This is a genomic window from Pseudomonas sp. DP-17 (genome assembly GCF_022380625.1).
In the GTDB taxonomy this organism is placed as follows: domain Bacteria; phylum Pseudomonadota; class Gammaproteobacteria; order Pseudomonadales; family Pseudomonadaceae; genus Pseudomonas; species Pseudomonas nitroreducens_A.
The window spans coordinates 453,873-674,993 of sequence record NZ_JAKSXG010000001.1 but is presented as its reverse complement, the minus strand read 5'-3'; the positions used below and the strand labels follow the sequence as shown (position 1 = coordinate 674,993).

The 221,121-nt window shown below is 64.2% G+C and carries 215 protein-coding genes, 7 tRNA genes and 2 pseudogenes (2 of these 224 running past the window's edge); 123 read left to right on the top strand and 101 right to left on the bottom strand.

The genetic code is table 11. The features are described 5' to 3' along the window. Positions 1–287, bottom strand: the beginning of a protein-coding gene (locus MJ122_RS03165) for a PilZ domain-containing protein (RefSeq protein WP_088416484.1). The gene continues 1,123 nt to the left of window position 1, outside the view; 287 of the gene's 1,410 nt are visible here — the first part of the coding sequence; the start codon lies at positions 285–287; its stop codon lies beyond the left edge, outside the window. Positions 288–317: 30 nt separating this feature from the next. Between MJ122_RS03165 and MJ122_RS03160 the strand changes: the two genes are divergently transcribed. Both MJ122_RS03160 and MJ122_RS03155 read left to right on the top strand, forming a co-directional pair. After that, a complete protein-coding gene (locus tag MJ122_RS03160; RefSeq protein ID WP_239742226.1) occupies positions 318–788 on the top strand; it encodes a TlpA disulfide reductase family protein in 471 nt (156 codons plus the stop codon). Further along, positions 788–1,063 carry an acylphosphatase gene (locus tag MJ122_RS03155; protein WP_088416485.1) on the top strand — a complete coding sequence of 92 codons (276 nt, stop codon included), beginning with the start codon at positions 788–790 and terminating at the stop codon, positions 1,061–1,063. Before MJ122_RS03160 ends, MJ122_RS03155 begins: the two co-directional genes overlap by 1 nt. A gap of 3 nt (positions 1,064–1,066) precedes the next feature. On the opposite strand, the gene MJ122_RS03150 is transcribed toward MJ122_RS03155, so the two are convergent. Together MJ122_RS03150 and MJ122_RS03145 are read right to left on the bottom strand one after the other, a co-directional pair. Continuing rightward, positions 1,067–2,023, bottom strand: a complete 957-nt coding sequence (locus MJ122_RS03150; protein WP_017522125.1) for a hypothetical protein — start codon at positions 2,021–2,023, stop codon at positions 1,067–1,069. A gap of 8 nt (positions 2,024–2,031) precedes the next feature. Continuing rightward, positions 2,032–3,747, bottom strand: a complete 1,716-nt coding sequence (locus MJ122_RS03145; protein ID WP_239742224.1) for a proline--tRNA ligase — start codon at positions 3,745–3,747, stop codon at positions 2,032–2,034. Between the two features lie 111 nt (positions 3,748–3,858). Here MJ122_RS03145 and MJ122_RS03140 point away from each other — a divergent pair, with 111 nt between their 5' ends. After that, on the top strand, positions 3,859–4,266 hold the full coding sequence (locus MJ122_RS03140; protein ID WP_239742805.1) for a PaaI family thioesterase: 408 nt from the start codon (positions 3,859–3,861) through the stop codon (positions 4,264–4,266). An 85-nt stretch (positions 4,267–4,351) separates the two neighbouring features. Here the strand turns inward: MJ122_RS03140 and MJ122_RS03135 are convergent, their stop codons facing one another. After that, entirely contained in the window at positions 4,352–5,674 is a 1,323-nt protein-coding gene (locus MJ122_RS03135; RefSeq protein ID WP_017522122.1) for an OprD family porin, read from the bottom strand. Positions 5,675–6,390: 716 nt separating this feature from the next. Here MJ122_RS03135 and MJ122_RS03130 point away from each other — a divergent pair. The 4 genes and pseudogenes from MJ122_RS03130 to MJ122_RS03115 form a co-directional block, all read left to right on the top strand. Next, a complete protein-coding gene (locus tag MJ122_RS03130) occupies positions 6,391–6,816 on the top strand; it encodes an HIT domain-containing protein (protein WP_239742222.1) in 426 nt (141 codons plus the stop codon). A 3-nt stretch (positions 6,817–6,819) separates the two neighbouring features. Further along, entirely contained in the window at positions 6,820–7,026 is a 207-nt protein-coding gene (locus MJ122_RS03125; protein ID WP_088416488.1) for a SlyX family protein, read from the top strand. A 273-nt stretch (positions 7,027–7,299) separates the two neighbouring features. Beyond that, entirely contained in the window at positions 7,300–8,976 is a 1,677-nt protein-coding gene (locus MJ122_RS03120) for a ShlB/FhaC/HecB family hemolysin secretion/activation protein (protein WP_239742803.1), read from the top strand. A gap of 53 nt (positions 8,977–9,029) precedes the next feature. Continuing rightward, positions 9,030–9,695 (top strand): annotated as a pseudogene (locus MJ122_RS03115) (filamentous hemagglutinin N-terminal domain-containing protein); the annotation flags it as partial. A 272-nt stretch (positions 9,696–9,967) separates the two neighbouring features. On the opposite strand, the gene MJ122_RS03110 reads toward MJ122_RS03115, so the two are convergent. Further along, positions 9,968–12,307, bottom strand: coding sequence for a hypothetical protein (locus tag MJ122_RS03110; RefSeq protein ID WP_239742219.1), 2,340 nt, complete (start codon positions 12,305–12,307; stop codon positions 9,968–9,970). Positions 12,308–12,313: 6 nt separating this feature from the next. Between MJ122_RS03110 and MJ122_RS30150 the strand changes: the two genes are divergently transcribed. From MJ122_RS30150 to MJ122_RS03040, 14 genes and pseudogenes are all read left to right on the top strand, one after another. Continuing rightward, positions 12,314–13,135 (top strand): deaminase domain-containing protein, encoded by an 822-nt coding sequence (locus tag MJ122_RS30150; protein ID WP_239742216.1) that lies wholly within the window; start codon positions 12,314–12,316, stop codon positions 13,133–13,135. After that, positions 13,135–13,488, top strand: a complete 354-nt coding sequence (gene imm2, locus MJ122_RS03100; RefSeq protein ID WP_088416491.1) for an Imm2 family immunity protein — start codon at positions 13,135–13,137, stop codon at positions 13,486–13,488. The genes MJ122_RS30150 and imm2 overlap by 1 nt, the downstream gene beginning before the upstream one ends. A 603-nt stretch (positions 13,489–14,091) precedes the next feature. Beyond that, positions 14,092–14,676, top strand: a complete 585-nt coding sequence (locus MJ122_RS03095; RefSeq protein WP_239742215.1) for a hypothetical protein — start codon at positions 14,092–14,094, stop codon at positions 14,674–14,676. Positions 14,677–15,026: 350 nt separating this feature from the next. Beyond that, positions 15,027–15,278: a hypothetical protein gene (locus MJ122_RS03090; protein WP_239742213.1), complete on the top strand. Its 252-nt coding sequence runs from the start codon at positions 15,027–15,029 to the stop codon at positions 15,276–15,278. 2 nt (positions 15,279–15,280) lie between these two features. Then, the gene (locus tag MJ122_RS03085; protein WP_239742211.1) at positions 15,281–15,751 is read left to right on the top strand and encodes a hypothetical protein; all 471 of its coding nucleotides are present in this window, start codon (positions 15,281–15,283) and stop codon (positions 15,749–15,751) included. An 880-nt stretch (positions 15,752–16,631) separates the two neighbouring features. Further along, positions 16,632–16,913: a hypothetical protein gene (locus MJ122_RS03080; RefSeq protein WP_239742209.1), complete on the top strand. Its 282-nt coding sequence runs from the start codon at positions 16,632–16,634 to the stop codon at positions 16,911–16,913. A gap of 20 nt (positions 16,914–16,933) precedes the next feature. Next, positions 16,934–18,649 (top strand): annotated as a pseudogene (locus tag MJ122_RS03075) (hypothetical protein); the annotation flags it as partial. Between the two features lie 724 nt (positions 18,650–19,373). Further along, the gene (locus MJ122_RS03070) at positions 19,374–19,889 is read left to right on the top strand and encodes a hypothetical protein (RefSeq protein ID WP_239742207.1); all 516 of its coding nucleotides are present in this window, start codon (positions 19,374–19,376) and stop codon (positions 19,887–19,889) included. 219 nt (positions 19,890–20,108) lie between these two features. Then, entirely contained in the window at positions 20,109–20,822 is a 714-nt protein-coding gene (locus MJ122_RS03065) for a hypothetical protein (protein ID WP_239742205.1), read from the top strand. 138 nt (positions 20,823–20,960) lie between these two features. After that, on the top strand, positions 20,961–21,719 hold the full coding sequence (locus tag MJ122_RS03060) for a hypothetical protein (RefSeq protein WP_239742203.1): 759 nt from the start codon (positions 20,961–20,963) through the stop codon (positions 21,717–21,719). A gap of 567 nt (positions 21,720–22,286) precedes the next feature. Further along, positions 22,287–22,571, top strand: a complete 285-nt coding sequence (locus tag MJ122_RS03055; protein ID WP_239742202.1) for a hypothetical protein — start codon at positions 22,287–22,289, stop codon at positions 22,569–22,571. Continuing rightward, complete coding sequence (locus MJ122_RS03050; RefSeq protein WP_239742200.1) at positions 22,546–22,962, top strand: hypothetical protein; 417 nt, start codon at positions 22,546–22,548, stop codon at positions 22,960–22,962. The genes MJ122_RS03055 and MJ122_RS03050 overlap by 26 nt, the downstream gene beginning before the upstream one ends. 939 nt (positions 22,963–23,901) lie before the next feature. Next, positions 23,902–24,591 (top strand): transposase, encoded by a 690-nt coding sequence (locus tag MJ122_RS03045; RefSeq protein WP_239742198.1) that lies wholly within the window; start codon positions 23,902–23,904, stop codon positions 24,589–24,591. A 210-nt stretch (positions 24,592–24,801) separates the two neighbouring features. After that, on the top strand, positions 24,802–25,176 hold the full coding sequence (locus tag MJ122_RS03040) for a hypothetical protein (protein WP_239742196.1): 375 nt from the start codon (positions 24,802–24,804) through the stop codon (positions 25,174–25,176). Positions 25,177–25,332: 156 nt separating this feature from the next. Here the strand turns inward: MJ122_RS03040 and MJ122_RS29995 are convergent, their stop codons facing one another. Beyond that, complete coding sequence (locus MJ122_RS29995; RefSeq protein ID WP_275590548.1) at positions 25,333–25,929, bottom strand: cold-shock protein; 597 nt, start codon at positions 25,927–25,929, stop codon at positions 25,333–25,335. A 217-nt stretch (positions 25,930–26,146) separates the two neighbouring features. Continuing rightward, positions 26,147–26,617: a Dps family protein gene (locus MJ122_RS03030; RefSeq protein ID WP_017522111.1), complete on the bottom strand. Its 471-nt coding sequence runs from the start codon at positions 26,615–26,617 to the stop codon at positions 26,147–26,149. Between the two features lie 240 nt (positions 26,618–26,857). On the opposite strand from MJ122_RS03030, the gene MJ122_RS03025 reads away from it, so the two are divergent. From MJ122_RS03025 to nadA, 17 genes are all read left to right on the top strand, one after another. After that, positions 26,858–27,127: an FmdB family zinc ribbon protein gene (locus MJ122_RS03025; RefSeq protein ID WP_017522110.1), complete on the top strand. Its 270-nt coding sequence runs from the start codon at positions 26,858–26,860 to the stop codon at positions 27,125–27,127. A gap of 43 nt (positions 27,128–27,170) precedes the next feature. Then, positions 27,171–28,949 carry an aspartate--tRNA ligase gene (gene aspS / locus MJ122_RS03020; RefSeq protein WP_088416495.1) on the top strand — a complete coding sequence of 593 codons (1,779 nt, stop codon included), beginning with the start codon at positions 27,171–27,173 and terminating at the stop codon, positions 28,947–28,949. A 74-nt stretch (positions 28,950–29,023) separates the two neighbouring features. Beyond that, a complete protein-coding gene (locus MJ122_RS03015) occupies positions 29,024–29,770 on the top strand; it encodes a YebC/PmpR family DNA-binding transcriptional regulator (protein ID WP_088416496.1) in 747 nt (248 codons plus the stop codon). Between the two features lie 114 nt (positions 29,771–29,884). Then, complete coding sequence (ruvC, locus tag MJ122_RS03010; RefSeq protein WP_152221564.1) at positions 29,885–30,409, top strand: crossover junction endodeoxyribonuclease RuvC; 525 nt, start codon at positions 29,885–29,887, stop codon at positions 30,407–30,409. Positions 30,410–30,443: 34 nt separating this feature from the next. Further along, a complete protein-coding gene (ruvA, locus tag MJ122_RS03005; protein WP_017522106.1) occupies positions 30,444–31,049 on the top strand; it encodes a Holliday junction branch migration protein RuvA in 606 nt (201 codons plus the stop codon). Between the two features lie 10 nt (positions 31,050–31,059). Next, the gene (gene ruvB / locus MJ122_RS03000) at positions 31,060–32,118 is read left to right on the top strand and encodes a Holliday junction branch migration DNA helicase RuvB (protein ID WP_239742194.1); all 1,059 of its coding nucleotides are present in this window, start codon (positions 31,060–31,062) and stop codon (positions 32,116–32,118) included. A 52-nt stretch (positions 32,119–32,170) separates the two neighbouring features. Beyond that, positions 32,171–32,617: a tol-pal system-associated acyl-CoA thioesterase gene (ybgC, locus tag MJ122_RS02995; protein WP_017522104.1), complete on the top strand. Its 447-nt coding sequence runs from the start codon at positions 32,171–32,173 to the stop codon at positions 32,615–32,617. A gap of 1 nt (position 32,618) precedes the next feature. Next, positions 32,619–33,314 (top strand): protein TolQ, encoded by a 696-nt coding sequence (tolQ, locus tag MJ122_RS02990; protein ID WP_017522103.1) that lies wholly within the window; start codon positions 32,619–32,621, stop codon positions 33,312–33,314. 23 nt (positions 33,315–33,337) lie between these two features. Beyond that, complete coding sequence (tolR, locus tag MJ122_RS02985) at positions 33,338–33,802, top strand: protein TolR (RefSeq protein WP_026079377.1); 465 nt, start codon at positions 33,338–33,340, stop codon at positions 33,800–33,802. Continuing rightward, entirely contained in the window at positions 33,799–34,854 is a 1,056-nt protein-coding gene (tolA, locus tag MJ122_RS02980; RefSeq protein ID WP_085988881.1) for a cell envelope integrity protein TolA, read from the top strand. Before tolR ends, tolA begins: the two co-directional genes overlap by 4 nt. Continuing rightward, complete coding sequence (gene tolB, locus MJ122_RS02975) at positions 34,851–36,149, top strand: Tol-Pal system beta propeller repeat protein TolB (RefSeq protein WP_088416498.1); 1,299 nt, start codon at positions 34,851–34,853, stop codon at positions 36,147–36,149. The genes tolA and tolB overlap by 4 nt, the downstream gene beginning before the upstream one ends. 52 nt (positions 36,150–36,201) lie before the next feature. Then, positions 36,202–36,708 carry a peptidoglycan-associated lipoprotein Pal gene (gene pal, locus MJ122_RS02970; protein WP_017522099.1) on the top strand — a complete coding sequence of 169 codons (507 nt, stop codon included), beginning with the start codon at positions 36,202–36,204 and terminating at the stop codon, positions 36,706–36,708. 3 nt (positions 36,709–36,711) lie between these two features. Continuing rightward, on the top strand, positions 36,712–37,554 hold the full coding sequence (gene ybgF / locus MJ122_RS02965) for a tol-pal system protein YbgF (protein WP_239742191.1): 843 nt from the start codon (positions 36,712–36,714) through the stop codon (positions 37,552–37,554). A 193-nt stretch (positions 37,555–37,747) separates the two neighbouring features. After that, positions 37,748–38,395 (top strand): 7-carboxy-7-deazaguanine synthase QueE, encoded by a 648-nt coding sequence (gene queE, locus MJ122_RS02960; RefSeq protein WP_239742189.1) that lies wholly within the window; start codon positions 37,748–37,750, stop codon positions 38,393–38,395. Between the two features lie 37 nt (positions 38,396–38,432). Continuing rightward, positions 38,433–39,107 (top strand): 7-cyano-7-deazaguanine synthase QueC, encoded by a 675-nt coding sequence (queC, locus tag MJ122_RS02955; protein ID WP_239742801.1) that lies wholly within the window; start codon positions 38,433–38,435, stop codon positions 39,105–39,107. A gap of 59 nt (positions 39,108–39,166) precedes the next feature. Next, a tRNA-Lys gene (locus MJ122_RS02950) sits at positions 39,167–39,242 on the top strand. 157 nt (positions 39,243–39,399) lie between these two features. Next, positions 39,400–40,458: a quinolinate synthase NadA gene (nadA, locus tag MJ122_RS02945; protein WP_088416501.1), complete on the top strand. Its 1,059-nt coding sequence runs from the start codon at positions 39,400–39,402 to the stop codon at positions 40,456–40,458. Between the two features lie 68 nt (positions 40,459–40,526). Here nadA and MJ122_RS02940 read toward each other — a convergent pair whose 3' ends face one another. After that, the gene (locus MJ122_RS02940) at positions 40,527–41,963 is read right to left on the bottom strand and encodes a M48 family metalloprotease (RefSeq protein ID WP_088416502.1); all 1,437 of its coding nucleotides are present in this window, start codon (positions 41,961–41,963) and stop codon (positions 40,527–40,529) included. A gap of 225 nt (positions 41,964–42,188) precedes the next feature. On the opposite strand from MJ122_RS02940, the gene MJ122_RS02935 reads away from it, so the two are divergent. Continuing rightward, positions 42,189–42,440, top strand: coding sequence for a sulfurtransferase TusA family protein (locus MJ122_RS02935; RefSeq protein ID WP_239742186.1), 252 nt, complete (start codon positions 42,189–42,191; stop codon positions 42,438–42,440). Between the two features lie 54 nt (positions 42,441–42,494). Beyond that, complete coding sequence (locus MJ122_RS02930; RefSeq protein ID WP_088416503.1) at positions 42,495–43,574, top strand: AI-2E family transporter; 1,080 nt, start codon at positions 42,495–42,497, stop codon at positions 43,572–43,574. A gap of 47 nt (positions 43,575–43,621) precedes the next feature. Here MJ122_RS02930 and MJ122_RS02925 read toward each other — a convergent pair whose 3' ends face one another. Beyond that, positions 43,622–44,095, bottom strand: coding sequence for a peroxiredoxin (locus tag MJ122_RS02925; RefSeq protein ID WP_088416504.1), 474 nt, complete (start codon positions 44,093–44,095; stop codon positions 43,622–43,624). A gap of 24 nt (positions 44,096–44,119) precedes the next feature. Continuing rightward, a complete protein-coding gene (locus MJ122_RS02920; protein WP_088416505.1) occupies positions 44,120–44,677 on the bottom strand; it encodes a glycine cleavage system protein R in 558 nt (185 codons plus the stop codon). 171 nt (positions 44,678–44,848) lie between these two features. On the opposite strand from MJ122_RS02920, the gene dapA reads away from it, so the two are divergent. The 5 genes from dapA (at position 44,849) to MJ122_RS02895 (ending at position 48,551) form a co-directional block, all read left to right on the top strand. After that, positions 44,849–45,727 (top strand): 4-hydroxy-tetrahydrodipicolinate synthase, encoded by an 879-nt coding sequence (gene dapA / locus MJ122_RS02915; protein ID WP_239742184.1) that lies wholly within the window; start codon positions 44,849–44,851, stop codon positions 45,725–45,727. Positions 45,728–45,740: 13 nt separating this feature from the next. Then, entirely contained in the window at positions 45,741–46,931 is a 1,191-nt protein-coding gene (gene bamC, locus MJ122_RS02910; RefSeq protein ID WP_239742182.1) for an outer membrane protein assembly factor BamC, read from the top strand. Further along, positions 46,870–47,628, top strand: a complete 759-nt coding sequence (locus tag MJ122_RS02905) for an MBL fold metallo-hydrolase (protein WP_088416508.1) — start codon at positions 46,870–46,872, stop codon at positions 47,626–47,628. The genes bamC and MJ122_RS02905 overlap by 62 nt, the downstream gene beginning before the upstream one ends. A gap of 28 nt (positions 47,629–47,656) precedes the next feature. Next, positions 47,657–48,367: a phosphoribosylaminoimidazolesuccinocarboxamide synthase gene (purC, locus tag MJ122_RS02900; protein WP_045210340.1), complete on the top strand. Its 711-nt coding sequence runs from the start codon at positions 47,657–47,659 to the stop codon at positions 48,365–48,367. A 94-nt stretch (positions 48,368–48,461) separates the two neighbouring features. Next, positions 48,462–48,551: transfer RNA gene (locus MJ122_RS02895), tRNA-Ser, on the top strand. A gap of 86 nt (positions 48,552–48,637) precedes the next feature. Here the strand turns inward: MJ122_RS02895 and MJ122_RS02890 are convergent. From MJ122_RS02890 to MJ122_RS02875, 4 genes are all read right to left on the bottom strand, one after another. Beyond that, positions 48,638–49,003, bottom strand: a complete 366-nt coding sequence (locus MJ122_RS02890) for a hypothetical protein (protein WP_239742181.1) — start codon at positions 49,001–49,003, stop codon at positions 48,638–48,640. A gap of 101 nt (positions 49,004–49,104) precedes the next feature. Continuing rightward, positions 49,105–49,452 (bottom strand): carboxymuconolactone decarboxylase family protein, encoded by a 348-nt coding sequence (locus tag MJ122_RS02885; protein WP_017522075.1) that lies wholly within the window; start codon positions 49,450–49,452, stop codon positions 49,105–49,107. A 140-nt stretch (positions 49,453–49,592) separates the two neighbouring features. Beyond that, positions 49,593–50,075, bottom strand: coding sequence for a GreA/GreB family elongation factor (locus MJ122_RS02880; RefSeq protein ID WP_239742179.1), 483 nt, complete (start codon positions 50,073–50,075; stop codon positions 49,593–49,595). A gap of 101 nt (positions 50,076–50,176) precedes the next feature. Continuing rightward, the gene (locus MJ122_RS02875; protein WP_239742177.1) at positions 50,177–50,611 is read right to left on the bottom strand and encodes an RcnB family protein; all 435 of its coding nucleotides are present in this window, start codon (positions 50,609–50,611) and stop codon (positions 50,177–50,179) included. A 260-nt stretch (positions 50,612–50,871) separates the two neighbouring features. On the opposite strand from MJ122_RS02875, the gene MJ122_RS02870 reads away from it, so the two are divergent. The 4 genes from MJ122_RS02870 to rmuC all read left to right on the top strand — a co-directional run bounded on the left by MJ122_RS02870 (position 50,872) and on the right by rmuC (position 54,228). Further along, positions 50,872–51,240: an antitoxin Xre/MbcA/ParS toxin-binding domain-containing protein gene (locus MJ122_RS02870; protein WP_017522072.1), complete on the top strand. Its 369-nt coding sequence runs from the start codon at positions 50,872–50,874 to the stop codon at positions 51,238–51,240. After that, complete coding sequence (locus tag MJ122_RS02865; protein ID WP_088416512.1) at positions 51,241–52,005, top strand: RES family NAD+ phosphorylase; 765 nt, start codon at positions 51,241–51,243, stop codon at positions 52,003–52,005. A gap of 77 nt (positions 52,006–52,082) precedes the next feature. Beyond that, a complete protein-coding gene (locus MJ122_RS02860; RefSeq protein WP_017522070.1) occupies positions 52,083–52,292 on the top strand; it encodes a hypothetical protein in 210 nt (69 codons plus the stop codon). A gap of 511 nt (positions 52,293–52,803) precedes the next feature. Continuing rightward, entirely contained in the window at positions 52,804–54,228 is a 1,425-nt protein-coding gene (gene rmuC, locus MJ122_RS02855) for a DNA recombination protein RmuC (RefSeq protein ID WP_239742799.1), read from the top strand. A 67-nt stretch (positions 54,229–54,295) separates the two neighbouring features. Here the strand turns inward: rmuC and MJ122_RS02850 are convergent, their stop codons facing one another. The 4 genes from MJ122_RS02850 to MJ122_RS02835 form a co-directional block, all read right to left on the bottom strand. Next, complete coding sequence (locus MJ122_RS02850; protein ID WP_239742175.1) at positions 54,296–55,636, bottom strand: FAD-binding oxidoreductase; 1,341 nt, start codon at positions 55,634–55,636, stop codon at positions 54,296–54,298. A gap of 94 nt (positions 55,637–55,730) precedes the next feature. Continuing rightward, complete coding sequence (locus MJ122_RS02845) at positions 55,731–56,621, bottom strand: metal-dependent hydrolase (protein ID WP_239742173.1); 891 nt, start codon at positions 56,619–56,621, stop codon at positions 55,731–55,733. A gap of 8 nt (positions 56,622–56,629) precedes the next feature. Further along, positions 56,630–58,402 carry an SDR family oxidoreductase gene (locus MJ122_RS02840; RefSeq protein WP_239742171.1) on the bottom strand — a complete coding sequence of 591 codons (1,773 nt, stop codon included), beginning with the start codon at positions 58,400–58,402 and terminating at the stop codon, positions 56,630–56,632. Continuing rightward, positions 58,399–59,283, bottom strand: coding sequence for a M24 family metallopeptidase (locus MJ122_RS02835; RefSeq protein ID WP_239742169.1), 885 nt, complete (start codon positions 59,281–59,283; stop codon positions 58,399–58,401). The genes MJ122_RS02840 and MJ122_RS02835 overlap by 4 nt, the downstream gene beginning before the upstream one ends. 270 nt (positions 59,284–59,553) lie before the next feature. On the opposite strand from MJ122_RS02835, the gene MJ122_RS02830 reads away from it, so the two are divergent. Next, a complete protein-coding gene (locus MJ122_RS02830) occupies positions 59,554–60,372 on the top strand; it encodes a MerR family transcriptional regulator (RefSeq protein ID WP_275590546.1) in 819 nt (272 codons plus the stop codon). 4 nt (positions 60,373–60,376) lie between these two features. Here the strand turns inward: MJ122_RS02830 and MJ122_RS02825 are convergent, their stop codons facing one another. After that, on the bottom strand, positions 60,377–61,291 hold the full coding sequence (locus MJ122_RS02825; protein ID WP_239742167.1) for a LysR family transcriptional regulator: 915 nt from the start codon (positions 61,289–61,291) through the stop codon (positions 60,377–60,379). An 83-nt stretch (positions 61,292–61,374) separates the two neighbouring features. Between MJ122_RS02825 and MJ122_RS02820 the strand changes: the two genes are divergently transcribed. Continuing rightward, on the top strand, positions 61,375–61,833 hold the full coding sequence (locus MJ122_RS02820) for a DMT family transporter (protein ID WP_017522062.1): 459 nt from the start codon (positions 61,375–61,377) through the stop codon (positions 61,831–61,833). Positions 61,834–62,007: 174 nt separating this feature from the next. On the opposite strand, the gene MJ122_RS02815 is transcribed toward MJ122_RS02820, so the two are convergent. Further along, positions 62,008–65,484 carry a PAS domain-containing hybrid sensor histidine kinase/response regulator gene (locus MJ122_RS02815; RefSeq protein WP_088416521.1) on the bottom strand — a complete coding sequence of 1,159 codons (3,477 nt, stop codon included), beginning with the start codon at positions 65,482–65,484 and terminating at the stop codon, positions 62,008–62,010. Positions 65,485–65,745: 261 nt separating this feature from the next. On the opposite strand from MJ122_RS02815, the gene MJ122_RS02810 reads away from it, so the two are divergent. The 4 genes from MJ122_RS02810 to MJ122_RS02795 all read left to right on the top strand — a co-directional run bounded on the left by MJ122_RS02810 (position 65,746) and on the right by MJ122_RS02795 (position 71,645). Then, positions 65,746–66,315: a GNAT family protein gene (locus tag MJ122_RS02810; RefSeq protein ID WP_088416522.1), complete on the top strand. Its 570-nt coding sequence runs from the start codon at positions 65,746–65,748 to the stop codon at positions 66,313–66,315. Positions 66,316–66,381: 66 nt separating this feature from the next. Beyond that, positions 66,382–67,233 (top strand): AraC family transcriptional regulator, encoded by an 852-nt coding sequence (locus MJ122_RS02805; protein WP_088416523.1) that lies wholly within the window; start codon positions 66,382–66,384, stop codon positions 67,231–67,233. 203 nt (positions 67,234–67,436) lie between these two features. Continuing rightward, positions 67,437–69,602 (top strand): TonB-dependent receptor family protein, encoded by a 2,166-nt coding sequence (locus tag MJ122_RS02800; protein ID WP_239742165.1) that lies wholly within the window; start codon positions 67,437–67,439, stop codon positions 69,600–69,602. Positions 69,603–69,770: 168 nt separating this feature from the next. Next, the gene (locus MJ122_RS02795; protein ID WP_239742163.1) at positions 69,771–71,645 is read left to right on the top strand and encodes an MFS transporter; all 1,875 of its coding nucleotides are present in this window, start codon (positions 69,771–69,773) and stop codon (positions 71,643–71,645) included. A gap of 65 nt (positions 71,646–71,710) precedes the next feature. Here the strand turns inward: MJ122_RS02795 and MJ122_RS02790 are convergent, their stop codons facing one another. The 4 genes from MJ122_RS02790 to rdgC form a co-directional block, all read right to left on the bottom strand. Continuing rightward, on the bottom strand, positions 71,711–71,920 hold the full coding sequence (locus MJ122_RS02790; RefSeq protein ID WP_015478234.1) for a cold-shock protein: 210 nt from the start codon (positions 71,918–71,920) through the stop codon (positions 71,711–71,713). A 206-nt stretch (positions 71,921–72,126) separates the two neighbouring features. Then, on the bottom strand, positions 72,127–72,441 hold the full coding sequence (gene sugE / locus MJ122_RS02785; RefSeq protein WP_017522056.1) for a quaternary ammonium compound efflux SMR transporter SugE: 315 nt from the start codon (positions 72,439–72,441) through the stop codon (positions 72,127–72,129). A gap of 135 nt (positions 72,442–72,576) precedes the next feature. Continuing rightward, the gene (locus MJ122_RS02780; RefSeq protein ID WP_239742161.1) at positions 72,577–73,533 is read right to left on the bottom strand and encodes a bile acid:sodium symporter family protein; all 957 of its coding nucleotides are present in this window, start codon (positions 73,531–73,533) and stop codon (positions 72,577–72,579) included. A gap of 56 nt (positions 73,534–73,589) precedes the next feature. Further along, on the bottom strand, positions 73,590–74,510 hold the full coding sequence (gene rdgC, locus MJ122_RS02775; protein ID WP_017522054.1) for a recombination-associated protein RdgC: 921 nt from the start codon (positions 74,508–74,510) through the stop codon (positions 73,590–73,592). A gap of 177 nt (positions 74,511–74,687) precedes the next feature. Here rdgC and MJ122_RS02770 point away from each other — a divergent pair. The 4 genes from MJ122_RS02770 (at position 74,688) to MJ122_RS02755 (ending at position 76,692) form a co-directional block, all read left to right on the top strand. Then, positions 74,688–74,763: transfer RNA gene (locus tag MJ122_RS02770), tRNA-Val, on the top strand. 14 nt (positions 74,764–74,777) lie between these two features. Further along, positions 74,778–74,854: transfer RNA gene (locus MJ122_RS02765), tRNA-Asp, on the top strand. 288 nt (positions 74,855–75,142) lie between these two features. Continuing rightward, positions 75,143–75,892 carry an FKBP-type peptidyl-prolyl cis-trans isomerase gene (locus MJ122_RS02760; RefSeq protein WP_088416527.1) on the top strand — a complete coding sequence of 250 codons (750 nt, stop codon included), beginning with the start codon at positions 75,143–75,145 and terminating at the stop codon, positions 75,890–75,892. A gap of 374 nt (positions 75,893–76,266) precedes the next feature. After that, the gene (locus tag MJ122_RS02755; protein ID WP_088416528.1) at positions 76,267–76,692 is read left to right on the top strand and encodes a DUF1232 domain-containing protein; all 426 of its coding nucleotides are present in this window, start codon (positions 76,267–76,269) and stop codon (positions 76,690–76,692) included. Here the strand turns inward: MJ122_RS02755 and MJ122_RS02750 are convergent. Beyond that, positions 76,680–77,426 carry a transporter substrate-binding domain-containing protein gene (locus MJ122_RS02750; protein WP_239742160.1) on the bottom strand — a complete coding sequence of 249 codons (747 nt, stop codon included), beginning with the start codon at positions 77,424–77,426 and terminating at the stop codon, positions 76,680–76,682. The two genes, MJ122_RS02755 and MJ122_RS02750, sit on opposite strands and share 13 nt — an antisense overlap. A 96-nt stretch (positions 77,427–77,522) precedes the next feature. Here MJ122_RS02750 and MJ122_RS02745 point away from each other — a divergent pair, with 96 nt between their 5' ends. The 3 genes from MJ122_RS02745 (at position 77,523) to MJ122_RS02735 (ending at position 78,689) form a co-directional block, all read left to right on the top strand. Next, a complete protein-coding gene (locus tag MJ122_RS02745) occupies positions 77,523–77,840 on the top strand; it encodes a helix-turn-helix transcriptional regulator (protein ID WP_088416530.1) in 318 nt (105 codons plus the stop codon). Next, positions 77,837–78,202: a hypothetical protein gene (locus MJ122_RS02740; protein ID WP_017522049.1), complete on the top strand. Its 366-nt coding sequence runs from the start codon at positions 77,837–77,839 to the stop codon at positions 78,200–78,202. The genes MJ122_RS02745 and MJ122_RS02740 overlap by 4 nt, the downstream gene beginning before the upstream one ends. 70 nt (positions 78,203–78,272) lie before the next feature. Next, positions 78,273–78,689 carry a sel1 repeat family protein gene (locus tag MJ122_RS02735; RefSeq protein ID WP_239742795.1) on the top strand — a complete coding sequence of 139 codons (417 nt, stop codon included), beginning with the start codon at positions 78,273–78,275 and terminating at the stop codon, positions 78,687–78,689. Between the two features lies 1 nt (position 78,690). Here MJ122_RS02735 and MJ122_RS02730 read toward each other — a convergent pair whose 3' ends face one another. Together MJ122_RS02730 and MJ122_RS02725 are read right to left on the bottom strand one after the other, a co-directional pair. Then, entirely contained in the window at positions 78,691–80,439 is a 1,749-nt protein-coding gene (locus tag MJ122_RS02730; RefSeq protein WP_239742158.1) for a bifunctional diguanylate cyclase/phosphodiesterase, read from the bottom strand. Positions 80,440–80,528: 89 nt separating this feature from the next. After that, complete coding sequence (locus tag MJ122_RS02725) at positions 80,529–82,607, bottom strand: carboxy terminal-processing peptidase (RefSeq protein WP_088416532.1); 2,079 nt, start codon at positions 82,605–82,607, stop codon at positions 80,529–80,531. 138 nt (positions 82,608–82,745) lie between these two features. On the opposite strand from MJ122_RS02725, the gene MJ122_RS02720 reads away from it, so the two are divergent. Both MJ122_RS02720 and MJ122_RS02715 read left to right on the top strand, forming a co-directional pair. Further along, positions 82,746–83,708, top strand: a complete 963-nt coding sequence (locus MJ122_RS02720) for an NAD(P)H-quinone oxidoreductase (protein WP_239742156.1) — start codon at positions 82,746–82,748, stop codon at positions 83,706–83,708. 28 nt (positions 83,709–83,736) lie between these two features. Next, the gene (locus MJ122_RS02715; RefSeq protein WP_239742155.1) at positions 83,737–84,903 is read left to right on the top strand and encodes a site-2 protease family protein; all 1,167 of its coding nucleotides are present in this window, start codon (positions 83,737–83,739) and stop codon (positions 84,901–84,903) included. Positions 84,904–84,930: 27 nt separating this feature from the next. Here MJ122_RS02715 and MJ122_RS02710 read toward each other — a convergent pair whose 3' ends face one another. The 6 genes from MJ122_RS02710 to MJ122_RS02685 are packed head-to-tail and all read right to left on the bottom strand — an operon-like array spanning position 84,931 to position 90,112. After that, a complete protein-coding gene (locus tag MJ122_RS02710) occupies positions 84,931–85,584 on the bottom strand; it encodes an HAD family hydrolase (protein ID WP_088416535.1) in 654 nt (217 codons plus the stop codon). Then, the gene (locus tag MJ122_RS02705; RefSeq protein WP_239742154.1) at positions 85,584–86,579 is read right to left on the bottom strand and encodes an ABC transporter ATP-binding protein; all 996 of its coding nucleotides are present in this window, start codon (positions 86,577–86,579) and stop codon (positions 85,584–85,586) included. Before MJ122_RS02705 ends, MJ122_RS02710 begins: the two co-directional genes overlap by 1 nt. Beyond that, positions 86,576–87,364: an ABC transporter permease gene (locus tag MJ122_RS02700; RefSeq protein WP_239742151.1), complete on the bottom strand. Its 789-nt coding sequence runs from the start codon at positions 87,362–87,364 to the stop codon at positions 86,576–86,578. The genes MJ122_RS02705 and MJ122_RS02700 overlap by 4 nt, the downstream gene beginning before the upstream one ends. Continuing rightward, positions 87,348–88,190 carry an ABC transporter permease subunit gene (locus tag MJ122_RS02695; RefSeq protein ID WP_239742149.1) on the bottom strand — a complete coding sequence of 281 codons (843 nt, stop codon included), beginning with the start codon at positions 88,188–88,190 and terminating at the stop codon, positions 87,348–87,350. The genes MJ122_RS02700 and MJ122_RS02695 overlap by 17 nt, the downstream gene beginning before the upstream one ends. Next, positions 88,187–88,996, bottom strand: a complete 810-nt coding sequence (locus MJ122_RS02690; protein WP_239742148.1) for an alkaline phosphatase family protein — start codon at positions 88,994–88,996, stop codon at positions 88,187–88,189. Before MJ122_RS02690 ends, MJ122_RS02695 begins: the two co-directional genes overlap by 4 nt. 57 nt (positions 88,997–89,053) lie before the next feature. After that, on the bottom strand, positions 89,054–90,112 hold the full coding sequence (locus MJ122_RS02685) for an ABC transporter substrate-binding protein (RefSeq protein WP_088416540.1): 1,059 nt from the start codon (positions 90,110–90,112) through the stop codon (positions 89,054–89,056). Between the two features lie 331 nt (positions 90,113–90,443). Between MJ122_RS02685 and MJ122_RS02680 the strand changes: the two genes are divergently transcribed. Beyond that, complete coding sequence (locus MJ122_RS02680; RefSeq protein ID WP_239742146.1) at positions 90,444–91,160, top strand: UTRA domain-containing protein; 717 nt, start codon at positions 90,444–90,446, stop codon at positions 91,158–91,160. Positions 91,161–91,290: 130 nt separating this feature from the next. Here MJ122_RS02680 and MJ122_RS02675 read toward each other — a convergent pair whose 3' ends face one another. The 6 genes from MJ122_RS02675 to minC form a co-directional block, all read right to left on the bottom strand. Further along, positions 91,291–91,692: a GFA family protein gene (locus MJ122_RS02675; protein ID WP_239742144.1), complete on the bottom strand. Its 402-nt coding sequence runs from the start codon at positions 91,690–91,692 to the stop codon at positions 91,291–91,293. Between the two features lie 48 nt (positions 91,693–91,740). Further along, the gene (locus MJ122_RS02670; protein WP_088416542.1) at positions 91,741–93,030 is read right to left on the bottom strand and encodes a M18 family aminopeptidase; all 1,290 of its coding nucleotides are present in this window, start codon (positions 93,028–93,030) and stop codon (positions 91,741–91,743) included. 186 nt (positions 93,031–93,216) lie between these two features. Next, on the bottom strand, positions 93,217–93,852 hold the full coding sequence (locus tag MJ122_RS02665; RefSeq protein ID WP_017522036.1) for an RluA family pseudouridine synthase: 636 nt from the start codon (positions 93,850–93,852) through the stop codon (positions 93,217–93,219). Between the two features lie 76 nt (positions 93,853–93,928). Then, positions 93,929–94,183: a cell division topological specificity factor MinE gene (gene minE / locus MJ122_RS02660; RefSeq protein WP_017522035.1), complete on the bottom strand. Its 255-nt coding sequence runs from the start codon at positions 94,181–94,183 to the stop codon at positions 93,929–93,931. Then, complete coding sequence (minD, locus tag MJ122_RS02655; protein WP_017522034.1) at positions 94,180–94,995, bottom strand: septum site-determining protein MinD; 816 nt, start codon at positions 94,993–94,995, stop codon at positions 94,180–94,182. The genes minE and minD overlap by 4 nt, the downstream gene beginning before the upstream one ends. Positions 94,996–95,056: 61 nt before the next feature. After that, entirely contained in the window at positions 95,057–95,992 is a 936-nt protein-coding gene (gene minC, locus MJ122_RS02650) for a septum site-determining protein MinC (RefSeq protein ID WP_239742142.1), read from the bottom strand. A gap of 144 nt (positions 95,993–96,136) precedes the next feature. On the opposite strand from minC, the gene MJ122_RS02645 reads away from it, so the two are divergent. Further along, the gene (locus MJ122_RS02645) at positions 96,137–97,069 is read left to right on the top strand and encodes a lipid A biosynthesis lauroyl acyltransferase (RefSeq protein ID WP_239742141.1); all 933 of its coding nucleotides are present in this window, start codon (positions 96,137–96,139) and stop codon (positions 97,067–97,069) included. 55 nt (positions 97,070–97,124) lie between these two features. After that, on the top strand, positions 97,125–98,312 hold the full coding sequence (locus MJ122_RS02640; RefSeq protein ID WP_239742139.1) for a patatin-like phospholipase family protein: 1,188 nt from the start codon (positions 97,125–97,127) through the stop codon (positions 98,310–98,312). A gap of 101 nt (positions 98,313–98,413) precedes the next feature. Here MJ122_RS02640 and MJ122_RS02635 read toward each other — a convergent pair whose 3' ends face one another. The 5 genes from MJ122_RS02635 to MJ122_RS02615 all read right to left on the bottom strand — a co-directional run bounded on the left by MJ122_RS02635 (position 98,414) and on the right by MJ122_RS02615 (position 102,640). Further along, on the bottom strand, positions 98,414–99,274 hold the full coding sequence (locus tag MJ122_RS02635; protein WP_239742137.1) for a pirin family protein: 861 nt from the start codon (positions 99,272–99,274) through the stop codon (positions 98,414–98,416). A 140-nt stretch (positions 99,275–99,414) separates the two neighbouring features. After that, a complete protein-coding gene (locus MJ122_RS02630; RefSeq protein WP_088416547.1) occupies positions 99,415–100,227 on the bottom strand; it encodes a VacJ family lipoprotein in 813 nt (270 codons plus the stop codon). 4 nt (positions 100,228–100,231) lie between these two features. Then, complete coding sequence (locus MJ122_RS02625; protein WP_239742135.1) at positions 100,232–101,581, bottom strand: serine/threonine protein kinase; 1,350 nt, start codon at positions 101,579–101,581, stop codon at positions 100,232–100,234. A gap of 85 nt (positions 101,582–101,666) precedes the next feature. Beyond that, a complete protein-coding gene (locus MJ122_RS02620; protein ID WP_239742134.1) occupies positions 101,667–102,152 on the bottom strand; it encodes a GNAT family N-acetyltransferase in 486 nt (161 codons plus the stop codon). 68 nt (positions 102,153–102,220) lie between these two features. Beyond that, positions 102,221–102,640, bottom strand: a complete 420-nt coding sequence (locus MJ122_RS02615) for a hypothetical protein (RefSeq protein WP_239742131.1) — start codon at positions 102,638–102,640, stop codon at positions 102,221–102,223. A gap of 250 nt (positions 102,641–102,890) precedes the next feature. Here MJ122_RS02615 and MJ122_RS02610 point away from each other — a divergent pair, with 250 nt between their 5' ends. Next, positions 102,891–103,256, top strand: a complete 366-nt coding sequence (locus tag MJ122_RS02610) for a hypothetical protein (protein WP_088416551.1) — start codon at positions 102,891–102,893, stop codon at positions 103,254–103,256. A 1-nt stretch (position 103,257) separates the two neighbouring features. Here the strand turns inward: MJ122_RS02610 and MJ122_RS02605 are convergent, their stop codons facing one another. Then, positions 103,258–104,817 carry a beta (1-6) glucans synthase gene (locus MJ122_RS02605; RefSeq protein ID WP_239742129.1) on the bottom strand — a complete coding sequence of 520 codons (1,560 nt, stop codon included), beginning with the start codon at positions 104,815–104,817 and terminating at the stop codon, positions 103,258–103,260. A 73-nt stretch (positions 104,818–104,890) separates the two neighbouring features. Continuing rightward, complete coding sequence (locus MJ122_RS02600) at positions 104,891–105,103, bottom strand: DUF2061 domain-containing protein (RefSeq protein ID WP_088416553.1); 213 nt, start codon at positions 105,101–105,103, stop codon at positions 104,891–104,893. 283 nt (positions 105,104–105,386) lie between these two features. On the opposite strand from MJ122_RS02600, the gene MJ122_RS02595 reads away from it, so the two are divergent. From MJ122_RS02595 to MJ122_RS02550, 10 genes are all read left to right on the top strand, one after another. Next, on the top strand, positions 105,387–106,241 hold the full coding sequence (locus MJ122_RS02595; RefSeq protein WP_026079367.1) for a glycine betaine ABC transporter substrate-binding protein: 855 nt from the start codon (positions 105,387–105,389) through the stop codon (positions 106,239–106,241). A gap of 212 nt (positions 106,242–106,453) precedes the next feature. Beyond that, complete coding sequence (locus MJ122_RS02590; protein ID WP_017522021.1) at positions 106,454–106,765, top strand: DUF485 domain-containing protein; 312 nt, start codon at positions 106,454–106,456, stop codon at positions 106,763–106,765. Then, entirely contained in the window at positions 106,762–108,417 is a 1,656-nt protein-coding gene (locus MJ122_RS02585) for a cation acetate symporter (protein ID WP_017522020.1), read from the top strand. The genes MJ122_RS02590 and MJ122_RS02585 overlap by 4 nt, the downstream gene beginning before the upstream one ends. Positions 108,418–108,492: 75 nt before the next feature. Continuing rightward, a complete protein-coding gene (locus tag MJ122_RS02580; RefSeq protein ID WP_239742126.1) occupies positions 108,493–110,283 on the top strand; it encodes a DUF294 nucleotidyltransferase-like domain-containing protein in 1,791 nt (596 codons plus the stop codon). Next, the gene (locus tag MJ122_RS02575; RefSeq protein ID WP_239742124.1) at positions 110,280–110,906 is read left to right on the top strand and encodes a 3'-5' exonuclease; all 627 of its coding nucleotides are present in this window, start codon (positions 110,280–110,282) and stop codon (positions 110,904–110,906) included. The genes MJ122_RS02580 and MJ122_RS02575 overlap by 4 nt, the downstream gene beginning before the upstream one ends. A 117-nt stretch (positions 110,907–111,023) precedes the next feature. Beyond that, positions 111,024–111,182, top strand: coding sequence for a DUF3309 family protein (locus MJ122_RS02570; RefSeq protein WP_017522017.1), 159 nt, complete (start codon positions 111,024–111,026; stop codon positions 111,180–111,182). Between the two features lie 221 nt (positions 111,183–111,403). Next, complete coding sequence (locus MJ122_RS02565; RefSeq protein WP_088416556.1) at positions 111,404–111,703, top strand: hypothetical protein; 300 nt, start codon at positions 111,404–111,406, stop codon at positions 111,701–111,703. A gap of 166 nt (positions 111,704–111,869) precedes the next feature. Continuing rightward, positions 111,870–112,682 carry an SDR family oxidoreductase gene (locus MJ122_RS02560; protein WP_239742122.1) on the top strand — a complete coding sequence of 271 codons (813 nt, stop codon included), beginning with the start codon at positions 111,870–111,872 and terminating at the stop codon, positions 112,680–112,682. Between the two features lie 317 nt (positions 112,683–112,999). Next, positions 113,000–113,425 (top strand): hypothetical protein, encoded by a 426-nt coding sequence (locus MJ122_RS02555; RefSeq protein ID WP_017522014.1) that lies wholly within the window; start codon positions 113,000–113,002, stop codon positions 113,423–113,425. A 33-nt stretch (positions 113,426–113,458) separates the two neighbouring features. Continuing rightward, a complete protein-coding gene (locus MJ122_RS02550; RefSeq protein ID WP_088416557.1) occupies positions 113,459–113,788 on the top strand; it encodes a YnfA family protein in 330 nt (109 codons plus the stop codon). Positions 113,789–113,932: 144 nt separating this feature from the next. Here MJ122_RS02550 and MJ122_RS02545 read toward each other — a convergent pair whose 3' ends face one another. From MJ122_RS02545 to MJ122_RS02530, 4 genes are all read right to left on the bottom strand, one after another. Next, the gene (locus tag MJ122_RS02545) at positions 113,933–114,163 is read right to left on the bottom strand and encodes a YheU family protein (RefSeq protein WP_017522012.1); all 231 of its coding nucleotides are present in this window, start codon (positions 114,161–114,163) and stop codon (positions 113,933–113,935) included. Positions 114,164–114,235: 72 nt separating this feature from the next. Beyond that, positions 114,236–115,459: an osmoprotectant NAGGN system M42 family peptidase gene (locus MJ122_RS02540; RefSeq protein ID WP_088416558.1), complete on the bottom strand. Its 1,224-nt coding sequence runs from the start codon at positions 115,457–115,459 to the stop codon at positions 114,236–114,238. Then, entirely contained in the window at positions 115,456–117,255 is a 1,800-nt protein-coding gene (gene ngg, locus MJ122_RS02535) for an N-acetylglutaminylglutamine synthetase (protein ID WP_088416559.1), read from the bottom strand. The genes MJ122_RS02540 and ngg overlap by 4 nt, the downstream gene beginning before the upstream one ends. A 71-nt stretch (positions 117,256–117,326) precedes the next feature. Beyond that, positions 117,327–119,096 carry an N-acetylglutaminylglutamine amidotransferase gene (locus MJ122_RS02530; RefSeq protein ID WP_088416560.1) on the bottom strand — a complete coding sequence of 590 codons (1,770 nt, stop codon included), beginning with the start codon at positions 119,094–119,096 and terminating at the stop codon, positions 117,327–117,329. A gap of 132 nt (positions 119,097–119,228) precedes the next feature. Between MJ122_RS02530 and MJ122_RS02525 the strand changes: the two genes are divergently transcribed. Continuing rightward, complete coding sequence (locus tag MJ122_RS02525; RefSeq protein WP_088416561.1) at positions 119,229–119,708, top strand: MarR family winged helix-turn-helix transcriptional regulator; 480 nt, start codon at positions 119,229–119,231, stop codon at positions 119,706–119,708. A 13-nt stretch (positions 119,709–119,721) separates the two neighbouring features. On the opposite strand, the gene MJ122_RS02520 is transcribed toward MJ122_RS02525, so the two are convergent. Both MJ122_RS02520 and mnmC read right to left on the bottom strand, forming a co-directional pair. Continuing rightward, positions 119,722–120,474, bottom strand: coding sequence for a sulfite exporter TauE/SafE family protein (locus tag MJ122_RS02520; RefSeq protein ID WP_088416562.1), 753 nt, complete (start codon positions 120,472–120,474; stop codon positions 119,722–119,724). Positions 120,475–120,529: 55 nt separating this feature from the next. Beyond that, positions 120,530–122,497 (bottom strand): bifunctional tRNA (5-methylaminomethyl-2-thiouridine)(34)-methyltransferase MnmD/FAD-dependent 5-carboxymethylaminomethyl-2-thiouridine(34) oxidoreductase MnmC, encoded by a 1,968-nt coding sequence (gene mnmC / locus MJ122_RS02515; RefSeq protein ID WP_239742120.1) that lies wholly within the window; start codon positions 122,495–122,497, stop codon positions 120,530–120,532. Between the two features lie 109 nt (positions 122,498–122,606). Between mnmC and pap the strand changes: the two genes are divergently transcribed. Continuing rightward, a complete protein-coding gene (gene pap, locus MJ122_RS02510; protein WP_239742118.1) occupies positions 122,607–124,112 on the top strand; it encodes a polyphosphate:AMP phosphotransferase in 1,506 nt (501 codons plus the stop codon). Between the two features lie 508 nt (positions 124,113–124,620). Here pap and lapD read toward each other — a convergent pair. From lapD to MJ122_RS02490, 4 genes are all read right to left on the bottom strand, one after another. Next, positions 124,621–126,576 (bottom strand): cyclic di-GMP receptor LapD, encoded by a 1,956-nt coding sequence (lapD, locus tag MJ122_RS02505; protein WP_088416564.1) that lies wholly within the window; start codon positions 126,574–126,576, stop codon positions 124,621–124,623. Positions 126,577–126,588: 12 nt separating this feature from the next. Then, positions 126,589–127,290, bottom strand: a complete 702-nt coding sequence (gene lapG, locus MJ122_RS02500; RefSeq protein ID WP_239742116.1) for a cysteine protease LapG — start codon at positions 127,288–127,290, stop codon at positions 126,589–126,591. Between the two features lie 175 nt (positions 127,291–127,465). Continuing rightward, the gene (locus MJ122_RS02495; RefSeq protein WP_088417029.1) at positions 127,466–127,864 is read right to left on the bottom strand and encodes a YbaN family protein; all 399 of its coding nucleotides are present in this window, start codon (positions 127,862–127,864) and stop codon (positions 127,466–127,468) included. A gap of 144 nt (positions 127,865–128,008) precedes the next feature. Next, complete coding sequence (locus MJ122_RS02490) at positions 128,009–128,596, bottom strand: YecA family protein (RefSeq protein WP_017521924.1); 588 nt, start codon at positions 128,594–128,596, stop codon at positions 128,009–128,011. Positions 128,597–128,805: 209 nt separating this feature from the next. Between MJ122_RS02490 and recQ the strand changes: the two genes are divergently transcribed. The 5 genes from recQ to MJ122_RS02465 all read left to right on the top strand — a co-directional run bounded on the left by recQ (position 128,806) and on the right by MJ122_RS02465 (position 136,433). Then, positions 128,806–130,950 (top strand): DNA helicase RecQ, encoded by a 2,145-nt coding sequence (gene recQ, locus MJ122_RS02485; RefSeq protein WP_239742113.1) that lies wholly within the window; start codon positions 128,806–128,808, stop codon positions 130,948–130,950. A 97-nt stretch (positions 130,951–131,047) separates the two neighbouring features. Continuing rightward, positions 131,048–132,244: a GGDEF domain-containing protein gene (locus MJ122_RS02480; RefSeq protein WP_239742111.1), complete on the top strand. Its 1,197-nt coding sequence runs from the start codon at positions 131,048–131,050 to the stop codon at positions 132,242–132,244. A 97-nt stretch (positions 132,245–132,341) separates the two neighbouring features. Further along, positions 132,342–133,358 carry a DUF2804 domain-containing protein gene (locus tag MJ122_RS02475; protein WP_239742109.1) on the top strand — a complete coding sequence of 339 codons (1,017 nt, stop codon included), beginning with the start codon at positions 132,342–132,344 and terminating at the stop codon, positions 133,356–133,358. Between the two features lie 107 nt (positions 133,359–133,465). After that, a complete protein-coding gene (gene slyA / locus MJ122_RS02470; protein ID WP_017521920.1) occupies positions 133,466–133,900 on the top strand; it encodes a transcriptional regulator SlyA in 435 nt (144 codons plus the stop codon). Positions 133,901–134,192: 292 nt separating this feature from the next. Next, positions 134,193–136,433, top strand: a complete 2,241-nt coding sequence (locus tag MJ122_RS02465; protein WP_239742107.1) for a FimV/HubP family polar landmark protein — start codon at positions 134,193–134,195, stop codon at positions 136,431–136,433. Between the two features lie 109 nt (positions 136,434–136,542). Here MJ122_RS02465 and MJ122_RS02460 read toward each other — a convergent pair whose 3' ends face one another. Further along, positions 136,543–138,741, bottom strand: coding sequence for a patatin-like phospholipase family protein (locus MJ122_RS02460; RefSeq protein ID WP_239742105.1), 2,199 nt, complete (start codon positions 138,739–138,741; stop codon positions 136,543–136,545). 70 nt (positions 138,742–138,811) lie between these two features. Here MJ122_RS02460 and MJ122_RS02455 point away from each other — a divergent pair, with 70 nt between their 5' ends. After that, positions 138,812–139,096, top strand: a complete 285-nt coding sequence (locus tag MJ122_RS02455) for a SelT/SelW/SelH family protein (RefSeq protein WP_239742103.1) — start codon at positions 138,812–138,814, stop codon at positions 139,094–139,096. Positions 139,097–139,220: 124 nt separating this feature from the next. After that, positions 139,221–140,213 carry an ADP-glyceromanno-heptose 6-epimerase gene (gene rfaD, locus MJ122_RS02450; RefSeq protein ID WP_239742100.1) on the top strand — a complete coding sequence of 331 codons (993 nt, stop codon included), beginning with the start codon at positions 139,221–139,223 and terminating at the stop codon, positions 140,211–140,213. Between the two features lie 244 nt (positions 140,214–140,457). Here the strand turns inward: rfaD and MJ122_RS02445 are convergent, their stop codons facing one another. The 3 genes from MJ122_RS02445 to MJ122_RS02435 form a co-directional block, all read right to left on the bottom strand. Further along, positions 140,458–141,324: a DMT family transporter gene (locus MJ122_RS02445; protein ID WP_239742098.1), complete on the bottom strand. Its 867-nt coding sequence runs from the start codon at positions 141,322–141,324 to the stop codon at positions 140,458–140,460. A 75-nt stretch (positions 141,325–141,399) separates the two neighbouring features. Further along, the gene (locus tag MJ122_RS02440) at positions 141,400–141,741 is read right to left on the bottom strand and encodes a tRNA-binding protein (RefSeq protein WP_088416575.1); all 342 of its coding nucleotides are present in this window, start codon (positions 141,739–141,741) and stop codon (positions 141,400–141,402) included. A 74-nt stretch (positions 141,742–141,815) separates the two neighbouring features. Further along, positions 141,816–142,580, bottom strand: a complete 765-nt coding sequence (locus MJ122_RS02435) for an AraC family transcriptional regulator (protein WP_239742095.1) — start codon at positions 142,578–142,580, stop codon at positions 141,816–141,818. 137 nt (positions 142,581–142,717) lie between these two features. Between MJ122_RS02435 and MJ122_RS02430 the strand changes: the two genes are divergently transcribed. After that, the gene (locus tag MJ122_RS02430; protein ID WP_088416577.1) at positions 142,718–143,527 is read left to right on the top strand and encodes a UDP-2,3-diacylglucosamine diphosphatase; all 810 of its coding nucleotides are present in this window, start codon (positions 142,718–142,720) and stop codon (positions 143,525–143,527) included. Beyond that, positions 143,524–144,555 (top strand): glycosyltransferase family 1 protein, encoded by a 1,032-nt coding sequence (locus tag MJ122_RS02425; protein ID WP_239742093.1) that lies wholly within the window; start codon positions 143,524–143,526, stop codon positions 144,553–144,555. Before MJ122_RS02430 ends, MJ122_RS02425 begins: the two co-directional genes overlap by 4 nt. Here MJ122_RS02425 and MJ122_RS02420 read toward each other — a convergent pair whose 3' ends face one another. Next, entirely contained in the window at positions 144,556–144,804 is a 249-nt protein-coding gene (locus tag MJ122_RS02420; RefSeq protein WP_017521910.1) for a hypothetical protein, read from the bottom strand. 208 nt (positions 144,805–145,012) lie between these two features. Between MJ122_RS02420 and MJ122_RS02415 the strand changes: the two genes are divergently transcribed. Further along, on the top strand, positions 145,013–146,146 hold the full coding sequence (locus MJ122_RS02415) for a GNAT family N-acetyltransferase (protein WP_239742091.1): 1,134 nt from the start codon (positions 145,013–145,015) through the stop codon (positions 146,144–146,146). Between the two features lie 120 nt (positions 146,147–146,266). Here the strand turns inward: MJ122_RS02415 and MJ122_RS02410 are convergent, their stop codons facing one another. The 7 genes from MJ122_RS02410 to MJ122_RS02380 all read right to left on the bottom strand — a co-directional run bounded on the left by MJ122_RS02410 (position 146,267) and on the right by MJ122_RS02380 (position 155,917). Continuing rightward, complete coding sequence (locus MJ122_RS02410; RefSeq protein ID WP_088416579.1) at positions 146,267–146,830, bottom strand: cytochrome b; 564 nt, start codon at positions 146,828–146,830, stop codon at positions 146,267–146,269. A 140-nt stretch (positions 146,831–146,970) separates the two neighbouring features. Next, positions 146,971–148,245, bottom strand: a complete 1,275-nt coding sequence (locus MJ122_RS02405; protein ID WP_088416580.1) for an AcvB/VirJ family lysyl-phosphatidylglycerol hydrolase — start codon at positions 148,243–148,245, stop codon at positions 146,971–146,973. Position 148,246: 1 nt separating this feature from the next. Then, positions 148,247–150,889 (bottom strand): bifunctional lysylphosphatidylglycerol flippase/synthetase MprF, encoded by a 2,643-nt coding sequence (gene mprF / locus MJ122_RS02400; RefSeq protein WP_239742089.1) that lies wholly within the window; start codon positions 150,887–150,889, stop codon positions 148,247–148,249. 227 nt (positions 150,890–151,116) lie between these two features. Continuing rightward, a complete protein-coding gene (gene aldA, locus MJ122_RS02395) occupies positions 151,117–152,550 on the bottom strand; it encodes an aldehyde dehydrogenase (RefSeq protein WP_239742087.1) in 1,434 nt (477 codons plus the stop codon). Between the two features lie 14 nt (positions 152,551–152,564). Further along, a complete protein-coding gene (locus tag MJ122_RS02390) occupies positions 152,565–153,365 on the bottom strand; it encodes an HpcH/HpaI aldolase/citrate lyase family protein (RefSeq protein ID WP_239742085.1) in 801 nt (266 codons plus the stop codon). A gap of 58 nt (positions 153,366–153,423) precedes the next feature. Further along, positions 153,424–154,608 (bottom strand): L-rhamnonate dehydratase, encoded by a 1,185-nt coding sequence (gene rhmD / locus MJ122_RS02385; RefSeq protein ID WP_239742083.1) that lies wholly within the window; start codon positions 154,606–154,608, stop codon positions 153,424–153,426. A 13-nt stretch (positions 154,609–154,621) separates the two neighbouring features. Continuing rightward, entirely contained in the window at positions 154,622–155,917 is a 1,296-nt protein-coding gene (locus tag MJ122_RS02380) for an MFS transporter (RefSeq protein WP_088416585.1), read from the bottom strand. A 134-nt stretch (positions 155,918–156,051) separates the two neighbouring features. On the opposite strand from MJ122_RS02380, the gene MJ122_RS02375 reads away from it, so the two are divergent. Continuing rightward, positions 156,052–156,984: a LysR family transcriptional regulator gene (locus MJ122_RS02375; RefSeq protein WP_088416586.1), complete on the top strand. Its 933-nt coding sequence runs from the start codon at positions 156,052–156,054 to the stop codon at positions 156,982–156,984. Positions 156,985–157,053: 69 nt separating this feature from the next. On the opposite strand, the gene MJ122_RS02370 is transcribed toward MJ122_RS02375, so the two are convergent. The 3 genes from MJ122_RS02370 to MJ122_RS02360 all read right to left on the bottom strand — a co-directional run bounded on the left by MJ122_RS02370 (position 157,054) and on the right by MJ122_RS02360 (position 157,517). Beyond that, positions 157,054–157,130, bottom strand: a tRNA-Met gene (locus tag MJ122_RS02370). A gap of 116 nt (positions 157,131–157,246) precedes the next feature. Further along, positions 157,247–157,323 (bottom strand) — tRNA-Met (locus MJ122_RS02365). Positions 157,324–157,440: 117 nt separating this feature from the next. Further along, positions 157,441–157,517 (bottom strand) — tRNA-Met (locus MJ122_RS02360). 228 nt (positions 157,518–157,745) lie between these two features. Here MJ122_RS02360 and dinB point away from each other — a divergent pair. Next, complete coding sequence (gene dinB / locus MJ122_RS02355; protein ID WP_239742792.1) at positions 157,746–158,822, top strand: DNA polymerase IV; 1,077 nt, start codon at positions 157,746–157,748, stop codon at positions 158,820–158,822. 14 nt (positions 158,823–158,836) lie between these two features. Here dinB and MJ122_RS02350 read toward each other — a convergent pair whose 3' ends face one another. The 4 genes from MJ122_RS02350 to MJ122_RS02335 all read right to left on the bottom strand — a co-directional run bounded on the left by MJ122_RS02350 (position 158,837) and on the right by MJ122_RS02335 (position 163,512). Then, on the bottom strand, positions 158,837–159,235 hold the full coding sequence (locus MJ122_RS02350) for an META domain-containing protein (RefSeq protein ID WP_088416587.1): 399 nt from the start codon (positions 159,233–159,235) through the stop codon (positions 158,837–158,839). Next, positions 159,232–159,672 (bottom strand): hypothetical protein, encoded by a 441-nt coding sequence (locus tag MJ122_RS02345; RefSeq protein ID WP_045212435.1) that lies wholly within the window; start codon positions 159,670–159,672, stop codon positions 159,232–159,234. Before MJ122_RS02345 ends, MJ122_RS02350 begins: the two co-directional genes overlap by 4 nt. A gap of 62 nt (positions 159,673–159,734) precedes the next feature. Continuing rightward, positions 159,735–160,724: a 2-hydroxyacid dehydrogenase gene (locus tag MJ122_RS02340; protein WP_239742081.1), complete on the bottom strand. Its 990-nt coding sequence runs from the start codon at positions 160,722–160,724 to the stop codon at positions 159,735–159,737. A 16-nt stretch (positions 160,725–160,740) separates the two neighbouring features. Then, positions 160,741–163,512, bottom strand: coding sequence for an ATP-binding protein (locus MJ122_RS02335; protein WP_239742079.1), 2,772 nt, complete (start codon positions 163,510–163,512; stop codon positions 160,741–160,743). A 127-nt stretch (positions 163,513–163,639) separates the two neighbouring features. Here MJ122_RS02335 and MJ122_RS02330 point away from each other — a divergent pair, with 127 nt between their 5' ends. From MJ122_RS02330 to mazG, 6 genes are all read left to right on the top strand, one after another. Further along, positions 163,640–164,350: a response regulator transcription factor gene (locus tag MJ122_RS02330; protein ID WP_239742077.1), complete on the top strand. Its 711-nt coding sequence runs from the start codon at positions 163,640–163,642 to the stop codon at positions 164,348–164,350. A gap of 1 nt (position 164,351) precedes the next feature. Then, a complete protein-coding gene (locus MJ122_RS02325) occupies positions 164,352–165,698 on the top strand; it encodes a sensor histidine kinase (protein WP_239742076.1) in 1,347 nt (448 codons plus the stop codon). Between the two features lie 112 nt (positions 165,699–165,810). Continuing rightward, on the top strand, positions 165,811–166,710 hold the full coding sequence (cysM, locus tag MJ122_RS02320) for a cysteine synthase CysM (RefSeq protein ID WP_088416593.1): 900 nt from the start codon (positions 165,811–165,813) through the stop codon (positions 166,708–166,710). A gap of 1 nt (position 166,711) precedes the next feature. Then, on the top strand, positions 166,712–168,082 hold the full coding sequence (rlmD, locus tag MJ122_RS02315; RefSeq protein WP_088416594.1) for a 23S rRNA (uracil(1939)-C(5))-methyltransferase RlmD: 1,371 nt from the start codon (positions 166,712–166,714) through the stop codon (positions 168,080–168,082). 89 nt (positions 168,083–168,171) lie between these two features. Further along, complete coding sequence (gene relA / locus MJ122_RS02310) at positions 168,172–170,433, top strand: GTP diphosphokinase (protein ID WP_017518482.1); 2,262 nt, start codon at positions 168,172–168,174, stop codon at positions 170,431–170,433. After that, complete coding sequence (mazG, locus tag MJ122_RS02305) at positions 170,426–171,259, top strand: nucleoside triphosphate pyrophosphohydrolase (RefSeq protein WP_088416595.1); 834 nt, start codon at positions 170,426–170,428, stop codon at positions 171,257–171,259. Before relA ends, mazG begins: the two co-directional genes overlap by 8 nt. Before the next feature lie 149 nt (positions 171,260–171,408). Here the strand turns inward: mazG and MJ122_RS02300 are convergent, their stop codons facing one another. Next, positions 171,409–172,341, bottom strand: a complete 933-nt coding sequence (locus MJ122_RS02300) for an aspartyl/asparaginyl beta-hydroxylase domain-containing protein (protein WP_239742073.1) — start codon at positions 172,339–172,341, stop codon at positions 171,409–171,411. 162 nt (positions 172,342–172,503) lie between these two features. On the opposite strand from MJ122_RS02300, the gene MJ122_RS02295 reads away from it, so the two are divergent. Next, positions 172,504–173,043 (top strand): DUF2058 domain-containing protein, encoded by a 540-nt coding sequence (locus MJ122_RS02295; RefSeq protein ID WP_026078973.1) that lies wholly within the window; start codon positions 172,504–172,506, stop codon positions 173,041–173,043. A 6-nt stretch (positions 173,044–173,049) separates the two neighbouring features. Here the strand turns inward: MJ122_RS02295 and MJ122_RS02290 are convergent, their stop codons facing one another. Together MJ122_RS02290 and MJ122_RS02285 are read right to left on the bottom strand one after the other, a co-directional pair. Further along, positions 173,050–173,331, bottom strand: a complete 282-nt coding sequence (locus MJ122_RS02290) for a Rho-binding antiterminator (protein WP_239742071.1) — start codon at positions 173,329–173,331, stop codon at positions 173,050–173,052. Positions 173,332–173,341: 10 nt separating this feature from the next. Continuing rightward, complete coding sequence (locus MJ122_RS02285; RefSeq protein WP_239742069.1) at positions 173,342–173,566, bottom strand: thioredoxin family protein; 225 nt, start codon at positions 173,564–173,566, stop codon at positions 173,342–173,344. A gap of 112 nt (positions 173,567–173,678) precedes the next feature. Between MJ122_RS02285 and MJ122_RS02280 the strand changes: the two genes are divergently transcribed. Beyond that, on the top strand, positions 173,679–174,248 hold the full coding sequence (locus MJ122_RS02280) for a MarR family transcriptional regulator (RefSeq protein ID WP_239742067.1): 570 nt from the start codon (positions 173,679–173,681) through the stop codon (positions 174,246–174,248). Between the two features lie 90 nt (positions 174,249–174,338). Here the strand turns inward: MJ122_RS02280 and MJ122_RS02275 are convergent, their stop codons facing one another. From MJ122_RS02275 to MJ122_RS02260, 4 genes are all read right to left on the bottom strand, one after another. Then, positions 174,339–175,628 (bottom strand): outer membrane protein transport protein, encoded by a 1,290-nt coding sequence (locus tag MJ122_RS02275; protein ID WP_239742066.1) that lies wholly within the window; start codon positions 175,626–175,628, stop codon positions 174,339–174,341. 185 nt (positions 175,629–175,813) lie between these two features. Further along, positions 175,814–176,293, bottom strand: coding sequence for a hypothetical protein (locus MJ122_RS02270; RefSeq protein ID WP_088416601.1), 480 nt, complete (start codon positions 176,291–176,293; stop codon positions 175,814–175,816). A 182-nt stretch (positions 176,294–176,475) separates the two neighbouring features. Next, positions 176,476–177,129, bottom strand: a complete 654-nt coding sequence (locus MJ122_RS02265; RefSeq protein ID WP_088416602.1) for a tetratricopeptide repeat protein — start codon at positions 177,127–177,129, stop codon at positions 176,476–176,478. 115 nt (positions 177,130–177,244) lie between these two features. Beyond that, the gene (locus tag MJ122_RS02260; RefSeq protein WP_239742064.1) at positions 177,245–178,099 is read right to left on the bottom strand and encodes a sulfurtransferase; all 855 of its coding nucleotides are present in this window, start codon (positions 178,097–178,099) and stop codon (positions 177,245–177,247) included. A 79-nt stretch (positions 178,100–178,178) separates the two neighbouring features. On the opposite strand from MJ122_RS02260, the gene MJ122_RS02255 reads away from it, so the two are divergent. Continuing rightward, complete coding sequence (locus tag MJ122_RS02255; protein WP_239742061.1) at positions 178,179–178,973, top strand: lysophospholipid acyltransferase family protein; 795 nt, start codon at positions 178,179–178,181, stop codon at positions 178,971–178,973. A gap of 22 nt (positions 178,974–178,995) precedes the next feature. Here MJ122_RS02255 and MJ122_RS02250 read toward each other — a convergent pair whose 3' ends face one another. Then, entirely contained in the window at positions 178,996–180,057 is a 1,062-nt protein-coding gene (locus MJ122_RS02250) for an SMP-30/gluconolactonase/LRE family protein (protein ID WP_088416604.1), read from the bottom strand. 134 nt (positions 180,058–180,191) lie between these two features. Here MJ122_RS02250 and rnd point away from each other — a divergent pair, with 134 nt between their 5' ends. The 3 genes from rnd to MJ122_RS02235 all read left to right on the top strand — a co-directional run bounded on the left by rnd (position 180,192) and on the right by MJ122_RS02235 (position 182,837). Further along, on the top strand, positions 180,192–181,328 hold the full coding sequence (rnd, locus tag MJ122_RS02245) for a ribonuclease D (RefSeq protein WP_017518495.1): 1,137 nt from the start codon (positions 180,192–180,194) through the stop codon (positions 181,326–181,328). Positions 181,329–181,361: 33 nt separating this feature from the next. After that, positions 181,362–181,655 (top strand): YcgL domain-containing protein, encoded by a 294-nt coding sequence (locus MJ122_RS02240; RefSeq protein WP_017518496.1) that lies wholly within the window; start codon positions 181,362–181,364, stop codon positions 181,653–181,655. Positions 181,656–181,904: 249 nt separating this feature from the next. Next, entirely contained in the window at positions 181,905–182,837 is a 933-nt protein-coding gene (locus tag MJ122_RS02235; RefSeq protein WP_088416606.1) for a D-2-hydroxyacid dehydrogenase, read from the top strand. A gap of 97 nt (positions 182,838–182,934) precedes the next feature. On the opposite strand, the gene MJ122_RS02230 is transcribed toward MJ122_RS02235, so the two are convergent. Further along, positions 182,935–183,528, bottom strand: a complete 594-nt coding sequence (locus tag MJ122_RS02230) for a nitroreductase family protein (protein WP_017518498.1) — start codon at positions 183,526–183,528, stop codon at positions 182,935–182,937. Between the two features lie 245 nt (positions 183,529–183,773). Here MJ122_RS02230 and MJ122_RS02225 point away from each other — a divergent pair, with 245 nt between their 5' ends. Further along, positions 183,774–184,223: a YcgN family cysteine cluster protein gene (locus MJ122_RS02225; RefSeq protein ID WP_239742059.1), complete on the top strand. Its 450-nt coding sequence runs from the start codon at positions 183,774–183,776 to the stop codon at positions 184,221–184,223. A 7-nt stretch (positions 184,224–184,230) separates the two neighbouring features. Here MJ122_RS02225 and MJ122_RS02220 read toward each other — a convergent pair whose 3' ends face one another. Both MJ122_RS02220 and MJ122_RS02215 read right to left on the bottom strand, forming a co-directional pair. Further along, positions 184,231–184,572 carry a CPCC family cysteine-rich protein gene (locus MJ122_RS02220; RefSeq protein ID WP_239742057.1) on the bottom strand — a complete coding sequence of 114 codons (342 nt, stop codon included), beginning with the start codon at positions 184,570–184,572 and terminating at the stop codon, positions 184,231–184,233. After that, complete coding sequence (locus MJ122_RS02215; protein ID WP_239742055.1) at positions 184,572–186,632, bottom strand: S9 family peptidase; 2,061 nt, start codon at positions 186,630–186,632, stop codon at positions 184,572–184,574. Before MJ122_RS02215 ends, MJ122_RS02220 begins: the two co-directional genes overlap by 1 nt. A 103-nt stretch (positions 186,633–186,735) precedes the next feature. Here MJ122_RS02215 and MJ122_RS02210 point away from each other — a divergent pair, with 103 nt between their 5' ends. The 4 genes from MJ122_RS02210 (at position 186,736) to MJ122_RS02195 (ending at position 189,109) form a co-directional block, all read left to right on the top strand. Then, positions 186,736–187,206 carry a hypothetical protein gene (locus tag MJ122_RS02210; protein ID WP_017518502.1) on the top strand — a complete coding sequence of 157 codons (471 nt, stop codon included), beginning with the start codon at positions 186,736–186,738 and terminating at the stop codon, positions 187,204–187,206. A 64-nt stretch (positions 187,207–187,270) separates the two neighbouring features. After that, a complete protein-coding gene (locus MJ122_RS02205) occupies positions 187,271–187,717 on the top strand; it encodes an HIT family protein (protein WP_088416610.1) in 447 nt (148 codons plus the stop codon). Between the two features lie 3 nt (positions 187,718–187,720). Further along, the gene (locus MJ122_RS02200; protein WP_088416611.1) at positions 187,721–188,494 is read left to right on the top strand and encodes a class II glutamine amidotransferase; all 774 of its coding nucleotides are present in this window, start codon (positions 187,721–187,723) and stop codon (positions 188,492–188,494) included. Positions 188,495–188,584: 90 nt separating this feature from the next. Continuing rightward, a complete protein-coding gene (locus MJ122_RS02195) occupies positions 188,585–189,109 on the top strand; it encodes a DUF2937 family protein (protein WP_088416612.1) in 525 nt (174 codons plus the stop codon). 220 nt (positions 189,110–189,329) lie between these two features. Here MJ122_RS02195 and aceK read toward each other — a convergent pair whose 3' ends face one another. Continuing rightward, positions 189,330–191,066: a bifunctional isocitrate dehydrogenase kinase/phosphatase gene (gene aceK / locus MJ122_RS02190; RefSeq protein ID WP_088416613.1), complete on the bottom strand. Its 1,737-nt coding sequence runs from the start codon at positions 191,064–191,066 to the stop codon at positions 189,330–189,332. Positions 191,067–191,229: 163 nt separating this feature from the next. Here aceK and MJ122_RS02185 point away from each other — a divergent pair, with 163 nt between their 5' ends. Together MJ122_RS02185 and MJ122_RS02180 are read left to right on the top strand one after the other, a co-directional pair. After that, positions 191,230–191,727: a GNAT family N-acetyltransferase gene (locus MJ122_RS02185; RefSeq protein WP_088416614.1), complete on the top strand. Its 498-nt coding sequence runs from the start codon at positions 191,230–191,232 to the stop codon at positions 191,725–191,727. 85 nt (positions 191,728–191,812) lie between these two features. Further along, positions 191,813–192,718, top strand: coding sequence for a DMT family transporter (locus tag MJ122_RS02180; RefSeq protein ID WP_239742053.1), 906 nt, complete (start codon positions 191,813–191,815; stop codon positions 192,716–192,718). A 48-nt stretch (positions 192,719–192,766) separates the two neighbouring features. Here the strand turns inward: MJ122_RS02180 and MJ122_RS02175 are convergent, their stop codons facing one another. The 3 genes from MJ122_RS02175 to cysK form a co-directional block, all read right to left on the bottom strand. Continuing rightward, entirely contained in the window at positions 192,767–193,672 is a 906-nt protein-coding gene (locus tag MJ122_RS02175) for a DMT family transporter (RefSeq protein ID WP_239742051.1), read from the bottom strand. Positions 193,673–194,112: 440 nt separating this feature from the next. Beyond that, the gene (locus MJ122_RS02170) at positions 194,113–195,207 is read right to left on the bottom strand and encodes a polyamine ABC transporter substrate-binding protein (RefSeq protein ID WP_017518510.1); all 1,095 of its coding nucleotides are present in this window, start codon (positions 195,205–195,207) and stop codon (positions 194,113–194,115) included. Positions 195,208–195,419: 212 nt separating this feature from the next. Next, a complete protein-coding gene (gene cysK, locus MJ122_RS02165; protein ID WP_017518511.1) occupies positions 195,420–196,394 on the bottom strand; it encodes a cysteine synthase A in 975 nt (324 codons plus the stop codon). A 294-nt stretch (positions 196,395–196,688) separates the two neighbouring features. On the opposite strand from cysK, the gene MJ122_RS02160 reads away from it, so the two are divergent. The 4 genes from MJ122_RS02160 to MJ122_RS02145 all read left to right on the top strand — a co-directional run bounded on the left by MJ122_RS02160 (position 196,689) and on the right by MJ122_RS02145 (position 200,413). Next, positions 196,689–197,534, top strand: coding sequence for a MoxR family ATPase (locus MJ122_RS02160; protein WP_015476360.1), 846 nt, complete (start codon positions 196,689–196,691; stop codon positions 197,532–197,534). 131 nt (positions 197,535–197,665) lie between these two features. Further along, positions 197,666–198,847: a VWA domain-containing protein gene (locus MJ122_RS02155; RefSeq protein ID WP_017518512.1), complete on the top strand. Its 1,182-nt coding sequence runs from the start codon at positions 197,666–197,668 to the stop codon at positions 198,845–198,847. Positions 198,848–199,070: 223 nt separating this feature from the next. Further along, entirely contained in the window at positions 199,071–200,090 is a 1,020-nt protein-coding gene (locus tag MJ122_RS02150; RefSeq protein WP_088416618.1) for an AraC family transcriptional regulator, read from the top strand. Positions 200,091–200,197: 107 nt separating this feature from the next. Then, complete coding sequence (locus MJ122_RS02145; protein ID WP_024765270.1) at positions 200,198–200,413, top strand: DUF3079 domain-containing protein; 216 nt, start codon at positions 200,198–200,200, stop codon at positions 200,411–200,413. A 77-nt stretch (positions 200,414–200,490) separates the two neighbouring features. Here MJ122_RS02145 and MJ122_RS02140 read toward each other — a convergent pair whose 3' ends face one another. The 3 genes from MJ122_RS02140 to MJ122_RS02130 all read right to left on the bottom strand — a co-directional run bounded on the left by MJ122_RS02140 (position 200,491) and on the right by MJ122_RS02130 (position 204,903). Further along, entirely contained in the window at positions 200,491–201,060 is a 570-nt protein-coding gene (locus MJ122_RS02140) for a hypothetical protein (RefSeq protein WP_239742049.1), read from the bottom strand. 133 nt (positions 201,061–201,193) lie between these two features. Then, positions 201,194–202,240 (bottom strand): class I SAM-dependent methyltransferase, encoded by a 1,047-nt coding sequence (locus MJ122_RS02135; RefSeq protein WP_239742047.1) that lies wholly within the window; start codon positions 202,238–202,240, stop codon positions 201,194–201,196. Positions 202,241–202,443: 203 nt separating this feature from the next. Then, a complete protein-coding gene (locus tag MJ122_RS02130) occupies positions 202,444–204,903 on the bottom strand; it encodes a DUF3772 domain-containing protein (RefSeq protein WP_239742046.1) in 2,460 nt (819 codons plus the stop codon). A 251-nt stretch (positions 204,904–205,154) separates the two neighbouring features. Here MJ122_RS02130 and MJ122_RS02125 point away from each other — a divergent pair, with 251 nt between their 5' ends. The 4 genes from MJ122_RS02125 (at position 205,155) to MJ122_RS29990 (ending at position 208,788) form a co-directional block, all read left to right on the top strand. Then, positions 205,155–206,195, top strand: coding sequence for a histone deacetylase family protein (locus MJ122_RS02125; RefSeq protein ID WP_088416621.1), 1,041 nt, complete (start codon positions 205,155–205,157; stop codon positions 206,193–206,195). A gap of 103 nt (positions 206,196–206,298) precedes the next feature. Beyond that, positions 206,299–207,396 (top strand): extracellular solute-binding protein, encoded by a 1,098-nt coding sequence (locus MJ122_RS02120; protein ID WP_239742044.1) that lies wholly within the window; start codon positions 206,299–206,301, stop codon positions 207,394–207,396. 143 nt (positions 207,397–207,539) lie between these two features. Further along, positions 207,540–208,478, top strand: a complete 939-nt coding sequence (locus MJ122_RS02115; RefSeq protein ID WP_088416623.1) for a DMT family transporter — start codon at positions 207,540–207,542, stop codon at positions 208,476–208,478. A 175-nt stretch (positions 208,479–208,653) separates the two neighbouring features. Further along, on the top strand, positions 208,654–208,788 hold the full coding sequence (locus MJ122_RS29990) for a PA1414 family protein (RefSeq protein ID WP_275590545.1): 135 nt from the start codon (positions 208,654–208,656) through the stop codon (positions 208,786–208,788). A gap of 58 nt (positions 208,789–208,846) precedes the next feature. On the opposite strand, the gene MJ122_RS02110 is transcribed toward MJ122_RS29990, so the two are convergent. The 6 genes from MJ122_RS02110 to speB form a co-directional block, all read right to left on the bottom strand. Next, complete coding sequence (locus MJ122_RS02110; RefSeq protein WP_239742041.1) at positions 208,847–209,572, bottom strand: MBL fold metallo-hydrolase; 726 nt, start codon at positions 209,570–209,572, stop codon at positions 208,847–208,849. A 333-nt stretch (positions 209,573–209,905) separates the two neighbouring features. Continuing rightward, positions 209,906–211,507, bottom strand: a complete 1,602-nt coding sequence (locus MJ122_RS02105) for a 5-guanidino-2-oxopentanoate decarboxylase (protein WP_239742040.1) — start codon at positions 211,505–211,507, stop codon at positions 209,906–209,908. Positions 211,508–211,603: 96 nt separating this feature from the next. Beyond that, positions 211,604–212,983, bottom strand: a complete 1,380-nt coding sequence (locus tag MJ122_RS02100) for a sodium:solute symporter (RefSeq protein ID WP_239742038.1) — start codon at positions 212,981–212,983, stop codon at positions 211,604–211,606. Between the two features lie 132 nt (positions 212,984–213,115). Then, positions 213,116–214,630, bottom strand: coding sequence for a cytosine permease (locus MJ122_RS02095; RefSeq protein WP_088416627.1), 1,515 nt, complete (start codon positions 214,628–214,630; stop codon positions 213,116–213,118). A gap of 25 nt (positions 214,631–214,655) precedes the next feature. Further along, positions 214,656–215,066, bottom strand: coding sequence for a nuclear transport factor 2 family protein (locus MJ122_RS02090; protein WP_088416628.1), 411 nt, complete (start codon positions 215,064–215,066; stop codon positions 214,656–214,658). 16 nt (positions 215,067–215,082) lie between these two features. Then, the gene (gene speB / locus MJ122_RS02085; RefSeq protein WP_239742036.1) at positions 215,083–216,042 is read right to left on the bottom strand and encodes an agmatinase; all 960 of its coding nucleotides are present in this window, start codon (positions 216,040–216,042) and stop codon (positions 215,083–215,085) included. 288 nt (positions 216,043–216,330) lie between these two features. Here speB and MJ122_RS02080 point away from each other — a divergent pair, with 288 nt between their 5' ends. Together MJ122_RS02080 and MJ122_RS02075 are read left to right on the top strand one after the other, a co-directional pair. Continuing rightward, positions 216,331–217,227 (top strand): LysR family transcriptional regulator, encoded by an 897-nt coding sequence (locus MJ122_RS02080; protein ID WP_088416629.1) that lies wholly within the window; start codon positions 216,331–216,333, stop codon positions 217,225–217,227. Beyond that, entirely contained in the window at positions 217,224–217,817 is a 594-nt protein-coding gene (locus MJ122_RS02075) for a DTW domain-containing protein (RefSeq protein WP_239742034.1), read from the top strand. The genes MJ122_RS02080 and MJ122_RS02075 overlap by 4 nt, the downstream gene beginning before the upstream one ends. Before the next feature lie 98 nt (positions 217,818–217,915). Here MJ122_RS02075 and MJ122_RS02070 read toward each other — a convergent pair whose 3' ends face one another. Then, on the bottom strand, positions 217,916–218,239 hold the full coding sequence (locus MJ122_RS02070) for a hypothetical protein (RefSeq protein WP_239742032.1): 324 nt from the start codon (positions 218,237–218,239) through the stop codon (positions 217,916–217,918). Positions 218,240–218,505: 266 nt separating this feature from the next. On the opposite strand from MJ122_RS02070, the gene MJ122_RS02065 reads away from it, so the two are divergent. Together MJ122_RS02065 and MJ122_RS02060 are read left to right on the top strand one after the other, a co-directional pair. Further along, positions 218,506–220,116: an ABC-F family ATP-binding cassette domain-containing protein gene (locus MJ122_RS02065; RefSeq protein WP_239742030.1), complete on the top strand. Its 1,611-nt coding sequence runs from the start codon at positions 218,506–218,508 to the stop codon at positions 220,114–220,116. 178 nt (positions 220,117–220,294) lie between these two features. Beyond that, positions 220,295–220,738: an acetyltransferase gene (locus MJ122_RS02060; RefSeq protein WP_239742029.1), complete on the top strand. Its 444-nt coding sequence runs from the start codon at positions 220,295–220,297 to the stop codon at positions 220,736–220,738. Between the two features lie 163 nt (positions 220,739–220,901). Here MJ122_RS02060 and MJ122_RS02055 read toward each other — a convergent pair whose 3' ends face one another. Continuing rightward, positions 220,902–221,121: the 3' portion of an antibiotic biosynthesis monooxygenase gene (locus MJ122_RS02055; RefSeq protein ID WP_239742027.1), read on the bottom strand. The gene runs 128 nt beyond the window's last position; the window shows 220 of its 348 coding nt (coding positions 129–348); its start codon lies beyond the right edge, outside the window; it ends in the stop codon at positions 220,902–220,904.

Here is a 221,121-nt window from a genome sequence, read left to right as displayed (position 1 = left end):
GCCAGCTCGCCGCAGAAGTGCACGAAGAGCGCGGGCGGCGTGCGCTCCTGGCGTATCAGCCGTTCGTAATGCCGATATTCTTCGCTGAGGCTTTGCAGGGCGCGTTGTCTTTCCAGTAAGGTCAGCGCGCATCGGTTGAGGCGGAACAGCGTGCCCAGCGCTTTCTGCAGTCCTTCCTGCAGGGGCTGCTGCCGCGATTCCTGGAGCCTGACCGCCAGATTGCTCATTGCCTCGGCATCTTCTTCGAGGATGTCCGGCACCTCCAGGCGCAGGGCATCGAGCATCATGACCACCCCGCATACACGAGGACTGAAGGCATGGGAATGCGGCTCCGTATTGTGATGGGCTTGATGGCCGGCCTGATCCTGGCCGGCTGCTCGGCGGACTATGGCACCGATCAGCATGGACAGAAAGTACCCGCTGCAAGCGTAGATGGCCAGTGGCTAGTCATTAATTACTGGGCTGAGTGGTGTGCGCCTTGCCGCAAGGAAATTCCCGAGCTGAATCATCTGGCCGAGGAGGGCAGGTCTAAGGGCTTCCGGGTGCTGGGTGTGAACTTCGATGGGCTGCGCGATGCGGAACTGGCAAAGGCGTCCCAGGCGCTGGGCGTGCAGTACACCGTGCTGGCCGACGACCCTGCGCCGCGCTACAGCCTGCCGCGCAGCGAAGCGCTGCCTGTCACCTATATCATTGACCCTGACGGCAAGATGCGCGAGCAGTTGCTCGGCGAGCAGACCGCCGCCGACCTGCAGGCGCGCCTGAGCGCGTTGCGCGAGGAGAAGCAGTGATGGCCAGGATCTGTCTGCACGGCTATATCAGCGGCAAGGTGCAGGGCGTCTATTTTCGCCAGAGCACCCAGGAACAGGCCGAGCGCCTGGATATCGACGGTTGGGTGCGAAATCTCGCTGACGGGCGCGTCGAGTTGTTGATCGAGGGTGAGGAAGAGGCGCTGCGCGAGCTGGAGAAATGGCTGGCGCGCGGCCCGGTGAAGGCCAAGGTGGCGGCGGTAGAGCTGCAGCCGATGACACCCCAGGGTATCACCGGCTTCATCGTTCGCCGCTAGGCGTCAGTTACTGGCGCCAGGGTCTGCTGCCAGGCGACCGGCGTCGGTCATCAGGCTGCGGAGGAACTCCTTCTGCAGTTCCGGATCGTTGCGGGTCAGCTCGATCAGGCTCTGCTCCAGTTCGCTTGCTTCCTCCTCCAGACCGAGGTCGGAAAGGCGCTTCACCCGGTGTACCCAGTGGTGCACATCATCACCTTCCAGGTCGTCGTAGATCAGCGCGTGGGCTTCCCGCAGCTTGCCGCGAAGCGTGCGGCTGACCAGCAGGCTGGCATCCGCGCGCGTATCGTCCGCAGGGTCCTGAACGCTGAACTGCAAGCGGCCGATTCGGCTGACCTCGTCGTCGCTGAAGGGACCTTCCAGCAGGTTCAGGCGCAATACGCCGTGGCGGTCGGTCAGCAGTTCCTGGGAGTTCTTGCCGGCGGTGACGGTGACCGGGCGCTCCGACCAGGGCAGGCTGGAGTACTCGGTGCGCTTGTCGCGCTGCTTCTCGTCGATCGCCGCCAGGTTCTGCTCGGCGCGGCCGTTGGACTGGACGTTCATGAACGGGTTCATGCCGTCTATGCCATAGCGGATCCAGCCGCGGGTGACGCTCTCGGGCAGGTTGCCCAGGGCGAACACGTTGACCACATTGGCGCCGATACCCCCGACGAAGGCGACCACGCCCAGCGGCATCTCGTACACCTTGCGCCAGCCCTGGTACGGCGTGTAACGGTCGTAGCGGCGAGTGACCTCGAACTCGGTGACTTCGAAGGTCTTCTGTTCCTGCACGCGGATCCGGCGCTGCGGCAGTTCCAGGGTGCCCGGCGTGCCTACGTCGATCTGCAGGCTGTGGTCGAGCAGTTTACGTTCGACTCGCTCTTCATGCTCGCTGCGTTGCGGCAGCTGGTTGGCGCAGCCGCTCAGCAGAAGGCTGCCGCACAGGGCGGCAGCCGCGAGGCTAGTGGTACTTCGGGTGGACATCGCTCTGCTCAGTTGCGGATCTTGGCCGTGATGAAGGCTTGCAGGTCGGAGAGGGCAACCGGTTGCGACTCGGCGTCACGGCGGCCCTTGTATTCCAGGGTGCCTTCGTCCAGGCCGCGCTCGCTGACCACGATGCGGTGCGGGATGCCGATCAGCTCCATGTCGGCGAATTTCACGCCGGGGCTGGTTTTCTTGTCGCGGTCGTCCAGCAGCACTTCGAAGCCGGCGGCGCTGAGGTCGGCGTACAGCTTGTCGGTGGCGGCGCGCACGGCCTCGTTCTCGTACTTCATCGGCACGATGGCGATCTGGAAGGGCGCCAGGGCGGCCGGCCAGAGGATGCCGCGGTCGTCGTAGTTCTGCTCGATGGCGGCGGCGACCACGCGGGACACGCCGATGCCGTAGCAGCCCATGATCAGGGTCACCGGCTTGCCGCTCTCGCCCAGTACGGAAAGCTTCATGGCTTCGCTGTACTTGGTGCCGAGCTGGAAGATGTGGCCGACTTCGATGCCGCGACGGATGACCAGGGTGCCCTTGCCGTCCGGGCTCGGGTCGCCTTCGACGACGTTGCGCAGGTCGGCGACTTCCGGTACCGGCAGGTCGCGTTCCCAGTTCACGCCGAAGTAGTGCTTGTCGTCGACGTTGGCGCCGGCGGCGAAGTCGCTCATCAGCGCAACGGATCGGTCGATGATGCAGGGCAGCGGCAGGTTCAGCGGGCCGAGGGAGCCGGGTGCGGCGCCGATGGCGGCCTTGATGTCCGCTTCGCTGGCCATCTGCAGGGGGCTGGCCACCAGCGGGTGGTTGCCGGCCTTGATCTCGTTGAGTTCATGGTCGCCACGGACGATCAGGGCGATCAGCTTGCCCTCTTCGGCGGCATGAACCACCAGGGTCTTGATGGTCTTCTCGATCGGCAGGCCGAACTTTTCCACCAGGGCGGCGATGGTCTTGGTCTCGGGGGTGTCGACCAGGCGCAGCTCTTCAGTGGCGGCGCCGCGAGCGGTCTCGCGGGGCAGGGCCTCGGCCTTCTCGATGTTGGCGGCGTAGTCGGTGGATTCGCCGAAGACGATGTCGTCTTCGCCGGAGCCTGCCAGCACGTGGAATTCATGGGAACCGCTGCCGCCGATGGAGCCGTTGTCGGCCTGCACGGCACGGAAGTCCAGGCCCAGGCGGGTGAAGATCCTGCTGTACGCGCCGTACATGACGTCGTAGGTCGCCTGCAGGGATTCCTGGGTGGTATGGAAGGAATAGGCATCCTTCATGATGAATTCGCGCCCGCGCATCAGACCGAAGCGCGGACGGATCTCGTCACGGAACTTGGTCTGGATCTGGTACATGTTGATCGGCAACTGCTTGTAGCTGTTCAGCTCGTTGCGCGCGAGGTCGGTGATCACTTCCTCGTGGGTCGGGCCGACGCAGAAGTCGCGGTCATGGCGATCCTTCAGGCGCAGCAGCTCAGGGCCGTACTGCTGCCAGCGGCCGGATTCCTGCCACAGTTCGGCGGGCTGGATGGCGGGCATCAGCACCTCCAGCGCGCCGGCGGCATTCATTTCTTCGCGAACGATGGTCTCCACCTTGCGCAGTACCCGCAGACCCATTGGCAGCCAGGTGTAGAGACCGGATGCCAGCTTGCGGATCATGCCGGCGCGCAGCATCAGCTGATGGCTGATGACGACCGCATCGGAAGGGGTTTCTTTCAGGGTGGACAGCAGGTACTGACTGGTACGCATCTTTGGCCGTTTTGTCGGTTGCGAAGGGGGATATAGGCTGGGCATTGTACGGTGCAGGTCTGGCTGCGTACAGGGCGCGGCAGACGGAGACGGAGGAGTGGCGTGAGTCGTTTGAATGCAGCCCAGGTACAGGCGTTCATCCGCGCGGGATTACCCATGGCGGACGACATGGATTTACGCATCGATGCACTGGAGGGGCGCAGTGCCTTCGTGCGAGTTCCTTTCCACGACCGGATGGTTCGCCCAGGCGGAACGGTATCCGGCCCCACCATCATGGCGCTGGCGGATGCGGCGATGTATGCGGTGATCCTGGCGCAGCTGGATAACGTCGAGATGGCCGTTACTTCCAATCTCAATATCAACTTTCTCAGCAAGCCAAAGCCCGAAGACCTGTTGGCGGAAGCGAAGATATTGAAGCTGGGGCGTCGGCAGGTTGTTTGCGAAGTAGCTGTCTACTCGGTCAGCAATCCGCAGGAGTTGGTTGCCCATGTAACCGGCACCTATGTATTGCCGATGTAACAGATACGTTCGAAGTTGTAGGTAAGTTGCAATAAAAAAGCCCGGCAGAAGCCGGGCTTTTCAGTTACCTGCGGTTCGCTCTGAATTACAGAACGGACAGCGGGTAGTCGATGATCAGACGGAACTCATCGATGTTGCCTTCAGCCTGGTCGGCGTTGGCGCGGTGCCAGGCCTGACGAGCACGGAAGGACAGGTCTTTCGCCGGGCCGCTCTGGATGACGTATTTGGCTTCCAGGTTGGTCTCGCGGTGTTTGCCGTCCGGACCGTAGCCGTAGTTGGCGTAGGGGCTGTTCGGATCGATCTTGTCGCCGTCGATGTCCTTACCGTAGATGTAGCGGCCCATGAAGGTCAGGCCCGGAACACCGTACTCGGCCATGTTCAGGTCGTAGCGGCCTTGCAGGGATTTTTCACCCGGGCCGTTGAAGTCGGAGTACTGAACGGAGTTGGCGAGGAAGATCGAGTCGCCGCCAGCGTTGTTGTCGCCGATACCGATGTAGTCGAACGGAGTGTTGCCGTTCACTTTCTGGAAGGCCAGGGTCAGGGTATGCGCGCTGATGGTGTAAGCGGCGGCCAGCGAGAAGGTGTTGTTGCTGATATCGCCGAGCTTGGCGGAACCTTCGTCGCGGGTGTTGTAGTAGTTGAAGTCCAGGCCGAGGGACTGATTGTCAGCGATCGGCAGGGTGTAGTTCAGGTTCACGTAGTACTGGTCCCACAGGTCTTCGACCTTGGCGCCGTACAGCGAAGCGGAGAACTGATCGTTGATGGCGTACTTGCCACCCAGGAAGTCGGCACTGTTGGCGGTGACGCCACCGTACTGGGACCAGATCTCACCGTCGCGGTTGGTGGTGTCCTGACCGGTACCGGAGTAGAAGTGACCGCCTTCCAGATCCAGGCCGTCGATTTCGCTGCTCATCAGGCTGAAGCCGCTGGCGGTTTGCGGCAGCAGGCGGGTGCCGCCTACAGCGAACACCGGCGCGGTGGGCTGCATGTCGCCGAATTTCAGCTCGGTCTTGGAGATACGGATTTTGACCGCTGCGCCGGCTTTGCCGAAGTCGTCAGCCTTGTCGCCGTCATCGTGGACCGGCAGGTTGCCGGTGCCGCCGTAGCCGCTGCCGCCGTCGAGTTTCAGGCCCAGGTAGCCGAAGGCGTCAACGCCGAAACCCACGGTGCCCTGGGTGAAGCCGGAGTTGTAATTGGCCCAGAAACCTTGGGTCCAGTCACGGGCATCGGTGGCACCGTCTTTCTTGTTGCGATTGAAGTAGTAGTTGCGAACCAGGAAGTTCAGGCTGCTGTCTTCGACAAAGCCTTTTGCATCAGCCTGATTGCCTACGAAGGGCTCGGCCATTGCCAGTTGCGTGCTGCCTGCAGATACCGCCAGGGCGATGGCGCTCCACTTCATCACTTTCATTGTGATTGCTCCTTTGGTTTTGAAATTATTCGCCATCACTCATGCCGCTGTGACGGCTCTTTCTTTTTTTGTCGGCGCTAACTTATAGCACGCGTGTTCAGTTGGCGATAGTTGCCCAAATGAACACACAAAATCTTTACGGGACTGTCGCAAAGCTGCATGACGCATGTCGCATTCAAGCAGTTCTCATGTTGCAAAAAGAGATTGCCCCCTGATTGCTTCAATGATGCTTCAGTCCTTGTGGTTCTCTATTCCATTGACCACTTCTTATGTTCTCCCGCCTCCGCGTCCACTTCTCCAATTGGGATGGCCGTCGGTGCGCTGTCCTTGCCTCTAGCAACAACCGTGCACAAATGCCCGAAGCTGCCTTCACAGTGTTCGTCTTGCGACGTGTTGACGCATTTCACGGCTTCCGTTGGGGATTTGCAACATCCGCGAGCACGCATGTCGTTTTCTGGCATCCCGTAGTTGTGGCTGTTTAAACGATTTTTCGCCGCCGATCGCCGTGATTGCCGTGCAGATTCCTGCACGCGCCTGTTGTCGGGATATGCCCATTCGCGTCATGCGCGATGCTGGTGCAGCGTTGCAACGGGTGCGCACCGGCACGATGCGTCGGTCGGGCATGTTCGCTGGCAGGGCTCTCTAGTATTCTTCGCGCCCTTCGGCTCCTCCAAGGAGCTAGGCTTAAACAAGGCTCGTCGAACAGGAGAGGTCTTATGTTCGCCCTGGATTCCCGCCTCCAGCAGGACACCGTCGCGGTGGGTGATTTCCCGCTGAGCAGCCTGCTGTTGATGAACGACTCGCAGTATCCGTGGTTCATCCTAGTTCCGCGTCGCGAAGACGTCAGCGAAATCTTCCAGCTGGATTCCGCCGATCAGCAGCAGTTGTGGCGTGAAGCGACTCAACTGGCGGAAGTGCTCAAGGACACTTTCGATGCGGACAAGATGAACGTGGCCAATCTCGGCAACGTTGTCAGCCAGTTGCATGTACACGTGATAGTGCGCCGGCAGGATGATGTCGCCTGGCCGGGGCCGGTCTGGGGCAAGCACCCGGCGGTGCCGTATAAAGAAGAAGAGCTGGCGCGTGTGCGCGAGAAGCTGCGCATGGTGCTGGGCGATGGATTTCGCTTCGGCCAGGAGTGAGTGATGGAGTTGGATACTCGAGTAACGGATCTGGAAAGCCGGCTGGCCTTCCAGGATGACGCACTGCAGACCTTGAGCGATGTGGTCTACGAGCAGGAGCGCGTGATCGAGCGCTTGCGCTTGCAGATGCAGGCGCTGCTCAAGCGTCTGGAGGACCTGCAGGGTCAGGTTGGCATCGCTGAAGATGACGCTCCTCCGCCGCATTACTGAGTCTTGCCTTGCTCCCACGCCGCCGCCCTCCAGACGCAACTCGGTTCCCGGTCGTCGGCTGGCGTTGGTAGCTGGAGTGTGACAATCGGGCGCACAGGCAAGCGTCGTTTGTGCGCTGCGTCTCTCATAAATTGGGAATTGGCCTACAGTTCGTCGGGGTGATGGCCTAGAGGCATCATGTATCAAATATGATCCAATCCGTCTTTTGGGAGGGACTGGCCGCTCGGCCAGATGACAGGGATCGTAAGGATGCATGTTCTCAACCGTGGCTGGATGCCCGTCCTGGCATTCTGCTGTGCCTCGGCAAGCTTTGCCGCACCACTGCCCACACCGGGTGACAACGACCTCCAGCGTCAGCGCCAGGAACAACTGCTGCGCGAACAGCGCCAGCGCCTGGAAGAGCTTCAGCAGCTCCCTGGCAAGGCGCCCGGCGAGGAGCGTCCGACCACCGCACCGGACACCCGTTGCTTCACCATCCGCAGCATCCGCCTCGAAGGTGCCGAGCACCTCGATGTGCGCTCGCGCGAGGCGCTGCTGGCACCCTATCGCGATAAATGCCTGGGGGTAAACCAGCTCAACGGGTTGCTCAAGGGCATCACCGACCACTACCTGTCGCGCGGCTTCGTCACCACCCGCGCCTACCTGCCGCAGCAGGACCTCTCCAGCGGCGAGCTGAAGATCATCGTGGTCGAGGGCCGCTTCGAGGGCTTCGACCAATCCGCGCTGGCCAGCCCCCGCGAATTGGCCATGACCTTTCCCGGTCGTACCGGTGAGGTACTGAACTTGCGCGACCTGGAGCAACTGGTCGACCAGATCAACCGCCTGCCCTCGCGCCAGGCGCAGATGGAGCTGGTGCCCGGCAAGGAAGTGGGCGGCAGCCGCGTGCAGCTCAAGGGGGAGCGCAGCAAGCCCTGGCGCGTCTCCGCCAGCCGCGACAACAACGGCGATTCGACCTCCGGCGAGCAGCAGGCCGGCGTCGGCCTGGACTGGGACAGCCCGCTGGGCCTGGCCGACCAGTTCGGCCTGCGCTATGGCCAGGACGTGGTCAGCGACCACTGGAAGCACTCCGACAACCAGAGCCTGTGGTATAGCGTCCCCTACGGCTGGTGGACCTTTAACTACAGCTACAGCCGCAACTACTACCGCACCCGCAACGAAGACGCCGGCTTCGCCTTCAAGTACGACGGCGACAACGAGACCCACCAATTGGGCGCCGAGCGCGTGCTGCACCGGGACGATGTGAGCAAGACCGGCGTGAACTTCGGCCTCAGCCACCAGCGCACGCGCAACTACATCGACGACACCCTGCTCGACGTTTCCAGCACCCATCTCAGCGAATTCCGCCTGGGTTTCAACCACGGCCGGCGCGTCGGTAGCGCTTTCGTCAACGCCGACATCGGCTGGCAGCGCGGCATCGGCGCCTTCGGCGCGCAGGACGACGAACACGGTGCGCCCCACGGCACCCCCACTGCCCGCTACAACAAATACAGCCTGACCCTGAGCTACCTGCAGCCGTTCAAACTGTGGGAGCAAGCCTTCAGCTTCGAAAGCCTCGCCACCGGCCAGCACAGCGAAGACCTGCTCTACAGTCCGCAGCGCATCAGCCTGGGGGGCTTGAGCTCGATCCGAGGATTCAAGGACCAGACGCTATCCGGCGACTCCGGCTACTACTGGCGCAACCAGCTGCGCTGGCGCCGCGCCGTGACCTGGGAGCCGCTGTTGCCCTGGGTGCAGGAGTACGGCGTGGCCTACGCCTACGACTTCGGCGCCATCGAGCACGGCCGCTACAACCCGGGGCTCTCCGGACGCATGAGCGGCCATGGCGTGGAGTTCAGCGCCCGCGGGCAGTACGCCGCCGCCTCCGTGACCCTGGCGCGCTCGCTGGAGCGCCCCGACATCATCGAACGACGCGAGCACCCGGTGTATTTCCGCGTCGACCTCTTCTTCTGAACCGCTTCGCTCTTTAGCTGATTGCTACCAGCTAGTACCTGGGAGATTCCCACATGGACGTACGCCATCCGCTGTATCAAGCCATCGCCAGTGTCCTGGCCGGCATCCTGATTCTCAACCCCATCGTCGCGGCGGCGGCCGAGTTGGCGGTGGATGCGGCAGCGGGCGGCAATACCCACCTTGGCGTGGCGGGCAACGGCGTGCCGGTGGTGAATATCGCCACCCCCAATGGCGCGGGGCTCTCGCACAACAAATTCACCGACTACAACGTCGGGCAGAACGGCCTGATCCTCAACAACGCCACCGGCAAGACCCAGTCCACCCAACTGGGTGGAATCATTGTTGGGAATCCGAACCTCAAGGGTGGCGCGGCCAGCAAGATCCTCAACGAAGTCACCGGGGGCAGTCCCTCGCAACTGCGTGGCTACACCGAAGTGGCGGGCCAGTCCGCCCACGTCATCGTCGCCAACCCCCACGGCATCTCCTGCAACGGCTGCGGCTTCATCAACACCCCGCGTGCCACGCTGACCACCGGCAAGCCGTTGATGGATGGCGAGCGCCTGCACGGCTATGACGTCGACGGCGGCGAGATCACCGTCGAAGGCGCCGGCCTCAACGCCAGCAACCTTGACCAGTTCGAACTGATCACCCGCAGCGCCAAGCTCAACGCCGACCTCTACGCCAGGCAGCTCTCCGTGGTGACCGGGCGCAACCAGGTCGATATACATGGGCTCAAGCACTTCCGGCCCTGAAGGAAGCGGAGTAGTGGTTCCCGGTGTGCCGCTGGCAGTCGTTCCGCCGTTCTTGTAGGCCTCGACTGCGCTCAGCATTTTCTTCAATGCTTCAGCATTTTCAGGCTTGGTTAGGCGCGCCGCCTCCTCTTCACTGAAGCCGTTTTTGACTAGCGCCTTGGTCATATCGGTGGCCATCTGGTCACCGAACTGCCCCTTCAGTTGGCCTGGAATTTTCGATTCATCAACCTGAGTCGCCTTCAGCTCGCGCCAGACCTGAACTCCCTTGTCTTCCAGCGCCTGCGAGAAAGCTGCCACCTGTCCAGCGCGCCCTGGCTTCGTACGAGCAGGTCGCCTCGGCTGGCGAGGGTGCCACCCTGGCTGTTGTCGAGGCTGGCGGCGTTGACGGTGAGGCCGTTGTTGCCGGACAGCACGCCGGCGCTGCTGTTGTTCAGCGCAGCGGTGGCGAGGGTCAGGCGGTCGCTGGAGAGGATCTTGCCGCCCTGGTTGAGCAGCGTACCGGTGGTGAGGGTGAAAGCGCGGTCGCTGGAGATTTCCCCGCCCCGGTTGTCGAGGCTGGCGACATTGCGCAGCACCAGTTGCCCCGGGCTGCCGAGCAGGCCGCCGGCATTGTTCAGGGCACCGCCTTGCAGGTCGAGGTCCACTCCTGCCTGGCCGATCAACTGGCCACCGCCGTGCTGGTCGAGGCCAGTCACGCGACCGTCGATGACGCCACGGGCGGACAGGCTGCCGCCCTGGCTGTTGTCCAACTGGGCGGTTGCAAGGTGGATGGCGGCGTCGGTGACGATGCGGCCCTTCTGGCTGTTATCCAGTTTGGCGCCCTGCAGGATGACGTCGCCCGCTGCGCTGATGACGCCACCGGCGTTGTTCAGGTCGGCACCGGCGAGGTCGATGGCGGCGTCGCTGAGCAGCTTGCCACCCTGGTTGTTCAGGGTACCGGCGAGGCGGGAGAACAGCTGGCCGGCGCTGGAGACGGTACCGGTGCGGTTGTCGAGGCTGCCGGCGTTGAGGGTCAGGGGACCCTGGCTGAGCAGCGCGCCGTTGCCGCTGTTGTCGAGCGCGCCAGACAGTTGCAGCCAGAGGCTCTTCTGGCTGCTCAGCAGGCCGCCCTGGCTGTTGTCCAGGCTCTGCCCGGTAACGGTCAGACCGTCGCGGCCGGCCAGGGTGCCGGCGCGGTTGGCGATGCGCTGCACCTGCAGGCTGAGGCCGGCATCGCCGATGACCTTGCCGGCGCCGTTGTCGAGGCTCGCGCTCTGCACGTCGACCTTGGCGCGGCTGGAGATTTCACCGCCCTGGTTGAGCAGGTCAGTCCCTTTTACGCTGACGCCGTTATTGGCGGCGACCAGGCCGCCGTTACGGTTGTCGAGCTGCCCGGCTTCGAGGTTCAGCGCACCCTGGGCCAGCAGTTCGCCGCCCTGCTGGCTGAAGTTGTCGGCCTTGACTAGCAGGTCGCCCTTGGCGCTGACGCTACCTTTATTGTTGTTCACCTGGCCGGCGCTCAGCTGCAAAGCCGCGCCGCTGTCCAGGCTGCCGCCCTGGCTGTTGTCCAGTTGGCCGACGTCGAGCTTCAGCTCGCCCAGGCTGCTGATCACGCCCAGTGCACTGTTGTTCAGGCTGGCGCCGGAGACGGTCACGCCGGCATCGCCGACCACCAGTCCGCCGCGGTTATCCAGATTGCCGGCCTGTACGCCGAGCGCGCCCTTGGCCGAGAGCAGGCCGTCGGCCTGGTTGTCGAGTTTCTGCTGGACGCGAGCCTGCAGGGTGCCGTTGCTGACCAGGTTGCCCTTGCCGCTGTTGTCCAGGCTGTCGAGGGTGAAGTCCAGCGCCTGCTCGGCGGAGAACAGGCCAAGGCGGTTGTCCAGCGCACCGCCGCTGACTTGCAGGCGGTTGGCGACGGCCTTGCCGCTGCGGTTGTCCAGGCGCGCGGCGCTGAGGGTCAGTTGATTGTTGGCCAGCAGTCGGCCCTGGCGGTTGTCCAGGTTAGCCGCGGTTACACGGGTGTCAGCGCCCTTGAGCGCGCCGCCCTGGTTGTCCAGGGTGCCGCTGGCGTTGACTTCCAGATTGCGGCTGGCAATCGCGCTGCCGCTGTTGCGCAGGTTCTGCGCGGTGATGGCGACGTCGCCCTGGGCGTTGCGGCTGTTGTCCGGGTTGACCCCGGCCTCGACGATGCCACTGTTGCTGACCTGCGCAGCGCTCAACGCCACGCGCTGGCCAGCGGCCAGGCTCTGGCTGTTGTTCAGTTGGCCGTTGGCGCTCAACTCCACAGCGCCGGCCGCATAGGCCGGGCCATTGACGGTGATGTCCTGCGCCTTGGCCCGCAGGCTGCCGGCCGTACTGGTCTGCGCCAGGCTCAACTGGCCGTTGGCGTCGATCTGGATATCGCCGGCACTGGCGGCCATGTTGCCCGCCAGCTTCACGCCCACGCCCTGCTCGGTGCCCACCAGGCGAATCGCTCCGGCATACATGCCGCCCAGCGCAGAGCTGTCGATGGCCAGTTGCGGCTTGGCGCTGCCGTCGTCGGCCTTGGCGGTGGTGGCCAGGGTCTCGGCGTCGAGGGGCTGACGCCTGCTGAAGTCCAACTGCTGGTGACCGCATCGCAAGCCAAGAAGGCTATCGCCGGTTTGGAGGACGCTGCACTTGTCATGGCGGCAGCCCAAGCCATGATGGGCCCGGTGAAGATGGCGACCAGCCTTGCCGCGAATGCACTGGTCGGTGCTGTGTTCGGGGAGGATATCGAGCGCATCAAGGAGGCCCTGGCGGTCAAGAGCGCCGCAGTGCTCACAGGTGATGACAGTGCTGAATTGGCCAAATGGAACCAGGAGGTCAAACTCAACACGGGCGAGAGCGCTGATATCGTTGATGGCGCTTCATTCCTGCTGGAGATATCGCTCGGGGTTGGCACCTTGGCTGGTCAGAAAATGGCCGGTAAGGTTATTGTTGCAAAAGGGGCTACGACAGTAATTGATACAGCCCCAATGGCGCAGAAAGTAATGGATATTCGCGCAGGGCTGCCATCTGATCTGCGGCGTAGTGGAAACGTAGCTGTCGCTGAAATCGACATCCCAGGCTTGCCCAAACAAATGGCCGCGCATAGCCAAGTCTCTGAGGCTGGCAAGGGGCTTATTGGCTCCGGAAGTGGGAACTTTACGGCTCAGACTGTCCCCAATAAGGCAGGGGATATGGTTTATCGAGGAATAGATACGGAATATAAGATTCTCGATAACATCGCTGACAAGCTGGGTAGTAACACCTCTGCTAGAGGGACTGTAAATATACTTACTGAGAAGCCCGCATGCGCGAGCTGTCTGAATGTGGTTGAGCAGTTCAAGGCGAAGTATCCCAACATCACTGTTAACATGTTGGATAATCAGGGTGTCATGCTCCGTCCCCCAAGGAAGACGCCGTAATGGAAGAGCGCGTAACCTATAGTGAAATTCGAACGTGGTTCCTAGGGTGCTATTACAACTATTGCAGAGTGAAAATCAAGAGTAATAGCCCCTGGGTTGAGGGAGAGAGTGAGGTTGGCTATGCGTATAGTGAGCTTGAAAACTCCTTTGATTTGCCTGTTGAGAATTTAATGTTGGAGGTTCTTGCTCTTATTCTTGGCGCGGGGCGGTCTTCAGATAAGTCTCAGAAATATCACAGGGATGCCATTTCTGAGCTGTTAGGCAAGGAAAGTCTTTCTGACATGCTTGAAGTGTTGCCAGAGGAAGAGGCTGAAGAGTTTAAAGCGGACCTTAAACTTCTGGAGCTTTATTGATCCACATAAAAATCCCCGGCACTTGCCGGGGATTTTCATTTCACTCCGTCACCGCCCTCTTCATGGCGAACCTATGTAGGTAGTTATGAGGGCAACATGACATACATGCGTTCTACATAGAAGAGAGCCCTGCCATGACGAGTAATGGCACAGCGCTTGCCGGGTGAGTTTGAGCCTACATTTCATGCTGACATATGTATGTTATGCATGCGATATGCATTCTACATACGGTTTTTTTGGCGAAATTGCTGTTCTTGGAAGCCTTGTGGCGCGCGGCTTTCAGGCTGAACACCTCATACTGTGCAATTAGGTGCCTGTTTATCTGACGTGTTACAGGGGCGTCGGCCGCGCCCACCGGTAGGGCGCTCGTGCCTCACGCTACTAGCCGGAGGGCTCGCGCCGCCGCTGAGGCAGGTTGCTTACCGCCTGAATCACTCAGCAGGCATCCCAGCGTCCCGTTCGCCGCCAAGCAGACTAGAGCCTGACGCGCTGCGCTTGTCGGCCCCAGCCCAACACAGCGGCAAGCCGCCGCGCCGGGCAGGGGCTCAATTGGGAACAGAATCCGTCTCGGCAACCGCTGCGCCGCTGATAGACTCCGGCGTCATGAACACACTGAACCGACACAATCCGCTGACCTGGCTGGGCGTTTTGCTGCTGGCCTGGCTCGTCCTGGGCGTGCAGCTTGCCGCGCCGAAAGTCGCGTCGGGACCATTTTATGCGGCGACCGAGCATCATCTGGGGGTAACCCGCTGGGAAGCCGCGCCACGCCTGGGTTTGGACGCCTGGACAACGAAATCCACGTCGGGCGTTACTGTTGTTCCAAAAGCAACCACACAGCGGTTGCCAAGCAGTTTGCCGGAGAATCTTACGGGTTATGCAAACCCGGCAGATATAAGGTTCACTCAGAATAGTGTGTCGAATACCTTTAAAGATGGACAATCTCTCCAGTCAACAATTAACGGGTTGAAATCTGGAAAAATATTGCCCGATGACTTGCCACCAATTCGTGTTTTTGAAAAGGACGGTGTAATTTACAGCTTGGACAATCGTCGCCTGATGGCTGCTTCTCAGGCTGGTGTTCCAGTGAAAATCGTTCCCGCCACTCAGGCCGAGGTAGCCAAAGAAGCTTGGAAAATGACTACCCCAAACGGTGGTACAATTATTTGTGTTAGAGGTTCTTGCCAGTGACTATAAGTAGAGATATTGACTCTGTAGAAAGTAAAGAAGATTTGGCGGATTTTCTGGCTGCTTTACGGAATGACCTAATAGAAAATCCGGATGACTGGGAAAACCAAACCCTAGATAGATTTTTAGATGGCATGGAATCTTGGGTTAGAGTGATCGACGCATACTCTAGGAACGCTGGGGACGTGGAAGTGCTTTCTCCAAGCTGGAAAACTTTCGCAAAAATACTCTCTGCTGCAAAAGTGTATGAGTAAAGTCAGCCCTGATTATTCAAGATTGATTTAATTGTCTCAAAAGGGACTGCATCTTTTGGTGAAATTAAGACTGTACTTGAAACGGCGCAGGCTCCTTACATGGGTAGTACTGTTGTCGGTCACGCACTTTCTAAACATGCTGGTAGGCATCCGGAAATCTGGGGTAAAACAACAGGTGCAATGAGCACATGGAACGATCAGGCAATGAAACATTTGCGTGAAATTACGCGAGCCCCAGGAGAGTTTAAGCCCGTAACAGATAAAGGGCTTATCTTTATGGAGAAGCGGTTGCCTGATGGTCGAGGTGTTCGGCTTAACATGGATGGAACTTTCAAGGGTTTTATTGATTAAATATGGCTAACTCTTATGAGGTCGTACTCCAGCAGGTTGCGTCGGGCGACCTGTTTGAGCTGTTGCGCGCGATAGAGGGAAGCTCCAAGTTACTTTCTGACCTGGCTCTTTCGGAATATATCGGTGCAGTAAGTTTTGAAAATCTTAACCAGGGGCTTATTGAAGCAATTGTTTCTAGTGGGCGAGAAATATGTCTGACCGGTCGCCTTCATGAATTCAGTGCTTCGCCAAATATATGTTTGCCATTTGTCTTGTTGAGGGTTGTCAAGTATCGTGAGGGTGTGGATGTTGAGTTTTCCTTCGACGACAACCCGCTGTTCGATATTGGTTGCGTGATGTCGTTGATGAGAATTTATTGTAATGACTTATTGAAAAGATTTTATGCGTCGGAACTCTATGGTGGATTAGAGCCAGCCATAGACGTAGAAACTAGATATTTTACTGGCACCATCTCCGGCCCTTTGGGTTTGTAAGTACCGTCGATGTGCGGAGGGTGATTGGTACTACTACGTTAAAAGATGGTGGTGTGCCTACATCCGTAATGAAAGTTTTTACCGATAAGGCGGGAAATTGGGGGACGGCGAAAAGGGGACAGATTTATTTTTCCTACTCTAATCTAAGCCAACGTGAAGGTTACTTCATCCAGGCATGAGTGGCAGTCTTGCTCCCGAGCCAAGAGGGTGAAAAGGGGACAGATTTATTTTTCCACTCTAAAACTAGGCGCGGAGTTAGGTTTGGAGTACGGAAAATAAATCTGTCCCCTTTTTTGTTTTTGAAGATGGTGAGTTTAAAGTTATTGAGGTTGGACGATGAGCATAACGATGTCGCTTGAGATTGAGAGTGGAGCAACGCTAGATGAAATAGCCGAAGCCCTTACCTCTATCGGTGAGAGATATGATGTAGATGCTGTTAAATTAGATTTTACATTCAAGAATTCAGGCTGTAATTTTTCAATTCGACGATTGAGTTGTCCTGAGGGGGTTGTCGCGGAGGGGGCTAATCTAAATTGGAGAGTTGGACTGAGAGGGGCGTTTAATTGTAGAGTATCTAATATGGAGGATAGTTGGAATGATATAAAGATATTTCTTCGGGAGCTGTATTGGACGACTAGATACTATTTTGTCTTGTCGTTTCAGTATGAAAGCGTTTATGTTGTTCGAAATCGGGAGGGTTTGTCCTTTGTTAGAAATATGGTCGATTAAAGTAGGCGAAAGTAACACGAAAAGGGGGTAGGTTTATTTTTCTACTCTAATTCGCAAGTACCCGGTTCTTTAAGAATTCGAATATAGCGAAGTCCCGTCCTGGAGACAACTCGGCGACGGCCTCTACGAACAGCGCCTGATCCAGCAGGCCGTGGCCGCCCGCACCGGCCAGCGCTTCATCGACGGCATGGCCAGCGACGAAGCCCTGTTCCGCTACCTGATGGACAACGCCATCGCCTACAAGGACAGCCTGCAGCTCTCCGTCGGCGTCGGTCTCTCCGCCGAACAGGTCGCGGCCCTGACCCACGACATCGTCTGGCTCGAAGAAGCCGAGGTGAATGGCGAGAGGGCGAAAAGGAGGGCGAAAAGGGGACAGATTTATTTTTCTACTCTAAAGCTGGACGCGGAGTCAGGATTAGAGTGTCGAAAATAAATCTGTCCCCTTTTTCGTCGATCGGTCGGGTAGGGCGTGACCTCACCGTCGCCTCTGTACCCGATACCGGCAGCGCCAGTGGCCGGCAGTTCGACCTCAGCGTCACCGCCACCATTGGCCCCGGCGCGGGCGTCAGCGGCTCGGTGGGTGTTGGCAAGACTACCGGCAGCACCAACTGGGTCGAGCGGCAGACCAGCATTACTGCTGCCGACAAAGTGGACATCCGCACCGAGAAACACACCCAGCTCGACGGCGCGCTGATCGCCTCCGATCGCGGCAACCTCAAGCTCGACACCGAAACCCTCGGCTACAGCGACATCGCCGGCAAGGACAAGGAGCACAGTTACTACGTCAACGTCGGCGGCAGCACCAAGGCCTCCGGTGGCAAGGAACTCGCGCTACAAGACAAGACGCAGGTGGGCAAGGGCAAGCCCGGCGAATCCGGCTGGAGCATCAGCGGCTACGACTACGAGAAAGACCGCCAACAGATTGTCCGTGCCACTGTGGGCGAGGGCGATATCACCGTACGCGGCGATGCGCAGAGTGGCACCGACTCTACATCGGGGCTGAACCGCGATGTGGATAAGGCCTATGAGGTCACCAAGGACCACGAGGAGCGGACGGACATCTATGCCAGCAAGTCGTCGCTGGAGGCGGTGGCTGATCCGGTAGGCACCGTCACTGCCTGGAAGGAGAGCGTTGAGAACACTCCGGAGCACATTGCAGAGCAGGTCAAGCAAGTGCTGGAGCCAATCGAGACGTTGACGACAGGATTCAAGGAGGGTGTTCGCCAAGCCGAGTTGATCGACAAGTTTGCCTCGGGTACGCCTACGGAGCGTGCTGAGGCTTCGCGGGAGCTGCTGCGAAATGTTACGAGGGGCGAAAGCGATACGGCAAATGGAAAAGTACTTGCCGATGCCTTGGCCAATCTTGCGCAAATCAACCCATCGGCCGCTGCGGATATTCTCGTACTGCTGGGGCAGCAGAATGGCAACGGTACTCAGCAAAACCTAACAGCGAAGGGCGGTGTCAGCGGCCTGTTCGCTGCGGTTGCAGAGGTCTTGATTGCGAGCGGTGCCAACCAGAGCCGGCCAAACTTGGGTTCAACCGACGGGGACGGTATCGATCCAACCACGCAGCTCCCAAGCTGGACATCTGGCACCACTGATGCGGCGACGCTATTCCTGGCGAAGCGGATTATCCTCACCCTCTACCCAGGCTTGTATGTAAGCCCGATCTTCCAGCCGGATAGCTCTCCACTGACCACACCTGTCGTTGATACGACTCCTTGGGCGCCTGGGAGCAGTGGCTTTGGGGCTGGTGGGAGGGTGGAGTTGCCCACGCACACCGGGGGGGATCAGATTCCGCAGGTGGAGAGTGGGAATACTGGGTTCCCGGCGAGTGAGTTGCCGGCGCCGGGGAATATGTATAGTGAAATTACTAGAGGGGACCACGCAAAGTTAAGAGGTGCGGAAGGGCGACCAGTCGGATCGACTTTGCAAGACTTGAATAACTCTCGTCCGTCGGATTTGCTTGTACAAGATGACGGCAGGTGGGTTGTCAAGGGTTCTAATGGTCGAGTGCATGTCTTGGAACCTGATGGAGAAATAGTCACATCATTTAAAAATCCGAGCCAAAATACAAATAGAAGAATTTCTGAGGGGCGATGGAATATTCCAACTTCAGAGCAGATTAATGAGTTTAAAGATAGGTTTTCTGGGTATATAAGGTGGTGATATATGGAGTTATTAGGTGAAGATGTAAGTGACTCAGTCACTCTCTTTAGTGTTCAGCTGTCGGAAGGAGAGTTAGTGCTGTATTTAGACTGTTTAAATTATTTGCTGAATTGTGCCAGTGACAAGGTGGTTTCGAGTCAAACAGAATGTTCAAGCCTCGAAGAATTGTCGTGGTATAGGGATGATATTTTAGAATTAATAAAGGGCATGAGGCAGAAAGACTTTCTTCCTGATAGATATAAGGGGTTGAAATGAACAAAAGGTCGATGTCCTGTCCATGCGTCCAAACCATTTTCCCCGGCTATTGGCGGGAGGATTTTCGTGGGTTAGGCATCAAAAACGCCTACCACTACCTCCCGCTTGTCGGATTTTCGACTGAATTTCTGAGTGTCACTCCTATGATTTCCTGCGTTTCCCGATAAGCGTCCAGGCGAAATTACCTGTTTCGTGGACAGGTGGTTTTCTCTGCGGCACACATCCTTGGCTGAAAAGGGGCTGAAAAGGGGACAGATTTATTTTTCTACTCTAAAGCTGGACGCGGAGTCAGGATTAGAGTGTCGAAAATAAATCTGTCCCCTTTTTCTTGTCCCCTTTTTCTTCGAACTCTAAAAGTACGGGATTGCCAACTGCTGAGCTAAAGATAAATGGAGTTGCTAGGGAGGATGTTGTTTTAAAGATTCACTTTGAGCTGCCATGACTGGGTGTCTGTAAGGTATGGGTGCGGATGATGAATAAAATATTATCTGATTTAATAGATTTTGAAAAAGCTTTCCCCGAGTACGTTTTCCATAAAGTATGCGCTAGATCGTATTTTACCGAAAGATCGACTGTCCAAAATTACAAGTTCCTATCAGAGGTTTTAAGCAGGGCCGAGCCTGGAGCTTGTTTAAACGTGCTTTTTATAGTCGTGGCTGATGATGGTCATGAGGTGGTGGCGAAAAATAATTTCTCTAGAAATCAACTGGGTGGCATTTGGAGTGAACTGTCCGACAGCCATGATAGATTGGTTCTGCATGGTGGGTGTGGGAGAGTGATAGTATTCCCAGATAATGAGGCTTGGGCTATCTATGAGGAGGTGTTGGAGGAGAATGGGGTGCTGGTGGTTTTTAATGATTGTGCGTTGAGTGATATTGGATTAATGGAAGATGATTTTGTTTCGAGAGATCTGTTGGTTGCTCGGGCGATTGAGGGCGTGCTTAGAGTTGATTATATAGAGAAATTGATCACCAATTATGCCTAGACTAGAAGGGTTGTGGTGTTGTTTTTGCAGGTGTGGTTCTCATTTTAGTTGTGCGGTGGCTCTTTTAAAAGCGAAAAGCGAAAAGCGAAAAGGGGACAGATTTATTTTTCTACTCTAAAGCTGGGCGCGGAGTCAGGATTAGAGTGCGGAAAATAAATCTGTCCCCTTTTTCGAAAGTTTCTACTCCGGGTGGTGGAACGAAAATAGTGAGAATTCGTGATGATGCTGGTGGTCACGATTTTGGCGCTGGGGATCCGCAAAATAGAGGGCGTCATTTTAACGATGAGGCCGGTAATCATTATGACTACTGATATTTTTGTTAAAAGTTGTTCAGATATGTTTTCTGATAATGAAATTGTAAAAATTGGGCGCCCCGAAAGTCCTAAAGAGAAACTTGGCGTAGCGAACTTCTTGCGTGAAGGTGTGCGTGAGGGGTCATTAGTTGTTGTGTTGGATTTTTTGTTTGATCTGATCAAGAAGAAATACCCGGCCTACAAATTTTGGTTGTTTGTCACTAACTCCTCATGGCAGGAAGATACCAGGATCGCCAGATATAGAGGGTTGTGGGGGGCATTAAAGTTTAGAGGTTTTGAGATAAAGGGTAATGATCTTGATCGGGAGTTTCTTGTTTGTAAAAATGGGGAGATTAAGTTTTTCTGTGCCGCTCGATTTTCTAAGATATCTTTATCTGATGTTGTTAAATTGGTTCTGGAGGAGCGTTGCTCATATATTTTGGCTGTGCCTGATGATTTTGATGTGGATTGCGCTTTGCGTATTGGATGGTCCGGTGTCATACAGGATGATTTGACATATATTGAGTATGTTTCGCTCTCGGGGGGGCTTGCACTGAAGGTTTTGGGGGAGTTTGATGATCCTGATTCTGGGTTTTTGTGCTTTGGTAGTTCAGGAAGTATAGAAAATATAACTAGATGAAGAAGTAAAGAAAAGCGAAAAGGGGGTAGATTTATTTTTCTACTCTAAATCGATCTAGCGGGTCAGGATTAGAGTGAAGAAAATAAATCTGTCCAATTTTTCCTCTCTATCTCCCTTCTGCTGCAGGTGACGCCATTTATGAATTTGAAAATAATTCTACTGCCCCTATTCCTGCTGTCGGGACTTGCTTTGGCAGATGGCGCGCCGGGTGAAAAGGAGTTGGATAACGCTTTGCAGGCTAGGCAGAGGCTGCAACAGCTTTTGAGTGAACAGGTCGACGGGCAAAGCCCAGAAGACACTGCAGAGTTTAAAACCGCTGCCGTCAAGGCTGGGCGTGAGATGCAGAGTTCGCTTGCTAATGCCGCTAAGTCGGGCCATCCGGTCGCACGGTTCTACCTGGCCCAGTTGGTGGATAAGCAGGCCATTGGTAACCCGAAGCTACGGCAAGAATACTGCCAGTTGATTGATAAGGCTGCGGAAGGCGGGCTTTTGGCAGCAGCAGTCGTTCAGATTTACAAGTGTGATGACGGGTTCAGAAGGCAGGACTTCGGGGATCGCGAGCACCGCAGAATGCTGTTGCGACTTGCAAGGATGGCCGAAGTGGAGGATACCAATCAGAAGTGGTATCCCTTGCCGTTGTTCATGGGTATGTGTGTCCCGCCTCCTGAGTTGGTGTCGATTCCTGGCTCACAGATCCCCATTCGGCCATCCCGGATGACCAGTTACACCGAGTTCCAGGGAGAGGCGAATCTATTGTTGGCGATCCTGGCTATTCCAACCTTTAAGCGGGTCGATGAAGCTCGGAGTCATATACAAAAGGCTGAGACGCAGGAGTGTCCGGAAGCGGTGGCCTTCAAGGAAGGATTGGAAAAGGACATACAGAGATTCCAGCGTTAGCGGTTTGCAGGATGCCTACCGTTTTTTACTTTATGACAAAAAAGGGGACAGATTGAGCGAAAAGGGGACAGATTTATTTTTCTACTCTAAAACTAGGCGCGGAGTCAGGATTAGAGTACGGAAAATAAATCTGTCCCCTTTTTTGAAAAACTGGAAAGAGTATACTTCCACTCTTCCTGCTCAAACTGTTCCATATTGAGGTATTTATGGATTTGCAAAAAGGTTCTGGTGAAGATTTTATGCTTATCTTGAACTCACGGGAGCTAGAGCTTGTTCTTTCATGTCTTCGGGAGTCTTTTGCTCTAATTGGCCGGAAAGAGTATTTGTTAAGGACAGGGGGCCCTATAGAGGAGGCGTTGAGGATAACGATGGAGTTGAGAGCGGTTATGGAGCGCGAGGGCTTGGGGCTCTAAGTTGTAAAAGGGGCTACGACGGTTGAAGGAAATAAGTTGTTGGGCCAGAGATGGGGTTCTGTATAGAAAACCATCCAATTTTACACATATCCCTGTGGATTTTTGAGGGATGAAATCTTCTAGTTACTATCAAGCTCTTCCGGAGTTCATGCCCGTGGAGGACAAGGTTGAATTTTTAGATGTGCTGAAATGTTTAAAGTCTGAAGGTTTATCAAAAGAGAGCGCACTTGAGGCTTTTTCGAGCGAAAAGGGGACAGATTTATTTTTCTACTCTAAAACTGGGCGCGGAGTCAGGATTAGAGAACGGAAAATAAATCTGTCCCCTTTTTTGTCTCTTTTTTGTCCTTTTTGTCCTAGCTTTGAAAATGTCCGTCCATGGGGAAGTGATCCTTCGGTGCCGTCAGGAGATAAATATGAAACTCCAGTGTCGAATAAATAATATTAAGAATGTGCCAGATGCGGATTCTCGCGAACGTATAGGTCGGTATATATATCTTTCTGACAGCGAACTGGATCTAATTGTCGGCGAAGAGTATGTGGTTTATGGTGTTGCGTTTTGGGACGGCTGTCCTTGGGTTTATATTTGTCCTGAGGATTATGATGAGTACCCAAAGCCTTATCCAATTGAACTATTTGCGGTAATTGATAATCGTCTCTCTGCATGCTGGCGCCTTTCTTACTTTCCTGGTAGTAATAAAGGGACTATGAACACAATGCTAGTATTCGAGGAATGGTCCATGTATTCTGGATTTTACGAGGGGCTGGTGGATGGAGATGCTATTTGTGTTGAAATTTTCGAGCGCTATCGTAGATTGATGGACTTTGAGTAATTAGAGCGACAGAGCAGAATGACAGAAAAGGGGCGGAATTATTTTTCTACTCTAAAACAGACGGAAAAGGGGCGGATTTATTTTTCTACTCTAAAGCTGGGCGCGGAGTCAGAGTTAGAGTGCGGAAAATAAATCTGTCCCCTTTTTCTATGAGTAAAGACGCGGATTTTGAAGAGGTTGGCAACCTTGTTGACAGGTTGATAGTTCATAGGTCTTCGGGAGAAGAAAATAAGCTTTGCCAGTTAACCAGGCTTTTGTCTGGGGAGGAGAAGTTAACGATTATAAAAAAGCTGGGGGTCTCGAATGTTCGCTTGGCTGCGTCGGTAGCCTCTAGGATTAAATTGCCTGTAGAACAACAATTAACTCTGGTCTCACATTTAATAAGCGATGGCAAAAGTAATGCTATTAAATATTTTACGATAGATTTTTTTGTTTTTCGGTTAAGTGCAAGAGCGCTTTATAGAGCGCTGAAGGAGCTGAAGGATAGATACCCTGATAGCGTCAGATTGATGGCTTATTATTATATGAGTTCGGCTAAGTTTGCTGGGCATAGAGATAGAGAGTCTTTCAATGCTCTTATGGATGGCGCGTCATAATAAAAAAGGCTGAAAGGGGACAGATTTATTTTTCTACTCTAAAGTTGGGCGCGGAGTCAGGATTAGAGTGTCGAAAATAAACCTTTCCCCTTTTCCTGGTTCCCTTTTCTGATACTGTTTCCGATCTGATTGGACTTAACGCTAAGTATTCGGGAGATCCCGTTGCGCGTACGTTTGGGGCGATTCTGAGTTTTGGAACGTTATTTTGAAAGGGTAGCCCGCACTCAAGGAAAAAAGGGGACAGATTTATTTTTCCTACTCTAATCTCGGCTGATGTGAAGGTGACTAGGTATCTTTAGAGGTGGCAGCCTTTCTCCAAAACCAAATATGCATGGAGAGAGCGATGCCTAGGGTTGGTCGTGTCATATTACCTAACTACCCACACCATGTCGTTCAACGGGGCCATAACCGACAGGTGGTGTTCGTTGAGAGCGAGGACTACGAGCGCTATCTCGCTGACCTACGTGAGTTGAAGGATGCGTTTGGCGTTAAGGTTTATGCCTACTGTCTGATGACCAACCATGTGCATCTGCTTCTTGCTCCGGATGAGTCAGCTACCGGTTTGAGTCAGTTGATGAAAACGCTCTCAGCACGGATGACGCGTTACCGAAATCGCTTAGAGCACCGTAGTGGAACGTTATGGGAAAGTCGCTTCAAGTCCAGCCTGGTCCAGTCGGACGCGTATTTGTTGGCATGCAGTCGCTATATAGAACTGAACCCTGTGCGCGCCAAGTTGGTTCGGCGCGCTGCTGAATATCCATGGTCCAGCTATACCCAGCACGTTGGGGACTCCTGCATGTGGATCGATAGCGATCCATGCTATGAAGTGCTTGCCGAGTCTGAAGATGAGCGCCATGACCGCTATCGTGCTTTTCTTGGTCAGCTTGGTAGTGATGAAGAAAATCAACTCATCCGCGATGCGCTGCAGAGGGGCCAGTTGACTGGTAATTCTCGCTTTGTTGATGAGGTTGAGAGAATTTCCGGCGTCCGGATCGAGCGGCGTGGTCAAGGGAGACCATCTAAATTAGAGTAGGTAAAATAAATCTGTCCCCTTTTCGTCCGATACAGAGTTTAAGATTCTGGAAACTGTAGCTCAGCGTCTAGGGCCGGATTCGCAGGCATCAGGTCGCATAAATTTGATTTCAGAAAAAATGGTCTGCCCAAGCTGTAGTGATATTGTGAGTCAATTTCGCGAGAGATATCCTAATATTCAACTAAATATCTTTACCATGGAGAAATGAAGATGTCATTCGACTTGACCGTGGAGGAGGTATGCTCAGTAGTTTCTCGACTATATGAAAAGGCGATATCTCAGATTGGTCTTCGGCCAGAGCAAGCCTTTGCATACGTCCAAGATGAAGCGGGTTCTCTTTGCACGACTGATGATGTAGGTTTTTTTGCGGTATTGCAGACGGCAATATTTAAGGAGGGAATGCGCTATGGGTTGGAGCTTTCTAGAGAAAGTCCATATGCAGAAGACATGCTGGAGGTTTTGGCTAGAGCGTATGATAAATGCTGCGCCGACGATTTGACAGCGATTGGTCTTAAAGGGGAACGGTTGGATAATGTGATTGACTGCATGAGGCAGGTTCGAGAGAAATATCTATTCTCTGAATAGTTTTGTCAATAAGACGAAAAGGGAACGGATTTATTTTTCTACTCTAAGTCAGGGCGCGGAGTCAGGATTAGAGCGCGTAAAATAAATCAGCCTCCTTTTCATAGAGGCCGCAATAAAAAGCCCGCCAATCGGCGGGCTTTTTCATGGACGTAACGCTCAGCGCCGATTAGGCAGCGCAGCAATCACATCCTCAGCCTGCAACCCCTTGTCACGCTGGACGACGGAGAACTCCACCCGCTGCCCTTCGATCAGGATGCGGTGGCCTTCGCCGCGGATGGCGCGGAAGTGGACGAAGATGTCTTCGCCTGAGTCGCGGGAGATGAAGCCGAAGCCCTTGGAGGTGTTGAACCACTTCACGGTGCCGGTTTCGCGGTCGACGCCGGCGAAGGTTTCGATGGCGGCGCTGGCGCTCGGTTTGTTGAGGCTGGCGATCCATTGCAAGACGACGGAGCCGGCCAGGCTCAGCAGCGGCAGCACGATGGCCGGCTGGTCGCCGATGAAGGGCAGCGGGGCGAGCAGGATCAGGATCTGCAGGACCACGGCCAGCACGACCAGGGCGGTGGCGAGGCTTTGCAGGGCGGAGGGGTGTTTCAGTTGGCTGCTCGGGGCGAGCAGGAGGCTGGTCAGACCGAGCAGGGCCAGGTAGATGGCATCGCTCTGTTGCAGGTACGGCAGGGCATCACTACGCAGACTCGGGATCAAGGACAGCAAGAGTGCGGCGACGCCCGTCACGAGATGGACGATCTTCAACATGGCTACGGATTCACCTTGAGCGGGTAACGAGATAAAGAAGCAGCCAGCCCCGGGTGCGACGCCAGAAAGGAAAAATGAAAGCGTGCCGGGCGGCCTATGCGAGAAACGCACGGCAGGTATTTAACCGCAAACCAGTTGCCTTCTCAAATCAACCGTTTAGGCCATTCGTAGGGGGAGGCAGCCGGCTTTCTGGCCGGCTGCTTATAAAGGGAAGGGGTTATTCGGCGAGCAGGCTGCGCAGCATCCAGGCGGTCTTTTCGTGGACCTGCATGCGCTGGGTCAGCAGGTCGGCTGTGGGCTCATCCGCCACCTTGTCGGCCAGCGGGAAGATGCTGCGGGCGGTGCGCACCACGGCTTCCTGGCCCTGCACCAGCAGGCGGATCATTTCCTGGGCGTCCGGTACGCCTTCTTCTTCCTTGATCGAGGACAGGCGGGCGTAGGCGGCGTAGGTGCCGGGCGCCGGGAAGCCGAGGGCGCGGATGCGTTCGGCGATGCTGTCCACGGCCAGCGCCAGCTCGTTGTACTGCCCCTCGAACATCAGGTGCAGGGTGTTGAACATCGGCCCGGTGACGTTCCAGTGGAAGTTGTGGGTCTTCAGGTACAGCGTGTAGGTGTCGGCCAGCAGGCGGGACAGGCCGTCGGCGATGGCGGCGCGATCCTGTTTGGCGATTCCGATATCGATGTCCATGGCGATCTCCTCATCGTGGCACGGGTGATTCAAAGCGTTGGATTCGAGGCTATCACCGGGGCAGGTGCGAAGCTCTTGGTCTATATCAAGGCAATCGATTGAGGTTTTCTATTAAAAGGTGTGCGCCCGGCTGGCTTTTCCACCACCGGAGCCCGGCTGCAACCTGCGGATTTTTCAGGCTATAATCGGCCTCTTTGCCGCGGGACGCGGACCCGTGGCGTTACACAGCCAAGGTGTTCCATGCCGATTTACGAGTACCAGTGCCAGTCCTGCGCGCATCAGCTGGAATCGCTGCAGAAGATCAGCGATGCGCCGTTGGTCGATTGTCCGGCCTGCAAGGCTCCCGAATTGAAGAAGATGTTGTCGGCTCCGGGCTTCCGCCTGGGCGGCAGCGGTTGGTACGAGACCGACTTCAAGACCGGAGCAAAGAAGAACCTGGCCTCCGGCGATGCCCCAGCGGCCTGTCCGGCCACCGGTTGCGGTGCCGGCGCCTGCTCCGCCAGCGAATGAGCGGTTCCCTAGAATTCAAGACTTTCGAGAAGCGAAACACACCATGATGCGCAGCCACTATTGCGGCCAGTTGAACGAGAGCCTGGACGGCCAGGTAGTCACTCTTTGCGGTTGGGTACACCGTCGCCGCGACCACGGCGGGGTGATCTTCCTCGACGTGCGTGATCGTGAAGGTCTGGCTCAGGTGGTGTTCGACCCGGATCGCGTCGAGACCTTCGCCAAGGCCGACCGCGTGCGCAGCGAGTACGTGGTGAAGATCACCGGCAAGGTGCGTCTGCGCCCCGAGGGTGCGCGTAACTCGAACATGGCTTCGGGCGCCATCGAAGTGCTGGGCCATGAGCTGGAAGTGCTGAACCAGGCGGAAACCCCGCCGTTCCCGCTGGACGAGTACTCCGACGTGGGCGAAGAAACCCGCCTGCGCTACCGCTTCATCGACCTGCGCCGCCCGGAAATGGCCGCCAAGCTGAAGCTGCGCGCGCGCATCACCAGCAGCATCCGCCGCTACCTGGACGAGAACGGTTTCCTCGACGTGGAAACCCCGATCCTCGGTCGCCCGACTCCGGAAGGCGCGCGTGACTACCTGGTGCCGAGCCGTACCTACCCGGGCCACTTCTTCGCCCTGCCGCAGTCGCCCCAGCTGTTCAAGCAGCTGCTGATGGTGGCCGGCTTCGACCGTTACTACCAGATCGCCAAGTGCTTCCGCGACGAAGACCTGCGTGCCGACCGCCAGCCGGAATTCACCCAGATCGACATCGAGACCAGCTTCCTCGAAGAAAGCGACATCATCGAGATCACCGAGAAGATGGTGCGCCAGCTGTTCAAGGAAGTGCTGAACGTCGAGTTCGACGAATTCCCGCACATGCCCTTCGAAGAAGCCATGCGCCGCTACGGTTCGGACAAGCCGGACCTGCGTATCCCGCTGGAGCTGGTCGATGTTGCCGATCAGCTGAAAGAAGTGGAATTCAAGGTCTTCTCCGGCCCGGCCAATGATCCGAAGGGCCGCGTTGCCGCCCTGCGTGTTCCGGGCGCTGCCGCCATGCCGCGTAGCCAGATCGACGATTACACCAAGTTCGTCGGCATCTACGGTGCCAAGGGCCTGGCCTATATCAAGGTCAACGAGCGCGCCAAGGGCGTGGAAGGCCTGCAGTCGCCGATCGTCAAGTTCATCCCGGAAGCCAACCTGAACGTGATCCTCGATCGCGTCGGTGCGGTCGATGGCGACATCGTGTTCTTCGGCGCCGACAAGGCCAAGATCGTCTGCGACGCCCTGGGCGCGCTGCGCATCAAGGTCGGCCATGACCTCAAACTGCTCACCAAGGAGTGGGCGCCGATGTGGGTCGTGGACTTCCCGATGTTCGAAGAGAACGACGACGGCAGCCTGACTTCGCTGCACCACCCGTTCACCGCGCCCAAGTGCACCCCGGAAGAGCTGGAGGCCAACCCGGCCGGCAAGCTGTCCCGTGCCTACGACATGGTGCTCAACGGCACCGAGCTGGGCGGCGGTTCCATCCGTATCCACGACAAGGCCATGCAGCAGGCGGTGTTCCGCGTGCTGGGCATCGACGATGCGGAGCAGGAAGAGAAGTTCGGCTTCCTGCTGGACGCCCTGAAGTACGGCGCGCCGCCGCACGGTGGCCTGGCCTTCGGCCTGGACCGTCTGGTGATGCTGATGACTGGTGCGGCGTCGATCCGCGAGGTCATCGCCTTCCCGAAAACCCAGAGCGCCGGCGACGTCATGACCCAGGCTCCGGGCACCGTGGATGCCAAGGCTCTGCGTGAGCTGAACATCCGCCTGCGCGAGCAGCAGAAGGCCGCCGAGTAAGACGATTCGAATAGCAGGTGGTGCCCGCACTTCGGATGCCGCCTGCGAAGCAAACAAGCGATACGGAGTGAGTTATGGCTGGTCATTCCAAATGGGCCAACATCAAGCACCGCAAGGAACGTCAGGACGCCAAGAAGGGCAAGATATTCACCAAGCTCATTCGTGAGCTGACCGTCGCTGCCAAGCAGGGCGGCGGGGTCCCGGCGGACAACCCGCGTCTGCGCCTGGCGGTGGACAAGGCGCTGACCGCCAACATGACCCGCGACACCATCGACCGCGCCATCCAGCGCGGTGTGGGTTCCAGCGAAGCCGACAACATGGCCGAGCTGACCTACGAAGGTTACGCGCCCAGCGGCGTGGCGATCATCGTCGAGGCGATGACCGACAACCGCAACCGCACCGCGGCGGAAGTGCGCCATGCTTTCAGCAAGTGCGGCGGCAACCTGGGTACCGATGGTTCGGTGGCCTACATGTTCGAGCGCAAGGGCCAGATCAGCTATGCGCCGGGCGTGAACGAAGAAGCGCTGATGGATGCTGCGCTGGAAGCCGGCGCCGACGACGTGGTGGTCAACGACGATGGTTCCATCGACGTGTTCACCACCTTCGCCGACTTCATCTCGGTCAACGAAGCGCTGACCGAGGCCGGTTTCAAGGGCGAGGACGCTGAGATCACCATGATTCCGTCGACCACCGCGACCCTGGACCTGGATACCGCGCAGAAGGTTCTCAAGCTGATCGACATGCTCGAAGACCTGGACGACGTGCAGAACGTCTACTCCAATGCGGATATCCCGGACGAGGTAATGGCCCAGCTGGGCTGATCCCATCACCGGCGTTGGTCTGAAGCCGGAAGCGGGAGTGGTCGTCAGCGGCGCCTCCCGCTTCCGGTTTTTGTTTTGCAGTGCACGTTACGGACAAGGTTTGATCGGACGGACATGACCCTGATTCTCGGTATCGACCCAGGCTCACGGATTACCGGCTTCGGCGTGGTGCGCGATACCGGTCGCGGCTGCGAATACGTGGCCTCGGGCTGCATCCGCACCGGCAACGGCGAGCTGTTCGAGCGCCTGCAGATCGTTTTCCGTGGCGTGCGCGAGGTCATCCAGACGTACAAGCCGACCATGATGGGCATCGAGCAGGTGTTCATGGCGCGCAATGCCGACTCCGCGTTGAAGCTGGGGCAGGCGCGCGGCGCGGCCATCGTGGCGGCGGCGGAAGAGGGGCTGCAGATCGCCGAGTACACCGCCAGCCAGGTCAAGCAGGCCATTGCCGGCACTGGTGGCGCGGACAAGCAGCAGGTGCAGATGATGGTGATGCACCTGCTCAAGCTGGTGCAGAAGCCGCAGATCGATGCATCCGACGCCCTGGCCATCGCCCTGTGCCACGCGCACACCCGGCAGAGCCTGGTACCGCACGGCCTGGTGGGCGCCCGCCGTCGTGGCGGTCGCCTGCGCCTGTGATATCCGGAAAAACATTGAGCAAGGACAAACACCCGTGATTGGACGCCTGCGTGGCACCCTGGCGGAAAAACAGCCGCCGCACCTGATAGTCGACGTGAATGGCGTGGGCTATGAGCTCGAAGTACCGATGACCACCCTGTACCGCCTGCCGAGCCTGGGCGAGCCGGTGACTCTGCACACCCACCTGGTGGTGCGCGAGGATGCCCACCTGCTCTACGGCTTTGCCGAGAAGCGCGAGCGCGAGCTGTTCCGCGAGCTGATCCGCCTCAATGGCGTGGGGCCGAAGCTGGCGCTGGCGCTGATGTCGGGCCTGGAAGTCGATGAGCTGGTGCGTTGCGTGCAGGCGCAGGATACTTCCACCCTGGTGAAGATTCCCGGCGTTGGCAAGAAGACTGCCGAACGCCTCTTGGTGGAGCTGAAGGATCGCTTCAAGGCGTGGGAGAATATTCCTTCCATCGCCCCCCTGGTGGTGGAACCCAGGCTGGTCGCCGCAGTCTCAAGCGCCGAGTCCGATGCGGTCAGCGCGCTGATTGCGCTGGGCTTCAAACCGCAGGAGGCGAGCCGCGCCGTGGCCGCCGTGCAGGAGGAAGGCTTGTCCAGCGAAGAACTCATCCGCCGTTCCCTCAAGGGCATGGTCTAGGTAGACACTGATGATCGAAGCCGATCGCCTGATTTCCTCCGCCACCAGTCGTGACCGCGAAGAGCAGTTCGACCGCGCCATCCGCCCGCTCAAGCTGGCGGACTACGTCGGCCAGCCGGTGGTGCGTGAGCAGATGGAACTGTTCATCCAGGCGGCCCGCGGGCGTCAGGAGGCGCTGGACCACACGCTGATCTTCGGCCCGCCCGGCCTGGGCAAGACCACCCTGGCGAACATCATCGCCCAGGAGATGGGGGTTTCGATCAAGAGTACCTCCGGTCCGGTGCTGGAACGCCCTGGCGACCTGGCGGCGATCCTGACCAACCTCGAGCCCAACGATGTGCTGTTCGTGGACGAGATCCATCGTCTGTCGCCCATCGTCGAAGAAGTGCTGTATCCGGCCATGGAAGACTTCCAGCTGGACATCATGATCGGCGAGGGCCCGGCCGCGCGCTCCATCAAGCTCGACCTGCCACCCTTCACCCTGGTCGGCGCGACGACCCGCGCCGGCATGCTGACCAACCCGCTGCGTGACCGTTTCGGTATTGTCCAGCGTCTGGAGTTCTACGGTGTGGACGACCTGTCCAGCATCGTCGCCCGTTCGGCGGGCATCCTGGGTCTGGAGATCGAGCCGGCGGGTGCTTTCGAGATCGCGCGGCGCGCACGGGGCACGCCACGGATCGCCAACCGCCTGCTGCGGCGGGTACGGGATTTCGCCGAGGTGCGCGGCACCGGGCATATCAGCCGCGACATCGCCGACAAGGCGCTGAACCTGCTGGACGTGGACGAGCGAGGCTTCGATCACCAGGATCGCCGGCTGCTGTTGACCATGATCGACAAGTTCGACGGCGGCCCGGTGGGTGTCGACAACCTGGCGGCGGCCATCAGCGAAGAAAGACATACGATTGAAGACGTGCTGGAGCCCTATCTGATCCAGCAAGGCTATATCATGCGCACACCGCGCGGCCGCGTCGTGACCCGGCATGCGTACCTGCATTTCGGCCTGAATGTGCCGAAGCGGATGGGGGAGGGGGCGACGCCGGATCTGTTCGCCCCTGAAGATGGTAATTAATTGCATTCGTAGACGATTGCCGATTGGCAAAGTCTCTACTTGGTTCTAGAGTATGCGCGCGCAACACGGGGGTCAGCCGTTCCAGCAGCGGTATCGGGTCTATTACGAGGACACCGATGCCGGCGGCATCGTCTACTACGTCAACTACCTCAAGTTCATGGAGCGGGCTCGTACCGAGCGGCTGCGTGATCTGGGCTTCGCCCAGTCGCAGCTGGCGGGGGAGAACCTGCTTTTCGTCGTTCATTCGGCCGAGGCGCGCTATTACGCGCCGGCCCGCCTGGATGACGAGCTGCTCGTCAGCGCCGAGGTGGAGGAGTTGAACCGTGCGAGCCTGAAGTTTCGTCAACAGGTTCGACGGGCGTCGGATTCGACCTTGCTCTGCGAGGGGCGATTCCTGGTGGCGTGCGTGCGGGCGGACAACCTGAAGCCCCGCGCTATCCCAGATGTGTTGCGTGCGGCATTTGCCGGCAGTCCGGACACCCTTTCAGCAGGAGATTAACGTGGAACCGAACGTCGTCGACCATACTTCCATGTGGAGCTTGATCAGTAACGCCAGCGTCGTGGTACAGCTGGTGATGCTGACCCTGGTGGCCGCATCGGTCACTTCCTGGATCATGATTTTCCAGCGCAGCAACATGATGCGCTCGGCGAAGAAGGCCCTGGAAACCTTCGAGGAGCGCTTCTGGTCGGGCATCGACCTGTCCAAGCTCTATCGCCAGGCGGGCAGCAACCCCGATCCGGACTCGGGGGTCGAGCAGATCTTCCGTGCCGGCTTCAAGGAATTTTCCCGTCTGCGCCAGCAGGCCGGCGTTGACCCGGATGCGGTGATGGAAGGCGTTTCCCGCGCCATGCGCGTCGCCATTTCCCGTGAGGAAGAGAAGCTGGAAACCAGCCTGCCGTTCCTCGCTACCGTCGGTTCCACCAGCCCGTACATCGGTCTGTTCGGCACCGTGTGGGGCATCATGAACTCCTTCCGCGGCCTGGCCACGGTGCAGCAGGCCACCCTCGCCACCGTGGCGCCGGGTATCGCCGAGGCGCTGATCGCCACCGCCATCGGCCTGTTCGCGGCGATTCCCGCGGTCATTGCCTACAACCGCTTCTCCGCTCGCTCGGAAATGCTCATCGGCCGCTACTACACCTTCGCCGATGAGTTCCAGGCGATCCTGCACCGCAAAGTGCATACCAGCGACGATTGAAGACGACCAAGAGGTAAGCCGTCATGGCAAGAGTTCGTCACAAGCGCAAGCCGGTCGCGGAAATGAACGTGGTGCCGTACATCGACGTGATGTTGGTACTGCTGGTCATTTTCATGGTGACCGCGCCCATGCTCAACCAGGGGGTCAAGGTCGACCTGCCCAAGGTTTCCAGCGAAGCGCTGCCGCAGGATAACGATTCCCGCGTGCTCACCATCTCCATCAAGGCCGACAAGACCTACTACTGGAACATGGGCTCCGAAGTGGACCCGGACCAGGGCAAGGCCAGCCAGACTGCCGTGGACCTCGATCAGCTGGTCAACGCTGCCTCCGGCATCATGGCCGAGAACAGTCGCCAGGGTAAGAAAGTGCAGGTCTTCGTCCGTGGGGACAAGGCAGTCGACTATGGCTCGGTCATGGCCGTCATGGGCGGTCTGCAGAAAGCCGGGGTCGGCAACGTCGGTCTGATTACCGAGGCACCAGGTAGTTGATGCACCAGCTCGAGCGCTCTCAATCGGAAGGCTACTTCTGGCCCACGGTCCTGGCCGTGGCCCTGCATGTCCTGATCTTCGCCATGCTGTTCGTCAGCTGGGCCAGCACGCCTGAACTGCCGCCGTCGCGGCCGATCGTCCAGGCCACCCTGTACCAGCTCAAATCCAAGAGCCAGGCGACCCAGCAGACCAACCAGAAGATAGCCGGCGAGTCGAAGAAGACTTCGGCCAAGCAGTACGAGCAGGAGCAGCTCGAGCAGAAGAAGGCTGAGCAGCAGGCACTGGCTGCTGCGAAAGCCGAGGAACAAAAGAAGGCCGACGCGGCTCAAAAGGCTGCTGATGCCGCCGAGAAAGCAGCGGAAGCCAAGAAGGCCGACGATGCCAAGAAGGCGGCCGATGCTGCTGCAGCCGCCAAGAAAGCGGCCGAGGCCAAGGCTGCCGAGCAGAAACAGCAGGCGGACATCGCCAAGAAGAAAGCCGAGGAAGAGGCCAAGAAAGAGGCCGCTGAAGAGGCGAAGAAGAAAGCCGCCGAGGAGGCCAAGAAGAAGGCCGCCGAAGACGCGAAGAAGAAAGCCGCCGCAGATGAAGCCAAGAAGAAGGCTGCAGCGGTCGAGGCTGCGAAGAAGAAGGCTGCCGCTGCGGCCGCCGCCGCAGCCCGAAAGGCAACCGAAGACAAAAAGGCTCAGGCGCTGGCCGAACTGCTGTCGGATGACACGCAACGGCAACAGGCCCTGGCCGACGAGCAAGGTAACGAGGTGGCGGGCAATTTCGACGACCTGATCGTCAGCCTGGTGAGCCAGCAGTGGAGCCGTCCTCCTTCAGCTCGTAACGGAATGAGCGTAGAAGTGCTGATTCAGATGCTGCCGAGCGGCGCCATCACCAACGTGAGCGTGACCCGCTCCAGTGGTGACAAGCCGTTCGATGATTCGGCGGTGGCTGCGGTCCGAAATGTGGGCCGTATTCCCGAACTGCAAAAACTGGATCGCGCCACTTTCGATAGCCTGTATCGTCAGCGCCGAATGGTCTTCAAACCGGAGGATTTAGATCTGTGAGTACCCTGATTCGCTTTGCGCTTTTTGCCCTGGCGCTGGTAGCCGGCGCTGCGCAGGCCGCCGACCCGCTGGTGATCTCCAGCGGTCGTGATTCGGCCGTTCCGATTGCCGTGGTTCCGTTCGGCTGGCAGGGCGGCAACGTCCTGCCCGAAGACATGTCGAACATCATCGGCAACGACCTGCGCAACTCCGGTTACTTCGAGCCGATCCCGCGCCAGAACATGATCAGCCAGCCGGCCCAGGCCAGCGAAGTGATCTACCGCGATTGGCAGGCCCTCGGCGCGCAGTACGTGCTGGTCGGCAGCATCGTACCCAGCGGTGGCCGCCTGCAGATCCAGTACGCCCTGCTCAACGTGGCGACCCAGGAGCAGGTCCTGACCGGCAGCGTGGGCGGCACCACCGACCAGTTGCGCGACATGTCGCACTACATTGCCGACCAGTCGTTCGAGAAGCTCACCGGTATCAAGGGGGCGTTCTCCACCAAGCTGCTCTATGTGACTGCTGAGCGCTTCTCGGTGGACAACACCCGCTATACCCTGCAGCGCTCCGACTATGACGGCGCGCGCCCGGTGACCCTGCTGCAATCGCGCGAGCCGATCCTCTCGCCGCGCTTCTCGCCCGATGGCCGTCGTATTGCCTATGTGTCCTTCGAGCAGAAGCGTCCGCGCATCTTCATGCAATACGTCGACACGGGTCGCCGCGAGCAGATTTCCAACTTCGAAGGCCTCAACGGCGCCCCGGCCTTCTCGCCGGACGGCAACCGCCTGGCCTTCGTGCTGTCGCGCGACGGCAACCCGGAAATCTACGTGATGGATCTGGGCAGCCGCCAGCTGCGTCGCCTGACCAACAACTCGGCGATCGACACCGAACCCTTCTGGGGCGCGGATGGCTCGACCCTGTACTTCACCTCGGACCGTGGCGGCAAACCGCAAATCTACAAGATGAACGTGAACTCGGGCGCTACCGACCGCGTGACCTTCATCGGCAACTACAACGCCAATCCGAAACTCTCGGCGGACGAGAAGACCCTGGTCATGGTTCACCGCCAGGACGGTTTCACCAACTTCCAGATCGCTGCTCAGGACCTTCAGCGCGGTAATCTCCGGGTACTTTCCAATACCAACCTGGATGACTCGCCCACTGTTGCGCCAAATGGCACGATGCTAATATACGCCACCCGCCAGCAGGACCGGGGCGTGTTGATGCTCGTGAGCATCAACGGACGTGTTCGGTTACCGCTACCCACCGCTCAAGGCGACGTGCGCGAGCCTTCCTGGTCCCCTTACCTGAACTGACGGTTGCCAACTGTTTCAAACTTATACACTGGGGTTCATTAGGAGTTACATGATGGAAATGCTGAAATTCGGCAAATTTGCCGTTATCGCCCTCGCCATGGCCGTAGCCGTAGGCTGCTCGTCCAAGAAAGGCGATGCTACTGGTGAAGGCGCCAATGGCGGCGTTGATCCGAACGCTGGCTACGGCGCGAACAGCGGTGCCGTTGACGGCTCCCTGAGCGACGAAGCGGCCCTGCGCGCTATCACCACCTTCTACTTCGAGTACGACAGCTCCGACCTGAAGCCGGAAGCCATGCGTGCCCTGGACGTACACGCCAAGGACCTGAAAGGTTCCGGCCAGCGCGTAGTCCTGGAAGGTCACACTGACGAGCGCGGCACCCGCGAGTACAACATGGCTCTGGGCGAGCGTCGTGCCAAGGCCGTTCAGCGCTACCTGGTACTGCAGGGCGTTTCCCCGGCTCAGCTGGAACTGGTTTCCTACGGCAAGGAGCGTCCGGTTGCCACTGGCCACGACGAGCAGTCCTGGGCCCAGAACCGTCGCGTTGAGCTGAAGAAGTAAGACATGCCGATGCGCCTGCGTTTTCTGACCTTGATCGCATGCGGACTGCCGCTCATGGCGGCAGCCGCGGTTCCGGTACAGGACGGCAATGGTGGCTATGCCAACCAGCCTCCCTCGGGTTATGGCACCGCAGGCGCTGATGGCGCCTACGCCGGAGGCGGGATGACTACTCCCGTCTCCGGTCAGGCTCAGCTGTTCATGCAGCTGCAGCAGATGCAGGACGAGATGTCCCGTCTGCGCGGCATGCTCGAAGAGCAGCAGAACCAGATCCAGCAGATGAAGCAGGAAAACCAGGAGCGCTTCCAGGACATCGACAGCCGCCTTTCCAGCGGTGCAGGTGCGGGAGCGGCCGGTGCTGCAGTTCAATCCAATTCCCCCGCTGCCGGCGTCAGTGCCGGCGCTGCCGCCGGGGCTGGCGTAGCCGCCGCCCAGCAACAGCAGTCCGCCGCCAGCAGCGAGCCGGGTGACCCGGCAAAAGAGAAGCTCTACTACGACGCCGCCTTCGACCTGATCAAGGCCAAGGACTTTGACAAGGCCAGCCAGGCCTTCGGCGCCTTCCTGCGCAAGTACCCGAGCAGCCAGTACGCTGGCAACGCGCAGTACTGGCTGGGTGAAGTGAACCTCGCCAAGGGTGATCTGCAGGGCGCCGGCCAGGCCTTCGCCCGTGTCAGCCAGGCCTACCCGAGCAGCGCCAAGGTGCCGGACTCACTGTACAAGCTCGCCGACGTCGAGCGCCGCCTGGGCAATACCGACAAGGCCCGCGGCATCCTGCAGCAGGTCGTGGCCCAGTATCCGGGCACTTCCGCTGCCCAGCTGTCCCAGCGTGACCTGAAGAACCTCAAGTAAGGTTCCGCACTGTCCGAAAACCCGCGCCCGTCGCGGGTTTTTTCGTTAGAATTGCCGCCCCCGGAAAGCGCCAGTGGTTTCAGCTCGGCTGATGTCTGCTGTGTTCCGGGCCTTCCGGGCGCCTGTGAGCGCGCCCACGACTCCAACGCAACGGAGGCGGATGGCCTGTGTAGCCGTCACGCCCGTGGCTGATATGCAACAGACCCTGCGCATTACCGAGATTTTCTACTCGTTGCAGGGGGAGACGCGCACCGCCGGCTTGCCGACCGTGTTCGTACGCCTGACCGGCTGTCCCCTGCGCTGCAATTACTGCGATACCGCGTATGCCTTCAGTGGCGGCGAGATCCAGACCCTTGATGCGATCCTCGAGCAAGTCGCGCAGTACCGCCCGCGCTACGTCTGCGTGACGGGCGGCGAACCGCTGGCCCAGCCGAATTGCATTCCGCTACTCGAGCGCTTGTGCAATGCCGGCTACGACGTCTCGCTGGAAACCAGTGGCGCGCTGGATATTTCCGCCAGCGACCGCCGTGTCAGCCGCATTCTTGACCTGAAGACTCCTGGCTCCGGGGAAGTGATGCGCAATCGCTACGAGAATATTGGCGAGCTGACGGCCAACGACCAGGTGAAGTTCGTCATCTGCTCCCGCGAGGACTACGACTGGGCTGTATCCAAGCTGATCGAGTACCGCCTGGAGCAACGTGCTGGCGAAGTCCTGTTCTCGCCTAGCCACCGTGAAGTGGATGCGCGTGCGCTGGCCGACTGGATTGTCAGCGACAACCTGCCGGTGCGCCTGCAACTGCAGCTGCACAAGATTCTCTGGAACGACGAACCGGGCCACTGAGCGCGGAGGAGACCTTCTTATGTCCATCAAGCAATCCGTGAACGACAAGAAAGCCGTAATCCTGCTCTCCGGTGGCCTGGACTCTGCGACCGTGATCGCCATGGCCAAGGCCGACGGCTACGACTGCTACACCATGAGCTTCGACTACGGCCAGCGTCACCGTGCCGAGCTGCAGGCTGCCGAGCGGGTCGCTCGTCAGCTGGGCGTGATCGAGCACAAGGTGATCGGCCTGAACCTGAACGGCATCGGCGGTTCGGCCCTGACCGACACCAGCATCGAGGTGCCTGAAGCGCCCAGCGAAGGCATCCCGGTGACCTATGTGCCGGCGCGCAACACCGTATTTCTCTCTCTTGCCCTGGGCTGGGCGGAGGTGTTGGGCGCACGGGATATCTTCATTGGCGTCAATGCCGTGGACTATTCCGGCTACCCGGATTGCCGCCCCGAGTTCGTCGAGGCTTTCGAGCGCATGGCGAACCTTGCGACCAAGGCGGGCGTGGAGGGTGACGGCTTCCGTATCCAGGCGCCTCTGCAGTTCCTCTCCAAGGCGCAGATCATCGAGGCGGGCATCGCCCAGGGCGTGGACTACAGCCTGACCGTTTCCTGCTATCAGGCCGATGATGATGGACGTGCGTGCGGTAAATGCGACAGCTGCCGACTGCGTTCCGAGGGCTTTTCCGCCGCCGGAATTTCCGACCCTACGCGATATTTCTGAAAAAAGTTTTCGCGGGGTGTTGTTTTTACGTTAGAAATCAGTATTATACGCACCACGTCGGGTCGTTAGCTCAGTCGGTAGAGCAGTTGGCTTTTAACCAATTGGTCGTAGGTTCGAATCCTACACGACCCACCATCACATCCTGTGAAAGCCCCGTGATCGAAAGGTCACGGGGCTTTTGCCATGTGCCGGAAAAAGCCTGCTGTACGGCCGTCGACGCCGCATCGCATCAAGGGCAGTGGTGATAAAATCGCCGGCATAATCAGACCGTGCCTGTTGAGGTTCTCACACGATGTCCCAGATTTCCGAACGCCTGCTGGTCCAGGCCCATCTGGCGGCGAAGCAGCCGCGGGTGCTGAGCGCGCAGGAAGAGGCCGATTACCGTGCGGCCATCGCCGCCGAACTGAAGGCGCAGAATGCCGTGCTCGTGGCGCACTACTACTGCGACCCGGTGATCCAGGCGCTGGCGGAAGAGACTGGCGGCTGTGTTTCCGATTCGCTGGAAATGGCCCGTTTCGGCAACCAGCATTCGGCGCAGACGGTAGTGGTCGCCGGTGTTCGCTTCATGGGCGAAACTGCCAAAATCCTCAATCCGGAAAAGCGCGTGCTGATGCCCACCCTGGAAGCGACCTGCTCTCTCGACCTGGGCTGTCCGGTAGAAGAGTTCTCCGCTTTCTGCGACAAGCATCCCGAGCGCACCGTGGTGGTCTACGCAAACACCTCGGCAGCGGTGAAAGCGCGCGCCGACTGGGTGGTGACCTCCAGCTGCGCCGTAGAAATCGTCGAGCACCTGATGGACAACGGCGAGCCGATCCTCTGGGCGCCGGACCAGCACCTGGGTCGCTATATCCAGCGCGAAACCGGCGCTGACATGCTGCTCTGGGACGGAGCCTGCATCGTCCACGAGGAGTTCAAGGCCAAGCAGTTGGAAGACCTCAAGGCGGTCTACCCGGATGCTGCGATCCTGGTGCACCCGGAGTCGCCGGAAGCGGTGGTGGAGCTGGCCGATGCCGTGGGTTCCACCAGCCAGTTGATCAAGGCTGCGCAGACGTTGCCGAACAAGCGCTTCATCGTCGCCACCGACCGCGGCATCTTCTACAAGATGCAGCAGCTGTGCCCGGACAAGGAGTTCATCGAAGCACCCACCGCCGGCAACGGTGCGGCTTGCCGCAGCTGCGCGCACTGCCCGTGGATGGCCATGAACACCCTGGAGCGCACCCTGGCGTGCCTGAAGGAAGGCTCGGGAGAAATCTTCGTCGACCCAGCGCTGATTCCCAAGGCGATCAAGCCGCTCAAGCGCATGCTCGACTTTACCCAGGCGGCGAAGCTTAAGCTGGCAGGCAATGCCTGATCAGGTTGAATGAATGAAAAAGCCCGGCCGATGCCGGGCTTTTTCATGGTTTCCTGCAGGTTCCTGGCTCAGCGGCCCATCATTTCCTTGAGAATGCGTTCCTGGTCGCGGAATTCCTGCTGTCGGGCGTCCAGGCGCGCGGCCAGGGTGAAGTTGCCGCCGGCGCGGCGCTTGGCGAAGTCCAGTTGCTCGATCGCCTGCTTGTAGTCGCCAGTGAGCGCGTAGTACTCCGCGCGAGCCTGGTACACACCAATGGCGTTGCCACTCAGGGTGCAGGCGTCGGCCAGACGGCTCCAGACGTCCGGGTCCAGCGGACGGCGCTGGGACAGCTTGAACAGCGTCTTCTCGGCGTCGGCAGCGCGGTTGGTCTTCATCATCAGGTCGGCGTTGGCCTGGATCAGCGGATAGCTGTCCGGGTACTGGCCGAGCATCTTCTGCACCCGCGCCTGGGCATCGGGCAGCTTGTTGGCGGTAATGTCCACGTCGGCCATCGCCAGGTTGTAGCTGATGTCGTTGGGGGCCTTGGCCAGCAGTTGCTGGAGATTGCTGCGGGCCTCGTTGAGCTGGCCGATCTTGGTTTGTGACAGGGCCAGGCCGTAACGGGCGGCGTCGTTCTTCGGGTCATCGTCGAGCTGGGCGCGGAACTGCTTGCTGGCCATGCCCGGCGTGTCCTCGAACATCTGCTGGACGCGGGCGCGCATCAGCTCGTAGCGCAGCGAGTCTTCCTTGCCGCCCTTGGGGTACTGCTCGGCGCGGTTGCGGGTGTCGGCGATACGCGATTCGGTCACCGGGTGCGTCAGCAGGAATTCCGGCGGCTTGCCCTCGTAGCGGTACTGGCGGGCCAGGCGCTCGAACATGTTGGGCATGGAGCGCGGGTCGTAGCCAGCACGGACCATGGTGGCGACGCCGACGCGGTCGGCTTCCTGCTCGTTCTGCCGGGAGAAGCGCAACTGGTTCTGGATCGCCGCAGCCTGGGTGCCGGCAATGGCGGCGATACCGGCGTCACCGGCACCGGCGGCCGCGGCGACGATGCCCGCCAGCATGGCGGCCATCACCGGAATCTGCATGCGCTGCTGTGCTTCGATGCCACGGGCGAAGTGGCGTTGGCTCAGGTGGCCGAGTTCGTGCGCCAGTACCGCAATGTACTCGCCTTCGGTCTGGGCATAGATGAACAGGCCACCGTTGACGCCGACCACGCCGCCGGGGGCGGCGAAGGCGTTGATCTGCTTGTCGCGTATCAGGATGAAGGCCAGACGGTGATCCTGCAGTTCACTGGACTCGGCAAGGCGGTAGACGCTGGACTCGACATAGTCCTTGAGTTGCGGATCGTTGAGCGTGTCGACCTGGTTGCGCAGCATGCTCAGCCAGGCGCGGCCGAGCTGGAATTCCTGCTCCGGGGAGACGATGGACGAGCTCGCGTCCCCCAGGGAAGGAAGGTCGTCCGCCAAGGCCGGCATGGCGAGGGCGACAGCGAGCGACAGCAGGGCAGGGCGGAGTACTTTCATGTACACGAGGCTCGTTCCGAGAAAGGCTCTACTTTAGCTGCACGCCGTCGCCTATGCCTAGTTTGCAGGGCGGAAGTGCGGCGCAATTCGAAACGGGTATTTCCGCTCCGCTGCGGGTCTAGCCCCTGTGCTGACGGCTGGATCGATGATCTGCGTCGCGGTCAGGCCTGGTTACTTTTCCAACGCTTTCGGTATTCTTGGGCGCCCTGACTGGAGTTCGTTTCGATGTCCGATTCCACGCCGTCTGTCCCCGCCTGTGACGCGGAGCTGGACGCCAGCGGTCTCAATTGTCCGTTGCCGCTGCTCAAGGCCAAGCTGGAGCTGAACCGTCTTTCCAGCGGAGCGGTGCTCAAGGTGATCGCCACCGATGCGGGTTCCCAGCGTGACTTCCGCGTTTTCGCCGACCTTGCCGGGCACTCGCTGCTGCATGAAGAGGTCGAAGCCGGCGTCTATCGCTACTGGCTGCGCAAGAAGTAGCCCCTGATCCCCGGCAACGGCGACGTTGCCCCTTTCGTTTTGCAGGTTTCGTTGATGCTCAAGGTTTTGCAGGACTGGATGCAGCGCTATTTCTCCGACGAGGAGGCGATAGTGCTGGCGGTCATTCTCGGTCTGGGATTCACCGTCATCCTGGCCTTTGGCGGGATGCTTGCGCCGGTGCTCGCGGCGATGGTCATCGCCTTCCTGATCCAGGGCATGGTGGGTGTGCTGGAACGCCTGCGCGTGCCGCATCTGTTCGCAGTGTGGCTGGTGTACTCGCTGTTCCTCGGGCTGCTCGCGGTGTTCCTGCTGGTGCTGGTACCGCTGGTGTGGAAGCAGTTGTTCACCTTGTTCAATGAACTGCCCGGCATGCTCGGCGAGTGGCAGGCCACCTTGTTGATGCTGCCCGAACGTTATCCGGACATGGTTACCGAAGAACAGGTGCTGCGCACCGTCGAGGCAGCACGCAGCGAGCTGGGCCAGCTTGGTCAGTGGGCGCTGACCTTCTCCCTGTCGGGCTTGCCAGTGGTGGTCAACGTCATGATCTACCTCGTCCTGGTGCCGATCCTGGTGTTCTTCTTCCTCAAGGACCGCCGCCGCTTCTACCACTGGTTTCGCCGCTACCTGCCACGCGAGCGCGGGCTGATGAAGCAGGTGTGGAACGAGATGAACCAGCAGATCGCCAACTACATCCGCGGCAAGGTCATCGAGATCTTCATCACCGGCGTGACGACCTACATCGCCTTCGCGGTGCTCGGCCTGAACTATGCGGCGCTGCTCGCGCTGCTGGTTGGCCTGTCGGTGGTGGTGCCTTATATCGGCGCGGTGGTGGTCACCGTGCCGGTGGCAATGATCGCGCTGTTCCAGTGGGGCTGGAGTGACCAGTTCATCTACCTGATGGCCGCGCACGCGATCATCCAGGCGCTGGATGGCAACGTGCTGGTGCCGCTGCTGTTCTCCGAGGCGGTGAACCTGCACCCGGTGGCGATCATCTGTGCGGTGCTGCTGTTCGGCGGGTTGTGGGGCTTCTGGGGCGTGTTCTTCGCCATCCCGCTGGCGACCCTGGTGAAGGCCGTGCTGGATGCCTGGCCGCGCCAGCCCGCGCCGGAGCGTCAGGTCAGTCCGATGATGTAAACGAAAAAGGCCGCTGATCGGCGGCCTTTTCCTGCGTGCGGTATCGCTCAGCCCCTGTTCAGTTCCTGGGCGGCAGCGAGCACGGCATCCACATGGCCGGGCACCTTCACGCCGCGCCATTCCTGGCGCAGCACGCCCTTGGCGTCGATCAGGAAGGTGCTGCGGTCAACGCCCAGGTATTCCTTGCCATAGAGTTTCTTCAGCTTGATCACGTCAAACAGCTGGCAGACCGCCTCGTCCTTGTCGCTGATCAGCTCGAAGGGGAAGCATTGCTTGGCCTTGAAGTTCTCGTGGGACTTGATGCCGTCGCGGGATACACCGAACACCAGGGTATTGGCCTTGGCAAAGTCTTCGATCTTGTCGCGGAAGCCCTGGCCTTCGGTGGTGCAGCCCGGAGTGCTGTCCTTCGGGTAGAAATACAGGACGACCTGCTTGCCCTTGAGCTCGGACAGGCGGAAGTCGACGCCGCTGGTGGCCGGGGCCTGGAAATCGGCGACGGGTTTGTTCAGTTCGACTGCCATGGGAAATTTCTCCTTGAGAGCCCCTTACGGGTGCTGCGGACGCCAGGGCTCGATCAGTGCATCCAGGTTCAGTGCATCGGCGAAGTCGAGGAACTGATCGCGCAGCCAGCTGATCTGGGTGCCGGCCGGCAGGGTCACGGTGATGGTGGCGTTGAGCATGCTGGTGTTGGTGTGCGGCGCTTGATAAGTGTCGCAGGTGAGGTTCTCCAGCTCGATGTTGTGATCGATGAAGAACTGGCAGATCTCGTTGAGGATATCCGGGCGATAGACGGCGCTGACATAGGCCACGTAGGGCAGGGCCTGGGCACGGGTGACATGGACATTGCTGCGGGTGACGCTGAGGGTGAAGCCGTGGCGCTTGGCCAGGGGCGACAGGCCGCCTTCCAGGCGCGCAAGGGCATCCCAGCTGCCGGAGACCTGCAGGACCAGAGCGCTGAACTCGCCGTGACGGGTCAGGCGGCTGCTGACCACCGAGCAGCGGTTGTCGACGCAGGTGCGGCACAGCACACTGGTCAACTCCATCGGGTTCGGGCCCAGAGCACTGATCAGAAGGAATTGTTCACGAGGGTGAGAGGTGGACATGCAGCTTTCCTGGGAGTGGCGGCCAAGCGGGCCGCATCGACAAAGGAGAAAGGGTAGCGAAAAGCGCCGGCAAGGGGAATGTCTGGCCGCTCGTGGGTCGCTGCGTCACCTTGTGCGTGGCCGGTGGCGACAGTACCATTACGGCTTTCTTTTTCCGGCAGGAGCGGTTGCATGATTGCGGGCAGTATGGTGGCGCTGGTCACCCCCTTCGATGCTCAGGGTCGACTGGATTGGGACAGCCTCGCGAAGCTGGTGGACTTCCACCTGCAGGAAGGTACCAACGCCATCGTAGCGGTCGGCACCACTGGTGAGTCGGCCACCCTGGACGTGAAAGAACACCTGGAAGTGATCCGTCGCGTGGTCGACCAGGTCAACGGCCGCATCCCGGTCATCGCCGGCACCGGCGCGAACTCCACCCGCGAGGCCGTCGAACTGACCGAGGCTGCCAAGTCCGGCGGCGCCGATGCCTGCCTGCTGGTGACCCCGTACTACAACAAGCCGACCCAGGAAGGCCTGTACCAGCACTTCCGCCATATCGCCGAAGCCGTTGCCATCCCGCAGATCCTCTACAACGTGCCGGGCCGCACTGCCTGCGACATGCTGCCCGAGACCGTCGAGCGCCTGTCCAAGGTGCCGAACATCGTCGGCATCAAGGAAGCCACCGGTGATCTGCAGCGCGGCAAGGAAGTACTGGACCGCGTCGGCAAGGACTTCCTCGTCTACTCCGGTGACGACGCCACCGCCGTCGAGCTGATGCTGATGGGCGGCAAGGGCAATATCTCGGTGACCGCCAACGTTGCTCCGCGCGCCATGAGCGAGCTGTGCGCCGCCGCCATGCGTGGCGACGCCGCCGCTGCGCGCGCCATCAACGATCGCCTGATGCCCCTGCACAAGTCGCTGTTCATCGAATCCAATCCCATCCCGGTCAAGTTCGCCCTGCACGAAATGGGGCTGATTCCAGAGGGCATCCGCCTGCCTCTGACCTGGCTCAGCCCGCGCTGCCACGAACCGCTGCGTCAGGCCATGCGCCAGACCGGCGTTCTGGCTTAAGGAGCTCCCTCGCATGAAGCGACTGGCAGGACTGACTGCGCTCGCCCTGGTTATCGGCAACACTTCCGGCTGCGGCTGGCTGTGGGGCCCGGAAGGCTACTTCCGCGACCGTGGCGACGATTACCTGAACGCCCGTGAAACTGCACCGATGAAGGTGCCTGAGGGGCTGCAGAGCAAACAACTCGACCCGCTGCTGCCGATCCCGATGAACGTCGCCACCAGCACCGAGAAGGAAGGCGATTTCGAAGTGCCTCGCCCGCAGCCGCTGTTCGGCGCTGGCGAAGTCAGCGACTTCAGCCTGCAGAAGAGTGGCGATTCGCGCTGGCTGGTTGCCCAGCGTCCGCCGGCCGAAGTCTGGCCGGTTGCCCACCAGTTCTTCCAGGATAACGGCTTCTCCATCGCCAACGAGCGCCCGCAGACTGGCGAATTCAGCACCAACTGGCAGCCTCTGTCGCAGCTTTCCGCGCCCCTGGCGCGTCGCCTGAGCAGCCGTGTATCGGGCGTCGAGCCTGACAGTGAAGCGCGCGTTCGCGTGCGCATCGAGCCGGGCGTGCAGACCAACACCAGCGAAGTCTACGTGCTGAGCGAAACCCGCCCGGCCGGCAGCACCGCCACGGGTGATTGGCCGACCAAGCCGGCCGTGCCGAGCCTGGATGCTGCACTGCTCGACGAAATGATCGCCAGCATGGCCACCAGCGCCGAGAAGGGCGGCTCCGTCTCCCTGCTCGCCGCGCACTCGGACTACGACACCCCCGGTGCCGTCCAGCTGAACAAGGACGGCAGCGGCAACCCGGTGCTGACCATCGACTCCGACTTCGACCGTGCCTGGGTCAGCGTGGGGCGCGCCCTGGATCGCGCCGACATCCGTGTCGACGACCTCAACCGCAGCCTGGGCGTGTACTACGTCAACATCGCCGAAGGCGCGAAGAAGAAGGACGAAGACAAGCCTGGCTTCTTCAGCCGCATGTTCGGTGGTGGCGAGAAGACCAAGGAAGAAGAGGACGCCAAGGCCCAGCGGTACCAGGTCCGCCTGACCAGCGTGAGCAACACCGTCCAGATCACCGTCGACAAAGACATCAACACCTCCGCACCGGCTGACGTGGCGCAGGGCGTGCTTGAGAAACTCCAGGAGAGTATGCGGAATGCACTTCGCGGTCCTGGGGAGCGGAAGCCGGGGCAATTCGGCCTTGGTGAGCAGTTCTGACACCCGGATACTGATCGATTGCGGCTTCCCGCTGCGTGAAACCATCCGCCGTCTGGCGCGCCTGGGTGTAGAGCCCGGGCAGCTGGACGCGATACTGGTTACGCACGAGCACTCCGATCACATCAACGGCGTCGAACTGCTGGCCCGGCACCATCGAATACCCGTGTACCTCAGCGCCGGTACCCTGCAGGGAATGCGCAAGCCGGTGACCCCGGCGGGGCTGCTCAAATGCGGCGACCGCCTGGTACTGAAAGACCTGGAAGTCACTGCGGTGGGCGTCTCCCACGATGCGCGGGAGCCTCTGCAGTACGTGTTTTCCGATGGCCGGAAGCGCTTTGGCCAGCTCACCGATCTGGGAGCTGCCACGGCGCAGGTGCTGGAATGCTATCGTGGCCTCGACGCATTGATCGTCGAAGCGAACCACGATACCGACATGCTGGCCCGCGGTCCGTATCCCTATCCCCTCAAGGTCCGTGTAGGCGGCCAATGGGGACATTTGAACAACCGGCAGGCCGCCGAACTCGTGGCCCAGCTGGGCTGGGAAAGCCTGCAGCACCTGGTGCTGGCGCATCTCAGCGAAAAGAACAACTCGCCGCAGCTGGCCCGGCAAAGCTTCGTCGACACCTTAGGGTGCGACCCGGACTGGCTGCAGGTAGCCGATCAGCATTCTGGACTCGACTGGCGCACCATCGCCTGAGTCCACCCCTAAGCAAGCGGAGCCCATCATGGAAAAACGCGAAGAACTCTATCGCGGCAAGGCCAAGTCGGTTTACACCACCGATGACGCCGACCGCCTCGTCCTGCTGTTCCGCAACGACACCTCGGCGTTCGACGGCAAGCGCATCGAACAGCTCGATCGAAAGGGCATGGTGAACAACAAGTTCAACGCCTTCATCATGCAGAAGCTCGAAGCCGCCGGCATTCCGACCCAGTTCGACGCCCTGCTGTCGGACAACGAAGTGCTGGTGAAGAAGCTCGCCATGATTCCGGTCGAATGCGTCGTGCGCAACTACGCCGCTGGAAGCCTGGTACGCCGCCTGGGCGTGGAAGAGGGGCTGCAACTCACCCCGCCGACCTTCGAACTGTTCCTGAAGAACGACGCCCTGGGCGACCCGTTCATCAACGAATCCCATGTCCAGGCCTTCGGCTGGGCGACCCTGGAGCAACTGGCCGAAATGAAGGCCTACTCCTTCAAGGTCAACGAAGTGTTGAACAAGCTGTTCGACGACGCCGGCCTGCTGCTCGTGGACTTCAAGCTCGAGTTCGGCCTGTTCCACGGCAAGATCGTCCTGGGCGACGAGTTCAGCCCGGATGGCTGCCGCCTGTGGGACAAGGAAACCCGCAAGAAGATGGACAAGGACCGCTTCCGTCAGGGTTTGGGTGACGTTATCGAGGCCTATGAAGAAGTCGCTCACCGTCTCGGCGTACCGCTCTGATCTGACGAGCGCACGCAAGCGCCTGATACCACGAAAAAAATCCTGAAACAGGGCTTCGCCTTCAGGCTTCAAGCTGGTATCATGCGCGCCGCACGGAGAGATGCCGGAGTGGCCGAACGGGACGGATTCGAAATCCGTTGAACCAGCAATGGTTCCTAGGGTTCAAATCCCTATCTCTCCGCCATTACATATGGCCAAAACCCCTGAAATGCCCTGGCGTTTCAGGGGCTTTGTCTTTTCTGGCTCCTGAAAACGCTGCCCAGCGCTTTACTACCCGCAATATCCATCCATCTTCTCCCGGTTCCCCTGCGTGGGATTCGCCTGGTACTGCTGTAGCCAGAATTGGCACGGCGCGCTGTTGAAGCGCTTTTCCTGCTCCGTTCTCTCGACCTGTTGATTCTGCTGATCCTGCGCAGCCTGCTGACGTTGCAGATACTGCTGGAACATTTCCTCTTTGCTACGCGGTGCTGGCGGAGCAATCGGCGCTGTCTGGGTTGGCGCAGCGAGGCGGGTGACGGCCGGCGGCAGTTCGGACCAGGCCAGCCAGGCGGTTGCGGCGACGGCGAGGCAGCCAAGCCAGATTCCGGCGGCAATGCTGAAGGTGAGTTTCCAGAAGCTGACTGTGAGTTGGGACATAAGCAGAGGCTGTGGTTGGCGATGTCCCACAGATACCTCATCCGCACCCTTGACGGAAGGAGGCAGGCCCGCGACGCCTCGCTGCGTCGCGGGCTGAGGGCTCATTTCGGAGCGGCAGCGGACTCGTAGGCTTCGAGGGCTCGCAGGGAGTAGATGTAGGCGGCGCCGGCGTTGAGGGATATGGCGGTGGCCAGGGTCTGGGCGATCTCGGCTTCGGTGGCGCCGGCCTTGCGCGCGGCTTCGGCATGGACGCCGATGCAGCCATCGCAGCGGGTGGTGATGGCCACTGCGATGGCGATCAGTTCGCGGGTCTTGGCATCCAGGGCGTCACCGTCAGCGGCAGCGGCTTCCAGGGCCTGGTAGGCGGCGATCATCTTCGGGTGTTTCTTGCCCAGCGCGCCGAAGGCTTTCTTCACGGCGGGAACGTACTCGGACCAGTTGAACAGCATGATGCTTCTCCTTGAGGCCAGGGATGGGGTGTGGCCTTGAAGCTTAGTCTGCGTCAGCCGGCGTGCCTCGTATTGTCTGTTCCGCTCAGTTTTTTTATCGATGCGCTCGTCTGTCGTTGTTCGGGCCGGCGCAGGGTTGATCAATAGGCCTCGAGGATTTCGTAGCGCTGGCGAGCGCTGCCGGTTCCGATTTCCACTTCGTCGCCGGGATGGCGGTGAAGCAGGGCGCTGCCCAGCGGGGCGCGCGTAGTGATGACCAGGATCTCGCGCCCTTCGAACTGCACCTTGAGGCCTGCGCCGTCCGGACCGAGGAAGACCCAGCGTTGCTGGTCCTGCTCGTTGACCAGTTGCACCAGGGCGCTGGTCTGGATGCCCTGTTCCTCGTCGAAATCGCGCAGTTGCAGATTCTCGAACAGCGACAGCGCCTGGCGGATTTCCTCCACGCGGCGTGATTGGCCGGCGGCGAGGTAGGCCGCTTCCAGGCCGAGCGTGTCGTATTTGTTTTCGGCGATGTTCTCCTCGTGGGTCGCGGTCTCGTGGGCCGTTTGGGCGGCACGCACGGCGACATCGAGGTCTTCGGCGAGGCGGGCGAGAATCAGTTGATAGGTGCGTTTCTTGTCCATGGCGGCAGGCTGGAAATAAAGGCGCCTATCCTAGGGCCTTTACCCGGCGCCTGCGACCCTTTCCCGCCCAGGCGCGGAGGGGCCACGCCAGGGCTGAGGGATCAGTAGCCGCTGAGGATGTTGACGATCACGCCGCTGGCGATGGCGACCAGGACGTAGTCGCCATTCACGTACAACCAGCGATGGTCACGCGGCGGCGCGTACAGGTGGCGAGAATGCCAATCCGTGACCCAGTAGCGATCGCCGCGATAGGCGGGCTCCACGATGACGCCGCGCCGCCAATCACGATGGGGGACTGGCATACCGGCTTGCGGGCGATAATCCGGGCTGCGGTAGGAATGGGCGTTGCCCGGGCCGGGACCTGCCGGGTCATATCGTCCGCCCTGCGGCACTTGTTGCGGCGGGTGTTGCGGTTGCGGCCCGCGATTGTCCTGCCGGCCGGGGGCATTGTCCGGACCGGGGCCGGGCTGGGCGAAACTGACCAGCGGGCTACCGAGCATCAGGGCGGCACAGAGCAGGGCGACGGACTTTCTCATGGGGATCTCCTGGCACAACCGGCTGAGCGGTGCGCATTTCACATTCTGGCCCGGATGATCCGGGCACTTCATGAGACCGCACCGCTGCATCAACCGGTGCCAAGACTAAGTAAATGTCTGGTAAAGAGTTTTTCCGGTTTGTCAGCGTCCGGATACACGGAGCTGCAGAGTTGGAAAAGAGGTCGTGAATACCTTCAGCTTTGTGCGGTTGCAGCATTTGATGGTATGTTTGTCGCAAACACACTTGATGGAGGTTCGTCATGAGCGCGCTGCTGAAGGAAAGCCCGGCGGCCGATGCCGTCCTGGCGAAAGCGGTGCTGACCGCCCGCGAGCACTTGTCGATGACCCAGCAGGAGCTGGCGGCCATCGTCGGGGTGGATCGCAGCGCGGTAAGTCGCTGGAAGCAGAACGGCCTGCGCGTGGATAGCAAGACCGGTGAGCTGGCGCTGCTGCTGGTGCGCATCTACCGCGCGCTATTCGCGTTGTTCGGCGGCAATCATGAAGACATGCGCCACTTCCTGCGCACTGAGAACCGTCACCTGGGCGGCGTGCCGCTGCAATTGATGGAGCAGATACAGGGATTGGTCTTGGTGGTCGAATACCTGGACGCTATCCGGGGCAAGGTCTGAATGTCCTTCGCAGCCGGCGCCCGTCTCTGGGCCAAGTATGAGGATTCGGTCGTCGCTCCCATTCGTGGGCGCCTGGTGCGTTTGGTGGAAAGCCAGGGCCAGGTAGCGACACTGCAGTTGGTAGACACCCTGGAAGAGCAGGCGCTGCTCGAGGAGTTGCTGGAAACCAGCAAGCCGCGCATGCCGCCGCCCGCCGAGCCGCTGCACTATCTATTGAAGACGCCGTTCCGCTATCCGCCGTTGCGTTGGGGCTCGCGATTTGGCCGCCGCCATGAACCCAGCCTGTTCTATGGGGCGCTCAAGCTGGAGACGGCCATGGCCGAATCGGCTTTCTACCGCTTCGTGTTGTGGGAAGGCATGGCGACACCGCCACCCAGCGGGAGAATCCTCTCCGAGCACGCTTCGTTCGAGGCGCGCTTCCAGGTGCAGAAAGGTGTACGCCTGCATCTGCCGCCCTTCCGCGAACACGCAGCACTGCTCGATCCCCAGGATTACAGTGTGACCCAGGGACTGGGCAGCGCCATGCGCGAGTCGGGTGTGGAAGCTTTTGAATACCGTTCCGCACGCTGCCCGCAGGGTGGCATCAATGTCGCGCTGTTCGCGCCCTCGGCCTTTACCGAGAAGCGGCCGCGTAATCTCACGCCCTGGTTGTGCGAGACGACATCGGAGTACGTGGCCTTCAAGCATGCACAGGTGCCGGACAGTCCGAGACTGTACCGGCGCGAGCACTATCTGGTGGATGGCAGGCTGCCGCATCCGGCCTGACCGTTCATCGTTTTGCCACTGTCGTGTCATGGTGAGCGGTGTATGTTTCGGGATGGCCAAGCAGGGAGCGCCAGACCATGGATATACGGATAGCTGTCCATCCCAGCGACGATCGTCGCTGGCGCGTGTACCTCAACCAATTCTTCTACGACTGCAACAGCCGCAGTTCAGCCGAGCGCATTTATGCGCGCGTCTGCGCCGCCGAGCGGCTGGCGATTCAGCTTCCCGAACCACCCCGCATCGTCCGGCCGCAACGTGTGCCGCGCCAGCAGGTTCAGATCGCATAAAATCGCCGGGTTTTGCGGTGGAAGACGGAGCTTCCGTCGCGCGCGTCGCCCATGTGGAATTCACTGTCCGCCTGAGAACACTTCCTATCCACTGCCCTGAAACGGGGCGGTCGGCTGCTGCGTGGCGCGCACTTGTGCACAATGCTGATGCGCTCTGTCAAGTCCCGGAAACATTGCATGTGGCCAGCCCGCGAATTTCCTTGCGTTTTTTAACTATTTGAAAAATAAAGGAAATTTCCGTTGGTGAAAAAATCACCAATCTGTCACACGGCCCCAGATCACTGGGGATAGGGCCGTTTTTCAGCAAGTTCTCCACTGAGTTATCCACAGCTTCTGTGGATTGTCCCGAGCGCTTGCTCCGGAGCCCTGTTCCAGGGCCTTTACAGCGGACGAGGCGGCTGGGGAAGGCGACTGTTAGACTGGCGCGATCCAATGCCACACCCCCCTGGAGTCCCGCATGCCACTCGATCTGTCCGCCCTGTTGCTCGGTGCGCTTGCCGGTTTGCTGCCCATGGCGGCGCTCGCCTGGCGGCTGCAGGCGCGGCGGGTAGAGGTAGAGCAGGAGGCGACTTTACTGCGCGAGCGCCTGGCAACGGCGCAGTTGGCCCAGGACGGATTATCCGCCCAGGCTGAGGCGGACCGTGAAGCCTTCCAGCGGCTGAGCGGGCGGCATGGCGAGCTGTCCGCCGAAGCGGCGGCGCTGCGGCGCGAAGTCGAGCTGAGCAGGGAGGAGCGTGCGCGGCTGGGCAATGCCGAACAGGATTGGCAGGCCGAGCGGGCCGACAAGGAGGCAGAGCTGCGCCGGCTCTCCGCCGAGCACGCGGCGCTGTCCGCCGAACTGCGCGAGCAGCAGGAAAATCACCAGCAGCGCCTGGGCGATCTGCAGGCCGCGAAGGATGATCTGCGCGCGCAGTTCGCCGAGCTGGCCGGGAAGATCTTCGACGAGCGCGAGCAACGTTTTGCCGAGTCCAGCCAACAGCGTCTCGGGCAGTTGCTCGACCCGCTGAAGGAGCGCATCCAGTCCTTCGAGAAACGCGTGGAGGAGAGTTACCAGGCCGAGGCCCGCGAGCGTTTCTCGCTGACCAGGGAGCTGGAGCGTCTGCAGCAGCTGAACCTGCGCCTGGGCGAGGAAGCCACCAACCTGACCCGTGCACTGAAAGGTCAGAAGACCCAGGGCAACTGGGGTGAGCTCGTGCTGGAGCGAGTGCTCGAGCACGCCGGCCTGGAGAAGGGCCGCGAGTATGAGACTCAGGTCAGCCTGCGCGCGCCGGATGGCGAGCGCTTCCAGCCCGACGTGCTGATCCGTCTGCCCGGTGACAAGCAGGTGGTGGTGGATGCCAAGGTCAGCCTGACCGCCTACCAGCAATTCATCGCGGCTGAGGACGAGGTGATCCGCCAGCAGGCGCTCAGGGCGCACGTGCTGTCGTTGCGCAACCATGTGAAGGGGCTTTCGGGGAAGGATTACCGCCGCCTCGAAGGCCTGCACAGCCTCGACTTCGTGCTGCTGTTCATGCCGATCGAGGCGGCCTTCTCGGCGGCGCTGCAGGCCGAGCCGAACCTGTTCCAGGAGGCCTTCGAGCGCAACATCGTGATCGTCAGTCCGACGACCTTGCTGGCCACGCTGCGGGTGATCGACAGCCTGTGGCGCCAGGAGCGGCAGAACCAGAACGCCCGCGAGATCGCCGAGCGCGCCGGGGCGCTGTACGACAAGTTCGTGCTCTTCGTGCAGGACCTGGACGAGATGGGCACCCGCCTGCAGCAACTGGACAAGACTTACGCGGCGGCGCGCAACAAGCTCTGCGAAGGACGCGGCAACCTGATCAGCCGTGCCGAACAGGTAAAGCTGCTCGGCGCGCGGGCGAGCAAGAATCTGCCGACGGACTGGCTGGAGCGGGCGTTGAGCGACGATTCGCCGGTGGTGGAAGAGGGCGAGTAGGCCCGGCTTGCAAATGGACCTGTAGGAGAGCCCGGCGTTGTTTCCCCGGCGGGCCGTATGCGCTCCGTCAGAACAGTGAGTAGGGCTTGCCGGCCGTCCCGTCGGCGAAGCGCCGCAGCCTGAAGGCATGCAGATCCATGCCCGGTTCGCCCTGGTGAATCCACTGGCTCATCAGCTGCCCGACGATGGGCCCCATGGCGAAGCCGTGGCCGCAGAACCCGGTGGCGATCAGCAGGCCGGGGACTTCCGGCGGAGCATCGAGCACCGGGATGCCGTCGGGCAGCACGTCGATCAGCCCGGCCCAGCTTTCCACCACCTTCACATCGCGTAGCGCCGGGAACGCCCTGGCGAGGTTGACCTGCGCCTGGAACACGCGCGAGGTGTTTGCCTTTACCTGCGGATCACGTTCGCCCAGTACCGGACCGTTCAAGCTGCGTTCAGAACCGGGCAGGCGCTGGCGCAGGTCGTGGAACAGCGCGCCGTTGAGCTTGAAGGAGAAGCCCGCGCGGTGCTCCGGAAGATACGGCAGGTAATGTTTGGCGCCGCGCAGGTAGTCGAGGTTGAGGTCGATATCGGCCTGGGTCTCGTCGGCGAGATTGATGCTGCCATCGGCCCGCTGGCGAAAGCCGATGCCGTGGCCGATGAAGCTCTGCGCGCCGACGTCGGGGCCGGGGCTGGTGCGCGAGACGGTGCAGCGCACGGCCTGTTGCGGCAGTTCCAGCCCGAGGCTCTGCACCAGACGCCAGCTGCTCGCGCCGGCGCAGACCAGTAATCGCCGGGTCTTTACATAACCACGCTCGGTCTGTACGCCGCAGATGGCGCCGGCGGCGCGGTCGATGCCGGTGACGCCGCAGCCTTCGACGAACACGGCGCCTCGCTCAATGGCACGCAGCGCATAGCCGGGTGCCACGCGGCGCGGTTCCGCCTGGCCGTCGTTGGCAGTGTAGAGGGCGCCGAGTGCGGGATCGCTCAGCGCCGGCATCAGCTTTGCGACTTCCGCGCGCCCCAGCAGCCGGGTGCCGAGGCCGAAGTTGGCGGCGACCTTCAGCCAGTCCTCGTACCTGCGCTGCTGTTCCGGCGATTCGGCCAGGTACAGGCAGCCGCCCTGGCGCCATTCCAGCGGCAGTTGCAGCTCTGCTTCCAGGCGCTCCCAGAGCGGAATGGCGACCATCATCAGCGGCACTTCCGCCGGGTCGCGCGCCTGCTGGCGGACGAAGCCCCAGGCGCGGGTGGATTGCTGGCTGGCGACGCCGGCCTTGTCCAGCACCAGCACGCTCAGGCCGAGGCCGGCGAGCGCCCAGGCAGTGGCGCAACCCATGATGCCGCTGCCGGCGATGACCACATCCACCTGCTCCGGCAGGCGCTCCATGCGGGAGGCAAGGGCGGGGTGGAGGGGGTAGGTTCCCATCGGCATACGTCGGCATCCCTGTAACGAACGGAGAAGACCGCAGTATGCGTTCGGCGTGCGCCGCGCATCCACTGCGCGGGCACGCCGACTGGCGTTACGAGGCGCGTGCGGCCCGGCTGGCGGCCGGCGAGCGGGCCAGGTAGTCCAGCGCTTCCTGGGTGTTGGCCTCGTGGTCCGGGTGGTACCAGGGCTTGAAGTAGCGCAGGAAGCTGGTGGCCAGCGAGCTGATCTTCGGCAGCACGCCGGACTTCGAGCCATCACGCCAGATGGCGGCGAAGGAGCGTGGCCTGGCGATGGTCGGGTCCTGGCGCGACAGGGTGCGGGTGCCGAAGGCGAACAGGTAGATGATCAGCGGCCAGACCACGAACATCCACAACTGCCGGCTGACGAAGGTGCCGCCCAGGTGCACGTGCAGGTCGTGGGCGACGTTGCGGTGCTCCACTTCCTCGGCGCCGTGCCAGCGGAACAGGTCGAGCAGCACCGGGTCGGCCTTGGCGCGGTCCAGCGCGTCGGCTTCGAGAATCCATTTGCCGAGAATGCAGGTGAAGTGCTCCACCGCCGCGACGATGGCGCAGCGCTGGCCGATCCACCAGCGCTTGAGCCAGGGCGTGCGGTTGAACAGTTCGATGCCCAGCGGCGTGTCGCTGAGCAGTTGTTCGAACAGGTAGTCCATGACCTTCAGGTAGCGTGTGGAGTCGATGCCGTGGTGGCTCAGGTAGCGCTCCAGCGCGCCGGAGTGCGCACGGGCGTGCATCGCCTCCTGGCGAATGAAGCCCTGCACGTCCTCGCGCAGGCGGCCTTCCTTCACGAAGGGCAATGCCTTGTTGTACAGCCGGCAGAACCACAACTCGCCCGCCGGCAGCATCATGTGGATGACGTTGATCGCGTGGGACGCCTCGGGCTCGCCGGGAATCCAGTGCAGCGGCGAGTCGCTGTAGTCGAACTGCACCTTGCGTTGTACGAGCTTGTGATGATGGTCGTTCATGGCAGTTCTCAGGCAGTCAGGTTAAGGCGGGCGAACAGGCGCGACAGCCAGGGCATGAAGCGCCATTGCAGGGCGCCCAGATGCACTTCGCTGCCGACCTTCACCACCGCCTGGTTGCGTTCCACCGCGCGGGTGATGCGCTCGCCGACGATGTCCGGGCTGAGCCGGCGCCGACGGTAGAAGCGCTGCACCCTGGCGCGGTGTTTCGCCTGTTGTTCGTCATTCATGCCGGCGAAGCGCGTGGCCTGGACGATGCCGGTGTCGACGAAGCCCGGGCACGCCGCGCTGACGCCGATGCCGTGGCCCGCCAGCTCGGCGCGCAGGCATTCGCTGAGCATCAACACTGCCGCCTTGCTGGTGGCGTAGGCCGGGTAGTTGCGCGAGGGCGCGAAGGCCACGCCGGAGGCGACGTTGACCAGATGCCCCGGCTTGCCGGCCCCGACCATCTGCTGGCCGAACAGCCGGCAGCCGTCGATCACGCTCCACAGGTTGATGCGCAGCAGGCGCTCCCATTCCTGCGGGGTGGTCTTGAGCATCGGCCCGGCCATGCCGATGCCGGCGTTGCTCACCACTACGTCGGGCACACCGAGGCTGCTCTTCACCCACTGGGCGAAACGCTCCATGGCGGCACTGTCACCCACGTCCACGCAATAGCTGTGGGCGCTGGCGCCCATCGCGCGGGCCAGTTCGGCGCTGCGCTCGGCGGCGGCCGGGTCAATGTCCGCGGCCAGCACGCTGGCGCCGCGTTCGGCGAAGCTGAGCAGGGTCGAGCGTCCGATACCGCCGCCCGCACCGGTCACCACCACCAGCTTGCCGGCGAAGGGCCCGGAGCCCGGTTTCAGTGCGGCGCGCTGCAGTTCCGGCGTGGCTTCGCCGCCCTCGATGTGGCTGACGAACTCGTCGATCCAGTTCCCCAGTTGAGCGGGCTCGGCAAGCAGCTGCCAGTGCCCGGCGGTGACGTCCCGGCGCCACAGGCGCGGCGCCCACAGCGAGAGTTGCTGGAACAATTGTTGGCCGACGTAGCGGTCGCGGGTCGGCACGATGAGTTGAACCGGCACCTCGGTGTGCCGCTTCCGCGGCTTGAAGATCGAGGTGATGAAGTTGGCCCGGTAGAGCTTCACCCCGTGCTCGCCATCGGCGGCCTGGTGTGGGTTGCGCACCGGGTTGCGGATGCCTTCGACCTTGCGCAGGTACTGCGGCCAGGCCTTCGCCGCGCCGAACCGCCAGGACAGCGACGGCAGCAGCGGCAGGTGGAAGTAGTAGATGTACCAGGAGTGCAGCAGTTGGCTGGCCATCTGCAGCAGCGCGCGCGGCGTCTTGCGGCGCAGGCGATCGCGCATCCAGAAGCCGACATGGTCCAGGCAGGGGCCGGAGACACTGGTATAGGAAGCGATGCGTGCGCGCAGCTGCGGATCGGTGACGCTCTCCCAGGTCTGGATCGAGCCCCAGTCGTGGGCCACCAGGTGCACCGCGCGCTGCGGGCTGACGGCATCGAGCACCGCCTTGAGGTCCTGGCTGAGCAGTTCCAGGCGGTAGTCGCGGGTCTTGCGCGGTTTGTCCGACTCGCCGGCGCCGCGCACGTCATAGGCCACCAGTTGGTAGCGGCCGGATAGGTGGCGGATCAAGGGCAGCCAGGTTTCGTGGTTGTCCGGGTAGCCGTGGACGAACAGCACCATCGGCAGGTGCGGTTCCCCCCAGCGCCAGACCGCCAGCCGCACGTTGCCGGACTGTACGTCCAGCCGTTCCGGCGCCGGCAGGGCTTTCTCCAGCATGGCGTTCATGCCACCTCCCGCCGCGCCGGGGCGCTGATCAGGCCGCGCTGGGTCCAGCGGCGCACGTGGGGCAGGTCGTCGTCCAGCCAGTAGGCATCGTCGTCGGTGACGACCAGCAGCTCCTCGAACTTGGCACCCACGCCGCGCAGGCCCAGGTGCGGTTCCACTGCCCAGAGGCCCGGCGTGGGGGCGTGCTGCGAGCGGTCGTTGCTCGACCACAGCGGCGACCAGCCTTCGCGGCGGCCTGTGACCAGGGCGTTCTTCATCAGGGTGGCGATGTTGCGCACGCCGAAACGCGCCACCGAGGGGCCGCTGTTGCGCGCGTCGAGCTTTTCCACGCGGTGGGCCAGCACTTCGAAGGGGTAGGCCTTGTGCCGGGGCAGGGTGCCCTGGCGTTGGCAGAGGCGGTCCACCGACTGGCTGACTTCGGCCAGCGGCAGGCGCTGGCGGACCTGCTGGACGATCAGGTTGCGGTGCGCCAGCAGGTCGTCCATCAGGCGCTCCACCAGCAGGTTGTGGCCCAGTGCGCCGGAGTAGCCGACGTCGGCGGTGTAGGCGCCCAGGGTCGGCGCGCAGTCGAGGATGAAGGGCATGCCTTCCTCCAGGCGCTGCTTGCCGGGGTAGAAGGCCAGGTTGAAGCCGCCCAGGTGGCGCAGGCCGTCGAACCCCTTGAACGAGGTGCGCGGGCCGAACCAGGCGAAGGGCTGGTGGAACCAGTCGCGCACGCCGTGATCGAGCAGCCAGGCTTTCATCAGGGCGGCGGTCTCGCGCTCGCTGATGCCCGGGCGCAGTTCGCCGGCAATGGTTTCGCAGCAGCGGTAGGCCAGTTGCTGAATCTCGCGGAAGTGCCGCAGGTCTTCGGGGGTGGGCACCCAGGCGCCTTGGGACATGACTTTCTCCAGGCTGGTTGTTGTTATCGTTACATCGGTCGATGTCATGATCGATGCTGACCCATCGCTCACCGTTGCGCCATGCGTGCGCGGCGGGCCTGGAGTGTTACCGCCGCGGCGAGCCACTGGCGGCGCGGGTTCCGAGTGAGCGGGGGAAATCGGCTGTGTGCAGTTCCCGTCTTTGGTTGGGCTGGGGAGATGAGAAAAGGATCACCGAAGGATTAATCCTTCCGATTGTTCCGGGGGCATGTCGCTGGCTATCATCCGGCCATGAGCACACCCCTGAACCTCCTGCAGCGCCTGCTGCAGCGCCCGGACGAAGCGCCTTCCGAACTGGAAGAGGAGCGTGAGTATTCCGTGGATGAGCTGGCCCGCGAGGGCGGCACCACGGTGCGCAACCTGCGCGCGTACCAGGACCGCGGCCTGCTGCCGCCGCCCGAGCGCCGGGGCCGCGCGGGGGTGTACTTCGCCGGCCACCTGCGCCGCCTGCGGCTGATCAACCGCCTGCTGGAACGCGGCTACAACATCGCCAACATCAAGGAGCTGCTGGAAAGCTGGGAGCGCGGCCACGACCTGGACCACGTACTCGGCCTCGACGAAGCCATAGTCGGCCCGTGGAACCTGGAGTCCCCCGGCAGCATCGAGTTCGGCGACCTGCAGGCGCTGTTCGGAGACGAGTTGAATGATGCGGTGATCGACCAGGCGCTGGCGCAGGGCCTGCTGGCCTTCGACGGCGAGCGCATCAGCATTCCCAGCCCGCGCCTGTTCAATGCCGGTGTCGAGCTCTATCGCGCGGGCATTCCGCTGGCGGCGCTGCTGGATCATCTGGCGGTGCTGCGCACCGACACCGAACACCTGGCCGCCGGCATCGTGCGCCTGGTGGTGACCCACCTGGTGGACAAGCCCGGCGCCGACCTGCTGCCCGGTGCGGCCGATCTGGAGCGCCTGGCCGAGGTCTTCCAGCGCCTGCGGCCGGTGGCCGAACAGGTGGTGCTGGTGGAGCTGGCGCGCGGCTTGAAGCGCTCGGCCAACGAGATGCTTGGCGAGCGTGTCGGGGAAATCCTCCGCCGATTGGAAACGCCGGAGTAACGGCTCAGGTCCTGCCGGCCACCTCGGCCAGTTTGCCGCGCAGCCAGCGCCGCGCCGGGTCGTCCTCGCTGGCCTCCGACCAGATCTGCACGAAGTCGAAAGGCGCGAGTTTCAGCGGTGGTGCGAAGCTGGCCAGGCCGTGGCTGTCGAGATCATCGGGAAGCATCCGCGCGGCAATCGTCAGGACCATGTCAGTGCCCGCCAACAGGCTCGGCGCCACGCTGAAGTGTGGCACGGTGGCGGCCACCCTGCGGCGGCGGCCGAGCTTTTCCAGGTGGCTGTCGATTTCTTCCGCGGGGCTCTGCTGCAGCGCGACGCGCAAGTGCGGGGCGGCAAGGTAGGCGTCCAGGTCCAGGCGCGTTCTGTTGCCCAGGGTCTCCGTCGAACACAGGCAGACGAAGCGTTCCTCGAACAACTGCTGCACTCGCAGTCCTTCGGGCAGCATCGGGAAGACCCCGAGTGCGCCATCCAGTTCGCCGCTCGCCACCTGCTCGGCCATGCCCACCCGCGAGGCCTGGCATACGTCGAGGTGAATACCGGGTGCTTCGCGGCGCAGGAGCGGCAGCAGCGCGGGCAGCACCACCCAGGTGCCGTAGTCGGACATGCCCAACCTTAGTTCCAGCTCGGCGCTGGCCGGATCGAAGTCATCGCCCAGCACCAGCCGGCGCACGCCGCCGAGGATTTCCCGCAGCGGCCCGGCCAGTTCGAAGGCGCGGCGGGTCAGCTGCATCTGGTTGCCGGTGCGCACCAGCAGCGGGTCGTCGAGCAGGTCGCGCAGGCGGTTGAGCGCATGGCTCACCGCCGGCTGAGTCATCGCCAGGCGCTCGGCGGCGCGGGAGACGTGGCGTTCTTCCAGCAGCGCATCGAGGATCACCAGCAGGTTGAGGTCGATCCGGCGCAGGTCATGAATCGAGTGCATTCAGGTTGTACCGTTCATTCATTTCCATGCGCTGGATGGATAGCAGAAGCTGAACCTTATCGACAAGCCATGGAGACCACTCGATGTCGAAACTGCTTCTGCTGCTGCCTGCCATCGGTGTGGGCGCGCTGGTTGCCTTGCAGGCGGGCAGCAACTCGTTGCTGGGGCGCCAATTGGGTCATCCGCTGAGTGCCAGCCTGACCTCGCTGGGTGTCAGCCTGGCGGCGGTGATCGTTGCGCTGCTGGCGTTCCGCGTACCGCTCCCGGCCGCCGCGGGAATAGCCACCACGCCCTGGTGGGGCTGGCTGGGCGGGCTGTTCGGCGCGGCTTACCTGACTGTCGCGGTAATGCTGGCGCCGCAGCTGGGTGCGGCGACCTTTCTGGCCTGCGTGGTGGCGGGGCAGATGCTGATGTCGGCGTTGTGCGACCAGTTCGGCTGGGCGGGTTTCAGTGTGCGGCGGCTGTCGCCGGAAGGGTTCGTGGCGATCGGGCTGATCATTGCCGGGGTGGTGTTGTTGCAGTGGCGGGGGAGGGTGGTTTGAGTCGAGTACGGAGCGGCCGGGAGTACCCTCTCCCGAAGGGAGAGGGGACTGGTCTGCAGCGCGATGAAAGATCGGCGCCCGCTGGATGGCACATAACCAAGAACGGCACAGATAACTCCCTCTCCCTTCAGAGAGAGGGCGGGGGAGAGGGTACTAAGCCAGCACTGAGGACCATCAACGCAAACTCAGATGCCGACTCAACAACGCCCGCAGCGCCGCCGGCTTCACCGGCTTGGGCAGGAAGTCCAGTCCCGCTGCATGGATCTGCGCCACCAGTTCGGGGCGGGCATCCGCGCTGATCACCACACCTGGCACCGGTTCGCCCAGACGGGTACGCAGCCAGGCCATGAGGTCGGTGCCCAGTTCGCCGTCGTCCAGGTGATAGTCGATCAGCGCCAGTTGCGGGCGCGCGTCCTCTTCCAGCAGTGCTTGGCATTCCTCGCGGCTGCGCGCGGTAAGCACGCGGCAGCCCCAGCGAGTGAGCAGGCTGTTCATGCCGGTGAGGATACTATCCTCGTTATCGACGCACAGCACCTGCGCGCCGTTGAGCTGCTCCGGGGTTTCCACCTTGTGCCCGTTGATTGCCGCCGGTGCCGGCTGGCGAGCCAGCGGCACGCTGACGCTGAACACGCTGCCCTTGCCCGGCCAGGAGCGCACCTCCAGGCGGTGGCCGAGCACCTTGCAGAGCCGGTCGGCAATGGCCAGGCCCAGGCCCAGGCCTTTCTCGGCGCGGGTCTGGTGGCTGTCCAGGCGTTTGAATTCCTCGAAGATCACCTGCAGCTTGTCCGGTGGGATGCCCGGGCCGTGGTCCCAGACTTCCAGGCGCAGGTGCCCGGCCTCGCGGCGTACACCGAGCAGCACGTGGCCCTTGGCGTAGCGGAAGGCGTTGGTGAGGAAGTTCTGCAGCACGCGGCGCAGCAGCTTGATATCGCTTTCCACGCGCAACTTGCTGCCGCGCACATGGAAATCGATGCCGTGCTCCTGGGCCAGCACGCGGAATTCAACGCCCAGGGTGTCGTACAGGTTGCTCAGCGGGAAGGCCGCGACGTCGGCGCTGACGCGGCCTCCCTCGAGACGCGAGATGTCCAGCAGGTCGGTGATCAGGTCTTCCGCCGAGCGCAGGGATGAGTCCAGGTGGCGTACCAGTTCGGTGGCCTCCTCGGGCAGTTTTTCCTGGTGGGCGAGGGCGGCGGAGAACAGTCGCGCGGCGTTCAGCGGCTGCATCAGGTCGTGGCTGACTGCGGCGAGGAAGCGCGACTTGGACTGGTTCGCCGCCTCGGCCGTGCCCTTGGCCTCGGTGAGCGCCTGGTTGAGCTGCGACAGTTCGAAGGTGCGTTCCTGCACGCGCTGCTCCAGGCTTTCGTTGGCGTCCTTCAGGCCCTGCTCGGCGTCGCGGTAGTTGGTGATGTCGGTGAAGCTCATGACGAAGCCGCCGCCGGGCATCGGGTTGCCGATCAGCTCGATCACCCGGCCGTTGGGGAACAGCCGCTCGGAAGTGTGCGGCGTACCCTGGCGCATCCAGTACAGGCGCTTGGCCACGTGAAGGTCCGGGTCGCCCGGCCCACAGAGGCCGCGTTCGGCGTTGTAGCGGATGATGTCGGCGATGGGCCGGCCGACATAGATGAGGCCGTCGGGGTATTCGAACAGCTCGATGTAGCGATGGTTCCAGGCCACCAGGCGCAACGACTGGTCGACCACGCTGATCCCCTGGGTGATGTTCTCGATGGCGCCCTGCAGCAGGGCGCGGTTGAACTGCAGTACCTCGGAGGCTTCGTCGGCGATCTTCACCACATCCTCCACCTGCATCTCGCGGCCTTCGATGGCGGCCTTCACCACGGCGCGCGCGGAAGAAGCGCCGAGCACGCCGGCGAGCAGGCGTTCGGTGTGGGCGATCCACTCGTCGTTGGCATTCTGGCTGGGGGTGAAGCCCTTGCCCTGGCGGTAGGCGAATCGGATGAAGCTCTGTCGCGCGCGCTCCTCGCCGACGAAGCGGGCGGCGAGCATCAGCAGGTCTTCCAACTGTACCGCGAGCATCGAGCGCGAGCTGAGCTTCTGGGAGATTTCCTGGCCGATGAAGCGGCTGGCCTGCCAGTGCTCGGACACGCGGGTACGGGAGAACACCGAGACCAGCCCGAACAGTGCGAAGTTGCCGATCAACGAGAGCAGCACGCCGAGCGTCAGCGGCTCGATGGACAGGCCGAACGGCCGGCCGGCGAGCCAAGCCAGGCCGGGGAAGGCGTGCAGCGGCCAGCCCAGGCCCTTGGCGACCACCGGCAGGACCAACGTGTAGGCCCACAGCAGCGAGCCTGCAGCCAGGCCGGCGAACACGCCCCGGCGGTTGGCCTGCTTCCAGTACAGCGCGCCGATCATCGCCGGGCCCAACTGGGCGATGGCGGCAAAGGCGATCTGGCCGATGGTGGCGAGGCTCGCGGTGGAGCCCAGCAGGCGGTAGCTGACATAGGCCAGCAGGAGGATCAGCGCGATGCTCACCCGGCGCACGGTCAGCAGCCAGTGGCGGAACACCTCGAAGGGCTGCTCGGCCTCGCCCTTGCGGCGCAGCAGCCAGGGCAGCAGCATGTCGTTGGAGACCATGGTGGACAGCGCCACGCTGGCGACGATCACCATGCCTGTGGCCGCCGAAGCGCCGCCGATGAAGGCCAGCAGCGCCAGCGCCGGGTGTGCCTCGGCCAGGGGCAGGCTGATCACGAAGGAGTCCGGCATCACGCCGGCGGGCAGGTGCATCTGCCCGGCGAGGGCGATGGGCACCACGAACAGCGCGGCCAGCACCAGGTAGATCGGGAATACCCAGCGCGCGAGGTTGAGGTCGCGCGGCTCGATGTTCTCCACTACCAGCACGTGAAACTGGCGCGGCAGGCACATGATGGCGGTCATCGCCACGCCGGTCTGCAGCAGCATGGCCGGCCAGTGCACGGTCTCCTTCCAGTACTCGTTGAGCTGCGGGGCGACGCGGGCCTTGTCGACCAGGTCGCCGAATCCGTCATAGAGGCCGTAGGTGACGAAGATGCCGACGGCGAGAAAGGCGGTGAGCTTGACCAGCGACTCGAAGGCAATCGCCAGCACCATGCCCCGGTGGTGCTCGGTGACGTCCAGGTTGCGGGTGCCGAAGACGATGGTGAACAGGGCGAGGACCAGTGACACGATCAGCGCCGTGTCCTGGGCGCGGATGCCGGTGGAGTCGGGGCCGGCGCCGATCAGCAGGTTGACGCCGAGGACGATGCCCTTGAGCTGCAGGGCGATGTAGGGCAGCACGCAGACCACGCAGATCAGCGCCACCACGACCGCCAGCGCCTGGGACTTGCCGTAGCGTGCGGCGATGAAGTCGGCGATGGAGGTGATGTTCTCCTGCTTGCTGATCATGATCATCTTCTGCAGCACCCAGGGTGCGAAGAGCATCAGCAGCACGGGGCCGACATAGATCGGCAGGAACGACCACAACTGGTCGGCGGCCTGGCCGACGGCGCCGAAGAAGGTCCAGCTGGTGCAGTAGACCGCCAGGGACAGGCTGTAGACCCAGGCGCGGACACGCGGCGAAAGAGGGGCGCGACGGCGGTCGCCATAGAACGCGATGGCGAACAGGACCGCCATGTAGAGCAGGGCGACCGTTGCGATCAACCCACTGGACAACGACATGCTGACTCCGGAAGTGAACGGGCTCCCCCGCAGGAGCACTCGCAGCAGTTTCGCACCAAAGTCCGGAACTGTCAGACGCCTGCTACCAATGTCTCAGTGGCGCTGTGTCACGCCTCACACTTGAGAGTGGAACGCCGGGCTGGTAGCTTGCCGGCCTTTTCGCGGTCCGTCTGTCGAGCGCCTGCCGGCGCGCGGCACTTCAGCGGGCCGCTACGCTCTGATGTGAGCGATGATTCCGCGTCGTGTTTCGAGGAGGGCGCCATGTTCAGACCGTTACCCATCACCTTGCAGCGCGGGGCCCTGCGCCTGGAGCCCATGGTGGAGGCCGACGTGCCGGACCTGGTGACGCTGGCGGAGCAGAATCGCGACGTCCTGCAGTTCATGAGTGCGCCGGGGCGCCCGGACTGGTACCGCCAGGGCCTGGCAGAGCAGCGGGAGGGCCGCGCCCTCCCGCTGGTGGTGCGCCTGGGCAACCAGATCGTCGGCACCACGCGCTTCATGGATTTCCTCCCGGCGCTGCCGGCCTGCGAGATCGGCGCCACCTGGCTGGACCAGAGCCAGCATGGCAGCGGCCTCAACGCCACCATGAAGTACCTGATGCTGCGCCACGCCTTCGACAGCTGGAAGATGGTCCGCGTGCAGTTCAAGACTGCTGCCAGCAACGAACGCTCCCAGCGGGCCATTCAGAAGCTTGGCGCGGTGCGCGAAGGCGTGCTGCGCAACCATCGGCGCCTGGCCGGCGGGCGTCTCGACGACACCATCCTCTACAGCATCACAGACCAGGAATGGCCGCAGGTGAAGGCCGCACTGGAAGCCGGTTTCAACGGCTGAAGGGGCGGTGTAAGGTGATCGACCCGCGCGCTCTGCAGAGCGGCGGTGCGACATCGAGGCAGGACCATGACAGAACATCACGCGAGCGGCGAACGCACCCGCTTCTGGCGCGCCCAGGAGCTGGGCGGCGTGGAGTTGCTGCACGCGCGCTACATCGAGCAGGTGTTCTCGCCGCATGTCCATGAAGGTTTCGCCTTCGTTATGATCGAGCAGGGCGCGCAGCGCTTCCACCATCGCGGCGCCGAGCACTTCGCCCCGGCCGGCAGCGTGGTGCTGATCAACCCTGACGAGGTTCATACCGGTTCCAAGGCCGACGAGGACGGTTGGCGCTATCGCGGCTTCTACCCGGAGCTGGCGCAGGTTTCCGGCGTGCTGGAGGAGCTGGAACTCGGCGCAGGCGGTACGCCGTCCTTCGACGCCAGCGTAGTGTTCGATCCGGAGTTGGTGCAGGCGCTGTTCGACGCCCACCGCCTGGTGGATTCCGATGCCACGGTGCTGCAGCGCCAGACCTGCTGGCGCGAGGCGATCCTGCTGCTGTTCCAGCGCCATGCGCGGATTCCCGAAGCACCGCCGGCGGGCAATGAGCCCGTGGCCGTGGCGCGCGCCCGTGAACTGCTGGGTTCGCGCTTGATGGAGCCGCCGTCGCTGGAGGAACTGGCCGCCGCCGTCGGGCTGTCGCCTTTCCACTTCGCCCGGGTGTTCCGCAAGGCCACCGGCCTGCCGCCCCACGCCTGGCTCAAGCAGCGTCGCCTGGAGCAGGCGAGGGCGCTGCTCAAGCAGGGCTGCATGCCGGTGAACGTGGCCATGCAACTGGGCTTCGCCGACCAGAGCCACCTCAGCCGGCAGTTCAAGCAGGCCTATGGCGTCGGTCCCGGCGAGTATCGCCAGGCCTGCGCACGCTCGTTCCGTTCGCCCTGATTTTTTTCCCACGTCTCCGGGAAACCCCATCACACAAGGGCTGCTGGCCTATCGCCGTGCCTGATGAACAGCCGTTCGAGATACCGAAAAGAGAATCCAAGTCAACCGGAATATTTTTTCATTTGCGATACATTTGCATTTACAAAATTTACAATCAGTTCTAATTTCCCGCCCCTTCACGAAGTACCCGGGGAGGGGGAAGCATGTCGCACGTTCGTTCATGGTCGCGCCTGGCGATCGCCGTAGCCCTGGCCGCGCCGCTGCTGCCGGCACAGGCCGAGGAAGAGACCAAGGAGCTGGAGACTGTCACCGTCGTCGGTGACTGGCTCGGCGAGGCCGACCAACAGGTGGTGCAGAACCACCCCGGCGCGCGCACCGTGGTGCGGCGCGAACAGATGATCGAAGAGGGCGCGCAGAACGTGCGCGACGTGCTGCGGGGCATTCCCGGCGTGCAGGTGCAGGACAACAACGGCACCGGCGGCAGCGATGTTTCCCTCAACGTCGGTGTGCGCGGCCTGACCTCGCGCCTGTCGCCGCGCTCCACCGTGCTCATCGACGGCGTCCCGGCCGCCGTGGCGCCCTATGGCCAGCCGCAGCTGTCGATGTTCCCGCTGTCGGTCGGCAACCTCGACAGCGTCGACGTCGTGCGTGGCGCCGGCTCCGTGCGCTATGGCCCGCAGAACGTCGGCGGGGTGATCAACTTCGTCACCCGCGCGATTCCCAAGGAATTCTCCGGCGATGTCGGCAGCACCGTGGAGACCGCTTCCCACGGTGGGTGGAAGAAGCTCTACAACGCCTTCCTCGGCGGTACCGCCGACAACGGCATGGGCGCTGCGCTGCTGTACTCGGGCGTGAAAGGCGCGGGCTACCGCGACGGCAACGACGCCACCGACATCGATGACGTGATGTTCAAGACCCACTGGGCGCCCACCGACGTCGACGAGTTCTCCGCCAACTTCCATTACTACGACGGCAGCGCCGACATGCCCGGCGGCCTGACCCAGGCGCAGTTCGACAAGGACCCGTACCAGTCGGTGCGCGACTACGACAACTTCACTGGCCGGCGCAAGGACGTCTCGCTCAAGTACAAGCGGCAGATCGACGACCTCACCCAGGTCGAAGTGCTGACCTACTACAGCGACAGCTTCCGTGGCAGCACCATCGCCAACCGCGATCTCAAGACCCTGGCGTCCTACCCGCGTGACTACCACACCTTTGGTATCGAGCCGCGCGTGTCGAAGATCTTCATGGTCGGCCCGACCACCCAGGAAGCCAGCATCGGCTACCGCTACCTGAAGGAAGCGATGCACGAGCGCGCCAGCCAGGTCGGACTCGTGAACAACATCCCGACGCCGATTCCCGGGGCCGATGGTCATGTCTATCAGGATCGCACCGGCGGCACCGAAGCGAATTCCATCTACCTCGACGACAAGATCGACGTGGGCAACTGGACCGTCACCCCGGGCATCCGCTTCGAGCGCATCTCCACCGACTGGCACGAGCGCCCGGTTATCGACAACAAGGGCAAGCCGGTCCAGGAGAAGAACCGCAGCAAGGACTATAACGAGCCGCTGCCGGCACTGGCGGTGATGTATCACCTGTCCAACGAGTGGAAGCTGTTCGCCAACTACGAGACCTCCTTCGGCAGCCTGCAGTACTTCCAGCTCGGCCAGGGCGGCAGCGGCAACGACACCGCCAGTGGCCTGCAGCCGGAGAAGGCGAAGACCTACGAAGTCGGCACCCGCTACGACAACGGCACCTGGGGCGGGGAAGTCACGCTGTTCTACATCGACTTCGACGACGAGCTGCAGTACATCAGCAACGACGTGGGCTGGACCAACCTGGGCGCCACCAAGCACCAGGGCATCGAGACCTCGGCGCACTACGACATGGCGGCGCTGGACCCGGTGCTCGCCGGCCTGACCGCCTACGGCACCTTCACCTACACCCGCGCTACCTACGAAGGCGAGATCCCGTCGTTCAAGGGCCGCGACCTGCCACTCTACTCGCGCCAGGTGGCGACCATCGGCCTGCGCTACGAGCATGACCGCTGGACCTATAACTTCGACGGCTTCGCCCAGTCGAAGCAGCGCGCGCCCGGCCCGACCACCAATTCCAACGGCAGCTTCACCGGCAACTACATCACCGAGCCGACCGCCGATGGCCAGTACGGCGACATCCCCGGCTACGTGCTGTGGAATGCCCGCGTGGGCTACGACTTCGGCCCGCAGGCGTCGAACCTGAAAGTCGCCGCCGGGGTGAAGAATATCTTCGACCAGATGAACTACACCCGCTCCAGCGACAACAACGCCGGCATCTACCTCGGTGAGCCGCGCACCTTCTACGTGCAGGGCAGCGTCGGCTTCTGACGTCGTCCCGGCCCAGTGAAAAGCCCGTCCTTCGCGACGGGCTTTTTCTTGCACGGATTGCGCTGTTCGAATGGATTTGTGCGGAAAATGTGGCTTTTCTTCACGCTGTTGCCGTCATATCCGTGCTGTCATTCCGGCTCAAGGCCGCTACGCAGGTATACAAGGACGATGTCTCAACATTCGCAATTCGCCCTGCTGGGCACCAAGCGATTCCTGCCCTTCTTCATCACCCAGTTGCTGGGTGCGTTCAACGACAACATCTTCAAGCAGTCGCTGATCCTGGCGATCCTCTACCACCTCACCGTCGGCGGTGACCGCAACCTGCTGGTCAACCTCTGCGCGCTGCTGTTCATCCTGCCGTTCTTCCTGTTCTCCGCCCTGGGTGGACAGTTCGGCGAGAAGTTCAACAAGGACGCGCTGATGCGCGCGCTGAAGCTGGCCGAGATCGTGATCATGCTGGTGGGCGCCGCCGGTTTCGTGTTCGGCAGCCTGCCGCTGCTGTTCCTCGCGCTGTTCGCCATGGGGACGCACTCCGCGCTGTTCGGTCCGGTGAAATATTCGATCCTGCCGCAGCACCTGCGCGAGGACGAACTGGTCGGCGGCAACGCGCTGGTGGAGATGGGCACTTTCCTCGCCATCCTCTGCGGCACCATCGGCGCGGGCGTGCTGATGTCGCGGCAGGACTACGCCGCCGGCGTCGGCACCGCCGTCGTGCTGGTAGCCGTTTGCGGCTTCCTTGCCAGTCGCAACATTCCCCGCGCCGCCGCCGCGCTGCCGGACCTGAAGGTCGACTGGAACATCTTCCGCCAGTCCTGGAGCATCCTCCTGCTCGGCCTGCGCCAGCGCCCGGCGGTGTCACGCTCGCTGGTGGGCAACTCCTGGTTCTGGTTCCTCGGCGCGGTCTACCTGACGCAGATCCCGACCTACGCCAAGGAGCTGCTGCACGGCGACGAAAGCGTGGTGACGCTGATCCTCACGGTGTTCTCGGTGGGCATCGCACTGGGTTCGATGCTTTGCGAAAAGCTCTCGGGGATGAAGGTGGAGATCGGCCTGGTGCCCTTCGGCTCCATCGGCCTGAGCCTGTTCGGCATCCTGCTGTGGTGGCATTCGGGCGGCTTCCCGCAGGGGGAGCAGCCTTACAACTGGCTGGCGGTGCTGGAGCATTCGCAGTCCTGGGCTGTGCTGGCGGACATCCTCGGCATCGGCATCTTCGGTGGTTTCTACATCGTGCCGCTGTACGCGCTGATCCAGGCACGCACCGAGGAGGACAAGCGCGCGCGGGTGATCGCCGCCAACAACATCCTCAACGCGCTGTTCATGGTGGTCGCGGCGATCGTCTCGATCCTGCTGCTGTCGGTGGCGAAGCTGTCGATCCCCGAGCTGTTCCTCGTGCTCTCGCTGATGAACGTCGCGGTGAACGTCTACATCTTCAAGATCGTGCCCGAGTTCACCATGCGCTTCCTGGTGTGGCTGCTGACCCACTCGATGTACCGGGTCGACCATCGCAACCTCGAAGCCATCCCCGATGAAGGCCCGGCCGTCCTGGTGTGCAACCACGTGTCCTTCGTCGATGCGCTGCTGATCGCCGGCTCCGTGCGTCGCCCGGTGCGCTTCGTCATGTACTACAAGATCTTCCGCATCCCGGTGCTCAACTTCATCTTCCGCACCGCGGGCGCCGTGCCCATCGCCGGGCGCAACGAAGACGCGCAGACCTACGAAAAGGCCTTTGCCAAGGTCGCCGAGTACCTGCGCGAAGGAGAGTTGGTGTGCATCTTCCCCGAAGGCATGCTGACCCTGGATGGCGAGATGAACGAGTTCCGCGGCGGCGTGGAGCGCATCATCGAGGAGACCCCGGTGCCAGTAATCCCGATGGCGTTGCAGGGGCTGTGGGGCAGCTTCTTCAGCCGCGATCCGCAGAAGGGCTTCCTGCGCCGCTTGTGGTCGCGGGTCTGCCTGGTGGCTGGCCAGCCGGTGGCACCGCAAGAGGCCAAGCGCCTGGTGCTGCAGCAGCAGGTGGCTGAACTGCGTGGCGCGGCTCGCTGAGGCTGCGCGACGGAAAAGAAAAAGCCCCGGCATTGCCGGGGCTTTTTCGTGGGGCAGGACGAGGATCAGATAACCTGAACTTCGTCAGCCTGCAGGCCCTTCTGGCCTTCTACGACGATGAAGGAGACCTTCTGGCCTTCCTGCAGCGACTTGAAGCCATTGCCCTGGATGGAGCGGAAGTGAACGAATACATCGTTGCCGCTTTCCGGGGTGATGAAGCCGAAGCCTTTAGCGTCATTGAACCACTTGACGGTGCCGGTCTGACGATTCGACATGGAATTACACCTTGAACTATTGAAGATTGTTTTGCGGAAAAGGTCCGCGCTCGTCCTGAGTTGCAAGGTGCAGTCGAAGCCGGGTGGTGGGGAATGGCCCCACCAGGTCACGAGCCACAGTGACCCTAGCAAACACAGTGGCCCGCAGCATACCGACAAATTTTCGGGAAAGCGACAGCCCGCCGGTATCGAGAACCGATACAGCGTCAGTGGCTCAATTTCAGGCCGACCAGTCCGCACAGGATCAGCGCAACGCTGAGCAGGCGTACCGGCGCCATGGACTCGCCGAACAGCACGATACCGACGATGACGGTGCCCACTGCGCCGACGCCGGTCCAGATGGCGTAGGCGGTGCCCAGCGGCAGATTTCTCATGGCCAGGCCAAGCAGGCCCATGCTGGTGATGATCGCCAGCACGGTCAGGGCGGTCGGTATCGGACGGGTGAAGCCTTCGGTGTATTTCAGTCCGACGGCCCAGGCGACTTCGAACAGGCCGGCGACGAACAGGATGATCCAGGACATGGAGCTCTCCAGACGGTGGGTGGATGCGAAGGGCCGTCCCCGCTGGAGCACCGGAAGGTGGTGAGGTCGTCCTCACAATGTGCATTATTTTGCACAAAAGTGGGGCGCCGGGCAACCCGGCGCCGAGGTATTGCCCTATTGCGGGGCGGTCTTCTGGACGGATGGTTCGTCGGTCATGCGACGGAACACCGCGGCCAGGATCGACCCGGAGAGGTTGTGCCAGACGCTGAAGAGCGCGCTGGGAACGGCGGCAAGGGGCGAAAAATGCGCGTTGGCCAGGGCTGCACCCAGCCCGGAGTTCTGCATGCCGACTTCGATGGCCAGTGCCTTGCGCTGGGCCAGCGGCATGCCGGTCAGGCGACCGGTCAGGTAGCCCAGCAACAGCCCGAGCCCGTTATGCAGCATGACCACGGCGAGGATCAGCAGGCCGGACTCGGCGATCTTCGCCTGGCTGGCGGCCACTACCGCGGCAATGATCACCACGATGCTCACCACCGACACCAGCGGCAACACGTCCACGGCGACGCGAGTCCGCTCTCCGAGCAGGCGCTGGGAAATGAACCCCAGGGCGATGGGCAGCAGAACCACCTGGACGATCGACAGGAACATGGCGCCGAACGAGACCGGCAGCCAGGCTGACGCCAGCAGCCAGACCAGGGCCGGTGTGACGAGCGGGGCCAGCAGGGTAGTGACCGAGGTGATGGCCACCGAGAGTGCCACGTCGCCGCGCGACAGCCAGGTCATGACGTTGGAGGCCGTACCGCCTGGACAGCAGCCGACCAGGATGACGCCCACGGCGATTTCGTCGGGCAGCGCCAGCAGTTTGCACAGCGCCCAGGCGGTGCCCGGCATGATGATGAATTGCGCGAGTACGCCGATGATCACCCGGCCGGGATGACGGCCGACCTCGCGGAAGTCTTCGGCCTTGAGCGTCAGCCCCATGCCGAACATCACCAGCCCCAGCAGCGGCACGATGGCGACGGTCAGCCCCTTGAACCAGGCAGGCTGGAAGAAGGCCAGTACGGCGAAGAGCAGGACCCAGACAGGAAAGGTGTTGCCGAAGAAGCGGCTGAGGGAGGCAAGGGCACGCATGGGACTTTCCTTCTTATTGTGTCAGGCGCCGCCTGGGGGCGGCGCCTGGTGCGGCATCAGATGCCTTCGGGCATTGCCTCGCCACCGAGCGCTTCGATCAGCGCCGGGATGAATTCGGCGAAGGTCAGCATCATCAGGGTGAAGCTGGCGTCGAGCTGGCCGAGGGCGTCTTCGCCGCCATCCTGCTCCGCTTTCTCCTGCAGCATGTCTTCGAAACGCAGGCGCTTGATCGCGACCTTGTCGTCGAGGACGAAGGACAGCTTGTCCGACCAGGCCAGGGACAGTTGGGTGACCAGCTTGCCGGAGGTCAGGTGCAGCTGGATTTCCTCGCTGGTCAGGTCCTGGCGCTTGCAGCGCACCACGCCGCCGTCTTCGTGGGTATCACGCAGCTCGCACTCGTCGAGGACGAAGAAGTCGCCGGCGGCTTCCTGGGTCTTCACCCAGTCGGTCAGGGTGGCAGTCGGTGCGGTCTTCACGGTCAGCGGCCGAACTGGCAGCGAGCCCAGGGCTTCGCGCAGGGTGGAGAGCAGGTCTTCAGCCTTCTTCGCGCTGGAGGTGTCGACCAGGATCAGGCCGAGGCTCGGGGCGATGGCGGCGAAGGTCACCGAACGGCGGATGAAGGCGCGCGGCAGCAAGGTCTGGACGATCTCGTCCTTGAGCTGGTCGCGTTCCTTCTTGTAGACCTTGCGCATCTGCGCGGCTTCGATCTCGTCGACCTTCTCCTTGAGCGCGTCACGCACGACGCTGCCTGGGAGGATGCGCTCTTCCTTGCGCGCGCTGACCAGGAAGAAGCCTTCGCTGGCGTGCACCAGCGGCGCGTCCGGGCCCTTGCCGAAAGGCGCGGAGAAACCGTAGGTAGTCAGTTCCTGGCTGGCGCAGGAGCGCGCCGGCTTGCTGGCCAGGGCCTTCTCCAGGGCATCGGCGTCGATCTGCAGATCCTGGGTGAGGCGGTATACGAGCAGGTTGCGGAACCACATGAGGGGCAAACTCCTGGACACAAAGGATGCATTATTCCGTTCGGCGCGGTTCAGGCCAACCCCGTTTCGTCATTCGCACTCTTCATCTAAGCCTTTGGAACATCTGAAAATTTTTTTCATCCGGGGGCTTGCCAGGTGCCAAGGTCCTCCGTAGAATGCGCCCCACTTCGAGACGAAGGGTGATTAGCTCAGCCGGGAGAGCATCTGCCTTACAAGCAGAGGGTCGGCGGTTCGATCCCGTCATCACCCACCACCTCGAGGTCCGACGCAGCGGTAGTTCAGTCGGTTAGAATACCGGCCTGTCACGCCGGGGGTCGCGGGTTCGAGTCCCGTCCGCTGCGCCACATTTCGAAAAGCCCTCAGGTAGCAATGCCTGGGGGCTTTTTCTTTGCCTGTCTTTTTTATCGAAGCCAGGACTTCCTGCGAAAGCCTCCCGCCGAAAAGTTGCCTGTTCCGATCACACCGATTCCGTGCGGACCGTCTGACTTATCCTGTTAATTTTCTTATAAGTTTGCTGTGGGAACTTCTCCTCCTGCGGTGGTTCCTATTGCCCATAGCCACTGGCCACGAGCGCCTGATAAGCTCGCGGCTTCATTACTTCAGCCATGACGGCGCAAAGACAAGGATTCAGCATGAAACAACATCGGTTGGCGGCAGCGATCGCGCTGGTCGGCCTGGTTCTCGCGGGCTGCGACAAACAGGCCGCCGAAGTGGAACTCAAGACTCCTGCGCAGAAAGCTTCCTACGGCATCGGCCTGAACATGGGCAAGAGCCTCGCCCAGGAAGGCATGAATGACCTGGATTCGAAAGCCGTCGCCCTGGGGATCGAAGACGCTGTCGGCAAGCAGAAGCAGAAGCTGACCGATGAAGAGCTGACCGAAGCCTTCACCGCCCTGCAGAAGCGCGCTGAAGAGCAGGTCGCCAAGAAGAATTCCGAAGCGCTGGAAGCCGGCAAGAAATTCCTCGAGGAAAACGGCAAGCGTGAGGGCGTGGTCACCACCAAGTCCGGCCTGCAGTACGAAATCGTGAAGAAAGCCGACGGTCCGCAGCCCAAGGCCTCCGACGTCGTCACCGTTCACTACGAGGGCAAGCTGGTCGATGGTACTGTCTTCGACAGCTCCATCCAGCGTGGCAGCCCGATCGACCTGCCAGTTGGCGGCGTGATTCCGGGTTGGGTCGAAGCCCTGCAACTGATGCACGTCGGTGAGAAGATCAAGCTCTTCATCCCGAGCGAACTGGCCTATGGCGCCCAGAGCCCGAGCCCGACCATCCCGGCCAACTCCGTGCTGGTGTTCGACCTGGAACTGCTGGCCATCAAGGACCCGAATCAGCCTGATGCCGCAGAAGCTCCGGCACCGGCTGCGGAAGCGCCGAAGAAGTAACTGAGTACCTTCGTACCAGAGAAAACGCCCCGTTACCCACGGGGCGTTTTCATTTGTGCGCAAAGCGCTCTGGAACGGCGTACTGACCGCAGGGTCTGAAAGGGAGTAACCTTGGGCGCGGTGTTACCCTTATGCACATATTTGACGCAGATGAAACAATGTCCTCCCCTTGACATTGATCGGCCCATCGCTTAGCCGCAACTGCATGATTTTTAACGCATTTACAGGGCTGCACAAAAAATCGCCGATCTGTCTGCAGGCCTCGTGGCTCGGGCGTTTTGGCGATGTAGGGGGGGGCTTTCAACAGAGTTATCCACAGGAAAGGTGGATAACCTGAACCCGCTCTGTACGAATCTTCCTATCGAGGTGAATCGATGAAAAAGCCTCCGGGATTTGACCGTTTCCTGAAGCTCGCCAGCCGTTTCATTGCGGGTGGGAGATTGCCAGCGCTGCTGTTCGCGGTGTCGCGCAAGAGTGGCCGGGTCAAGCTGGCCAAGACCGATCTGAAGTTGCTGCAGGAGTTGCTGGTGGCCTGGGTCCGTGGCGATTATCGCGGTATCAGTTCCCAGGCGCTGGTGTCGGTGGTGGCGGCGCTGTTGTACTTCCTTTCGCCGGTTGACCTGGTGCCTGACTGGCTGCTGGGTGTCGGCTTTCTCGACGACCTCGCGGTACTGGCCTGGGTAGTGCGCCGTTGGCAAGCGGAGATCGACGCCTTCAAGCTCTGGCGTGATGCACAAGGCGTGGAAACCCGCGAGGCCCTGAAGCAATTGCCGCCGCCGGAGGCGATTCAGCGCCTTTGACGCACCCGCGCATTCTGTTCGCCCAGCAGGCGCTGGATGGAGCCGTCATCCACCATCGTCTGCAGCACCGCATCCAGTCGCTCGACCGCCAGCGGCAGGGCCGGGCCATAGGAGCAGTGGATCGAGTAGCGCTGCACGTTGCTGCGGCTGATCGCCAAGGGCAGTTGGTTGTGCTGCGCGAGAAGAAATTCCAGCGGACGGCGCATGTCGATCAGGGCGTCCAGGCGCCGCGCCTCAAGCATGTGCAGGCGGGTATCCAGATCGCGCACATCGGTACGTTTGGCCCTGCCGTCGGCAAAGGCCTGCATCAGTGGCGCGGGGTAGATGTAGCCGAGGCTGGTGCCGACGCGAACGCCGTCCACGTGGGAAAGATCGTCCAGCAGGACTGAATCAGCCCGCTGGGCGATGACATCCTCTTCCTCGAACAGGCTGGGCGACCAGTGCAGCTTGTCCGGCGCCTTCATCCACTGCGGATTGTTGATGCACAGCAGGTGGATTGCGCCCTGCGCCAGCGCGGATTCGGCGCGCTTGTCCGGCGTTTCCACGAAGCGAACCTCGAGCCCCAGGCGCTGTCCGACGGTTTCGCCCAGGTCGCGGATGAAGCCAGGCGCCAATTCATGGTCGATACTTTCCGCGTAGGGCATGCCATTGCTTGGCGAATAGCCCCAGCGCAGTTCCTCGGCGTTACACAGGACGCTGGCCAGGCAGAGGCAGAACGGAAGCAAGCGCTGCAAGTCGGTCCCCATGTCGGTGGCGAGAGGCGCTGCGCAGTATAGCCGGCACAGGCGCGCATCAGGCTGTTAAGATGGCCGCCTGCAAGGAGTGTTGTCATGAACGTTCAAGTCATCATGCGTGACGGCGAAGCGGAGTACGCCGTGGTTCCCTGGGCTGAATACCAGGCCCTGCTGGCCGCTGCTGGCCGTGGCGTTGCGCAGGTCGTCAAACCCGTTTCCGCCCCGGCGCTCGACGAAAAGCCGGACTGGAAAACACTGCGTGAAGCCCGTGGCTTATCCCTTGAAACGCTGGCGCGTTCGGTGGGTATCAGCCCGTCCTATCTGGAACTGATCGAGAACGGCGAACGCGAAGCCAGCGACGCCATCCAGCACGGCCTGCGTCGTGCCCTTGGCACTGGGGAGTCCGCTTCTTGAGCGTGCAGATCAGTCGCAAGCATTGGGAAGGCCTGCTCGGCGAGCTGGAAGATGCTCGCCGTCAGCGTCACCTGTTGACCTACCGCGCGCTGATCGAGCGCCTGCAGCTGCCGACGCCGGCGATGACGGTGCTGACCGCCGCGCTGGAGCATCTGGCCGCGCTGGATGCCCGCGCCGGTCGTCCGTTGCGCAGCTCGCTGGTGATCAGCCAGGGCGCCAGTCGTCTGCCGAGAACCGGCTTTTTCGAGTATGTCGAACGCCTCGGTCGCTTCTCCGGCGCGCCGGATGGCCCCGCTGCCGCCGGCTGGCACGCGGCGGAAGTGGCGCGTGTCTTCGAGTTCGAGTACTCCGAGGAGCTCTGACGTGGCGACACCTCGCGAGCTGTTCTGGCGTTTGCGTGCGCGGCTGAGTTACGCCGTGGCGCGGCGCCTGATGGGCTGGCCGTGGATGGTGCGCCAGCCGCGTTCCTGGGCCTGGATGCAGGGCCAGTTTTCGCGCATGGCTGCGCTGGGCGACATCGGTGCACAGAGTTTCTACGGGCACCTGTTGCTGTTCCGCGGACAGGGTTTCGGTGCGCGCGAGGAAGGCCTGCGTCTGCTTCGTGTCGCCGCTGCTGCAGGCGATCACAAGGCGGCGTACCAGTTGGGCGTGCAAGCGCTCAAGGGCGATACCCGGCACGCCGGTGATGCGCAGGAAGCCGCACGCTATTGGGCGCAAGCCGCCGAGGCGGGCCACCCGCTGGCGGCACGCAAGCTCGGCGAGCTGTATCGCAGCGGCGGTCCGGGCCTGGAAGCCGATGAGGCCCAGGCCGAGCGCTACGAAACGCGCGCCCGCCAGCTGGGGCTCTGACTCAATCTGTCGTGAGGATGTGCAGGCTGTAGCCGGGCATGTTCTTCGCGTGACGCTTGGCCTCCGAGGCCAGCCCGGCCAACTGGCTGGCATCCAGGCGCTGCCCGGCGCCACTTTTCACGTGCACCACGCCGATCGACAGTGACAGCAGCGGATACTCCTCGCGTCGCCCCTGGCGGTTGTGCGCGACGAAGCAGCCCGCGTCCAGGTGCTCGCGGGTGTAGAAGCGCCGGCACTGCCCCTGGAAATCCTCCAGCAGGTGATTGAGCCGTTCGCGCCAGTCCTGCGTGCCCAGCACCAGCATGAAGTCGTCGCCGCCGATGTGGCCGACGAAATCCCGCGTCGGGTCCACGCGCTCGCCCAGGCACTGCGCCAGGCACAGCAGGACTTCATCGCCACGCGCGTAACCGTAGAGATCGTTGAAAGGCTTGAAGCTGTCGATGTCGACGTAGCACACCACGGCCTCGCGGCCCTGCTGCAACAGGCGCGCCAGGCATTGCTGGATCGGCACGTTGCCCGGCAGCAGGGTCAGCGGGTTGGCGTGGCGGGCCTGGCGAATCTTCTGCTCGGTGATCAGCTTGAGCACGTCGATCACCCGGCCCAGGCCAAGGTAGCGGCCGTTCAGGGTGATGATGAAGTCTTCCTCGATGCGCTGCCGCGCGCGACTGGTCAACAGGCGGCTGACCTGCTGCAGCGTCTGGCTGCGCTCCACCGCGAGGAAATCATCGCTCATCAGTCGGCTGATCGGTTTGCGCGCATACAACTCCGGAGCGAAGGGCTTGAGCAGGGCCTCGGACAGCGCGTGCCGGTGGACGATCCCTACCGGCTGATCGTCCCGGTCCAGCACTGCCAGCGAGTTGAGATTGGCCTGCGCGCGGAAGGCTTCCAGCACATCGCCGATGGGCGTGCTGTCGCGCACGGCCGGTTGCTCCAGCAGCAAGGGTTTGAGATCGGATTGATCTTCGGCGAGCAGGGCGCCGGCGCTGTCGACTTCCGGCAGCAGGGTGCGCGCGTCACGCGGTGGCGTTTCGTTGGGACGGCCGAGCAGGTAGCCCTGGACCAGGTCCACGCCCATCTCTGAGAGCACGGCCAGCTCTTCCGGAATCTCGATGCCTTCGGCGATCACCTGGGCGCGGGAGGCGTGGGCCATCTTCAGGATCGAGCCGACGAACTCGCGCTTCACGGCATCCAGGTGGATGCCTTCGATGAAGTGGCGGTCGATCTTCACATAGTCGGGACGCAGCTCGGACCACAGGCGCAGGCTGGAGTACCCGGCGCCCAGGTCGTCCAGGGCGATGGAGAAGCCCATCGCGCGGTAGTGGTGCAGCGCGGTGTCGAGCAGGGTGAAGTCCTCGATGGGCGTCTGCTCGGTCAGCTCGATCACCACGTCGCTGGGCGAGATGCCGAAGGTCTGCAGCAACTGCAACGTGCGGCCGGGCTGGTGGGTCGGTTCCAGCAGGGATTCCGGCGATACGTTGAGGAACAGCTTGCCCTCCAGTTTCAGGTCCCGGAAGCGCGCGCAGGCCTTGCGCCGACAGAGCAGCTCCAGCTGGCTCAGGCGACCGCTGCTGCGGGCGATGCTGAACAGCGGCAGGGGCGAATGCAGGGGGCCGTTGGACGGGCCGCGGGTAAGGGCTTCGTAGCCCACCAGGCGCCTTTCCGAAAGCGACAGGATGGGCTGGAACAGGCAGTGCAGGTCGCCGTGAGCGAGGATCTGGTCCAGCGCGCTCAACTGCTCGGTGACGGTCATGACGGTTCTCGGTGGCTGTAAAAGCAAAGGGCCGGTTTCCCGGCCCTGTGCATTTCACGACAGCGTCATGACTGTTTGATTACATCCGATCAGTGTTTGGCGACCTGGGAGTCCAGGTTCAGGTAGTCGATCAGGATGTGCCCGGACTCGGTGAGGTAGGCGTCGTCCTGCGGCTTGGTCTTGTCCTCTTCCGGCAGGGCGTTCTCGTCTTCCTTCTTCAGCTCCTTGAGCGGCTCCTGGCCCTTGGACTTGCGCAGGGCGTTCTCCATGGCCAGTTGACGGTTCTCGATGCTGGTCTGCTGGGCGCGACGCTTGGCTTCGTTGAGGCTGACGGTCTTCTCCTTCATCAGCTCCTGGGCCAGGGCGAGACGCTCGCGGGCGTAGACGAAGTCCGCGTTGTGCTCGGTGCGCGCGTCGTGACGGGTGCGCAGTTGGTCGAGGAACGGCTTGAACGGATCGGCCTGGGCCTTCAGCGCGGGCTTGATGGTGTCCCACGGCATGGAGTCGGGCAGGGCGCTCTCGCCGATTTCCTTGTCGTCGACGATGGACGGGTAGGCGATGTCCGGGATCACGCCCTGGTGCTGGGTGCTCTGGCCGGAGACGCGGTAGAACTTGGCCAGGGTCAGCTTCAGCTCGCCATGGTTGAGCGGCTGGATGGTCTGCACGGTACCCTTGCCGAAGGTCTGGCCGCCGACGATGAGCGCGCGGTGGTAGTCCTGCATGGCGCCGGCGAAGATTTCCGAAGCCGAGGCCGACAGGCGGTTGACCAGCACGGTCATCGGGCCGGTGTAGAAGGCCTTGCCTTCGTCATCGTTGAGTACGTCGACACGGCCGTCGCTGTTGCGCACCAGCACGGTCGGGCCCTGGTCGATGAACAGGCCGGTCAGCTCGGTGGCTTCCTGCAGGGAGCCGCCGCCGTTGTTGCGCAGGTCGATGACGATGCCGTCGACCTTGTCCTTCTGCAGCTCGCCGATCAGCTTCTTCACGTCGCGGGTGGTGGACTTGTAGTCCGGGTCGCCCGCGCGGTAGGCCTTGAAGTCGAGGTAGAAGGCAGGCACGTCGATGATGCCCAGCTTGTAGTTCTTGCCTTCGTGGTCGATGGTGATTTCCGACTTCTTCGCCGCCTGGTCTTCCAGCTTCACCGCCTCGCGGGTGATGGTGACGATCTTGCTGGTCTGGTCGTTCGGCGCGTTGGTCGAAGGGATCACTTCCAGGCGCACCTGCGAGCCTTTCGGGCCGCGGATCAGCTTGACCACCTCATCCAGGCGCCAGCCGACCACGTCGACCATCTCGCCCTTGCCCTGAGCGACGCCGATGATCTTGTCGGAAGTGGCGATCTGCTTGCTCTTCTCGGCGGGGCCGGCCGGGACCAGGCGCACGACCTTGACGTAGTCGTTGTCGCTCTGCAGTACGGCGCCGATGCCTTCCAGAGACAGGCTCATGTTGATGTCGAAGTTTTCCGCGCTGTCCGGCGACAGGTACTGGGTGTGCGGATCGTAGGTCTGGGCGAAGGCGTTGATGTAGGCCTGGAAGATGTCTTCGCTGCGGGTCTGCTCCAGGCGCATCAGCTGGTTCTTGTAGCGCTTGGTCAGCTGTTCCTGGATGGCCTTGTTGTCCTTGCCGGCGATCTTCAGGCGCAGGACTTCGTCCTTCACCTTCTTGCGCCACAGGTCGTCGAGCGCAGCGCTGTCTTTCGCCCAGGGCGATTTCTCGCGATCGATTTCCAGCGATTCGTCGGTGTTGAAGTCCATCTTGTCGACGCCCTTGTTCAGGGTGGCCAGGGCGAAGTCCAGGCGCTCCTTCAGGCGGTCGAGATGACGCTTGTAGATGGTGAAGCCGGGCTCCAGTTCGCCGCTCTTCAGGAAGTCGTCGAACTGGGTGCGCCAGGGCGCGAACTGGTCGATGTCGGACGCGGTGAAGTACATGCGCGCCGGATCGAGGGTCTTCAGGTAGCTGTCATAGATCTTTGCCGAGCGCTCGTCGTTCAGCGGCGGCTTGTTGTAGTGATGGCGCTTGAGCAGTTCAACGATGTTGAGGCTGGCGATCACTTGATCCCGGTCGGGCTGCAGGCCGTCCCAGACGTTCGGGCTGGTGGTGGCCGCGAACGAGGAAAAGGCGGTTGCGCCGAGGATGAACAACAGGGCGGTACGGGGCAAAAATCGCTTCATGCTGATTCGACTGATCGCGGAGTTATGACGCATATTAGGCCTTAATTGGCGGCGCCGGGTTCAATCGCAGGTGAATTCGGCGCGAAGAAAGGGCCCGACCTTTCGGATCGGGCCCTGCGAAGTCACTATGGAGGCAGCGTGAACGCATTGCAAGGCATCGAAGGGCGAGTGGAGTGGGTCGAGCGCCCCAACCCGACTTGCGCACAGGGACAGATTCGCATCCAGGTCGCCGCTGCGGGACTCAACCGCGCCGACCTGTTGCAGGTGGCCGGCCTCTACCCGCCGCCGCCTGGGGCGAGCGACATCATCGGCCTGGAATGTTCCGGCGTGGTGGCCGAGGTCGGCGCCGGCAGCACCTGGCAGGTGGGCGACCGCGTCTGCGCGCTGCTGGCCGGTGGGGGCATGGCGGAAGAAGTGGTGGTGGACGAGCGCCATGCGCTGCCGGTGCCCGCGGGCCTGAGCCTGGCCGAAGCTGCCGCGCTGCCCGAGGTTTACGCCACGGCGTGGCTGAACCTGTTCATGCTCGGTGCACTGCAGCCGGGTGAGAAGGTCCTGTTGCATGCGGGCGCCAGCGGCGTCGGCTCGGCCGGTATCCAGTTGTGCAAGGCTTTTGGCAGTCCGTGTTGGGTGAGCGTCGGCTCGGCCGACCGTCTCGCCTATTGCCAGGAGCTGGGCGCAGAAGGCGGCGTACTGCGCGGCGAGAGTCTCGAATCGCTTCGGGATTTCGCTCCCTTCGATGTGATCCTCGACCCGGTGGGAGCGAACTACGCCAAGCTGGACCTGGAAATCCTCGGCCGTGACGGTCGATGGGTGGTCATTGGTCTGATGGGCGGTCGCAAGGCCGAACTGGACCTGGCCCTGCTGCTGGGCAAGCGCATCCAGCTGATCGGCTCGACCCTCCGATCGCGCGACGCCGACTACAAGGCGCAGCTGATCGCCGAGCTTGGGCAGAAGGTCTGGCCGCTGTTCGAGTCCGGCAAACTCAGCCCCCAACTGGAGCGCACCTTCCCGGTCCACGATGCGCAGAGCGCATTCGATGCCCTGGCGAGCAACCAGGTGCAGGGCAAGGTGGTGGTAGTGATCGACGAGAGCCTGAGCTGATCAGGCGCGAGGCGCAGGGAGCGCAGTCATGAGCGAGACAGGGATGTCGCAAAGCAGGATCGGCAATGCTGCCGGCCTCTGGTCACCGCCCGGGTGGATCAACACGCCCCTGCGGATGCTGACGATCATCCTCGGTGGAGCGACTGGTGCGCTGGGCATGGCCCTGAGCATGCTTTCGATGCCCGCCGAAGCGGTGTGGATCGTCCCCGGTCTGCTGCTCGGCTTCATGGTCATCTACCAGTCCATTTTCGTACACGAATTCGGACATCTCCTGGGGGCCCGCCTGGGGGGCATGACGGTGATGCGCCTGCGCGTCGGCCGCTGGGATTTCCGCATGCGGCGCCGGGGCTGGACATTCAGCCGGCAGCCGAAGCACCCGCAGAAGCTCGCGGGCTATGTGATGGCTTTCGCCGACCCGCGTGGTCCCTGGCGGCGCCAGCATGTCTGGTTCAATGCCGGCGGGCCGTTGGCGAACCTGCTCGTGGCAGGGCTCGCTGGACTGCTTTGGCTGGCGCTGGAGGAAGGTCCCGTGCAGGGCCTCCTGCTCGCGGTGGCGGCGACCAATGCCTGTATGGGCGTCGCCAACCTGTTGCCGGTACAGGGCAAACTCAGGCAGGTCAGCGATGGCTTGTGGATGCTGCGCTGGTGGCGCGGGATGGATGCGGCGCATCCGCAACTGGCCTTCGCGCGCCTGATGGGGCTGTCCTGCTCGGGGGTGTGTGCGGACCAGGTGCCCGAGACGGACCTGCATCTGCTGGAATCCCAGGAGTCACCGATGCCGCTGGTGGCACTCTACATCCGTCTGCGTGCGCTGCAGGTCCAGGGCCGCTGGCAGGAGGCCGCCGCGCTGGACTCATGCTTCCAGATGCAGCGCGATGCACTTCCTGATGCTCTGCAGAAGGTGCTGTATGACATGCTCAGGTTGATCAGCGCCGAGCTGGCGTTCGCTAAGGCCGTTGCGTCTGGATGTGCGCTCGGGCTGTTCGACGGGTTGTTGCCACAGCGCCTGCAGCGCGAGTACGCAAGCATCTGGGCGCGGTGTCTGGCGGTGCGCGCTGCGGCGGCGGGGGATCAACAGGAATGTCGCCGCCAGCTCGAGCGAGCGGTTGCCCTTGCCCGGCTATCACCGGACCTCTCCCAGGAAACGGAAGAGCTGCGCATGCAGAAGCATCTGCTGGAGCGGTTGCCGGCCTGACGGTTCTGGCAGGTCGGCGCGCCGGGTTCACTTCCAGTTCAGAACGTCCCAGCCCATCTTCTGCGCGTGCTCCAGCAGCACTGGGTCGGCGTTCACCACGTGCGGCTTGCCCACCAGCTTGAGCAGCGGCAGGTCGTTACGCGAATCGGAGTAGAAATGCGCCTCGGCCAGGGAACTGTCGTCGCCGTCTAGCAGGTCGAGCAGGCGCAGCACCTTGCCTTCGCGGTAGGTGAGCACGCCCACGGTGCGACCGGTGTAGTGACCGTTCACCACTTCCAGGTCAATGGCCAGCACTTCGTCGATGCCGATCCGTTCGGCGATGGGCTTGACCAGGTGCACGCCGGAGGCCGAGATCACCAGCGGACGGTCACCTGCCTCACGGTGGCGGGCGAGGGTGGCACAGGCATCGCTATGGATCAGCGGCTCGATCACGTCCTCGACGAAGGCTTCCACGTCACGCTCGATTTCTTCCACGCTGCGCCCGGCCATCGGCTCCAGGGCGAAGGCCATGTAGTCCTCCATGGGCAGCTTGCCCTGCGCGTACAGCGCCATCAGTTCGGCGTCGCGCTTGAGGAACGACTCCGCGTCCACCCAGCCCAGATCGGCCATGCGCTTGCTCCACAGGCTCGCGCAGTCGCCGTCGATCAGGGTGTCGTCGAGGTCGAATATCACCAGGGCCATCAGGCCACCTCCCGAATGCTTTCAATGTCTACTTGCAGGCCGAGCTCGGTGCCGGCCGGGTACAGGCGCTCGGCGCTGCGATTGAGGACGTCCACGGTCAGCTCGACGCCGCTGGCGTCGACCCGGTAGCGGATCACGTTGCCCAGCAGGCTGTGGGAGAGTACCCGAACCGGGATGCCTTCGCCCGGCTCCACGCTCAGGCGCAGGGATTCGGGGCGGATCGCCACCTGCTGGCGGAAGGGACGGTCAAAGAGTCGGGTCGCCTGGGCAGCGTCGAGCAGGTTGTAGTTGCCGATGAAACCGGCGGCGAAGGCGTTTTCCGGGGCGGTGTAGAGCGTCTCGGCGTCGCCGCTCTGGACGATACGCCCTGCGTTCATTAGCACGATGCGGTCGGACAGCGTCAGCGCTTCCTCCTGGTCGTGGGTGACGAACACCGTAGTCAGTTTCAGCTCCTGCTGGATGCGCCGGATCTGCTCGCGCAGGTGCTTGCGGATGCGTGCGTCCAGCGCCGACAGCGGCTCGTCGAGCAGCAGCAGGCGCGGCCGGGTGACCAGCGAGCGGGCCAGGGCGACGCGCTGGCACTGGCCGCCGGAGAGCTGGTGCGGATAGCGCGCGGCCAGCGGGCCGAGCTCGACCATCTCCAGCGCCTCGCGCACGCGCTGGGCGGACTCCGCCGCCGGCACTTTCTGCATGCGCAGGCCGAAGGCGACGTTCTGTTCCACGGTCATGTTGGGGAACAGCGCATAGCTCTGGAACACCATGGCGATGCCGCGCTTCTGCGGGCTCTTGGGCACGATGTCCTCGCCGTCCAGCAGGATGCGCCCGCTGTCCACGGCGGTAAGTCCGGCGATGCAGCGCAGCAGGGTGGATTTGCCACAGCCGCTGGGGCCGAGCAGGGTGACGAACTCGCCACGCTCGGCGGCGAAGTCGATGTCCTGGAACACCGTGGTGGTGCCGTAGCTCTTGTTCAGTGTCTCGACGCTGAGGAAGCTCATGCCTTGTCCTTGCTTAATCGGTTCGCCGCCCAGGTGAGCAGCAGGACGAAGAGGAAATACGAGACCACCACCGCGCTGGTGTAGTGGCCGCTGCTGTTGCGCATGTTGTTGAGGAACACCTGCAGCGTTTCGTAGCGGGTACCTACCAGCAGGTTGGCGAAGACGAACTCGCCGATGAGGAAGCTGAAGGACAGGAACAGCGCCACCATCAGGCCCTTGCGCAGGTTCGGCAGCACCACCAGCAGGGCGGCCTGCCAAGTGCTGGCGCCGAGCAGGTGGGCGGCGTCCATCAGGTCGTGCAGGTTGATCGCCTGCAGGTTGTTGCTGATCGCCCGGTACATGAAGGGCAGGGCGATGGTGAAGTAGCAGCCGACCAGGATCCACGGCGTGCCCACGATGGGCACCGGGCCCGAGGCGTAGAGCTGCAGCAGGCCGACCGACGACACCACCGGCGGCACCGCGAAGGGCAGCAGGATCAGCACGTTCATCAGCGCGTCGAGGCGCGGGAAGTAGTAGTGGATGACGAACATCAGCGGCAGCACCAGCGCCACGCTGAGGATCAGCGCGCCGAAGCACACCAGCAGCGACTGGCCGAAGGCGACGAGGAAGCGCGGGTCGCTCCACAGGGTCATGAACCACTTCAGGGTCAGCCCCTCCGGCAGCACGCTGGCGCTCCACGAGGTGGCCAGCGAGTAGAGCAGGGTGGCGGCCAGCGGCACCAGCAGGATCAGGAACAGCGCATACACCACCACGCGGTGGTACAGCGGACTAGCGTTTCTGGACATGGTAGCTCCGGCGCAGCAGCCACTGGTGGGCCAGGGTAATGATGCTCATCAGGCCGACCAGTACCATTGCCAGCGCACTGGCCATGTTCGGGTCGAGGAACACGTCGCCCGAGACCAGCCCGGCGATGCGGATCGGCACCACGTTGAAGTTGCCGGTGGTCAGCGAGTACACCGTGGCATAGGCGCCCAGCGCGTTGGCCAGCAGGATGACGAAAGTGCCCAGCAACGCCGGCGTCAGTACCGGGATGCCAATGTGCCGCCAGAATGCCCATTGGCTGGCGCCCAGCAGTGCCGCGGATTCGCGCCAGTCCTCGCGCAGGGCGTCGAAGGCCGGATAGAGCAGCATGACGCCCAGGGGGATCTGGAAGTAGGTGTAGAGGATGATCAGGCCGGTCTTCGAATAGAGGTTGAAGTCCTCGATGATCCCCGCCTGCTTCAACAGCAGCGTGATGGCGCCGTTGAAGCCCAGGATGATGATGAAGGCGAAGGCCAGCGGTACTCCGGCGAAGTTGCTGGTCATGTTGGCAAAGGCCATCACGAAGTCGCGCAGCTTGCTGTCCACCTGGCGCAGCGAATAGCTGCCGAGGATGGCGATGGCCAGCCCGATCAGGCTCGACCATAGGGAGATTTCCAGGCTGTAGCAGATCGCCTGCCGGTAGAAGGGCGAACCGAAGATTTCGCTGAAATTGGCCAGCCCCCAGCCATCGCCGGTGCGCACGCTGTTGATCATCACCCACAGCAATGGCGCGAGCTGGAAGGCGAAGAAGAACAGCGCGAAGGGCAGCAGACAGAGCAGGGCGAAGAGTTTTCCGGTGTTCGATCTCATGCCTTGAGCAACTCCCGGCAGACCGGTTTGTCGTGGGCGGCGCCGAGGATTTCGCACAGCGTCCCGCAGAGTTCGACCTGGCGTGGGCGTGCCTGGTCATCGAGGCTGAACGCCTCGCCGAAGACGAACAGCGGTACCTCGCGCTCTTCGGGAAGAATGCCGCCGTGGGTGCGGTCATCGTTCATGCCGTGGTCGGCGGTGACCATCACCTGGTAACCGGCTGCCAGCCACTGGTGCAGGTACTCGGAAAGAATGATGTCGACGTGTCGCGCGCTGTTGCGGTACTGAGGCGTGCCCAGGCCGTGCTTGTGGCCTGCGTCGTCGATGTTCATCGGGTGCACCAGCAGACAGTTCGGCGCATGGCGGCGGCGCAGGGATTCGGCGTCAGTAAACAGGTGCGAGTCGGGGTAGTGGTCGGTCCAGTAGAAATGGCCGTGCTGGATCGGCAGGGATTGGTCGTCGGTATGACGGTCGCGCGCCGGGTCGAAGGGCGTGCGGTTGTACAGCTCGCTGACCCAGTGGTAGGCAGCTGCGGCGGTGGTCAGGCCGGCGTCGCGGGCGTAGTGGAACAGGCTGCGCTGGTTGGACAGGCGCGACACATCGTTGTGCAGGATGCCGCTGTCGATGGGGCGCACGCCGGTGAGGATGCATTCGTAGAGCGGGCGCGACAGCGAAGGCAGCTCGCACTCCAGCCGGTAGAGCTGGCCGCGGCCGGCGTTGCACAGGGCCTGCAGGTGGCCCATGCAGTCGTGGGCGACGCTGTAGTTGAGGCCGTCGAGGACGACCAGGATGACGTCGTGGCGCATGGGGCGGGGCCTTCGTTGAAACGCGGCCGCCCCGGCGCGAACCGGGGCGGCGGGGCGTCATTGCATGTTGATGATGACGTTTTCCTGCCACAGGCGCGGCAGACGCTTGGAGGTCTCCTCCCAGGCCTTGGGGTCCTTGATCGGCTGGGCCTTGGCGTACTGCTCGTTGGGCAGCAGCTTGGCCTTCACGTCGGCCGGCAGGGTCAGGTGCTCGGCGCGGATCGGACGGGCATTGCCCTTGGCCAGGTTGATCTGCCCGGCGTCGCTGAAGATGTACTCGCGGGCGAGCTTGGCGGCGTTCGGGTTCTTCGCGTACTTGTTGATGATGGTGGTGTAGCCGGAGATCACCGAGCCGTCGGAGGGGATCAGCACCTCGAAGCGCGACGGGTCGATCTGGTCGCGGTAGCTCAGGCCGTTGAAGTCCCAGACGATGCCGACTTCCACTTCACCCTTTTCCAGGGTGTTGATCACCGGGTTGGTCAGCGACAGGCGGCCCTGCTTGGCCAACTGGGCGAAGAACTCCAGGCCCGGCTTGATGTTCTTCTCGTCGCCACCGTTGGCGATGCTCGCGGCCAGTACGCCGTTGACCGCCTGGGCGGCGGCGCTGACGTCACCGATGGTGACCTTGTACTTGCCCTTGAGCAGGTCGGCCCAGCTGTGCGGCACATCCTTCACCAGTTGCTTGTTGACGATGAAGGCGATGGTGCCGGTGTAGGCCAGCGCCCAGTGGCCGTCCTTGTCCTTGGCCCATTCCGGGACCTGGTCCCAGGTACTGGGCTTGTAGGGCTGGCTGACGTCCATCTGCAGGGCGATGGGGCCGAAGGCCGCGCCGACGTCGCCGATGTCGGCGCTGGCGTTTTCCTTCTCGGCCTTGAACTTGGCCAGCTCCTGGGCCGAGCTCATGTCGGTGTCCATGTGCTTGAGGCCGTATTTGCTTTCCAGGTCCTTCCAGGTGTCCTTCCAGTTTGCCCAGCTGTCGGGCATGCCCACGCTGTTGACCTGGCCTTCCTTGCGGGCGGCGGCTTCCAGCGATTGCAGATCGGCGTTGGCCGCTATGGCGAGGCCGCTGCCCAAGGCAATGGCCGATCCCAGCAGTGAAGCAAGCAAGCGTTTCATTCGGTGCTCCTTCGGATGACGTTCAGTGTTTTCAATCGTGGTCTAGATCAGCAAGACGCAGGCCAATCTAAGCGGGGCGGATGACAGTTTGATGTAAACCCCAGGTGCGCCGGCCCGGCCCTGAGTGCCCAGCGGGTCGTCGGGGAAAAGCGTAGACCATGGCCAATGCCCTGATCCGCCTGGTCTACGCTGGTGTCGTTATCTGGCATGGGCGCTGCTTGCAAAAGCTTTGTCACGGGACGGTCATGGGGCTTTCCTAGGATGACCGCACCCGGTCAGGGGAAGGCAATGCCCTGTTCTGGGGCTGGACTAGTCCAAAAGAGGGAATCGAATGCGCGATACGGCGCTACCCACTGTCACGGCGATCTGCCGCGCACTCATCGAACAGATCGACAGCGGCCTGCTCAGCGCTGGCGGCAAGTTGCCGGCCGAGCGCAAGCTGAGCGAGCTGTTCGACACCACCCGGATCACCCTGCGCGAGGCGCTGGGCCAGCTGGAGGCGCAGGGGCTGATCTATCGCGAGGAGCGCCGTGGCTGGTTCGTCTCGCCGCCGCGCCTGCTCTACAACCCGCTAGTGCGCAGCCACTTTCACGCCATGGTGCAAGGGCAGGGGCGCGTGCCTGCGACCGAGGTGCTGTCGGCTCGGCAAATACCGGCCAGTGCGGCTATCTGCGAGCTGCTGGAGCTGCCGGCGTTGTCGAGCGTCTACCAGATTCGCCGGGTTCGGCGCGTAGACGGCCGGCTGGTGCTCTATGTCGAGCACTACCTCAATCCGGCGTACTTCCCCGGCATCCTCGACAGCGACCTGACCTGCTCACTGACCGAGCTGTACGCCAGTCGCTACGACATCCGCTACGGACGCGTGCGCTTCGACATGGTGCCCACCGCCCTGCACGGCGAGGCGGCGAGCGTGCTGCGTGTCGCCGAGGGCAGTCCGGCGCTGCGGATCACCCGCATCAACGGCGACCAGCACGGGCGCATCATCGATTGCGACCTGGAGTTCTGGCGGCATGATGCCATCCACGTGAGTGTGGAAGTGCCGGATTGATCCCAGGTCTGCGGCGAACCTGTAGGAGCGAGCTTGCTCGCGAACCGCTCTACGCCGGAGTCGCCAGCTGAATCTGTTCGCGAGCAAGGACTGGGCGTCCCCATCGATCCTGCAAAGAGCAAAGGCCGCTTCAGCGATCCGGATTCCACTGCGGATACGCCGGAATCCCATCCTGCGCCAGCCACGGTCGATCATGGGATACCCAGATATGCCGCGCCGGCCGCACGCCCGGATCGTCGTCCAGGCTCGCCACGCGAACGATGACATGGGGTTGTCCGTCGCGTTCGGCGATCAGTTGCGTCCCGCAGCGCGGACAGAATTTGCGCAACTTGCCCGGCGACGACTCGTAGGCGGCGACCTTGTCTTCGCCACGGGTCCAGCGGAAGTGCGCGCGCATCACCCCGGCGGTGGTGGCGAAGGCCGCCGAATGCGCTTTCTGGCAGGTCTGGCAGTGGCAATGGCCGATCGGCATGTCCAGGCCATCGATCTGGTAGGCGATGTCGCCGCACAGGCAGCTTCCGTTGAAGGGCATGTTCGAACTCCTGAAAGAAAAACGCCCGGCGGGTGCCGGGCGTTGGGGTCAGGGCAGGTCGGCGCTGTCGTAGAAGGCGCTGAGCACCTTGGCCAGGTAGTGCAGGTCCTGGCTGCCGGCCAGTTCGCGGATGGAGTGCATGGCGAAGGTCGGCAGGCCGATATCCACGGTGCGCACGCCGATCTGGCTGGCGGTGATCGGACCGATGGTAGAGCCACACCCCATGTCGCTGCGGGTCACGAAGCTCTGCACCGGCACTTCGTTCTCCAGGCACAGGTGGCGGAAGAAACCGGCGGTCTCGCTGTTGGTGGCGTAGCGCTGGTTGCTGTTGATCTTGATCACCGGGCCGCCGTTGAGCTTCGGGCCGTGGTTGCTGTCGTGCTTGTCGGCGTAGTTGGGGTGGACGCCGTGGGCGTTGTCGGCGGAGACCAGCAGCGAGCGCTGTACGGTACGGGTGAAGGCATCGCCCTCAGGCAACAGGCGGCGCAGCACCTGCTCGAGGAACGGGCCGTCGGCGCCGCAGGCGGAGCAGGAGCCGACTTCCTCGTGATCGGTGCAGACCAACACGCCGCTCTGCTCGTCGCTGCTGCCCAGCAGGGCCTGCAGGCCGGCGAAGCAGGACAGCAGGTTGTCCAGGCGCGCCCCGGCGATGAAGGCGTGGTCAAGGCCGATCACGGCGGCGCGCTGGGTGTCGTAGAAGCTCAGCTCGTAATCGAGGATGGCGTCGGCGGTGATGCCGTGCTCCAGCTGCAATTGTTCACCGAGCAGGTCGCGGAAGTCGCGCGTCTCGCCAGCGGCGACCTGGGCGAGGATCGGCGGCAGTTCGGTCTGGGCGTTGATCGGCCAGCCCATGTTCGCTTCGCGGTTGAGGTGGATCGCCAGGTTGGGGATGAGCGCAATGGGCGCCCTGAAGTCGATCAGCCTGCTCTCGACCTTGCCGGCCAGGCGGAAGGTGACACGGCCGGCCAGGGACAGGTCGCGGTCGAACCAGGGGGCGAACAGCGCGCCGCCATAGACTTCGACGCCCAGCTGCCAGTAGCCGTTGCGCACCAGCTCGGGGTTCGGCTTGACGCGCAGGCAGGGGCTGTCGGTGTGCGCGCCGACCAGGCGCAGGCCATTCTCCAGTAGCGGCGCGGTGCCGAGCTTGAAGGCGATCAGCGAGGAGTCGTTGCGGGTGACGTAATAGCGGCCACCGGCTTCGGTGCGCCAGGCGTCGCGCTCGTCCAGGCGCTGGTAGCCAGCCTCTTCGAGGCGAAGGGCGAGGGCCTGGGTAGCGTGGAAGGGGGTGGGGGAGGCCGCGAGGAAGTCGATCAGGCCTTGGTTGAGTTCTGCACGCATGGGTAACTCCGGACAGCGAATGGCCGGAAGTTTAACGTAAATGCGCGATTCTGCGGCCGGATGAGACGTGTCCTTGGGCACCGGAAGGTGCATGCGTAGGAGCGGACTCTGTCCGCGATCATATTCCGGCAGCTCCGAGCTGGCGGCTATTCATCGCGGACGGCGTCCGCTCCTGCGTAAAGAGGGTTAGAACGGCGCGGGCGACTCGAAGCGAAGACGCTCGCCGGTCTGCGGGTGGGTCAGGGCCAGCATGCTGGCGTGCAGGCACAGGCGGTCGCGCAGTTCCAGGGCTTCGCCTTCGGCATACAGGCGGTCACCCAGTAGCGGGTGGCCGATGCTGAGCATGTGCACGCGCAACTGGTGCGAGCGGCCGGTGATCGGTGTGAGTTCGACGCGGCTCCAGTTGCCGTGGCGTTCCATCACGCGCCAGAAGGTCAGCGCGTGTCGACCCTGCTCGAAATCCACCACGTGGCGCGGCTTGGTCGGCGGGTCGTAGCGCAGCGGCGCCTCGATGCGGCCGCTGTCCAGCTCGGGCTCGCCCCAGCACAGTGCGGTGTACGCCTTCTCGGTCTCGCGGTCGTGGAACTGTCGGGACAGCTCGCGGTGGCTGTCGGCGTCACGGGCCAGCACGATCAGGCCGGAGGTTTCCCAATCCAGGCGGTGGACGATGCGCGCTTCCGGGTAGCCGTTCTCCTGCAGGCGGGTGATCAGGCAGTCCTTGTTGTCGTCCGCGCGACCGGGCACGGAGAGCAGCAGGGTGGGCTTGTTCACCACCAGCAGGGCGGCGTCCTCATGGACGAATTCGATCTGGGAAAGCGGCATGGAAGCTCTTGCGCGAATAAAAAAGGACGAAAACGACTGCGGCGGCCGAGGCCGCCGCAGGTTCACCCAGGCCGGATCAACGCTCCGGCAGGGTGATGTTGAGTTCCAGGATCGAACAGCTGCCCTGGTTGGCCAACTCGACCTGGACTTGTTCCTGGTCGATGGGCACGTATTTGCGGATCACTTCCAGCAGGTCTTTCTGCAGCTGCGGGAGGTAGTCCGGTTGCGAACGGTTGCCGCGCTCATGGGCGACGATGATCTGGAGTCTTTCTTTCGCGATGGATGCGCTGGATTGCGACTTCCGGCTGCGGAAGAAATCTAAAAGGCTCATTCACGTCCTCCGAACAGTCGTTGCAGGAATCCTTTCTTCTGCACGTCGAGGAAGCGGTGGGGCATTTCCTTGCCCAACAGGCGCTCGACGGCGTCACTGTACGCCTGGCCGGCATCGCTCTCTTCGTCGAGGATGACCGGTACGCCCTGGTTGGATGCCTTGAGCACCGCCTGGGATTCCGGGATCACGCCGAGCAGACGGATGGCCAGGATTTCCTCGACGTCCTCGACGCCGAGCATTTCGCCCTTGGTGACGCGCTCGGGGTTGTAGCGGGTCAGCAGCAGGTGTTCCTTGATCGCGTCCTCGCCTTTCTCGGCGCGGGCGGATTTGCTGGCCAGCAGGCCGAGCATGCGGTCGGAGTCGCGGACCGAGGACACTTCCGGGTTGGTCACGACAATCGCCTCGTCGGCGTAGTACATGGCCAGGTGGGCACCTTTCTCGATGCCGGCCGGGGAGTCGCAGATCACGTAGTCGAAGGACTGCTTGAGCTCTTCGATGACCTTGCCGACGCCTTCCTGGGTGAGTGCGTCCTTGTCGCGGGTCTGGCTGGCGGCCAGCACGAACAGGTTCTCGAGGCGCTTGTCCTTGATCAGGGCCTGGGTCAGGGTCGCTTCGCCGTTGATGACGTTGACGAAGTCGTAAACCACGCGGCGTTCGCAGCCCATGATCAGGTCGAGGTTACGCAGGCCTACGTCGAAGTCGACGATGACGGTCTTGTGGCCGCGCAGGGCCAGGCCGGTGCCGATGGCTGCGCTGGTGGTGGTTTTACCGACGCCACCCTTACCGGAAGTGACTACGAGGATCTTGGCCAAGGTGATTCACCCCAAAGAAAAAACGAAGAATTCTGGTCCCTGAAAGTCGCGGCAGTATCCGTTAAAGGCGGGTGATGTTCAACACGTCACCCGACAGGCTGACGTGCACTGCCTGCCCCCATTGCGGACTGCGTCGAAGGTCTTCGGCGACCTTGTAATTACCGGCGATGGACACGAGTTCCGCAGCCAGCTGCTGGCAGAAAATACGTGCGCTGGTGTCGCCCTTGACTCCGGCCAGGGCACGACCGCGCATCGGACCGTACACATGGATATTTCCGTCGGCGAGAAGTTCCGCGCCGGGGCTGACAGGAGCGAGCACGATCAGGTCGCCGCCGGCGGCGTAGATCTGCACGCCGCCGCGGACCGGGGTGGTGACCAGCTTGGTCGGACGGACGACCGGTGCCGGCGGCTCGGCCGGTTTTTCCGGAGCGGCTTCCTTCGCCGGCTCCTGGGCTGCGTCGGTTGGCTCGACGGCTGTCTCTGCTGGTTTCTCCGGCTTGGCTTCGGTGGTCTGCGAGGACGGTTTCTCGGCTTGCACACCCGCGCCAGCGGCCTGCTCGACCACCTTTTCGGAGAGCTTCTCGCCCCGCGGGCGACGTACCGGCGCGGCGCCAGTCACCTGCGGGACGGCATCCTTGGGCTCGACCGCGCGCTCGCGGGAGGAGCCCGAAGGCGGTAGCACGGGTATGTCGAACATGGTGGCCAGACGAATGTCTTCCTCGCGGCTGGCACGGATGGCCAGGGTGCGCAGGCCGTGGCGGCGGCAGATGTCCAGTACGCCCTGCAGGTCGAGTTGGCCTTCGCCGTCGGGCAGCTTGTCCAGCGCCAGCACCAGCGGGGTATCGCGGAAGAAGTTGGGCGCCTGGGCGACCTTGTCGGCGAGCTGGCGGTCCAGGCGCGGCAGGTCGTTATGGGCCAGTTCCAGAACGGTGACGGCCAGCATGCTGCCCTTGAGCTGGAATACGGGATCTTGGTCGAGAAGGTCAGCTTGGCTCATGGTCGGACTGCGTCATCAAAATGGGTGGACTTATAGCGGACCGCCCCGACAGCCGCAAGCGTGGCGGATAGCCAGGGCGCAAGGCAGGCACGGCGCGCCCGCGCAAGGTAGAATGTCGGGCTTTGATCGTGACCGGAAAGTTCCATGGACCGCCCCACCTTTCGCCGAGAGTTCCTCCATCCCCGTCACTGGCCGCTCTGGCTCGGCCTTGGTGCGCTCTGGCTGGTGGTGCAGTTGCCATATCCGGCGCTGCTGGGGCTGGGGCGCGCGCTGGGCGCGGTGATGTACCGCGTGGTCGGCAGCCGCCGGGCGATTGCCGCCCGCAACCTTGAACTGTGCTTCCCCGAACTCCCGGCCGCCGAGCGCAAGCGCCTGCTCAAGGAAAACTTCGCTTCTACCGGTATCGCCTTCTTCGAGATGGCCATGAGCTGGTGGTGGCCCAAGGCGCGCCTGGCCAGGCTCGCCCACATCGAGGGTATCGAGCACCTGAAGAAGGCCGAGGCCGAAGGCAAGGGAGTGATCCTCATGGCCATGCACTTCACGACCCTGGAGATCGGCGCCGCGTTGCTCGGCCAGGTGCAGACCATCGACGGCATGTACCGCGAGCACGACAACCCGGTGTTCGACTTCGTCCAGCGTACCGGCCGCGAGCGCCACAACGCCGACGCCACCGCCATCGAGCGCGAGGACGTGCGTGCGATGCTCAAGGTGCTGCGTGCCGGCCGTGCCATCTGGTATGCGCCGGACCAGGACTACGGCGCCAAGCAGAGCCTGTTCGTGCCGCTGTTCGGCATCCCGGCCGCCACTGTCACCGCCACCACCAAGTTCGCCCGCCTGGGCCGCGCGCTGGTGCTGCCTTTCACCCAGTCGCGCCTGTCCGATGGTTCCGGCTACCGCCTGACCATCCACCCGCCGCTGGAAGACTTCCCCGGCGAAAGCGAAGAGGCCGACTGCATTCGCATCAACCAGTGGGTGGAAAGCGAGATTCGCCGCCAACCCGAGCAGTACCTCTGGGCGCACCGCCGCTTCAAGAGCCGCCCCGAGGGCGAGCCGAAGCTCTACGACAAGAAGAAGTAGGCCGTTCACTCCTCAGGGGGCCTAAGCTGGAAACGACGCGACAAGGACTTCTGCCGTGACCGACTCCGCCACGCTTGCGCAGCAATCTCCGGCCATTACCGGCCTGATCCTCTCCGGCGGCGGCGCACGGGCGGCCTATCAGGTCGGTGTGCTGGCGGCCATCGCCGAGCTGCTGCCCGAGGGCGCGGAGAATCCCTTCCCGGTCATCGTCGGCACCTCCGCCGGAGCCATTAACGCCGTTGGACTGGCTTGCGGGGCGTTGTCCTTTACCGACGCGGTGGAGCGTTTGACCAAGGTCTGGAAGGGCTTCCGCACCGGGCAGGTGTACCGCGCGGATTGGCCCGGCGTGTTCAGCCAGGCCTTCAGATTTCTTGGCCACAGCCTGCTCGGGCTGGGCAAGCGTGAGCCGGTGGCGTTGCTGGATAGCACGCCGCTGCGTTATCTCCTCGAACGTGAGTTGGATTTCTCCGGCATCGCTGCCGCCGTGCGCCGGCGAAATCTGCGCGCGGTGGCAGTGACCGCATTCGGCTACGAGTCCGGCCAGGCGGTGACCTTCTACCAGGGCCGCGCGACCATCGATCCCTGGCTGCGCCATCGCCGCATCGGCGTGCCGACGCGGCTGCAGATCGAGCACCTGCTGGCCAGCTCGGCCATTCCGCTGCTGTTCCGTCCGGTGAGGATTCTCCGCGAGTATTTCGGTGATGGCGCGGTGCGCCAGCAGGCGCCCATCAGCCCGGCGTTGCACCTGGGCGCCAATCGCGTGCTGGTAATCGGTGTCAGCGGCAATCCCACGGTGGGCAGCGCCAACGAGCAGGTGGCCAATTACCGCACGGGCCAGCCGCCGAGCCTGGCGCAGGTGGGCATCCACCTGCTCAACAGCACCTTCATCGACAGCCTCGAAGGCGATATCGAACTGCTGCACCGCATCAACTTCCTCAGTGCGCTGGTACCCGAAGAGGCCCGACGTGCGACGCTGGGGCTGGCGCCGGTGGACGTGCTGCTGATTTCACCGAGCCGGCCGCTGGACGAGATTGCCGCGCAGTACCGTCACGAACTGCCGCCGGCGCTGCGCCTGTTCCTGCGCGGGCCTGGAGCGACCAAGGCGAGCGGGGCGGGGGTGCTCAGCTACCTGTTGTTCGAGCCGGGCTACTGCAATGCGCTGATCGAACTGGGGTATCGCGATGCGATGGAAAAGCGCGCGGAGATCGCGCGCTTTCTGGGGATGGAGGAGTGGTCGTTGTAGCCGCGACGTTTCCATGAGCATTGGAGCGGACGTTGTCCGCGATGGGTTCCGGCGCGAAGCGGACCCATCACGGACGGAGTCCGTGCCTTCGTGCGCGTGGCTCAGACCGCCAGCACGCCATCACGGTAATCGCGCAGGGCCTGCTCGATCTCCTCGCGGCTGTTCATCACGAACGGGCCGTACTGCACGATCGGTTCATTGAGCGGCTTGCCGGCCAGCAGCAGGACGCGCGCGCCCTTGTCGCTGGAGAGCTGGATTTCGTCGCCCTGGCCCAGGCGCACCAAGCGGTTGGTGGCGACGGTCTCGTCACCGCGCTCGCCAGGCACCTGCAGAGACCCTTCATACACATACAGCATCACTCGATGGCTCGCCGGAATCCGAGGAGTCACGGAGGTGCCGGCGGGCAAGACCAAGTCGTAATAATGCGGCTCGGTGCCCGGGCGTTGTACGGCGCCATCGATGGCAGTCTTGCCGTCGTCGAAGCGCCCGGCGATCACGGTCACACCCACGCCTTGCGTAGTGGTGAGGCGGGGCACGTCTTCCGGCTCGATGTCGCGATAGCCGGCCGGCGCCAGCTTGTCCTTCGCCGGCAGGTTCAGCCACAGCTGGAAGCCGCGCATGGCGCCTTCCACCTGCTCGGGCATCTCGCTGTGGATGATGCCGTGGGCGGCGGTCATCCACTGCACGCCACCGGGCTTGAGCAGGCCGGTATTGCCCAGGTGGTCTTCGTGGCGCATGCGCCCTTCGAGCATATAGGTGACGGTCTCGAAGCCCCGGTGCGGGTGGGCCGGGAAGCCGGCGATGTAGTCGTCCGGGTTCTGCGTGTCGAACTGGTCGAGCATCAGGAACGGATCGAAGCGTTCGATACCGTGGCCGCCGATCACTCGGGTCAGGCGCACGCCGGCACCGTCGGAGGCCGGGTGGCCAATGTGCTGGTCGATCACGGTACGTAAACGGGTCATGGGGACCTCCTTGATCTGTGAATGGAGATCATCCTAGTCCCAAATGATGGATGAATGGTTGCGATTTTTTCGGACTAACTATCGATAGAATTGATGGTTTAGCGAAAAAGAAACCGCCGCCCGAGGGCGGCGGTTCCGGCTTACTCCTGGATCTGCAGGCGCCGGGCTTCGGTATAGAAGTAGCGCAGCTTCTCGTACTCGAAGGGCGTGTTCATCTGCCCGTAGCGGAAACTGTTGCTGTAGCGCTTGTCGATGATCTCCAGGACCGGCAGCTCCCAGTAGTCGCTGCTGAGGTCGGAATAGTTCAGGTAGTTCACTTCGCGAGCGGCCACGAAGTCGGTGGCCAGCCCGCCGGTGTCGCGCAGGTTGGACGGACCGAGGATGGGCAGCATCAGGTACGGGCCCTCCGGCACGCCCCAGTAGCCCAGGGTCTGGCCGAAATCTTCGCTGATCTTGGGCAGGCCCATGGCGCTGGCCGGGTCCCAGAGGCCGCCGATACCCAGGATGGTATTGAACAACAGGCGTGCGGTGCTGTTCGCTGCGCGCTCGGGCTTCAGCTGGCCGACGTTGTTGAGCAGGGTCGTGACCTCGCCCAGGTTGCTGAAGAAATTGCTGACGCCGGTGCGCACGAAGCGCGGGGTGACGTATTCGTAGCCGTGCACCACAGGCAGGAACACCCAGTCGTCGAAGCGGTAGTTGAAGTGGTAGACCCGGCGGTTCCACGACTCCCAGGGATCGTAGACGTTGAGGGCGTCGAAGGTGGCGCGCTCGAACTCGCGCTGGTCCAGTCCGGGGTTGAATTTCAGTGCGTCCAACGGATGCTTGAAGCCGTCGTCGTCCGGCGCCATGTCGAATTGGATGTTGGTGGGTGTCTTGACCGGTTGCGGCGTTTCGGCCTGAGCGAGGCCGCAGGCCAGTAGCAGGGCGAGGGTCCAGGAATGGCGAAGTGGCATGGAGTCAGTTCCCTGTCTGCACGGTTGCCAGGCCAGCGGCCGGGGCATCCTGTCCCTTGAGGAAGCCCAGCATGTCCTGGGCGTTCACGCGGTAGTTGAGGTTGCCGCAGTGGCCGCCGCGCGGGTAGAGCGTCAGGCGGTCGCCAAAGGTGCGGCGCAGGAAGCCGATGTCGCCGGCGCCGAGGATGACGTCGTCGGCGTTGTGCATCACGGCGATCTTCGGGCTGTCGCGCAGGTAGTCCTCGAGCGCGTAGAGGCTGACCTGCTGGATCAGCTGCGGCAGGCTGCCGCCGTCGTACTTGGCGCGCCACAACGGCATCAGCTGTTCGGTCATGTAACACTCGAAGTCGCATTGCATGGCGCGCTTGAAGAAAGGCGTCAGGCTGGTGCTCTCGGTGATCGGGTACTTGGGCGGAGTAATCAGCCCGCGGCGGTTGATCAGGTCCGACGTGAAGGCGATGTCGGCGGAGGAAAAGCGGAAGACCGCGCCGATCAGCATGGCCATCTCTTCGTTGGAAAGATGCTGCTTGGACTGCTGCAGGTCGAAGAGGAAGGCGTCGTTGAGATCGACATAGCCCTTCTGCTTGAAGTAGCGGGTCAGCTTGGCCAGCACCACCTGGTAGAAAGTGTTGGTGTTGTTGATGCCCTTGACCTCGGTCTGCACCATCCTGTCGAGGTTGCTGATCGAGGTATAGAGGTTCACTGGCGGGTTGAGCAGTAGCACGCGCTTGAAGTTGAAGCTGCGGCGGCTTTCATCGAGTTTGCTGACGAAGGCGGCGTGCAGCGCGCCGAGGCTGTAGCCGGTCAGGTAGTAATCGGTGATGGGCAGTTCGGGGTGCTGCGCGCGTACCGCCTGCATGACCCGGTACAGGTCGTCGGCGTCATCGGGCGTGTAGCCGGGGGTGGCGACATGGGAGGCGCCGACCATGAAGTCCCAGCTGGTCGGCGAGGACAATTGCACCACATGGTAGCCAGCGCCGTAGAACAGGCGCTTGAGATACTCCGGCGTAGTGCTGGCGTAATGCGCGCCGGTGCCGGCGATGATGAACACCAGCGGCGCCTCGTGCTTCTGGCGGGCCAGCCGGTAGTGCAGCTTCTTCACCGGCCAGAAGTTGCTCGGCAGCTCGTACTCACGCTCCGGGCGCAGCTTGAGTGTGTAGTCCGACTGGCGAATGTCATCGTCCGAGGGCAACTGCGGGCGCAGATCCGGTGGCGTGGTGGCGATGGTCGCCTCGAATGGATTGACCAACGGGTAGCCATAGTTGGCCTGCTCGACATCGCGGGCGGAAGCGGGCCCGGCGAGTCCCAGTGCGAGGCAGCCGATCAGGGCGGCGACGCGGCGTAGAAATATCATGGTTCGGAGTCCTTTCTAGGAGAGGTCAACTCTAGGGTGACCGCGCATTAAGACCAGTACATTTCCCACAAGTGCGATGCGCGTTTCAGCCCTTGCGCGCCAGGTCACGCAGGGCGTCACCGGTCAAACGATAGACGGTCCACTCGTCCTGCGGGCGCGCGCCCAGGCTGCGATAGAAGCCGATGGCCGGCTCGTTCCAGTCCAGCACCGACCATTCCAGGCGACCGCAGCCACGCTCCACCGCCAGCCGTGCCAGCTCGGTGAGCAGCGCCTTGCCCAGGCCGGCGCCACGGGCGGCGGGGCGCACGTAGAGGTCCTCGAGGTAGATGCCCGGCTGGCTCAGCCAGGTCGAATAGTTGTGGAAGAACAGTGCGAAGCCCTCGGGCGCGCCGTCCACCTCGCCGATCAGCACCTCGGCAAAGGGGCGCGGGCCAAACAGGTGATCGTGCATGCGTCGGGCGTCGGCCTTGACCTCATGGGCCAGCTTTTCATAGTCGGCCAGTTCGCTGATCAACTCGAGGATCAGCGGGATGTCGTCGGGTACGGCAGGGCGCAGGGTGACGCGGGACATGGGAGTTCCTTGCAGGGCGGGATGGGCCGAGCATGCCCAAAGCCCCGTATGGCTGGCAACAGCGCGCTTCAGTGGCGCTCCAGGCTCTCCAGCCAGACCAGCTCGCAGGCGCCGGCGCCGGTGTCCTCGCGGGTCAGCGAACTGACCCAGCGCCAGCCGTCGTCGCCTTCCACGCGCACCAGCTTGCCGGACAGGCGCACGTGTTCGCCGGCGCTGACCTGGGCCAGGGTACGCGCGACGCTGTCGTTGGCCGGAATCATGTGCATGTTGGCCGCGTGGGTTTCCAGCTCGCGCCGTGGGATCGGCAGCTTGTCGGCGTGCCAGTAGAACCAGCGGTTGCCCTGGCTGATGCGGATATCGGCGAGCACCTTTGGGTCATCCATCGGCCCCCAGCCCAACGCCAGGTCGGTGGGCGACAATTCGGCCTCGCGGCCCAGGCGGTAGTCCTCGCGGCCGAGTACGCGCGCCTCGATGCTGAAGTCCTGCAAGGGGTAGATGGAATAGCGCTCGACGCGTAAGCCAGCCTCGGACAGGGGCTGGCTGTACCGCTGCGGTGCCCGGGGGTGGTCGGTCGGCCACAGCCACCAGAAGCTGGTGGCCGCGCAAACCAGCAGGAACAGGGATTCATCAAGGGCTCCGTGGGTGAGGGAAGTTTAAGCAGTGTTTGCCCCCTCTTGCATCGGCCCCGGCGCTGGTTATGCTGGGCGCCGATTTTTCGCCTCCCGGAGTAGTGGCGCCATGTCCCGTCGTTTGCCCCTGATCCTCCTGCTGCTGGTCCTGGCGCTCTGGCTGGCCGCCAGCTATGGCGTGCGTTTCGGGCTGATGGAGGACAGTCGCTGGGTGGGTATCTGCGCCGACCAGGCCACGCGCTGGGAGTGCGCTGCGCGCTCGCAACTGGGCTGGGCGATTCACTTCGGCGTGTTCGGCAAGCTGGCGCTGGGCCTCTCGCTGCTGGCCTTCTTCGTACCGCGGCAGGCCGGCTGGTGGCTGGCGGTGCTGGCAATGCTGGTCACGCTGCCGGCGCTGGTGCTGTACAACGCCGGGCTCGCCGTCTTCGCCCTGGTGTTGGCCGGGCTGCGCCTGGTGCGCGCGCCATCGCGCTGAATCAGGCCTTTTGCTCTGACAGGCGTGACCCTCGCCACAGCGCACCCAGCAGCAGAAGACTCACCGCGGCCCATCCCAGCGCCTGAAGGTTGCTCAACCCTTCCAGCGCCAACTGCGCGGGAATCCCTCCGGCGATGATCAGCGCCAGCAGCAGCGCTTCGCGGCGCGGCGCATCAACCGGCCGGCACAGATAGACCAGCGCCGGGAACAGCAGGGCCGCGCTGGGGAAGCTGCGGTAGCGAGCGTCGAAGACCATCCCGAGCATCAGCACCGCGCCGGCGAAACCGGCGGTCGCCAGCCACAGCCCGGCGCGGCGTTGCAGGCAATCGAACGCCTTGCTCCGCCAACCCGTGCGGGCCGACAGCGCCAGGCTGATGTGCAGCAGCACCAGCAGGTTGAGCCCGGCCAGCGCTGCCGCCCAGAGCCATTCACCCCAGAAGCGGCTGGTGATCACCGACAGTTCCAGCCACAGCCCGATGCAGCCGGCCCCCAGCGCGCCGGCCAGTGGCAGCAGGAATGCACTGCGAGCAGAGGCGGGGCGGCCACCCACCAGCAGGGCACCGAGCAGGATCACGCCGGATAGCCCCAGCCACATCGGCCAGCCCGGCAGGTTGCTGACCGGCCCGGCGAGCACGCCTTTTTCCTCGCGGTCGGCACTGAACAGGCCCCAGTAGCCGCCCACCGCGCCTTCGCTCTGGCGCTTCCAGGGCTGGTCGAAGGCTTCGATCAGGTTGTAGTGCCAGCCTTTCTCCTCGGCCATGTGCACGAAGCCGCGGATGAAGCGCGCCTCGTTGACCCGGCTGGGCAGGGCGGTTTCACGCTGGCGGCCTTCGCTGGGCCAGCCGGTCTCGCCGATCAGGATGTCCTTGGGGCCGAACTCGCGGCCGAAGTCCTCGCGGATCTTCGCCACATGGGCGAGGGCGTCTTCGATGCCGCGCGGATTGTCTTCCCAGTAGGGCAGCAGGTGGATGGTGATGAAATCCACCGCCGGGGCGATCTCCGGGTGCTGGTGCCAGAACTCCCAGACATCGGCGTAGGTCACCGGCTGGCGCACCTGGGCCTTTACCTTGTGGATAAGTCCGGCCAGGTAGCGCCCGGTGACCTCCTTGCGCAGCAGGGTTTCGTTGCCGACTATCACCGACTGCACCACGTCCGGATTGTCGTTGGCGGCCTTGATCAGCGCGTCGACTTCGCGGCCGGTATCCACCGGGTTGGCATTCACCCAGGCGCCCAGCATCAGTTTCAGCCCGTGCTTGCGGGCCAGCGCAGGGATGCCCTCCAGGCCGGTCATGGAGTAGGTGCGCACGCAGTCGAAACGTGTCGCCAGCAGTGCAAGGTCGGCATCCATCTGCTCCGGGCGCAGCACGAAAGGCTGGTCGAAAGGCGACTGGTCCTTGGCGAACGGGCTATAGGACGCACATTGCAGCTTGTGCGCCGGCGTTGCCGCGTCGGGCAGGATTACCGGCTTGCCCAGGCCATACCAGAGCCCGCAAAGGGCAATCATGGCAAGCAGCAGGGCGGAGAAATAGGGGAGGAGCGGAAAGCGCGGGGACTGAGGCATGGGGGCACGCGAGCCGGGGCGAGGCGCGCATCTTAGCAATGCCGCCAGCCGCCGTCAGTGCCCGCGCGGGCACTCACGCGTGGCGGTGAATCCAGTTGTGCGTCGGTTGGGGCGAGTTGCCCTCGAGGCGCTTCCAGAACTTCTCGTGGAAGTGGAAGCCCACCGCATTGCACAGCGGCTCGACCACCGCCACCAGGCCGCCCACGGTGATGCTGCCGGTCAGCGCGTAGGCGACGCTGAAGGCGATCATGAAGTGCATCAGGGTGAAGGTGACGGTCTTGAGCATGGTGGCGATCCTCCAGTCGAGAATGATTCTCCGTTGCTGAAAGACTACTGCGCCAGCGCCGTATCCGGTAATCGAGCCTGTGTATGGAGGCGATAGGCCGGCACCTTCGTCGCGGATGGAATCGCGTGGTCGTGGATGGACGGTTCGTGTCGTGGATCGGACCGTTTGGCGTCGCTCTCAGAGCAGTTCGCCAGCAGCGGGCGCCGATCATGAGGGGGCGGCCAAGACCGCGAAATGCGCCGGGTTCGCCCCGGCGCGCCGATAAAATCACGGGGAGAAAACCATGCGAATGATGCGACGCCTGTTGGGCCTGGGCGCAGGGCTGGTGCTGTCGGCGGCAGCCGGGCTGGCCGGTGCGGCGGCCAAGCCGGAAATCACCATCGGTTACGTGGACGGCTGGTCGGACAGCGTGGCGACCACGCACGTCGCCGCCGAGATCATGCGCGAGAAGCTCGGCTACCAGGTCAAGCTGATGCCGGTCGCCGCCGGGATCATGTGGCAGGGCGTGGCGCGCGGCAAGCTCGACGCCATGCTCTCGGCCTGGCTGCCGGTCACCCACGGCGCCTATTACGAGAAGATGAAGGACAAGGTGGTCAACCTGGGCGTGAACTACCCGGGCGCGAAGATCGGCCTGATCGTTCCCGAGTACGTGAAAGCCAACAGCATCGAGGACCTCAACGCGCAGAAGGATGACTTCGGCGGCCGCATCGTCGGCATCGACGCCGGTGCCGGGGTGATGCTCAAGACCGACCAGGCGATCAAGGACTACGGCCTGGACTACAAACTGGTGGCCAGCTCCGGCAGCGGCATGATCTCCGAGCTGACCCGCGCGGAGAACGACAAGAAGGCCGTGGCGGTGACCGGCTGGATTCCGCACTGGATGTTCGCCAAGTGGAAGCTGAAGTTCCTCGAAGACCCGAAAAAGGTCTACGGCGAGGAAGAGCACGTCGACAGCGTGGCCAACCCGGCGCTGGAGAAGAAGGCGCCGGAAGTCTGGGCCTTCCTGAAGAAATTCCAGTGGAAGGATGGCCAGGAAATCGGCGAAGTGATGCTTGCCGTGCAGAATGGCGAGAAGCCGGAAGTGGCCGCCAAGAAGTGGGTCGAGGCGCACCCCGATCGCGTGAAGCAATGGTTGTAATAAGTTAGGGCCACTTCACCCGCGACACAGAAGAATCCCCCGTGAACATCTCAGTTCGCGGGGGATTTTTTTATGCCGAAGCGTCTATTCCGGGCCTGTTCGCAACAGCGGGCAAATCGCTACGACTAAAGTCGTCTGGAGCCCTTGCAGCGCTCAAATAAATTAGGGATCGACGACATCCGCGTCATCCCCGCTGTGAGGACAAGAACAAAATGAACGACAGCATCTACCAGCGGATTGATACCAATCCGCGCTTCAAAGAGCTGGTGGCCAAGCGCGAACGCTTCGCCTGGCTGCTTTCCCTGATCATGTTGGGCCTGTACGTGGTCTTCATCCTGCTCATCGCCTTCCAGCCGCAGCTGCTCGGCGCGAAGATCAGTGCCGATTCGTCCGTCACCTGGGGCATCCCCATGGGCGTCGGGCTGATCGTCTCCGCCTTCGTGCTCACTGGCATCTACGTGCGCCGTGCCAACGGTGAGTTCGACCGCCTGAACCAGGAAATCCTCAAGGAGGCCCAGCAATGAAAGGCCGAATTTCTGCGGCCCTCGCTTTGGCCGCGTTCGCTCCTGCCATCTGGGCAGACGCCCTCACCGGCGAGGTACAGCGCCAGCCGCTGAACGTCTCCGCCATCGTCATGTTCGTCGCCTTCGTCGGCCTGACCCTGTGCATCACCTACTGGGCCTCCAAACGCAGCAAATCCGCCGCTGACTTCTACACCGCCGGCGGCAGCATCACCGGCTTCCAGAACGGCCTGGCGATTGCCGGCGACTACATGTCCGCCGCGTCCTTCCTCGGTATTTCCGCACTGGTGTTCACCTCCGGCTACGACGGCCTGATCTACTCCATTGGCTTCCTCGTCGGCTGGCCGATCATTCTCTTCCTGATCGCCGAACGCCTGCGCAACCTGGGCAAGTACACCTTCGCCGACGTGGCGTCATACCGCCTCAAGCAGAAGGATATCCGTACCCTGTCCGCCTGCGGCTCGCTGGTGGTCGTGGCCTTCTACCTGATCGCGCAGATGGTCGGCGCCGGCAAGCTGATCGAGCTGCTGTTCGGCCTGAACTACCACGTCGCGGTTGTGCTGGTCGGGATCCTGATGGTCCTCTACGTGCTGTTCGGCGGCATGCTCGCCACCACCTGGGTGCAGATCATCAAGGCCGTGCTGCTGCTCTCGGGCGCCACCTTCATGGCGATCATGGTGCTCAAGCACGTCAACTTCGACATCAGCACCCTGTTCTCCGAAGCCATCAAGGTTCACCCGAAGGGCGAATCGATCATGAGCCCCGGCGGCCTGGTGAAGGACCCGATCTCCGCGTTCTCCCTGGGCTTCGCGCTGATGTTCGGCACCGCCGGCCTGCCGCATATCCTGATGCGCTTCTTCACCGTCAGTGACGCCAAGGAAGCCCGCAAGTCGGTGTTCTTCGCCACCGGTTTCATCGGCTACTTCTACATCCTGACCTTCATCATCGGCTTCGGCGCGATCCTGCTGGTCAGCACCAACCCGGACTTCAAGGACGCCACCGGCGCGCTGCTGGGCGGCAACAACATGGCGGCCGTGCACCTGGCCGACGCGGTGGGCGGCAGCCTGTTCCTGGGCTTCATCTCCGCGGTGGCCTTCGCCACCATCCTTGCGGTGGTTGCCGGCCTGACCCTGGCCGGCGCCTCGGCCGTGTCCCATGACCTGTACGCCAGCGTGCTCAAGGGCGGCAAGGCCAACGAGAAGGATGAACTGCGTGTCTCGAAGATCACCACCGTATGCCTGGGTGTGGTCGCGATCATCCTCGGCATCCTGTTCGAGAAGCAGAACATCGCCTTCATGGTCGGCCTGGCCTTCTCCATTGCCGCCAGCTGCAACTTCCCGGTGCTGCTGCTCTCCATGTACTGGAAGAAGCTGACCACCCGTGGCGCCAAGATCGGCGGCTGGATGGGCCTGATCACCGCGGTGGTGCTGATGATCCTCGGCCCGACCATCTGGGTTCAGATCCTCGGCCACGAGAAGCCCATCTACCCGTTCGAATACCCGGCGCTGTTCTCCATGGCCGTGGCCTTCATCGGTATCTGGTTCTTCTCCATCACCGACAAGTCCACTGCGGCCGACGAAGAGCGCGCGCGCTTCTTCCCGCAGTTCATCCGCTCGCAGACCGGCCTGGGGGCCAGTGGTGCAGTCGCCCACTGACGGCTTGAGCTAACCGGCGGGGGCCGGGGGTGTAAACCCCCCCGGCCCCGCTTTTTTGCAAGGGATGGATAACGGATGTCCGATGATTTCAACTTCGCCTCGCCGCCCTTCGACCAGCTCCGCCCGAGGGAGCGGGAGCAGCTGCGCGACGCGCTGAGCGTGGGCTACTACACGGTCGGCGAAGTGCTGCTCGAAGCCGGCGCGCCGGTGCCCTGCCTCTTCATCCTGATGAAGGGCGTGATCGAGGAGCGCGGCGAGGATGGCAAGCTGTTCGCCCAGTACGGCGGCGAAGACCTGTTCGACGTGCGCGGGCTGTTCTCCGGCAGCAGCAAGCACCGCTACCAGGCGGTGGAGGAGAGCATCGTCTACGAATTGCCGGCGGCAGTGTTCCACCAGCTGTGCACGGACAACCCGCAGTTCGCCCGTTTCTTCCGTGCGGACCTGGCCAGCAAGCGCCAGCTGGAACGTCGCGACGGGCAGAACCTTGCCGAATTCATCCTCACCCGCATTGCGCCCGAACACCTGTTGCCCGCCATCGAGGTGGAGCCGACGCTGCCGTTGGGGGATGCGGCGCGCCTGCAGCTCAGCCGCGGTGCCGACGCACTGCTGGTGCGCGAGGAAGGTGCGCTGGGCATCGTCACCCGAACCGACCTGATGACCGCGCACTTCCGCGACGGCTTCAGCGAAGCGCAGCCCATCGGCCCGCTGGCGCATCGCCCGTTGAGCCACGTCGAACTGGGCGACTTCCTCTTCGACGCAATGATCCTCATGACCCGCCAGCGCATCGAGCGCGTGGCCGTGTGCGAAGAAGGCAGGGTGGTCGGCCTGCTCCACCTGACCCAGGTGCTCAGCCTGTTTTCCACCCATTCCCATGTGCTGGCGCTGCGCATCGCCCGCGCCGAAAGCGAGGCCGAGCTGCGCGCCGCCGCCGAGACCCTGCACACGCTGATCGCGACCCTGGCCGGCAATGGCATCCGCCTGCGTTTCATCATGCAACTGGTCAGCGCGCTCAACGAACAATTGCTCGAACGACTTTTCGAATTGCAGGTACCGCCGGTATTGCGTGGCCGATGCTGCCTGCTGGTGATGGGGAGCGAAGGCCGCGCGGAGCAACTGCTGAAGACCGACCAGGACAACGCGCTGATCCTGGATGACGGCCTGCCGGTGGAGCAGGGTCTGTTGCTGATGCAGCGCTTCACCGCCGCGCTGCTGGAATTTGGATATCCGCCATGCCCTGGCGGCGTAATGGCCAGCCGGCCGGAATGGTGCAAACCCCTGTCGGAGTGGCAACGCGAGTTGCGCGAGCTGCCGTTGCAAGGTCGTCCCGAGCAGCTGATGCGCCTGTCGATCCTCGCCGATGCCTGGCCGGTGGCGGGTAACCGAAGACTGTTCGACAGCCTGCGCGAAGGCCTGAACGATCTGGCCGGCGACAGTAGCCGCTGGATGAGCGACCTGGCCCTGCCGGCCCTGCAGTTCGACACGCCGCTGACCTTCCTCGGCCAGCTCAAGACCCAGGATGCGCACCTGGACGCGAAGCGCGGCGGCATCTTTCCTATTGTCCACGGTGCCCGCGTGCTGGCCGTGCGCGAAGGGCTGGAGGAGCGCGGCACCCTCGACCGCCTCGCCGCCCTGAAAGCACTCGGCGTGCTGGATGAGACGCTGGCGGACAACCTGGTCGAGGCGTTTGAACTGTTCCTCCAGTTGCGCCTGCGCCAGCAACTGGACGGCCAGTGCGACGGCCGCGAGCAGGGCCTGGACGTTTCCCGCCTGAGCCGCCACGAGCGCGACCTGCTGCGCTTCGGGCTGCACACGGTGAAGAAGTTCAAGCAGAGCCTGAGCCGCCAATTCCACCTGGAGACCCGATGAACGCCTGTGTCGCTGCCCCCGATCCGCACTGGTCCGCCTGGCGCCGACGCCTGTACTGGTGGCGGCACGACCCGGCGGAGGCGGAAGAACTGGTGTCGCTGGACCTGGAGACCACCAGCCTCGACCCGCGCAAGGCCGACATCCTCAGCATCGGCGCGGTGCTCATCCGTCACGGCAAGCTGATTCTCGGCGAACGCCTGGAGCTTCTGGTGGAGCCGCCGCTGTCACTCGACGGCGAGTCGATCCGCATCCATAAATTGCGTCGCGCCGACCTCGAAGGCCAGCTGCCGCTGGCGGAGGCGTTGCGCCGGGTGCAAGCGTTCGTCGGCGAGCGACCGCTGCTGGGTTACTACTTGTCCTTTGATGTGGCGGTGCTGCGCCGGCATCTGCGCGAGCAGCTCGGCGCAAGGCTGGATAATCCGCGTGTAGAGGTCTCGGAGATCTATCACCGCAAGATGAGCCGGCGTTTCCCCGACCTGCACCTGGACCTGCGCTTCGACACCCTGGCGCGCAACCTGGAGATCCCTATCGAAGGCCGCCATACCGCCATCGGTGACGCGCGCACCGCCGCGCTGATGTTCCTGCGCCTGCGCAAGGGCTCGCTGCCCCGCGACCTGAGCTGATAGTCCCGCGCAGATTCTTTGAATCTTCCCCGCGCCGCCTCGGTCGGTATCTACAAGCGCTGGCCAATCGCACCCCGCGAGCCATCGCCCCTCGTCGACTGAAAGAGGAGAGACGATATGGGACTCGGGACTATCCTGTTGATCATCCTGATCTTGATGCTGATCGGCGGCCTGCCGGTCTTCCCCCACTCGCGCAACTGGGGTTATGGCCCTTCCGGTGTGATCGGCGTGGTGCTGGTGGTACTGCTGGTGTTGTTGTTGCTCGGACGGATCTGACCGGCCCTCGCCAAGAGCATCGCGGCTGAATCCGCTCCTGCGAAAGGCCCAGGGCTAACCGCCTGCGTAGGAGCGGATTCTGTCCGCGATCGCTCGAAGCTCGCTCCGGCGATAACCCGCTTTCGTCACAGCGCCGATACGCCACAGGGTGATTCGTCGCACAACCTGCCTGAAGGGCCTGTACTAACATACTGGGCCTTTGCCATCAGGGAGTCTTGGGGATGCTGGGCGTTGTACTGGTTGTGCTGGGCGTGGTGTGGTTGCTCGTCCAGTGCGGGCTGGGCCTGCCGCCGCTGGCCGAAGCCATGACCCTGGACCCGGTGGTCAATCCGGACCGCTATTGGCAGTTTGCCTTCCTCGGCCCGGCCCTTCCCGTGGCGCTGGGCATCTTCATGCTGCGCTACCGCATCAGTGGCTTCGCCCAGTTCAAGCGCGAGCGCGTCAACTGCGCGGCCCACCTGCTCGTCTCCGCCGGCATCGCCCTGGTGCTGGGCAAGCTCTGCGTGCTGCTCCAGGCCTGACCGGTATCCCTCCAAGCGCTAGTGCGCCGGCGGTTTGCCAGGGGCATTCAGCGCCCTGATTTCGCCGCTGATAGCGGAAAGCCTTGGTTACACTTCGGGCCACAGTCGTCGACAAACCCTGTCGATCACCCGTCCCGAACAAGACAAGAAAAGGCAGACCTCCCCTATGCAAAATCGCATCATGATCACCGGCGCCGGTTCCGGCCTCGGACGCGAAATCGCCCTGCGCTGGGCCCGCGAGGGCTGGAAGCTGGCGCTGGCCGACGTCAACGAAGCAGGCCTGCAGGAGACCCTCAAGCTGGTGCGCGAGGCCGGCGGTGACGGCTTCACCCAACGCTGCGACGTGCGCGACTACAGCCAGCTGACCCAGCTGGCGCAGTCCTGCGAAGAGAAATTCGGCGGCATCGACGTCATCGTCAACAATGCCGGCGTCGCCTCCGGCGGCTTCTTCAGCGAACTGTCGCTGGAAGACTGGGACTGGCAGATCTCGATCAACCTGATGGGTGTGGTCAAGGGCTGCAAGGCCTTCCTGCCGCTGCTGGAGAAGAGCAAGGGCCGCATCATCAACATCGCTTCCATGGCCGCCCTGATGCAGGGCCCGGCGATGAGCAACTACAACGTGGCCAAGGCCGGCGTGGTGGCCCTGTCGGAAAGCCTGCTGGCCGATCTCAGCCTGGTGGACGTGAAGGTCCACGTGGTCTGCCCGTCGTTCTTCCAGACCAACCTGCTGGACTCCTTCCGCGGCCCGAGCCCGGAGATGAAGACCCAGGTCGGCAAGCTGCTGGAAAGCTCGCCCATCAGCGCCGCGGACATCGCCGACTACATCCACCAGGAAGTGGCCCGCGACGTCTTCATGATCCTGCCCCACGAGCAGGGCCGCATGGCCTGGCAGATCAAGCAGCAGAATCCCCAGGCGATCTACGACGAGATGGCGAAAATGGCGGAGAAGATGCAAGCCAAGCGCCGCAGCCTGGCCTGAGAACCTGATTACGATCTGCTGCGCGTTGGCATAACTGCTTGAATGCAGCTCCAGCGCGCACGATCGTAAAGCCGGTTCTGAGCAAGGAATTCGCCCCCTTTCGGTGCATTGAAAGAGAGGGCTTGCCCAGGTCGGTGCAAAGGGTTAGTTTTAGTCACCGGCCTGCCTGGCTGATGTACGTTGGACCCCGGTGAAAGCCCCGCTCATTTCGCGGGGCTTTTGCTTTTTCGGGCTACCGCCCAGCGCTTGGGATTCGTGCTTTGCGCATCGCCATGCCTGTGTTAGAAGGCTCCGGTGTCATTGAAGGAAGAACCCGCTTGCACTCTGAATCCATCGTCTATGGCTGCATTCGCGACTGGCCCGGCGACTCGATGGAGCGCCGCCTGCGCCGCGCCGCCAACCGCAAGGTGCTCGACAGCCTGCCCATGGGCGAGGCCTGGCCGTTCCTCGGCCGCGAAATGTTCAGCCGCTGCGAGACCGAAGGTGCGGGCCTGTACCAGTCCCAGGTGATCCATTTCGGCGCCAGCTACCAGACCATCGAGTACGAGTGGAAACTCTGGGTCGAACAGTTCGAAGCGCTGCTGCGCCGTCTCTACTGGGCCAGCGCGGTGGTGCATCTGGAAACCGAAGTCAACGGCAGCCACACCTTCCGCTGGGAATCCGAGAACGGCTTCCACAGCCCGCGCGAAGGCGAGCTGAAAGTGCGTTGCGCCTGGGAGCGCGAGGGCGGCCTGCGCGGCTGAATTCCCGCGACTGCCCTTCAAGAGAAGACCGCTGTGATCAATTACCTCTGGTTCGTCCTTGCCGCGTTCTGCGAGATCGCCGGCTGCTACGCCTTCTACCTCTGGCTGCGCCTGGACAGGAGCGCGCTGTGGATCATTCCCGGCCTGCTCAGCCTGACGGTGTTCGCCCTCCTGCTCACCCGCGTCGAGGCGAATTACGCCGGGCGTGCCTACGCCGCGTACGGCGGCATCTACGTCGCTGCATCGCTGTTCTGGCTGGCCTTCGTGGAAAAAAGCCGCCCGCTGTGGAGCGACTGGGTGGGCGTGGCGCTGTGCGTGATTGGCGCCAGCGTCGTGCTGCTGGGGCCGCGTCTGGCGCCCTGATCCGTTCCGATCCTGAGCGCTGAGCTTCGTCGTAGGATGGGTGGAGCTTGCGAAACCCCGCCGTGGTGCACGCAATTGATGGGTATCGCTGCGCTCCACGCCATCCTGCATAGTGTTCGGCCTGAGCGTCATAGAAGGAGCGTGTCAGTCCTCCAGCCACTCCCTCGGCACTTCGCTCTTCAGCATCAGCTGGCACTGCTGGCTTTCCGGATCGAAGACGATCACCGCCTCGCCGCGCTTGAGCGCATGGCGCGCGCGTTCGACGCGCACGTCCAGCGGCGTGTCGTCGCCATTGTCGGTGCCTTCACGGGTGACGAAATCTTCCAGCAGGTTGTCGAGGGTGTCGGCTTCGATGAGCTCGAAGGGAATCAGCATGGCGGGCTACTCGTGAATCGTACTCGAAATCGCAGCGCGGGATTGTAGTCCCGCGCTGCGCCGAGTGCAGCTTCAGTCGTTGTTCCCGTCCGGGGTCTTGCCCTTGTCGGACGATCCATCGCCGCTGTCGATCAGCTCGTCCACCGGCGGCACATGGGTGGTGCTTTCCATGTGCACCGGGTGCTCCAGCTGCTTGCTGAAGCGCTCCAGTGTGCCCTCGCTGGGCTCTGCGTCGCTGTCGAACACCGGCGGGCTGAGCATGTAGGCCGTGAGCAACTTCGACAGTGCGGCGAGGCTGTCGATATGGGTGCGCTCGTAGCCGTGCGTGGCGTCGCAACCGAAGGCCAGCAGGGCGGTGCGGATGTCGTGGCCGGCAGTGATCGCCGACTGGGCATCGCTGTGGTAGTAGCGGAACAGGTCGCGCCGCACCGGGACTTCGTGACGTTCGCCCAGCCGCAGCAGATGGCGTGAAAGATGGAAGTCATAGGGACCGCCGGAATCCTGCAGCGCGACGCTCACCGCGTGCTCGCTGGAGTTCTGTCCCTCGGCCACCGGTGCGATGTCGATGCCGACGAATTCGCTCACGTCCCAGGGCAGCGCGCCGGCCGCGCCGGAGCCGATTTCCTCGGTGATGGTGAACAGCGGGTGGCAATCGATCGGCGGCACCAGGCCGCTTTCCACGATGCCCTTGAGCGAGGTGAGCAGCGCCGCGACGCCGGCCTTGTCATCGAGGTGGCGGGCGCTGATGTGGCCGCTCTCGGTGAATTCCGGCAGGGGGTCGAAGGCGACGAAATCGCCGATGGCCACGCCCAGGGATTCGCTGTCCGCGCGGCTGGCGGTGTAGGTATCCAGGCGCAGTTCGACGTGGTCCCAACTGATCGGCAGGGTGTCCACCGCGGTGTTGAAGGCGTGTCCCGAGGCCATCAGCGGCAAAACGCTGCCGCGGAACACGCCGTTTTCGCAGAATACGGTGACCCGGCTGCCTTCGGCGAAGCGGCTCGACCAGCAGCCCACCGGCGCCAGTGCCAGGCGGCCGTTGGGCTTGATCTCGCGGACGATGGCGCCGATGGTGTCCAGGTGCGCCGAGACCGCGCGGTCCGGGCTTTTGCGCCGGCCCAGCAGGGTCGCGCGGATGGTCCCGCGGCGGGTCATTTCGAAGGGGACGCCGATCTCCTCCAGCCGTTCGGCGACATAACGCACGATGGTATCGGTGAAGCCGGTGGGGCTGGGGATGGCGAGCATTTCCAGCAGCACGCGCTGCAGGTAGTTCAGGTCCGGTTGTGGCAGTTGACTCATGCCGGGGCCTCCTCGTTGGGGTGAGGCTGGTCACGGTTGTCTCGGTGCAGCAGTTCGCGGCTGAGCGGGAAGAGCAGGTCGACGAAGCGCTCGGCGGTGGGCTGCGGCTCATGGTTGGCCAGGCCGGGCCGTTCGTTGGCTTCGATGATCACGTAGTCCGGCTGGTCGGCCTCGGTGACCAGCAGATCGAGGCCGGTGACCGGAATCTCCAGGGCCCGTGCCGCGCGGATGGCGGCGTCGGCGAGCGTCGGGTGCAGACGCTCGGTGACGTCTTCGAGGATGCCGCCGGTATGCAGGTTGGCGGTGCGCCGCACGGCCAGGCGTTGCCCGCTGGGCAGCACGTCGTCGTAGCCGAAGCCTGCGGCGGCGAGAGTGCGCTCGGTTTCGCCGTCCAGCGGAATGCGACTTTCGCCGCCGGTGGCGGCCTGGCGACGGCGACTCTGCGCTTCGATCAGCTTGCGGATGCTGTGCCGGCCATCGCCTATCACCTCGGCCGGGCGGCGGATGGCGGCAGCCACCACTTCATAGCCAATGACCACGATGCGCAGGTCCTGGCCGGCGTGGTAGCTCTCGAGGATCACCCGGGTGTCGAACTGCTTCGCCTGGGCGATGGCGTTCTCGACTTCTTCCGGCGTACGCAGGTCCACGGCGACACCCTGGCCCTGTTCACCGTCCACCGGCTTGACCACCAGCGCGCCGTGCTCTTCGAGGAACGCGGCGTTTTCTTCCGCGCTGCCGGCCAGGCGCTGCTGCGGTTGGCGCAGGCCGGCGCGGTCGAGGGCGCGGTGGGTGAGGGTCTTGTCCTGGCACAGGCTCATGCTCACGGCGCTGGTGAGGTCGCACAGCGACTCGCGGCAGCGGATGCGCCGGCCGCCCTGGGTGAGGGTGAAGAGACCGGCGTCGGCGTCCTGCACCTGCACTTCGATGCCGCGACGATGGGCTTCGTCGACGATGATCCGGGCGTAGGGATTCAGACCCTGTTCCGGGCCGGGGCCGAGGAACAGCGACTGGTTGATGCCGTTCTTGCACTTCACCGCGAAGGTCGGCAGCTCGCGGAAGCGCAGCTTGCGGTACAGCGACTTGGCCTGCTGGTTGCCGTGCAGCACCGACAGGTCGAGGTATGCCAGGCCGCGGCTCATGAAGTGTTCGATGAGGTGACGCACCAGCGCTTCGCCGACCCCTGGCCGGCTGGACTGCGGATCCACCGCCAGGCACCAGAGGCTGGAGCCGCCTTCAGGGTCGCGGAAGGCCTTGGCGTGATTGATGCCCATGACGGTGCCGATCACCGTGCCGGTCTCGGCGTCTTCGGCCAGCCAGTAGGCCGGGCCGCCCTGATGGCGCGGCGTGACCTTGGACGGGTCGACCGGCAGCATGCCGCGCGACAGGTACAGGCGATTGATCGCCGCCCAGTCGTCGTCGCTGTGCACGCGGCGGATACGAAAGCCGCGGAAGGGCCGGCGCGCCGGGCGATAGTCGGTAAACCACAGGCGCAGCGCGTCGGAGGGGTCGAGGAAGAGCTGCTGCGGGGCGTGGGCCAGCACCTGCTGCGGGGCGGCCACGTAGAGGGCGATGTCGCGTTCGCCGGGCTGTTCGTTGAGCAGCTCGGCGGCAAGCTTGTCGGGGCTGGAGAAGGTGTGGCCGATCAGCAAGCGACCCCAGCCGCACTGCAGGATCAGCGGGCCGAGGCTTTCGGTGTGGTCGCCGGCGAGCCGCGCCTGCAAGCGCTCGTAGGTCGGCGTCTGGCCGCGCAGCAGGCGCTGGTTGTGCGGGTGGGGCAGGTTGGAATGGGGTTTCATCTTGCGCTCCCTGATAAGGCATCTGTCCTGGGCTGATGGAAAGGCGGCGTCGTACCCGACGCCGCCGGGCTCTAGAGGCCTTGTTCCGTCAGCCAGAGGTTGAGGGCCGCCAGCTGCCACAACTTGGAGCCGCGCAGTGGGGTGAGGTCGGTGGCGGGGTCGCTGAGCAGGCGGTCGAACATTGCCGGCTCGAACAGCCCGCGGTCCTGGCTCGGGTCCATCAGCAGTTCGCTGACCCAGGCGCGGGTATTGCCTTGCAGGTGTTTGAGGCCCGGTACCGGGAAATAGCCCTTGGGCCGATCGATGACCTCGCTGGGGATCACCTTGCGCGCCGCCGCCTTGAGTACCTGCTTGCCGCCATCGCCGAGCTTGAAGCGCGCCGGGATGCGCGCCGACAGCTCTGCCACCCGGTAGTCGAGGAACGGCACGCGAGCCTCCAGGCCCCAGGCCATGGTCATGTTGTCCACGCGCTTGACCGGGTCATCCACCAGCATGATGGTGCTGTCCAGGCGCAGCGCCTTGTCTACCGGGTCTTCCGCGCCGGGTTGGGCGAAGTGCTCGCGAACGAATTCGCTGGCCACGTCCTCCACCCGCATCGCTTCGCGGACGGTGTCCAGGTACTCGCCGTGGCTGCGGTCGAAGAAGGCCGCGCGGTAGGCCTGCAGCGGGTCCTTCGCACCGGCGACTTTCGGGTACCAGTGATAGCCGGCGAACAGCTCGTCGGCGCCCTGGCCGCTCTGCACCACCTTGCAGTGCTTCGAGACTTCCCGCGAGAGCAGGTAAAAGGCGATGCAGTCGTGGCTGACCATTGGTTCGCTCATGGCGCGGAAGGCCGCCGGCAACTGCGAAATCACCTCGTTTTCGTCGATGCGCAACTGGTGGTGGCGGGTACCGTAGCGCCTGGCGATCAGGTCCGAGTACTGGAACTCGTCGCCGCGCTCGCCGCCGGCATCTTCGAAGCCGATGGAGAAGGTCAGCAGGTCTTCGACCCCGGCTTCGTGCAGCAGGCCGACCAGCAGGCTGGAATCGACGCCGCCGGAGAGCAGCACGCCGACCTCGCGTGCGGCGCGCTGGCGCACGCTCACGGCGTCGCGCAGGCTGTTCAGCAGGCGGTCTTCCCAGTCGTCCAGGGTCAGTTCGCGTTCGTCCGGCAGCGGTCCGTAATCCAGGTTCCACCAGCGCTGGCGCTCGACGTGGCCCTGGGCATCGATGGCCATCCAGGTCGCTGGCGGCAGCTTCTGCACCTTCGCCAGGAGGGTACGCGGCGCGGGCACCACGGCATGGAAGTTCAGGTAGTGGTTGAGCGCCACCGGGTCCAGTGTCGCGTCGATGTCGCCGCCCTTGAGCAGCGCAGGCAGGCTGGAGGCGAAGCGCAGGCGCTGGCCGGTCTGCGACAGGTACAGCGGCTTGATGCCGAGGCGGTCGCGGGCGATGAACAGGCGCCGTTTGTCGCGCTCCCAGATGGCAAAGGCAAACATGCCATTGAGGCGTGGCAATAGTTGTTCACCCCAGGCGTGGTATCCCTTCAGGAGTACTTCGGTGTCGCCACCGGAAAAGAAGCGGTATCCCAGCGCTTCCAGCTCGCTGCGCAGTTCGGGGTAGTTGTAGATTGCCCCGTTGAACACCAGCGACAGGCCCAGTGAGGTGTCGATCATCGGCTGACCGGAAGCTTCGGCCAGGTCCATGATCTTCAGGCGCCGGTGCCCCAGGGCGACGGGCCCTTCGCTGTGAAAGCCCCAGGCATCGGGGCCTCGCGGGGCGAGGTGATGGGTGATGCGTTCGACTGCGGCAAGGTCCGCAGCCTGGTTATCGAAACGTAGTTCTCCTGCTATTCCGCACATGTCCTTACCGGATCTCCGTTGGGGATGAAGTGGGTGACGTCTCAAGGACGCCTTAGGGGATGACCCGGTGATCTGGCGAGAGTTCTATTTGATTTCATTGAGGAAAAGTGACGGAGCAGCAGGTGGACTGAGATGGCCGAGAGCAAGACTTCGATGCGCAACGCCCACGCACTCTCGATGTTGCAGGCCCTGAGACGGCTGCAGCAGGCGGCGGAAGTGCATTCCAAGAGCCTGGGACGCGATGGCGAACTGACGCCGTTGCAGTTGTTGATCCTGCAGGTGGTGGAGCTGGAAGGGGAAATAACCGCTGGTCAGTTGGCGCAGCAGGTGGCGTTGTCGCAGTCATCGATCTCCAGCGCGCTGACCCGCCTGGAAAGCAAGGGGTTGCTCACGCGCCGGCGCGATGACGATGACCGCCGCAAGCAGTGGCTGAGCCTGGAGGAGGAGGGCACCCACGCGTTGCGCAACGGTCCGACGCTATTGCCCGAGCACGCCCTGGAGCGCTTTGCCGGCCTGCCCGAGTGGGAGCAGCATGCGATCCTCGCCGGGCTGTTGCGCGCTGCTGAGCTGTTCGAGACGCCGGGGGCTGGCGCCGAGGAAGAAGAGTTCTAGGGCGTTTTGAACACTACGAGGGCATCAGCTTCTGCGCGGCCAGCGACAGGCTGACCGCCACCAGCATCAGCGCGAACAGGCGCTGCAGCGTCGCGCCGCCCAGGCGCACCGCCAGGCGATTGCCCAACAGCACGCCGAGCGCACCGCCCGCCGCCAGGCACGCCAGCAACGGCAGCGGCGGTTGGGCATGGGTCAGGTAGAGCAGGAAGCCGCCGCCGGACACCAGCGCGATCACCGCCATCGAGGTCGCGGTCGCCGCCAGCATCGACAGCGGCGTGAACCACAACAGCCCCGGCACGATCAGGAAGCCGCCGCCCACGCCCATCAGGCCGGACAGCAACCCCACCGCCAATCCCACGCCCAGCAGCGGGCCGTTGCGCACCGGTTGGTTGCACGCGCGCGGCTGGCTGGAGCCCTGCCACATGCGCCAGGCCGACCACAGCACCAGCAGGCAGAAGCCGACGATCAGCCAGGCGTCCGGCACGAGCTTGCCCAGCCACTGGCCGACAGCGTTGCCCGGCCAGCCGGTGATCACCAGCCAGAACAACGGCTTCCACGCCACCTGGCCCTGCCGTGCGCGCGGTACTGCGCCGATGGCCGCCGACAGTGCCACGGCCCCAAGGCTGACGCCAATGGCATCGTGCAGTGGCAGGTGCAGGCTGAGCAGCAGGGGCAGCGCCACCAGCGAGCCGCCGGCGCCGGTCAGACCCAGCAGCAGCCCGAGGATCAGGCCTATGGCGGAGGATTCAAGCAGCAGTGCATCCATGTCGGTGGTCCGCTCTGGAGGCTGGTCGCGGCCCCATCGATGGACCGCGAGGTGTTCAGGAGTTCTTCTGGCCGCGCACTACGTCACGCAGGAAGAAACGGTTCGGGTGGCAGGCCTCGGCCACGGCGCGTGGCACGGGCAGCGGCTCGTCGTCGATCCAGGCCGCCAGCAGTTCGCCGGCCAGCGGTGCGGTCACCAGGCCGCGCGAGCCATGGGCGCTGTTCAGATACAGGCCTTCGAGCCAGGGGCAGGGCGTTTCCGGCACCCGGCGCGCGTCCTTGCCGAGCACTGCGTAAGCCTGGGCGAAGGCTTCGCGATCCGCCAGCGGGCCCACCAGCGGCAGGTAGTCCGGCGTGGTGCAGCGGAAGGCGGCGCGGCCCTGCAGCATTGCCGGATCGAGCAGGGCGATTTGCAGGCGCTCGGTCAGGTCTGTGGATATCTCCGCCAGCAGGTCGAGGTTGCCCAGGTGTTCTTCCAATGATGGCTCAGTGTCGTCTCGCTTGAATTCGAAACTGGCGCCCAGGGTGTGCTCGCCGTGGCGCGGCGGGGCGACGTAGCCTTCGGCGCAGACCACGGTACTCAGCGAGGCGCTCTGGGCAGTGGCCGGCACGCGGGTGATCTGCCCGCGGATGCGCTTCATCGGCAGCGTCTGGGCCCCGTCGAAGCGCCGCACCTCGGCGGCGGTGGCGAGGATGGCGATGGGCGCGCTGGCGAGCTTCTGTTCGCCGCTCCAGGCGCTCCAGCCATCGGCGTCGCGTTGCAGGCGGACTTCCTCGCCGGTCAGCACGCGGATATTCGGATGCTGCGCGAGATGTCGGCACAGCGCGGGCGGATGTACCCAGCCGCCTTCGGGGTAGAACAGGCCGCCGGCGGGCAGGCCGATGCCGGCGACGGATTCCGCCTCGGCCTTGTCCAGCTGACGCAGCAGGGTGGCCGGAAAGGCCTCGGCCAGCTTGGCCTGGCGCTGGCTCTCGGCCTCATCGAAGCCCAGTTGCAGCACGCCGCAATCGGACCATTCCGCGCCCTTATGCAGGCGTTGGACCAGCCGCCGCGTGTGGCCGAAGCCGCTGACGATCAGCCGCGACAGTGCGGTGCCGTGGGCGGACAGCTTCAGGTACAGCACGCCCTGCGGGTTGCCCGAGGCTTCTTCGGCGAGACCCGCATGGCGCTCGATCAACGTCACCTGCCAGCCCCGGGCGGCGAGGCTGGCGGCACTGGCGCAACCGGCCATGCCGCCGCCGATCACCAGTGCTTCCCGCGCACCCTTGGGTCGAGCAGGTCGACTGAACCAGGGTTTGCCGGCCGGCTGTTCGACGCCGATGAATTCGCCCTGGGACATCTCCCATTTCTTGCCGAAGCCCAGGGTGCGGCGGATCTTGAAGCCGGCCGCGCCCAGCCCCCGGCGGACGAAGCCGGCGCTGGTGAAGGTGGCGATGGTCGTACCCGGCCCCGATAGACGGGCGAGTTGGGCATAGAGGGCGTCGTTCCACATCTCCGGGTTCTTCGCCGGGGAGAATCCGTCGAGGAACCAGGCGTCGATGCGCGCGTCCAGCTCGGGAAGGGTGTCCACCACGTCGCCCACCAGCAGGGTCAGCACCACGCGGCCTGCGGCGAAGACGAAGCGCTGGAAGCCGGGGTTGATCGCCACGTACTGCTCCAGCAACTGCGCCGACAGCGGCGCCAGCTCCGGCCAGAGGGCGAAGGCGCGGCGCAGGTCTTCCCGCGTCACCGGGTACTTTTCGGTGGTGACGAAGTGCAGCCGCGCATCGTTCGGCGCGCGTTCTTCGAACAGCCGCCAGGCGCAGAGGAAGTTCAACCCGGTGCCGAAGCCGGTCTCGCCGATGCACAGGCGCCCGCCGGCAGGCAGCGCGGCAAAGCGTTCGGGCAGGCGATTGCCGTCGATGAACACGTGGTGCGTCTCGGCGATGCCCGAGTCGCGGGAGAAGTACACGTCGCCGTAGACGCGGGAACTGGGCTGGCCGTTCTCGTCCCAGTCGATCTGGGCGCTGCTGATGTCTGGCATGAAGGAGGGCAGGGCAGGGAAACGAAGGCGGCAGTTTAGCCGATCCATCGCGCAGACAGCCTGCGTCACTTCCGCTACCTTTTACTCACTTCGAAACAAGGAGAGGTGCATGTTCGAATCCGCCGAGATCGGTCATTCCATCGACAAGGAAACCTACGAGAAGGAAGTCGCAGTATTGCGCGAGGCCCTGCTCGAGGCGCAGTACGAGCTCAAGCAGCAGGCGCGCTTCCCGGTGATCATCCTGATCAACGGCATCGAGGGCGCCGGCAAGGGCGAGACGGTGAAGCTGCTCAACGAGTGGATGGACCCGCGCCTGATCCGGGTGGAAAGCTTCCTCCTGCCGACCGACGAGGAACTCTCGCGGCCACCGCAGTGGCGCTTCTGGCGGCGCCTGCCGCCCAAGGGCACGACCGGCATCTTCTTCGGCAACTGGTACAGCCAGATGCTCTATGCGCGCGTCACCGGGGAGATCAAGGACAGCCAGCTCGACGGCCTGATCAACGACGCCGAGCGCTTCGAGCGGATGTACTCCGACGAAGGCGCGCTGATCTTCAAGTTCTGGTTTCACCTCTCCAAGAAGCAGCTCAAGGAGCGCCTCAAGACGCTGGAGAACGACCCGAGCCGCAGCTGGCAGCTGAGCGAGATCGACTGGAAGCAGAGCGAGGTCTACGACAAGTTCGTACGCTATGGCGAGCGCGTGCTGCGCCGCACCAGCCGCGACTATGCGCCCTGGTATGTGGTGGAGGGTTCCGATGAGCGCTACCGCAGCCTGACGGTCGGCCGCACCCTCCTCGAGAGCCTGCAGGCCGCGCTCAAGCGCAAGGACCGCCCGACCCCGCAGCCCCACGCCGCGCCGCTGGTGTCCAGCCTGGACAACAAGGGCCTGCTGGATGCGCTGGACCTGAGCCTGTCACTGGACAAGAACCAGTACAAGGAGCAACTGGCCAAGGAGCAGGCGCGCCTGGCCACGCTGATGCGCGACAAGCGCTTGCGCAGCCACTCGCTGATTGCCGTGTTCGAAGGTAACGACGCGGCGGGCAAGGGCGGCGCCATCCGCCGTGTCACCGACGCGCTGGATCCACGCCAATACCGCATCGTGCCGATTGCCGCGCCCACAGAAGAGGAGCGCGCGCAGCCCTACCTGTGGCGCTTCTGGCGGCACATTCCGGCGCGCCGGCAGTTCACCATGTTCGACCGATCCTGGTACGGGCGCGTGCTGGTGGAGCGGGTCGAGGGCTTCGCTTCCGACGCCGACTGGCTGCGCGCCTACGCGGAGATCAATGACTTCGAGGAGCAGCTGGCGAACTACAACATCGTGCTGGTGAAGTTCTGGTTGTCGATCGACCAGGAAACCCAGCTGGAGCGATTCAAGGAGCGCGAGTCGATTGCCTTCAAGCGCTTCAAGATCACCGAGGAGGACTGGCGCAACCGCGACAAGTGGGACCTCTATGCAGACGCGGTGGGCGACATGGTCGACCGCACCAGCACCGAGATAGCGCCCTGGACGCTGATCGAGGCCAACGACAAGCGCTATGCGCGGGTGAAGGTGCTCAGGACCATCAACGATGCGCTGGAGGCGGCGTACGGGCGTTCGAAGAAGAGCAAGAAGGACTGACACTTCAGCTCGCTACCTGTAGGAGCGAGCTTGCTCGCGAAGCTGATCAACGTTGGTGTGAGCGGACCTTGCCCACGATGCTCTTGCTTGTCGTTGGGAATCCAGCGCCGCTTCGGCGGGCGCGCGGACTTCTTGTTTCGCCCCCTCGGGCGACCTACTTTGGCAAACGCCCCAAAGTAGGCAAGGTCTTGCCCCGGACATCCGGTTTTTCGCTTGGGGCGAAAAATTCCCTCATTGAATTGAAGTTTCAGGGGCACGCGTCGAAGGGCCATCCCTGGCCCATCGCCGCTCTCGCGACATCCATGTCGCTCAACCCCTGAAACTCCAATTCAACGAGGCCTCCTGAACGGGGCGGTCTGGAGTGCGCGGATATTTCCCTGGAAGTCTTCAGAGCCAAAGCCAAAGCCAACGCCAGAGCCAGAGCGGAGTGGGTCTTCGTAGGAGCGAGCTTGCTCGCGAACCGCATGGCACGGCATTCCCCTGTAGGAGCCGATCACGCGGCGATCCTCTACCCTCCATTCCTCTGCGAAGGCTTCGGCGCCCCGACCAGCCGCCCCATCGCGCCGGCGATGCCCATCTCCCGCAGGACGGCCAGTTCGCCCTCGGTCTCGACCATCTCCGCGATCAGCGGCAGGTCGATGCTGTTGGACGCGCGATACATGGCTTCGATGAACAGGCGCTTGTCGTTGTCCTGGTCGATGGCGCGGATGTAGCTGCCGTCGATCTTCAGGTACGCAAGGCCCAGGCGGGTCAGGTTGCCGATCAGGCTGAAGCGCCCGCCGAAGTGCTGCAGGCCAAGCTTGGCGCCGACGTCCTGCACCGACTGGGCGAGCTTCTCCAGCTCGGCCGGCGGCGGCAGGTAACGCTCGTCCACTTCCAGGATCATCCGCTGTGCTTCCTGCGGGTGGGCACGGAGAATCTCGAACAACTGGCGCAGGGGCTCGGCGCTGCGCACGGTTTCCGCCGAGAGCGACAGCGCCAGTGGTACTGGCTGCTGGGCAAGGTGGGCGAGGGCGTGTTCGAGCATGGCCAGGTCGAAGCGCGCGGACCAGCCGAAGCGCTCGATCCACGGCAGGAACTGCCCGGCCGCAATGGCCTCGCCCTTGGGATCGAGCAGACGCGCGAGGACCTTCTGATGCAGCAGTTCGCCGTTCTCGGCGCAGGTGCGCACAGGCTGGAACCACAGCTGCAGCTTGCCCTTCTGCAGGGCGTCGTCGAGCCACTCGCGCCAGGCGCGGGAGTCCTGTGCGGGTTGGCCGCCGGAGCTGTCCAGGCGTTGCCAGGGGCGGTCCGGCGAGGATTGCGACTGCGCCAGCGCCTGGTCTGCACGGGACAGCACGCTGGCTGCGGATTCGCCGGGGCGGAAGGCCGCCAGGCCGAGGTGCGCCACCGGTTTGCAATCGCTGGCACCGGTGCCGCGCAGGTTTTCCAGTGCGGCGCTGAGTTGATCGGCCAGCAGTTCGGCGCTGGCGCTGTCGACGCCGGGGGCTAGCAGGGTGAATTCGCCGCCGCGGCTGCGCGCGGCGAGCCAGTCCGGGGTGCCGTGGGTTTCGCGCTGACGCTCCAGCAGCTCGGCGACGTCGCGGATCAGCGCGTCGGTGCGCAGCCCGCCCAAGCGCTGGTTGAGTCCGGCGAGGTCATTCAGGCGCAGCAGCAGCAGATAGCCGGCGGCATTCTGTTCGCTGGGGGACAGCTGTGCATCCAGCCGCGCGTCGAACAGGCGGCGATTGGCCAGGCCCGAGAGGCTGTCCTGGTAGGCCTCCTCGCGCAGCTTCTCGCTGCGGGTGGCCTCCTCGGCGAACAATGCCTTGAGCTTGTCGACCATCTGGTTCATCGCCTGCACCACGCGCTTGAGTTCGGGAGTGCGCGGCTCCTTGGGCAGGGTGAGGAATTCGCGGCGGGTAATGGCGTGGGCCTGCTGCACCATCTGGTCCAGCGGCTTCAACTGGGTACGCAGCAGCCAGCCGCCGAGGATGGCGCTGACCAGCCCGCAGGCCAGCAGCCAGGCGAGGCTGCCCAGTGCGCCGTCCCACAGCTTGGCCAGGGCGAACTGTGGGTGGCTGACCACTTCGACCCGCGCTGCCTGCTCCCAGCCGCGCATGATCAGCGCGTCGCCGCCCTGGGCCTTGAGGTTGACCAGCCTGGCGAACCAGCCCGGCACCTTTTGGTCCTGGGTGTCGCTGTCGCGCTCGACTATCACCTTGCCCTCGGGAATGCTCACCACGCGGATGGTGGCGAAGTAGCCGGAGTCGAAGATCGAGCTGACCATCAGCTCGATCATCGCCGGGTCGTCCACATGCGGGGTGAGCGATAGCCCCAGCGCGGTCGCGGCATCCTGGGCGTGGGAGCGCAACTGGCTGATCATCTGCTCGCGGGAGCTCTCCAGGCTGGCGGCGAAGCTGCCGGCGAAGGCCACCACGAGGAACAGGCAGATCGCCAGGAACAGTTGCTTGAGCAATGACATGCCGGTTTTCTCCTATCGCGTCTCGTCGAGGTCCAGGCCCTCGGCGCGCATCTTGGTCAACAGGTCCTGCCAGCGCGACAGCTTCTTGCTGTCGCCGGTGCGCTTGCCGCCGCCAGGGCCGGGCAGCCACAGCCCCTCGGCGTTGAAGGCGTAGACGGGCAGGAGGTCCTTGCGCTGGGAGGCGGGCTTGATCTGCGGGATCAGGTTGTCCAGCACCAGCGGTTCGGCAGTGGGGGAGGCGTAGTAGGTAAGCACCATGTGCGCCTGGTTCTGCTGCAGCGCCTTGACGTAGGTGATGCGCAGCTTGTCGCTGGCGACCCCGAGGCGGCGCAGGGTGACGAACTTGGCGATGGAGTAGTCCTCGCAGTCGCCGGCGCCCTTGTAGAGGGATTCCACCGGCGTCGCCCAGTAGTCCTCCTGGCGCCAGACGGTGCGGTCGTCGGTGAATACCAGGGCGCCATTGAAGAAGGCGTTGACCGCCTTGAGCTTGGCGCTCTCGTCGAGATTCTCGCTGTCCTGGATCAGACGTCCCCAGGATTCGATGCGGGTCTTGGCGCTGCCCAGGTTGCCGTAGCGCTGCTGGGCGTTCTTCAGGATGGCGTCGAAATTCCAGGCGGCGCCGGCGGTCAGCGCGAGGAGCGCGAGTAGCAGGACGCCGGCCCGCAGACGCAGCGGGCTGGCGAACAGCCTGAGGGCTCCTCGGGATGGCTGCATCGCCAGCGCTCCATGTGGGATGAGTGCAGTCTAGGCGGTCTTCGGGAACTTGCGCTGGCGTATCGCCAGTGGGTGCAGCGCCGCGAGGGGCGGGGCGCGCACTTTGAAGAGGGGGAGGTATGCCAGGTTGAGGGCTTTGGCGCTCGGGCGTTCTCGCTCTCCCCAGGCAGAGAATTCAATCCAGTCGACGTGTTTTCAGCCGGATCAGATAGAGGCTCACCAGCGTCGCGCTGGTCAGCATGAACGCCCAGGCCCAGGGGCGCTGAACGACGAAACCGGAAATCAGGATGCTGCACCACATGAGCCCGATGGCGTAGATCTTGCCCTTGAGCGGGATGCCTTCGCCGTCGAGGTAGTCACGAATCCAGGGGCCAAGTTTCGGGTGGTTCACCAGCCAGTCGTAGAAGCGCTGGGAGCTGCGCATGAAGCAGGCGGCGGCAAGCAGGAGGAAGGGCGTGGTGGGCAACACCGGCAGGAAGATGCCGATCACGCCCAGTGCCACGCTGAGCCAGCCCACGCCGAGCAGGCAGTAGCGAACCCAGGCGTGGCGGCTTTGGCGGATTTCCCGTGGCATGTTCAAACCTGGATCAGGACCCCGCGAGCTGGCGCGAGACAAGGCGTAAGCGGTCGAGGACGCGGAGTTTGCACGCCGTAAATGAGCAGTCCTCGGCCGTTTTCAACGCAGTATTGCCGACGCGCAGCAGCTACTGGTCAGGTTTCAGTGAGTGCGCGGCTTCAGCAGCGCAGGTTTCTCTTCCGGTGCCTGGCACAGCAGGAACAGGTTGGTCAGCAGCTCCGGGATCTGCGCGACCATGTCATCCACCAGGCCGCGGTCTCGGGCGATCTCGTCGAACTCGGGCTGTTCGTCGAACAGGCCGGAACCGACCATGATCGGCAGCAGCAGCTCACTGACTTCCTCCTCGGCCTGCTCGAACCACACCGCTTCACGCAGGAACACGCCCTCCATGAAGCCGATGCACCAGCCGCGGATGTCGGAGTCGTCCGGCTCGTCGCCCAGGTAGGGCTCGCACGGCAGCTCCAGCTCCTCGTCACCGGCCATCTGACGGATGATGTGCGCCTTGAGCTGGACCAGGGTGGATTCGATCTGGGTGCGCTCTTCCTCGTTGCGGTAGTGCGGCGGCTCGGCGAACAGGGCGTCGATCCACTCGCGCTCCGGGACTTCCTCCGGGCAGATTGCCAGGGCGGTCAGGTAGCCGTGTGCCGCCACGTAGTCCAAGGCTTCCTCGTGCAGGTCATCGGCATCGAGAAAGGCTTGCAGGCGGGACAATTGGTCGGCGAAGGACATCGGGTACTACCTCGGAGGTGATCGGTCCCGAATTGTAGTCTTTCCGCCGGCCCGCGGCAAAAGCCAAATGCCCGTGCAGCCCGCGCCGACGCAGGGCTCCGATGCAGAGCTCGGACGCATGTGACGGATTTTTCCGCAGTTTCCCGGACAAGGTGCCGGTCGCTGGCGGATCGCTTGCGTATAATGCCCGGCTTCATTCGGAGTCCTCCATGCTCGACCAGGCCCAGCGCATCCTCAAAGACGTTTTCGGTTACGACGCCTTCCGTGGCAATCAGGCGCGGATCATCGAGCGCGTGGCCAGCGGCGGCGATGCCCTGGTGCTGATGCCCACCGGCGGCGGCAAGTCGCTGTGCTTCCAGGTCCCGGCGTTGCTGCGCGACGGCCTCACGGTGGTGGTGTCCCCGCTGATCGCGCTGATGGAGGACCAGGTCGCCACGCTGGACGAGCTGGGCGTGCCGGTGGCGGCGCTGAACTCCTCGCTCAGCCCTGAGGCCCAGCGCGAGATCGCCGACCGCCTGCTGCGCGGCGAGATCAAGCTGCTCTACCTGGCCCCGGAACGCCTGGTGCAGCCACGCATGCTGGCCTTCCTGCAGCGCCTGCAGATCGGCCTGTTCGCCATCGACGAGGCGCACTGCGTATCGCAATGGGGCCACGACTTCCGTCCCGAATACCTGCAGCTGGGCCAGCTCGCCGAGCTGTTCCCGGAGGTGCCGCGCATCGCCCTGACCGCCACGGCGGACATGCGCACCCGCGAGGAGATGATCCAGCGCCTGCACCTGCAGAACGCCGAGCAGTTCCTTTCCAGCTTCGACCGGCCGAACATCTTCTACCGCATCGTGCCCAAGGAGCAGCCGCGCAAGCAGCTCCTGGGCTTCCTCGCCGAGCGGCGCGGCGATGCCGGCATCGTCTACTGCATGTCACGCAAGAAGGTCGAGGAGGTCGCCGAGTTCCTCTCCAACCAGGGCTTCCCGGCGCTGCCTTACCACGCGGGGCTGTCCAACGACCTGCGTGCCTATCACCAGAAGCGTTTCCTCAACGAGGAAGGGCTGATCATGGTCGCCACCATCGCCTTCGGCATGGGCATCGACAAGCCCAACGTGCGCTTCGTTGCACACCTGGACCTGCCGAAAAGCCTGGAAGCGTACTACCAGGAAACCGGCCGCGCCGGCCGTGACGGCCTGCCCGCCGACGCCTGGATGGCCTACGGCCTGCAGGATGTGTTGCTGCTGCGGCAGATGATGCAGAACTCCGAGGGCGACGAGCGCCACAAGCGCGTCGAACGGCACAAGCTCGAAGCCATGCTGGCGTTGTGCGAGGAAACCCGCTGCCGCCGCCAGGCGCTGCTGGCCTACTTCGACGAGGTGATGCCCAACCCCTGCGGCCACTGCGACATCTGCGTCGACGGCGTGGAAACCTGGGACGCCACCGAGCCGGCGCGCCAGGCCCTGTCCGCCATCTACCGCAGCGGCCAGCGCTACGGTGTCGGCCACCTGGTGGACGTGCTGCTGGGCAAGGACACCGAGAAGGTGCGCAGCGTCGGCCACCAGCACCTGGCGGTGTTCGGCATCGGCAAGTCCCGTGGCGAGGACGAGTGGCGCACAATGTTCCGTCAACTGGTCGCCCGTGGCTTCGCCGACGTGGATGTCGACGGCTTCAATGGTCTGCGCCTGACCGAGGCCTGCCGCCCGCTGCTGCGCGGCGAGGAGACGCTGGCCCTGCGCCGCGATCCCAAGCCGCAGCGCAGCAAGTCTTCCTCCTCCGGCGGAGCCAGCCCGGCCAGCCAACTGGTGCGCCAGGAAGAGCGCGAGATGTGGGAAGCCCTGCGAACCCTGCGGCGCAAGCTGGCGGAAGAGCACTCGGTGCCGCCCTACGTCATCTTCCCCGACGCCACCCTGCTGGAAATGCTCCGCAGCCAGCCCACCACGCTCACCGCCATGGCCCAGGTCAGCGGCGTCGGTGCGCGCAAGCTGGAGCGCTACGGCCAGGCCTTCCTCGATGTGCTCACCGAATCGGACAAGGCCCCGGACACCCCGGCCCCGGTCACCGACCTGCGCCACGAGCTGGTGACCCTGGCCCGCGCCGGCATGACCCCGGCGCAGATCGCCCGCCAGCTCGATTGCAGCGAGAAGAACGTCTACAGCCTGCTGGCCGAAGCCATCGGCCGCCAGCAGCTGACCCTGGAGCAGGCACTGGACCTGCCCGAGGAGCTGTTGGGCGAGGTGCAGGACGCTTTCCTCGACGAAGACGGCGAGCTGCCTCCGGTGAGCGCCATCGCCGAGCTGTTCGAGGGGCGTGTGCCGCTGGGCGTTCTGCATTGCGTACGTGCCGCCCTGCAGGCCGAACTGGAAGCCTGATCGGCAAACACCCGTGGTCAGGCCTCATCGCTTGTTGGTGCCGTCAGTTTCGTGACGGGACAAAACGACAAACTTGTGACGCCCGTCCCGAACCGCTATGGTGGCACTTAGACCTCCACGAGAAGAGGTGAGCGTGCCACAACAACAAAGCTGGCTGGACGATGTCCGCTCCAATGCCTACGCCGAACAGCTCTCCCGGGGCTTTCGCCGCCTGCGTTTCGAACCCGACCTCGAGACCCAGTACCGCCATTACCTGCTGGAGGACAGCTTCGATCTCAAGCGCACCGCGCTGACCATCGGCGTGCTGATCTGGCTGGCGCTGGCGGCTATCGACTTCCTTCTGATCCGGACTGCCGAACACTGGGACATGCTCGCCGTCCGTATCGGCGTGCTGGTGCTGCTGACCGTCTGTGGCGGGCTGATCCTGCAGCGCCGGCATATCCATCTGCTGGTGCCGCTGAGCCTGGCCTGCATCCTCAGCGTCGGCATTGGCGCGGCGGCCGTGGCGGGCATCGCCCATACGGTCGACCAGAGCTATCCCTATGAAGGCCTGCTGCTGGTCAGCATGGCCGCCTACTTCCTGATCGGCCTGCGCTTCGCCGAAGCGGTGGGCTGCGCCTCGGTGATCCTGCTGGCGTACGTGGGCTTCGAGCTGTACGCGGGGTTGCCGCCTGCCAAGCTGATCAGCAACGTGGTGTTCCTGCTGCTGGCCAACCTGGTCGGCGCGGTGGGTTGCTACCTGCTGGACTACAAGTCGCGCCAGCATTTCCTGATCAGCCGCCTGCTGAAAGTGATGGCCGAGCACGACGCACTGACCGGCCTGCACAATCGTCGCAGTTTCAATCGCCAGTTGGAGCGCCTGTGGCGACAGGCCCAGCGCGAGAGCGTGGGGCTGGCGCTGCTGCTCTGCGACGTCGACCACTTCAAGGCCTATAACGACCGCTATGGCCACCAGGCCGGCGATACCGTGCTGCAGCGCATCGGCGAGGTGCTTGCGGCCTGCGCCCGGCGCCCGCTGGACATCGCGGTGCGTCTGGGCGGCGAAGAGTTCGCGGTGCTGCTCTACGGCGCCAGTGAGCGCGAGGCCAAAGAGCGCGCCGAGGTATTGCGCGAATCAGTACAGGGGCTGGGCATCGCCCACGAGGGCTCGCTGACCGCAGACGAGGTGACGCTGTCCATTGGCGTTTCCTGCCTGTGGCCGGAAACCGGCAACCCGCTGCGCAGCATTTACGAACATGCCGACCGGGCTCTCTACGAAGCCAAGGCGTTCGGGCGCAACCAGGTCGTGGCCTGATGGCCCATTCGGTCCCCCGAGCTGGCGCCGTGTGTGACTGCGGGGCGCGTCGACGCGGTGCTAGCATGCGCCGCACCCCGTCACCGAGCCCGAGCCCATGCAGCAGCTGATCCAGCCCAACGGCCAACCGCACTACGGCATCTTTCCCGGCACCCCGGCGACCATCAATTACCGCGACTTCGACTTCCGCTCGCCGATGGGCCGGCGCCTCGGCGCATTGGCCAAGTGGCGCAGCTTCCACCAGTTCCAGTACTTCGGCCTGATCAGTCCGACGCTGATCGGCGGTTGTGCACTGGCGAACGTGAGCCTGCTCACCATCGGTTTCGTCTACCTCTACCATCCCGAAAGCGGGCGGATGATCGAGCGCCAGTTCAAGTGCCCGCTGGGAATGGGGACGCACTTCTCGCAGGCGCCCGATGACGGTATCTGCGAACTGCGCCAGGGGCGCAACCTGCTGCGCCTGGAGAACAGCTCTTCGCCCTTCGAGAAGCGTTTGCTGGTCGAGCTGGACGACGGCACCCGCATCGACGCGCGCTTCAGCGAGGAGCAACCGGCGTTCCAACCCATGAGCCTCTGCACCCCGACCGCGGTGAACGGCTGGGTCTATGCGCGCAAGGTGGCGGGCGTGCATTGCCAAGGCGAGGTGCGTTGCGTGCTGGGCAACTACGACCTGCGCGAGCTGGATGCCTACGCGCACCACGACTGGTCCGCCGGCTACATGCGCCGCGAGACCTTCTGGAACTGGGCCTGCCTGTCCGGCCCGGCGCAGGGCCGGCGTGTCGGGCTGAACCTGTCGTGCGGCGTCAACGAGACCAGCTTCACCGAGAACTGTTACTGGCTCGACGGCCAACGGGTGAAGGTCGACACGGTGCGCTTCGAGTTCGACCGCGACCATCCGCTCAAGCCCTGGACCATCCGCTCCTTCGACGGCCAGGTCGAATTGCGCTTCGAGGCCCACGGCCTGCATCAGGAGCGCCTCAACCTCGGCGTGCTGGCGAGCAACTTCAAGCAGATCTTCGGGCGCTTCTCCGGCGTGCTGCGCCCGGCAGGGCAGAGCGAGGTGCGCATCGAGAATCTCTGGGGCTTCGTGGAGGACCAGTACGCCAAGTGGTGAGGCAAGGCGTCACACCCTGCGACAATCTGTCATTGTACGGGCTTGATTAGCTGGCTAATAATTAGTCAAATCAACTTAGCCGATTCACTTCCGAACTTTGCACGACAATGTCAGATAACGATAAGCACTATTTCGGTACCCAACTGGCCCAGGCTTCGCGTGCCTGGCGGGCCGAACTCGACCGCCGTCTCAGTCACCTTGGCCTGTCCCAGGCGCGCTGGCTGGTGCTGCTGCACCTGGCGCGTCACTCCGCTGCACCCACCCAGCGCGAGCTGGCCCAGTCGGTCGGTGTCGAGGGTCCGACCCTGGCGCGCCTGCTCGACGGCCTCGAAGCCCAAGGGTTGGTCCGTCGCCAGGCTGTCGCCGAAGACCGCCGCGCCAAGCGCATCGCCCTGACCCCCAAGGCAGACGTTCTCATCACCGATATCGAGAACATTGCGGCAGCTGTCCGCAACGAAGTGCTCACCGGCATTTCCGAGGAAGAAATCGCGCTCTGTCAGAAAACGCTCAGTCGAATTCTCGGCAATCTCGAGCGAAACTGAGTAATTCATCACGTTATTCGGGTAGAGTAGCCATTTTTCTGGCGGTCTCTCGCGGGGTTGCTGGCCACTTGCCATCCACCCCTTAACCATTCGCCGGTTTTTCGACGATTTATCTTGACCAAACCCAGCGCAACACCTAATCCGTGATATCAGACGGCCTGTACCCTGCAAGGTACAGAGGAGTGGTGCGTTGCGGTCTGCGGTCCGGCATGGTTCCAGTGTGTGGACAGGTTGAGCCTGCCGCCCTTCGGGCGGTCAGGGGAATGGCAGACCCGGACAATGGGATGGGGTTATGGCTCGAATAAATAGAATTCCGCTGACGCTTGCCGCACTTTCGGTTTTTGTCTCCGCTCACGCGAATGCCCTCGGCCTTGGGGATATCACCCTGCATTCCGGGCTGAACCAGCCCCTGGATGCCGAGATCGCGCTGCTGCAGACCGGCGACATGACCTCCGATGAGCTCATTGCGAAACTGGCGAGTCCCGCCGACTACGAGAGCGCCGGCGTCGACCGTTTCGTCTTCCTGCAGAACCTGCGTTTCACCCCTGTGATCCGCAACGGTCGCGGCTACATCAAGGTGGTGTCCACGCAGCCGGTGCACGAGCCTTACCTGAATTTCCTGATCGCCGTGGAGCGTCCCAACGGTCGCCTGCTGCGCGAGTACACCGTGCTGCTCGACCCGCCGGAGTACAACAGCGCCAATCGCAGCGTGGCCGCCAACCTGAGCGAAGCGGCGCCTTCGCGGTCTTCGAACTACCGACCGGACAGCTACCGCGCGGAGCCTGTACGCAGCGCACCAGCACGGCCGCCGCTGCCGGCGGGAGACGGCCGTTACACCACGGTGCGCAATGACACGCTGTGGAAGATCACCTCGCAGCTGAGCGGTTCCGGTGCCTCGCGGGCACAGTTGATGGACAGCATCGTCGCGCTGAACCCGCAGGCCTTCGTCAACGGTGACCCGCATCGGCTGAAGGTCGGCCAGACGCTGGTCCTGCCGCAGGGCCAGCAGCTTGCCGGAGCCGGCAACAGTACAGCGCCTGCTTCTCAGCCGACTGCGGTGGCGCCTTCGTCCGCAGTCGAGCAGCCCGCCAGCAATGCGCCGGCTGCCGCCACGGCCAGCGCCCAGGCGCCGGTCCAGGCGAATGCCGCTCCCGCGGTAGCTGACGGTGATGCCAATCTCGCCAAGGTCGAGGCCGACCTGCTCCTGGCCAACGCCCAGCGCGACCAGATGAACCAGCGCATGGATGCCCTGCAGAAGCAACTGGAGTCCCTCCAGCAGGCCCTGCAGAGCCGTGACCAGCAGGTGCAGTCACTGCAGGCCGAACTGGACCGCCGCCAGGGCGCGGACGCCGCCGGCAGCGCCCCGGCCGCCGTGGCGCAGAGGGACAGCGCCCCGACCAACGCCGTGCCAGCCCCCAATGGCGTGGCGCCGGCACAGCAGGACGCTGCCGCTCCGAGTGCTGCCCAGCCCGCGACCCCGGCACAGGATGCGCAGGGTTCCGGTTTCAACTACTGGCCCTGGGTTGGCGTGGGTGCCCTTGGTGCGCTGCTGGTCGGCCTGCTGTTCGCGCGGCGCAAGCGCGAGGAAAAACCGATCGAGATGCCGCCGCTGCGTGCAGCGGCGCCCGAGCCGGTCAGACCGCTTCCGCAGGCCAAGCCGCTGGCCGCCGCCGTCGTGGCTCCGGTTCCGGTGCCGCACCCGGTGGTCGTCGCCACGCCCGAGCCGGGCGTCGCTCGCCTGCCGGCCGCCAGCGCGGACAGCCTCGAAGGTGCGGATATCTACATCGCCTACGGCCGTTTCAATCAGGCCCGCGACATGCTGCGCAAGGCTGTCAATGCGGAGCCGAGCCGCCGCGAACTGCGCATGAAGCTGCTGCTGGTGCTGGCCGAACTGGGGGACGTGGTCGGCTTCCATGAGGAAGAGCGCGCCCTGGTGGCGGTGGGCGGTGACCAGAAGCAGATCGATCAGCTCAAGTCCCGCTACCCGGCCATGATGATTCGCCCGGAAGATACATTGCAGCCGCCCACCGGCGAGACCCTCACCGACTGGGACGACCTCGAACTGGGCGAACCCGTGGCCGCTCCCCTGGAGCAGCCCAAGGCCGCGCAGGACCAGCCGGATTTCGCCATGAACCTCAGCGACCTGTCGCTGGACCTGGACTGGGACAAGCTCGACAACCCCTTCGAGTCGCCCAGACAGGGCAAGGCTGCTTCCAAGGCCGTACAGGACGTGCCGTCGGACTTCCGCAGCAACCTGCATGAGCTGCCGGAAATCACCGAGCTGGATCTGGGTGAGCACGGCGAAATGTTCGGCCATGGCCGCAAGGCCCAGGTGGATGAGGATTTGACCTTCGACCTGCCGGACGACATCGGCCACGAGCACGACGAACTGCTGGCCAGCCTCGATCGTGCTCGCCAGTGCATCGACCAGGGCAACCTGGAAGAGGCCTATGGCATTCTCAAGCAAGTGATCGCCAGTGGCGACTCCAAGGCCAAGGCCGAAGCGCGCGAGCTGCTGGCGCTGATTGCCTGATCCGCTGCGAGCATGAAAAAGCCCGGCCGATGCCGGGCTTTTTCTTGGGCGCGTGAAAATGGCGGGCAGGGTTCCCCCTACAGGCTTCTGTTGCTTTCTGCGCGAGAACTCAGAAATTGCGCCCCAGGTTGATGTACACCGCGTGTTCGCTGGCATCGTTCAGGCCGTAGCTGAAGGACAGCGGCCCCAGCGGCGTCTCGAAGCCCATGAGGAGGCTGCCAGCGTTGACGTAGCCGGTGTCGTAGCTGTTGTCGTTGTTCCAGACCCGCCCGCGCTCCAGGCTGCCGCCCAGGTAGAAGGGGAAGTCCAGCGGCAGGAAGGAACGCTCGGTCATGCGTCGGTAGTAGATGACCCGCCCGAGGCTGTAGTTCTGCCCGGACAGCGCGTCCTGGCGATAGCCCGAGAGCTGCCGCGCGCCGCCGAGCAGGAAGCTCGACACCACCACGTCGGCGTCGTCGATGGTGCGTCCGTAGCCTCCGCCCAGCACCCAGGTATTCGGGCCCGAGCTCAAGGCCTTGTCCAGCTGGATATCCCACTGCCGGTAGCGGTCGTCATCGCCCAGGGACGGCGTGTGCTCGCGGAACGAGGTCTGGATGTTCTCGCCTTCGCGGGGGAAGTCCACGTTGTCCATGGTGTCGAAGGAGTACTGCAACTGGGCATAGCCTTCGTTGAAGTGGTAGTCGGGCAGGTCCTGCTCGCCCACTCGCACGTCGGCCTTGCCGAAGGCCTGGGCGACGCCGAGGCGGAATTCGCCGTTGTTGGCGATCTGCCGGCCAAGGTTGATGCCGTAGCCGTAGCGCTCCAGGCGGTATTCGGCGATGGGATCGTCGTCCTGCGTGGCCTCGACGTTCTGCGCCTGGTTGAACAGGTAAGGGGCGACGAAGTAGCGCGAGCCCACGTCCAGCGGCTGGTAGAACTCGCTGTAGAGTTCCTGGCGGTCACCCAATTGCAGGCGCGTGAGCCACTCTGCGCCAAGGCGGTTGATGCCGTTCATGCGGTAGCTGCCGCCGACGTTGAAGGTGCTGTCGCCGCGCAGGTCGTCGGAGAGGTTCAGGCCCAGGCGCAGGTAATCGGTGCCGCTGCGCTTGCCGTAGGCGTGGATCACCAGCGCGTTGCCGGCCTTGTCTTTCTGGTTGTGCACCACGCGGTACTGAACCTGGTCGAAATAATCCAGGCCGTAGAGTGTGCTCATGTCGCGTTGCAGGCGCTCCAGGTCCAGCGGTTCGCCCAGCGGTTGGCGGATGTAGTGGAGGATGACGTCGTCGCTGACCTTGGAGTTGTTTTCCACCTCGATCCGATCGATCACTGGACGGCGCTCACCCGGCGTGCGCGCTTCGCTCAGGGCTACCGCCTCGGTATCGGCGGGCTTGCGCAGCGTCGCCAGGCGCGGGGCGAGGATGCTGGTGGCGCGGTAGCCGGCGTCGATCAGCTGCGGTACGCGGCCAAAGTCGGTGGAGCTGAAGCCGCTGAGCGGTGGCTGTACCAGCACATCGCTGGACTTCAGGGTGGCCAGCTGTGCTTCGGAGTTCTTGCGGGTCATCAGGGTGACGGACTGGTTGAGCATGTCCACCACGGTCAGCAGTTGCTTGCGATCCGCCAGCGGGTTGCCGATGTCGACCACGATGACCACGTCGACGCCCATCTGCCGAGCTACGTCCACCGGGATGTTGTCGACCATGCCGCCGTCCACCAGCAGCTTGCCGTTGACGTCCACCGGCGCGAATACCGCCGGGATCGACATGCTGGCGCGGATCGCCTGGGGCAGGTGGCCCTTGCTGAACACCACCTTCTCGCCAGTGGCGATGTCGGTGGCCACTGCGCGGAAGGGGATCGCCAACTGATCGAAGTCGCGCGTGTCGCTGGTGTGGACCAGCAGGCTTTCCAGCAGCATCGACAGGTTCTGCCCCTGGATGGCGCCCAGCGGCAGGCCGAGGGTGCCGTCATCGCGGAAACTGAGCTTCTGCTTCACCAGGAAATCGCGGTCGTCCTGCTTGCGGCGGAAGGGCACGTCGACCCGCGGCGGCGAGTCGGACAGCGCCTGCTTCCAGTCCAGTTCCAGGGCCAGCTGTTCCAGCTCTTTAGGTGTGTAGCCCGCCGCGTATAGGCCGCCGATCACCGCGCCCATGCTGGTGCCGGCAATGGCGTCGACGTGGATGCCCTGTTCGTCCAGTGCCTTCAGCACGCCGATGTGCGCCAGGCCGCGTGCCGCGCCGCCGGAAAGGACCAGGCCGATCTTGGGCTGCGGCATGTTCGCCGCCAGAGTGCCGAGGGGTAGGAAAAGGAGGAGGGCGAACAGCAATCGGCGCATGAAGAGAAGTGTCCGGTAGGGCGTTTCAGACCGGTATTATAGGGTCGCGCCCTACAGCAGAGTCTGATTCATGTCCGAAGCCAAAGCCGAAGTCGTCATCACCTATTGCACCCAATGCCAGTGGTTGCTGCGCGCCGCCTGGCTGGCCCAGGAACTGTTGAGCACCTTTGGCGACGATCTGGGCAAGGTCAGCCTGGTGCCGGGCACCGGTGGGGTCTTCCTGATCACCTGTGACGGCGAGCAGATCTGGGAGCGCAAGGCCGACGGCGGTTTCCCCGAGGCCAAGGTGCTCAAGCAGCGGGTGCGTGACCGCATTGATCCGCAGCGCGACCTGGGCCACAGCGACCGGCCCTGAGCCGTCGCTGTGCCGGCGGCCAATTAGTTTCGTTAGCTGGCTAACTTCCTTGCTTCATATCAAAAGGAGACCTGCGTCCCGCTTTTAGTCTGGTGGCATCCATTCTCCGCAAAGGATGCCCGCCATGAGCATCATCGTCACAGGCGCTGCCGGGTTCATCGGCAGCAACCTCGTCAAGGCGCTGAATCAGCGCGGCGAGACCGACATCATCGCGGTCGATGACCTGACCGAGGGCGACAAGTTCGCCAACCTCGCCGACTGCGACATCAGCGACTACCTCGACAAGCGCGACTTCATCGAGCGCTACGCCCGCGGCGACTTCGGCGTGGTACGCGCGCTGCTGCACCAGGGCGCCTGCTCCAGCACCCTGGAGCGCGACGGGCGCTACATGATGGACAACAACTACCGTTACAGCGGCGAATTGCTGGATGCCAGCCTGTCACTGGGCGTGCCTTTCCTCTATGCCTCGTCGGCAGCGGTGTATGGCGGTGGGCACGAGTTCCGCGAGATGCGCTCCTGCGAGAAGCCGCTGAACGTCTACGGCTATTCGAAGTTCCTCTTCGACCAGCGCGTGCGCAAGGCGCTGTCCACTGCTCGCACCCAGGTCGCCGGCTTCCGCTACTTCAACGTCTACGGCCCGCGGGAGCAGCACAAGGGGCGCATGGCTTCGGTGGCCTTCCATTGCTTCAACCAGTTCCGCGAGACGGGCAAGGTGCGGCTGTACGGTGAGTACGGCGGCTACCCTGCCGGCGGCCACCTGCGTGATTTCGTTTCGGTGGAGGACGTGGCCAAGGTCAATCTGCACTTCCTCGACAACCCCGAGCGCAGTGGCATCTTCAACCTCGGTAGCGGCCGCGCCCAGCCGTTCAATGACGTGGCCCTGGCGGTGATCAACACACTGCGCGAACAGCAGGACCTGCAGCCGCTGACCCTGGACGCGGCGATTCGCGCCGGTCTGCTGGAGTACAGCGAGTTCCCGGACGAGCTGCGCGGTAAATACCAGTGCTACACCTGCGCCGATATCGGCTTCCTTCGCGAGGCGGGTTACCGCGCGCCGATGATGGGCGTGGCGGAAGGTGTGGAGCGTTATTGCCGCTGGTTGCTGCAACAGGGCTGATACCGCTTGTATCGGGCTTTTTACCCAGTCTTTACCCAGGGCTGACACTCGGCTACCGCCGGGCGCGAGACAATATCCCCAGACACCACACCGAACAGGCCGCCACGCAGGTTGTCGTGCGATGAACCCTTGGCATTCCCTCCCCGGGGCAAGGTTCGAGTTTCGCGCGCTGCGGGGCGGCCTTCCCTTTCAGCCCGTCACGCCGCTCGACGCTACAGGGGGCCGACACGTCGGGGCCCAAGGATCAGTGCGAGCCGCGCGCGCTGAGGAAGGTGGCGAAGATGATCAGCGCACCGCCGGCCAGCATGCGCAGGCTGGGTTCCTCGCCGAACAGCACGGCGGCGAAGGCGATGCCGTAGACCGGCTCCAGGGCGAAGATCACCGCCGCCGTGCGCGCCTTGATCAAGCGCAGGCTGGCGACGAACAGGCTGTGGGCGACTCCGGTGCAGAGCACGCCCAGCGCCACCAGCCAGAGCCAATCCATGCCGCGTATCGATGGCAGTTCCTGCAGCACCAGCGGCAGCAGGCAGGCGATGATCGTCAGGTTCTGGCACAGCGCCGCCTGGATCGGGTCGATGCCGCGCACGCTTACTCGGTTGGCCAGCGACAGCAGGGCGAACAGCAGGCCGGAGAGGGTGCCCCAGAGCAGCCCGGCAGTGGCGCCGTCGCGCAGGTCCAGGGTCGGTGTGACCATCACCAGGCCGATGCACACCAACACCACCACCAGGTACTCGCCCTTGCGGATGCGCTCACGGAACAGCAGCCCCTCCAGCAATACGGTGAAAGCCGGGAAGCTGGCGAAACCGAGCGTTGCCACGGCGACGTTGCCCACCTTTACCGCAAGGAAGAAGGTCAACCAGTGCGTACACAGCAGTACGCCGCCGCCCAGCAGCATGGCGGCCTGCTTCAGCGTGGGGCGCCCCTGTTGACGCAGATGCCCGGCGAACACCGCGGCCAGTGACAGCGAGCCGAACAACGCGCGCCCGAAGACGATGACCAGCGGGCCGGCGAGGATGAGTTTGCCGAAGATGCCGGAGAGTCCGAACATCAGGGCGCCGATGTGCAGGCCGACCAGGGCGCCGCGGGGAGTGAGTTGGGTAATGCGATTCATGCCTGAAGTGCGGTGGCAGGGCCTTGTCGGGAAAGTGAAGCGTGCCGGGCCAGCCGGCACGAGGTGAAACGAAGTTCAGGCCAGCCGCGCGCCATTGGGCAGCGGTTTGTCGAAACCGGCCAGCACCACTTTCTCGTCGCTGTCGTAGGCGCCGGTGACCAGCACTTCCGAGCGCACCCCGGCGATGGATTTGGGCTCGAAGTTGCAAACGCACAGCACCTGGCGACCGATCAGCTCGTTGGCTTCGTAATGCGCGGTGATCTGCGCGCTGGAGGTCCTGATCCCCAGCGGGCCGAGGTCGACCCGGAGGATGTAGGCGGGCTTGCGCGCCTTCACGTTGGGTTCGGCCTGGACGATGGTGCCCACGCGCAGTTCGACGCGCTCGAAATCCTGCCACTCGATGGTGTCTGTCGACATCGCTGCTCCCGCTGGGTTATCCGGTTCGATGGCCGGCAGTCTAGGCCCTGGGCGCGCGGCTGTCTGTCGCGCGGCTAGCGGGAATTGTCGCGCGCCTGCTGGCGCAGTTGGCGCGGCGTGGTGCCGAACTGGCGCACCAGCGCGGCGGTGAAGGCGCTCTGCGAGGCGTAGCCGACCTGCGCGGCGATCTCGCCCACCGACTGGTGCGAGCCACGCAGCAGGTCGCGGCCCAGTTGCAGGCGGCGCCGGCGCACATAGTCCATGGGCGTCTGCCCGGTCTCCGCGAGAAAACGGGCATGGAAGCGCGCGGCGGACAGCCCGGCGAGCCGCGCCAGATCAGCGACTTGCAGCGGATGCGCGGCGTGGCGGTCGATGTAGCTGTCGAGGCTGGCCAGAGGCAGTTGTGCCGGTTCCTCGATACGCTGCTGGCCGGCAGCGAGGCTGGCGAGCAGCAGGATGGCGCCCTGACGCGCCAGCACCGGGTCATGCAGCGAGCTGCCGGCGAGCCAGTGCACCAGCTGTGCCTGGTCATTGCTGAGCAGGCGCTGACCGGGGGTTTCCAGCAGCCGGCGGCCAGCATCGCCGTGCAGGCCGAGACTGCCGATCAGGTCTTCCTCGTCTTCCAGGTCCACCACCAGGCAGCGGCTGCCGTCTGGGCTGGCGCAGGCGTGGTGCTCGTCACGCGGCACCACGGCGAAGGTCTGCCGGGTCACCAGGCTGCCGCGTCCGCCCACTTCGAAATCCAGGCTGCCGGACAGCCCCAGCACCAGCTGCGCATGGCTGTGGCTGTGGGCGAGGTGATCGTGGCTGTAGTGGCGCAGGGAGAGGATCTGGCTCATGCAAGGCGGCTTTCGTGCTGGCGGGCAGGCTGACAGTCTAGCGCGCTGCGGGCTGTCACGGGACTGTCGCCAGTCGGTCACCTTCGCTTCACCCCGTGGGTCGACACTCGGAGAAACCCCACTGGAGGTCGCCGACGATGAGCAGCGCGCAACGCATGACGCCGACGAAGAAGCAACGGGTACGCACCCTGTGGGTATCCGATGTCCACCTCGGTACCCGCGACTGCCAGGCCGAGCACCTGGCCGGCTTTCTCAAACGCTACCACGCCGACCGCATCTACCTGGTGGGCGACATCATCGACGGCTGGAAGCTGCGCGGCGGCATCTACTGGCCGCAGGCGCACACCAACGTGATCCGCCGCCTGTTGACCATGAGCAAGCGCGGCACCGAGGTGATCTACGTCACCGGCAACCACGACGAGTTCCTGCGCCGCTATTCCTCGCTGTTGCTGGGCAACATCCGCCTGGTGGACGAGATCGTCCACACCACCGCCGACGGTCGCCAGTTGCTGGTAATCCACGGCGACCAGTTCGACGTCATCACCCGCTACCACAGATGGCTGGCCTTCCTCGGTGACTCCGCCTACGAATTCACCCTGACCCTGAACCGCTGGCTCAACCACTGGCGCAGCCGCTATGGCTACGGCTACTGGTCGCTGTCGGCGTACCTCAAGCACAAGGTGAAGACGGCGGTGAATTTCATCAGCGACTTCGAGGAAGCCATCGCCCATGAGGTGCACAAGCGCGGCCTCAACGGCGTGGTCTGCGGGCACATCCACCACGCGGAGATCCGCCGGATCGGCGAGGTGGAATACCTCAACTGCGGCGACTGGGTGGAATCCTGCTCGGCGCTGATCGAACACTGGGACGGCAGCATCCAGCTCTATCGACTGGCCGAGGAGCAGGCGCGTGCGGAGCAGCCCGCGGTGGTCGAGTCGGCGGCATGAGGCTGCTGATCGTTACCGATGCCTGGCTACCGCAGGTCAATGGCGTGGTCACCAGCCTTAAGGCGCTGATAGGCGAGCTGGAAGAACTGGGTCACGTGGTCGGCCTGGTCACTCCTCAGGACTTTCGCCACCGCCCGTGCCCGAGTTATCCGGAGATTCCGCTGGCGTGGGACCTGTGGACAGTGGGCGAGAAGATTGCCGGCTTCGCTCCCGACTGCGTCCACCTCGCCACCGAAGGCCCGCTGGGCTGGGCCGCGCGGCGCTGGCTGATGCGTCGGGGCCTGAAGTTCAGCAGCGCCATTCACACACGCTTTCCCGAATACGTGAACACCCGCTGGCCCTGGCTACCGCTGGGCTGGGGCTATGCCTTCCTGCGCCGCTTCCACGCACCCAGTGCGGCTGTGCTGGTGAGCAGCGAGCGAATGCGCGGCACTTTCACCGAGCACGCCTTCGACAACCTCGCACTATGGCGCAAGGGTGTGGATATCCAGCGCTTCCAGCCGGGTGTGGGCGCACCACTGGAGGAGCCGGTATTCCTCTATGTCGGCCGGCTGGCACGGGAAAAGAACCTCGAAGCCTTCCTGGCGCTCGACCTGCCCGGACGCAAGCGCGTGGTGGGGGATGGCCCGCAGCGGGCCGAGCTGGAAGCGGCTTATCCACAGGCTGAATTCCTCGGCTATCGCCATGGTGACGAACTCGCCGAGGCCTATCGCAGTGCCAGTGTGCTGGTCTTCCCGTCGCTGACCGATACCCTCGGGCTGGTGATGTACGAGGCGCTGGCGTGTGGCACGCCGGTGGCGGCGTTCCCGGTGGCGGGGCCGCTGGATGTGCTGCAGCAGGGCGTCACCGGGGCGATGGACGCCGACCTGCGCAGCGCCTGCCTGCGGGCACTGGGGCTGGACCGCCAGGCCTGCGCGCAGTGGGCGCGCGGGCAGACCTGGCGGGCATCGGCGCAGGAGTTCCTGGCGCTGCAGGTGCGCCTGTCGGAGGTGCCGGTCAGTGACGAGCCGGGCTACGTGAACGGCTGATCAGAACAGCTGGCGATCGTGATCCAGGTTCTGGTCCACCAGCCATTTGCCGTGGGCGATGGAGGCGTGCTGGGCTTTCTCCAGGTCCGACATGAAGGCGTACTCCACCGGCAGCGTCTTGCGCCGGGTGGTCTGCCCGTCAGGGGCGGTGATATGGCAGCCGCCGGCCCAGGGGGTAGGCAGGCCGGGATGCTCAATGACGTCGGCGGTAATGGTGTATTTGCGGTATTCGCATTGCATCAGGCTCATGGGACGTCCTCCTGGCGAGGGCCGAAGGCCCGCGACGCACGCGGGCGGAACGAGGCCGGCGTCGCGCGCCGGCAAGCCTTGCTAACCCCCACCATAGTCCACCCGGCAGGCCTTTCCGGCGGATACCGACGAACGTGAATGTCACCTTCGCCGGAGATTTCCTGCCCGAATCTTCCCAATGCTGGCGCACCGCGCCAGACTGTCGGCCATGCCTATCCAGACCCTTTCCCGCCTCGCCGAAATCGACGCCCAGCAGTGGGATGCCCTGCTGCCGGACGACCAGCCGTTCCTGCGCCACGCCTTCCTCTCCGCCCTGGAGGACAGCGGCAGTGTCGGTGGCCGGACCGGCTGGAAACCCTCCCATCGCGTGCTGCTGGGCGACGACGGTCGCCTGCTGGCCGCCGCGCCGGCCTATCTGAAGAGCCACTCCTATGGCGAGTACGTGTTCGACTGGAGCTGGGCGGACGCTTGCCTGCGTGCCGGAATCCCGTACTACCCCAAGCTGCTGGTGGGCATTCCCTTCACGCCGGTCGGTGGTGCTCGCCTGCTGGGTACACCGGAAGCGGCGCTGAGCCTGGTCGGCGCTTTGGCGGGAGAGGTGGACGAGGGGCATTGTTCGGGTGTGCACGTGAACTTCACCGATGCTGCCGCCGATGCACTGCTGCGCGATGCCGATGGTTGGCTGGAACGCCTGGGCTGCCAGTACCACTGGAACAACCGTGGCTACCGCGACTTCCAGGACTTCCTCGACGCGCTCAGCTCGCGCAAGCGCAAGCAACTGCGCAAGGAGCGCGAGCAGGTCGCCGGGCTTGGGCTGGACTTCATCTGGATGGAAGGGCGCGAGCTATCCGAGGCGCACTGGGACTTCGTCTACGCCTGCTACAGCAGTACCTACGAGGTGCGCGGGCAGGCGCCTTACCTGAGTCGCGCGTTCTTCAGCCTGATCGGCGAGCGCATGCCCGAGGCCATTCGCGTGGTTTTCGCCCACCAGAATGGCCGGCCCGTCGCCATGGCCTTCAGCCTGCTGGCCGGTGATACGTTGTACGGCCGCTACTGGGGCTGTCTCGCGGAGTTCGACCGCCTGCACTTCGAGACCTGTTTCTACCAGGGCCTGGACTTCGCCATCGGCCAAGGCCTCAAGCGCTTCGACGCCGGGGCGCAGGGAGAGCACAAGCTGATCCGTGGCTTCGAACCCGTGATCACGCGCTCCTGGCATCGCCTGGGGCATCCGGGGCTGCGCGAGGCAGTGGAAGAATTCCTGGCGGGGGAGAGGGCGGGCATCCTGGCCTACGCCGAAGAGGCCCGCGCCGCGCTGCCATATCGACAGGGTGATTCCTTGTAGGAGCGGACTTTGTCCGCGATCGTTTTGCTGTCGTTCGGGCCAACCTGGGAGCGCAGCCAGCCGATCGCGGACGGAGTCCGCTCCTACAGGGAGGCGGCAGCAAGTACCTTGGGTAAGCCGTTACTCCGGCTTCGCCTCGCCCTTGCCCGGCAGCATGCGCACCAGGGTGTTGTCGCGGCTGATGTAGTGGTGGAACAGCGCGGCCAGCGCGTGCAGGCCGATCAGCCAGTAGCCGAGCACGGCGATGGTCTCGTGCCAGTACTTCACCTGCTTGGCCAGGTCCGGGTTCTTGTCCACCAGGTGCGGCAGCTCCATGCCCCAGAACGGCACCGGCTTGTCGGCGGCGCTGAGGATGATCCAGCCGGCCAACGGCAAGCCGATCATCAGGGCGTAGAGGGCCAGGTGCATCAGTTTGGCGGGGATCATCTGCCAAGCCGGCGGCGCGGGAACGATCGGCGGGGTGGGGTAGATGAAGCGGCCGATGATGCGCAGCCAGACCAGCACGAAGACGCTCAGGCCAAGCATGAAGTGCCACTGGGAGAACAGCGCGCGGGTGTCGCTGCCCTTGGGGAAGTTGGTGCGGTACTCCATGCAGAAGTAGGTGGCAGCGATCAGCACTAGCATGATCCAGTGCATGGCGATGGACAGGCTGCCATAGCGGGACGGGGTCTTGGACAGGCTCATGACGGTTCCTTGTGTGGCTCGGTATCGTGACGCCCCGCTCTGCGGCGGGGCTGCCAGTATCAGCATAGAGCCTTAACCCTGCCTGAAACACCGTGAAGGCAAAGTGAAAGGGCCGCAATGTGCGGCCCTTTTGACATCGGTCAGCCTTCGTCGTCGGCTGACTGGCGGGAGCGGATGGCGTTCACCAGGCGCTTGGCCAGGGCCGGGTAGTCCTCGTCGAAGTGATGGCCGCCGGGCAGCTGCAGGTTTTCGCCCACTGACTGCGGCTGGGTACAGCCGCTTTCGTCCTTCTCCTCGACGCCATACACGCAAAGCACTTTCGGCCCCGGCAGGCGGGCCATTTCCGGGCCGGTGGAGGCTTCCTGGCCGGCCTTGCCGAGCCAGCCCTGTACTTCGATCTCGAAGCTGCCGCTGCGGGCGAAGGCCAGCAGGATCACCGCGCTGACATCCTTCTTGGCGTCCGCCGGCAGGCGGTTGTAGATGGCCGGCAGCACGTCGGCGCCGAAGGAATAGCCGGCCAATACAAAGTGCTTGGCACCCCATTTCTCGCGGTAGTGCTGCATCAGCAGGGCGAGGTCGGCAGCGCTCTGTTCCGGGGTCTTGTGCTCCCAGAAGTAGCGCAGGGCATCGACGCCCACCACCGGGTAGCCCAGCTCGGCCATCTGTGCGGCGACGTCGCGGTCCAGATCGCGCCAGCCGCCATCGCCCGAGTAGAACAGGGTGACGGTTTCAGAAGGCTTGGCGGCCGGGACTTCCACCACCGGTACGTTGTCGCCGCCGCCTTGCAGCAACTGGCGCAACTGGTCGGCGAGGACCTTGGGCAGCGGCGTGTCGTAGTCGGTGATCACCGTCTCGGCGTTCTGCAGGCCGCGGGCGAAGCGCGCGCTGGCGTCGTCCGGGTTGTCGTTCCAGGCGGCCAGCCAGTGGCCGTGGGCGGCCGTGGTCGGCAGCGGGGTGGCGGCGCAGTCGGGCTTCTCCAGCGAGAAGCCGACCGACAGGGCCTTGGCCTTGTCGTCGGCCTGCCCGGCAAGCCAGCGGAAGGCCCACGCGCTGCCCGGGCCGATGCCCGCCACGAGGGTTGGCTGGCCGTCGAGGAGCTCGCCGGCGGCCTTGATACGGGCCTGCTGGGTGGCGCAGTCATTGTCCGGGAATACGAACTGCACCACGCGGGCGCCGCTGTCGTGGGCCAGGGCCAGCAACTGGCCGTCGTCGAGTTTCTGGTCGGCCTGTACGGCCAGCAGTACGCGGGCGTTCGGCGCCTTGCCGGGGATGGCCAGCGCGACGGCGCTGCCGTCAGCGAGTTGGCGGTGTTCGAGGGAAGCCTGGGAAGCCGGGCGGCTCCACAGCAGCAGACCCACGGCAATGATGATCAGCAGGAGGAGGGCGAGCAGGTGTCGCCAGCGTCGTTTCAACATATCAGCGTTTTACCAATCCACTCAGGCCGCCTGCGATGAGGGCGGCCGTATCGGCCAGGGCCACCAGCGGATCCAGTCCGGCGGGCACGGCCAGGTAACGGGGTTCCCAGTCGGGCTGGAACTTGTCCTTGAAGCGCCGCAGCCCCTGGAAATTGTAGAACTGCTCACCCCGGCGAAAAACCAGCGCGCCGAGACGTTGGGTCAGCGGGGCGCCTCGGCGCGGCTGCAAGCCGGCCAGGGGCACCATGCCGAGGCTGAAGCGGGTGTGCCCGCTCTCCTTGTAATGCAGGATCAGGCCGAGCATGAGGAATTCCATGGTCAGCTTGGGGGCGTCGGGGGCCACGCGCATCAGGTCGATGCTCGCCAGTTCCTTGCCGGAAGTTTCCAGCAGGTTGGCGAAGGCCACGGCGCGGCCCTGGAAGCGGACCACGACGACGCGGAAGTAATGCAGGTATTCGGGGGTGAAGCGGCCCAGGGAGAAACCCTTCTCGCGGACGTTCTTGCCGCCCAGCCAGGCATCGGAGATGGCTCGCAGCTCTTCCATTGGCGCCTGCCCGGCGTCATGGAATTCCAGGCTCAGGCCGTCGCGCTGGCCGCGGTTCCAGGTGTAGCGCAGGTCCTTCATCTCCTTGCCCTTGCTCTCCAGGTCGAAGCGGCGCAGATCGACCCGCGCCTCCTCGCCGAGCTTGAGCGCGGTCAGGCCGATGTCCATGTACAGCGGCAGGTTCTCTGCGCGCACCTGGTAGAACACCGGTCGCGCGTGGTGCAGGTCGCACAGGTCGCGGAACTGCCAGATCAGTTCGGCGCGGGCCTGGGCCGGGCCGACCGGATCGAACAGCGCTACCAGGCTGCGGCCGCGGCGGGCGTACATCAGGAAGGCGTCGTTGCCCTCATGGAACAGCAGCGCCTTGTCACCGGACAGGGCGAGGCCGCCGTCGGGCTGTGCGGAGCTGGCCAGGATACCGGCGGCGGTATCCAGTTCCTCGCGGGTCGGGGCGTGGATCGCTGGCGGCGCGGTGCGCAGCAGCCAGTACAGCGCCAGTGCCGCCAGCAGCAGGCAGCTGCCCAGCGCGGCGCGCAGGCCGCGAGGGGCGTCGGCATCGAGGGCGAACTGCCACCAGAGTTCGTGGCTGTAGGGCACGTCCTGATAGGCGAACAGCAGCAGCCAGATCGATGCGGCGATAACACAGGCCGCCGCGCCCAGGTACAGCGGCGAGAAGGGCAGGTCCATCAGGCGGCTGCGGCGGTAGAAGGCGCTGCGGAAGATCACCAGCAGGGCGGCGGTGCAGCTGAGGATCAGCGCCTCTTCCCAGTCGAAGCCCTTGAGCAGTGACAGAACCGCGCCGGCGCTGAGCAGCCCGATGGTCAGTGCCCAGGCGGCGGACAGGCGGCGGCGCAGGCCGTGGGCGAGCAGCAGGCAGAGCACGCCGATCAGGCTGGCGGCCAGGTGCGAGGCATCGATCAGCCGGTGCGGCACGAGGAAGCCGACTTCGTCCAGGCGGGTGTCGATGGACGGCGTGGCGCCGGAGAACAGCAGCACGATGCCGGAAATGAACACCAGCAGGGAGAGAATCTGCGCGGCGAAGCCGGAGGTGATGCGCACCGCCTGCTTGGCCACCAGCACCCGGCGGGCTTCGAGGAACAGCAGCAACAGGCAGGCAACGATCAGCGGCAGCACCACGTAGATCAGGCGGTACAGCAGCAGAGCGGCGGCCAGCGGCGCGGCGCCCAGCTGGTTGGCGAAGGCGGCCAGCAGCACGGCCTCGAACACGCCGACGCCGCCGGGCACGTGGCTGAGCACGCCAGCGGCCAGGGCGATCAGGTACACCAGCAGGAAGGCGCCGAAAGGCGGGGCCTCGGGCAACAGCAGATAGAGCACGGTGGCGGCGGCCGCCACGTCCAGCGCGGTGATCAGCAGTTGCAGCAGCGACAGGCGCAGGCCCGGCAGGCGCAAGGTGCGGCGACCGAAGCGGACCAGGTGGCTGTCGGGCGAGGGCTGCTCGGGCAAGCGGCGGCGTTCTATACCGACGACCAGCAGCAGGCAGAAGCCGATGATGCCCAGCGCCAATACCGCCACCAGCCACTCCGGCAGATGCAGGGCCAGCGAGGCGTCGGAGAGGTCGCTCAGCGCGGCGAGCGCCGCCAGCACCGGCAATGCGCAGCCCAGCGACAGGCTGGCGAACAAGGTCATCAACGCGACGTCGCCAGCGCCCAGCCCCTGGCGGGCATAGAGGCGATAGCGCACCGAGCCGCCGGAAAGCATCGACAGGCCCACGGCATTACCGATGGCGAACGCGGAGAAGCCGCCGGTCAACAGCGCCGGGACGGGCAGCTTCACGCCAGCGAAGCGGCTCGCCGACCATTCATAACCCAGCAGGAAGACGAATCCGACCACGGTGGCGGCGAAAGCGCCGAGCAGCGAGGTGGTGGGCACGTCGAGCAGGGCGTCGTGCAGGGAGTAGGCGTCGATGTCGCGCAGCAGGTGATAGCAGGCGATCAAGGCGAGGCTGAACAGCACCAGGGTCACGCCCAGGCCGAGTGCCTGGCGGTTGGCATTGATCCAGTTGAGCCAGGTCGCTCGGGTGGGAGCGCCTTCGGTGGCCGGTGTCTCGGGTGTCTCAGGTGTGGCGGGGTTGGCGCTCATCGGGCACCTCAATCGATTTAGCGCGACAGAGTAGGGGCACTGACGCGAATTCCCAAGTCCCGGAAGCTTATTTATTTCAGGGCCGAAGCGTAATGAGGAATACCGTCCAGGGAAAATCTATACGTTGCACAACGATATAGCTTGCCGGAGCGGAAAAACGGGGGCGGGAGGAAAGCGGGACAGGACCGACCGCCGGATGGACGGTCGGTCTGTGGGCAGGGCGTTCTTCAGGACTGCAGGTAGACGGCCTGGGTATGGGTGTATTCGTAAAGCCCGTGCTTGCCGTCGGCGCCGCCGACACCTGATTTGCGGACCCCGGCGTGGAAGCCCTGCATGGCCTCGAAGTGCTCGCGGTTGATGTAGGTTTCGCCGAAGTCGATCTCGCGGATGGCGTGCATGGCCTTGTTCAGGTCGCGGGTGAAGATCGACGAGGTCAGGCCGTACTCGCAGTCATTGGCCAGGGCGATGGCCTCGTCGAGGCTGTCGACGACCTGGATCGGTAGTACAGGGCCAAAGATTTCCTGGCGCATGATGGCCATGTCGGCTCGGCAGTCGGCCAGCACGGTCGGCTGGTAGTGGAAGCCCTGCCCCCGTTCGGCGATATGGCCGCCGGTCACCGGGCTGGCTCCCTCGGCGAGGGCCGTGCGCACCTTCTCGGCGACTCCGTCGAGCGCTCGCCGGTTGATCAGCGGGCCCATCTCCACCGTCGCATCGGCCAGCGGGTCGCCGAAGCGGGTGGCCGCCATCGCGGTAGCGATGCGCTGGGTGAACTCATCGGCGACGCTGCGCTCGACATACACGCGCTCCGCGCAGTTGCAGACCTGGCCGCTGTTGATGATGCGTGAGTCGCGGATGGCCCGGACTGCCAGGTCCAGGTCGGCGTCGGCGAGGACGATGGCCGGCGCCTTGCCGCCCAGTTCGAGGTTGAGCTTGGTCAGGTTGCCTGCGGCGGCGGCCATGATCCGCGAGCCGGTGGCGACACTGCCGGTGAAGCTGATCATGTCCACGCCTGCATGGGCGCTGAGCGCAGAGCCCACCCGACCGTCGCCACTGACTACGTTGAAGACGCCGGCGGGCAGGTCGGTCTGCGCTACCAGGCGGGCGAACTCGAAGCAGTTGTTCGGGGTTTCCTCGCTCGGCTTGATCACGATGGTGTTGCCGGTGACCAGGGCTGGCGCCATCTTGCGGGCAATCAGGAAGAACGGGAAATTCCAGGGCAGGATGCCGGCGACGACGCCCAGCGGCTTGCGGAACAGGAAGATGTTTTCGCCAGGGCGGTCGCTGGTGATGATCTCGCCTTCGATGCGGCGAGCCCATTCGGCCATGTAGTCGAGGTAGTCGGCGGTGAACTGCACCTCGACCTCGGCCAGCGAGAGAATCTTGCCTTGCTCCAGGGTAATGGTGCGGGCCAGGTGGGCGGCATGTTCGCGGATGCGGCTGGCGATCTGACGCAGGTAGCCGGCCCGCTCCGGGGCGGTTTTACGCGCCCAGTCGCGCTGCGCCGTGCGGGCGCTGGCGATGGCCTGCTCGACGCTGTGGGCGTCGCTGGCCGGCACGCGGGACAGGCGTTCGCCGGTTGCCGGGTTGAATACGTCGAGATGTTCGGCGCTGTCGGTGAAGCGTCCGTCGATGTAGTTCTGGTAGGTCGCAAGCGATGGCATGAAGGGCTCCGGGGTCAGTAAGTGCGCGACTGGGGGGCCGCCTGGGCAGGCGCCCGGTAGGTGGCGAGGTTGGTCAGGGCCGCTTGGCGCAGCAGGCTGATGTCGATGCCCACGGCGATGAACTGGCAGCCCCAGCCCAGGTAGCGTCGGGCGTCCTCTTCGGCGGGGGCGAGGATGCCGCAGGCTTTGCCGGCGCCAAGGGTGGCCTGGACGGTGGCGCGGATCTGTTCCTGGACCGAGGGGTGGCCGGGGTTGCCGGCGTGGCCGAGACTGGTGGACAGGTCGGCAGGGCCGATGAATACGGCATCGACTCCCTCCACCTCGGCGATCTCGCGGGCGTTCTCCACCCCCCGGCGCGACTCGACCTGCACGATCAGGCACAACTGCTGGTGGGCGGTGGCCAGATAGTCGGGTACGCCGTCCCAGCGTGTCGCGCGGGTCAGGCCGCCGCCCACGCCGCGGATGCCGGCCGGCGCGTAACGCATGGCGCGGACCAGGGCGCGGGCCTGCTCAGCGCTTTCCACCTGAGGCACCATCAGGGTCTGCGCACCGAGGTCGAGCACCTGCTTGATCAGCGCCGGGTCGTCATTCACGGTGCGCACGATGGGCGACGTCGGGTAGGGGTACACCGCCTGGAGCTGGTTGAGGATGCTGGGCAGGGTGTTCGGCGCATGTTCGCCGTCGATCAGCATCCAGTCGTAGCCGATTCCGGCGACGATCTCCGCGGCGTAGGCGTTGGCGAAACCGGCCCAGACGCCGAGCAGCGGCGCGGATCCGGACAGGGCTGCCTTGAAGGCATTGGCGGGCATCTGCATGACAGGGTATCCAGGGTAGGCGCCGCTTCCAGGCCATCAGCCGGGAAGCGGCGTCGATTCAGTGGGTGTAGGGGCGGTGGAGGGCGCAGGCGGGATTCAACTCGACGCCGAAACCGGGCTTGTCCAGGCGCGACAGGCGCAAGCGGCCTTGTTCCGGCACCGGTTCGCCGAGCAGTTGCGGATGGAACATCGGCACCACTTCGTCGGCCTTGGGCGCCATCATCAGGAACTCCGCGAACGGGCTGTTGGTGCGGGTGGCGACGAAGTGGTAGCTGTACACCGAGGAGCCGTGGGGGATCACCAGGGCGCCGTGGGCATCGGCCAGGGCGCTGATCTTCAGCAGTTCGGTGAGGCCGCCGCACCAGCCGACGTCCGGCTGGATGATGTCGCAGCAGCCCATCTCCAGCAGCATGCGGAAGCCCCAGCGGGTCGCCTCGTGCTCGCCGGTGGTGACCAGCATGCCGGTCGGCGCCTGGCGTTTCAGGGCCTGGTAGCCCCAGTAGTCATCCGGCGGCAGCGCTTCCTCGATCCACTTCAGCCCGTAGGGCTGGGCGGCGTGGGCCAGGCGCGTGGCGTAGTTGAGGTCCAGGCTCATCCAGCAGTCGAGCATCAGCCAGAAGTCCGGGCCGACCCGCTCGCGCATCTCGGCGATCATCCGGATGTTCTTTTGCAGGCCTTCCTCGCCCTCGGCAGGGCCGTGGTGCAGGGGCATCTTGCCGCCGATGAAGCCCATCTGCTGCGCCAGGTCCGGCCGAGCACCGGTGGCATAGAACTGCAGTTCGTCGCGCACCGCGCCACCGAGCAACTGGTGCACCGGCTCCTGACGGACCTTGCCGAGCAGGTCCCAGAGCGCCAGGTCGACGCCGGACAGGGTATTGATCACCAGGCCCTTGCGGCCGTAATAGAGGGTGGAATGGTACATCTGGTCCCAGATGCGCTCGATGTCGGTGACCCGGGCCCCTTCAAGGAAGCGCGCCAAGTGCTTTTCGACGATGAACGCCGCCGGTTCGCCACCGGTGGTGACGGCGAAGCCGACGTTGCCGGCGGAATCCTCGATTTCCACCACCAGGGTGCCCAGCACATTAATACCGAAGCTGCGGCGGCTCTGGCGGTATTCGGGGTACTTGCTCATCGGTGTGGCAATGTGATCGTCGATCCAGTGGCCGTCGGACTGGTCGTGGTAGTCGGCGCCGCCGCCGCGCAGAACGAAAGCGCGGACCTGCTTGATGGTCGGGATGCTCATGGAGTGACTCCGGTCAGTGGGCTTGTGACTGGGAAGCCGCGGGCTGCGGGTGCCGGCGAGGAATGCCGAGGATCAGCGCGGCGGCGATAAAGGTGGTGACGGTGAGGGTGTAGAGCCCGGCAGCGGGAGAGTGCAGCGCCTGCTCGGCCCAATTCTTCAGGTTGGGCGCGAGGAAACCGCCCACCGCGCCGAGGGAGTTGACCAGGGCGATGGCGCCGGCTGCGGCACTACCGCTGAGGAAGCTGGAGGGGAAGGTCCAGAAGATCGGCTGCACGGCGATGAAGCCGGCGGCGGCCAGGCACAGTGCGAGGATGCCGATCAGCGGGGAGGACACCGACACCGAGACGGCGATACCCAGGCCCGAGGCAATCAACGCCAGACCCGCCATCAGGCGACGCTGGCCGCGACGTTCGGCGAAGCCCGGCAGCCACCAGGCGGCCAGCAGTGCGCAGAGCCAGGGGATGGCGCCCACCACGCCGACCAGCAGGCCGACCTTGCTGCCGAGCAACCCTGCCACCTGGCTCGGCAGGTAGAACACCACGCCGTAGACGCTCATCTGGATCAGCAGGTAGATCAGTCCCAGGTAAAGCACCGCCGGTTGGCAGAGGACTTCCAGCAGCCGGCCGTGGCTCTGCTTGGCGCTGTCCTCGTTGTCCAGGGCCGCTTGCAGCAGGCGCCGCTCCTCGGGCGTCAGCCAGCGGGCGTCGGCCGGACGGTTGTCCAGGTACCAGTAGGCCCAGATGCCCACGGCGGTGGCCATCAGGCCCTCGACTGCGAACAGCCATTGCCAGCCATGGAAGCCGCCGCTGCCGTCCAGCTCCAGCAGCAGGCCCGACAGCGGGCTGCCAAAGATGAAGGCCAGGGGCGCGCCGAAATAGAAGAAGCCCATGGCCCTGGCGCGGGCGTAGCTGGGGAACCAGTAGGTGAGGTAGAGGATCACTCCGGGGAAGAAGCCTGCCTCGGCGACACCGAGCAAGAAGCGCAATACGTAGAACGTGGTCTCGTTGTGGGCGAACACCATGGCAGCCGAGATCAGGCCCCAGGTCACCATGATCCGGCACATCCACAGGCGGGCGCCGACTTTGTGCAGGATCAGATTGCTTGGGACTTCCAGCAGGGCGTAACCGGCGAAGAACACCCCCGCGCCGAAGGCGAAGGCGGCATCCCCGATGCCCGTATCGGCCTGGAAGGCCTGTTTGGCGAAGCCGACATTGGCGCGATCGAGGAACGCCATGATGTACATCAGCAGCAGGAAGGGCAGTAGCCGCCAGGAGACCCTGGCCAGCAGAGAGGCAGGAAGTTTAGCCACAGCAGTCACCTTTTCTTGGATTTGGTTGGTGCAGCGAGGTGTTGTGGCCCGACTCTAGGTGCGCTCAGCTATGCGTGACTAATCGTATTTTGTTTAATATCGATACCTTTGTGTTATCGATAGGGAGTTCACCGATGTCGCCGCCGGGCCATCACCATCTGTTCGCCCGCCTTCGCTATAAGCACCTGCAGATGCTGCTGACGCTGGGGGCGAGCCAGAACCTGCACCGTGCGGCGCAGGGCATGAACATCTCGCAACCGGCAGCGACGCGGATGCTGCACGAGATCGAGGACATGTTCGGCTGCGAGCTGTTCGAGCGACTGCCGCGCGGCATGCGCCCGACTGCGCTGGGGCAGGAGTTGCTGCGCTTCGCTGAGTTCGCGTTGAGCGGCCTGGACCGTGTGGCGTCGGATCTTCAGGCACGCCAGCAGGGGGGATACGGGCATCTGGCGATCGGCGCGATCATGGGCGCGGTGCCGGATCTGGTGATGGCCGCGGTGGCGGAGATCAAGGAGCGCCAGCCGCAATTGCAGATCCGCATCATGGGCGACACCAGCGACCAGGTGATCCAGTTGCTCGAACAGGGGCGCATCGACGTTGGCATCGCCCGGCGCAATGCGATGAGTGACCGCGGCCAGTACGAATTCGAGCCGCTGGGCAACGAGAAGCTGCTGGTGGTGGTACACAAGGGACACCCACTGATACGCCGGCGCCGCCTGGAATGGGCTGAGTTGGTGCGTGACTGGCCGTGGATCCTGCAGCCGGCAACCAGCCCTTCGCGGATTGCCTTCGATCGGCTGCTGCACGAACTGGCGCTGCCTACACCCGCGGACGTGATCGAGTGCAGCTCGGTGTACGCCATGCAGCAACTGATCCAGCTGATGCCCGCAGTGATGTTGTTGTCCGAATCGGCTTTGCGCGATTACCTGCGAATGGGGCTGGTCAAGGCATTACCGGTCCAGGTGTCGGCGCAGATGGAGCCGTTCGGCATGCTGAGGCGCCGGGACGAGCCGGTGAGTCGTGAGCTGGCGCTGTTCATGAGCCTGCTGCGGCGGCACAGCGAGTAGGGCGGGGAAGATTTTTTCGCAGGCATGAAAAAAGCCCTGACGGCGGACCGTCAGGGCTTTTTCGGTGTCTGGTTGCGGGAGCAGGATTTGAACCTACGACCTTCGGGTTATGAGCCCGACGAGCTACCAGACTGCTCCATCCCGCGGCGGCCATTCTACGGATATGAAGCCTTGTGTCAAACGATATTTCGTTTTCGATCAAAGATTTAAGCGCGCGCAAACGAAAAAGGGCCACTCCGAAGAGTGACCCTTTTCCTGTGTCTGGTTGCGGGAGCAGGATTTGAACCTACGACCTTCGGGTTATGAGCCCGACGAGCTACCAGACTGCTCCATCCCGCGACGGCCATTCTACGCAGGTGAAAGGTCTTGTCAATCGATATTTCGCTTTCGATCAATAATTTAAATCGCGCGCAAACGAAAAAGGGCCACTCCGAAGAGTGACCCTTTTTCTGTGTCTGGTTGCGGGAGCAGGATTTGAACCTACGACCTTCGGGTTATGAGCCCGACGAGCTACCAGACTGCTCCATCCCGCGGCAGCTATTCTACGCCGATGGGCCGGGGTGTCAATGAAAATCGGGGAAAAGTGATTTTTTATCAAATATTTAGCGGCGGTGTGGGGCGGCGGTGTGGGGCGGCGGTGTGGGGCGGCGGGGTGGTGATCCGGAGGCGGGATTTTCCAAGCTGTGGATAACCGAAGCGACGGCTTTTTGCATTACCATGGACGGGTTTTCCGCCGCCATTTCGGGTGGCTTCCGCTGGTGATGCAGGCACCCTTCTTCGTGACACGGCAGAGAAAGATCATCCACATCGATTGCGACTGTTTCTATGCCGCCATCGAGATGCGCGACGACCCCAGCCTCGCGGGCAAGCCGCTGGCCGTGGGTGGCTCGCCGGACAAGCGTGGCGTGGTCGCGACCTGCAACTACGAGGCACGGGCCTACGGGCTGCACTCGGCCATGGCCATGCGCACGGCGGTGAAGCTGTGCCCGGACCTCACCATCGTGCGCCCGCGCATGGATGTCTATCGCGAGACCTCACGGGACATCCACGCCATCTTCCGCGACTACACCGATCAGATCGAGCCGCTGTCCCTGGACGAGGCCTACCTGGACGTCAGCGACAGCGAACGCTGCGGCGGCAGCGCCACGCGCATCGCCCGGGAGATTCGCCAGCGGGTCTGGGAGACCCTGCACATCACGGTGTCCGCCGGGGTGGCGCCGAACAAGTTCATCGCCAAGATCGCCAGCGACTGGCGCAAGCCCAACGGCCTGTTCGTGGTCACGCCGGACGAGGTGGACGGCTTCGTTGCCGAACTGCCGGTAAAGAAGCTGCACGGCGTGGGCAAGGTTACCGCCGAGAAGCTCGCGCGCCTGGGCATTCGCACCTGCGCGGACCTGCGCGACTGGTCGCGCATTCAGCTGGCCAAGGAGTTCGGCAGTTTCGGCGAGCGACTCTGGGGGTTGTCGCGGGGCATCGACGAGCGCCCGGTGCAGGTGGACAGTCGCCGCCAGTCGATCAGCGTGGAGAACACCTTTGACCAGGACCTGCCAGACCTGGCGGCCTGCCAGGAGGAGCTGCCCTCATTGCTGGGTGAACTGGAGCGGCGCATGACGCGCCTGGACACCAGTTACCGACCGGGCAAGCCGTTCATCAAGCTGAAGTTCCACGACTTCACCCAGACCACCCTGGAGCAGGCGGGCGCGGCGCGGGACCTGGAAAGCTACCGGCTGCTACTGGGGCAGGCCTTTCAGCGTGGCAACAAGGCGGTGCGGTTGATCGGCGTGGGCGTGCGCCTGGTCGATCTGCGCGGTGCCCACGAGCAGCTCACGCTCTTCTAGCGCTTGCCGGCAGGTCAGCCTTCGGGCCACAGGCGCATGGCGCGACCCGACACCGGCCACAGGCGCAGCTCGCCTTCTTCGGTGATATCCCAGCGCTGCACTTCGCCGAGCATCTTGAGGAACTGCTGTTCCTGCTCCATCACCAGGTCGGCGCACAGCTTGCGGGTGGCGCCGGGCTGGCCGAAGGTCAGCTGCTCGCCTTCGAGCCTGTAGCTGGCGAACCAGTGGTTGCAGCCGGCGCTGCCGTAGGCTCGGCCGTTGCCGTCCAGGGTCAGGCTGATATGCGTGTAATCGAGCAGCGGGCGCTCGCCGACCCATTCCACGCGGTAGGTCTGCTCGGTTTCGGGGACCGGCTTGCTGGCGCAGCCGGCCAGGGCCAGCGCGGTGCAGGCGCTGGCGATCAGGGCTTTCATGCAGTCTCCTTGCTCTGGCAATCCGGGCAGAGGTGGCGATTGCCGACCTTGGCCCATCCGAGTTCGGCGATGCGCTGCTCGGCGGCGGGCTGCTGGGCAGCCTTGCCGAGGGTGGCATCGACGGCGAATTCGAAGTCCAGTGTAGCCTCGCAGCCGTCGCAATTGACCTTCCACTCGTGGATACCCAGTTCACGGAACACCGGACCCTTGGCCACGGCCATCCACTGCCCCGGCGGGTTGATCAGGTGTCGGACCTTTTCCACTTCCAGCGTCATGCTCAGGCTTTTGCTGCCCTTGAGGCTGACCAGCATTGTGTCGCCGGCCTTGATCGAGCCACCGATGCCGGTGACCTGGTAGCGGCCCGGAGTCAGTGCGCGGCACTCATTGAGGGTGAATTGCGGGTTGAGCAGGGTGTAGCGGAAATCGTGCTGGGCCATGGGTCCTCCGGGAAAGCGCGGCATTCTAGGGCGCGTGGCGTGCGGATGCGAGCGCCTTCTGCTCAGTTTTTCACCAGGTTGACCGGATTGCCGGCTTGCCAGGCGGCGATGTTGGCCAGGGTGGTCTGGGCGATTCCGGCCAGCGCCTCGCGGGTCAGGAAGGCCTGGTGCGCCGTGATGATCACATTGGGGAAGGTCAGCAGGCGCGCCAGTACATCGTCCTGCAGCGGCTGATCGGAGCGGTCGGCGAAGAAGATGTCGGCTTCCTCTTCGTAGACGTCCAGGCCGAGGTAGCCGAGCTGGCCGCTTTTCAGCGCCTCGATCAGCGCCGGGGTATCGACCAGTGCGCCGCGGCCGGTGTTGATCAGCATGGCGCCGTACTTCATGCGCGCAAGGCTCTGGGCGTTGATCAGGTGTTTGGTCGCCTCGTTGAGCGGGCAGTGCAGGCTGATGATGTCGGATTGCGCGAGCAGCTCGTCCAGTTCGACGAAGCGGCCGCCCAGGGCCTCGATGGCGCGGTTGGGGTAAGGGTCATAGGCCAGGATGTGGCAGCCGAAGCCGCTCATGATGCGGGCGAAGACTTCGCCGATCTGCCCGCTGCCGATGATCCCGACGCTGCGCCCGTGCAGATCGAAGCCGGTCAGGCCGTGCAGCGAGAAATCGCCTTCGCGGGTGCGGTTGTAGGCCCGATGCAGGTGCCGACACAGTGCCAGGACCAGCCCTACGCCATGTTCAGCTACGGCGTGGGGCGAATAGGCCGGTACGCGCACGACGGCGAGCCCCAACGCTTGGGCGGCGGCCAGGTCGACATGGTTGTAGCCGGCCGAGCGCAGGGCGATCAATTTCGTACCGCCGGCCGCCAGATGTTCCAGCACCGGGCGTGACAGGTCGTCGTTGACGAAGGGGCAGACCACTTCGAAGCCCATGGCCAGGGCGACGGTGTCCTCGCGCAGCTGCGCCTGCTGGAAATGCAGCTCGAAGCCGTGGTCGCGATTGGCGGCGAGGAAGCTGTCGCGGTCGTAGGTCTGGTTGCTGAACAGGATGATGCGCATCGCTTGGATTCCGTCCTCAGTGCGTCTGGCCGGTTTCAACTTCGAGTCGGCCCTCGGTCGCTTGTGCCAGCTCGGCCATGGCCTTGTCCAGTTCGTCCAGCGCGGCTGGGGCGTCCGGTTCGTTCTGCTTGAGCAGCGTCTCGGCGCGCTGGCAGGCGGCGCGCAGCATCGGCACGCCGCAGTAACGGGTGGCGCCGTGCAGGCGGTGGATGCGTTCGAGCAGGGTATTGCGGTCGTTGCGCTCGCGCGCCTGGCGGATCACCTGGCGGTCCGCGGACAGCGAGGCAAGCAGCATGCCGAGCATGTCGGCGGCCAGTTCCGGCTTGCCGGCGGCAAGGCGCAGGCCTTCCTCCGGGTCCAGTACGCTGAGGCCTTCCAGGGAAGATTGGGCCGGGCGTGGACGCTCATCGCGCGGCTCGCCCAATGCCAGGCCGGTCCACTTGAGGATCACCTGGACTAGCTGGCGCTCGTCGATCGGCTTGGTCAGGTAATCGTCCATGCCGCCCTGCAACAGGGCGCGCTTCTCGTTGGCCAGGGCGTGGGCGGTGAGGGCAATGATCGGCACGGGGCTGACCTCGCGTTCGCTTTCCCAGTGGCGGATCGCCTCGGTGGCCTGGCGGCCGTCCATGACCGGCATCTGCACGTCCATGAAGACCAGGTCGAAGCGCTCGCGCTGCACTGCCTCGACGGCGGCCAGTCCGCTGTCGACGGCGAGGACCTCGGCCCCCAGGTCGGTCAGCAGGGTCTTCACCAGCAGCAGGTTGGCCGGGTTGTCGTCGACGCAAAGCAGGCGCGGCGTGCGTTCCAGTACGCCGTTGACGCTCTTCTCGCGGCGGCTCGGGCGCAGGTGCAGGAGTTCATTCATCGCCTGCTGCAGCTTGCGGGTGCAGGCGGGTTTGCTCTGCACCTGGGCATCGGGCAGCACATCGTTGTAATGCGCCTGCTCGATGGTCGGGCAGAGCACCAGGCTCTTGCAGCCGTGCTGTTCCAGCTCGCGGATGGACTGGCGCAGTGCCTCGGGCGGGTGGTCCGCAGCGGTCACGCCCAGCAGCGCCAGGGTGATCGGCGCCTTGTCCGCCGGCCCGTCCAGCAGGGTCTTCTGCAGCGTGGCGAGGTCGGGGAACTCGGTGACTTCCAGGCCGCAGTCTTCCAGCTGGTGGTGCAGGGCGGTACGCGTGAGTTCGTGGGGCTCGTACAACGCCACGCGCAGACCGCCGGCCAAGGCGTGGGGCAAATCGTCGCCGTCGTCGCGGGCCTTGGGCAGGTTGAGGCTGATCCAGAATTCGGAGCCGTCGCCGGCGCTGCTTTCCACGCCGATCTCGCCGCCCATCTGTTCGATCAGGCGTTTTGAGATCACCAGCCCCAGCCCGGTGCCGCCGGCCTGGCGCGACAACGAATTGTCGGCCTGGCTGAAGGCCTGGAACAGCGCACGCAGGTCGGCGTCGGTCAGGCCGACGCCGGTGTCCTGCACGCTGATGCGCAATTGCGCGCGGTCGTCGCTTTCGTCCTCGAGCATGGCGCGCACGGCGATGCTGCCATCGTGGGTGAACTTGATGGCGTTGCTCACCAGGTTGGTCAGCACCTGCTTCAGCCGCTGCGGGTCGCCCACCAGCTGCAGCGGGGTGTCGCGGTAGATCAGGCTGACCAGCTCCAGGTGCTTCTCGTGGGCGGCGGGGGCGAGGATGGTCAGGGTGTCCTGGATCAGCTCGCGCAGGTTGAACGGGATGTTCTCCAGCACCAGCTTGCCGGCCTCGATCTTCGAGAAGTCGAGGATCTCGTTGATGATCCCCAGCAGGCTCTCGGCGGACTTGTGGATGGTGGAGAGGTAATCCTGCTGGCGGCTGGTCATCTCGCTCTTCTGCAGCAGGTTGGTGAAGCCGAGGATGCCGTTGAGCGGGGTGCTGATCTCGTGGCTCATGTTGGCGAGGAACTCGGACTTGATCCGGCTCGCCTCCAGGGCCTCCTTGCGCGCCAGGTCCAGCTCGATGTTCTGGATCTCGATGGTCTCCAGGTTCTGCCGCACGTCCTCGGTGGCCTGGTCGATGTTGTGCTGCATTTCTTCCTGGGCGCTCTGCAATGCTTCGGCCATGCGGTTGATGCCGCCGGCCAGTTCGTCCAGTTCATGGCTGCCCAACGCGGGCAGGCGGGTTTCCAGGCGACCTTCCTTGAGCTGCGCGACGCCCTGGGCGATCTGCCCCAGCGGCGCGTTGATCGCGCGGCTCATGCGCAGGGCGAGGAGGGCGGTAACGGCCAGGCCCGCGCCGATCAGCAGCAGGCTGGTGAACAGGCTGCGGTAGCCGCGCAGCAGGGTGCCGTGGTGCGACAGCTCCAGCTCGACCCAGCCCAGCAGCTTCTCGGCATCGTCGTCCGGGTCGCCGGACAGGCTGCGGTGCTTGCCCAGCACCGGCAGGAGGAAGTGGGTGGTGTCCAGGTTGCTCGCCATGCTCAGGTGCGAGCCGTCTCCACTGGGCATCGGCGTCAATATGCTGGGGCCGGCATGGACCAGCCTTTCCCTGTCCGGATTGAGGAAAGTCACGGCGCGCACGTCGGGCTGGTCCAGCGCCTCGTTGGCGATGCGCTCGAGCAGCTCGTTGTTGTGGTTGGCCATGGCCGGGGCGGACAGCGGCGCCAGTTGCTCGGCGATCAGTTGGCCGCGCTCGATCAACTGGGCGTGCATGTCCGACAGCTGCACCCAGGTGAAATAGCCGCCCAGCACCAGCGCCAGCAGGCTGGTGGGCAGCAGGGTGAGCAGCAGTACCCGTCCCTTGATGCCGAGATCCTTGAACACGCGCTTCCTCCGATGCGTTTATCCCCGGCAGTGTAGCGGTTCGGACCTTCGGCGGAAGCCCTTTGCCTTGCCGGGAGCGCGTGGAATCGTGAATACTTCACGCAATTGCTAATCACTCTTATTTAATATGAATGTCATCGCTTCCTCCGGCTTGCGCCTGCTGACCATCGAGGACGACCCGACCCTGGGCGCCCATCTGTCTTCCCATTTGAGCGAACGCGGCTTCGAAGTCACCTGGTGCCAGGATGGCAACGAAGGGCTGGCCCAGGCGCGCGGCGGCGACTACGACCTGGTGCTGATGGACATCATGTTGCCCGGAACCGGTGGCCTGGACATCCTCCGCACCCTGCGCCGCGAGCGCGCGGTGCCGGTGATCCTGATGTCCGCCCTGGGCGCCGAACAGGATCGCATCGCCGGTTTCTCCCAGGGTGCCGACGACTACCTGCCCAAGCCCTTCAGCCTCGCCGAGCTGAGCGTGCGCGTGGACGCGGTGCTGCGCCGTGTGGCGCTGGAGCGCGGCAGCCAGCCCCTGAGCTCGGCCCCGACCGGGCTGCAGATGGACCCGCTGAAGGATGACGTCGCCCTCGATGGCCTGTGGGCCGGCCTGACCGGCACCGAGTACCGCCTGCTGGAAACCTTCCTCGGCAGCCAGGGCGAGACGCTGAGCAAGCCCTTCCTTTATCAGCACGTGCTGCACCGTCCCTTAACCGCCCACGACCGCAGCCTGGACATGCACGTCAGCCACCTGCGCCGCAAGCTGCAGGCCATCGGCTACGTGCGTCACCAATTGCATACCGTCTGGGGCAAGGGCTACGTATTCGCCGAGGCCGAGGACTGACATGCCCGGCCGCCACTCGCTGTTCTGGAAGCTCGCCGTTGCCCTCGTGGCGCTGTGCCTGTCGGTGATCTGGCTGTCGTGGAACTGGGGCAAGCAGATGGAGCGCGACAGCTACTTCCTCTCCGACTCGGCGCGGCAGGTGCTCGCCGGCTATGCCGACGAGGCCCAGCAAGCCTGGCGTACCGGCGGGGCGGCAGGTGTCGATGCCTGGTTGGCGCAGATGCAGCAGCGCGAGCCGGTGTGGATGGTCGCGGTGGATGCTCGCTTGCAGTCGCTCGGCACGCAGCCGCTGCCCCTGGAGGACGTGGCGCACCTGACCTTCCAGCGCGGGCTGGACTGGCCGGTGAGCTCGCGTTCGGTGAACCTTCCGTTCATCGGCATTCCCTTCCCGGACGATCCTTCGGCTGGCCGCCTGGTCGTGCAACTGCCGCAGCGCTTCCTGCCCGGTGGCCTGACCTTCCTGCGCCAGTCCCTCAGCCATGCGCTGGTGCCGGCGATCCTTGCCCTGATGCTCTGCGGGCTGATCTATCGCCGTCTGGTGCGTCCGCTCGGGCGGTTGCGCGAACACGCCAACGCCTTGCAGGCGGATAACCTCGGCTCGGTCGCCGGCCCGGAACTGATTGCCCGCCGCGACGAACTCGGGGAACTGGGGCGTGCGCTGGACCACATGGCCGAGCGCCTGCGTGGCCACGTCGGCCTGCAGCGCCAGTTGCTGCGCGATCTGTCCCATGAACTGCGTACGCCACTGAGCCGTCTGCGGGTGGCGGGTGAAAGCTCCATCGACGAGGCGGCGCTGCGCCAGCGCGTGGAGCGTGAGGTGGAGGTGATGCAGCGACTGGTCGCCGATACCCTGGAGCTGGCCTGGCTGGACACCGAACGCCCGCGCGTGGAGCAGGAAGAGATCGACCTGCGCTCGCTGTGGGACCTGCTGGTCGACGATGCGCGCTTCGAGGCGGGCTGGGGTTCCGAGCGCTTCCTTTATCAGGTGCCGGCGGACTGCCGAGTGCGCGGCCATCTCAACGGGCTGGCGCAGGCGCTGGAAAACCTGCTGCGCAACGCCATCCGTCATTCGCCGGAAAACGGCCGCATCCGCCTGAGCGGCCGGCGCGAGACCGGCGGCTGGCACCTGTGGCTGGAGGACGATGGCCCGGGCGTGCCGGAAAGTGACCTGGAGCGCATCTTCCTGCCCTTTACCCGGCTTTCCGCTGCGCGCTCCGGCGAAGGATTCGGCCTGGGGCTGAGCATCGCCCGAAGCTCCCTGCGCATGCAGGGCGGCGAGCTATGGGCCGATTGCGCCGGGGCGGGGCTGCGCGTGCACCTGCGCCTGCCGGATGCGGCAGTGGCCTGAGGTGGCTGCTGGCCGCTGAATACGGCTTGTTAGGAAGTTTCGTATGGCGGGGCGTCGTTTGCCGGTATCATAGGGAGTCATCCCCTCTCGCGATCCGGAACCGAGTGCCTCCATGACCGTGCAGTACCCGACTATCGCCGATTGCGTCGGCAACACCCCGCTGGTGCGCCTGCAGCGCCTGGCCGGGGAAACCTCCAACACCCTGCTGGTGAAACTCGAGGGCAACAACCCCGCGGGTTCGGTGAAGGATCGTCCGGCGCTGTCGATGATCACCCGTGCCGAACTGCGCGGCGACATCAAGCCCGGCGACACGCTGATCGAAGCCACCTCCGGCAACACCGGCATCGCCCTGGCGATGGCGGCGGCGATCAAGGGCTACCGCATGATTCTGATCATGCCCGACAACTCCACAGCCGAGCGCAAGGCCGCGATGACCGCCTACGGCGCCGAGCTGATCCTGGTGACCAAGGAGCAGGGCATGGAAGGCGCCCGCGACCTCGCCGACCAGATGGCGCGCGAAGGCCAGGGCAAGGTGCTCGACCAGTTCGCCAACGGCGACAACCCGATCGCCCACTACCATTCCACCGGCCCGGAAATCTGGCAGCAGACCGGCGGAGAGATCACCCATTTCGTCAGTTCCATGGGCACCACGGGCACCATCATGGGTGTGTCGCGCTACCTCAAGGAGCAGAACCCCAACGTGCAGATCGTCGGCCTGCAGCCGATGGAAGGCTCGGCCATCCCCGGCATCCGCCGCTGGCCGCAGGAGTACCTGCCGAAGATCTTCGACGCTACCCGCGTCGACCGCGTCGTCGACATGCAGCAGAGCGAAGCCGAGGACGTGATGCGCCGCCTGGCCCGCGAAGAGGGCATCTTCTGTGGCGTGTCCTCCGGTGGCGCGGTGGCAGCCATGCTGCGCCTGTCGCGCGAACTGGAAAACGCGACCCTGGTGGCGATCATCTGCGACCGTGGCGACCGTTACCTGTCCTCGGGCGTGTTCGACTCCAACTGACATGGCCAAGCAGAGATCCGGCCTGCGCTTCCAGCCCAGCGGCGGAGCGCGCAGCCCTGCGGTACCGGTGGGCAAGAAGCAGCGCCTGAACATCGAGCGCCTGGCCCACGACGGCCGTGGCATTGCCCATGTCGAAGGGCGGACCTGGTTCGTCGACAACGCCCTGCCGGGTGAGTCGGTGGAGGCCCGCGTGCTGTCCGCTCGCGCGCAGATCGTCGACGCCCGTAGCGAACGTATCCTCACCGCCGCCGCCAATCGCCGCGCCGAGCCTTGCCCGGTGGCTGGCACCTGTGGCGGCTGCAGCCTGCAGCACCTGTCCCACGCCGATCAACTGGCGCTCAAGCAGCGCACCCTGGCCGAGCAACTGGAGCGCTTCTCCGGCCTGGTCCCGGATCAATGGGCTGCGCCGCTGGTCGGGCCGGAATTCGGCTATCGTCGCCGCGCCCGCCTCGCCGTGCGCTGGGATGTGAAGGCCAGGCGCCTGGACGTCGGCTTCCGCGCCGCCGCCAGCCAGGCCATCGTCGCCTTCGACGACTGCCTGGTGCTGGTGCCCGAGCTGCAGGTCCTCGCCCGCGAGCTGCCGGAACTGCTACGAGGCTTCGCCAAGCCGCAGTGCCTGGGCCATGTCGAGCTGTTCCATGGCACTTCCAGCGCGCTGCTGCTGCGGCATATCGAACCTTTGTCCGATGGCGACCGCGCGCGACTGCTGGAATTCTGTTCGGCACGGGATGTGCAACTGTGGTTGCAGGGTGACGGCGAACCGACGCTCTGCTGCGACGGTGCAGAAAACACTGGGAACCGCGAGCTCGGCTTCCGGCTCGAAGCCTGGAATCTGACCCTGGCTTATCGCCCTGGCGACTTCGTTCAGGTGAACGAGCCGGTGAACGAGGCCATGGTTGCCCAGGCGCTGGACTGGCTGAAGCCGGGCAGCGATGAGCGCGTGCTGGACCTGTTCTGCGGCCTGGGCAACTTCGCCCTCCCGCTGGCGCGCCAGGTGCGCGAGGTGGTTGGCGTGGAAGGCGTGCAGACCATGGTCGCGCGCGCCGCCGCCAATGCCTTGGCCAATGGCCTGGCCAATACCCGGTTCCATCAGGCGGACCTGACGAAACCGCTTGCCGCCGCCCCCTGGGCGGCGGAGGATTTCACCGCCGTGCTGCTCGACCCTCCGCGTGACGGAGCCTTCGAACCGGCGCGGCAGATGCGTTCACTGGGCGCGGAGCGGGTACTCTATGTGTCCTGCAACCCGGCGACCCTGGCACGCGATGCTGGCGAACTGGCCCGACAGGGTTATCGTCTCAAGCGTGCCGGCATCCTCGACATGTTCCCGCAGACGGCCCATGTCGAGGCCATGGCTTTGTTCGAGGCAGGCTAGGAAGGCTTGCGCAATCCGACCGGCTCAAGCAAGAAAGGCCGGCGCAGTGAGCGGTGTGTTGTGGCGCACCGTGGGGAAGGGTAGACACGATGGTACAGGTGAGAGCGCACCAGCCGGTCAACACCGACGGCAGCATCAATCTCGAGGCCTGGCTGGACCATGTCCAGACTCTGGTCCCGGGCCTGGATCGCAAGGTCCTGCTGGAAGCCTGCGAGTTCGCTCGCGAGGTGGAAGACAGGGCTGTCAGCACGGCTGACAACTCCTGGGCGGACGGCACTTCAAGCTTCCAGACGGGCCTGGAGATCGCCGAGATTCTGGCGGACCTCAAGCTCGACCAGGAGTCCCTGGTCGCCGCGGTGATCTACCGTGGCGTGCGCGAGGGCAAGGTCAAGCTCGAGGACGTGGCGCAGCGCTTCGGCCCTGTCGTCGCCAAGCTGATCGAAGGCGTGCTGCGCATGGCTGCGATCAGTACCAGCCTCAACCCGCGGCAGTCCCTGGTGCTCGGCACCCAGGCGCAGATCGAGAACCTGCGCAAGATGCTGGTGGCCATGGTCGACGACGTGCGCGTCGCGCTGATCAAGCTGGCCGAGCGCACCTGCGCCATCCGCGCGGTGAAGAACGGCGACGAAGAAAAGCGCATGCGCGTCGCCCGCGAGGTGTTCGACATCTACGCGCCGCTGGCCCACCGCCTGGGTATCGGCCACATCAAGTGGGAGCTGGAGGACCTGTCCTTCCGCTACCTGGAGCCCGATCAGTACAAGCAGATCGCCAAGCTGCTGCACGAGCGCCGGCTGGACCGCGAGCAATACATCGCCACCGTCATGGGGCAGCTCAAGGAAGCCCTGGCCGCTACCGGCATCAAGGCAGACCTCTCCGGGCGCGCCAAGCACATCTATTCCATCTGGCGGAAGATGCAGCGCAAGGGCCTGGACTTCAGCCAGATCTACGACGTGCGCGCCGTGCGCGTGCTGGTGCCGGAAATGCGCGATTGCTACACCGCGCTGGGCATCGTGCACACCCTGTGGCGGCACATCCCCAAGGAATTCGACGACTACATCGCCAACCCCAAGGAGAACGGCTACCGCTCGCTGCACACCGCGGTGATCGGCCCCGAGGGCAAGGTGCTGGAAGTGCAGATCCGCACCCATGCCATGCACGAGGAAGCCGAACTGGGCGTCTGCGCGCATTGGCGGTACAAGGGTACCGACGTCAAGGCCAGTTCCAACCACTACGAAGAGAAGATTTCCTGGCTGCGCCAGGTGCTCGAGTGGCACGAGGAACTGGGCGACATCGGCGGCCTGGCCGAGCAGCTGCGGGTGGATATCGAACCCGACCGGGTCTACGTCTTCACCCCCGACGGCCACGCCATCGACCTGCCCAAGGGTTCTACGCCGCTGGACTTCGCCTACCGCGTGCATACCGAGGTCGGCCACAACTGCCGTGGCGCCAAGATCAACGGTCGCATCGTCCCGCTGAACTACAGCCTGCAGACCGGCGAGCAGGTGGAGATCATCACCGGCAAGCAGAGCGGGCCGAGCCGCGACTGGCTGAACCAGAACCTGGGCTACGTGACCACGTCGCGGGCGCGGGCGAAGATCGTCCACTGGTTCAAGCTGCAGGCGCGCGACCAGAACGTCGCCGCGGGCAAGGCCATGCTCGAACGCGAGCTGGCCCGCTTGGCGCTGCCGCCGGTGGACTTCGAGAAGCTCGCCGAGAAGGCCAACTACAAGACCGGTGAAGACCTGTTCGCCGCGCTGGGTGCCGGCGACCTGCGTCTGGCCCATGTGGTCAACTACGCGCAGCAGCTGGTGGAGCCCGAGCGCGGCACCGAGCAGCTGGAACTCATCCCGCGCAAGCCGAGCAAGATCGGCCACGGCAAGCGCGGCGACATCCAGATCCAGGGCGTCGGCAACCTGCTCACGCAGATGGCCGGCTGCTGCCAGCCGCTGCCGGGCGACCCGATCGTCGGCTACATCACTCTGGGCCGTGGCGTAACCATCCACCGCCAGGACTGCGCTACTGCGCTGCAACTGGCCGGTCGCGAGCCGGAGCGGATCATCCAGGTCAGCTGGGGGCCGGTGCCGGTCAGCACCTATCCGGTGGATATCGTCATCCGCGCGTACGATCGTTCCGGCCTGCTGCGCGACGTCTCGCAGATGCTGCTCAACGAGCGCATCAACGTGCTGGCGGTGAACACCCGTTCGGACAAGGAAGACAACACCGCGATCATGCGCCTGACCATCGAGATCCCCGGTCTCGACTCGCTGGGTCGCCTGCTGGCGCGTATCTCGCAGCTGCCCAACATCATCGAGGCGCGGCGCGACCGTGGGGCGGGAGCCAAGGATGCATAAGCTCGAAGACCTGCTTTACCTGATGGCCCGGCTGCGCGACCCGCAGCACGGCTGCCCGTGGGATCTGAAGCAGAGCTACGCGACCATAGTCCCGTATACCCTCGAGGAAGCCTACGAGGTTGCCGACGCGATCGAGCGTGGCGACTTCGACCATCTGCGCGAGGAACTGGGCGACCTGCTGTTCCAGGTTGTCTACTACGCCCAGTTGGCGCGCGAAGAAGGGCGATTCGAGTTCGACTCGGTGGTCGATGGCATCACCACCAAGCTGATCCGCCGCCACCCCCATGTCTTCCCCGACGGCGACCTGTATGGCGAGTCGGACCCGGCGAAGCTGGCGGAGGCGGCGGTCAAGCAGCGCTGGGAAGAGCTCAAGGCCGAGGAGCGCGCCGCCAAGGCCGCCGAGCCGGTGCAGCTGTCCCTGCTGGACGACGTGCCCAATGCGCTGCCAGCGCTGAGCCGCGCCGCCAAACTGCAGAAGCGCGCCTCTCAGGTCGGCTTCGACTGGGCCGACGCCCTGCCGGTGGTGGACAAGGTGCGCGAGGAGCTGGACGAAGTGCTTGAAGCCATGGCCGGCGGTGACACCGATGCCCAGGCGGAAGAGGTGGGCGACCTGCTGTTCGTGGTGGTCAACCTGGCGCGCAAGCTCAAGGTCGATCCGGAAACCGCCCTGCGTGCCGCCAACGCCAAGTTCGAACGGCGCTTCCGCTATATCGAGACAGCGCTGCGCGACCAGGGCCGTACCCTGGAAGACAGTAACCTGGAGGAGATGGACGAGCTGTGGGGCGCTGCCAAGCGCGATGAGAAGAACCCGCTCAGCTGTGGATAAATCCTGGCTTGCCTGAATCGGCCCCCATGAAGAAGCCCCGCAATCGCGGGGCTTCTTCATGGTTCTTGGCAAATGGTTCCGGAGCTGAATTGCAGGAGCGGTCGATCCCGCGAGCGCGCGCATGGCGCGCCCCTGCAGGTCGCTGAGAGTCAGCCGAACAGCCAGCGCAGGATCAGCACCAGCACCGCTACCGCAAGCAGCGGCCGGCCGATGCGGTAGGCCTTGGGATAGGCGCGTTTGAACACCTTCACCTTGCTGCCCACGGCGTTGCCGAATCGGATCAGCACCGAGTAGGCCTGGTTGATTCCGCCAACGCGCTCGCCCTCGACGTTCTGCGGCGCCGTGGCGCGTCCGAGGAAGGCACTGACGCGACGGTTGATGCGGGTCAGCAGCGGCGACTTGAGCGGGCGCTCGATATCGCAGAAGAGGATCAGGCGCGATTCGTCCGTTTCGTTCTTCACCCAATGGACGAAGGTCTCGTCGAACATCACGTCCTGGCCGTCGCGCCAGGCGTAGGGCTGGCCGTCGACGAAGATGCGGCAGTCTTCGGAGTTCGGCGTGGCCAGGCCCAGGTGGTAGCGCAGCGAGCCGCCGTAGGGGTCGCGGTGCTTGTTCAGGTGGCTGCGCGGCGGCAGGCGGGTGAACATCGCCCCCTTGACGTTGGGGATGCTGCTCACCAGTTCCACGGTCTTCGGGCAGAGCTGCTGCGCCGAGGGCAGCGGGCCGTCGTACCAGGTCAGGTAGAAGCGGGTCCAGCCCTTCTTGAAGAACGAGCCGAATCCGGCTTCGTTGTTGTTCAGGGCGTCGCGGATGTAGCCCTCGTCGAACAGCTTCTCGGCTTCCTCGCGGATCATCTGCCAGTTGTCGCGCAGCTTGTCGAGCTCGGGGAAGCGCTCGCGGTCCAGGTAGGGCTTGGACGGTACGCTGGAGTTCAGGTACATCAGCGAGTTGTACGGGGCGAACCAGGCGGAGTGGTTCACCACCTGGCGCAAGAAGGGCAGCCGCACCTTGCCGCGCAGGTGCACATAGAGGATGGCGACGAGGAAGATGGCCAGTATCGCGAGAACGATGAGCTTCAGCATGGAGGTTACGAGTCCGCTCCAGATGAGTGATTTCGAGCCAGGCACTTGCGCTGCGCTGGCACAGGCCCGAGGATTATACCCCCTGAGGATGATCCGGCCGCACCTATGCGTTGGTCTGGGATTTGTCCTGCAACATTATGGGCTGTTGGAGAGCCTCGATTCATGAGCATGTCATTGCGTGATCAGTTGCTGAAAGCCGGGCTGGTCAACGAGAAGCAGGCCAAGCAGGCCGGCAAGCAGAAGCAGAAGCAGCAGCGCCTGGAACACAAGAACCAGGTGCAGAAGGACGACAGCCAGCGTCAGGCGGCCCTGCAAGCCCAGGCCGAGAAACAGGCCCGCGACGCCGAGCTGAACCGCCAGCAGCAGGAAAAGGCCGAGAAGAAGGCCAAGACCGCTCAGATCAAGCAATTGATCGAGGGTACGCGCCTGCCGAAGCTCGAGTCCGACGATTACTACAACTTCGTCGACAACAAGAAGGTCAAGCGCATCGCGGTCAACGATCTGATCCGCGACAAGCTCAGCCGCGGCAGCCTGGCCATTGTCAGCTACGACGGTCGCTATGAGATCGTGCCGCGTGACGCCGCGCTGCGCATCCAGGAGCGCGACGAGCGCCGCATCATCGTTCTCAGCGTGCCCAGCGGTGAGCCCGACGAAGACGATCCCTACAAGGACTACGTTGTGCCCGACGACCTCATGTGGTGAGGTCGTTCAGCCTGCGGGATTCAGTTCCACCCTGCCGAACAGCGCCTGCGCCGACAACGGCGTGATGGCGCGCAGACGGTCCAGCCGGAATTCCCGGCTGGCATCGTCGACCCGCACCTCCAGCGTTTCCTCCAGCATTCCATGCGAGCTTCGCCGCGTGTGCGTGGTGAAGGCCTGGGCGTCGAACGCCAGGCCGTCACGCAACTCGATACGCAGCCAGTAGCGGTACAGGCAGGCGATTTCCAGGTAATCGTGGAGATCGCAGTGCAGCGGCTGGTAGTCGCTCATGCCTCCCGCCCTATTTCAGATCGGCAAGGGCGGCGCCGAAGTTCAGGTGCAGCACCTGCCCATCGACCACCAGCGCCGGTACGGATTTCACCCCAGCCGCTTCGGCTTCGGCAACGCGTGGCGATTGCCCGCCCAGATGCACGACTTCGACTTCGCGGTTCAGCAGCGGCAGCAGCGCGCGCTCGGCTTCGACGCAGACGGGGCAACCAGCATGGTAATAAACGGCTTTGCTCATGATCGTTCTCCTGATGAATTGGTATCGATGCGATACCAATTCAGTCTGCGACCGAAAAGAAGCTTCTGTCAAACTGGTTTTTGATCGATACTATCTATCGGAGGGATCAGCCATGACCGATACGCCCCTGTACGACTACCTCGAACGCATCGCCAGCCTGATGCGCGCCTGGGCGCGCGAGCAGCCGCTGATGGCCGATCTGCAGCCGATCCAGCTGAGCGCGCTGAACTACCTGGCGCGCTGCAATCGCTATTCGAATACGCCGCTGGGCGTGACGGATTTCCTCGGGCTGACCAAGGGCACGGTATCCCAGTCGCTCAAGGCCTTGGAGGCCAAGGGCCTGATCGAGAAGCGCCCGGATGCGCAGGATCGTCGCAGCGTGCATCTGGAACTGACGACGCAGGGCAGGGGACTGATCGATGCCCTGGTACCGCCGGCTTTCCTGCGTAATGCGGAGGAGGCCATGGGGGCGCGCGGCGAGTTGCTGGTCGAGCTGCTGCGGGAACTGCTGGGCGCCGTGCAGCGTCAGGAAAACGTGCCGGGCTTTGGTCTGTGCCGGACCTGTCGTTTTCACCAGAAGCGGGAGGACGGTGCGCACTGCGGGTTGACTGGGGAGCCGCTGGAGGCGGGCGCTGGCGAACTGATCTGCCGCGAGCATGCGCACCCCGAAGAAGCCCCTTGAGGGCTCGCTCCTGCGAAAAAACTGCACTGCGAACACCGACATGAAAAAGCCGGGCATCAAGCCCGGCTTTTTCATGTCACAGCGTGGCTATCAGAAGCGATAGGTCATCTGTGCGGTCAGGCCGTGGGCGCTGTTGTCGTACTTGGCGCTGTAGGCAGGCTGCAGTTGCATGCCGGCCAGTTCCTGACCGTCCTGCTGGTTCACGCCAGCGGTGGATTCCCACAGATAGGCGTAGGCCACGTCGAAGGTCATGTCGGCGTTGGGCGAGTAACCGGCGCCCAGGGTGAAGATCTTGCGATCACCCACCGGGATGCGCACGTTGCGGTGCTCGTTGGTGGTCGGCGACGGATCGTAGGCGAAGCCGGTACGCAGCACCCACTGGTCGTTGTACTGGTAGGAAGTACCGATCGCGGCGGACCAGGTGTCGTGCCAGCTCAGGTCCTCGCCAATGGTATCGAAGGCCGCCAACGGAGCACCGGTATTCTGCACTTCGATGGACTTCAGACGGCTCCAGCGCGTCCAGGTGGTGCCGCCGTAGACGGTCCAGCGGTCATCCAGCTTCTGGGTGATGGACAGGTCCAGGGACTCGGGCAGGGTGATGTCCAGGCTGGCGTTCATGCGCGAATCGAACAGGCCGCCCGGGGAGTTGGACACGGTGGTGTGGCCGTCGAGCTTGTACTTGACCTTGGAGTGGTAGGTCGCGCCGAGCGAGGTGCTCTCGGTCGGGGTGACCAGTACGCCGACGTTGAAACCGGCGGCGGTATCGTCGCCCTTGATGCTGATCTTGGTGTCGTCGCCGTTGCCGCCGAGGGCGCCGTTCAGCGCGCCGGTGTTCAGGTAGTTCTCCAGCTTGCCGTCGATGCGGTTGATGGTCGGGCCGAAGCCGACAGCCACCACGTCGTTGAACTTGTAGCTGATGGTCGGCTGGACGGTGATCACCTGGACCTTGCTGTAGGAACCGTGGGAACGGCCCTGGAAGCCACTTTCGTAGTCGTTGATGATGCCGTAGGGCACGTAGATGCCCAGGCCGACGCTGACCTTGTCGTCCAGCGGGGTGGAGAAGTAGCCGAAGGGAACAGCGGCAACCGGGACGGAGTCGCCCTTGTTGGAGCCCGAGGCACTGCTGTGGGCGTCGCTGATGTCGTCCTTGGCGGACACCACGGCCAGACCGCCGCTGACTTCAGTTCGCTTGAGCTTGGAAATGCCGGCAGGGTTGCCGTAGATGGTGCTGGCGTCCAATGCCGAGGAAGCGCGGCCCGCGTAGGCGGTACCGGCGCCGCTGGCGCTCTGCTCGTTGATGGCGATGCCGTTGGCAAACACCTGGGCGGAGGCAGCGCTAATGGTCAGTGCGAGGGTGGTCTTGAGCCATGTTGTTTTCATTGTAAGAGCAACTCCTGTGTTTATCGGCGCGCAAGCTACCAAGATTCCCGGGTCTTGGGTAGTGGTCGGCAGGCGCTCTACCTTGGGCTTCGAGGCTCAAACGAGCGTTCCATCTGATTGATGTCCGTTCGTCGCTGTATGTAAATTATTTCTGACCGATTGGTCACCATTCGGGCGTGGAGTATTCAGGCGACTCGACTGAAATTTCCGACGTAGCTGTGCCAGGCATCGACGAAGTCGTGAAGGCGTCCATGAGGGTGGAAAACCTGGCGCCATACCCGGGCCAGTTCCATGGGGTCGTCCGTCAGCGGCAGGGCCAGTCGCTCCGCCTCCACCAGCATCCAGGCGATGGCGGTGCTGTAGCGCAGGTTGACCGTGAGTTCGAGATGCGGTGCGTCGAGGAAGGCGTGCTGGCTGGCCAGCCCTCTCACGCGGCTGGCCAGCTCGGGGTCCAGCGCCAGGAATCCGTCCCAGAGCGTCTGGTGCCGTTGTTCACCGATGCGATACAGCCCGTGGCCATGGCTGTCATCGAGGGCGCTCCCCAGCGCCGACTGACAGGCCGCTGCCCCCAGCAGCAGCGATTCGGCCGCGACACTGTGACGCCCCAGGTACTGCAGGGTGGGGCGGATCACATACTGGCAGAGATCATTCGCGGCGATTCCCATGACATCCTCGTCATCAATGGCCGGCGGGGCTGGGCGTCTTGGCAGCTTCTGATGATTATCCTCGGCCCCGCCGGAAGCGGACTTAGCCGCTCGAATTGAAGTGTAGTGCGATGAAGATGATGTAAAGGTCTGTTTTTAAATTGTTTCGTCGGCGCAGAAACCCTTCATATTCCTTCTGGCAATTAGATGCTCGGTGGTAACTCCGGCATTGCAGCGAGCTTCTCCTCGGCCTCTTCGTGGCCCTGGTCCGCTGCTTTCTGGTACCAGACGCGCGCCTGCGCCGGGTTCTTCGCCACGCCGCGGCCCTTGGCGTAGCTTTCCGCGACCTGGAACTGGGCATCCACATCGCCTTGCTCCGCCGAGAGCAGGTAGAGGGCGAAGGCCTTCTTGTAGCTGCGGGTCACACCGGTGCCGTTCTCGTACATGATCGCGAGGTTGAACTGCGCATCCTTGTCGCCTTGGTCGACGGCTTTCTGGTACCAGAACACCGCCTTGGCCGGGTCCTGTTCCACGCCGTCGCCGTTGTCATAGGCGTTGCCCAGGTTGTATTGGGCGCAGGCATGGCCCTGCTTGGCGGCCTTCTCGTACCAGTACGCGGCTTTTTCATAATCCTGGTCGTACTCGTCGCTGCCGGCGTCGTATTCCAGGCCGAGGGTGTACTGGGCGCTGGCATGGCCGGCCTTGGCGGCCTTCACCAGGTCCTCGCCATAGAGATCGGACCATTCGTCCTGGATGGCGCAGGGGGTTGCTTCCAGTTCTGCGGCCTGGACGGGGATGGCACTGCACAGGCCCAGCAACAGACTGGCGAACAGGGTTTGGCGGATGCGCGAAGGCATGGGATCACTCCTTTGAAGAATGGGCACGAGTCTGACCGATGCCCTGACACCTATCCATAGGAACGGAAGGCGGCGGTGTGAAGCGCCTTCCGTTTTTCCCGCCAGAGCGGGCGGATCAGTCGCCTTTGGCCACCGGGCGGCGGGCATCGGTAATCCACTCGCTCCAGGACCCGGCATACAGGCGACCCAGCGGGTAGCCCGCCAGGCTCAGGGCGAACAGATTGTGGCAGGCGGTGACGCCGGAACCGCAGTAGGCCACCAGTTCCTCTGCCGGCCGTCCGCGCAGCAGGGCGGCGAAACGCTGATGCAGGTGTTCCGGGCGCAGGAAGCAGCCGTCATTGCCCAGGTTGTCTGTGAAGGCTGCGCACTGGGCTCCGGGGATGTGTCCGGCGACGGGGTCGATGGGCTCGATCTCGCCACGAAAGCGCGGCAGGCCGCGGGCGTCGATCAGCGGCAGTTCGGCATCGCCCAGCTTCATGGCCAGTTCGCTGGCGCTGATCAGCAGGCTGTTGTCCGGCTCGCCCTTGAAGTCGCCGGGGCGCAACGGCGTTTCGGCGGTGGTCAGACGCAGGCCGGCATTGCGCCAGGCGGTCAGCCCACCGTCGAGCAGATAGACGCCCTCGCTCTTGCCCAGCCATAGCAGCAGCCACCAGGCGCGAGCGGCAAAGGCGCCAGGACCGTCGTCATACAGCACCACTTCGCTATCGGCATTCAGGCCCCAGGCGCGCAGGTGTTCCAGCAGGTGCTGGGGATCGGGCAGCGGATGGCGCCCCGTGACGCCCGGAATCACCGGCGCGGAAAGGTCGCGGTTGAGGTCGGCGAAATGCGCGCCGGGGATATGGTTTTCCTGGTAGCTGCGCGCGCCATAGGCCGGGTCTTCGAGGGCGAAGCGGCAGTCGAGCAGGACGAGATTCGGGTCATCGAGGCGGGCGGCCAGTTGCTCGGGCGTGAGCAGGCGGGCTTGGGTCATGGGCGCGTTCCTGTGTCGTGACGGGGCTTTGGCGCATCATAAGGCTTGTACGATGAAAAGTTGGTGGGAGTTGGCGAACATGTACAACCAGCATCCGGCACCGCGCAAGGCGGGCCCGCTGCGCGTCGCCCTGGTGGGACTGGCGACCGTTCTGATCACCCTGGGCTACAGCGTCCGGGTCCTGGCGCTGGGCGCCATCGGCCGGCTGCGCCGCGCCAAGGTCGACGGCTTCACCCGCGACTGGTCCGGCAGCCTGCTGCGCCTGACGGGCGCGCGCCTGAGCCGCCATGGCGAGGTGCCCGACTTCGGCGATGGCCGTCGCTACATGATCCTCTGCACCCATTCGAGCTTCTACGATATCCCGGCGATCTTCGTGACCCTGCCGGGCTCGATCCGCATGCTCGCCAAGCGCGAGCTGTTTGCCGTGCCGGTGTGGGGCGCGGCCATGCGTGCGGCGGAATTCCCGTCCATCGACCGGCACAACCGCCACCAGGCCATGGCCGACCTGGCGAAGGCGCGGGAAATGATGGAAAGCGGCATCGTGCTCTGGGCCGCGCCCGAGGGTACCCGTTCCAAGGATGGCAAGCTGCAGCCGTTCAAGAAAGGCTGCTTCCGCCTGGCTCAGCAGACCGACGCGGTCATAGTCCCGGTGGCTATCCGCGGCATCCAGCAACTGCTGCCGGCCGGTGGCCTGAAGCTGAACCTCGGCATGCCGGTGGAAGTGCATGTAGGTGCGCCAATCGACTCCACCCAGTTCACCGAGCGCGGCATCGAGGCGCTGATGAGCGAGGTACGCGAGCGCATGCTGGAACTGCTGGACCCCAGTGCCGCACCTGCTCCGGCGCCTGCCCTGAAGGAACAGACGCCGGCCTGAGGTGCCAGCGGGGCTGGATTCTTCAGTGGATTGGCAGCCGGCCGATACGGTCGTTTTCCAGGCTGCCCAGGTAAAGCACGCCGTTCACCGGCTTGGCCGAGGTCACCATGCGCAGGTGCTGGCCGCTGGTGTCATGCAGACTGCGCACGATCTCGCCTTTCTCGTTCACCTGGATAACCAGGCCATAGGCCACCGGCTTGGGCAGGACGGCGCGCGGCAGCTTGGTTAGCTGGCGTTTCAGCCAGGGCATCTGCTGGATCACATCTGCGTCGGCCTTGCGCGGCGAGGGCAGGGCGACCCAGAAGGTGCCGCTGCGGTCGCTGGCGAGGTTGTCCGGCAGGCCCGGGAGATTGTCGATGAACACCTCGTGCTGCCCGGCCCTCTCGCCCTTGAGCCAGTAGCGGGTGATGCGGTATCGGTAGGTCTCGTTGACCAGCACGAAGTCCTCGTTCTGCGACAACGCCACGCCATTGGCGAAGTACAGGTCCTTGAGCAGCGTCTCGGTTCTGCCGGTGGCCGGGTCGTAGCGAAGGAGGCGGCCGTGGGGGCGGGCTTCGAGCAGATCGAGGATGTAGTCGGGCTGGTGGAAACGGCTGGACGCGTCGCTGAAGTAGATGCGGCCATCGCTGGCGATGTCCAGGTCGTCGGTGAAGGCGAAGGGAACGCCATCGGCCGAATCGGTCAGTACGCGCATCCTGCCTTGCGGGTCGACCTGCAGCAGGCCTTTCCAGGCGTCGGCGACTATCAGGTTGCCGCTCTTGTCGAACGCCAGGCCCAGCGGGCGACCGCCGGTCTCAACGAAGGTTTCGGCCTTGCCGTCGGCGCCGATGCGCACGATGCGCCCGTCATCCAGCCCGGCGAAGACCCTGCCCTGGCTGTCCACTGCCGTGTCCTCCGGGCCGACGATCTGGCCCTGAGCGAGCAGTTCGGCCTTCATCAGGGTGTCATTGGGTTCCATTACGCCGGTCATCGCTGGCGCCTTGGGCGGCGTCCAGGCCAGCGGGTCGATGGGGCTGGGCGTGAGCGCCAGGTAGACCGCCAGGGCCAGGACCAGCACGACGACCAGTCCGAGAAGCTTTTTCATGCGCGAGTTGCCTTCTTGTAGTTGTGGACGGGGCAAAGCGTAGAAGTTGCCATGCAGTCGTCACGGACCGATGGCCGAGTGGAATGCTCGCACATCCTGCATCTCTATATACTGCGCGCACCGAAACGAAGGAGATGTTCGTGACCATCCTCGACATACAGTGGATTCGCGACGATGCCACCCTGGAGCGCAAGTGCCAGGACTGGAAAGAACTGCCCTACCTCGCGCTCGATACCGAGTTCATGCGTGTCGATACCTTCTACCCGGCCGCCGGGCTGGTGCAGGTGGGCGACGGCAACGGCGTGTGGCTGATCGACCCGCTGCTGATCCGCGACTGGTCGCCGTTCGCCGCCGTGCTGGAGTCGCCGCTGGTGGTCAAGGTGTTCCACGCCTGCGGCGAGGACCTGGAGGTGTTCCAGCGCCTGACCGGCAGCCTGCCGCAGCCGCTGTTCGACACCCAGTTGGCCGCCGCCTACCTGGGCATGCCGCATTCCATGGGTTACTCCAAGCTGGTGCTGGAAATCCTCGGCCTCGACCTGCCCAAGGACGAAACCCGCTCCGACTGGCTGCAGCGTCCGCTGACCGACATGCAGGTACGCTACGCTGCCGAGGATGTGCAGCACCTGGCCGAAGTCTACGTGAAGCTCGCACCACGCCTGAGTGACGAAAAGCTGCAGTGGCTGCTGGCCGATGGCACCGACCTGACCAACAACCAGAGCCGTGTCAGCGATCCGCAGCAGGCCTACCTCGACGTCAAGCTGGCGTGGAAGCTCAATCGCCAGCAGTTGGCCGTGCTGCGCGAACTGTGCGTCTGGCGCGAGGAACAGGCGCGGCTGCGCAACAAGCCACGCAACCACATTCTGCGCGAGCACACGCTGTGGCCGCTGGCGCGCTTCCAGCCGGTCGACAAGGTCGCCCTGGCGCGCATCGATGACATGCACCCCCGCACCGTGCGCCAGGACGGCGATACCCTGATCGCGCTGATAGCCCACGCGGCGAAACTGCCCGAAGCGGCCTGGCCCGAAACCCTGCCCGAGCCGCTGCCGCGCGAGATCACCCCGGTGCTGAAGAAACTGCGCGAAGTCGGCCAGAAGGAAGCCGAGCGCCTGGAGATGGCGCCCGAACTGATGCTGCGCAAGAAAATCCTCGAAGCCCTGCTCAAGACCGGCTGGCCCAACGGCCCCTATCAATTGCCCGATTCGCTGCAAGGCTGGCGTCGCGAGCTGATGGGCCAGGCCCTGCTCGACAGCCTCGCCCAGCCCGACGAATGACGCGGCCTACTCGATAAAGCGGAAAGAACCGACATGAAACGCATCTGCTCCATCTACAAGAGTCCGCGCAAGAACGAGATGTACCTGTACGTCGACAAGCGCGAAGCCCTCAGCCGTGTGCCCGAGGCGCTGCTCGCCGCGTTCGGCGCGCCGCAGCACGCCTTCGACCTGGTCCTGAGCCCCGAACGCCAGCTGGCCCGCGAGGACATCCACCTGGTGCTGGAGAACATCGAGAAACAAGGTTTCCACCTGCAGATGCCGCCGGCGGAGGAGGAGTACATCCAGCACCTCCCCGAGGAATTGCTGCGGCGGAACGACCCGGTCTGATCGCGACTGTGTCGTCGTGCCGCTCAGGTCGCGCATCCGCCCGGTGGTGGCACTGTGCAAGTGCGCGGCTTGAGCGCATTATGCAGGGGTAAAAAGGGTTCAACGGAGCGGAACGCTTGGTCTCTGGCTGTGTCTATAGCCGCCTGACTTCCCTAGAACTGACGACGATTGCCCCAGGGAAGCTCCCTTGAAGCGAGTCCAGATGCGCCAGCCGGAAATACTCCACCGTTCGAAGCGAAAGGCCTGACCATGCGCCTGCTCGTACTCGATCGCGAACACGCCCTCTATGCCGCCCTGCTGATGGCGGCCGAGCCCCGTTTGACGGTGGTCTCCGGCAATAATCCCGACAAGCTGGTGGACGCCGCGGCAGAGTGCCCCGTGTGGCTCGGCGAGCCGACGCTGGCCGCGCAACTGCTACGCCAGGGCGTGCACCCGGTATGGATCCAGTCCAGCTGGGCGGGCATTACCCCGCTGCTGGCCGACGACCTCCCCAAGGATTACGCCCTGACCCGTGCCGTCGGCATCTTCGGGCAGGTCATGACCGAGTACCTGCTCACCTACATGCTTGCCCACGAACGCCAGTTCCTCGGACGCCTGGCCAGCCAGGTCGGCGTGCAGTGGGACGACCGTCCGCCGGGCAGCCTGAGTGGCCGGCAGATCCTCATCGTCGGCACCGGCGAAATCGGCCAGGCCGTGGCGCACATGCTCGCTCCCTTCGGCGTGGACCTGGTTGGCGTGGCGAAGAACCCGCGCGCGCTGGTGCCCTTTGGTCGCATGGGCGGCCTGGATGACCTGCCACGACTGGCCGAGACCGCCGACTACGTGATCAACCTGCTGCCCGATACGCCGGAAACTGCGGATATCTACAATCTCGCGCTGTTCCAGCGGATGAAGCCCACCGCGCTGTTCCTCAATGCCGGGCGTGGTACTTCGGTGGTGGACGAGGACCTGGTCGCGGCGCTGGAGGCCAACCAGCTGGCCGGCGCAGTGATCGACGTCTGCCGCCAGGAGCCGCTGCCGGCGTCGCACCCGTTCTGGCATACGCCGCGGCTGCTGCTGACCGGCCACACCGCCGCGCCGACGCTGCCCAGCCTTCTGATCGACCTGTTCCGCGACAACCTCACGCGTTTCTGGGCCGGTCAGGCCATGCGCGGCGAGGTGGATTTCAGTCGCGGTTACTGACCGCTGTCGCACCCATGAAAAAGGCCCCAATCGGGGCCTTTTCTTTTGCTCTTCTGTAGGAGCGAGCAAGCTCGTTCTTACAGAAGATTGGAAGCTGTCAGAGCGAGAAATCACCCTCGGCCACGATTTCCGCCAGCGGGCGCCGGGTATTCGGCACTTCGCGGGCCTGCAGGCTTTCGGAGAGGATCGATTTGTCGCCCAGCTTGCCGATGGCGATGACCGCGTGGATTTCATGGTCCGCCGGGACCTTCAGCTCGGAACGCGCCAGTTCGCGGTCGAAGCCGGCCATGCCGTGGGTGTGCCAGCCCGCCAGGCTCGCCTGCAGGGCGAGGAAGCCCCAGGCAGAACCCGTGTCGAAGCTGTGCCACAGGGCAGGCTTTTCCTCGCTGGAGCCGGGCGGGGCGAAGGTGGTCTTGGACAGCACCACCACCAGCGCCGAGGCGTTCTGCGCCCAGCCGCGGTTGAATTCGCCCAGCAGGTTCAGGTAGCGCTGCCAGTTCGGCGTGTCGCGCAGCGCGAAGAGGAAGCGCCAGGGCTGCGAGTTGAAGGAGGAAGGCGCCCAGCGTGCGGCCTCGATGAAGCTCAGCAGGGTGGCTTCGGGAATGGCTTCGCCGTTGAAGGCGCGGGGCGACCAGCGATTGATGAACTGCGGGTCGATCGGGTGCTCGGATACGCGAGGGTTGGCGCTCATGGTGGCTCCTTGAAGGGCGTGGATCTGCCGATGGTGCCGTGGTCGGCCGGGCATCGCGGTGGGATCGGGTGGTTGGCGGTTCCGCGGCACGGGTGGAAGGCAGGCGGACCGCGTCCGTGGGCCGATCAAACTAACCAGCGCGGCTCGCTCTGGCAAGCGCTGCGCGGTCAATGGTCGCCTGCGCTTGGCCTGCGCGCGCCGCGGGCTTAGACTTTGCGCCCCGTGAAATAGCCCCTGATCAAAAAATGGCCGCCAAAGTCGAACCCTTCTGGAAACGCAAGACCCTCGCCCAGCTCGACCAGGAAGAGTGGGAGTCGCTGTGCGACGGCTGCGGCCTGTGCTGCCTGCAGAAGCTGGAAGACGAGGACGACGGCACTGTCTATTACACGCGCATCGCCTGCAAGCTGCTGGACCTGAAGACCTGCCGCTGCACCGACTACGCCAACCGCCGCGCCAGCGTCCCGGACTGCATCCAGCTCACCCCGGCCCAGGCCGACGAGTTCCAGTGGCTGCCGCCCACCTGCGGCTACCGCCTGGTGTCCGAGGGCAAGGGCCTGCCGCTGTGGCACCACCTGGTCTGCGGCGACCCCGATGCCGTGCACCATGAGCGCATCTCCCAGTCCGGCCGCATGCTCGCCGAGGGCTCGGTGCCCGAAGACGACTGGGAAGAGCACCTGATCTTCCGCGCCGGCTGAGCCGCGCTCAGGCCGGCGTGCGCAGCCAGTAGCAGGCTTCCTCGCCGGTCAGCGGCGCCTTGTCGTCGGGCAGCTCCACGCGTTTTTGCCACAACGGGAACCAGCGCTCGTCCTTCACGTCATCGATGGTCGACGGGCGCACCTTGCTACGCAAGCGCCGTTCGCACGCGCCCCACTGCACGAAGTTGACCTGCGCTTCGATCAGGCTCACGGCGTTGGCGCCGCCGCGTGCGTCGGGAAAGCAGAGCTGCAGGTGATCGTCTTCCCAGCAGCAGATCTCGCAGATTTCGTACGATCCCGGAGGGTCGCCGAAACTGAAGTAGCCGCAGCAGGGGCAGGTATAGAGCATCAGGCGTTGCCTTCGATGCCCAGCACCTTGAACAGGAAGGCGTATTCCAGCGCGACGTCCTTCAGGCCCTGGTAGCGACCGCTCATGCCGCCGTGGCCGGCGCCCAGGTCGGTCTTGAGCAGCAGCAGGTTGTTGTCGGTCTTGCTGACGCGCAGCTTGGCCACCCACTTGGCGGCTTCCCAGTACTGCACGCGGCTGTCGTTGTAGCCGGCCACCACCAGCAGGGCGGGATAGTCCTGCGCGCTGACGTTCTCGTAGGGTGCATAGGCGCGGATGCGCTCGTAGGCCTCCGGCTCCTGCGGGTTGCCCCATTCGTCGTACTCGGTGACGGTCAGCGGCAGGTCGGGGTTGAGCATGCTGTTGAGCACATCGACGAAGGGCACTTCGGCGATGGCCGCGGCGAACAGCTGCGGGCGTTGGTTGAGCACCGCGCCGATCAGCAGGCCGCCGGCGCTGCCGCCGCTGATTGCCAGTTGCGTCGGGGTGCTGTAGCCGTGGCTGAGCAGGTGTTCGGCGCAGGCGATGAAGTCGCTGAAGGTGTTCTGCTTGTGCGCAAGCTTGCCGGCGCGGTACCAGGCTTCACCCAGCTCGCCGCCTCCGCGCACATGGGCGATGGCGAAGACGAAGCCGCGCTCCAGCAGGCTCAGGCGGGCGTGGGAGAACCAGGGGTCGAGGCTCTCGCCGTAGGCGCCATAACCATAGAGGTAGAGCGGCGCGGGCTTGCCGCGAGCAATGTCTTCCAGCACCTCGCGGCGGCCGACCAGGCTGATCGGCACCTGCACGCCGTCGGTGGCGTCGGCCCAGAGGCGGCGGCTTTCATAGGCGTCGGCGTCGAACGGGCCCTCCACCGGGGTTTGCTTGAGGACTTTCTGTTCGCCGCTGGCGAGCTCCAGCTGGCGGATCTGTGCCGGGCGATTGAGGGCCTCGTAGCGCAGGCGGATCACCGCGCTGTCGAACTCCAGGCTGTCCTGCACGTAGAGGTTGTAGGCGGCGTCCGGCAGGTCGACGCGGTGCGCCGGCTGGCCGTGCGGGTGGACTTCGACGATCGGCAGGCCGCCTTCGCGCAGGCTCAGGGTCAGTGCGCTGGCGCTCAGGGTCAGGCCTTCGAGCATCACGTCGTCGCGGTGCGCCACCAGCTCGTGCCAGTGCTCGCGGGTCGGCTGCGCTTCGCTGGCGTGGTAAAGGGCGAAGTTGATGCCGGCCTGGTTGCTGCGGATCAGCCAGGCCCAGTCGTCCTCGAGACGGCCATGGTCCGGGTAGTACTCGTGGCCTTCTTCGCGCGGGGCCAGGCAGACGAACTCGCCCTCGGGCTTGTCGGCGTCCAGCACCCAGGCTTCGCTGGTGGTCTTGCTGTTGAGCAGCAGGACCAGCTGACGCTCGGAGCTGGCGCGGTAGCAGTTGAGGAAGAAACGCCCGTCGGGCTCCTCGAAGATCAGCTGCGCACCGCTGTCGCCCAGACGGTGGCGATAGAGCTTGTGCGGGCGATGGGTGTCGTCCAGCTCGCCGAAGAACAGGGTGCGGTTGTCGTTGGCCCAGGTCAGGCTGCCGTCGCAGTCGTCGAAGGGCAGGGTGGTGACGCTGCCGTCAGCCAGTTCCTTCACGTAGAGGGTGTAGATCTCGTCGCCACTGGTATCCAGGCTGTAGGCCAGCTTCGAATGATCGGGGCTGATGCTGAAGGCGCCGACCGACAGGAAGCCGTCGCCAGCCAGTTCGTTCGGGTCCAGCAACAACTGCTCGGCGCTCGCCTCGACGGTCAGCGAACCATCGGCTGGGCGCGGGCTGCGGTAATGGCGTGGGTACTCGTCGCCGGCTGTGGTGCGCTGGTAGTAGAGCCAGGGGCCCCAGGGCGTGGGCAGCGACAGGTCGGTCTCGCGGATGCGGCCCTTGATCTCCTGGAACAGGGTTTCGCGCAGTTTCGTCTGAGGAAGAAGTCGATCTTCCAGGTAGGCATTTTCTGCTTTCAGGTAGTCGAGGACATCTTCGGCGTCGCGGTTCTCCAGCCAGGCATAGGGATCGGCGGCGGCCTCGCGGCGGGCGATGGGGGGCTGGCGGTCGGTCATGGCGAATCCTCGGCGGCGGCATGGATGACGCCCGGCTGCGCACCCATGGGGAAAAGCAGCTATCATACGCACCCCTCTGTCGACACCGCACGTACGCACGCGCATGAACGAACACGATTACACGCTTGCCTGGGGCGCCTATATCGCCGCCGGCCTTGGCCTGACCCTGGTCTGGTTCCTGATGACCGGGTGGATGTGGCGCTGGCTGCGCGAACCCCTGCGGGTGATCGTCATCGTGCTGCTGTTCACTCCGACCCCGGTGGACCCGGCGAACAACCTGTACGCCCCGGCGATCGCCATCACCGCACTGGACGTGGTGTTCAAGGTCGGCAACAACGCCTGGCGCGCCGTCTCCGATCTTGCCCTGGTACTGCTTGCCGCGTTCGGCCTGTACCTGCTGTTCGTATTGATCCGCTGGCCACTGGAGCGTTCGCTGAAGAAGCGCCGCCAGGACAAGGAAGCCGAAGACGAGCCGACGCTGCGCCAGCTGATGCAGCCTGAACTGGTCGAGGGCGTCGACGCCCATCCGAGCGAACGGCGCGACAACCGCGCGCGGATCGAACCGCGCCTCTAGTCCGGCCTTGCGTCCTGCCCCGCACGCGTCCAGCATGAACTGAACAGCCTTTCGAGGAGTTCCCATGGACTGCGTGTTCTGCGCCATCGCGGCCGGTCGCGTGCCGGCCCGTATCCTCTACGAAGACGATCATTTCATCGTGCTGCTGGACATCTACCCCCTGCGCCCCGCACACCTGCTGCTGGTGGCCCGCGAGCACGCAACCTTCCTGCACCAGCTCCCCGAGGCGGCGCAGCAGGGCCTGATACCGCTGGCCGAGCGCATGCAACGGGTGTTGCGCCGCGCCGGCTACGGACGGGTCGGCATCAACCTGCTGGTCAACGATGGCCCCGCGGCTAACCAGCATGTCGCACATTTTCACCTGCACCTTATCCCGCGTGAGCTGAACGACCTGCCGGCCCTGCTGCTGCGCGCGCTCACGCGGTTCCTGCCGCTGGGGCGGAAAAGGATGCAGAATCGCCTGGAACGCGAGCTGCATCAGCTGCGCGAGGCACTGATGGAGGAGAACTGATTCATGTGCGAGTTGCTCGGCATGAGCGCCAACGTCCCGACGGACATCGTCTTCAGCTTCACCGGGCTGATGCAGCGCGGCGGCGGCACCGGCCCGCACCGCGACGGCTGGGGCATTGCCTTCTATGAAGGGCGCGGTGTGCGGCTGTTCCAGGATCCGTCCGCCAGCGTCGACTCGGAAGTCGCGCGGCTGGTGCAGCGCTATCCGATCAAGAGCGAAGCGGTGATCGGCCATATCCGCCAGGCCAACGTCGGCCAGGTCTGCCTGTCCAACACTCACCCGTTCGTGCGCGAAATGGGCGGCCGCTACTGGACCTTTGCCCACAACGGCCAGCTCGCCGACTTCCATCCCGAGCCCGGCCTCTACCGCGCAGTGGGCGACACCGACAGCGAAGCGGCTTTCTGCGACCTGCTCAACCGCGTGCGCCGGGCCTTTCCCGAGCCCGTGCCGGTAGAGGTGCTGCTGCCCACGCTGGTCACTGCCTGCGCGTCCTACCGGGAGAAGGGCGTGTTCAACTGCCTGCTCAGTGACGGCGACTGGCTGTTCACCTTCTGCAGCACCAAGCTGGCCTGGATCACCCGACGCGCGCCGTTCGGCCCGGCCCGCCTGCGTGATGCCGACGTCACGGTGGACTTCCAGTCGGAAACCACACCCAACGACGTGGTGACGGTGATTGCCACCGAACCGCTGACCGACAACGAAAACTGGACCCTGATGCAGGGCGGCGAATGGATGCTCTGGTGGCGTGGCGAGATCGTCACCCAGGGCCGCATCTGATCGGGACGTGAAGCATTCCCGGAATGCCGGTGCGGCAAACGGGAGAATCCGGCGTCGCCTTGCACATCCATAAGAACGAAGGGGAAAAGAATGCTACGCAGCTACGTACGCATGGTGCTGTTTGCGCTGGGGCTGATGGTCGCGGTCCAGGTGCCGGGCTTCATCAAGGACTACGCGCAACGCGTCGACGCCCACCGCATCGAGGCAGCCCAGGCACTGCAGGGCTTCAAGGACACATCGGGGCAGTTCTTCAAGGGTGACCTGAGTGCCCTGGTGGCGCACTACCGTGGCAGCGCCGATCCGGTATTCCAGCGTGACGCCGATAACATCGAGCGCCTGGTGCGCCGCGCCCAGCTGTTCGAGAACGAATGGCAGGCGCTGCAGGGCAACTGGTACCAGCGCGCGCTGCACATGCTGACTGCGCCGAACCACGAGCTGCTGCAGGAAACCTACGCGAATTATCGTTACCAGGTGGTGCTGGAGCCCGAGGCCATCGGCTGGGCGCTGGCCGGCGGCCTGCTGCTGGCGTGGATCGCCGAGGTGCTGATGGCCTCGGTGGCGGCGCTGGTGGGCCTGGGGGACAACCGCCGCGCTTCGCGGCGGCATTGGAACTGAACCTCGACGGCTCTTCTAGGAGCTTGCTCGCGAATGCGCCAGCTCCGGCGCTTGTCCTCGTGTAGGAGCGGACTTCGTCCGCGATGTGTCAGCCTCGCGCCATTGTTTCTCGCGTCGCGCCGGAGTGCGCGCTGGCTTCCTGTTTCGCCCCCTCGGGCGACCTGCTTTGCCAAACGACGCAAAGTAGACACTGTAGGATCGGTCCCCTACAACGTACCCGCTAGCGCGCCAGTGCTTCCTCCGGCGATTCGTGGCGGCGGTAGGGGAACACGTCGATCACCTTGCCCGCGCGAATCTGCTCCTGCAGCCCCTTCCAATAGTCCGCGTCGAACAGGTTGCCGTGCAGCTTGGCGAACTGCCGGCGAAGCTTCAGGTCGACGAACAGGAAGCGCGGAAATTCCTCGGGGAATACGTCCATCGGCCCCACCGAGTACCAGGGCTCGGAGGACATCTCGTCCTCTTCGTAGCGCGCCGGCGGGATGTGGCGGAAGTTCACTTCGGTCAGGTAGCTGATCTCGTCATAGTCGTAGAACACCACGCGGCCGTGGCGGGTGACGCCGAAATTCTTCAGCAGCATGTCGCCGGGGAAGATGTTCGCCGCCGCCAGTTGCTTGATTGCCAGGCCGTAATCCTTCAGCGCTTCTTCCACCTGCGCCGGGGTGGCGTGTTCCAGGTAGATGTTCAGCGGGGTCATGCGGCGTTCGGTCCAGCAGTGGCGGATCAGCACCACGTCGCCTTCCAGCATCACGGTGGAGGGCGCGACGTCGAGCAGTTCGGCAAGGCAGTCGGGATCGAACTTGCCCACGGGGAAGCGGAAGTCGGCGAACTGCTGGGTATCGGCCAGGCGCCCGACGCGGTCATGGTTCTTCACCAACTGGTACTTCTGGATCACCGTGGCGTGGTCAACGGTCTTGGCCGGGTTGAAGTTGTCCTTGATGATCTTGAACACGGTGTTGAAGCCCGGCAGGGTGAAGACGCTCATCACCATGCCGCGCACCCCTGGGGCCATGACGAAGCGGTCGTCGGTGGTGGCCAGGTGGTTGATCAGCGCGCGGTAGAACTCGCTCTTGCCCTGCTTGTAGAAGCCGATGGAGGTGTACAGCTCGGCGATGTGCTTGCCCGGCAGCAGACGCTTGAGGAAGGCGACCATTTCCGCCGGCACCGGCGCGTCGACCATGAAGTAGGAGCGGGTGAAGGAAAAGATAATCGAGACTTCCGCCTCGTCAGTGATCACCGTGTCGAACTGGATGCCGCGGCCCTCGTGGTGCACCAGCGGGAACACCAGCGGCCACTGCTCCTCGGGAGTGAACAGGCGGCCCACCAGGTAGGCGCCCTTGTTGCGGTAGAACACCGAGCCGATCAGTTCGATGGTCAGGGTCGGGTCCTTGCACACCCAGTCCGGCAGGTTGGCATGCAGCAGGTTGTCCATGCGCTCGAGGTCGCGTTCGCGGTCGTCGTAGTCCACGGCGAAACGGTAGTCATCGAAGATGTTCTCCAGCGCCTGGCGCAGCTTGCCGCCGGGGCGGTAGATGCGCGTGTGCGGATCGCGCGAATGGGCGCGCAGCGAGGGCCGAGTGGTGTGCACGAACATCGTGCCGTCGCTGATGTTGTCGTGGCTGAACAGGCCGCAGAAGATCGAGTTGAACCAGGTTTCCGCCAGTTCGTCGTCCAGCCGCGGATCGATCAGGGTGATGTAGGCGCTCTTCGCGATCGGCCAGCGCTCCACGTCCACCAGGTCGATGCCGGCCATGGCGCGGGTCAGGCGGCCCACGGTCTCGGCGACCATTTCCTCGTACAGCTCGATGCGTTCGGCGGAAGCCCGCTGGGCCTCCTGCCACTGCGCCTGCTCGAAACGCGCGGGCGCTCCGGCGGTGATCTGGTGGAACTTCGCGCGGTAGTCGTCGAAGCCTTCGAGGATCAGGGTCGCGATCTCGGTCGCTGGCCAGTGCTGAGCCATGGGAGTGCCTCTGCAGAGTTCTTGTGCAGCGAGCTTAGCCAGGGGGGACGGCAAGGGAAAGGGCGGATTCGTCGGCATTTGCCGCCACTTTCCCGCCGATTTCGCGCGTATGCTGGTCGGCCCGTTCCCTGGGGCAATCGTTTCGGCAAGGAGCTGATATCCGATGAACGAGATCCACATTGAGCGCTGCACCGAGCAGCATATTGACGCGTTGACCGCCCTCTACAATGAGCCTGCCGTGGCGCGCCAGGTGCTGCAGATGCCGTATCAGGCACCCGCTCTGTGGCGCAAGCGCATGTGCCTGGATGAGGAGGGGCTGGTGACGCTGGCGGCCATGCATCAGGGCGAATTGGTAGGGACTGCCACATTGGACAAGTGCATTCGCCTGCGCCGCAGTCATGCCGGCAGCATCGGCATGGGCGTCGCCGCGGCGTGGCAAGGACGAGGCATTGGCAGTCGGCTGTTGGCGGAGTTGCTGGAAATTGCCGATAACTGGATGAACCTGCGTCGCGTCGAACTCACGGTCTATACCGACAATGAGCCCGCCATTGCGCTGTACCGCAAGTTCGGCTTCGTCGAGGAAGGCACGCTACGCGATTACGCCTTCCGCGATGGCGAATTCGCCGACGCACTGAGCATGGCCCGGCTGCGTTGCCGCTGACGGTGGACTTTGAAAGTCAGCTATGGATGGATGCTGTTTTCCACCGGCGTAGGCTGGTGGTTCGCCTGCCCTGGAGCTCTTTGCGATGAACGTCGCTGCCTTGTTGAACCTGCTCGCTCTGGCTGCCATCTGGGGCGCCAGCTTTCTCTTCATGCGCCAACTGGTGCCCGCCATTGGTGTCATGCCGACGGCGTTCTTCCGGGTTTTCCTCTCGGCCATCGGGCTGGTCGTGATCCTGCTGGCGATGCGCACACGCTGGGACTTTCGCGGCAAGCTTTCGCGCATCCTGACCATCGGTGTGATCAGCTCGGGCATCCCGGTGTTGATGTACAGCCTGGCGGCGCAATTCCTGCCGGCGGGCTACTCGGCGATCTTCAACGCCACCACGCCGCTGATGGGCGTGCTGATCGGCTCGCTGTTCTTCGGCGAGTCACTGACCGGCGCCAAGGCGGGGGGCGTGCTGCTGGGACTGGCCGGTGTGGCGGTGCTGACCCGCGCCGGCCCGGCGCCTTTTGATGCGGGACTGCTATGGGGCGCCGCCGCCTGCCTGGTGGCGACGACCTGCTACGGTTTCGCCGGCTTCGTCACCAAGCGCTGGATCAACGACCAGGGTGGCCTGGACTTCGGTGTCTCGGCCCTGGGCAGCCAGACCGGCGCGACCCTGTGCCTGTTGCCGTTCTTCCTGGGTACGAGCCTGGACATGCCGCTGGCGCCGCTTCTCGAACCGAAGATACTGCTGGCGCTGGCTGGCCTTGGCTTTCTCTGCACGTCCTTCGCCTACGTCCTGTACTTCCGCCTGCTGGCCAGCATCGGCCCGCTGAAGACCATGACAGTGACCTTCCTGATTCCGCCGTTCGGTGTGTTCTGGGGCGTGCTGCTGCTGGACGAGTCGCTGTCCTGGGCGCACCTGCAGGGCGGCGTGCTCATTGCACTGGCCTTGTGGCTGGTGCTGCGCCCGGCACCGCAACCCAAGGCGGAAGCCGCGAACTGAGTGAAATGCAGGCGAGGAGCGATCCTTGCCTGCATCTTCCTGGGCGGGCTAGCGGTTATCCACAGCCTGTGTCGCCCTGGCTTCAAGCGCCGGGGTTGCCTGGCGGAATACCAGCATCAGCCCCACCACGATCAGCCCCATGCCAAGCAGGCCCAGGGCTGAAAGGCGATTGCCGAACACCGCGTAGTCCATCAGCGCCGTGACCGCGGGCACCAGGTAGAACAGGCTGGTGACGTTGACCAGGTTGCCCGCCGCGATCATCCGATAGAGCAGCACGGTGGCCAGCACCGAGACCATCAGACCCATCCACAGCGCACTGAGTATGAACGCGGCGTTCCACTCCACGTGCAGCGGCTGGAAGGGCGCAACGGCGAGGCACAGCACGAGCCCGGCAATGTATTGCAGGGGCAGGGTGCCCAGCGGGTTGTCGCGGATGTTCTTCTGCAGGATCGAGCCACCGGTGATCGACAGCAACGCCAGCAGGCAGCAGGCTAGGCCGGCGAAGGTGAGCCCGGACAGCCCGATGCTCTGGTAGACCACCATCACCAGCCCGATCAGCCCCAGTGCGAGGCCGCCCAGGCGCGGCGCCGAATGGCGGCGCTCGAGCAGGAAGCTGGTCAGCATCGGTTGCACGCCCAGCACTGTTGCGATGACGCCCGGAGTAACGTGCAGGTCCAGCGCCATCAGGTAGAAGATCGGGTAGATGCCCAGCATCACCAGGCCGGTGAGCACGGCGTGGCGCACCTGTTTGCGCTCGCGTGGCCAGCGCAGGCCGATCAGTGGCGAGAGGACCAGTAGCGCCACCAGTGCGGTGCCGAAGCGGGCGATGAGGAACACCATCGGCGAAGCATGGGCCAGGCCCCACTTGCTGATGATGGCGGCGCTGCTCCACAGCAGCACGAACAGGGAGGTGCTGGCCAGGCCGGCCAGGGTGGAACGGTTGAGCGAAATCATGCAATACACCTGTCGTCAGGCAGATCACGACCGGCCTTCGATGGGCCGGACACATACCGGGAGCCGCGTCAGTCGAGCGCGGCAAACCAGGCGATGGGAAACGCGTGGGGCGTCAGAAACTCACGCCGGGTGGCGGGTAGGCCGCACCGGGAGGCGGAGGCGACGCGACAGCGACGACAGGAGGCGGGGGAGGACAGGCCGCACCCGCACCCTCGCCGCGTGCCGGGGAGGCTGCGACGTTGATTGCCGGATCGGGCAATGGGTATCGGGACATGGAAGGCGAACCTGTTCAGTGGAGCAGCCACCGGGCTGCGTAGGCTGACTATAGCGGCACGGATTGCTGCTGGCGAGCCCTGTGCGAGTCGCACGGCAAAGTGCGACTTGCGCGACGAAAACCACAACGCGCGGCCGGAGCCGCGCGTTGTCAGTCAAGGTGACGCTTACTTGCCGGTCTTGACGGTGTTCCAGGTGCGGGTGCGCACGCGGTCGATCTTCATCGGCATGGATTCGAGAGCGAACAGCTTGGCCATCTTGTCCTGCGGCGGGTAGATCGCCGGGTCCGCCTTGATCGCCTTGTCCACCAGCGGGTCGGCGGCGAGGTTGCCGTTGGCGTAGTGCACGTAGTTGCTTACGCCGGCCATCACGTCGGGGCGCAGCAGGTAGTTCATGAAGGCGTAAGCGGCTTTCTCATCCGGCGCATCGTTGGGCATGGCGACCATGTCGAACCACAGCGGCGAGCCTTCCTTCGGGGTGGAGTACTGGATTTCCACGCCGTTCTTGGCTTCCTTGGCGCGGGTGGCGGCCTGCAGGATGTCGCCGGAGAAACCGATGGCTACGCAGATCTCGCCGTTGGCCAGGTCGCTGACGTACTTGGAGGAGTGGAAGTAGCGGACGTACGGACGCACCTTGAGCAGCGCTTCCTCGGCCTTCTTGTAGTCATCCAGCTTCTGGCTGTGATGCGGCAGGCCCAGGTAGTTCAGGGTGATCGGCAGCAGTTCCGGGCCGTTGTCCAGCACCGCTACGCCGCACTTGGCCAGCTTCTCCATATATTCGGGCTTGAAGAAGATGTCCCACGAGTCGATCGGCGCGTTGTCGCCCAGCACTTCCTTGACCTTCGCCGGGTTGTAGCCGATGCCGGTGGTGCCCCACAGGTAGGGGAAGCCGTGCTCGTTGCCCGGGTCGTTCACTTCCAGCGCCTTCATCAGCACCGGGTTGAGGTTCTTCCAGTTCGGCAGCTGGCTCTTGTCCAGTTTCTTCAGCGCGCCGGCCTGGATCTGCTTGGCCATGAAGTGATTCGACGGCACCACGATGTCGTAACCGGATTTGCCGGTCATCAGTTTGCCATCGAGGGTCTCGTTGCTGTCGTAGACGTCGTAGGTCGCCTGGATGCCGGTTTCCTTGGTGAAGGTCGGCACGGTGTCCGGGGCGATGTAGTCGGACCAGTTGTAGATCTTGACGCTCTCGGCCTGGGCGGCGCCAGCGGCAACGGAGAGCGAGAGTGCGAGGGTGGAGAGCAACGGGGCGGAAATTTTCATTCTTGTGTTCCTGACAACGGTGCGGAAAGCCCGGACCATCCGCGAAAGATGGGCGACGCTTCGTCGCGGGGCTGCACAAGAATTAACCATTTTGCCGGAACATGGCGAGGGGCCATGGCTGCCTGCGGGTCCGCAGACAGCGCACGTGACCTGGGCCGCACCGATTCGGAACGGCAGGTAGGAATCCGCCCCGCGAAGGGGCGGAATAGAGCTTACTGGACCAGTTCCTGGTCCTCGAACAGGCCGTCGAAGAGCATGGTGGAGAGGTAGCGCTCGCCTGAGTCCGGCAGCACCACCACTATGGTCTTGCCCTGCATGTTCGGCTCTTCGGCGAGCTTTGCCGCGGCGGCCATGGCGGCGCCGCTGGAGATGCCGCAGAGGATGCCTTCTTCCTGCATCAGGCGCAGGGCCATGTTCTTCGCGTCTTCGTCGGCGATGGTGGCGACGCGGTCGACCAGGGACAGGTCGAGGTTCTTCGGTACGAAGCCGGCACCGATACCCTGGATCTTGTGCGGGCTGGGCTTGATTTCTTCACCGGCCAGCGCCTGGCTGATCACCGGCGAGGCGACCGGCTCGACAGCCACCGAGAGAATCGGCTTGCCCTTGGTGTTCTTGATGAAGCGTGACACGCCGGTGAGGGTGCCGCCGGTGCCGACGCCGGCGACCAGCACGTCCACCGCGCCGTCGGTGTCGTTCCAGATTTCCGGGCCGGTGGTCTTCTCGTGGATCGCCGGGTTGGCCGGGTTGTCGAACTGCGCCGGCATGAAGTATTTCGCCGGGTCGCTGGCGAGGATTTCCTCGGCCTTGGCGATGGCGCCCTTCATGCCCTTGGCCGGCTCGGTCAATACCAGTTCGGCGCCGAGGGCCTTGAGCACCTTGCGGCGTTCCAGGCTCATGGAGGAAGGCATGGTGAGAATCAGCTTGTAGCCACGGGCGGCGGCGACGAAGGCCAGGCCGATGCCGGTATTGCCGGAGGTGGGTTCGACCAGGGTCATGCCTGACTTCAGGCGGCCGCTGGACTCGGCATCCCAGATCATGTTGGCGCCGATCCGGCACTTCACCGAGTAGCCCGGGTTGCGCCCTTCGATCTTGGCCAGGATGGTGACGCCGCGCGGGGCGATGCGGTTGATCTGGACCAGCGGCGTATTGCCGATGGACTGCGCGTTGTCTGCGTAGATGCGGCTCATGATGAGAGTCCTTGTCGCTCGAAGGTGATCAGAAAGCCTATTCCCAGCCCGCCTTCCAGTCCAGACGCAGAACCGGCATAAGGATGGGCGCGGCGGCGTCGGTGTCGGGCTCCACTGGAAACCACAGGCCGTCGCCGATACCGCGCGTGGCTGGATGAAGGGTGACCGGGCATTCAGTGACTGAATGCCCGTCCTGCGTTCACAGTCGAGCGCCATGCGCGTTATAGTCGCAGCCTACCCAACGCACTTTTCCGCCCGGGCCTTCCCCGGCCGCTACCGTTCGAGGATTCACCGATGAAGTTCGAAGGCACCCAGTCCTACGTCGCCACCGACGACCTCAAGCTGGCGGTCAACGCCGCCATCACCCTGCAGCGCCCGCTGCTGGTGAAAGGCGAGCCGGGTACCGGCAAGACCATGCTCGCCGAGCAGCTGGCAGAGTCCTTCGGCGCCAAGCTGATCACCTGGCACATCAAGTCCACCACCAAGGCCCACCAGGGGCTCTACGAGTACGACGCGGTCAGCCGTCTGCGCGACTCGCAGCTGGGTGTGGACAAGGTCCACGACGTGCGCAACTACATCAAGAAAGGCAAGCTCTGGGAGGCCTTCGAGGCCGAAGAGCGCGTGATCCTGCTGATCGACGAGATCGACAAGGCCGACATCGAGTTCCCCAACGACCTGTTGCAGGAACTCGACAAGATGGAGTTCTTCGTTTACGAGACCAACGAGACCATCAAGGCCAAACAGCGCCCGATCATCATCATCACCTCCAACAACGAGAAGGAACTGCCGGACGCCTTCCTGCGCCGCTGCTTCTTCCACTACATCGCCTTCCCCGACCGCGAGACCCTGCAGAAGATCGTCGACGTGCACTACCCGAAGATCAGCGGCACGCTGGTCAGCGAGGCGCTGGACATCTTCTTCGACGTGCGCAAGGTGCCGGGCCTGAAGAAGAAGCCCTCCACTTCCGAGCTGGTGGACTGGCTGAAGCTGCTGATGGCCGACAACATCGGCGAAGCCGTGCTGCGCGAACGCGACCCCACCAAGGCCATCCCGCCGCTGGCCGGCGCCCTGGTGAAGAACGAGCAGGACGTTCAATTGCTTGAGCGCCTTGCCTTCATGAGCCGTCGCGCGAGCCGCTGATGTTCTTACTCCCTCTCCCTTCAGGGAGAGGGCCGGGGAGAGGGAATGGCCCCGTGCCGTGCTTGCCCTCTCCCTAACCCTCTCCCTGAAGAGAGAGGGAACCGTTACCTGCGATTTCCGAGGGCATATCCATGCTGCTCAACCTGTTCAACGAAATGCGCGCGGCCAAGGTGCCGGTGTCGGTGCGCGAGCTGCTCGACCTGATCGATGCGCTCAAGCACCGCGTCGTGTTCGCCGACATGGACGAGTTCTACTACCTCGCCCGCACCATCATGGTGAAGGACGAGCGCCATTTCGATAAGTTCGACCGGGCCTTCGGCGCCTACTTCAAGGGCCTGGAAAAGCTCGACGACCACCTCAAGGCGCTGATCCCCGAAGAGTGGCTGCGCAAGGAATTCGAGCGCCTGCTGACCGACGAGGAACGCGCGCAGATCCAGTCGCTCGGCGGCCTGGACAAGCTCATCGAGGAGTTCAAGAAACGCCTGGAAGAGCAGAAGGAACGCCACGCCGGCGGCAACAAGTGGATCGGCACCGGCGGCACCAGCCCGTTCGGTTCCGGCGGCTTCAACCCCGAGGGCATTCGCGTCGGCGACGCCGGCAAGCGCCAGGGCAAGGCCGCCAAGGTCTGGGACCAGCGCGAGTACAAGAACCTCGACGACCAGGTCGAACTGGGCACGCGCAACATCAAGATCGCCCTGCGCCGCCTGCGCAAGTTCGCCCGCGAGGGTGCGGCGGAAGAGCTGGACATCGACGGCACCATCGACCATACCGCCAAGGATGCCGGCCTGCTCAACATCCAGATGCGTCCCGAGCGCCGCAACACCGTGAAGCTCCTGCTGCTGCTGGATATCGGCGGCTCCATGGATGCCCATGTGAAGGTCTGCGAGGAGCTGTTCTCGGCCTGCAAGACCGAGTTCAAGCATCTCGAATATTTCTACTTCCACAACTTCATCTACGAGTCGGTGTGGAAGAACAACCTGCGCCGCTCCAGCGAGCGCACCGCCACCTTCGACCTGCTGCACAAGTACGGACCGGACTACAAGGTGGTGTTCGTCGGCGACGCCGCGATGGCGCCCTACGAGATCACCCAGGCCGGCGGCAGCGTCGAGCACTGGAACGAAGAGGCCGGCTACGTCTGGATGCAGCGCTTCATGGAGAAGTACAAGAAGCTCATCTGGATCAACCCCTACCCGAAGGACACCTGGAACTACACCGCCTCCACCGGTCTGGTGCGCGAGCTGGTGAAGGAACAGATGTATCCGCTGACCCTGAGTGGCCTGGAAGAGGGCATGCGCTTCCTCTCCCGCGGTTAACTCCACCGCCATTGAGCATCAGGACGGTGCGCGCGCACCGTCCTGTGTCCGCAAAGGTAACCCCGCTGTCGGGTGGAATCGCTTCCGCCCGACGTCCCGAGCCCCGTAACATGGGGATCGATCCGGCCACGCTGGGTGGCCGGCACGCAACTTGCCTGCTCCTGACCTGCGCCTGTCGCGGTAACACCCGGCGGCGCACCGTAGCGTCTACGATGGGCATCGAATGAATCCTCTGACCTTCTCCCGCTCCACCTGGCTCAACTCCCTGCACATGACCTCGCTGACCGTCGCCCTGATGGAGTCCGAGGGGTACAGCCGCGAGTCCATCCTCGAGGGCAGCGGCATTACCGGCGATGACCTGCTCGATCTGCGCCGGCTGGTCAGCCCCTGGCAGGAGCAGCAGGTCTTCGCCAACGTGCAGAACCTCGCAGGCGAGCCGGCCCTCGGCCTGCGCCTGGGCGTGCGCACGCGGATCACCGCCTACGGCCTGCTGGGTTATGCGCTGATCTCCGCGCCGACCCTGGGCGAGGCGCTGCGCATCGGGCTGAGCTATCCGGTGCTGCTGGGCACCTACTTCCACCTGGCACTGGAAGTGGACGGCGATATGGCCTGGCTGGTCGCCACCGGCTATGGCGAGGAAGAGGCGATGCGCCCGTTCAACACCGAGCTGTGCCTGGGGTCGCTGAAGGTGGCCTGCGCCGACCTGCTCGGCCAGCCGCTGCCGCTGGTGCGCGCCGAATTCGACTACGCCGGCCCGGCCGACCGCCGAGCCGCTTACGCCACGCTGTTCGGCTGCCAGCTGGATTTCGACCGCGCGCGCAGCGCCATCGGCTTCCCCGCGAGCTGGCTGAATATGCGCCTTCCGCTGGCCGATGCCGTGACCCATCGCGAGATGCTCGAACAGTGCCGCCGGCAGAACATCGACCTCGCTGCGCGCCGCGCCTGGCTGGACAAGGTCCGCGCGATCCTCGGCGAGCGCCTGCAGGAGCCGCCGGGCCTGGAAGAACTGGCGCGTCGCCTCAACTGTTCCTCGCGCAGCCTGCGCCGCCACCTGCAGCAACAGCAGACCAGCTACCAGCAACTGCTCGACGAGCTGCGCTTCGCCCGCGCCAAGGAACTGCTGCAGGACGGCGACATGCCGATCTACCGCATCGCCGAGGAACTGGGCTTCAGCGAAACCGCCAGCCTGCGCCATGCCTTCCAGCGCTGGAGCGGACAGCCGCCCAGTCACTTCCGTGCATAAACGCCACGCGTGAAATTTCCCTCGGGCTTGTCGTGGATCAAGGAGCCCTTGGATGTCCTGGGCATAGCCTTGAGGAATCCCACAAGGAAACCTCCGAGGGCCTGACCATGGCCAAGAAATTCCCGCTCAACCCGCCGCACCCCGAGCGCATCTGCTGGGGCTGCGACCGTTATTGCCCGGCCACCAATCTGGCCTGTGGCAACGGTGCGGACCGCACCATGCACCCGGCCGAGATGCTCGGCGATGACTGGTATCAGTTCGGTGACTGGGGCATCGAGGCGCCGAAGACGATTTCTGCCGTGCAACTGGAGCCTTCCAGCTAGCGCACACCCGCGCCGTTGCGGCGCCGGCTACAACAAAATGCGCGCACTCCCTCCCCGGAATGCGCGCATTTTCGTCATCAGCCCTTGGCGGGGGTGATGCCGTAGATCTTCTGGAAGCGGGCGATCAGGCCGACCGGCTTCTTCTCTTCCTTCTGCATCAGGTACACCACGCGCTCGCCGTTGGGGCCGCTGGCGATTTCGGTGTGGCGGAAGATCGGTTCGCCCAGGCCGTTCATGTCGACCATGTCGCCATAGCGCTGGGCCACGTAGATCACGCCTTCCTGGCGAATTTCGCCGTAGAAGCCGGCGGCCGGCGGCAGGCTCTGCTTGAGGAACTGGTAGCCGGCGATCTTCTTCACGTCCTTGCCCTGGTCCTCGGCGCGCACCACCAGCACGATGTCCTGGCCGAACTTGTCCTTCTCGCCGACGGCCTTGGTGTGCTCGGTCTTGCCGGTTACCAGGTAGTCGCGATAGACGGTGGCGTCGTCGAATACATAAAGGGTCGACTCGGTGCGCACCAGGTACCAGTCGTCGTTGTTGGATGTCGCTTCCTTGCTGGCGACCTGCTGTTGGCCGGCGCAGCCGGCGAGGGCGGCGACGAGCAGGGCGAGGGATGCAGTTTGGTGGGCAGTCTTCTTATTGAACATCTCGGGGGGCTTCCCTGGGTTGAAAGCCTGCGAGTTTCAACGGGCCACATAACCGATTGATGACGGCAAGATGACGAATTGTTTCCGTGCTGCAGCGCCCGAATGCCGGGCGCTGTGGCCAATCGGGGAAGCGTTACGGGCGGGCCTCGAGGATCAGGTTGAATGGCGTTTCCGCTGCACGGCGGAAGCGGCTGAAGCCCGCTTCCTCGAACACCTTGCGCAGGCGCGCTTCACCGGCCTGGGCGCCCAGCCCCAGCCCGACTTCCTGGGACAGCGAGTTCGGCGTGCAGATGAAGGTGGAGGCGGCGTAGAACAGCCGGCCTACCGGGTTCTGGTTGTCGTCTAGCTGGTCATTGGCGAAGGGCTCAACCAGCAGTACCGTGCCGTCCGGCTTGAGTGCCTGGCGTGCGTGCTGCGCCGCGCCCACCGGGTCGCCCATGTCGTGCAGGCAATCGAAGAAGCAGATCAGGTCGTAGTCGTTGCCGGGGTAGTCCTTGGCGCTGGCGCGCTGGAAGCTGGCGCGCTCGGAGACTTCGGCCTGGCCGGCGCGCTGGTTGGCGACGTCGATGGACGGCTGGTGGTAGTCGAAGCCGACGAAGTTCGAACTCGGGAAAGACTGCGCCATGACGATGGTGGAGGCACCGTGGCCGCAACCGACGTCGGCGACCCGCGCGCCGCGTTCGAGCTTGCCGACCACGTCATCGAGGGCCGGCAGCCACTCGGCGACCAGGTGCGCGCGGTAGCCGGGGCGGAAGAACTTCTCGGTGCCGGAGAACATGCAGGGATGGTGATCGCCCCAGGCCAGGCCGCCGTCCCCGCGCATGGCGGCGACCAGCTTGTCCTTGTCGTGGTAGAGCGCAGCGACCACGGAAGCGCCGCCGGCGACGTAGACCGGCGAGTCCTCGATAGCCAGGGCCATGGCCTGCTCCTCGGGCAGGCGGAAGTTGCCGTCCTGGTGCTCCATGTAGCCGGATGCGGCGTGGGCGCTGAGCCATTCGCGCAGCAGGCGGGCATTGCAGCCGCTGCGCTCGGCCAGTTGCGTCGGGCTCAGCCACTGGCCGTCGGCCATGGCTTTGTAGAGGCCCAGTTCCTCGCCCAGGATGATGTTGGCGAGCATCGCCGCGCCACCCATGTCGGTGACCAGTTTGCCCATGAACTCGTTGAGTCTGGCTTCGTCCATCGCGTGTTCTCCCCTGCGAGCCCCAGGCAGCAGCCCGGCGGCACACCGTGGGTTTGGAGGGGCGGCGAGGACGAAAGCGGCCCAGGCCGCGACGGAGCGCCGGCCAACGGCGGGCACGGGCGCTGAGGGCGCAACGGCGACTCCCGAACGGGACTGTTGCGCGAAGGCCGGCAAGGCGGCCCTGCCGGCGTCACCCTTCCATCTTACGGCCGCGGGGTTGGCCCGGCGGCGTCGCCGACCTGCGGTGCAGCCGCTTCGTCGTCGGGCTGGGCGCGCAAGACCTGCGGTCGCTGCAAGATCAGATTCTGTGGCGTGCTCAAGCTGATGCCCGCCTCGCGCAGGCCGCTGAAGATGGTGAACAGCAGGTCGCTCTTGGTCGAGTACACCGCACGCGGGCTGCTGACGTTGCCCGAGGCGGCGAGCGTCAGCCCGGTGGCGCTCAGGTCCTTGAAGGTCACCGAAGGCGCCGGGGTCTCGACGATATTCTCGTGCTCGCCGTAGGCCTTGAGCATCAGCTCGCGGACCTTCTGCACGTCAGTGTCCAGCGGCAGGGTGAGGTTGATGCCGACCACGCCCAGCGCACTGCCCATGGTCACGTTGCGCACGTTCTGCGAAATGAACTGGGAGTTGGGCACTATCACCGTGGACTGGTCGGACATCTGGATTTCCGTGGCGCGCACGTTGATTCGCCGGATATCGCCCTCCACGCCGCCGGTCAGGCTGACCCAGTCGCCCACCTTCACCGGGCGCTCGGTGAGCAGGATCAGGCCGGAGATGAAGTTCTGCACGATGGCCTGCAGGCCGAAACCGATGCCCACCGACAGGGCGCTGACCACCCAGGTCAGGCTGGTGAGGTTGATGCGCAGCGCCGAGAGCACCAGCAGCACCAGGATGACCATGCCGATGTAGCCCACCAGGGTTACCAGCGAGGCGCGCATGCCAGCGTCCATGCGGGTTTCCGGCAACAGCTCGTCGGCCAGCCAGCGCTTGAGCAGGCGCAGGCCGAACAGCCCGGCGGCCAGCGTGCCGAGGGCCAGCAGGATGTCCTGCGGGACGATGTTCAGACGCCCCAGCGACTGGCCGCTTTCCACCAGTTGCACCAGACCCTGGAGCAGTTCGCCGGGGCTGGTGCCGGAAGTGGAGAAGGCGATCAGCAGCGTGGACAGCACCAGCAGCGTGCGCCCGGCGCCGGTCAGCAGGGTGGCGAACTGCGCCTGGTGGCGCGGGTCGACGCCGAGGTTTTCCGCCAGGCGTTCACCGATGGGTTGGCGCGGCGACAACAGTACCTCGCAGAGGTCGACGAACAGGGTCGTCAGCAGGTAGCCGGTGGCGCAGACCACGCTGGCCCAGAGCAGCTTGCCGGCGAGGAAGTAGGCCAGTGACAGGTAGCCGGTGACCAGCGCCAGGACGATCAGCAGCACGGTGATCAGCATTGCCAGCACTAAAATGCCGGCCAGCGCGGAGGTTTCGTGTCCCTCGGCTTCTCGACGCGCGCGGCGGTAGCGGTACAGGGCGATGCCGTACAACAGGGCGGTGGCCAGGGCGGTGAGGCCGTTGACAGCCACGGTCAAGGCGAGGCTGGCGCCGCTGGCGCTGTTGACGCGATCCAGGGTGCCCAGCACCAGCAGCAGCCAGGCCATCAGCCAGGGGAAGGGGGAGAGGGCGCTTGCCACCGGATCGGGCAGGTCGGGCAGACGCCAGGATGGCCGCTGCACAGCCAGCAGTGCGCGGCCGAGGCCGGCGGTGAAGGTACAGAAGATCACCAGCGAGAGCAGTTGGCCGCCCAGGTTGGCCATGTTGCCGCTGAGCTGGTCATGCCAGTTCATGCCCTCATGGATCAGCGTGGCGCCACCACCCAGCGTAAGGATGGTGGCCAGGCCGACCGCTACCGCCAGGGCGCTGCGGCGCAGCCGGCCGACTGGGATCCAGCGGATCATCGCCTTGGTCAGCAATTGTTCGAGCAGACGCCGGCCGGGAATCCACAGCAGCACGGCGACGATCAGGCTGGCGATGAAGGGCGAACGGTGCTGGGGCTGCCAGGTGGTGGCGAAGGCTTCGCCGAGCTGCGTACGCATGGATTGCAGGCGGGTCAGGTCATCGTCGGTGGGGCGGATGAGCGTCGACCAGAAGCGCGGACTCAGAGGCGGCGGGTAGCGCGTGGCGATCTGCGAGTTGAATTGGCTGCGGCGCAGGTTGACGATCTGCGCGGCGAGGTCCTGGGCGTTCTTGTCCAGCTGGTTGGCGCGCTCCAACTGCTTCTGCAGATCCTTCTGGGCATCGGTCAGGTCGTTGCGCTGCCGGGTAAGAGTCTCGGCCTCGTTGGGCGTGACCGGGCCGAGCACCTTGAGCTGGTCCTCGGTGCGCGACAGTGCCGTGCCGATGTCGCTGGCGTTCTGTTCCGCACGGGCCTGCACGGCCAGCGCGGACTGCCGCAGGTTCGACAGCAGCCCGTCGTCGCTGTCGGCGGAGACGCGCTGGCGGATCAGTTCGAGGCGTGCGCTCAGTTGCGCAACGCCTGCGTCCTCCGGCAGGTCCGGCAACTGGATGGAATCGCCGGCCTCGACGTCGGTCGGCTCGTCCGCCAGCACGGCGGCGCTGCCGGCCAGCGATAAGGTGAGCATCAGCAGTGCACGGCTGCAGGCGCGTAGGAAGGTTTCCCGCATGTTCCCCCATCCTGTGGTCAAAACGCTTGATGATGTTCGACCGGCCCCGGGGCCGGACAATTCCCTGAGCATAGCGCCGCTGCGGTTGTTCTTTGCCGTTGGAATCAGCAGTGTTCAGTAATGCAGATGGTTAAAGGTCATAAATTCTGGCCATATCGATCCCCTTTTGGCCGCTTCCGCTGTTCTGTGCGGCGCGGTCGCTGGGCAGAATTCCGTCACCGGACAACAAGAATCCTTCAGAGGGTACTCCCATGCTTACCGTGTACAGCGATGATCACCGACTGCATTTCGGCCAGTCCGAACTGGTCGACGGCAAACTCCAGCCCTGCTTCGAGATGCCCAGCCGCGCGGACACCGTGCTGGCCCGCGTGAAGTCGCAGAACCTGGGCGAGATCATCGCCCCCCAGGACTTCGGTCTCGACCCGATCCTGCGCGCGCACAACAGCCGCTACGTCGAATTCCTCAAGGGGGCCTGGGCCCGCTGGGCGGCCGAAGGCCATACCGGCGACCTGGTCTCCACTACTTTCCCGGGCCGCCGCCTGCGCCGTGACGGTCCGATCCCGACCGCGCTGATGGGCGAGCTGGGCCACTACAGCTTCGACACCGAGGCGCCGATCACCGCCGGCACCTGGCAGGCCGTGTACAGCTCGGCGCAGGTCGCGCTGACCGCCCAGGATCACATGCGCCAGGGCGCCAATATGGCCTTCGGCCTGTGCCGTCCGCCGGGCCACCACGCCGGAAGCGACTTCATGGGCGGCTACTGCTTCCTGAACAACGCCGCCATCGTCAGTCAGGCGTTCCTTGACCAGGGCGCCAAACGCGTGGCCATCCTCGACGTGGACTACCACCACGGCAATGGTACCCAGGACATCTTCTACCGCCGCAACGACGTGCTGTTCGCCTCGATCCATGGCGACCCGCTGGTGGAGTATCCGTACTTCCTCGGCCACGCCGACGAGCACGGCGAAGGCGCCGGCGAAGGCTACAACCACAACTACCCGCTGGCCCACGGCACGGGCTGGGATGGCTGGTCCGCCGCGTTGGAGGATGCCTGCCGGAAGATTTCCGCCTACGCGCCGGACGCGGTGGTTGTCTCCCTGGGCGTGGATACGTACAAGGACGACCCGATTTCGCAGTTCAAGCTGGACAGTCCGGACTACCTGAAGATGGGCGCGCGCATTGCCGCCATGGGCATTCCGACCCTGTTCATCATGGAGGGCGGTTACGCGGTGGAGGCCATCGGCGTCAACGCGGTGAACGTGCTGCAGGGCTACGAAGGCGCTGCACGCTGATCACCAGAGTGGGCGGACAAGTGTCCGCCCACTCTGCATTTATTGGCTCGCGACCCGTTGTTTGAAGGGGTCAGGGTGCGAGCGCATCCAACTGGGGAAGGACATGAACAAGAAAACCGCGCTGCGCGGCCTGCTCGCCGCCGCCACCCTCGTCACGGCCAGCGTTGCCAGCGCTGAACCGCAAGTGCGCATCTACAACTGGTTCGACTACATCGGCCCGGACACCCTCAAGGGCTTCCAGAGCGAGACCGGCATCAAACCGCAATACGATGTCTACGACAGCAACGAAGTGCTGGAAGCCAAACTGCTTTCCGGGCACTCGGGCTATGACGTGGTCGTGCCCAGCGACAGCTTCCTCCCCAACTACCTCAAGGCCGGGGTATTCCAGCCACTGGACAAGAGCAAGCTGCCGAACTGGAAAAACCTCAACCCCGCACTGCTCAAGGTGCTGGAGAGCAAGGACCCGGGCAACCAGTACGTGATGCCCTACATGTGGGGCACCAACGGCATCGCCTACAACGTCGACAAGGTCAAGACCGTACTGGGCGACAACGCGCCGCTGGACTCCTGGGACCTGGTATTCAAGCCGGAAAACCTCGCCAGGCTGAAATCCTGTGGCGTGGCCTTCCTCGATTCGCCCACCGAGGTGATCCCGCAGGTGCTGCATTACCTGGGCCTGTCGCCCAACAGCCACAACCCGGACGACTACAAGAAGGCCGAGCAACTGCTGGCCAAGCTGCGCCCGAACATCACCTACTTCAGCTCCTCGAAGTTCGTCACCGATCTCGCCAATGGCGATGTCTGCGTGGCCCTGGCCTGGTCCGGCGGCGCGATGCAGGCGGCCAATCGCGCCAAGGAAGCGGGCAACGGCATCCACATCGAATACCGCATTCCCAAGGAAGGTGCCGCCGCCTGGTTCGACGTGCTGGCGATTCCCAAGGACTCGAAGAACGTCGAGCAGGCTCACGCCTTCCTCAACTACCTGCTGCGCCCGGAAGTGGTTGCGCCGATCTCCGACTACGTCGCCTATGCCAACCCCAACCAGGCGGCGGACGGGCTGATCTCCAGGGAGCTGCACGACAACCCCAACGTCTACCCGCCAGCCGAGGTGCAGGCCAAGCTGTTCTCGGTGGAAATGCTACCGCCGAAACTGGAGCGCATCCGGACTCGCACCTGGACCCAGGTGAAGTCCGGGAAATAATGTCGCTGGCGGCTGGCTGAAGAGCGGATTTCCGTTGGCGGCCGGCGGGCGCGAAATGGCATGATCGGCGGACCTTCTTCGAGGAAGTCCGCCGATTGTCCTTGCGGCTTTCCGATTCCTGCCACTTGCTGCCGAGCCTTGCCATGAACACCCGAACCCGCATCGTCGAGCGCAAGGGCGCCGACGCTTTCGCCATCCAAGTCATGACCGGTCTGTGTGTCATCTGGGGTGTCCAGCAAGTGGTGGTGAAGCTGGCCGCGCCGGACATCGCGCCGATCATGCAGGCCTTCGGTCGCAACCTGGTGGCCGCCGTGGTGGTGGGGCTGCTGATGTGCTGGCGTGGCGGCTGGGAAGGTTTCCTGCGCCAGGGCACACTCAAGGGCGGGCTGCTGGCGGGCGTGTTGTTCGCCGCCGAGTTCTTCTTCATCGCCCAGGGGCTGGTCTATACGTCGGCCTCGCACATGGCAGTGTTCATCTATACGGCGCCGATCTTCTCGGCGCTGGCGCTGCACTTCCTGCTGCCCAGTGAGCGCTTGCGGCCGTTGCAATGGCTGGGGATCGGCGTGTGCTTTGCGGGAATCGCGATGTGCTTCGGCGGCGGCTTCGACATCGCCAACATGGACAGCCACACGCTGCTGGGCGACGCTTTCGGCGTGCTGGCGGGGTTCTCCTGGGGGATGACCACGGTGGCGGTGCGCACCACTCGGCTGTCCGAGGCGAAACCGATCCTGACACTGTTCTATCAATTGCTGATCGCCGCGCTGTTGTTGCCCTTCGCCGCCCTGGCGCTGGGCAAGACCCAGGACGTGAGCTTCACCGCCATCGGCGTGGGCAGCGTGCTGTTCCAGGGGTTGGTGGTGTCGTTCTTCAGTTACTTCACCTGGTTCTGGCTGCTGCGCCGCTACCTGGCATCGAACCTGGCGGTGTTTTCCTTCATGACGCCGATGTTCGGCATCGCCTTCGGCGTGCTGATCCTCGACGAGCCGCTGACCCTGAATTTTGTTGCGGGCGCCGTGCTGGTGCTGGCCGGCATCACCCTGGTGAGCAGCGAGCAATGGATTCGCCGGATGCTTCGCCGCTGATATGGGAAATGTCGCGCTCTTGATTCAGGTCAGGCGTCGCGGCGAGGTTAGGCGATAGTCTTTGTTTCAAGGAGTGAGTGGCACGGGCGGAGAGTGGGACGCCGGGCTATTCTTCCTAGGGTGGCCCATGGTGGTATCGGGCCGCCCGACCTGAATTCGAACGAGGAGGCATTCCATGAAAGTCTGGCTGCAAAGCATTGCGTGGAAACTCGGTGTCGCGCTCGGCCTGATCGAGCCTCCACGTCTGCAACCCATCCCCGTCCGCAGCGACGAGCAACGTCGCCGGATGGAGCAGCGCCGGCGCTACTGATAACGCCCGCGTCATGGCAAAAGGAAAACCCGCCAGCTGGCGGGTTTTTTCATGCCTGTTATCCGTGGACCTTGAACCAGTCGTCGATCATCGCTTTCAGCCGTTCCCCGGAGAAGCTTTCGAAGTGCCCGCCGTGCACGGTGCGCACCGGCAGCTCACGCAAGCGCGCGAGGCTCGCGGCGTAGTCGTCGAGGTTGGAGTGGTAGGCGTCCTCGATGAGCGGGCCGTCGTAGATGATGTCGCCGGAGAACAGCGTCCGTGTCTTCTCTTCCCAAAGGCTGATGCCGCCGGGCGAATGGCCGGGGGTGTGAAATACCTGCAGGGTGCGGTCGCCGAGGTCGAGCACGTCACCTTCATCGATGGTGCGGGTTGCTGGCGCGGCCTTGACGCGGTATTCGGCGTAGCAAAGCGGGCAGTCAGGATGCGCGTCGAACATCTCGTCGTCGACGAAGGCGGTGGCCAGGGTGCGCTCGCCATCGGGACTGGCGAGTATGTCGGCTTCGGCCGGATGCACCAGGCGTTCGTCGAACTCATGGTGGCCGGCGATGTGGTCGAAATGCGTGTGGCTGGCCACGGCCAGCAGCGGGCGCTCGGTGAGCCAGGGCAGTTGCTCGCGCAGGCTGACCAGCCCGGAGCCGCTGTCCACCAGCACGTCGCGCTCGCGCCCCTGGATGTGCCACATGTTGCAGCGGTAGAAGGGGCGCACGTAGGGCTCGTGGATCAGGCTGACGCCGTCGTAGCAGTGACGGACCTCGAACCAGCGGTCGCGGGTGACGATTTTCATGGTTGACCTGTTCCGGTTGCTTGTCGTGAGAGCGAGCTTGCACGCGAACAAACCCCGCAGCGAGGCCAGGTTCGCGAGCCATGACTGGGCGTGCCCTCGTTCCTGCAGGGTGCTGTGCCTCACCCTAACCTCTCCCAGGGGGAGAGGGAACCGTTCGGAGCCTTGGGGGATTGGAGCGGCGTCGCTGGTAGCTGCGCTGCCGCTCGGCTCTGGCGGGTTCTCGCTCCCCTGGGAGAGGGCAGGGCGGGGTGAGTGGCTTGAGCGTAGGATGGGTGGAGCGGAGCGATACCCATGCCGATGGGTATCGCAGGCTCCACCCATCCTACGGCAGCGTTACGGCGCGAAAGGCGCCGCTTCCATCACTTCCACGATCAGCGGACGGTCGCTCGGCGCGGTGCGCAGCAGCTCTTGCAGGTGGTCGTAGTCGCGGGCGCGCTCGGCGGCACAGCCGAAGCCTTTGGCGATGGCCAGGAAGTCCGGGGTGTAGATGTCCACGCCCAGCGGAGTGATGTCGCGGCGTTCCATGTAGCGCTTGATCTCGCCGTAGCCATAGTTGTTCCACAGCAGCACGACGATGCCCACCTTGGCTTCCACGGCGCTGGCCAGTTCGGTCATGGTGAACTGCAGGCCACCGTCGCCCATCAGGCTGATCACCGGGCGGCCCGGCTCGCCGAGCTTGGCGCCGATGGCGGCCGGCAGGCCGTAGCCCAGGGTGCCGTAGCCGGTGGAGGCATTGAACCAGCGGCGGCCGCCGTCCAGTTCCACCAGGTGGTTGCCGCTGTAGACGGTCTGGGTGGAGTCGCCGACGAAGCGGGCGTCGGGCAGGACTTCGAGGATCTTGTCGAACAGGGTGCGGTAGTGCGCCCAGCCACTGAAGTCCTCGGCCAGTTGCGCGCGCACCTTGGCCGCCCGCTGGGCGCCGGGGCTTGCGGCATCGGCTTCGCGGGCCGGCAGCAGTTCCAGCAGCGCGCGCATGGCGGTGCGCGCGTCGGCCTGGATGGCGATCTGCGGCGCGAAGTTGCGCATCAGCTGCTGCGGGTCGATGTCGACGCGGATCAGCTCGCCGCCGATCTTGAAGTTGCCGTCGAACACCACGTCGTAGTCGGTCTCGCCCAGCTCCGTGCCGATGGCCAGCACCACGTCGGCTTCCAGCGCCAGTTCACGCACCGGGATCAGCGACTGGTTGCTGCCGACCAGCAGCGGGTGGTCAGGCTGCAGCAGGCCCTTGGCGTTGATGGTCTGCGCGGTCGGTGCATCCAGGGCAATGGCCAGCGCGCGGGCTTCGGCCTGGGCGGCGACGCAGCCGCCACCGAGCAGCAGCAGCGGCTTCTGCGCCTTGGCAAGCTTCGCGGCAGCCTCGTGCAGCGGCGAGCGGGCCGGGGCAGGGCGGGCCAGTTGTACGCGCGGCATCACCTGCATGTGGTCGGCCGGGGCGGTGATGATGTCCAGCGGCAGCTCGATGTGCACCGGACGCGGGCGCTCGCTGTCGAACACGGCGAAGGCGCGGGCCAGCACGGCCGGCAGCTCGTCGACGCTCATCAGTGTGTGGCTGAAGGCGCTGACGCCGGCGACCATCGCGCGCTGGTTCGGCAGTTCGTGCAGGTAGCCGTTGCCTTGGGCCAGGCGCGAGCGCTCGTTGACGCTCGAGATCACCAGCATGGGAATGGAGTCGGCGTAGGCCTGGCCCATGGCGGTGAGGATGTTGGTCATGCCCGGGCCGGTGATGATGAAGCAGGTGCCCGGCTTGCCGGTGACGCGCGCGTAGCCGTCGGCCATGAAGCCGGCGCCCTGTTCGTGGCGCGGGGTGATGTGGCGGATGCCGCTGTGGGGCAGGCCGCGGTACAGCTCGACGGTGTGTACGCCGGGGATGCCGAAGACGGTATCGACGCCCCAGGCTTCGAGTTGCTTGACGAGGAATTCGCCGCAGGTGGTCATGGCAGTTCCTTAAAAATCCACAGGTAAGTCGTGATCATCATGCAAAAGGGCGCGGAGATCAGCTCGCCGCGCCCTTTTGCCCAGCTTGGGTTCTTATCAGGCCGCTTCGGCTACCGGCGCCGGGCGTGGCGACAGCAGGCTGACGACGATGAAGCTGACCAGGCCGATGGCCAGGCTGTAATAGATCGGGGTGTTGGCGTCGAAGCCATCCTTGAGCATGAACGCCAGTGCGGTGATGAAGCCCAGGGCCATGCTGGTGATCGCGCCGGCGGTGGTGGCGCGCTTCCAGTAGATGGCACCGATCAGCGGGATCAGCATGCCGCCCACCAGCAGGTTGTAGGCCAGGGTCAGGGCGCTGAGCACGTCGTTCACCACCAGGGCGATGGCCAGGACCACGACACCGGTGATCAGGGTGCAGATGCGGTTCAGGCTCAGGCGGGTGGAGCGCTGGCCGGTGAAGATCGGCAGCAGGTCCTCGGTGATGGTGGTGGAGGCGGCGAGCAGGCCGGCGCTGGCGGTGGACATCATGGCGGCCAGGGCAGCAGCGATCACCAGGCCACGGATGCCGTCCGGCAGGGCGGCGCTGACGATGGCGGCGAAGGCGTTGTTGACGTTGTCCAGGTCAGGCAGCAGGACCTTGGCGCACATGCCGATCAGCGCGCCGACCAGACCGTAGATCACGCAATAGACACCCGCGGCGGTGCCGGCGTACTTGGTGACCTTCTCGTCGCGGGCGGTGAACACGCGCTGCCAGATGTCCTGGCCGATCAGGATGCCGAAGAAGTAGATCAGGAAGTAGGTGATGATGGTGTCGTAACCGATGGTGTGGAAGCTGAAGGCGGTCGCCGGCAGCTTGGCCACCAGTTCATCCCAGCCACCCACGCGGTACAGGCAGATCGGCAGCAGGATGAACATCAGGCCGACGGTCTTGATGATGAACTGCACGATGTCGGTCAGGGTCAGCGACCACATGCCACCGATGGTGGAGTAGATCACCACGACGCCACCGCCCAGCAGCACGGACACCCAGAACGGCAGGTCGAACAGGACCTGCATCACGGTGCCGATGGCCAGGGTGGAGACCACGCCGATCATCAGCGCATAGGCGAACATGATCACTGCGGAAGCCTGGCGGGCCATGGGGTTGTAGCGACGCTCCAGGACCTGGGTGACGGTGAAGATGCGCAGCTTGAGCAGCGGCTTGGCCAGGAACAGGTTCAGCGCGATGATGCCGGCGCCCAGCGCGGCGCAAAGCCAGAAGCCGGAGATGCCATGGACGTAGCCCAGGCGCACGGTACCTACGGTGGAGGCCCCGCCCAGCACGGTGGCGGCCATGGTGCCCATGTAGAACGACGGGCCGAGATTGCGGCCGGCGACGAGGTAGTCTTCATGGGTCTTGGCGCGGCGCATGCCGTACCAGCCCAGCCACAACATGCCGGCGGCATATATCAGTACGACGATCAGATCTAACGCCATGGGTCGCTTTCCTCACACTTGCATTGTCATTGTTGCCGCGCGCTCGTGGCGTGCGGTAGGGCACCGGACCGGCGGCAACCGGTCCGATGGGGTCTTTCGGGTCATGCGCTTCGCCAGGCAGCGAAGCCTGGATCAGGCCGTCGGTTCGCTGATGCTGCGCACCGGGCGGTCATGGCTGCCGACCCAGCGCGGGCCCTTGGGGCCGTAGACGCCGGCCGGTTCCGGGAAGGTGCGCAGCAGGGCCAGGTAGAGCAGGGCGGCCATGCCGAGGGTGACCGGCAGGCTGATGTCGATGCCGCCGGCCAGGTTGCCCAGCGGGCCGACGAACTGGCCCGGCAGGTTGACGAAGCACAGGCCCAGCGCCGCGCTCGGGATCCACGCCCCCATGCCGCGCCAGTTCCAGCCGTTGTGGAACCAGTAGGCGCCGCCTTCCTGGCCACGGGTGAACACCTGCAGGTCGTCGGCGTGGTAGAAGCCACGGCGGATGATCAGGCCGAGGATCATGATCACCATCCACGGGCTGGTGCAGGTGATGATCAGCACGGCGAAGGTGGACACGCTCTGCACCAGGTTCGCGGCGAAGCGACCGATGAAGATGAAGGCGATGGACAGCAGGCCGATCAGCAGGGTGGCCTGCACGCGGTTGAGCAGGCGCGGGAACACGCTGGACATGTCCAGGCCCGTGCCGTACAGCGAGGTGGTGCCGGTGGACATGCCGCCGATCACCGCGATCAGGCACACCGGCAGGAAGAACCAGCTCGGCGAAACGGCCAGCAGGCCGCCGACGTAGTTGTTCTGCGCGATGTAGTCCGGCGCGTTGACCGCGACGATGGTGGCGGTGGCCAGGCCGAACAGGAACGGGATCAGGGTCGCCAGTTGGGCGAGGATCACCGCCAGCATGATGCGTTTCTGCGAGGTCTCGCGCGGGATGTAGCGCGCCCAGTCACCAAGGAAGGCGCCGAACGACACCGGGTTGCTCATGGCCAGCAGGGCGGCGCCGATGAAGGCGGCCCAGAAACCTTCGCTGCCCATCTGCACGGTGCCGGCGTAGCCGGCGTCGAAGGGGCCGGCGAAGGCGAACAGGCCGAGCAGGAACAGCAGGCTCGCGGCCCACACGGCGATCTTGTTGACCATCAGCATGAAGCGGAAGCCGTAGATGCAGACGATCAGCACCAGCACGGCGAACAGGCCGTAGGCCAGGCCCAGGGTCAGGTCGGTTTCCGGCAGGTCGAACAGGCGCTTGGCGCCGCCGATCAGCGCATCGCCCGAGCTCCACACGGAGAGGGAGAAGAAGGCGACGGCGGTGAGCAGCGACAGGAACGAGCCGACGATCCGCCCGTGCACGCCGAAGTGGGCGCCCGAGGAGACCGCGTTGTTGGTGCCGTTGAGCGGGCCGAACAGGCCCATCGGTGCGAGGATCAGCGAACCGACCAGCACGCCGAGGACGATGGCCCAGACGCCGGCCTGGAACGACAGCCCGAACAGCACCGGGAAGCTGCCCAGCACGGCGGTGGCGAAGGTGTTGGCGCCACCGAAGATCATGCGGAACAGGTCGGTGGGCGTGGCGTTGCGTTCGTGGTCGGGGATCTGTTCGACCCCGAATGTCTCGATCGTTGTGATTGCGTGTGCTTTGTTCTTGTTATCCATGACTTCCTCCCGGGGAGCCCTGTCTTTATGGCGTCGGCGACGGTGACAGGTGCTCGTGTGTGGCCAGCCAGCGGCCCTGTTTCGGATCACGGCGGAAGACGATGGTCTCCCGTTCGTGGTTCAGGCTTTCCTCTCCCTGGATGCGCAGCCGCGTGGCGACGTCATGGCAGAACACGGCCACGTCCTCGCTTTGCAGGCTCACAAAGGTGTTGCTCGAAAGGCAGTCAAGGACCTCGAAGCCATCGTCACGCAGCCAGCCTTCCCACACCTCGCGGTAGGCCGCGCGCGACAGCAGCGGCACTGGCCAGGTGTGGAAGATGAAGCTGGCGTCTTCGCTGAAGGCGGCGAAGTAGGCTTCGGTGTCGGTGCGCGCGAAGGCTGCCACGAGATCGCGGGCAGCCTCCAGCACCTGTGCTACGCAGGCGTCGTTATTCATGCAGGTGCTCGTGCGCTCAGCGGCGCTCTACGCCCGGGAGGATGCAGAGCATTTCGTACAGCAGGTTGGCGCCGAGCAACGAAGTGTTGCCGGTGGTGTCGTAGGGCGGGGAGACTTCGACCAGGTCGCAGCCGATGATGTCCAGGCCCTGGCAGCCGCGGACGATCTCGATCGCCTGGATGGTGGTCAGGCCGCCGATTTCCGGGGTGCCGGTGCCGGGCGCCCAGGCCGGGTCGATGCCGTCGATGTCGAAGGACAGGTAGACCGGGCCGCCGCCGACCTTCTCGCGGACTTCGGCCATCAGCGGTTCCAGCGACTTGTGCCAGCACTCTTCGGCCTGCACCACGCGGAAGCCCTGCTTGCGGCTCCAGTTGAAATCTTCGGAGGTGTAGCCCTGCGCGCGCAGGCCGATCTGAACCACGCGGTCGCAGTCCAGCAGGCCTTCTTCCACGGCGCGGCGGAAGGTGGTGCCGTGGGCGATCTTCTCGCCGAACATGTGGTCGTTGACATCCGCATGGGCGTCGATGTGAACCAGGCCGACCTTGCCGTGCTTCTTGTGGATGGCACGCAGGATCGGCAGGGTGATGGTGTGGTCGCCGCCCAGGGTCAGCGGGAGGATGCCGTGGTCGAGGATCTTGTCGTAAGCCTCCTCGATGATGCGCACCGCTTCCATCAGGTTGAAGGTGTTGATCGCCACGTCACCGATGTCGGCGATGTTCAGCGAATCGAACGGCGCAGCGCCGGTGGCCATGTTGTACGGACGGATCATCACCGACTCGGCGCGGATTTCGCGCGGCCCGAAACGGGTGCCGGAGCGCAGGGAGGTGCCGATGTCCAGGGGTACGCCGACGAAGGCGGCGTCCAGCTCATTGAGCTCTTCGGGGGACTGGATATGCGGCAGGCGCATCATGGTGGCGATGCCGCCGAAACGCGGCATTTCGTTGCCGCCCAGGGGCTGGTGAAGTTTCTTGTCCATGGGAAGGGCCTCAGGCTGATCGCTGTCTTCGTGGAAACAGGCTTGTTGAATACTGAGACCGGATTCTGGTCAGGGGCGGTAGTGAAAAAAATCGCTGGCTACAAATAATCACTTCAGAGTTTTCTAAACTAACGGCTGCCGCTAGACTGCGCCAGCTTGCCGCAGCAGTCCGTCCGCCGGGCTTGTAGCCTGAGGCTCCTGGATAGATAGCTGGCTTGCTATCGTCTGTTGTTCAGGTGCAGAAAGTACTGAACTAGAGCGGCTCGGCCGCGGTTTTGTGGAGTCTTCATGAGCGCGAGCGCACTGCCCGACGTCAAACTGCTGCGGATTTTTGCCTGTGTGGTGCGCAGCCAGGGCTTTGCTGCGGCCCAGCAGGAGCTGAACCTGTCGACGTCGGCGATCAGCACCTACATGAGCCAGCTGGAAAACCAGCTGGGCATCGTGCTCTGCCACAGGGGCCGTGGCGGCTTCGGGCTGACCAGCAAGGGCGAGCTGTTCCATCAGGAAACCCTGCGCATCCTCGGTGAGCTGGAAGGCTTCGAACGCTACGCGGCGACGCTCAAGGGCGAACTGCGCGGCACCCTGAACCTCGGCGTACTGGACTCCACCGTGAGCGACCCGGCGCTGCCGCTGGCGGATGTCATCGGTTCCTTCAGCAGCCTGCATCCGGCGGTGCACCTGCACCTGCAGGTGCAAAGCCCCTACGAGTTGCAGCTGGCGGTGCTGGACAACCGCCTGGACCTGGCCATCGGCTCGTTCTTCAGCCGGATGAACGGCCTGGTCTACCAGCCTCTTTATAGAGAGCAGCACTGGCTTTACTGCAGCGACCGCCACCCGCTGTTCGATGGCCGGCGCATTCCCGCTGAGCTGATCACCCAGCAACGCATGGTCGGCCGTGGCTACTGGAGCCAGGCGGAACTGGCACGGCACGGCTTCAAGCACAGCGCCGGCACCGTGGAGAGTATGGAGGCGCAGCTGATCCTGATCCTCTCCGGCGGCTATATCGGCTACCTGCCCGAGCACTATGCGCACCCCTGGGTGGAACAGGGCCGCCTGCGCGCGCTGCTGCCGGCGACCTTCGGCTACCAGGCGCCGTTCTCGCTGATTCTGCGCCGTGGCCGTTCCCGCGAGCCGTTGATCCAGAATTTCCGCGACCTGCTGCGCACCCAGCCGAGCCAGCCATGAGCCGCGCCCGCTGCCCACGCTGCGAGCGCCCGCTGACCCACTGCCTGTGCGCGCTGATTCCGCGTCTGGACAACCGCACCCGCGTGCTCCTGCTGCAGCACCCGAGCGAGGTCGGGCATGCGCTGAACACTGCGCGTCTGGCCGTGCTTGGCCTGGCCAATGCGCAGCTGATGGTGGGCGAGGATTTCAGCGATCTGGACCTGTCCGCCTGGGACGCCTGGCTGCTGTTCCCCGGCGAGTCCGCCGTGGTGTTGGCCGAGCTGGCTGCGAAGCCTGTGGATAAACCGCGACTGCTGGTGGTGCCCGACGGCACCTGGCGCAAGGCTCGCAAGCTGCTGCACCTCAATCCGAACCTCGCGGCGCTGCCGCGCGTCGTTCTCCCTGAAGGCCTGACCTCGCGCTACCGTCTGCGCAAGGCGCCGACCGAAGGCGCGCTATCGACCATCGAGGCGGTGGTGCATGCGCTCGATGCGCTGGATGCGCCGCAGTCCCACGCCGACCTTTTGCGCCCGTTCGATGCGTTGATCGAAGGGCAGATCGCGGCAATGGGCGAGGAGACCTTCCTGCTCAACCACGGGCCGCGAAGGTGAACCTAACCCGCCTGCAGCCGATTGTCCCGCGGGCGCACCGGTAGGATGGGTATCGCTGCGCTCCACGCCATCCTACGTCGTGTTGGTCCTGTGGGTATCTACGTTTGCGGGGACATGGCGCGGTAGCGCTCCACCAGCAGCGGCAGGGCCCGCTCACGCCAGAATTGGCTGCTGATCATCCCGCTGGACATGCCTCCGTGGGCGTGACGCGGCAGGTATACGTGGGTGGGATGGTCCAGCGCGATACCGGCAAGCTGCTCGAACAGCTCCGTGAGCCGTTGCACCAGCTCTGCCTCGCTGGCGGGCAAGGGAGTGTCGGCGAGCTGCTCGGCCATTTCCCGCCACAGGTAGGGATCGCCACGCAGCCCCCAGTACAGGGGCTCTTCGCGGAACAGTTCGGCGACTGAGGGGGCATCAGGCATGGGGCGGACTTCCTTGTGCTGCGTTCGGGGCGGCCGCGCGCTGGCGGGGAGGCAGTGTCGCCGCTCGCGAGGGTGCCTGGGAAGGTTCTCTGCGCTGATTTCTGCCCGGCGGCCGCACCTGCGCCGCCCTTGCCGTTATACTGCGGCCCTCATTCCCCTTTGCGAGGTGTTCGTCCGATGCGCAATTGATGCCGCCGTGGTTTCACGGCCCGTTTCCTTCCCTGGCCCGTTGCCGGGGGATTTTCGGCATCAATCCGGACCTGCGCATGACGAGCCCGCTCACCCTGGCGCTGCAAGGCGTCTCTTTCCAATTGCCCAGCGGCGAGATGCTGCTGAGTGACCTCAACGAAACCTTCGACGACCGCCGCACGGCACTGGTCGGGCGCAATGGCGCGGGCAAGTCCGTGCTGGCGCGGATCATCGCCGGCGAGCTGGCCGCCACTGCCGGCCGCTGCCTGGCGTCCGGGCCGCTGCATTACCTGCCGCAGCGCATTGAACCGCAGGCATTGCGCAGTGTGGCCGAGCTGGCCGGCGTACAGCCGATGCTGGATGCGCTGGCTCGCGTCGAGGCCGGCGGTGTCGCCCCCGCTGACTTCGAGCACCTCGATGGCCACTGGGATATCCGCGCCCGCCTGGAGGCCGAACTGGCTGCCGCCGGGCTCGCCCATCTGCGGCCGGACACGCCGGCCTCGCGCCTCAGTGGCGGCGAATGCACGCGGGTGGCGCTGCTCGGCGCCTGGCTCAGCGACGCGGACTGGCTGATCCTCGACGAGCCCAGCAACCACCTCGACCGCGCCGGCCGCGAAGCCCTGCGCGAGCAGGTGCAGCGCTGGCGCGGCGGCCTGATCCTGATCAGTCATGACCGCCTGCTGCTCGACGACATGCAGCGCATCGTCGAACTGTCATCGGCCGGCCTGCGCAGCTATTCCGGCGGCTATGCCTTCTACCGCGAGGTGCGCCAGCAGGAGCAGGACAACGCCCAGCGTGAGTTGCAACGGCGCAAGCTGGAGCGTGATCGCCAGCAGCACGCCATGCAGGAGCAGCGCGAGCGCCAGGAGCACCGGCAGGCGAGAGGGCGCAAGGATGCGAGGGAGGCCAACCAGGCGAAGATCCTCGTCGACCGGCAGAAGGACCGCAGTCAGACAAGCATCGCACGCCTGGCCACGCAGCATGAGGATCGACGCGAGCGGCTGGCGCAGGACGTGCGGGAGGCATTCGAGCAATTGCGCGAGGGCGCTGCGGTGGTCTTGAACGCACCGGACTGCGAGTTGCCCGAATCCCGTGGCGTGTTGCTGCTGGAAGCGCTGCGCCTGCCATTCGGCAATGCCACGCCGCTGGATTTGCAGGTGAGCGGCCCGCGCCGAGTGGCGGTGACCGGTCGCAACGGCAGTGGCAAGTCGACCCTGCTCAAGGTTATCGCGGGCGGGCTTAGCCCCGCCGCCGGCTTGTGCGAAGTGAAGGTTCGCAGCGCTTATCTGGATCAGCATCTCACCGCCCTGTTGCCCGAGCGCTCGGTGCTGGAACTGCTACAGGAGCGCAATCGTGTGGCTGACCCTTCGGTGCTTCGCACGCGCCTGGCGCAGCTGGGGTTGCCGGCGGCGCGGGTCGAGTTGCCCAGTGCGCTGCTCAGTGGCGGTGAGCGGTTGAAGGCAGCGCTGGCGTGCGAGCTCTACGCCGAGCATCCAGCGCAGCTGCTGCTCCTGGATGAGCCGGACAACCACCTCGACCTGCCGTCCCGCGAGGCGCTGGAGGATCTTCTGCGGCAGTACCGTGGCGCATTGCTGGTGGTGTCCCATGATGCTGCGTTTCTCGACCGACTGAACCTGGACGCCCGGCTGGAATGCGCGGAGGGCGGCTGGCGCTGGATGGCCGAGTGAGGCTTTACCGGCCGGGAAGGGCTGGGTAGGATCGACCTCCCTTTCTTTCCGGCTGCCTCTGCCGTGCTCCGCCCAGGCGTTGAATCGCGAAGCGGGCATTCATGCTGCCGACGCTCCAACGGCCGTTACCGTGTGTGGCGCGCTATCCCTTTCGTGATCGCTGATTCAGGATGATTTCATGCTTATTCGCCAACGCATCGCTGCGGACAATCCGCGGCTGCTCGATATCTGGCTGGGCGCCGTGCGCGCGACCCACCACTTCCTCCAGGCGTCGGACATCGACGACCTGCTGCCTCAGGTCCGCGAACTCTACCTGCCGGCCGTCGCGGTCTGGGTGGCGGTGGATGCCGAAGACCGCCCGCTGGGCTTCATCGGTCTCAACGAGTGCCATGTGGAGATGCTCTTCATCGATCCGGACTGCCGGGGGCGCGGCCTGGGGCGCGCGCTGCTGGATTTCGCGCGCGAGTTGCGCGGCACGCTGAGTGTCGATGTCAACGAGCAGAACCCGCAGGCGGTGGGGTTCTATCGACACTACGGCTTCGTCCAGACCGGACGCTCGCCCACCGATGGCGAGGGGCGACCGTTCCCGCTGCTGCACATGAGCTTGCCGGCCGGGGCGTAAACGATCCGCTTTGTAGGATGGCGTGGAGCGAAGCGATACCCATCACCAGGCCGTCAGGAAAGGCTGATGGGTATCGCAAGCTCCACCCATCCTACTGCCTGCTTCCGGGCGACCGTGAAAGCGACTCGCAATGTCGCCTCATAGCTTCGGACGGTCGTGCGCCCTATGCCGTCTCACCGCTGCCGAAGCGGATGCTTCGCGCGCCGAGCTTGAGCAGGCTCTCGGCGAACAGGTCGCTGGCGGTCTGGCGGCAATCCCAGGCGGCTTCCCAGTCTTCCTGTCGCCGCCAGTGCAGGCGGCCGACCAGGCGCTGGGGTTCACCTTCGGCATGCAGCTCGCTGGCGAGGTAGCCGGGGCGCCGGTAGAACAGTGCCTGCAGGTGC

Excerpts from the sequence above, each read along its gene's own strand:
- MJ122_RS03160 (WP_239742226.1), top strand. The coding sequence starts at position 318 with ATGGGAATGCGGCTCCGTATTGTGATGGGCTTGATGGCCGGCCTGATC.
- MJ122_RS03155 (WP_088416485.1), top strand. The coding sequence starts at position 788 with ATGGCCAGGATCTGTCTGCACGGCTATATCAGCGGCAAGGTGCAGGGC.
- MJ122_RS03150 (WP_017522125.1), bottom strand. The coding sequence starts at position 2,023 with ATGTCCACCCGAAGTACCACTAGCCTCGCGGCTGCCGCCCTGTGCGGC.
- MJ122_RS03145 (WP_239742224.1), bottom strand. The coding sequence starts at position 3,747 with ATGCGTACCAGTCAGTACCTGCTGTCCACCCTGAAAGAAACCCCTTCC.
- MJ122_RS03135 (WP_017522122.1), bottom strand. The coding sequence starts at position 5,674 with ATGAAAGTGATGAAGTGGAGCGCCATCGCCCTGGCGGTATCTGCAGGC.
- MJ122_RS03130 (WP_239742222.1), top strand. The coding sequence starts at position 6,391 with ATGTTCGCCCTGGATTCCCGCCTCCAGCAGGACACCGTCGCGGTGGGT.
- MJ122_RS03125 (WP_088416488.1), top strand. The coding sequence starts at position 6,820 with ATGGAGTTGGATACTCGAGTAACGGATCTGGAAAGCCGGCTGGCCTTC.
- MJ122_RS03120 (WP_239742803.1), top strand. The coding sequence starts at position 7,300 with ATGCCCGTCCTGGCATTCTGCTGTGCCTCGGCAAGCTTTGCCGCACCA.
- imm2 (WP_088416491.1), top strand. The coding sequence starts at position 13,135 with ATGGAAGAGCGCGTAACCTATAGTGAAATTCGAACGTGGTTCCTAGGG.
- MJ122_RS03095 (WP_239742215.1), top strand. The coding sequence starts at position 14,092 with ATGAACACACTGAACCGACACAATCCGCTGACCTGGCTGGGCGTTTTG.
- MJ122_RS03090 (WP_239742213.1), top strand. The coding sequence starts at position 15,027 with ATGGGTAGTACTGTTGTCGGTCACGCACTTTCTAAACATGCTGGTAGG.
- MJ122_RS03085 (WP_239742211.1), top strand. The coding sequence starts at position 15,281 with ATGGCTAACTCTTATGAGGTCGTACTCCAGCAGGTTGCGTCGGGCGAC.
- MJ122_RS03070 (WP_239742207.1), top strand. The coding sequence starts at position 19,374 with ATGATGAATAAAATATTATCTGATTTAATAGATTTTGAAAAAGCTTTC.
- MJ122_RS03065 (WP_239742205.1), top strand. The coding sequence starts at position 20,109 with ATGATGCTGGTGGTCACGATTTTGGCGCTGGGGATCCGCAAAATAGAG.
- MJ122_RS03060 (WP_239742203.1), top strand. The coding sequence starts at position 20,961 with ATGAATTTGAAAATAATTCTACTGCCCCTATTCCTGCTGTCGGGACTT.
- MJ122_RS03050 (WP_239742200.1), top strand. The coding sequence starts at position 22,546 with ATGAAACTCCAGTGTCGAATAAATAATATTAAGAATGTGCCAGATGCG.
- MJ122_RS03045 (WP_239742198.1), top strand. The coding sequence starts at position 23,902 with ATGCCTAGGGTTGGTCGTGTCATATTACCTAACTACCCACACCATGTC.
- MJ122_RS03040 (WP_239742196.1), top strand. The coding sequence starts at position 24,802 with ATGTCATTCGACTTGACCGTGGAGGAGGTATGCTCAGTAGTTTCTCGA.
- MJ122_RS29995 (WP_275590548.1), bottom strand. The coding sequence starts at position 25,929 with ATGTTGAAGATCGTCCATCTCGTGACGGGCGTCGCCGCACTCTTGCTG.
- MJ122_RS03030 (WP_017522111.1), bottom strand. The coding sequence starts at position 26,617 with ATGGACATCGATATCGGAATCGCCAAACAGGATCGCGCCGCCATCGCC.
- MJ122_RS03025 (WP_017522110.1), top strand. The coding sequence starts at position 26,858 with ATGCCGATTTACGAGTACCAGTGCCAGTCCTGCGCGCATCAGCTGGAA.
- aspS (WP_088416495.1), top strand. The coding sequence starts at position 27,171 with ATGATGCGCAGCCACTATTGCGGCCAGTTGAACGAGAGCCTGGACGGC.
- MJ122_RS03015 (WP_088416496.1), top strand. The coding sequence starts at position 29,024 with ATGGCTGGTCATTCCAAATGGGCCAACATCAAGCACCGCAAGGAACGT.
- ruvC (WP_152221564.1), top strand. The coding sequence starts at position 29,885 with ATGACCCTGATTCTCGGTATCGACCCAGGCTCACGGATTACCGGCTTC.
- ruvB (WP_239742194.1), top strand. The coding sequence starts at position 31,060 with ATGATCGAAGCCGATCGCCTGATTTCCTCCGCCACCAGTCGTGACCGC.
- ybgC (WP_017522104.1), top strand. The coding sequence starts at position 32,171 with ATGCGCGCGCAACACGGGGGTCAGCCGTTCCAGCAGCGGTATCGGGTC.
- tolR (WP_026079377.1), top strand. The coding sequence starts at position 33,338 with ATGGCAAGAGTTCGTCACAAGCGCAAGCCGGTCGCGGAAATGAACGTG.
- pal (WP_017522099.1), top strand. The coding sequence starts at position 36,202 with ATGGAAATGCTGAAATTCGGCAAATTTGCCGTTATCGCCCTCGCCATG.
- ybgF (WP_239742191.1), top strand. The coding sequence starts at position 36,712 with ATGCCGATGCGCCTGCGTTTTCTGACCTTGATCGCATGCGGACTGCCG.
- queE (WP_239742189.1), top strand. The coding sequence starts at position 37,748 with ATGCAACAGACCCTGCGCATTACCGAGATTTTCTACTCGTTGCAGGGG.
- nadA (WP_088416501.1), top strand. The coding sequence starts at position 39,400 with ATGTCCCAGATTTCCGAACGCCTGCTGGTCCAGGCCCATCTGGCGGCG.
- MJ122_RS02940 (WP_088416502.1), bottom strand. The coding sequence starts at position 41,963 with ATGAAAGTACTCCGCCCTGCCCTGCTGTCGCTCGCTGTCGCCCTCGCC.
- MJ122_RS02935 (WP_239742186.1), top strand. The coding sequence starts at position 42,189 with ATGTCCGATTCCACGCCGTCTGTCCCCGCCTGTGACGCGGAGCTGGAC.
- MJ122_RS02930 (WP_088416503.1), top strand. The coding sequence starts at position 42,495 with ATGCTCAAGGTTTTGCAGGACTGGATGCAGCGCTATTTCTCCGACGAG.
- MJ122_RS02925 (WP_088416504.1), bottom strand. The coding sequence starts at position 44,095 with ATGGCAGTCGAACTGAACAAACCCGTCGCCGATTTCCAGGCCCCGGCC.
- MJ122_RS02920 (WP_088416505.1), bottom strand. The coding sequence starts at position 44,677 with ATGTCCACCTCTCACCCTCGTGAACAATTCCTTCTGATCAGTGCTCTG.
- dapA (WP_239742184.1), top strand. The coding sequence starts at position 44,849 with ATGATTGCGGGCAGTATGGTGGCGCTGGTCACCCCCTTCGATGCTCAG.
- bamC (WP_239742182.1), top strand. The coding sequence starts at position 45,741 with ATGAAGCGACTGGCAGGACTGACTGCGCTCGCCCTGGTTATCGGCAAC.
- MJ122_RS02905 (WP_088416508.1), top strand. The coding sequence starts at position 46,870 with ATGCACTTCGCGGTCCTGGGGAGCGGAAGCCGGGGCAATTCGGCCTTG.
- purC (WP_045210340.1), top strand. The coding sequence starts at position 47,657 with ATGGAAAAACGCGAAGAACTCTATCGCGGCAAGGCCAAGTCGGTTTAC.
- MJ122_RS02890 (WP_239742181.1), bottom strand. The coding sequence starts at position 49,003 with ATGTCCCAACTCACAGTCAGCTTCTGGAAACTCACCTTCAGCATTGCC.
- MJ122_RS02885 (WP_017522075.1), bottom strand. The coding sequence starts at position 49,452 with ATGCTGTTCAACTGGTCCGAGTACGTTCCCGCCGTGAAGAAAGCCTTC.
- MJ122_RS02880 (WP_239742179.1), bottom strand. The coding sequence starts at position 50,075 with ATGGACAAGAAACGCACCTATCAACTGATTCTCGCCCGCCTCGCCGAA.
- MJ122_RS02875 (WP_239742177.1), bottom strand. The coding sequence starts at position 50,611 with ATGAGAAAGTCCGTCGCCCTGCTCTGTGCCGCCCTGATGCTCGGTAGC.
- MJ122_RS02870 (WP_017522072.1), top strand. The coding sequence starts at position 50,872 with ATGAGCGCGCTGCTGAAGGAAAGCCCGGCGGCCGATGCCGTCCTGGCG.
- MJ122_RS02865 (WP_088416512.1), top strand. The coding sequence starts at position 51,241 with ATGTCCTTCGCAGCCGGCGCCCGTCTCTGGGCCAAGTATGAGGATTCG.
- MJ122_RS02860 (WP_017522070.1), top strand. The coding sequence starts at position 52,083 with ATGGATATACGGATAGCTGTCCATCCCAGCGACGATCGTCGCTGGCGC.
- rmuC (WP_239742799.1), top strand. The coding sequence starts at position 52,804 with ATGGCGGCGCTCGCCTGGCGGCTGCAGGCGCGGCGGGTAGAGGTAGAG.
- MJ122_RS02850 (WP_239742175.1), bottom strand. The coding sequence starts at position 55,636 with ATGGGAACCTACCCCCTCCACCCCGCCCTTGCCTCCCGCATGGAGCGC.
- MJ122_RS02845 (WP_239742173.1), bottom strand. The coding sequence starts at position 56,621 with ATGAACGACCATCATCACAAGCTCGTACAACGCAAGGTGCAGTTCGAC.
- MJ122_RS02840 (WP_239742171.1), bottom strand. The coding sequence starts at position 58,402 with ATGAACGCCATGCTGGAGAAAGCCCTGCCGGCGCCGGAACGGCTGGAC.
- MJ122_RS02835 (WP_239742169.1), bottom strand. The coding sequence starts at position 59,283 with ATGTCCCAAGGCGCCTGGGTGCCCACCCCCGAAGACCTGCGGCACTTC.
- MJ122_RS02830 (WP_275590546.1), top strand. The coding sequence starts at position 59,554 with ATGAGCACACCCCTGAACCTCCTGCAGCGCCTGCTGCAGCGCCCGGAC.
- MJ122_RS02825 (WP_239742167.1), bottom strand. The coding sequence starts at position 61,291 with ATGCACTCGATTCATGACCTGCGCCGGATCGACCTCAACCTGCTGGTG.
- MJ122_RS02820 (WP_017522062.1), top strand. The coding sequence starts at position 61,375 with ATGTCGAAACTGCTTCTGCTGCTGCCTGCCATCGGTGTGGGCGCGCTG.
- MJ122_RS02815 (WP_088416521.1), bottom strand. The coding sequence starts at position 65,484 with ATGTCGTTGTCCAGTGGGTTGATCGCAACGGTCGCCCTGCTCTACATG.
- MJ122_RS02810 (WP_088416522.1), top strand. The coding sequence starts at position 65,746 with ATGTTCAGACCGTTACCCATCACCTTGCAGCGCGGGGCCCTGCGCCTG.
- MJ122_RS02805 (WP_088416523.1), top strand. The coding sequence starts at position 66,382 with ATGACAGAACATCACGCGAGCGGCGAACGCACCCGCTTCTGGCGCGCC.
- MJ122_RS02800 (WP_239742165.1), top strand. The coding sequence starts at position 67,437 with ATGTCGCACGTTCGTTCATGGTCGCGCCTGGCGATCGCCGTAGCCCTG.
- MJ122_RS02795 (WP_239742163.1), top strand. The coding sequence starts at position 69,771 with ATGTCTCAACATTCGCAATTCGCCCTGCTGGGCACCAAGCGATTCCTG.
- MJ122_RS02790 (WP_015478234.1), bottom strand. The coding sequence starts at position 71,920 with ATGTCGAATCGTCAGACCGGCACCGTCAAGTGGTTCAATGACGCTAAA.
- sugE (WP_017522056.1), bottom strand. The coding sequence starts at position 72,441 with ATGTCCTGGATCATCCTGTTCGTCGCCGGCCTGTTCGAAGTCGCCTGG.
- MJ122_RS02780 (WP_239742161.1), bottom strand. The coding sequence starts at position 73,533 with ATGCGTGCCCTTGCCTCCCTCAGCCGCTTCTTCGGCAACACCTTTCCT.
- rdgC (WP_017522054.1), bottom strand. The coding sequence starts at position 74,510 with ATGTGGTTCCGCAACCTGCTCGTATACCGCCTCACCCAGGATCTGCAG.
- MJ122_RS02760 (WP_088416527.1), top strand. The coding sequence starts at position 75,143 with ATGAAACAACATCGGTTGGCGGCAGCGATCGCGCTGGTCGGCCTGGTT.
- MJ122_RS02755 (WP_088416528.1), top strand. The coding sequence starts at position 76,267 with ATGAAAAAGCCTCCGGGATTTGACCGTTTCCTGAAGCTCGCCAGCCGT.
- MJ122_RS02745 (WP_088416530.1), top strand. The coding sequence starts at position 77,523 with ATGAACGTTCAAGTCATCATGCGTGACGGCGAAGCGGAGTACGCCGTG.
- MJ122_RS02735 (WP_239742795.1), top strand. The coding sequence starts at position 78,273 with ATGGGCTGGCCGTGGATGGTGCGCCAGCCGCGTTCCTGGGCCTGGATG.
- MJ122_RS02730 (WP_239742158.1), bottom strand. The coding sequence starts at position 80,439 with ATGACCGTCACCGAGCAGTTGAGCGCGCTGGACCAGATCCTCGCTCAC.
- MJ122_RS02725 (WP_088416532.1), bottom strand. The coding sequence starts at position 82,607 with ATGAAGCGATTTTTGCCCCGTACCGCCCTGTTGTTCATCCTCGGCGCA.
- MJ122_RS02715 (WP_239742155.1), top strand. The coding sequence starts at position 83,737 with ATGAGCGAGACAGGGATGTCGCAAAGCAGGATCGGCAATGCTGCCGGC.
- MJ122_RS02710 (WP_088416535.1), bottom strand. The coding sequence starts at position 85,584 with ATGGCCCTGGTGATATTCGACCTCGACGACACCCTGATCGACGGCGAC.
- MJ122_RS02705 (WP_239742154.1), bottom strand. The coding sequence starts at position 86,579 with ATGAGCTTCCTCAGCGTCGAGACACTGAACAAGAGCTACGGCACCACC.
- MJ122_RS02700 (WP_239742151.1), bottom strand. The coding sequence starts at position 87,364 with ATGTCCAGAAACGCTAGTCCGCTGTACCACCGCGTGGTGGTGTATGCG.
- MJ122_RS02695 (WP_239742149.1), bottom strand. The coding sequence starts at position 88,190 with ATGAGATCGAACACCGGAAAACTCTTCGCCCTGCTCTGTCTGCTGCCC.
- MJ122_RS02690 (WP_239742148.1), bottom strand. The coding sequence starts at position 88,996 with ATGCGCCACGACGTCATCCTGGTCGTCCTCGACGGCCTCAACTACAGC.
- MJ122_RS02685 (WP_088416540.1), bottom strand. The coding sequence starts at position 90,112 with ATGAAACGCTTGCTTGCTTCACTGCTGGGATCGGCCATTGCCTTGGGC.
- MJ122_RS02680 (WP_239742146.1), top strand. The coding sequence starts at position 90,444 with ATGCGCGATACGGCGCTACCCACTGTCACGGCGATCTGCCGCGCACTC.
- MJ122_RS02675 (WP_239742144.1), bottom strand. The coding sequence starts at position 91,692 with ATGCCCTTCAACGGAAGCTGCCTGTGCGGCGACATCGCCTACCAGATC.
- MJ122_RS02670 (WP_088416542.1), bottom strand. The coding sequence starts at position 93,030 with ATGCGTGCAGAACTCAACCAAGGCCTGATCGACTTCCTCGCGGCCTCC.
- MJ122_RS02665 (WP_017522036.1), bottom strand. The coding sequence starts at position 93,852 with ATGCCGCTTTCCCAGATCGAATTCGTCCATGAGGACGCCGCCCTGCTG.
- minE (WP_017522035.1), bottom strand. The coding sequence starts at position 94,183 with ATGAGCCTTTTAGATTTCTTCCGCAGCCGGAAGTCGCAATCCAGCGCA.
- minC (WP_239742142.1), bottom strand. The coding sequence starts at position 95,992 with ATGAGCCAAGCTGACCTTCTCGACCAAGATCCCGTATTCCAGCTCAAG.
- MJ122_RS02645 (WP_239742141.1), top strand. The coding sequence starts at position 96,137 with ATGGACCGCCCCACCTTTCGCCGAGAGTTCCTCCATCCCCGTCACTGG.
- MJ122_RS02635 (WP_239742137.1), bottom strand. The coding sequence starts at position 99,274 with ATGACCCGTTTACGTACCGTGATCGACCAGCACATTGGCCACCCGGCC.
- MJ122_RS02630 (WP_088416547.1), bottom strand. The coding sequence starts at position 100,227 with ATGCCACTTCGCCATTCCTGGACCCTCGCCCTGCTACTGGCCTGCGGC.
- MJ122_RS02625 (WP_239742135.1), bottom strand. The coding sequence starts at position 101,581 with ATGATATTTCTACGCCGCGTCGCCGCCCTGATCGGCTGCCTCGCACTG.
- MJ122_RS02620 (WP_239742134.1), bottom strand. The coding sequence starts at position 102,152 with ATGTCCCGCGTCACCCTGCGCCCTGCCGTACCCGACGACATCCCGCTG.
- MJ122_RS02610 (WP_088416551.1), top strand. The coding sequence starts at position 102,891 with ATGTCCCGTCGTTTGCCCCTGATCCTCCTGCTGCTGGTCCTGGCGCTC.
- MJ122_RS02605 (WP_239742129.1), bottom strand. The coding sequence starts at position 104,817 with ATGCCTCAGTCCCCGCGCTTTCCGCTCCTCCCCTATTTCTCCGCCCTG.
- MJ122_RS02600 (WP_088416553.1), bottom strand. The coding sequence starts at position 105,103 with ATGCTCAAGACCGTCACCTTCACCCTGATGCACTTCATGATCGCCTTC.
- MJ122_RS02595 (WP_026079367.1), top strand. The coding sequence starts at position 105,387 with ATGCGAATGATGCGACGCCTGTTGGGCCTGGGCGCAGGGCTGGTGCTG.
- MJ122_RS02590 (WP_017522021.1), top strand. The coding sequence starts at position 106,454 with ATGAACGACAGCATCTACCAGCGGATTGATACCAATCCGCGCTTCAAA.
- MJ122_RS02585 (WP_017522020.1), top strand. The coding sequence starts at position 106,762 with ATGAAAGGCCGAATTTCTGCGGCCCTCGCTTTGGCCGCGTTCGCTCCT.
- MJ122_RS02580 (WP_239742126.1), top strand. The coding sequence starts at position 108,493 with ATGTCCGATGATTTCAACTTCGCCTCGCCGCCCTTCGACCAGCTCCGC.
- MJ122_RS02575 (WP_239742124.1), top strand. The coding sequence starts at position 110,280 with ATGAACGCCTGTGTCGCTGCCCCCGATCCGCACTGGTCCGCCTGGCGC.
- MJ122_RS02570 (WP_017522017.1), top strand. The coding sequence starts at position 111,024 with ATGGGACTCGGGACTATCCTGTTGATCATCCTGATCTTGATGCTGATC.
- MJ122_RS02565 (WP_088416556.1), top strand. The coding sequence starts at position 111,404 with ATGCTGGGCGTTGTACTGGTTGTGCTGGGCGTGGTGTGGTTGCTCGTC.
- MJ122_RS02560 (WP_239742122.1), top strand. The coding sequence starts at position 111,870 with ATGCAAAATCGCATCATGATCACCGGCGCCGGTTCCGGCCTCGGACGC.
- MJ122_RS02545 (WP_017522012.1), bottom strand. The coding sequence starts at position 114,163 with ATGCTGATTCCCTTCGAGCTCATCGAAGCCGACACCCTCGACAACCTG.
- MJ122_RS02540 (WP_088416558.1), bottom strand. The coding sequence starts at position 115,459 with ATGAGTCAACTGCCACAACCGGACCTGAACTACCTGCAGCGCGTGCTG.
- ngg (WP_088416559.1), bottom strand. The coding sequence starts at position 117,255 with ATGAAACCCCATTCCAACCTGCCCCACCCGCACAACCAGCGCCTGCTG.
- MJ122_RS02530 (WP_088416560.1), bottom strand. The coding sequence starts at position 119,096 with ATGTGCGGAATAGCAGGAGAACTACGTTTCGATAACCAGGCTGCGGAC.
- MJ122_RS02525 (WP_088416561.1), top strand. The coding sequence starts at position 119,229 with ATGGCCGAGAGCAAGACTTCGATGCGCAACGCCCACGCACTCTCGATG.
- MJ122_RS02520 (WP_088416562.1), bottom strand. The coding sequence starts at position 120,474 with ATGGATGCACTGCTGCTTGAATCCTCCGCCATAGGCCTGATCCTCGGG.
- mnmC (WP_239742120.1), bottom strand. The coding sequence starts at position 122,497 with ATGCCAGACATCAGCAGCGCCCAGATCGACTGGGACGAGAACGGCCAG.
- pap (WP_239742118.1), top strand. The coding sequence starts at position 122,607 with ATGTTCGAATCCGCCGAGATCGGTCATTCCATCGACAAGGAAACCTAC.
- lapD (WP_088416564.1), bottom strand. The coding sequence starts at position 126,576 with ATGTCATTGCTCAAGCAACTGTTCCTGGCGATCTGCCTGTTCCTCGTG.
- lapG (WP_239742116.1), bottom strand. The coding sequence starts at position 127,290 with ATGCAGCCATCCCGAGGAGCCCTCAGGCTGTTCGCCAGCCCGCTGCGT.
- MJ122_RS02495 (WP_088417029.1), bottom strand. The coding sequence starts at position 127,864 with ATGCCACGGGAAATCCGCCAAAGCCGCCACGCCTGGGTTCGCTACTGC.
- MJ122_RS02490 (WP_017521924.1), bottom strand. The coding sequence starts at position 128,596 with ATGTCCTTCGCCGACCAATTGTCCCGCCTGCAAGCCTTTCTCGATGCC.
- recQ (WP_239742113.1), top strand. The coding sequence starts at position 128,806 with ATGCTCGACCAGGCCCAGCGCATCCTCAAAGACGTTTTCGGTTACGAC.
- MJ122_RS02480 (WP_239742111.1), top strand. The coding sequence starts at position 131,048 with ATGGTGGCACTTAGACCTCCACGAGAAGAGGTGAGCGTGCCACAACAA.
- MJ122_RS02475 (WP_239742109.1), top strand. The coding sequence starts at position 132,342 with ATGCAGCAGCTGATCCAGCCCAACGGCCAACCGCACTACGGCATCTTT.
- slyA (WP_017521920.1), top strand. The coding sequence starts at position 133,466 with ATGTCAGATAACGATAAGCACTATTTCGGTACCCAACTGGCCCAGGCT.
- MJ122_RS02465 (WP_239742107.1), top strand. The coding sequence starts at position 134,193 with ATGGCTCGAATAAATAGAATTCCGCTGACGCTTGCCGCACTTTCGGTT.
- MJ122_RS02460 (WP_239742105.1), bottom strand. The coding sequence starts at position 138,741 with ATGCGCCGATTGCTGTTCGCCCTCCTCCTTTTCCTACCCCTCGGCACT.
- MJ122_RS02455 (WP_239742103.1), top strand. The coding sequence starts at position 138,812 with ATGTCCGAAGCCAAAGCCGAAGTCGTCATCACCTATTGCACCCAATGC.
- rfaD (WP_239742100.1), top strand. The coding sequence starts at position 139,221 with ATGAGCATCATCGTCACAGGCGCTGCCGGGTTCATCGGCAGCAACCTC.
- MJ122_RS02445 (WP_239742098.1), bottom strand. The coding sequence starts at position 141,324 with ATGAATCGCATTACCCAACTCACTCCCCGCGGCGCCCTGGTCGGCCTG.
- MJ122_RS02440 (WP_088416575.1), bottom strand. The coding sequence starts at position 141,741 with ATGTCGACAGACACCATCGAGTGGCAGGATTTCGAGCGCGTCGAACTG.
- MJ122_RS02435 (WP_239742095.1), bottom strand. The coding sequence starts at position 142,580 with ATGAGCCAGATCCTCTCCCTGCGCCACTACAGCCACGATCACCTCGCC.
- MJ122_RS02430 (WP_088416577.1), top strand. The coding sequence starts at position 142,718 with ATGAGCAGCGCGCAACGCATGACGCCGACGAAGAAGCAACGGGTACGC.
- MJ122_RS02425 (WP_239742093.1), top strand. The coding sequence starts at position 143,524 with ATGAGGCTGCTGATCGTTACCGATGCCTGGCTACCGCAGGTCAATGGC.
- MJ122_RS02420 (WP_017521910.1), bottom strand. The coding sequence starts at position 144,804 with ATGAGCCTGATGCAATGCGAATACCGCAAATACACCATTACCGCCGAC.
- MJ122_RS02415 (WP_239742091.1), top strand. The coding sequence starts at position 145,013 with ATGCCTATCCAGACCCTTTCCCGCCTCGCCGAAATCGACGCCCAGCAG.
- MJ122_RS02410 (WP_088416579.1), bottom strand. The coding sequence starts at position 146,830 with ATGAGCCTGTCCAAGACCCCGTCCCGCTATGGCAGCCTGTCCATCGCC.
- MJ122_RS02405 (WP_088416580.1), bottom strand. The coding sequence starts at position 148,245 with ATGTTGAAACGACGCTGGCGACACCTGCTCGCCCTCCTCCTGCTGATC.
- mprF (WP_239742089.1), bottom strand. The coding sequence starts at position 150,889 with ATGAGCGCCAACCCCGCCACACCTGAGACACCCGAGACACCGGCCACC.
- aldA (WP_239742087.1), bottom strand. The coding sequence starts at position 152,550 with ATGCCATCGCTTGCGACCTACCAGAACTACATCGACGGACGCTTCACC.
- MJ122_RS02390 (WP_239742085.1), bottom strand. The coding sequence starts at position 153,365 with ATGCAGATGCCCGCCAATGCCTTCAAGGCAGCCCTGTCCGGATCCGCG.
- rhmD (WP_239742083.1), bottom strand. The coding sequence starts at position 154,608 with ATGAGCATCCCGACCATCAAGCAGGTCCGCGCTTTCGTTCTGCGCGGC.
- MJ122_RS02375 (WP_088416586.1), top strand. The coding sequence starts at position 156,052 with ATGTCGCCGCCGGGCCATCACCATCTGTTCGCCCGCCTTCGCTATAAG.
- dinB (WP_239742792.1), top strand. The coding sequence starts at position 157,746 with ATGCAGGCACCCTTCTTCGTGACACGGCAGAGAAAGATCATCCACATC.
- MJ122_RS02350 (WP_088416587.1), bottom strand. The coding sequence starts at position 159,235 with ATGAAAGCCCTGATCGCCAGCGCCTGCACCGCGCTGGCCCTGGCCGGC.
- MJ122_RS02345 (WP_045212435.1), bottom strand. The coding sequence starts at position 159,672 with ATGGCCCAGCACGATTTCCGCTACACCCTGCTCAACCCGCAATTCACC.
- MJ122_RS02340 (WP_239742081.1), bottom strand. The coding sequence starts at position 160,724 with ATGCGCATCATCCTGTTCAGCAACCAGACCTACGACCGCGACAGCTTC.
- MJ122_RS02330 (WP_239742077.1), top strand. The coding sequence starts at position 163,640 with ATGAATGTCATCGCTTCCTCCGGCTTGCGCCTGCTGACCATCGAGGAC.
- MJ122_RS02325 (WP_239742076.1), top strand. The coding sequence starts at position 164,352 with ATGCCCGGCCGCCACTCGCTGTTCTGGAAGCTCGCCGTTGCCCTCGTG.
- cysM (WP_088416593.1), top strand. The coding sequence starts at position 165,811 with ATGACCGTGCAGTACCCGACTATCGCCGATTGCGTCGGCAACACCCCG.
- rlmD (WP_088416594.1), top strand. The coding sequence starts at position 166,712 with ATGGCCAAGCAGAGATCCGGCCTGCGCTTCCAGCCCAGCGGCGGAGCG.
- relA (WP_017518482.1), top strand. The coding sequence starts at position 168,172 with ATGGTACAGGTGAGAGCGCACCAGCCGGTCAACACCGACGGCAGCATC.
- mazG (WP_088416595.1), top strand. The coding sequence starts at position 170,426 with ATGCATAAGCTCGAAGACCTGCTTTACCTGATGGCCCGGCTGCGCGAC.
- MJ122_RS02300 (WP_239742073.1), bottom strand. The coding sequence starts at position 172,341 with ATGCTGAAGCTCATCGTTCTCGCGATACTGGCCATCTTCCTCGTCGCC.
- MJ122_RS02295 (WP_026078973.1), top strand. The coding sequence starts at position 172,504 with ATGAGCATGTCATTGCGTGATCAGTTGCTGAAAGCCGGGCTGGTCAAC.
- MJ122_RS02290 (WP_239742071.1), bottom strand. The coding sequence starts at position 173,331 with ATGAGCGACTACCAGCCGCTGCACTGCGATCTCCACGATTACCTGGAA.
- MJ122_RS02285 (WP_239742069.1), bottom strand. The coding sequence starts at position 173,566 with ATGAGCAAAGCCGTTTATTACCATGCTGGTTGCCCCGTCTGCGTCGAA.
- MJ122_RS02280 (WP_239742067.1), top strand. The coding sequence starts at position 173,679 with ATGACCGATACGCCCCTGTACGACTACCTCGAACGCATCGCCAGCCTG.
- MJ122_RS02275 (WP_239742066.1), bottom strand. The coding sequence starts at position 175,628 with ATGAAAACAACATGGCTCAAGACCACCCTCGCACTGACCATTAGCGCT.
- MJ122_RS02270 (WP_088416601.1), bottom strand. The coding sequence starts at position 176,293 with ATGGGAATCGCCGCGAATGATCTCTGCCAGTATGTGATCCGCCCCACC.
- MJ122_RS02265 (WP_088416602.1), bottom strand. The coding sequence starts at position 177,129 with ATGCCTTCGCGCATCCGCCAAACCCTGTTCGCCAGTCTGTTGCTGGGC.
- MJ122_RS02260 (WP_239742064.1), bottom strand. The coding sequence starts at position 178,099 with ATGACCCAAGCCCGCCTGCTCACGCCCGAGCAACTGGCCGCCCGCCTC.
- MJ122_RS02255 (WP_239742061.1), top strand. The coding sequence starts at position 178,179 with ATGTACAACCAGCATCCGGCACCGCGCAAGGCGGGCCCGCTGCGCGTC.
- MJ122_RS02250 (WP_088416604.1), bottom strand. The coding sequence starts at position 180,057 with ATGAAAAAGCTTCTCGGACTGGTCGTCGTGCTGGTCCTGGCCCTGGCG.
- rnd (WP_017518495.1), top strand. The coding sequence starts at position 180,192 with ATGTTCGTGACCATCCTCGACATACAGTGGATTCGCGACGATGCCACC.
- MJ122_RS02240 (WP_017518496.1), top strand. The coding sequence starts at position 181,362 with ATGAAACGCATCTGCTCCATCTACAAGAGTCCGCGCAAGAACGAGATG.
- MJ122_RS02235 (WP_088416606.1), top strand. The coding sequence starts at position 181,905 with ATGCGCCTGCTCGTACTCGATCGCGAACACGCCCTCTATGCCGCCCTG.
- MJ122_RS02230 (WP_017518498.1), bottom strand. The coding sequence starts at position 183,528 with ATGAGCGCCAACCCTCGCGTATCCGAGCACCCGATCGACCCGCAGTTC.
- MJ122_RS02225 (WP_239742059.1), top strand. The coding sequence starts at position 183,774 with ATGGCCGCCAAAGTCGAACCCTTCTGGAAACGCAAGACCCTCGCCCAG.
- MJ122_RS02220 (WP_239742057.1), bottom strand. The coding sequence starts at position 184,572 with ATGCTCTATACCTGCCCCTGCTGCGGCTACTTCAGTTTCGGCGACCCT.
- MJ122_RS02215 (WP_239742055.1), bottom strand. The coding sequence starts at position 186,632 with ATGACCGACCGCCAGCCCCCCATCGCCCGCCGCGAGGCCGCCGCCGAT.
- MJ122_RS02210 (WP_017518502.1), top strand. The coding sequence starts at position 186,736 with ATGAACGAACACGATTACACGCTTGCCTGGGGCGCCTATATCGCCGCC.
- MJ122_RS02205 (WP_088416610.1), top strand. The coding sequence starts at position 187,271 with ATGGACTGCGTGTTCTGCGCCATCGCGGCCGGTCGCGTGCCGGCCCGT.
- MJ122_RS02200 (WP_088416611.1), top strand. The coding sequence starts at position 187,721 with ATGTGCGAGTTGCTCGGCATGAGCGCCAACGTCCCGACGGACATCGTC.
- MJ122_RS02195 (WP_088416612.1), top strand. The coding sequence starts at position 188,585 with ATGCTACGCAGCTACGTACGCATGGTGCTGTTTGCGCTGGGGCTGATG.
- aceK (WP_088416613.1), bottom strand. The coding sequence starts at position 191,066 with ATGGCTCAGCACTGGCCAGCGACCGAGATCGCGACCCTGATCCTCGAA.
- MJ122_RS02185 (WP_088416614.1), top strand. The coding sequence starts at position 191,230 with ATGAACGAGATCCACATTGAGCGCTGCACCGAGCAGCATATTGACGCG.
- MJ122_RS02180 (WP_239742053.1), top strand. The coding sequence starts at position 191,813 with ATGAACGTCGCTGCCTTGTTGAACCTGCTCGCTCTGGCTGCCATCTGG.
- MJ122_RS02175 (WP_239742051.1), bottom strand. The coding sequence starts at position 193,672 with ATGATTTCGCTCAACCGTTCCACCCTGGCCGGCCTGGCCAGCACCTCC.
- MJ122_RS02170 (WP_017518510.1), bottom strand. The coding sequence starts at position 195,207 with ATGAAAATTTCCGCCCCGTTGCTCTCCACCCTCGCACTCTCGCTCTCC.
- cysK (WP_017518511.1), bottom strand. The coding sequence starts at position 196,394 with ATGAGCCGCATCTACGCAGACAACGCGCAGTCCATCGGCAATACGCCG.
- MJ122_RS02160 (WP_015476360.1), top strand. The coding sequence starts at position 196,689 with ATGAAGTTCGAAGGCACCCAGTCCTACGTCGCCACCGACGACCTCAAG.
- MJ122_RS02155 (WP_017518512.1), top strand. The coding sequence starts at position 197,666 with ATGCTGCTCAACCTGTTCAACGAAATGCGCGCGGCCAAGGTGCCGGTG.
- MJ122_RS02150 (WP_088416618.1), top strand. The coding sequence starts at position 199,071 with ATGAATCCTCTGACCTTCTCCCGCTCCACCTGGCTCAACTCCCTGCAC.
- MJ122_RS02145 (WP_024765270.1), top strand. The coding sequence starts at position 200,198 with ATGGCCAAGAAATTCCCGCTCAACCCGCCGCACCCCGAGCGCATCTGC.
- MJ122_RS02140 (WP_239742049.1), bottom strand. The coding sequence starts at position 201,060 with ATGTTCAATAAGAAGACTGCCCACCAAACTGCATCCCTCGCCCTGCTC.
- MJ122_RS02135 (WP_239742047.1), bottom strand. The coding sequence starts at position 202,240 with ATGGACGAAGCCAGACTCAACGAGTTCATGGGCAAACTGGTCACCGAC.
- MJ122_RS02130 (WP_239742046.1), bottom strand. The coding sequence starts at position 204,903 with ATGCGGGAAACCTTCCTACGCGCCTGCAGCCGTGCACTGCTGATGCTC.
- MJ122_RS02125 (WP_088416621.1), top strand. The coding sequence starts at position 205,155 with ATGCTTACCGTGTACAGCGATGATCACCGACTGCATTTCGGCCAGTCC.
- MJ122_RS02120 (WP_239742044.1), top strand. The coding sequence starts at position 206,299 with ATGAACAAGAAAACCGCGCTGCGCGGCCTGCTCGCCGCCGCCACCCTC.
- MJ122_RS02115 (WP_088416623.1), top strand. The coding sequence starts at position 207,540 with ATGAACACCCGAACCCGCATCGTCGAGCGCAAGGGCGCCGACGCTTTC.
- MJ122_RS29990 (WP_275590545.1), top strand. The coding sequence starts at position 208,654 with ATGAAAGTCTGGCTGCAAAGCATTGCGTGGAAACTCGGTGTCGCGCTC.
- MJ122_RS02110 (WP_239742041.1), bottom strand. The coding sequence starts at position 209,572 with ATGAAAATCGTCACCCGCGACCGCTGGTTCGAGGTCCGTCACTGCTAC.
- MJ122_RS02105 (WP_239742040.1), bottom strand. The coding sequence starts at position 211,507 with ATGACCACCTGCGGCGAATTCCTCGTCAAGCAACTCGAAGCCTGGGGC.
- MJ122_RS02100 (WP_239742038.1), bottom strand. The coding sequence starts at position 212,983 with ATGGCGTTAGATCTGATCGTCGTACTGATATATGCCGCCGGCATGTTG.
- MJ122_RS02095 (WP_088416627.1), bottom strand. The coding sequence starts at position 214,630 with ATGGATAACAAGAACAAAGCACACGCAATCACAACGATCGAGACATTC.
- MJ122_RS02090 (WP_088416628.1), bottom strand. The coding sequence starts at position 215,066 with ATGAATAACGACGCCTGCGTAGCACAGGTGCTGGAGGCTGCCCGCGAT.
- speB (WP_239742036.1), bottom strand. The coding sequence starts at position 216,042 with ATGGACAAGAAACTTCACCAGCCCCTGGGCGGCAACGAAATGCCGCGT.
- MJ122_RS02080 (WP_088416629.1), top strand. The coding sequence starts at position 216,331 with ATGAGCGCGAGCGCACTGCCCGACGTCAAACTGCTGCGGATTTTTGCC.
- MJ122_RS02075 (WP_239742034.1), top strand. The coding sequence starts at position 217,224 with ATGAGCCGCGCCCGCTGCCCACGCTGCGAGCGCCCGCTGACCCACTGC.
- MJ122_RS02070 (WP_239742032.1), bottom strand. The coding sequence starts at position 218,239 with ATGCCTGATGCCCCCTCAGTCGCCGAACTGTTCCGCGAAGAGCCCCTG.
- MJ122_RS02065 (WP_239742030.1), top strand. The coding sequence starts at position 218,506 with ATGACGAGCCCGCTCACCCTGGCGCTGCAAGGCGTCTCTTTCCAATTG.
- MJ122_RS02060 (WP_239742029.1), top strand. The coding sequence starts at position 220,295 with ATGCTTATTCGCCAACGCATCGCTGCGGACAATCCGCGGCTGCTCGAT.